The organism is Saccharophagus degradans 2-40 (genome assembly GCF_000013665.1).
GTDB classification, from domain to species: Bacteria; Pseudomonadota; Gammaproteobacteria; order Pseudomonadales; family Cellvibrionaceae; genus Saccharophagus; species Saccharophagus degradans.
In genome coordinates, this window is the sequence record NC_007912.1 from 1,989,216 (window position 1) to 2,219,901 (window position 230,686).

199 protein-coding genes, 7 tRNA genes and 2 pseudogenes (2 of these 208 only partly in view) are annotated in these 230,686 nt (G+C 46.2%); 121 read left to right on the forward strand and 87 right to left on the reverse strand.

Translation table 11 applies throughout. The annotated features are described in order from the left end of the window. The 4 genes from SDE_RS08080 to SDE_RS08095 form a co-directional block, all read left to right on the forward strand. Positions 1-530, forward strand: the end of a protein-coding gene (locus tag SDE_RS08080; RefSeq protein ID WP_011468024.1) for a DNA topoisomerase III. It extends 1,408 nt beyond the left edge of the window; the window shows 530 of its 1,938 coding nt (coding positions 1,409-1,938); the start codon falls outside the window, past its left edge; the stop codon is at positions 528-530. A gap of 197 nt (positions 531-727) precedes the next feature. Then, positions 728-1,114, forward strand: a complete 387-nt coding sequence (locus tag SDE_RS08085) for a DUF3859 domain-containing protein (RefSeq protein WP_011468025.1) — start codon at positions 728-730, stop codon at positions 1,112-1,114. A 132-nt stretch (positions 1,115-1,246) separates the two neighbouring features. Next, the gene (locus tag SDE_RS08090) at positions 1,247-1,984 is read left to right on the forward strand and encodes a dienelactone hydrolase family protein (protein ID WP_011468026.1); all 738 of its coding nucleotides are present in this window, start codon (positions 1,247-1,249) and stop codon (positions 1,982-1,984) included. A 34-nt stretch (positions 1,985-2,018) separates the two neighbouring features. Then, entirely contained in the window at positions 2,019-2,558 is a 540-nt protein-coding gene (locus SDE_RS08095; RefSeq protein ID WP_011468027.1) for a YaeQ family protein, read from the forward strand. Between the two features lie 99 nt (positions 2,559-2,657). On the opposite strand, the gene SDE_RS08100 is transcribed toward SDE_RS08095, so the two are convergent. Beyond that, positions 2,658-3,560 (reverse strand): EamA family transporter, encoded by a 903-nt coding sequence (locus tag SDE_RS08100; protein ID WP_011468028.1) that lies wholly within the window; start codon positions 3,558-3,560, stop codon positions 2,658-2,660. A gap of 210 nt (positions 3,561-3,770) precedes the next feature. Here SDE_RS08100 and SDE_RS08105 point away from each other — a divergent pair, with 210 nt between their 5' ends. From SDE_RS08105 to SDE_RS08120, 4 genes are all read left to right on the forward strand, one after another. Further along, positions 3,771-4,175: a YchJ family protein gene (locus SDE_RS08105; protein ID WP_011468029.1), complete on the forward strand. Its 405-nt coding sequence runs from the start codon at positions 3,771-3,773 to the stop codon at positions 4,173-4,175. Positions 4,176-4,251: 76 nt separating this feature from the next. Then, the gene (locus SDE_RS08110) at positions 4,252-5,076 is read left to right on the forward strand and encodes a zinc-dependent peptidase (RefSeq protein ID WP_011468030.1); all 825 of its coding nucleotides are present in this window, start codon (positions 4,252-4,254) and stop codon (positions 5,074-5,076) included. Positions 5,077-5,190: 114 nt separating this feature from the next. After that, positions 5,191-6,084, forward strand: coding sequence for a hypothetical protein (locus SDE_RS08115; protein ID WP_011468031.1), 894 nt, complete (start codon positions 5,191-5,193; stop codon positions 6,082-6,084). A 67-nt stretch (positions 6,085-6,151) separates the two neighbouring features. Next, positions 6,152-7,303: a helix-turn-helix domain-containing protein gene (locus SDE_RS08120; RefSeq protein ID WP_011468032.1), complete on the forward strand. Its 1,152-nt coding sequence runs from the start codon at positions 6,152-6,154 to the stop codon at positions 7,301-7,303. Positions 7,304-7,491: 188 nt separating this feature from the next. Here the strand turns inward: SDE_RS08120 and SDE_RS08125 are convergent, their stop codons facing one another. The 3 genes from SDE_RS08125 to SDE_RS08135 form a co-directional block, all read right to left on the reverse strand. After that, positions 7,492-8,208, reverse strand: coding sequence for a YebC/PmpR family DNA-binding transcriptional regulator (locus tag SDE_RS08125; protein ID WP_011468033.1), 717 nt, complete (start codon positions 8,206-8,208; stop codon positions 7,492-7,494). 150 nt (positions 8,209-8,358) lie between these two features. Next, positions 8,359-8,853: a thiol peroxidase gene (tpx, locus tag SDE_RS08130; protein WP_041324431.1), complete on the reverse strand. Its 495-nt coding sequence runs from the start codon at positions 8,851-8,853 to the stop codon at positions 8,359-8,361. A gap of 131 nt (positions 8,854-8,984) precedes the next feature. After that, entirely contained in the window at positions 8,985-9,389 is a 405-nt protein-coding gene (locus SDE_RS08135) for an SMI1/KNR4 family protein (protein ID WP_011468035.1), read from the reverse strand. Between the two features lie 209 nt (positions 9,390-9,598). Here SDE_RS08135 and ylqF point away from each other — a divergent pair, with 209 nt between their 5' ends. Further along, a complete protein-coding gene (ylqF, locus tag SDE_RS08140) occupies positions 9,599-10,444 on the forward strand; it encodes a ribosome biogenesis GTPase YlqF (RefSeq protein ID WP_011468036.1) in 846 nt (281 codons plus the stop codon). Positions 10,445-10,571: 127 nt separating this feature from the next. On the opposite strand, the gene SDE_RS08145 is transcribed toward ylqF, so the two are convergent. Further along, positions 10,572-11,195 (reverse strand): FKBP-type peptidyl-prolyl cis-trans isomerase, encoded by a 624-nt coding sequence (locus SDE_RS08145; RefSeq protein WP_011468037.1) that lies wholly within the window; start codon positions 11,193-11,195, stop codon positions 10,572-10,574. A 220-nt stretch (positions 11,196-11,415) separates the two neighbouring features. Here SDE_RS08145 and SDE_RS08150 point away from each other — a divergent pair, with 220 nt between their 5' ends. Then, positions 11,416-11,967 carry a DUF1415 domain-containing protein gene (locus tag SDE_RS08150; protein ID WP_011468038.1) on the forward strand — a complete coding sequence of 184 codons (552 nt, stop codon included), beginning with the start codon at positions 11,416-11,418 and terminating at the stop codon, positions 11,965-11,967. A 10-nt stretch (positions 11,968-11,977) separates the two neighbouring features. Here SDE_RS08150 and SDE_RS08155 read toward each other — a convergent pair whose 3' ends face one another. Next, a complete protein-coding gene (locus tag SDE_RS08155) occupies positions 11,978-12,772 on the reverse strand; it encodes a tRNA (adenine(22)-N(1))-methyltransferase (protein WP_011468039.1) in 795 nt (264 codons plus the stop codon). Positions 12,773-12,817: 45 nt separating this feature from the next. Here SDE_RS08155 and SDE_RS08160 point away from each other — a divergent pair, with 45 nt between their 5' ends. The 3 genes from SDE_RS08160 (at position 12,818) to SDE_RS08170 (ending at position 15,931) form a co-directional block, all read left to right on the forward strand. Further along, positions 12,818-13,678, forward strand: coding sequence for a PA4780 family RIO1-like protein kinase (locus SDE_RS08160; RefSeq protein ID WP_011468040.1), 861 nt, complete (start codon positions 12,818-12,820; stop codon positions 13,676-13,678). Between the two features lie 234 nt (positions 13,679-13,912). After that, complete coding sequence (locus SDE_RS08165; RefSeq protein ID WP_011468041.1) at positions 13,913-15,508, forward strand: ABC-F family ATPase; 1,596 nt, start codon at positions 13,913-13,915, stop codon at positions 15,506-15,508. 165 nt (positions 15,509-15,673) lie between these two features. Continuing rightward, on the forward strand, positions 15,674-15,931 hold the full coding sequence (locus SDE_RS08170) for a hypothetical protein (RefSeq protein ID WP_011468042.1): 258 nt from the start codon (positions 15,674-15,676) through the stop codon (positions 15,929-15,931). A 15-nt stretch (positions 15,932-15,946) separates the two neighbouring features. On the opposite strand, the gene SDE_RS08175 is transcribed toward SDE_RS08170, so the two are convergent. Next, complete coding sequence (locus SDE_RS08175; RefSeq protein WP_143710863.1) at positions 15,947-16,504, reverse strand: YfiR family protein; 558 nt, start codon at positions 16,502-16,504, stop codon at positions 15,947-15,949. Positions 16,505-16,761: 257 nt separating this feature from the next. Between SDE_RS08175 and SDE_RS08180 the strand changes: the two genes are divergently transcribed. Then, positions 16,762-17,646 (forward strand): hypothetical protein, encoded by an 885-nt coding sequence (locus tag SDE_RS08180; RefSeq protein WP_011468044.1) that lies wholly within the window; start codon positions 16,762-16,764, stop codon positions 17,644-17,646. Positions 17,647-18,275: 629 nt separating this feature from the next. Here SDE_RS08180 and SDE_RS08185 read toward each other — a convergent pair. From SDE_RS08185 to SDE_RS21260, 7 genes are all read right to left on the reverse strand, one after another. Further along, on the reverse strand, positions 18,276-19,163 hold the full coding sequence (locus SDE_RS08185; RefSeq protein ID WP_158303868.1) for an FAD:protein FMN transferase: 888 nt from the start codon (positions 19,161-19,163) through the stop codon (positions 18,276-18,278). Between the two features lie 44 nt (positions 19,164-19,207). Continuing rightward, positions 19,208-20,350, reverse strand: coding sequence for a DUF3570 domain-containing protein (locus SDE_RS08190; protein WP_011468046.1), 1,143 nt, complete (start codon positions 20,348-20,350; stop codon positions 19,208-19,210). Between the two features lie 36 nt (positions 20,351-20,386). After that, positions 20,387-20,632 (reverse strand): DUF4266 domain-containing protein, encoded by a 246-nt coding sequence (locus tag SDE_RS08195; protein ID WP_226986481.1) that lies wholly within the window; start codon positions 20,630-20,632, stop codon positions 20,387-20,389. Position 20,633: 1 nt separating this feature from the next. Further along, positions 20,634-21,152, reverse strand: a complete 519-nt coding sequence (locus SDE_RS08200; protein ID WP_011468048.1) for a TlpA family protein disulfide reductase — start codon at positions 21,150-21,152, stop codon at positions 20,634-20,636. A 13-nt stretch (positions 21,153-21,165) separates the two neighbouring features. Beyond that, positions 21,166-21,741 (reverse strand): hypothetical protein, encoded by a 576-nt coding sequence (locus SDE_RS08205; protein ID WP_011468049.1) that lies wholly within the window; start codon positions 21,739-21,741, stop codon positions 21,166-21,168. 431 nt (positions 21,742-22,172) lie between these two features. Next, positions 22,173-23,540, reverse strand: coding sequence for a DUF1552 domain-containing protein (locus SDE_RS08210; protein ID WP_011468050.1), 1,368 nt, complete (start codon positions 23,538-23,540; stop codon positions 22,173-22,175). A gap of 4 nt (positions 23,541-23,544) precedes the next feature. Then, positions 23,545-26,790, reverse strand: coding sequence for a DUF1592 domain-containing protein (locus tag SDE_RS21260; RefSeq protein WP_143710864.1), 3,246 nt, complete (start codon positions 26,788-26,790; stop codon positions 23,545-23,547). Between the two features lie 285 nt (positions 26,791-27,075). Between SDE_RS21260 and SDE_RS08220 the strand changes: the two genes are divergently transcribed. Next, positions 27,076-29,010, forward strand: coding sequence for an ATP-binding protein (locus SDE_RS08220; RefSeq protein WP_041324437.1), 1,935 nt, complete (start codon positions 27,076-27,078; stop codon positions 29,008-29,010). Between the two features lie 13 nt (positions 29,011-29,023). On the opposite strand, the gene SDE_RS08225 is transcribed toward SDE_RS08220, so the two are convergent. Beyond that, on the reverse strand, positions 29,024-29,707 hold the full coding sequence (locus SDE_RS08225) for a response regulator (protein WP_011468053.1): 684 nt from the start codon (positions 29,705-29,707) through the stop codon (positions 29,024-29,026). Positions 29,708-29,830: 123 nt separating this feature from the next. Continuing rightward, on the reverse strand, positions 29,831-30,928 hold the full coding sequence (locus tag SDE_RS08230; RefSeq protein ID WP_011468054.1) for a glycoside hydrolase family 5 protein: 1,098 nt from the start codon (positions 30,926-30,928) through the stop codon (positions 29,831-29,833). A gap of 161 nt (positions 30,929-31,089) precedes the next feature. Between SDE_RS08230 and hrpB the strand changes: the two genes are divergently transcribed. After that, entirely contained in the window at positions 31,090-33,684 is a 2,595-nt protein-coding gene (hrpB, locus tag SDE_RS08235) for an ATP-dependent helicase HrpB (protein WP_011468055.1), read from the forward strand. Between the two features lie 49 nt (positions 33,685-33,733). On the opposite strand, the gene SDE_RS08240 is transcribed toward hrpB, so the two are convergent. From SDE_RS08240 to SDE_RS08260, 5 genes are all read right to left on the reverse strand, one after another. Further along, a complete protein-coding gene (locus SDE_RS08240; protein ID WP_011468056.1) occupies positions 33,734-34,195 on the reverse strand; it encodes an LEA type 2 family protein in 462 nt (153 codons plus the stop codon). Next, positions 34,192-34,392 (reverse strand): hypothetical protein, encoded by a 201-nt coding sequence (locus SDE_RS08245; protein ID WP_011468057.1) that lies wholly within the window; start codon positions 34,390-34,392, stop codon positions 34,192-34,194. The genes SDE_RS08240 and SDE_RS08245 overlap by 4 nt, the downstream gene beginning before the upstream one ends. Positions 34,393-34,631: 239 nt before the next feature. Next, a tRNA-Asn gene (locus tag SDE_RS08250) sits at positions 34,632-34,707 on the reverse strand. Positions 34,708-34,821: 114 nt separating this feature from the next. After that, positions 34,822-34,898 (reverse strand) — tRNA-Val (locus tag SDE_RS08255). Positions 34,899-35,008: 110 nt separating this feature from the next. Continuing rightward, positions 35,009-37,510: an SLBB domain-containing protein gene (locus SDE_RS08260; protein ID WP_011468058.1), complete on the reverse strand. Its 2,502-nt coding sequence runs from the start codon at positions 37,508-37,510 to the stop codon at positions 35,009-35,011. A 351-nt stretch (positions 37,511-37,861) separates the two neighbouring features. On the opposite strand from SDE_RS08260, the gene thrS reads away from it, so the two are divergent. The 9 genes from thrS to SDE_RS08305 all read left to right on the forward strand — a co-directional run bounded on the left by thrS (position 37,862) and on the right by SDE_RS08305 (position 45,802). Continuing rightward, entirely contained in the window at positions 37,862-39,772 is a 1,911-nt protein-coding gene (gene thrS / locus SDE_RS08265) for a threonine--tRNA ligase (protein ID WP_011468059.1), read from the forward strand. Between the two features lie 163 nt (positions 39,773-39,935). Further along, positions 39,936-40,478: a translation initiation factor IF-3 gene (gene infC, locus SDE_RS08270; RefSeq protein ID WP_041325562.1), complete on the forward strand. Its 543-nt coding sequence runs from the start codon at positions 39,936-39,938 to the stop codon at positions 40,476-40,478. Between the two features lie 234 nt (positions 40,479-40,712). Further along, entirely contained in the window at positions 40,713-40,907 is a 195-nt protein-coding gene (gene rpmI / locus SDE_RS08275; protein ID WP_011468061.1) for a 50S ribosomal protein L35, read from the forward strand. A 37-nt stretch (positions 40,908-40,944) separates the two neighbouring features. Then, complete coding sequence (rplT, locus tag SDE_RS08280; protein WP_011468062.1) at positions 40,945-41,304, forward strand: 50S ribosomal protein L20; 360 nt, start codon at positions 40,945-40,947, stop codon at positions 41,302-41,304. A 183-nt stretch (positions 41,305-41,487) separates the two neighbouring features. Beyond that, positions 41,488-42,501: a phenylalanine--tRNA ligase subunit alpha gene (pheS, locus tag SDE_RS08285; protein WP_011468063.1), complete on the forward strand. Its 1,014-nt coding sequence runs from the start codon at positions 41,488-41,490 to the stop codon at positions 42,499-42,501. 89 nt (positions 42,502-42,590) lie between these two features. Further along, positions 42,591-44,999, forward strand: a complete 2,409-nt coding sequence (gene pheT / locus SDE_RS08290) for a phenylalanine--tRNA ligase subunit beta (RefSeq protein WP_041325564.1) — start codon at positions 42,591-42,593, stop codon at positions 44,997-44,999. Positions 45,000-45,003: 4 nt separating this feature from the next. Continuing rightward, positions 45,004-45,309 carry an integration host factor subunit alpha gene (ihfA, locus tag SDE_RS08295; protein WP_011468065.1) on the forward strand — a complete coding sequence of 102 codons (306 nt, stop codon included), beginning with the start codon at positions 45,004-45,006 and terminating at the stop codon, positions 45,307-45,309. After that, on the forward strand, positions 45,290-45,646 hold the full coding sequence (locus tag SDE_RS08300) for a MerR family transcriptional regulator (protein ID WP_011468066.1): 357 nt from the start codon (positions 45,290-45,292) through the stop codon (positions 45,644-45,646). The genes ihfA and SDE_RS08300 overlap by 20 nt, the downstream gene beginning before the upstream one ends. 79 nt (positions 45,647-45,725) lie before the next feature. Further along, positions 45,726-45,802, forward strand: a tRNA-Pro gene (locus SDE_RS08305). Between the two features lie 216 nt (positions 45,803-46,018). On the opposite strand, the gene SDE_RS08310 is transcribed toward SDE_RS08305, so the two are convergent. Next, a complete protein-coding gene (locus SDE_RS08310; RefSeq protein WP_011468067.1) occupies positions 46,019-46,279 on the reverse strand; it encodes a hypothetical protein in 261 nt (86 codons plus the stop codon). Positions 46,280-47,593: 1,314 nt separating this feature from the next. On the opposite strand from SDE_RS08310, the gene SDE_RS08315 reads away from it, so the two are divergent. Both SDE_RS08315 and SDE_RS08320 read left to right on the forward strand, forming a co-directional pair. Further along, entirely contained in the window at positions 47,594-49,741 is a 2,148-nt protein-coding gene (locus tag SDE_RS08315) for a di-heme-cytochrome C peroxidase (RefSeq protein ID WP_011468068.1), read from the forward strand. 77 nt (positions 49,742-49,818) lie between these two features. Then, a complete protein-coding gene (locus SDE_RS08320) occupies positions 49,819-51,474 on the forward strand; it encodes a di-heme-cytochrome C peroxidase (RefSeq protein ID WP_011468069.1) in 1,656 nt (551 codons plus the stop codon). A gap of 76 nt (positions 51,475-51,550) precedes the next feature. Here SDE_RS08320 and SDE_RS08325 read toward each other — a convergent pair whose 3' ends face one another. Then, the gene (locus SDE_RS08325) at positions 51,551-54,025 is read right to left on the reverse strand and encodes a choice-of-anchor B family protein (RefSeq protein ID WP_049762601.1); all 2,475 of its coding nucleotides are present in this window, start codon (positions 54,023-54,025) and stop codon (positions 51,551-51,553) included. 226 nt (positions 54,026-54,251) lie between these two features. On the opposite strand from SDE_RS08325, the gene SDE_RS08330 reads away from it, so the two are divergent. From SDE_RS08330 to SDE_RS08350, 5 genes are all read left to right on the forward strand, one after another. Beyond that, the gene (locus tag SDE_RS08330) at positions 54,252-55,055 is read left to right on the forward strand and encodes an MbnP family copper-binding protein (RefSeq protein WP_011468071.1); all 804 of its coding nucleotides are present in this window, start codon (positions 54,252-54,254) and stop codon (positions 55,053-55,055) included. Further along, entirely contained in the window at positions 55,048-56,244 is a 1,197-nt protein-coding gene (locus SDE_RS08335) for an MbnH family di-heme enzyme (protein ID WP_011468072.1), read from the forward strand. Before SDE_RS08330 ends, SDE_RS08335 begins: the two co-directional genes overlap by 8 nt. 155 nt (positions 56,245-56,399) lie before the next feature. Continuing rightward, positions 56,400-57,026 (forward strand): YfiR family protein, encoded by a 627-nt coding sequence (locus tag SDE_RS08340; protein ID WP_011468073.1) that lies wholly within the window; start codon positions 56,400-56,402, stop codon positions 57,024-57,026. Further along, positions 57,026-59,497 carry a bifunctional diguanylate cyclase/phosphodiesterase gene (locus SDE_RS08345; protein ID WP_011468074.1) on the forward strand — a complete coding sequence of 824 codons (2,472 nt, stop codon included), beginning with the start codon at positions 57,026-57,028 and terminating at the stop codon, positions 59,495-59,497. Before SDE_RS08340 ends, SDE_RS08345 begins: the two co-directional genes overlap by 1 nt. A 123-nt stretch (positions 59,498-59,620) precedes the next feature. Beyond that, complete coding sequence (locus SDE_RS08350; RefSeq protein ID WP_011468075.1) at positions 59,621-60,847, forward strand: glycoside hydrolase family 27 protein; 1,227 nt, start codon at positions 59,621-59,623, stop codon at positions 60,845-60,847. Between the two features lie 66 nt (positions 60,848-60,913). Here SDE_RS08350 and SDE_RS08355 read toward each other — a convergent pair whose 3' ends face one another. The 6 genes from SDE_RS08355 to SDE_RS08380 form a co-directional block, all read right to left on the reverse strand. After that, a complete protein-coding gene (locus SDE_RS08355; RefSeq protein WP_011468076.1) occupies positions 60,914-61,198 on the reverse strand; it encodes a pyrimidine/purine nucleoside phosphorylase in 285 nt (94 codons plus the stop codon). A 41-nt stretch (positions 61,199-61,239) separates the two neighbouring features. Continuing rightward, a complete protein-coding gene (locus SDE_RS08360) occupies positions 61,240-61,944 on the reverse strand; it encodes a GGDEF domain-containing protein (protein ID WP_011468077.1) in 705 nt (234 codons plus the stop codon). Positions 61,945-61,986: 42 nt separating this feature from the next. After that, on the reverse strand, positions 61,987-63,150 hold the full coding sequence (gene nspC / locus SDE_RS08365) for a carboxynorspermidine decarboxylase (protein WP_011468078.1): 1,164 nt from the start codon (positions 63,148-63,150) through the stop codon (positions 61,987-61,989). Next, a complete protein-coding gene (locus SDE_RS08370) occupies positions 63,150-64,349 on the reverse strand; it encodes a saccharopine dehydrogenase family protein (RefSeq protein ID WP_011468079.1) in 1,200 nt (399 codons plus the stop codon). The genes nspC and SDE_RS08370 overlap by 1 nt, the downstream gene beginning before the upstream one ends. 57 nt (positions 64,350-64,406) lie before the next feature. Further along, a complete protein-coding gene (gene speA, locus SDE_RS08375; protein WP_011468080.1) occupies positions 64,407-66,326 on the reverse strand; it encodes a biosynthetic arginine decarboxylase in 1,920 nt (639 codons plus the stop codon). Between the two features lie 186 nt (positions 66,327-66,512). Further along, the gene (locus SDE_RS08380) at positions 66,513-66,830 is read right to left on the reverse strand and encodes an HPF/RaiA family ribosome-associated protein (protein ID WP_011468081.1); all 318 of its coding nucleotides are present in this window, start codon (positions 66,828-66,830) and stop codon (positions 66,513-66,515) included. Positions 66,831-67,375: 545 nt separating this feature from the next. Between SDE_RS08380 and SDE_RS08385 the strand changes: the two genes are divergently transcribed. Together SDE_RS08385 and SDE_RS08390 are read left to right on the forward strand one after the other, a co-directional pair. Beyond that, on the forward strand, positions 67,376-67,885 hold the full coding sequence (locus SDE_RS08385; RefSeq protein ID WP_011468082.1) for an Hsp20 family protein: 510 nt from the start codon (positions 67,376-67,378) through the stop codon (positions 67,883-67,885). 165 nt (positions 67,886-68,050) lie between these two features. Continuing rightward, positions 68,051-68,599 (forward strand): class I SAM-dependent methyltransferase, encoded by a 549-nt coding sequence (locus SDE_RS08390; protein ID WP_226986482.1) that lies wholly within the window; start codon positions 68,051-68,053, stop codon positions 68,597-68,599. Positions 68,600-68,603: 4 nt separating this feature from the next. Here the strand turns inward: SDE_RS08390 and SDE_RS08395 are convergent, their stop codons facing one another. Next, complete coding sequence (locus tag SDE_RS08395; RefSeq protein ID WP_011468084.1) at positions 68,604-69,596, reverse strand: GlxA family transcriptional regulator; 993 nt, start codon at positions 69,594-69,596, stop codon at positions 68,604-68,606. A 222-nt stretch (positions 69,597-69,818) separates the two neighbouring features. On the opposite strand from SDE_RS08395, the gene SDE_RS08400 reads away from it, so the two are divergent. The 11 genes from SDE_RS08400 (at position 69,819) to SDE_RS08450 (ending at position 85,386) form a co-directional block, all read left to right on the forward strand. Next, complete coding sequence (locus SDE_RS08400; protein ID WP_011468085.1) at positions 69,819-71,675, forward strand: beta-ketoacyl synthase; 1,857 nt, start codon at positions 69,819-69,821, stop codon at positions 71,673-71,675. A gap of 31 nt (positions 71,676-71,706) precedes the next feature. Continuing rightward, positions 71,707-72,336 carry a helix-turn-helix domain-containing protein gene (locus tag SDE_RS08405; RefSeq protein WP_049762603.1) on the forward strand — a complete coding sequence of 210 codons (630 nt, stop codon included), beginning with the start codon at positions 71,707-71,709 and terminating at the stop codon, positions 72,334-72,336. A 283-nt stretch (positions 72,337-72,619) separates the two neighbouring features. Next, positions 72,620-74,785, forward strand: coding sequence for a fatty acid oxidation complex subunit alpha FadB (gene fadB, locus SDE_RS08410; RefSeq protein WP_011468087.1), 2,166 nt, complete (start codon positions 72,620-72,622; stop codon positions 74,783-74,785). Positions 74,786-74,787: 2 nt separating this feature from the next. After that, positions 74,788-75,963, forward strand: coding sequence for an acetyl-CoA C-acyltransferase FadA (fadA, locus tag SDE_RS08415; RefSeq protein ID WP_011468088.1), 1,176 nt, complete (start codon positions 74,788-74,790; stop codon positions 75,961-75,963). Between the two features lie 258 nt (positions 75,964-76,221). Continuing rightward, a tRNA-Leu gene (locus tag SDE_RS08420) sits at positions 76,222-76,306 on the forward strand. A 61-nt stretch (positions 76,307-76,367) separates the two neighbouring features. After that, on the forward strand, positions 76,368-77,702 hold the full coding sequence (gene tig / locus SDE_RS08425; RefSeq protein WP_011468089.1) for a trigger factor: 1,335 nt from the start codon (positions 76,368-76,370) through the stop codon (positions 77,700-77,702). A gap of 380 nt (positions 77,703-78,082) precedes the next feature. Further along, positions 78,083-78,721: an ATP-dependent Clp endopeptidase proteolytic subunit ClpP gene (gene clpP, locus SDE_RS08430; RefSeq protein WP_011468090.1), complete on the forward strand. Its 639-nt coding sequence runs from the start codon at positions 78,083-78,085 to the stop codon at positions 78,719-78,721. 184 nt (positions 78,722-78,905) lie between these two features. Further along, positions 78,906-80,201, forward strand: a complete 1,296-nt coding sequence (gene clpX / locus SDE_RS08435; protein WP_011468091.1) for an ATP-dependent Clp protease ATP-binding subunit ClpX — start codon at positions 78,906-78,908, stop codon at positions 80,199-80,201. Positions 80,202-80,372: 171 nt separating this feature from the next. Then, positions 80,373-82,790 (forward strand): endopeptidase La, encoded by a 2,418-nt coding sequence (lon, locus tag SDE_RS08440; RefSeq protein WP_011468092.1) that lies wholly within the window; start codon positions 80,373-80,375, stop codon positions 82,788-82,790. A gap of 225 nt (positions 82,791-83,015) precedes the next feature. Beyond that, on the forward strand, positions 83,016-83,288 hold the full coding sequence (locus SDE_RS08445) for an HU family DNA-binding protein (RefSeq protein WP_011468093.1): 273 nt from the start codon (positions 83,016-83,018) through the stop codon (positions 83,286-83,288). A gap of 232 nt (positions 83,289-83,520) precedes the next feature. Further along, positions 83,521-85,386: a SurA N-terminal domain-containing protein gene (locus SDE_RS08450; protein WP_011468094.1), complete on the forward strand. Its 1,866-nt coding sequence runs from the start codon at positions 83,521-83,523 to the stop codon at positions 85,384-85,386. 102 nt (positions 85,387-85,488) lie between these two features. Here SDE_RS08450 and murI read toward each other — a convergent pair whose 3' ends face one another. Continuing rightward, complete coding sequence (gene murI, locus SDE_RS08455) at positions 85,489-86,307, reverse strand: glutamate racemase (protein ID WP_011468095.1); 819 nt, start codon at positions 86,305-86,307, stop codon at positions 85,489-85,491. A gap of 138 nt (positions 86,308-86,445) precedes the next feature. On the opposite strand from murI, the gene rmuC reads away from it, so the two are divergent. Both rmuC and SDE_RS08465 read left to right on the forward strand, forming a co-directional pair. After that, positions 86,446-87,930: a DNA recombination protein RmuC gene (rmuC, locus tag SDE_RS08460; protein ID WP_011468096.1), complete on the forward strand. Its 1,485-nt coding sequence runs from the start codon at positions 86,446-86,448 to the stop codon at positions 87,928-87,930. A gap of 1 nt (position 87,931) precedes the next feature. Then, complete coding sequence (locus SDE_RS08465; protein WP_011468097.1) at positions 87,932-88,405, forward strand: DUF2489 domain-containing protein; 474 nt, start codon at positions 87,932-87,934, stop codon at positions 88,403-88,405. Positions 88,406-88,476: 71 nt separating this feature from the next. Here the strand turns inward: SDE_RS08465 and trmA are convergent, their stop codons facing one another. The 5 genes from trmA to rne all read right to left on the reverse strand — a co-directional run bounded on the left by trmA (position 88,477) and on the right by rne (position 94,441). After that, positions 88,477-89,574, reverse strand: a complete 1,098-nt coding sequence (trmA, locus tag SDE_RS08470; protein ID WP_011468098.1) for a tRNA (uridine(54)-C5)-methyltransferase TrmA — start codon at positions 89,572-89,574, stop codon at positions 88,477-88,479. Between the two features lie 41 nt (positions 89,575-89,615). Further along, positions 89,616-90,347: a DsrE family protein gene (locus tag SDE_RS08475; protein ID WP_011468099.1), complete on the reverse strand. Its 732-nt coding sequence runs from the start codon at positions 90,345-90,347 to the stop codon at positions 89,616-89,618. Between the two features lie 67 nt (positions 90,348-90,414). Beyond that, positions 90,415-91,068 (reverse strand): Bax inhibitor-1/YccA family protein, encoded by a 654-nt coding sequence (locus tag SDE_RS08480; RefSeq protein WP_011468100.1) that lies wholly within the window; start codon positions 91,066-91,068, stop codon positions 90,415-90,417. A 226-nt stretch (positions 91,069-91,294) separates the two neighbouring features. Beyond that, positions 91,295-91,382: transfer RNA gene (locus SDE_RS08485), tRNA-Ser, on the reverse strand. 152 nt (positions 91,383-91,534) lie between these two features. Further along, positions 91,535-94,441, reverse strand: a complete 2,907-nt coding sequence (gene rne / locus SDE_RS08490; RefSeq protein WP_011468101.1) for a ribonuclease E — start codon at positions 94,439-94,441, stop codon at positions 91,535-91,537. 1,148 nt (positions 94,442-95,589) lie between these two features. Between rne and rluC the strand changes: the two genes are divergently transcribed. Genes rluC through SDE_RS08505 form a run of 3 tightly spaced genes read left to right on the forward strand, consistent with a single transcriptional unit; the run spans position 95,590 to position 98,242 of the window. Continuing rightward, positions 95,590-96,555, forward strand: a complete 966-nt coding sequence (rluC, locus tag SDE_RS08495; RefSeq protein ID WP_011468102.1) for a 23S rRNA pseudouridine(955/2504/2580) synthase RluC — start codon at positions 95,590-95,592, stop codon at positions 96,553-96,555. Positions 96,556-96,603: 48 nt separating this feature from the next. Further along, entirely contained in the window at positions 96,604-97,248 is a 645-nt protein-coding gene (locus SDE_RS08500; protein WP_011468103.1) for an HAD family hydrolase, read from the forward strand. Between the two features lie 4 nt (positions 97,249-97,252). Beyond that, a complete protein-coding gene (locus SDE_RS08505; RefSeq protein ID WP_011468104.1) occupies positions 97,253-98,242 on the forward strand; it encodes a S49 family peptidase in 990 nt (329 codons plus the stop codon). On the opposite strand, the gene SDE_RS08510 is transcribed toward SDE_RS08505, so the two are convergent. Together SDE_RS08510 and SDE_RS08515 are read right to left on the reverse strand one after the other, a co-directional pair. Then, entirely contained in the window at positions 98,223-100,133 is a 1,911-nt protein-coding gene (locus SDE_RS08510) for an ATP-binding cassette domain-containing protein (RefSeq protein ID WP_011468105.1), read from the reverse strand. The two genes, SDE_RS08505 and SDE_RS08510, sit on opposite strands and share 20 nt — an antisense overlap. A 24-nt stretch (positions 100,134-100,157) precedes the next feature. Continuing rightward, the gene (locus SDE_RS08515) at positions 100,158-100,751 is read right to left on the reverse strand and encodes a Maf family protein (protein WP_011468106.1); all 594 of its coding nucleotides are present in this window, start codon (positions 100,749-100,751) and stop codon (positions 100,158-100,160) included. 126 nt (positions 100,752-100,877) lie between these two features. On the opposite strand from SDE_RS08515, the gene SDE_RS08520 reads away from it, so the two are divergent. From SDE_RS08520 to SDE_RS08580, 14 genes and pseudogenes are all read left to right on the forward strand, one after another. Then, entirely contained in the window at positions 100,878-101,399 is a 522-nt protein-coding gene (locus SDE_RS08520) for a YceD family protein (RefSeq protein WP_011468107.1), read from the forward strand. A gap of 36 nt (positions 101,400-101,435) precedes the next feature. Next, entirely contained in the window at positions 101,436-101,618 is a 183-nt protein-coding gene (gene rpmF / locus SDE_RS08525; protein WP_011468108.1) for a 50S ribosomal protein L32, read from the forward strand. Between the two features lie 2 nt (positions 101,619-101,620). Beyond that, a complete protein-coding gene (gene plsX, locus SDE_RS08530) occupies positions 101,621-102,646 on the forward strand; it encodes a phosphate acyltransferase PlsX (RefSeq protein WP_011468109.1) in 1,026 nt (341 codons plus the stop codon). A 61-nt stretch (positions 102,647-102,707) separates the two neighbouring features. After that, positions 102,708-103,652 (forward strand): ACP S-malonyltransferase, encoded by a 945-nt coding sequence (gene fabD / locus SDE_RS08535; RefSeq protein ID WP_011468110.1) that lies wholly within the window; start codon positions 102,708-102,710, stop codon positions 103,650-103,652. A gap of 16 nt (positions 103,653-103,668) precedes the next feature. Next, entirely contained in the window at positions 103,669-104,412 is a 744-nt protein-coding gene (gene fabG, locus SDE_RS08540; RefSeq protein WP_011468111.1) for a 3-oxoacyl-ACP reductase FabG, read from the forward strand. A 279-nt stretch (positions 104,413-104,691) separates the two neighbouring features. Further along, positions 104,692-104,928: an acyl carrier protein gene (gene acpP / locus SDE_RS08545; protein WP_011468112.1), complete on the forward strand. Its 237-nt coding sequence runs from the start codon at positions 104,692-104,694 to the stop codon at positions 104,926-104,928. 190 nt (positions 104,929-105,118) lie between these two features. Next, positions 105,119-106,351, forward strand: coding sequence for a beta-ketoacyl-ACP synthase II (gene fabF, locus SDE_RS08550; RefSeq protein WP_011468113.1), 1,233 nt, complete (start codon positions 105,119-105,121; stop codon positions 106,349-106,351). 155 nt (positions 106,352-106,506) lie between these two features. Next, complete coding sequence (gene pabC, locus SDE_RS08555) at positions 106,507-107,376, forward strand: aminodeoxychorismate lyase (RefSeq protein ID WP_011468114.1); 870 nt, start codon at positions 106,507-106,509, stop codon at positions 107,374-107,376. A 1-nt stretch (position 107,377) separates the two neighbouring features. Continuing rightward, positions 107,378-108,445, forward strand: a complete 1,068-nt coding sequence (mltG, locus tag SDE_RS08560; RefSeq protein WP_011468115.1) for an endolytic transglycosylase MltG — start codon at positions 107,378-107,380, stop codon at positions 108,443-108,445. Positions 108,446-108,450: 5 nt separating this feature from the next. Further along, on the forward strand, positions 108,451-109,077 hold the full coding sequence (gene tmk, locus SDE_RS08565) for a dTMP kinase (RefSeq protein WP_011468116.1): 627 nt from the start codon (positions 108,451-108,453) through the stop codon (positions 109,075-109,077). Positions 109,078-109,121: 44 nt separating this feature from the next. Next, the gene (locus SDE_RS08570) at positions 109,122-110,339 is read left to right on the forward strand and encodes an NAD(P)/FAD-dependent oxidoreductase (protein ID WP_011468117.1); all 1,218 of its coding nucleotides are present in this window, start codon (positions 109,122-109,124) and stop codon (positions 110,337-110,339) included. Positions 110,340-110,695: 356 nt separating this feature from the next. Then, positions 110,696-111,163 (forward strand): annotated as a pseudogene (locus SDE_RS23055) (IS66 family transposase); the annotation flags it as partial. 24 nt (positions 111,164-111,187) lie between these two features. Then, on the forward strand, positions 111,188-111,322 hold the full coding sequence (locus SDE_RS23060; RefSeq protein ID WP_226986497.1) for a transposase domain-containing protein: 135 nt from the start codon (positions 111,188-111,190) through the stop codon (positions 111,320-111,322). 190 nt (positions 111,323-111,512) lie between these two features. Next, positions 111,513-114,086 carry a DUF4132 domain-containing protein gene (locus SDE_RS08580; RefSeq protein ID WP_011468118.1) on the forward strand — a complete coding sequence of 858 codons (2,574 nt, stop codon included), beginning with the start codon at positions 111,513-111,515 and terminating at the stop codon, positions 114,084-114,086. Positions 114,087-114,310: 224 nt separating this feature from the next. Here SDE_RS08580 and SDE_RS08585 read toward each other — a convergent pair whose 3' ends face one another. After that, the gene (locus SDE_RS08585) at positions 114,311-114,871 is read right to left on the reverse strand and encodes a DUF6436 domain-containing protein (protein ID WP_011468119.1); all 561 of its coding nucleotides are present in this window, start codon (positions 114,869-114,871) and stop codon (positions 114,311-114,313) included. A gap of 268 nt (positions 114,872-115,139) precedes the next feature. On the opposite strand from SDE_RS08585, the gene SDE_RS21270 reads away from it, so the two are divergent. Both SDE_RS21270 and SDE_RS08595 read left to right on the forward strand, forming a co-directional pair. Further along, positions 115,140-116,033, forward strand: coding sequence for an ankyrin repeat domain-containing protein (locus tag SDE_RS21270; protein WP_011468120.1), 894 nt, complete (start codon positions 115,140-115,142; stop codon positions 116,031-116,033). A 544-nt stretch (positions 116,034-116,577) separates the two neighbouring features. Further along, positions 116,578-117,051: a hypothetical protein gene (locus SDE_RS08595; RefSeq protein ID WP_011468121.1), complete on the forward strand. Its 474-nt coding sequence runs from the start codon at positions 116,578-116,580 to the stop codon at positions 117,049-117,051. A 126-nt stretch (positions 117,052-117,177) separates the two neighbouring features. On the opposite strand, the gene SDE_RS08600 is transcribed toward SDE_RS08595, so the two are convergent. The 4 genes from SDE_RS08600 to doeB2 form a co-directional block, all read right to left on the reverse strand. Then, a complete protein-coding gene (locus SDE_RS08600; RefSeq protein WP_011468122.1) occupies positions 117,178-118,563 on the reverse strand; it encodes an NAD-dependent succinate-semialdehyde dehydrogenase in 1,386 nt (461 codons plus the stop codon). Beyond that, a complete protein-coding gene (gene doeA, locus SDE_RS08605; protein ID WP_011468123.1) occupies positions 118,547-119,851 on the reverse strand; it encodes an ectoine hydrolase in 1,305 nt (434 codons plus the stop codon). The genes SDE_RS08600 and doeA overlap by 17 nt, the downstream gene beginning before the upstream one ends. Further along, positions 119,848-121,083, reverse strand: coding sequence for an aspartate aminotransferase family protein (locus SDE_RS08610; RefSeq protein WP_011468124.1), 1,236 nt, complete (start codon positions 121,081-121,083; stop codon positions 119,848-119,850). The genes doeA and SDE_RS08610 overlap by 4 nt, the downstream gene beginning before the upstream one ends. A gap of 72 nt (positions 121,084-121,155) precedes the next feature. After that, a complete protein-coding gene (gene doeB2 / locus SDE_RS08615) occupies positions 121,156-122,292 on the reverse strand; it encodes a N(2)-acetyl-L-2,4-diaminobutanoate deacetylase DoeB2 (RefSeq protein ID WP_143710868.1) in 1,137 nt (378 codons plus the stop codon). 564 nt (positions 122,293-122,856) lie between these two features. On the opposite strand from doeB2, the gene SDE_RS08620 reads away from it, so the two are divergent. Continuing rightward, the gene (locus SDE_RS08620) at positions 122,857-123,135 is read left to right on the forward strand and encodes a putative quinol monooxygenase (RefSeq protein WP_011468126.1); all 279 of its coding nucleotides are present in this window, start codon (positions 122,857-122,859) and stop codon (positions 123,133-123,135) included. Between the two features lie 146 nt (positions 123,136-123,281). Here the strand turns inward: SDE_RS08620 and SDE_RS08625 are convergent, their stop codons facing one another. Next, on the reverse strand, positions 123,282-124,907 hold the full coding sequence (locus tag SDE_RS08625) for an RNA polymerase sigma factor (protein WP_011468127.1): 1,626 nt from the start codon (positions 124,905-124,907) through the stop codon (positions 123,282-123,284). A 277-nt stretch (positions 124,908-125,184) separates the two neighbouring features. On the opposite strand from SDE_RS08625, the gene SDE_RS08630 reads away from it, so the two are divergent. Together SDE_RS08630 and SDE_RS08635 are read left to right on the forward strand one after the other, a co-directional pair. Then, positions 125,185-125,787, forward strand: a complete 603-nt coding sequence (locus SDE_RS08630) for a CIA30 family protein (protein WP_011468128.1) — start codon at positions 125,185-125,187, stop codon at positions 125,785-125,787. Positions 125,788-125,935: 148 nt separating this feature from the next. Next, positions 125,936-127,162: an acyltransferase family protein gene (locus SDE_RS08635; RefSeq protein WP_011468129.1), complete on the forward strand. Its 1,227-nt coding sequence runs from the start codon at positions 125,936-125,938 to the stop codon at positions 127,160-127,162. Positions 127,163-127,331: 169 nt separating this feature from the next. Here SDE_RS08635 and SDE_RS23195 read toward each other — a convergent pair whose 3' ends face one another. Then, entirely contained in the window at positions 127,332-130,076 is a 2,745-nt protein-coding gene (locus SDE_RS23195) for a cellulose binding domain-containing protein (protein WP_011468130.1), read from the reverse strand. A 193-nt stretch (positions 130,077-130,269) separates the two neighbouring features. Further along, positions 130,270-130,914 carry an RluA family pseudouridine synthase gene (locus SDE_RS08645; RefSeq protein ID WP_011468131.1) on the reverse strand — a complete coding sequence of 215 codons (645 nt, stop codon included), beginning with the start codon at positions 130,912-130,914 and terminating at the stop codon, positions 130,270-130,272. Between the two features lie 142 nt (positions 130,915-131,056). Between SDE_RS08645 and SDE_RS08650 the strand changes: the two genes are divergently transcribed. The 3 genes from SDE_RS08650 to SDE_RS08660 all read left to right on the forward strand — a co-directional run bounded on the left by SDE_RS08650 (position 131,057) and on the right by SDE_RS08660 (position 133,432). Continuing rightward, positions 131,057-132,052, forward strand: coding sequence for a DNA polymerase III subunit delta' (locus SDE_RS08650; RefSeq protein WP_011468132.1), 996 nt, complete (start codon positions 131,057-131,059; stop codon positions 132,050-132,052). A gap of 139 nt (positions 132,053-132,191) precedes the next feature. Beyond that, a complete protein-coding gene (locus SDE_RS08655) occupies positions 132,192-132,545 on the forward strand; it encodes a PilZ domain-containing protein (RefSeq protein ID WP_011468133.1) in 354 nt (117 codons plus the stop codon). 110 nt (positions 132,546-132,655) lie between these two features. Next, entirely contained in the window at positions 132,656-133,432 is a 777-nt protein-coding gene (locus SDE_RS08660) for a TatD family hydrolase (protein ID WP_011468134.1), read from the forward strand. Positions 133,433-133,511: 79 nt separating this feature from the next. On the opposite strand, the gene SDE_RS08665 is transcribed toward SDE_RS08660, so the two are convergent. The 3 genes from SDE_RS08665 to SDE_RS08675 all read right to left on the reverse strand — a co-directional run bounded on the left by SDE_RS08665 (position 133,512) and on the right by SDE_RS08675 (position 136,967). Further along, positions 133,512-135,212, reverse strand: coding sequence for a glycoside hydrolase family 43 protein (locus tag SDE_RS08665; RefSeq protein ID WP_011468135.1), 1,701 nt, complete (start codon positions 135,210-135,212; stop codon positions 133,512-133,514). Positions 135,213-135,369: 157 nt separating this feature from the next. Further along, positions 135,370-136,452, reverse strand: coding sequence for an MJ1255/VC2487 family glycosyltransferase (locus SDE_RS08670; RefSeq protein WP_011468136.1), 1,083 nt, complete (start codon positions 136,450-136,452; stop codon positions 135,370-135,372). Beyond that, a complete protein-coding gene (locus SDE_RS08675; RefSeq protein WP_011468137.1) occupies positions 136,452-136,967 on the reverse strand; it encodes a phosphatase PAP2 family protein in 516 nt (171 codons plus the stop codon). The genes SDE_RS08670 and SDE_RS08675 overlap by 1 nt, the downstream gene beginning before the upstream one ends. Before the next feature lie 181 nt (positions 136,968-137,148). Here SDE_RS08675 and SDE_RS08680 point away from each other — a divergent pair, with 181 nt between their 5' ends. The 8 genes from SDE_RS08680 to SDE_RS08715 all read left to right on the forward strand — a co-directional run bounded on the left by SDE_RS08680 (position 137,149) and on the right by SDE_RS08715 (position 144,793). After that, the gene (locus SDE_RS08680) at positions 137,149-137,763 is read left to right on the forward strand and encodes a dUTP diphosphatase (RefSeq protein ID WP_011468138.1); all 615 of its coding nucleotides are present in this window, start codon (positions 137,149-137,151) and stop codon (positions 137,761-137,763) included. 194 nt (positions 137,764-137,957) lie between these two features. Further along, the gene (locus SDE_RS08685) at positions 137,958-138,941 is read left to right on the forward strand and encodes a malate dehydrogenase (RefSeq protein ID WP_011468139.1); all 984 of its coding nucleotides are present in this window, start codon (positions 137,958-137,960) and stop codon (positions 138,939-138,941) included. A gap of 203 nt (positions 138,942-139,144) precedes the next feature. Further along, on the forward strand, positions 139,145-139,621 hold the full coding sequence (bcp, locus tag SDE_RS08690) for a thioredoxin-dependent thiol peroxidase (RefSeq protein ID WP_011468140.1): 477 nt from the start codon (positions 139,145-139,147) through the stop codon (positions 139,619-139,621). Positions 139,622-139,943: 322 nt separating this feature from the next. Continuing rightward, positions 139,944-140,864 (forward strand): helix-turn-helix domain-containing protein, encoded by a 921-nt coding sequence (locus tag SDE_RS08695; protein ID WP_083763119.1) that lies wholly within the window; start codon positions 139,944-139,946, stop codon positions 140,862-140,864. A 145-nt stretch (positions 140,865-141,009) separates the two neighbouring features. Continuing rightward, the gene (gene yajC / locus SDE_RS08700; RefSeq protein ID WP_011468142.1) at positions 141,010-141,339 is read left to right on the forward strand and encodes a preprotein translocase subunit YajC; all 330 of its coding nucleotides are present in this window, start codon (positions 141,010-141,012) and stop codon (positions 141,337-141,339) included. 102 nt (positions 141,340-141,441) lie between these two features. Then, entirely contained in the window at positions 141,442-142,452 is a 1,011-nt protein-coding gene (locus tag SDE_RS08705) for a D-cysteine desulfhydrase family protein (protein WP_011468143.1), read from the forward strand. 65 nt (positions 142,453-142,517) lie between these two features. Then, a complete protein-coding gene (locus SDE_RS08710; RefSeq protein ID WP_011468144.1) occupies positions 142,518-143,876 on the forward strand; it encodes an alanine/glycine:cation symporter family protein in 1,359 nt (452 codons plus the stop codon). A 2-nt stretch (positions 143,877-143,878) separates the two neighbouring features. After that, positions 143,879-144,793: a 5'-nucleotidase gene (locus tag SDE_RS08715; protein WP_011468145.1), complete on the forward strand. Its 915-nt coding sequence runs from the start codon at positions 143,879-143,881 to the stop codon at positions 144,791-144,793. 42 nt (positions 144,794-144,835) lie between these two features. Here SDE_RS08715 and SDE_RS08720 read toward each other — a convergent pair whose 3' ends face one another. Next, a complete protein-coding gene (locus SDE_RS08720; RefSeq protein WP_011468146.1) occupies positions 144,836-145,621 on the reverse strand; it encodes a sulfite exporter TauE/SafE family protein in 786 nt (261 codons plus the stop codon). A gap of 191 nt (positions 145,622-145,812) precedes the next feature. Here SDE_RS08720 and cysB point away from each other — a divergent pair, with 191 nt between their 5' ends. After that, positions 145,813-146,787 (forward strand): HTH-type transcriptional regulator CysB, encoded by a 975-nt coding sequence (gene cysB, locus SDE_RS08725; RefSeq protein ID WP_011468147.1) that lies wholly within the window; start codon positions 145,813-145,815, stop codon positions 146,785-146,787. A 116-nt stretch (positions 146,788-146,903) separates the two neighbouring features. Here the strand turns inward: cysB and SDE_RS08730 are convergent, their stop codons facing one another. Together SDE_RS08730 and SDE_RS08735 are read right to left on the reverse strand one after the other, a co-directional pair. Then, the gene (locus SDE_RS08730; RefSeq protein WP_011468148.1) at positions 146,904-147,239 is read right to left on the reverse strand and encodes a hypothetical protein; all 336 of its coding nucleotides are present in this window, start codon (positions 147,237-147,239) and stop codon (positions 146,904-146,906) included. An 11-nt stretch (positions 147,240-147,250) separates the two neighbouring features. Beyond that, positions 147,251-147,976 carry a phosphoadenylyl-sulfate reductase gene (locus tag SDE_RS08735; protein WP_011468149.1) on the reverse strand — a complete coding sequence of 242 codons (726 nt, stop codon included), beginning with the start codon at positions 147,974-147,976 and terminating at the stop codon, positions 147,251-147,253. A 261-nt stretch (positions 147,977-148,237) separates the two neighbouring features. Here SDE_RS08735 and thrH point away from each other — a divergent pair, with 261 nt between their 5' ends. Next, on the forward strand, positions 148,238-148,855 hold the full coding sequence (thrH, locus tag SDE_RS08740; protein WP_011468150.1) for a bifunctional phosphoserine phosphatase/homoserine phosphotransferase ThrH: 618 nt from the start codon (positions 148,238-148,240) through the stop codon (positions 148,853-148,855). A 52-nt stretch (positions 148,856-148,907) separates the two neighbouring features. Here thrH and pabB read toward each other — a convergent pair whose 3' ends face one another. Next, a complete protein-coding gene (pabB, locus tag SDE_RS08745; protein WP_011468151.1) occupies positions 148,908-150,242 on the reverse strand; it encodes an aminodeoxychorismate synthase component I in 1,335 nt (444 codons plus the stop codon). Positions 150,243-150,986: 744 nt separating this feature from the next. Here pabB and SDE_RS08750 point away from each other — a divergent pair. Beyond that, a complete protein-coding gene (locus SDE_RS08750) occupies positions 150,987-151,301 on the forward strand; it encodes a Rieske (2Fe-2S) protein (RefSeq protein WP_041324469.1) in 315 nt (104 codons plus the stop codon). A 20-nt stretch (positions 151,302-151,321) separates the two neighbouring features. Here the strand turns inward: SDE_RS08750 and SDE_RS08755 are convergent, their stop codons facing one another. The 5 genes from SDE_RS08755 to mnmA form a co-directional block, all read right to left on the reverse strand. Further along, on the reverse strand, positions 151,322-152,284 hold the full coding sequence (locus tag SDE_RS08755) for a GNAT family N-acetyltransferase (RefSeq protein WP_011468153.1): 963 nt from the start codon (positions 152,282-152,284) through the stop codon (positions 151,322-151,324). A 95-nt stretch (positions 152,285-152,379) separates the two neighbouring features. Next, a complete protein-coding gene (locus tag SDE_RS08760; RefSeq protein ID WP_011468154.1) occupies positions 152,380-153,531 on the reverse strand; it encodes a cupin domain-containing protein in 1,152 nt (383 codons plus the stop codon). A 63-nt stretch (positions 153,532-153,594) separates the two neighbouring features. Further along, positions 153,595-154,974 (reverse strand): adenylosuccinate lyase, encoded by a 1,380-nt coding sequence (purB, locus tag SDE_RS08765; protein ID WP_011468155.1) that lies wholly within the window; start codon positions 154,972-154,974, stop codon positions 153,595-153,597. A 141-nt stretch (positions 154,975-155,115) separates the two neighbouring features. Then, complete coding sequence (gene hflD / locus SDE_RS08770) at positions 155,116-155,745, reverse strand: high frequency lysogenization protein HflD (RefSeq protein WP_011468156.1); 630 nt, start codon at positions 155,743-155,745, stop codon at positions 155,116-155,118. A gap of 50 nt (positions 155,746-155,795) precedes the next feature. Next, complete coding sequence (gene mnmA, locus SDE_RS08775) at positions 155,796-156,938, reverse strand: tRNA 2-thiouridine(34) synthase MnmA (RefSeq protein ID WP_011468157.1); 1,143 nt, start codon at positions 156,936-156,938, stop codon at positions 155,796-155,798. A gap of 144 nt (positions 156,939-157,082) precedes the next feature. Between mnmA and SDE_RS08780 the strand changes: the two genes are divergently transcribed. The 3 genes from SDE_RS08780 (at position 157,083) to SDE_RS08790 (ending at position 160,689) form a co-directional block, all read left to right on the forward strand. Further along, on the forward strand, positions 157,083-157,499 hold the full coding sequence (locus tag SDE_RS08780; RefSeq protein WP_011468158.1) for a transmembrane 220 family protein: 417 nt from the start codon (positions 157,083-157,085) through the stop codon (positions 157,497-157,499). Positions 157,500-157,548: 49 nt separating this feature from the next. After that, entirely contained in the window at positions 157,549-157,899 is a 351-nt protein-coding gene (locus SDE_RS08785) for a DUF2288 domain-containing protein (RefSeq protein WP_011468159.1), read from the forward strand. 165 nt (positions 157,900-158,064) lie between these two features. After that, the gene (locus tag SDE_RS08790) at positions 158,065-160,689 is read left to right on the forward strand and encodes an RNA polymerase-associated protein RapA (protein ID WP_011468160.1); all 2,625 of its coding nucleotides are present in this window, start codon (positions 158,065-158,067) and stop codon (positions 160,687-160,689) included. A gap of 10 nt (positions 160,690-160,699) precedes the next feature. On the opposite strand, the gene SDE_RS08795 is transcribed toward SDE_RS08790, so the two are convergent. From SDE_RS08795 to SDE_RS08805, 3 genes are all read right to left on the reverse strand, one after another. Continuing rightward, on the reverse strand, positions 160,700-161,008 hold the full coding sequence (locus SDE_RS08795; protein ID WP_011468161.1) for an isoamylase early set domain-containing protein: 309 nt from the start codon (positions 161,006-161,008) through the stop codon (positions 160,700-160,702). A 167-nt stretch (positions 161,009-161,175) separates the two neighbouring features. Beyond that, complete coding sequence (locus tag SDE_RS08800) at positions 161,176-161,634, reverse strand: NUDIX hydrolase (protein WP_011468162.1); 459 nt, start codon at positions 161,632-161,634, stop codon at positions 161,176-161,178. A 4-nt stretch (positions 161,635-161,638) separates the two neighbouring features. Beyond that, a complete protein-coding gene (locus SDE_RS08805; RefSeq protein WP_011468163.1) occupies positions 161,639-162,280 on the reverse strand; it encodes a pseudouridine synthase in 642 nt (213 codons plus the stop codon). Between the two features lie 249 nt (positions 162,281-162,529). Between SDE_RS08805 and SDE_RS08810 the strand changes: the two genes are divergently transcribed. Next, entirely contained in the window at positions 162,530-164,758 is a 2,229-nt protein-coding gene (locus SDE_RS08810) for an NADP-dependent isocitrate dehydrogenase (RefSeq protein ID WP_011468164.1), read from the forward strand. Positions 164,759-164,905: 147 nt separating this feature from the next. Here SDE_RS08810 and cspD read toward each other — a convergent pair whose 3' ends face one another. Then, positions 164,906-165,175, reverse strand: coding sequence for a cold shock domain-containing protein CspD (gene cspD / locus SDE_RS08815; RefSeq protein ID WP_011468165.1), 270 nt, complete (start codon positions 165,173-165,175; stop codon positions 164,906-164,908). 238 nt (positions 165,176-165,413) lie between these two features. Between cspD and clpS the strand changes: the two genes are divergently transcribed. Next, positions 165,414-165,788: an ATP-dependent Clp protease adapter ClpS gene (gene clpS, locus SDE_RS08820; protein WP_011468166.1), complete on the forward strand. Its 375-nt coding sequence runs from the start codon at positions 165,414-165,416 to the stop codon at positions 165,786-165,788. 28 nt (positions 165,789-165,816) lie between these two features. Further along, positions 165,817-168,102: an ATP-dependent Clp protease ATP-binding subunit ClpA gene (gene clpA, locus SDE_RS08825; RefSeq protein WP_011468167.1), complete on the forward strand. Its 2,286-nt coding sequence runs from the start codon at positions 165,817-165,819 to the stop codon at positions 168,100-168,102. Positions 168,103-168,190: 88 nt separating this feature from the next. Here the strand turns inward: clpA and infA are convergent, their stop codons facing one another. The 5 genes from infA to trxB form a co-directional block, all read right to left on the reverse strand. Next, positions 168,191-168,409, reverse strand: a complete 219-nt coding sequence (gene infA / locus SDE_RS08830) for a translation initiation factor IF-1 (protein WP_011468168.1) — start codon at positions 168,407-168,409, stop codon at positions 168,191-168,193. Positions 168,410-168,547: 138 nt separating this feature from the next. Next, complete coding sequence (locus tag SDE_RS08835) at positions 168,548-171,307, reverse strand: M16 family metallopeptidase (RefSeq protein ID WP_011468169.1); 2,760 nt, start codon at positions 171,305-171,307, stop codon at positions 168,548-168,550. Between the two features lie 133 nt (positions 171,308-171,440). Continuing rightward, positions 171,441-172,151 carry an arginyltransferase gene (locus SDE_RS08840; RefSeq protein ID WP_011468170.1) on the reverse strand — a complete coding sequence of 237 codons (711 nt, stop codon included), beginning with the start codon at positions 172,149-172,151 and terminating at the stop codon, positions 171,441-171,443. A gap of 25 nt (positions 172,152-172,176) precedes the next feature. Continuing rightward, on the reverse strand, positions 172,177-172,908 hold the full coding sequence (gene aat / locus SDE_RS08845) for a leucyl/phenylalanyl-tRNA--protein transferase (RefSeq protein ID WP_011468171.1): 732 nt from the start codon (positions 172,906-172,908) through the stop codon (positions 172,177-172,179). A gap of 131 nt (positions 172,909-173,039) precedes the next feature. Next, entirely contained in the window at positions 173,040-173,984 is a 945-nt protein-coding gene (gene trxB / locus SDE_RS08850; protein WP_011468172.1) for a thioredoxin-disulfide reductase, read from the reverse strand. A 213-nt stretch (positions 173,985-174,197) separates the two neighbouring features. Between trxB and SDE_RS08855 the strand changes: the two genes are divergently transcribed. The 7 genes from SDE_RS08855 (at position 174,198) to SDE_RS08885 (ending at position 182,244) form a co-directional block, all read left to right on the forward strand. Further along, entirely contained in the window at positions 174,198-176,546 is a 2,349-nt protein-coding gene (locus SDE_RS08855; protein ID WP_011468173.1) for a DNA translocase FtsK, read from the forward strand. A 39-nt stretch (positions 176,547-176,585) separates the two neighbouring features. Further along, positions 176,586-177,212: an outer membrane lipoprotein chaperone LolA gene (gene lolA / locus SDE_RS08860; protein WP_011468174.1), complete on the forward strand. Its 627-nt coding sequence runs from the start codon at positions 176,586-176,588 to the stop codon at positions 177,210-177,212. A gap of 4 nt (positions 177,213-177,216) precedes the next feature. Continuing rightward, positions 177,217-178,551, forward strand: a complete 1,335-nt coding sequence (locus tag SDE_RS08865) for a replication-associated recombination protein A (protein ID WP_011468175.1) — start codon at positions 177,217-177,219, stop codon at positions 178,549-178,551. A gap of 52 nt (positions 178,552-178,603) precedes the next feature. Then, the gene (gene crcB, locus SDE_RS08870) at positions 178,604-179,005 is read left to right on the forward strand and encodes a fluoride efflux transporter CrcB (RefSeq protein WP_049762607.1); all 402 of its coding nucleotides are present in this window, start codon (positions 178,604-178,606) and stop codon (positions 179,003-179,005) included. An 11-nt stretch (positions 179,006-179,016) separates the two neighbouring features. Beyond that, complete coding sequence (gene serS, locus SDE_RS08875) at positions 179,017-180,297, forward strand: serine--tRNA ligase (RefSeq protein ID WP_011468177.1); 1,281 nt, start codon at positions 179,017-179,019, stop codon at positions 180,295-180,297. Between the two features lie 221 nt (positions 180,298-180,518). Continuing rightward, the gene (cysG, locus tag SDE_RS08880) at positions 180,519-181,895 is read left to right on the forward strand and encodes a siroheme synthase CysG (RefSeq protein ID WP_011468178.1); all 1,377 of its coding nucleotides are present in this window, start codon (positions 180,519-180,521) and stop codon (positions 181,893-181,895) included. 85 nt (positions 181,896-181,980) lie between these two features. Further along, on the forward strand, positions 181,981-182,244 hold the full coding sequence (locus SDE_RS08885) for a hypothetical protein (RefSeq protein ID WP_011468179.1): 264 nt from the start codon (positions 181,981-181,983) through the stop codon (positions 182,242-182,244). 3 nt (positions 182,245-182,247) lie between these two features. Here the strand turns inward: SDE_RS08885 and SDE_RS08890 are convergent, their stop codons facing one another. Both SDE_RS08890 and SDE_RS08895 read right to left on the reverse strand, forming a co-directional pair. Further along, a complete protein-coding gene (locus SDE_RS08890) occupies positions 182,248-182,649 on the reverse strand; it encodes a CBS domain-containing protein (RefSeq protein ID WP_011468180.1) in 402 nt (133 codons plus the stop codon). A gap of 150 nt (positions 182,650-182,799) precedes the next feature. Further along, a complete protein-coding gene (locus SDE_RS08895) occupies positions 182,800-183,333 on the reverse strand; it encodes a DUF2062 domain-containing protein (RefSeq protein WP_011468181.1) in 534 nt (177 codons plus the stop codon). Between the two features lie 310 nt (positions 183,334-183,643). On the opposite strand from SDE_RS08895, the gene SDE_RS08905 reads away from it, so the two are divergent. Further along, positions 183,644-186,163, forward strand: a complete 2,520-nt coding sequence (locus SDE_RS08905; RefSeq protein ID WP_011468182.1) for a DNA internalization-related competence protein ComEC/Rec2 — start codon at positions 183,644-183,646, stop codon at positions 186,161-186,163. A 437-nt stretch (positions 186,164-186,600) separates the two neighbouring features. Beyond that, positions 186,601-187,779 carry a pectate lyase gene (locus SDE_RS08910; protein WP_011468183.1) on the forward strand — a complete coding sequence of 393 codons (1,179 nt, stop codon included), beginning with the start codon at positions 186,601-186,603 and terminating at the stop codon, positions 187,777-187,779. 112 nt (positions 187,780-187,891) lie between these two features. Here the strand turns inward: SDE_RS08910 and SDE_RS08915 are convergent, their stop codons facing one another. After that, positions 187,892-189,523 carry a chitinase gene (locus tag SDE_RS08915; RefSeq protein WP_011468184.1) on the reverse strand — a complete coding sequence of 544 codons (1,632 nt, stop codon included), beginning with the start codon at positions 189,521-189,523 and terminating at the stop codon, positions 187,892-187,894. 421 nt (positions 189,524-189,944) lie between these two features. Between SDE_RS08915 and SDE_RS08920 the strand changes: the two genes are divergently transcribed. Then, complete coding sequence (locus SDE_RS08920; protein WP_041324490.1) at positions 189,945-190,895, forward strand: hypothetical protein; 951 nt, start codon at positions 189,945-189,947, stop codon at positions 190,893-190,895. 151 nt (positions 190,896-191,046) lie between these two features. On the opposite strand, the gene SDE_RS08925 is transcribed toward SDE_RS08920, so the two are convergent. From SDE_RS08925 to SDE_RS08940, 4 genes are all read right to left on the reverse strand, one after another. Further along, positions 191,047-192,249: an MFS transporter gene (locus tag SDE_RS08925; protein ID WP_011468186.1), complete on the reverse strand. Its 1,203-nt coding sequence runs from the start codon at positions 192,247-192,249 to the stop codon at positions 191,047-191,049. A gap of 73 nt (positions 192,250-192,322) precedes the next feature. After that, the gene (locus SDE_RS08930) at positions 192,323-193,378 is read right to left on the reverse strand and encodes a sugar phosphate isomerase/epimerase family protein (RefSeq protein WP_011468187.1); all 1,056 of its coding nucleotides are present in this window, start codon (positions 193,376-193,378) and stop codon (positions 192,323-192,325) included. 22 nt (positions 193,379-193,400) lie between these two features. After that, positions 193,401-194,576 carry a Gfo/Idh/MocA family protein gene (locus tag SDE_RS08935; protein WP_011468188.1) on the reverse strand — a complete coding sequence of 392 codons (1,176 nt, stop codon included), beginning with the start codon at positions 194,574-194,576 and terminating at the stop codon, positions 193,401-193,403. Between the two features lie 287 nt (positions 194,577-194,863). After that, positions 194,864-195,784 carry a sugar phosphate isomerase/epimerase family protein gene (locus SDE_RS08940; RefSeq protein ID WP_011468189.1) on the reverse strand — a complete coding sequence of 307 codons (921 nt, stop codon included), beginning with the start codon at positions 195,782-195,784 and terminating at the stop codon, positions 194,864-194,866. Positions 195,785-196,093: 309 nt separating this feature from the next. Here SDE_RS08940 and SDE_RS08945 point away from each other — a divergent pair, with 309 nt between their 5' ends. Further along, positions 196,094-197,299 (forward strand): MFS transporter, encoded by a 1,206-nt coding sequence (locus SDE_RS08945; protein WP_041324493.1) that lies wholly within the window; start codon positions 196,094-196,096, stop codon positions 197,297-197,299. 39 nt (positions 197,300-197,338) lie between these two features. Here SDE_RS08945 and SDE_RS08950 read toward each other — a convergent pair whose 3' ends face one another. The 7 genes from SDE_RS08950 to SDE_RS08980 form a co-directional block, all read right to left on the reverse strand. Beyond that, positions 197,339-198,109 (reverse strand): TrmH family RNA methyltransferase, encoded by a 771-nt coding sequence (locus SDE_RS08950; RefSeq protein ID WP_011468191.1) that lies wholly within the window; start codon positions 198,107-198,109, stop codon positions 197,339-197,341. A gap of 146 nt (positions 198,110-198,255) precedes the next feature. Beyond that, complete coding sequence (locus SDE_RS08955) at positions 198,256-198,651, reverse strand: CBS domain-containing protein (protein WP_011468192.1); 396 nt, start codon at positions 198,649-198,651, stop codon at positions 198,256-198,258. 224 nt (positions 198,652-198,875) lie between these two features. Then, a complete protein-coding gene (locus SDE_RS08960) occupies positions 198,876-199,631 on the reverse strand; it encodes a pyridoxine 5'-phosphate synthase (protein WP_011468193.1) in 756 nt (251 codons plus the stop codon). A gap of 4 nt (positions 199,632-199,635) precedes the next feature. Beyond that, positions 199,636-200,205: a peptidylprolyl isomerase gene (locus SDE_RS08965; RefSeq protein WP_011468194.1), complete on the reverse strand. Its 570-nt coding sequence runs from the start codon at positions 200,203-200,205 to the stop codon at positions 199,636-199,638. A 78-nt stretch (positions 200,206-200,283) separates the two neighbouring features. Further along, entirely contained in the window at positions 200,284-201,021 is a 738-nt protein-coding gene (locus SDE_RS08970; RefSeq protein WP_011468195.1) for a TIGR04211 family SH3 domain-containing protein, read from the reverse strand. A 55-nt stretch (positions 201,022-201,076) separates the two neighbouring features. Next, positions 201,077-201,376: a YciI family protein gene (locus SDE_RS08975; protein ID WP_011468196.1), complete on the reverse strand. Its 300-nt coding sequence runs from the start codon at positions 201,374-201,376 to the stop codon at positions 201,077-201,079. A 42-nt stretch (positions 201,377-201,418) separates the two neighbouring features. Next, entirely contained in the window at positions 201,419-202,177 is a 759-nt protein-coding gene (locus SDE_RS08980; RefSeq protein WP_011468197.1) for a VC0807 family protein, read from the reverse strand. A gap of 48 nt (positions 202,178-202,225) precedes the next feature. Here SDE_RS08980 and SDE_RS08985 point away from each other — a divergent pair, with 48 nt between their 5' ends. The 5 genes and pseudogenes from SDE_RS08985 to rluB all read left to right on the forward strand — a co-directional run. Continuing rightward, entirely contained in the window at positions 202,226-203,062 is an 837-nt protein-coding gene (locus tag SDE_RS08985) for a PHP domain-containing protein (RefSeq protein WP_011468198.1), read from the forward strand. Between the two features lie 224 nt (positions 203,063-203,286). Further along, the gene (locus tag SDE_RS08990; protein ID WP_011468199.1) at positions 203,287-203,910 is read left to right on the forward strand and encodes an L-threonylcarbamoyladenylate synthase; all 624 of its coding nucleotides are present in this window, start codon (positions 203,287-203,289) and stop codon (positions 203,908-203,910) included. A gap of 198 nt (positions 203,911-204,108) precedes the next feature. Further along, positions 204,109-205,071 (forward strand): segregation and condensation protein A, encoded by a 963-nt coding sequence (locus SDE_RS08995; protein ID WP_011468200.1) that lies wholly within the window; start codon positions 204,109-204,111, stop codon positions 205,069-205,071. Positions 205,072-205,100: 29 nt separating this feature from the next. Then, positions 205,101-206,159: an SMC-Scp complex subunit ScpB gene (gene scpB / locus SDE_RS21900; RefSeq protein WP_011468201.1), complete on the forward strand. Its 1,059-nt coding sequence runs from the start codon at positions 205,101-205,103 to the stop codon at positions 206,157-206,159. Between the two features lie 90 nt (positions 206,160-206,249). Continuing rightward, positions 206,250-207,101, forward strand: a pseudogene (rluB, locus tag SDE_RS09005) (23S rRNA pseudouridine(2605) synthase RluB); the annotation flags it as partial. 368 nt (positions 207,102-207,469) lie between these two features. Here rluB and SDE_RS09010 read toward each other — a convergent pair. Then, the gene (locus SDE_RS09010) at positions 207,470-208,447 is read right to left on the reverse strand and encodes a GGDEF domain-containing protein (RefSeq protein ID WP_011468203.1); all 978 of its coding nucleotides are present in this window, start codon (positions 208,445-208,447) and stop codon (positions 207,470-207,472) included. 308 nt (positions 208,448-208,755) lie between these two features. Here SDE_RS09010 and SDE_RS09020 point away from each other — a divergent pair, with 308 nt between their 5' ends. Together SDE_RS09020 and SDE_RS09025 are read left to right on the forward strand one after the other, a co-directional pair. Then, positions 208,756-209,340, forward strand: a complete 585-nt coding sequence (locus tag SDE_RS09020; RefSeq protein ID WP_011468204.1) for a flavodoxin — start codon at positions 208,756-208,758, stop codon at positions 209,338-209,340. Positions 209,341-209,342: 2 nt separating this feature from the next. After that, complete coding sequence (locus SDE_RS09025) at positions 209,343-209,702, forward strand: diacylglycerol kinase (protein WP_011468205.1); 360 nt, start codon at positions 209,343-209,345, stop codon at positions 209,700-209,702. Between the two features lie 4 nt (positions 209,703-209,706). Here SDE_RS09025 and SDE_RS09030 read toward each other — a convergent pair whose 3' ends face one another. Beyond that, on the reverse strand, positions 209,707-211,137 hold the full coding sequence (locus SDE_RS09030) for an HD domain-containing phosphohydrolase (protein ID WP_011468206.1): 1,431 nt from the start codon (positions 211,135-211,137) through the stop codon (positions 209,707-209,709). 173 nt (positions 211,138-211,310) lie between these two features. Between SDE_RS09030 and SDE_RS09035 the strand changes: the two genes are divergently transcribed. Further along, the gene (locus tag SDE_RS09035; protein ID WP_011468207.1) at positions 211,311-211,817 is read left to right on the forward strand and encodes a flavin reductase family protein; all 507 of its coding nucleotides are present in this window, start codon (positions 211,311-211,313) and stop codon (positions 211,815-211,817) included. A 38-nt stretch (positions 211,818-211,855) separates the two neighbouring features. On the opposite strand, the gene SDE_RS09040 is transcribed toward SDE_RS09035, so the two are convergent. Continuing rightward, positions 211,856-213,244 carry a two-component system sensor histidine kinase NtrB gene (locus tag SDE_RS09040; RefSeq protein ID WP_011468208.1) on the reverse strand — a complete coding sequence of 463 codons (1,389 nt, stop codon included), beginning with the start codon at positions 213,242-213,244 and terminating at the stop codon, positions 211,856-211,858. Positions 213,245-213,495: 251 nt separating this feature from the next. Here SDE_RS09040 and SDE_RS09045 point away from each other — a divergent pair. From SDE_RS09045 to SDE_RS09065, 5 genes are all read left to right on the forward strand, one after another. Then, positions 213,496-213,571, forward strand: a tRNA-Val gene (locus SDE_RS09045). Positions 213,572-213,618: 47 nt separating this feature from the next. Beyond that, positions 213,619-213,695: transfer RNA gene (locus SDE_RS09050), tRNA-Asp, on the forward strand. 722 nt (positions 213,696-214,417) lie between these two features. Further along, positions 214,418-215,764, forward strand: coding sequence for a hypothetical protein (locus tag SDE_RS09055; RefSeq protein WP_011468209.1), 1,347 nt, complete (start codon positions 214,418-214,420; stop codon positions 215,762-215,764). A gap of 7 nt (positions 215,765-215,771) precedes the next feature. After that, positions 215,772-216,734 carry a 1-aminocyclopropane-1-carboxylate deaminase/D-cysteine desulfhydrase gene (locus tag SDE_RS09060; RefSeq protein WP_158303869.1) on the forward strand — a complete coding sequence of 321 codons (963 nt, stop codon included), beginning with the start codon at positions 215,772-215,774 and terminating at the stop codon, positions 216,732-216,734. After that, positions 216,731-217,861 carry a cyclic nucleotide-binding domain-containing protein gene (locus tag SDE_RS09065; protein WP_011468211.1) on the forward strand — a complete coding sequence of 377 codons (1,131 nt, stop codon included), beginning with the start codon at positions 216,731-216,733 and terminating at the stop codon, positions 217,859-217,861. The genes SDE_RS09060 and SDE_RS09065 overlap by 4 nt, the downstream gene beginning before the upstream one ends. Positions 217,862-217,885: 24 nt before the next feature. Here SDE_RS09065 and SDE_RS21275 read toward each other — a convergent pair whose 3' ends face one another. After that, positions 217,886-218,935, reverse strand: a complete 1,050-nt coding sequence (locus SDE_RS21275; RefSeq protein WP_011468212.1) for a DUF1853 family protein — start codon at positions 218,933-218,935, stop codon at positions 217,886-217,888. Between the two features lie 74 nt (positions 218,936-219,009). On the opposite strand from SDE_RS21275, the gene SDE_RS09075 reads away from it, so the two are divergent. From SDE_RS09075 to SDE_RS09110, 8 genes are all read left to right on the forward strand, one after another. After that, positions 219,010-219,894: an NAD(+) kinase gene (locus tag SDE_RS09075; protein ID WP_011468213.1), complete on the forward strand. Its 885-nt coding sequence runs from the start codon at positions 219,010-219,012 to the stop codon at positions 219,892-219,894. A gap of 18 nt (positions 219,895-219,912) precedes the next feature. Further along, positions 219,913-220,929: a metallophosphoesterase gene (locus SDE_RS09080; protein ID WP_011468214.1), complete on the forward strand. Its 1,017-nt coding sequence runs from the start codon at positions 219,913-219,915 to the stop codon at positions 220,927-220,929. Positions 220,930-220,962: 33 nt separating this feature from the next. After that, complete coding sequence (locus SDE_RS21280; RefSeq protein ID WP_011468215.1) at positions 220,963-221,985, forward strand: rhomboid family intramembrane serine protease; 1,023 nt, start codon at positions 220,963-220,965, stop codon at positions 221,983-221,985. 82 nt (positions 221,986-222,067) lie between these two features. Further along, positions 222,068-222,337 (forward strand): YeaC family protein, encoded by a 270-nt coding sequence (locus tag SDE_RS09090; protein WP_011468216.1) that lies wholly within the window; start codon positions 222,068-222,070, stop codon positions 222,335-222,337. Then, positions 222,334-225,006, forward strand: coding sequence for an aminopeptidase N (gene pepN, locus SDE_RS09095; protein ID WP_011468217.1), 2,673 nt, complete (start codon positions 222,334-222,336; stop codon positions 225,004-225,006). Before SDE_RS09090 ends, pepN begins: the two co-directional genes overlap by 4 nt. A gap of 258 nt (positions 225,007-225,264) precedes the next feature. Continuing rightward, a complete protein-coding gene (locus tag SDE_RS09100) occupies positions 225,265-225,825 on the forward strand; it encodes a cytochrome b (RefSeq protein ID WP_011468218.1) in 561 nt (186 codons plus the stop codon). A gap of 90 nt (positions 225,826-225,915) precedes the next feature. Further along, the gene (locus SDE_RS09105) at positions 225,916-226,527 is read left to right on the forward strand and encodes a YceI family protein (protein ID WP_011468219.1); all 612 of its coding nucleotides are present in this window, start codon (positions 225,916-225,918) and stop codon (positions 226,525-226,527) included. A gap of 370 nt (positions 226,528-226,897) precedes the next feature. Further along, positions 226,898-229,519: a hypothetical protein gene (locus SDE_RS09110; RefSeq protein WP_011468220.1), complete on the forward strand. Its 2,622-nt coding sequence runs from the start codon at positions 226,898-226,900 to the stop codon at positions 229,517-229,519. A 31-nt stretch (positions 229,520-229,550) separates the two neighbouring features. Here the strand turns inward: SDE_RS09110 and SDE_RS09115 are convergent, their stop codons facing one another. Both SDE_RS09115 and SDE_RS09120 read right to left on the reverse strand, forming a co-directional pair. Next, positions 229,551-230,321 (reverse strand): ceramidase domain-containing protein, encoded by a 771-nt coding sequence (locus SDE_RS09115; RefSeq protein WP_011468221.1) that lies wholly within the window; start codon positions 230,319-230,321, stop codon positions 229,551-229,553. 31 nt (positions 230,322-230,352) lie between these two features. Further along, on the reverse strand, positions 230,353-230,686 hold the final stretch of the coding sequence (locus SDE_RS09120) for a BatD family protein (protein WP_083762983.1). 1,439 nt of this gene lie beyond the right edge of the window; the window shows 334 of its 1,773 coding nt (coding positions 1,440-1,773); its start codon lies beyond the right edge, outside the window; it ends in the stop codon at positions 230,353-230,355.

Here is a 230,686-nt window from a genome sequence, read left to right on the forward strand (position 1 = left end):
CCTCACTTACGCTACCGGATTTACACGTGGGGCAGAGTGTTGCCTGCAGGCAGGGCGAGTTACTAGAAAAGCAAACCCAACCCCCCAAATATTTTACCGATGCCAGCCTGCTTGCCGCTATGACGGGCATCGCGCGTTACGTGACCGACCCCGATATTAAGAAAATACTTAAAGATACCGATGGTTTAGGTACCGAAGCGACACGCGCAGGCATTATCGAATTGCTATTTAAGCGCAATTTTCTTGTGCGAAAAGGCAAGCAAATACACTCCACCCCCGCAGCCAGGGGCTTGGTAGCGGCCTTGCCTAGCTCCGCCACAACACCAGATATGACCGCCCAGTGGGAATTGGTATTAAACGCAATTTCTATACGCGAAGCCCAATACACAACTTTTATGAAGCCATTGGTTGCTAGTTTGCAAACCCTTATTGCCGAGAGCCAGCGCAATTTGCCAATAGGCCTTAAAGGTGTTGCCGCTAAACCCAAGGCCTTTAAACGCAGGCGCAAGGTAAAAGCCAAGTCTGTTTAGGCGGGCTGTGGTTCCTCTAACTATATGATTAGTTGCCCCATGGGTGGTATATTGGCGCCCCTTAGGGGCGAATGGCCCCACCAGTTACTCGATTGTTCACTAGGCCTTACGCTTAACCTCTACAAGGGGCGTTTTGCGGCGGGTTGTTTTGGCCCTTGTTAACATGTTGGCCAGATTAGAGGTTTTTTATAATTTGTATGGCGAAAAAGAAAGCTGAAGTAAAATTAGATACTTGGGGAATATACACGCAGTGGGATAGTGAATCTAAAGACTTACCCCGGTTATTAAAAATGACTCGCGACATACCCTGTGAGAAAGACATCGAATTTGGCTATGTAGTAAATATAAAAAAAGCAAAAAACAGAAAGCTGCAATACTGTATTTATCACCCAGATATACCCGATGAAGATGGCGAGCCTATGGCTCCTTTCGCCGGCGAAGTGTATATCCGCCAAAACGATTGGAATTTTTTTATTGGTGATACTATTTGGTTGCCAATAGAAAATAAAGCTGGCCCGTGGCGTATTACGTTAGCTATTGATGGCGTTATTTATACCGATGAAACTTTTAACGTATTTTTATAGCTCGCCCTTAAAGTAAGAGCATTAATTGCGGTCATTAACTATTGGCGTAAGCTAGCGTCTTAAACTAATGTTTTAAATTAAGCCCCATAAATTATGGCCTTAAAAGATTAATAAAAGAGAAGAGAAAGCCGAATGATTACTAGAAATGAATTTGTGAAGCTTGCTACTGCAACAGGCGAAATGCAGGCCCAAGTATTTCGTCCAAATGTTGATGGAAGCTTCCCTTGTATTATTTTTTATTCGGAAATATTTCAAATTACAGCGCCCATAGCCCGCAGTGCGAATATATTAGCCGGGTTGGGGTTTGTTGTAATAGTGCCAGAAGTGTTTCATGAGTTAAACCCAATGGGCACTGTGCTTGGTTATGACGATGCAGGCAAAGACAAAGGCAATAACGATAAGTGGGCCAAACCACTAGAAAGCCACGATAGCGACACGCAAGCAATAATAGAATTTGTACAGGCGCAACCCTATTGCACCGGCAAAGTTGGCGCAATGGGCGTATGTATTGGTGGGCACCTTGCTTTTAGAGCGGCTTTAAACCCTAATATTTCCGGTGCGTTTTGTTTATACCCAACGGACATTCACAGCAACACTCTACCTTGCGAGCCAGCAAACGACAGCTTCACCCGCGCTAAAGACATAACCTGCGAAGTGGTATTAGTTTTTGGTAAGCAAGACCCGCACGTGCCTGTCGAGGGTCGGCAAATGATGTATATGCACTTTCAGGCAATAGGTTTAAATTATCAATGGCTTGAGGTTAACGCACAGCACGCGTTTATGCGCGACGAAGGCGAGCGTTATGACCCTGCGTTAGCGTTGGAGATGTATTCCAAAGCGCAGCAATTTTTTCAGCGTACCTTGGCGTAGCGAGAAACTTACATTAATTAACTGAGTTAACCCTATGGCCCTTAATGCCACAATATACAAATTTGCACTTTCTATTTCGGATTTAAATAGAGACTTCTATAACTCTATGCAGCTAACGGTTGCACAGCACCCGTCGGAAAACGCCGAGCGGATGATGGTGCGTGTGCTGGCTTATTGTTTAGAGGCCTGCGAGGGATTAGCGTTTACCAAAGGTTTATCAACACCTGAAACGCCAGATTTATGGGCCAAGAGCTTAGATGACCAAATAAACCTTTGGGTGGAAGTTGGGGAGCCTGCTGCAGAAAAAATTAAAAAAGCTACGCGTTTAGCCAAAAAAGTAAAGGTGTACACCTTTAATAGCAAATCTGATGTGTGGTGGAGCCAAGAGCAGAAGAAATTAGAGGCGTTAGATGTTTCTGTTGTGCAATTCCCGTGGGACCAAATTCAAAGCGTCACCAAGTTACTTGCTCGCACTATGACTATGTCGGTTACCATTACCGGCGATTCGATATTTGTAAACGCCGATAATGGTGATGCAGAAGTTCATTGGCAAAGGCTTCAAACTACAGAATAAAAGTATTTAGGTTTTTATATAAGCCCAAATTAAACGCTGCTAAATACTCAGAGGCTTAGACAATACTCTCTGTCCTCTGTCTTTCGTCTTCTATCTTCGCTACACATACAAAATAAGCAAAATACTCGCAAAAATACACATTATGCCCACCATTTCTTGCCACTTTATGCGTTCTTTAAAGTAGAAGTGGGTTATACCCAGTGTTATAAAAAATTCTACTTGGCCGAGTGTTTTTACTAGCGCCGGGTTTTGTAAACTCATTGCCGTAAACCAGCCCACAGAGCCTAATGCACTTGTAGCACCTACAAATAGCCCACGCTTTTGTAGGGCCATAAGTTTTTGCCATTGTTTCCTTTCTTTAAAAGTGATGTATATAGCGCAAATAGCCGTTTGAATAATTACCATATACATTAGTGTGAGTGCAGCGCTGTATACTAGCGGCAAGTCCAGCGATAGGCTGGCTTCGCGTAAGCTGAGGCTAGTCCAAGCGAACAGAGCGCCAGAAAGCGTACCGTAAAAAATAGTTGCTGAGCTAATGGATTGGGGTTTACCAATTTTCAAACCCGAAACAAACAATACGCCTACCACGCCAATGAATACCGAAACCCAGCCATATACGTTGAGGTGATCCTGAAAGAAAACAGAAGCAAATAGCGCAACTTGAATAGCTTCTGTTTTAGCAAAGCTGGTTGCTATTGCAAAGTTTTTAAGCGTAAACATTTTTACCATAAACGCTGTGGCAATTATTTGCACTATTGCCGCAACGGTTGCAAATACTAGAAACCGTGCATTATTAAGTTGCGCATAGTTAAAGCTATTTGCCCATTCGGTATTGGTTTGTAAAAGCACCACTAGGTATAGAGCAACAAAAGGAATGCCGTATAAATAACGGGTAAGCGTTGTCGCCATTGGGCTAAGCGCGCGTGACAGGTCTTTTTGTGCCGCGGTGCGCACAGCCTGCATGACTACCGCCATAAGGGTGAAGGCTATCCAAAGCGTCATGAGTTGCTCTTAAATTAATGTAGGTTTATGTAAGTGAATGTAAGCTAATGGAAGTTAAAAGAATACGCGGGTATGGTAGGGCGCAATAGGGTATTCGTCTAATGAATGATTTGTATTGCTCCTATCACTTAATGGAATGCTACTGGCCCGTTTGGTTATTCGGCTTTTGTCTGGCATTATCCGCCTGTTATGTATTTGGGAGTGGTTACAATGAGTGTGTGCCCGTGTACTAGTGGCAAAGCATTTAATACCTGCTGTGGCAGGTTTATATTTTCTTCGAAAGCAGATTTACAGCGTAAGCCCGCGGCCAAAACCCCAGAGCAATTAATGCGCTCTCGCTTTACTGCTTACGCATTAGGTAATTATGGCGATTACTTATTGGCAACATGGTGGCCTTTAACCAGTCAGCATTTAAGCTCGGTTGAGCTTTCGCAAAAAAGTTGCGAATGGGTGCGGTTAGATGTTTTAGAAAAAGGCCAAAAGGGTAACGATGGCTGGGTGAGCTTTTGCGCTTGGTATTTAGATGAAAATGGTAGTGAACAAGCAATGTGCGAACGCTCTACGTTTAAGCGCGAGAATGGGCGTTGGTATTATGTGGATGGCGATGTAAGTTGAGGTTGGCTAATACTCGCTTAGCCGTAATTAATACAACAATAATAGAAATGTACTAACAGTAAAAAGGGATAAACATATGTGGGTAATAATTAAACGCTGGTTGGGGTTGGCGCCGCCGGTGCTACCTGCGTGGCCCAGTGACTGGAGCGAAGTGCTCAATCAAAAGGTTACCTTCTATAGGGTGCTAAGTGCTGCAGATAAAAAAGTATTTGAGCAACGGGTGCAGTTGTTTTTGCATTACACCCAAGTGGAAGCGGGCAGCAGTGCAGTAACCGATGAAGACAGACTGCTTGTGGCCGCCAGTGCGATAATACCCGTATGGGGGTTTCCCCACTGGCATTACTTTAATTTAAAAACTGTGTACCTGCTGGATCAAGCATTTAACGAACAGTTGCAGTTTGGCCAGCCAGACTCCTGTATTACCGGCATGGTTGGTACAGGGCCATTGGCAGGTAAGCTTGTATTAAGTAAGCCGCACTTACATTTAGGGTTTAGCAACGCCAAAGATAAGCACAATGTTGGTATTCACGAATTTGTTCATTTAATAGACATGGCCGACGGCGAGTGCGATGGCTACCCAGAGCGACTTAAGGAGTTTGCATTCTCGGTGCCATGGTTTGAGCTGGTGCGCCGCAAAATAGAAGATATTGACAAGGGTAAGAGCAATATTCGCGATTACGGCGCTACGAATCGAGCCGAATTTTTTGCAGTAGCATCGGAATATTTCTTTGAGCGGCCGGCAATGCTTAAAGATAAGCACCCACAGCTATTTGAATCGCTAACCGCTATTTACAATCAAGATGTATTGCACATTGCGCAAGATATAAAAATCACTAAAAACGCTCAGTGCCCATGTGGCAGTGGTAAGAAGTATAAACGCTGTTGTATGCCTGCAAGCTAACGGTTTTTGTCATTCTCCATCTAAATACACAGTTACACCTCGCCTTTTGTGCACTATAGCGGCCAGCGCAGCAACACTGCGTTCCACAATAGATAGTTAAAGGGAGTGTGTAGTATGAAAAATAATAACTGGCTGGGCCTTACCCACGTTAGGCATGTATGGGCGGGCATTAGTGTTGTAGTCGCTAGCAGCATGTTTTTGGTTGGAAGTGGTAACGCGTACGCTAGCCATGAAAAAAGCATCGGCGAGCGGGCAACGCACCATATCCAAAAGTGGGGGCATAGCAATGCCACGCCATTTAGCTTGAACGGCAAAAGCATTGTATTAACTATCGAAAACGTGAATGCACAGGTGCCGCAAAGCTATCCATCTCAAGGGGTGGTAGTGCGTGACTATAGTCGCAGTCAGGTGGCGGTTAAAACCGTAGGGGATGCGCTTGCTCTGGAAGGTGCTGGCGAATATGTATATAGGGTGCACCGTTGGCACACTGCGGTAGAAAAAGGCACTTCAGCCATTTTTGGCAATCAAGCCTATCGTTTGGAATACAGGTTTGAATCTGCCGCTGGTGGCGAATGGCAGCAGGTTTTCGATAATGGCGATAGCTTAGGTGGGCACTTTACCGTAGCAAAGCATAGTGAGGTGGAGCCTTTCGCGCCTGAATCTACCGCGGGCAAAAGTGTGGCATTGGTTATCGACAGCGCTATCTCCTCGCTGCCTGCGGGTACTCACCCTGCTTCTGGGGTGGTAATACAGTCGTATAATGCCGATGGCACCTATACTGGTTTAGGTTTTGGCCCTGCAACGGTGGATCATTGGGGCACATACGCGTACACCAAAGTTTCAGCTAATACTGCGGTGGAACAAGTGGTTCAGAATACCGACTTTTTTACCCTTCCTTATACTATGGTTTATTCTTTTGACTCATCCACATCGGGTACTTGGTATCAAAACTTTGGTTTTGGCTTAATCATTTTCGGTGGTACTTTCACCTTGTTTGATACTGAATAATTCATTTTTTGGAGATGTATGCGCACGGATGCGATTAAAAATTCACGAGTAGGGCAGCAGCGTTTTGATGGATGAATGGCTAAAGTTTTTATTTATTTGCTCCCTTTGCTTGGGGGCGTGGACGAGCGTGAACCTTTGGGTGAATCACGCTGGCCCTAAAAAAGTACGCCAGTTTACGGGCGTATTTGTGCTTGTATTACTTGTTCCCCCTTTGGTTGGTTATTTGCAGCTGATTAGTGCAGAAATACCTGCATTTTTTTCGTTTGTGCGTTCCACGCTTACATGGTGGTATGGGCCGCTTATGTATTTTATTGCGCGTGAAATGTTGTTATTACCAAATACACCGCGTGGCATAGCGAACCATATGTGCGCAGTTTGTGGTTTGTTTGTGGTCACCCAATTATTAATAAGTAGTGCAATACCCTATGGTTATTTCGTTATAGTAACCGCTGTGGTGGCTGCCTATTGTACGCTTGCGGGCCATACCTTAGTAAAAAACGCATCGCGCTTACGCAGGCTTAATAGTAGCTATCGAAAATCTACTTTTTATTGGTTGCAATATTTATTGGCAGGCTTGTTATTGCTGTGTGCAATGGATATAGGTGTGCTAGTAGCTCTACACTCAAATGTGCATTTAGACTTTTTAGCGCTCAATAGCATTGCATGCGTATTTGCTATTTATGTAAACGGTATAGTGTTATTTACTCTAATTAAACCCGCGCTTTTTGAACTAGATGACGCACAAACAATTGAACACGTACAAACCAATACAGGCGAGCAGCATAAAATAAGCGAAGTCGCCGCAGACGAATCACCAGCAGCCAAGAATAATGTGCGTTACTTGGAGTTGAGTGATCAAGTTGCAACTACGCTAATTAATACCCTTGCAACAATAATGGAAACTGATAAGCCCCACTTAGAGCCAGACGAAAATTTAACAAGCATGGCTGGGCGGTTGGGAATAACCACGCACATGTTTTCTGAGCTTTTAAACGTACACTTACATACCAACTTTTACGATTGGATGAATAGCTATCGCTTTAACGCCGCGCTGTTATTACTGCAAGATCAAACCGTAAATTACTCCGTAACCGATATTGCTTTTCAGGCAGGGTTTAATAATAGGAATAGTTTTTACCGTGTGTTCAAATCGAACTTAGGCATTACACCCGCGCAGTATCGCAAACAGTATAAAGCCGAATTGCAAAAGCAGGCCTAGGTGGTAAACGTAAGTGGGGCTAGGTTTTAAACGTATTATGGAGCAATGGGTTTGGTGGTAGAGGATAGAGTCATAAAAAGAGAGAAGAGATAAGAGAGAAAAGAGAAAAGAGAAAAGAGAAGAAAAAAGAGCCAAGAGATAGGGCGCCTGCTTTGGCTAAGCGCCCTATAGTAGCGTTACGTTAACGCTTAGTATTCAGCGTTATGGTAAACGTTTTGCACATCGTCCAAGTCGTCTAGCATACTTAAGAATTTTTCGAATACTTCAATGTCGTCGCCGCTAATTGCGGTTTGGGTTTGTGGTACAAATTGAATTTCGTCCACTTCAAATTCGGCGCCGTTGGTCACTTCGGCCAAGGCGGTTTTCGCTTTGCCGTATTCAGTGTGGGGTGTAAATACCGTAATTTTACCGTCTTCACACTCTATATCGGTCACATCGACATCGGCCATCATTAACGCTTCTAAAATGGCTTCTTCGTCGTCACCGGCAAACACAAAAATCGCACAGTGGTCGAACATGTGCATTACCGTGCCTTGGCTGCCTATTTTGGCTTTAGCCTTGTTAAAGCAGGTGCGCACGTCGCCGTAGGTGCGGTTAGGGTTGTCGGTTAGGCAATCCACAATAACCATGCAGTTGCCTGGGCCAAAGCCCTCGTAGCGTGCGGTAGCAAAGTCTTCGCCGCCACCGCCTTTTGCTTTGTCTATGGCTTTTTGAATAACGTGGCTGGGTACTTGGTCTTTTTTGGCTCTGTCTAGCAGGCTGCGCAAGCTCAAGTTGCCATCTGGGTCTACGCCGCCAGATTTGGCACACGTGTATATTTCACGGCTGTATTTACTGTAAACCTTGGCGTTCTGATCCGAGGTTTTCGCCATGGATTCTTTACGGTTTTGGAAGGCTCTGCCCATCACGCGCTCTCTTATTCTGGTTTGGAAAGCCGTGGATTCTAACCGCTTTTACGCATAAATTTAAGCGTGTTTGATGGTTGAGTTGGCAGGAGGGGAAAGAAAAGTTGAAATTCGGCGATTACACAGGGGGTAATCGCCGGAATAGCACGCTTATAGTGCGGCTAAAGCTGCTTCGTAGTTAGGCTCATCTACGGTTTCTGCTACTTGCTCTACGTAAGCTACTTTGCCGCTTTCGTCGATAACAACAATGCTACGTGAGTACAAGCCAGCCAAAGGACCGTCTTGGAAGGCAACGCCGTAATCGGCACCAAAGCTAGAGCGGAAGCCAGATGCTGAATCTACTTTATCTATGCCTTCTGCACCGCAAAAACGGCCTAGGGCGAAAGGTAAGTCTAAAGATACACACAGTACAGCGGTGTTTTCTAAGCTTGCTGCTTTTTCGTTAAAAGTGCGTACGGATGTGGCACAGGTGCCGGTATCTACTGATGGAAAAATGTTCAAGATGAGCTTTTTGCCGGCAAAGTCTGCAAGCGATACTTCGCTCAAATCGGTTTTAACAAGTTTGAAGTCTGGGGCGGCGCTGCCTGCTGAAGGTAGGTTGCCAACGGTATTAAATGCATTGCCTTTTAGGGTAACTGTAGCCATGTGTAACTCCATTTGGTGAGGCGCACCTTTGTAAGGGCGCTTAAGTTGAAAGGGGCTGGGTTAAAGAGCCCCTAAATATAAATATTGATTGTGAACACTTATATTGTGACGCGAATTTATTTTTAAAGGGGCTAGCTCTCTAGCCATACATCGCGCACCCACTGCCATACATCTTCTGCAACGGATTCCATGTCGTCGTCGCCTTCCCACAAAAACACTTCGCCATCTTCTGCTACGCAATAAACATTATCGCCGTCTACACATAGGGGGATCATTTCACGCGGCATACCGCGAGACCAAGCTTCGGCGGCTACTTCTGGCAGGTAGGTGTGGCTGTTGCGATCGGCTACCGTAACAGGCTCTAAACGCCCATATATGCAGTTGCTAGAGTGCAGCAGGTAATCTCTAAAATCGGCGGGCACAGATATTAGCATGGCTTCGTGTGCTTCAACTATGTCGTCCATTGTGGGCAGCTCTAACGGGTAGGCCGTTTTTAAAGAGCGGGCGGCAAGCATTTCGGCAATTTCATTAATCACAGGGTATCCTCAATAACATGGTGTTAACGGATGAAGGACGCTGCCCGTGTGGCTAGGCGGGTTTGCGTGTATTATAGCGGCCTTAACGGCAAGCTTGGCTTATGTATGCGCTTTTTTGCGCTATTTCAAGCTTGGCGGTTAACCCTATTTTCTTTCGGCGCGATTATATCGGTCTATTGAAGAATAAGCAGGTTTTATTAAGGTAGCGTATGTTAATTAATTGGTATCCGGGCCATATGAATAAGGCGCGGAACAAAGTAAAAGAAATTATGCCCGCGGTGGATGTAGTTATTGAAGTGCTGGATGCGCGACTGCCAGCTTCGAGCACCAACCCCATGATAGAAACCCTGCGTGGCGACAAACCCTACCTAAAGGTGCTGAGTAAATCGGACCTCGCTGACCCTACTATTACTAAGGCTTGGCAGGCGTTTTTTCGCGAGCAGCGCAATATGGATTCCTTGGCGATTACTACCGATAAGGTATCCATAGCCAAAACTATCCCCGATCGTATTCGCAAGCTATTACCTAATAGGGGCACGTCTTTAAAGCCCATTCGCGCATTAATTATGGGTATTCCCAATGTGGGTAAATCCACCCTTATTAATACGCTGGCGGGCAAAAAAATTGCACCGGTTGGCAACGAGCCTGCGGTAACCAAAGCGCAACAAAAAATACGTATTTCCGATAACTTCTTTTTAATAGACACCCCAGGAATGACCTGGCCTGGCTCTAAAAACGAAATGATCAATTACCGGTTGGCGGCTAGTGGTGCCATACGCGATACCGCATTGGAGTACGATGATTTAGCGGTATTCGCTATGGATTACATGCTGCAACGCTACCCAGAGGCAATACGCAAACGCTACCAGTTTGATGAGCTTTGTGAATCGGCCACGGCAATGCTAGAAGAGTTAGCCATGAAGCGGGGCTGTAAGAAAAACGGTTTGCCCGACTTAACCCGTATTGGCGAATTGTTTGTACGCGAGCTGCGCGCAGGTAAATTGGGGCGGTTCAGCCTAGAAGAACCTTTGGTAAGCTATAGAAAAAGAGAGTAATTGCTTGATAGGTTTGTAAAGCTGTAGTTCGCAAAGTAGTAACGTATTTAAGCAAATAAAAAAGGGGAGGCGCCTAAACGCTTCCCCTTTTTTTGTGTTCGCGAACTTACCGTTCACGTAGAATTGCTTAGGCAACAATTTCCAACAATTCAACGTCGAACACAAGTGCTGCGAAAGGCTTAATTGCGCCGCCAGCACCGCGCTCGCCGTAGGCTAGCTGGTAAGGGATAGATAAGCGCCATTTAGAGCCTACTGGCATCAATTGTAGGGCTTCGGTCCAGCCTGCGATTACACCGTTAACGGGGAATTCTGCTGGTTGGCCGCGCTCTACAGAGCTGTCAAACACAGTGCCGTCAATTAAGGTGCCGTGGTAGTGAGTTTTAACGGTTGAAGTGGCTTTTGGTTTTTCGCCAGTGCCTTCGGTTAAAATTTCGTACTGCAAGCCAGATTCGGTAACAGTTACGCCTTCTTTTTTGGCGTTCTCAGCTAAAAAGGCTTCGCCTTCAGCGCCCATTGTTTTTGCGCGCTCTTTTTCTTCGGCTTCAAGTTTTTCGCGGATAACGCGGAAAGCTTCGTTTAAATCTTCTGGGCTTACTGGGCTTTCTTTGCCCTCAAGCGCGTCTATTACACCCTGTGCAACGGCAGATGGTTCAACGCCTTCGAAAGGGTTGCTGGCAAGTTGGTCGCCCATTTGACGGCCGATGCCGTAGCTTACACGTTGTTCAACGGTGGTGTATTGGTTATCCGACATGAAAAAACCTCGTTTACGGATGAAAAGAAAAGCTTTCGCAAAATTAAAGGCGCGCAGTCTACCACGGCTTGCAAAGGCTTGCTGTGCAGATGCCAAAATGGGCGCAAAATCGCACATATTTGGCAATAAATAAGTGGTTAATACCCAGTTTTAGGTACAACGCAGCGGGAAATAACCGTTCGAGGGGTGTATCATCTGCGCCAAAATTAGAGGGCAAAAGATGGAAGATTCAACGCAAGCAGTAGTAAATAGCGTAAAGCAATGGCTAGCCAATGTGGTTATTGGGTTAAACCTTTGCCCCTTTGCGGGTAAGCCTACTGCAGAGGGTAAGGTGCGGTTTAGCGTCAGCAGCGCTGTGGATGAAGAGCAGCTAATAAACGAGCTAAAAGCAGAGCTAGAGTTGTTGGACACTAAGCCAGAAGTAGAAACTACCTTGCTAATACTGCCCAGCTACCTTGATGATTTTTATGAGTACAACAACTTTTTAGATTGGGTAGATGGCCTGCTGCAAAAATATAAATGGGAAGGCGTGTACCAAGTGGCGAGTTTCCACCCCAAATATTGTTTTGCTGGGGCGCATCCAGACGACGCGGAAAACCTGACTAACCGTTCGCCATACCCCTTATTGCATCTTATTCGCGAGGCCAGCCTAGAGGCTGTACTGGCGCATTACCCCAACCCAGACGAAATACCCGAGCGCAATATTGACACGGTAGAAGGCCTAAGCGCCGAGCAAACTCGCGCGCTGTTTCCCTATTTGTTTAGCCGATAATGGCTAGCTTTTATTCGCCAAACAGCTTGTGTTTAAGCGCTTGGTAAGCGGCTAAAGCCTGCTGGTTGAATGCCGTAGGCGAATATTGGCTCAACGCGCCGTAGTGCTTAATAAGCTTATCAATATAGATGCGTTTGTCCTGTGTGGCAGGTAGCCATAGCGCATCGCCCACCTCGCTAGGCGGCGTGGGCGCGGCGGGTTGATAACGTAAAAACATATGCTCGTGGTGGCGGCCTTTATCTGACACAAACTCTTCTTCAATAAGTGTAAAAGGCATTGCCTGTAATGCGCGGCGCAGCGAAAAAACATGCTTGTTGGGGCTTATAAGCATATCTATTTGTTGATGTGGGCTAGGGGGCAGCGCCTGGATGGCAGGTAATATGCTTTGAATGATAGAGGCTACGGTTTCACCGCCAACACCTGCAATAATAAAAAGCTGCTTTGCCTGCTTGGCCAGCCGGATGTGCTCGGCAGGGGTGAGGCAAATACTTAAGTTGCCATCTTGCCTATGTGCATATTGGGTTTGTAATTTATCTACAATAGGTTCAACCTGATCAACTAAGTGCACATGTGTGCCGTAAGCTGTAGTGGCTTGATGCAGGTGTAAGCCAAGCAAGCCGTGATCGCAGCATAGGTCCCAAATTACATTGTAATCTGGTGTGCGTTGCGCCCAGTTGTAAAGGTGCACCAGCCTAGGCCTAAGTTGCCTTAAGGGCTGAATGTCGGTGCTGTTGGCAAAAGTGTCTAGCATAAATAAAAGTAGAATAAGCGAATGGAATTGGCGCAGTATAACGCCTTTGACCACTTTTTGACGGTTCCCTAACTGTGAGGACTAAGGTATAACGGGCGAATGAAAACACCAAAACGCATACAACCCCTAATTGAAGACGGCATTGTCGACGAAGTATTAAGCTCGCTAATGAGCGGTAAAGAAGCTTCCGTTTACATTGTGCGGTGCGGCGATGAAATTCGTTGCGCAAAAGTATACAAAGATGCCGCCCAGCGCAGTTTTAAAAAAGCCTCTCAATACCAAGAAGGGCGCAAGGTACGTAACAGTCGCCGCGCAAGAGCAATAGAAAAGGGCTCTAAATTTGGTAAAGGCCAGCAAGAAGAAGAGTGGCAAAACGCAGAGGTAGATGCACTGTATCGCTTGGCGCGAGCGGGTGTACGTGTGCCCACCCCCTACGGCTGTTTCGACGGCGTGCTGGTGATGGAGCTAGTCACCAACGATGATGGCGAAGTTGCCCCACGCCTAAACGACGTAGCCATGTCTCCCGAGCAGGCAATAGAAGATCATACGGTAATGATGCATTACATTAAGCTAATGCTTTGCGAAGGCTTAGTGCACGGGGATTTATCTGAATTTAATGTTCTGGTAGACGATTACGGCCCAGTGATTATCGATTTACCCCAGGCTGTTGATGCCTCGGCAAATAACCATGCTGAGTGGATGCTAGAGCGCGATATTAATAAAATTACCCAGTACTACGCCCAGTTTGCCCCCGAGCTATTAGACACCCGCTACGCCAAAGAAATGTGGGCTATTTATGAAGATGGCGAACTCACACCCGATACCGAGCTAACCGGTGAATTTGAAGACGATAGCGAAGCGGCCGATGTGGATGCTGTGCTTAGCGAAATTAAAGCCGTACTGGCCGAAGAGCGCGAGCGCCAAGAGAGGCTGAACGCCGAAGAGGAAGACGGCTTTTAGGCGCATTTGCCTGATTTTCCACTTGGTTTTACACTTTTCCCCTCCTTTAGCCGCACATTCACCCCGGTGCGGCATAACTTGTCTACAAGTGTTTACTGTTTAATACAGGTTCTGTTTGGCGTCTAAATGCCGACAAAATGAGCGCAGCTGTCGACTTGGCGAGCTCAACTCCTTATAGTACGCACCTCCGAGCGCAGCTCGCCTAATACACTTCTTTATTCTCAGGGTATCCCGTTGATTTCTACCGCAAATATCACCATGCAGTTTGGTGCCAAGCCCCTATTCGAAAATATTTCCGTAAAGTTTGGCGATGGTAATCGCTATGGCCTAATAGGTGCCAATGGCTGCGGTAAATCCACCTTTATGAAAATATTGGATGGCTCACTTACCCCTTCGGCTGGCAACGTTTCTATTTCCCCCAACGAGCGCGTGGGTAAGTTAAGCCAAGACCAGTTCGCCTTCGAAAAATACTCTGTAATCGACACCGTTATTATGGGCCACTCGGAATTGTGGCGAGTTAAGCAAGAGCGCGACCGCATATACGGCTTGCCAGAAATGAGCGAAGAAGATGGCATGGCCGTGGCCGAGCTAGAAGTGCAATTTGCCGAAATGGACGGCTACAGTGCAGAAAGCCGCGCTGGCGAAATATTACTGGGTGCCGGTATCGAGCTAGACCTACACTTCGGCCCAATGAGTGAAGTGGCCCCAGGTTTGAAACTACGTGTATTGTTGGCGCAGGCGCTATTTTCTGACCCCGATATATTGCTGCTCGACGAACCGACCAACAACTTGGATATTAATACCATTCGCTGGTTAGAAGGCGTATTGAACCAGCGCGAAAGCACCATGATTATTATTTCGCACGACCGTCACTTTCTGAACTCTGTGTGTACCCATATGGCAGACATCGACTACGGCGAGTTGCGTGTATACCCAGGCACCTACGACGACTACATGATGGCTGCCGAGCAAGCGCGCGAGCGATTACATTCCGAAAACGCCAAGAAAAAAGCCCAAATTGCCGACCTGCAGCAGTTTGTGAGCCGCTTCTCTGCCAACGCTTCCAAAGCTAAGCAGGCCACTTCGCGCGCTAAACGCTTAGAAAAAATCAAGCTGGATGAAGTAAAAGCCTCGAGCCGTGTAAGCCCATTTATTCGCTTTAAGCAAGATAAAAAACTGCACAGACAAGCCGTTGTTATTGAAAACCTTGCGCACGGGTTTGAAGATAACCCGCTATTTGCCAAAGGTAACTTAATTTTAGAGGCCGGTTCACGCTTGGCGGTAATTGGCGAAAACGGTGCGGGTAAAACCACCTTTTTGCGTTGCTTAATGAACGAGCTAACCCCGCAAAGCGGTAAAATCCAGTGGGCAGAAAGTGCAACCTTGGGGTACTGCCCGCAAGATAGCTCCGCGGATTTTGATACCGATTTAAACCTGTTTGATTGGATGAGCCAGTGGCGTAAGCCCAGCCACGACGATCAAATTGTGCGCGCAACGCTAGGGCGGCTGTTGTTTTCTGCTGATGATTTCGCAAAAAAAGTACAGGTGTGTTCCGGTGGTGAGAAAAACCGACTATTGTTTGGTAAATTAATGATGCAAGACACCAACGTACTGGTAATGGATGAGCCAACAAACCACTTAGATATGGAATCTATTGAGGCGCTTAACCTTGCACTAGAGCATTACGACGGCACCTTGATTTTCGTGAGTCACGATAGGGAATTTGTATCGTCGCTGGCTACTCGCGTAATAGAAATAAAAGATCAGCAGCTGGTGGATTTCCAAGGTACCTACGAAGAGTACCTAGCAAGCCAAGAAGCACTGGCGTAAGCGTTACCTATTACTAGGCCAGTGGCATAAACAGTGGCATAAAGGTCAACTCAATGTTTAAATTGGGTTGACCTCCTATTTTCGTCAATTACTTTTCGCCTGTGATCTGCAACTTGAAACTGTTAGCTATTATTTACCCTCTATAAAAAACATAGCGAGCCTTTTATGCCTTCTCCCTTTACGGATAAAACCAAACCCCTGTATTTAGAGCGTATGAATACTGCGTTAGAGGTGCACGGAGACTTTCTTCAGGGGATGGCATTTACCGATATAGAGCTGCACGGCAATACACTCATATTTACCGTTAAACCAACCGGTATTTGCAATCAGCCACAGCAATTAAAAGCGTTTACGGATATTGCCAATATTCTTACCCTTAGCGGCGATACGCTAAAATTTGAAATTGTAGAAGCTATGGGGTAGTACGGGGGTAGTGCGTTAATCATTTTTAGGTGCAGTATTGCGCTTAATAGTGCGCGCCAGTGCCAGTAAGTCCGAGTCTAAAAATAATCCATTCGAAAGCGCATTGTTAATATTTACATCAAACTCAAGCCTGTCTTTGGTGCGCAGAATATTAATAATTCCGCCGTTATCGGTAAAACCTTCCCGTTCGCCCACGCTAAGCACATATACATATTGGATCTGACTCCACAAGGTGGGTAAATCTATGCGCTTATCATCGCCTACATACAAAATATGGCAGCCAGAATAAATGTCGTTAATGGTGTTGCCAATAATAAACGTAAGCTCACGCTGGCCCACAATACTGCCAGAAAACGAAAGCAAATAGGCCGCAAATGGCACGTCGCCATATAAACAGAGCTTTATTGAAGAGTTAGGGCCTTCAAACGCATCGCTGGGCCACTCTACGTAATTTACAAAGTTATAAATAAACTGCGCTTTTACCTGCTGCTGTGCTTCCGCATTGGCGGCGTGAGAGGGTAAGGCACCTAATAGTAGGGCTAGCGGGCCGAGTAGGTGCAATCTTATAACCATGCGAAGTGCTTTGGTTAATATATTTATGCGATGCGTTATAAGGCGAGTGGATAAAAGACTGTGTGTAGAACGTTGCAAACAAAATGGCATGGGTGCTCTCGGCTAATAGCTAGGCGTGGTTTAAGTATAGGCGAGCTTCACAAATAGTCGATATAAGCCATATGGCTTAGGCCGTTTTAGTGCCATTAGGCCAATTACGCTGCTGCGGCAAGGTCCGTAAACTACTCCCATATTCACGAAATTTGGAGTTAAGTCTCATGCCAGTGTTAAAAATGTCTCAGCCAGTTAGCGAAGTGGGGATTCCATTGCTTACCACTGCGGTGAGCAACGACGACATTCGCAAGCAGGCTTCTAAATTGGGTTACGAAAACGACCGGTTAAAGCGAGTGTTAGATACTCAAATAACCAGTGTTGAATCGTTAATGCACAGCAACACACATTTGCGTGCAGAAAGAGAGCGCTTTACCAAAGAATTAACGAAATACAAGCATGAGATTAGTATGCTTGAGCAAGAATACGAGAAAGTACTGGTTAAGCACGACACACTTACAGAGAGCTACCGTGCAAAATTGAACCTAATGGAAGTTAGCTTACAAGAAGCTAATGGCCAAACTTATGCTGCCAAGGTAATTATAGATCGCCAAAACACCAAGATGCTCGAAAAAGATATTTATATTCGCGAGTTAGTCGAGCAACAGCGAGTATTAAAAAAGCAGTTGAGCGCGCAGCAAAAGAAAGCACCAGTTAAACAGGCCGACGTGGCCAGTAAAACCGTCGCCAACACCGCAACAGGTGACGTTAACGGCGTGGTAAAGGCTTTTGTAAACACGCTCTCGCAATTAACCATGCGCGATTATTCCTTGCCGAAATTGAAATTGTCTATGCCGGTATTTAGCAACGAAGAAAAGCAACTTGTGCAAATAGAAGCTAAAAAACTCGTTTCACTGGGGGTGCCAGGTGAAATGTTAAAAAATAAATTTGATAGTTTGGCAAGCGAACTTAAAGCGCGCGCCGATAAGCGTAAAATTGAAGCACTTAAAAAACGTCGTTCTAAGTTGTGGAACAATAATCAGGCCGCAGGCGTAGTAAGCGCGTGGAAAAAAATTGATGTTGTTGATTTTACCAATGTAGCAGAAAACTAATTTATTACCCTTTCCAATAGTAATGTTTACCCAGCGCACGCTGGGTTTTTTTTTCCAAAATTCTGCAAACTTGGTTGGCACTAAGTAGGCCCGATAGAGCGCAGATGCCATCAGGCTTTTGGGGTTGGTTATCGGTAAATGTTTTCACTACAAACCACCCCAGAACGCATGCGCTTTAATTATCGTTCTTTGATATAAATATTTGTTTAATCGACTAGATCGCCTGATGGCAGCTTTGCTTTATCAGGCCTACTGGGTGTTGTAAGTAAGGCTTTGAGTAAGTGGGGAACTTGTATTTATAGGTTTATATCAAAGCGGTTGGATGGTATTGGTAGGCCCGATAAAGCGTAGCTGCCATCGGGCGTTTTGGGTTTGGTTTCTGGTAAATTTTTTTATTACAAGCCACTCCAGAACGCATGTGTCTTAATCATTTCTCTTTGATATAAATGTTTGTTGAATCGTTTAGATTGCCTGATGGCAGCTGTGCTTTATCAGGCCTACGGGGTGGTTGTGTAAAGTTTTGAAAAAGTAATAGATTGGTTTTTATGCATTTATATTTGGTGATGAAAAAATAAATGGGCCCGAAAACTTAGTGTGTTTATCGGGCCTTTGGGGTAGGGTGGGAATACTTAGCTAGCTAAAACTGCTTCGCCGGTGTAGTCGCGTAAATATAATTGGTGATGCAAACCTGTCTCGGCTAGGTAATCCAGTGCGAATTGGGGGCCTTTAAGGAGTGCGGTGGTGGTTATGGTGCCGGCCATTACGCAGTGTGGCGCTATTACACTCACACCTGCAACACCTTGAGCACATTGGCCGTTTAATGGGTTGATAATATGGCAGTAGCGCTTACCATCTTGTTCAAAATAGCGTTCGTAATCGCCGCTAGACGCAACGCAGCCACGGCCAATTTCAACCACTACGTCTATATCTTTATGGTCTGGGTGCTGTAGTGCAATCTTCCAAGGGGAGCCATCTAAATGTGGGCCTATTACGCTAATATCGCCCCCCAGCTCTACTAGGCCATGCTCAACGCCCATGCTTTCTGCTAAAGTGCGCGCGGCATCGGTTGCGTATTCTTTTACAATGCCGCCAAAATCTATTTGCATACCGGCGGGCATTTGTAATGTTTCGCCATCCCATTTAACTTTTTCCCAGCCCACAAGCGCTAGCACATTTTTAATCTGCTTAGATGTAGGCACGGTACCGTTTTTAAAATCCCATACAGTTCGGAATGCCCCCGACGTAATATCGAATAACCCCCCACTAATTTTCCATGCAACAGTTGCAAAATTTAGAAGTTTTGCGGTTTCTTCGTCTACTTTAATCGCTTCGCCATTAGCATTGTTTATTTTGCTTACAATGCTGAAGGGCAGGTAGCGAGAATACCGTTTTTCGAATAAGCGAGTTTTCTCTTCTACCGCTAGGAATATTTTTTGCGCTGCAACAATATCGTTACAGTAGAATTTAAGGGTGCAAGGCGAAGCCATGGCTTTAAATGTGTGGGTATATAACTGCATGATAGGTTCCAACGTTTTTTTTATATTGCAATTTAATGCATTTTTTACCATGTATAGCGCAAGCCCAGTGAAGTGGCGGTGAACGATACCAGGCCAGGGTTTTCTATTAGTACTGTTTGCGGTGAAAAATCGGCATCCGATTGGTAATAAATAAACGAGATGTCGTACGAAAAGTTTCGCCAAAACTGCTCCAGCTTTACACCGAAAGAGAGCGCGCCATAGGGCGAAAGGCGGTAGTCACTAGAGATAAATTCCATTTTGTTGGTAGAAACTTCGTATGGTTCGTAAAAGGAAGCTTCCGTTTGAAAGTAGTAGCGTGCAGTAGGTGTTAGTTGCGTATGATCGCCAATGTTTTGCACCCAGCTTGCTTCCATCGTGTGGGATTGGGTTTGCCAAGAGTCTGTATAGTAGCGGTAATCTATATGCATGGCCGCATTCGCAGTTTCTATAAATTGACGTAAAGCTATATTGGCCGTGGCCGACGATTTACTACTTGGGCGGCGATCATTCAGTTTGTAGGGGTCGCTCAGAAACCCTTGGTTAATGGTGTAGCTAGCGCCAATTTGCACTACGGTTTTTGCTGTGAGGTTTTGAGAAAAGCCTAGAAAACCAGAAACAGTCTGCTTATTTTCGGATACCACGCGCTGATACTCTTCCGCATCCGACGGGTGTAGGGCATCTAAAGAAAAAGATGCACCCATGGCAATCGCGGTATTCTTTTTGTTGAAAGTCCACTCGTGGCCTGTGCCCATATACATGGATGAGTAGTCGTTTTCCTGCGAAGACCCCAAGTTAACACTCCAACTGTGATTGGATAAAAAGCGTGAAATTGTAACGTTAAAATCACTGCGCTCTTCCACAATGCTCGCACCACTCATTACTAGTGCCGCGTTGTTATCTGTGCCTTGGCTGGTGCCCCATGGCGAAGCGCCAGATAAAGATTCGGTAACAGAATTTATTTCAATGCTGGTTTCATCGTTTAAAGGCGCAACAAATCTAACTTGGTGCACATCTATGGAGTACCGGCTTTTGTCGCCAAGCAACAGTTCGACATCTTTGGCTATGTCATCTTCGCTATAGCTGGTGTATTTGTAGTCTATTACCCTATCTGTTGGTGCAGTAGCTGCATGGGCCAAGGCTGGTAACGACATTGCACTTGCTAAGAGTAGTTGAGTGGCTGTATTCATAATGGGTAAGTAATGTTATTAATTAAACAAGTGGTGTTAATTACAGCCACATCCGCCGCCGGCGCTACCTGTGCTACCGGCGCTGCCTTCTTTACTGTGATAAATATGGTCTTTTAAACGCGCTTGTAACGGGTCTGGGTACCATGTCATTTCTTGTTTGGCTAAATGATTTTTTTCCCAGGGCTGCACTGTGGTGCACGCGCTTATACTAAAAGAGCAGAATAAAATGCCAATTGTTACTAATGGATTTTTGCGTTTAACTTTTGAAACTTGTTTGTTCATGTTACTCATCCAACAGAAAGGTAATTTGTGTTTCTATTTTGCTTAGGTCCTTTTCTTTAAAACCTTTATGTATAGCGCGAATGGTGCCTTTTTTATCGATAAGGTAGGCGCTTGGCATGGCTTCTAGTTGATACTTGCCTGGTACAGATTTAGTTTTGTCAAACACTATTGGGTAGTCGAGCGGCTGGTTTTCTAGAAATTTAAGCCCAAGCTCTCGATTTTCATCCAGATTAATTGCTATCACCATAAAGCCTTTGTCTTCGAGTCGTTTGTACACTTCGTTCATAAGCGGTAGGCTTTTTCTGCAGGGGCCGCACCAACTCGCCCAAAAATCTAAATAAATAACTTTGCCTTGGTAGTCCGCAAGGGAGAGCGACTCCATAGAATGAATTTCTGGCAGGGTGAAAGCCGGTGCAGGGGTGGCTCTTGCACTGGTAGAAAGCTGTAATCCCGCTAGCAAAATAAATGCTATTACAATTAATGCGTTTCTTTTTTTCATGGCAAAGGTATCTGTATGCATGGTGTTTACTCTTTTAAGCTGCAAATTTTAAAAATTTATCGGCAACAGTCGCGACAATATCTTTGCGCTGTAGCTCGGAAAGTAGGTTTAGTTTTTTTATGCTTATGCGGTGCAGGTGCATAAGTGGCAAATGTGTGCTTGAGCTTTTTTTCAAGTCTGAGTTAAGTAGTACTGGTAGGAAGGGGTCATCTTTGCCGTACTTTTCACGAAATAGATCTATACCTTTGGCTAGGCTTGTACCTTTCCAGCCATTACCCTCGCCGTTTTTGTAGCACAGTAACCAGTTCTCGCTGCCGCTTATTTCACCAGGGCAAATAACCATACCTGTATGCAGTATGGCCTCTTCTGGAATATTGAAAAACGTATCGTGGTAAGCATGTGGGTTAGGTAATGCCACAACGGAATTACCTTCGCCGAAAGTTTGTTGTAGTTCGTAGTTGCTATAAAGTTGGCGAACAGATTTAGAAAAAATACAAAATGAACCTTCAAATCGCTTCAAAAACGCAACAGCTTTTTCTGGGTAGCTAAAGCCAGAAAGATGCCAAACTAAATCTTGGTTTGCATTGGCTGTTTGATAATGCTTGTACATTTTGGTTTATCTCAACGTTAAATAGCTTTTAAAAAGGGCGCTAATGTTGTTTAGCTGTTGATGATAAATATACGGCAACCACCCCCTGGGCTTACAAGAAATACAATGGCCTAGTCCATTGGGCTTAGTAACTGGCGGCTAAGCTGTAGCCCAGTAATTTAGCAGTGTACGAGTAAATGAAGGGGAGTGGTGTGTGAGATTAAAGTGAGTTTTACTGAGGTCGTTTACACAGAGCAAGTTGGAATATGTAGCGGTGTATTGGCAGTGCAGCCAATTTAAATAGAATGTTTAGGTAGTATTTTATTGTGCTGTGTCAAAAAATTGAATTTCGGGAATAATAGTTTCGCTGGCAATCCCGCACTGCCAAGTAAATGGCAGCGCGGGATGCTTGCAGCGTGTTATTAACGGCTAACAATGTAGCGTTTGTATATTTAAACGTTGGTAAATAATCCGCTTAGTGGTGAAATATCACCCGAGTAGGGCACGCTGGTACCTGCGGCCTGCGCAATGGTACTCCATACTCTTTGCACGTCGGTACATTGGCCCAATCGCCAATGGCTGCGATCACCTTGATTACTCAGATTCAAAAAGCGGCCTTTACCCGTGCCATTATTTAATAATCCACTTGCACCACCTAGTAGCGTAATTGGAATATCTTGCATATGTTCAGGTGCGCCATCTGCCATTTCACTGGTGAGTACAACAAGGGTGTGGTCTAGTAGGCTGTCTCCGGCTACGTCTGGGTCTGGGAAGGCTGCGAGCCGGTCTAATAAGTATTTAACTTGCTTGATATACCACACGCGGGAATCTAACCACTCGTTTACGCTGCCATACCTGTGTGCGCAGTCATGTGGGTTGCGTGTGCTTGAAACCGATTTAATAACAACTTGATCGGCAGAACGACCAATTTGCAATGTGGCCACGCGGCTAACACCACAACTTAAACTTGAGGCTACAACGTTGGCGTGTGCTTGGGTGACGGGTTCGCGATAATCTGCCGAGTTAATACTCAAACCTGCAATGGGCTCGCCATTGGTTGGGCTGCAGGCTTCGCCAATTGGTTGCGAGTTGCGCATATCTGTTACCACTTGTTCAATAGCGCCTAAATGGGTATCGAGTTTTTCTTTTTGCTGCTGCCCAAGGGCAGAGCGCAGCTGTGCTATATCTTCTTTTACTGGGTCAAATAAAACGGAGTTATCTGTGCTAGTTGTTTGCGTACTGGAGCCGGTGTAATTGCCATATACGCGATCAAATAACTGGTAGGGGTCGTCTTCGGGCAACAGCATGGTGTTGTCTTGGTATGAGATATTCCAGCTTGCGCCCACCATAGCATGGGGGCCGGCATAGACGCGTTTTAATGAATGATCTGTGCCGGGTAGGGCTGCGCCCAAAATATTATCAATAGAGGTTTGGCTGCTATTGGAATCCCGCAGAATGGTTTTCCATGCATTGTGCCCACCAGTGCCACTACCTAGCACTAAACCGCGTAAAAATAGCGCTTGATTAGCATAGCTTCCTAAGTGTTGAGATAATTCATTAAGCTCGAAGTTAGTGCTTTCTACTGCATTGGTTTTAGGAAACCAAATTCCATCGTTGTACCCCGCGTAGCTATCTACCCCAAAGCCATCTGGAATAACAGCGAACACCACTTTTAGTTTACTACCTGTATTGGCCTGTGCTAATTGCGGCAGCATATTTAATGCAGCGGCGCCACTACCGGTAGCCATAAGTTTTTTTAGAAAACTGCGGCGGCCGCTATTGTGTTGGGGCTTTTGGTTAGAAGCGTTAAATAATTTCATGGGGTTAATCTCTATCAGATCGGTACAGGGCGGCAGGGCTACTTGCGAGCTCTATAAATAGTGTTTTTATATCGCCGTCAATAATAAAATCTTGTTGCAGTGCGTTAATTGCATTTTCGCTTTGTGCATCCGTTTGTTGGCCGGTGGTAAACCGGTAGGCGTTATCAACAAAACAGCTTAGTGCCTGCTCTGAAACTGCAAGGTATTCGCTAAGTGCTCGTGCATCTGCGTATTGGGTTAGCGTATTAAAGCCTGAGTTATCGCGCAGAATACCGCTAGCATCTATGGTTAGTGCAACCCTGCTGTCATTCGCTGCGGATTCTTCTGTGCGGTAGCGGCCAGCGTGATCGTAATTTTCTAGCGCGCTACCCGGCTCGTTCATTAATTGGTGGCACTGCCAGCATTGGCCGTCACTTGCATTGGGGCCGGTTATTACATCCCAGCGTTCGCGAGTTGTTATTGGGTGCTCTGGTAGCGTGATGGTGTCTGGGTCTACGCCCGAGGGGGTGCCCATCATATGGCAGAGCATGTTTTCGCGAATAAACTTGCCGCGTTTAACCAGTGAGGTTGCACTAAAATCTGAATTGCTAACCTGGAATATACCTTGATGCATAAGGCCGCCGCGCAGAGAATTAACGTTATATTTTTGCATACTGCTACCAGCGTTTTGCGCAGTAGACGTTAAACCGTAATGGTTGGCGAGTGTGCTGTTTAAGTAGGTGTAGCTTGGGTTGAGTAGCTCGTAAAATGAAGCAGAACCTGCGTTAATTAAATAGTGTATCGCCTCTGTTTGCTCCTGTTGCATAGCGGCTATTACATCGGTCGATAAACCTGGTTTTTCGTCCACAACACTATAGGTGTTGGCGTAGTAGCGTATAAATTCGCTTACGTGTGCAGCGAACCTTGCGTCATTCACCATTGTTTGCGCTTGGTTTTTTACACCCTCATCACTACTGAACGTGCCTGTGGCTGCAAGATTTAGCAGTGTGCTGTTGGGTGGCATACCCCAAAGGCTAAATGATAGATGCGTAGCAATTTCGTAGTTACTTAAACGGTAGCTTTCGGTTTGCGCGTCCCACTTGCCTAACTCTGTTAGGTACAAAAAGTAGGGGGACATAAGCATACTGGTAATCACAGATTCAAAACCATTGGTTTCAAATAATGTACTGTAGCTTGCCGTTTGTGCAGCGGTAAGTGGCTTGCGAAAAAGTGTTAACCCCAACTTGTTTACCGCATTTTGTCTGCAGCTTGCTGTGCTGCAGGTGTGCTTGGTTATGGTGGTTTTACTTGCAATATCTTGCGCGAGTTGTTGGTAGGCTGCGGCTTCATCGGTAAGCACTAGGCCCTGCGACGATTGGCTTGGGTATTTAAAGTGGCTATCGAAGCGCGCGCTTGGTAGGTCTTCGCTGTTAACGGTAACGTTTAGCGTCGCTTTTATTGTGTTGGCATATTCGTATGGCGTAAGTAAGCGCACCCCGCGTACGCCAGAGCTGGTAATTTTCTCTTCAATAATATCTACCACGCGGTTCCATTTATCTTGCCAAATAAAATCGGCAACCACTTTTTGGCAGTTGGCGTCGCATTGCTGCGCAGGCATGGTCGAAATTTTTGTTTCTAACTGGCTTAATGTTTTATTCAGCCATGCAGTTTGTGTTTGGCTTGAAAATAAATCACCGCCAATCCCAGACGCGCTATGGCAGGCCGCACAATGCTGGTTAAATAGCGTTTGCCCAGCTGCAATAGGGGTAACAGATACATGCACTGTATTGCTGGCTTGCGATTCCCCCGCAGTATTTATGGCAACTAGCCGGTAACCATAGGTGGTGTTGGTTGTGATATTGGTATCGTTATATTGGGTGGTGTTAGCGGCTACGGTAGTAAGCTGCTGCCATTGAATATCGTCTAGCGTGCGATAAATAGCGATGGTGTCTGCAGTTGCGTCTGCTTGGCTCCAGCTTAAAAATATTTGATTGTTATTTAATGTAGCGTTTAGGTTGGTGATTGCATTAGGTGCCGTAACGGGTGTTACTAGCGATACTTGATTGCTTTCTACCGCAGCGCTCGAGCCTACGGCATTAAACGCGATAATGTCGTATTGATATTGGTTATCTAGCTTTACATTTGCATCTGTATAGCTTGTAGAGTTGGCAGGGGCGTTGTGTATTTGAACTACAGCGCCGTTATTGGTTCTGCGACGAATTGCAAAACCTGTTTCGTTGTTTGCGTTGTCTGTCCAGCTTAGGCCTATGCGATCTTGATTGGCTGAAGCGACGGCTATCACTGTGCTTACTGCTTTAGGGGCAGAGGCGTTTTCGTTGGGTTCCGTTTCAGTCTCAGTCTCGTTTTCAGTTCCAGTTTCAGCACCGTTATTTTCTGTTTGCTCTTCGCCATCGGTATTGGGTGTGGTTGGCTCACCAGAGGTGTTGCCGTTACTGGTGCTTTCGCTGCAAAGTGCGACTTTCTCCCAGGCTTCCTCCCAATACAGGCCGCTGTTGGGCTCGTAGGCCCAGCTGGCCGTGCTTGCGCACCAGCCAGCTATCACACAACGGAACGCGGCTTCGCGGTTAACAACGAGGGTGTTTACAGCATATTCAGTGCCGCTAACCCACTGCGGATTAGCGCATTGTGCGGGTAAAGCTGGTGTAACAGGTTGACTGGGGTCACCGCTGTTGTTTTCATTCTCGGTCTCGGTCTCGGTCTCGGTCTCGGTCTCGGTCTCGGTCTCGGTCTCGGTCTCGGTCTCGGTCTCGGTCTCGGTCTCGGTCTCGGTAGAATTATCTGGTGGCTCTACGGCTGGTGTTTCGGGAAGGCTAATGCTAATTAGGCTAACCAAATAGGCTGCAACGTTGGTAGCGCACTCTCCCTCACAGGCACTTGCGTCGCCAAACGGCATGGTGCGATGGGTCACATCTTCTATTGCTTCAAACTCAACGGCGTTTATAAATAATGGGAAAGCCCCGTTACCCGCTTCGCCGTGGCACATGGCACATTGGCCCGTATAGGTAGTTTTACCCAAAATAATATCACCCGGCGGTCGTTGAGGCGGGTCGACTTCTTCTTGTGTGTTGGTCTCGGTGGCTGGCTCACCAGTACTCTCACCAGTACTCGGCTGGTTGTTTTCCGGTGTTTCGGTTGTTACTAATGGGGCGTTATCTACCCCGCCAACAGGCTCACCGCCACAGGCTGTTAGCCATAGCGGCAGGCAAAGCAAAATACTTAATAACGAAATAGGGCGAATGGCGTGTGTCATATCCAAGTCCAATAGTATGTTCTTGGCATATGGTAGGTAGTTAGCCGTGCAATCTATATTGGCCATGTGGCCATAAAACGGGTTAGGCCGTGGCATGTGAGCTATATTTAGGTAATCTTACGCTATCTTTAGGAGCCTCTGATTAGCCCCAATTACTTTTTGCAGTTGGGGTTAATCAGAGGTTCCTTTATTCCAATTCGATTTTAATTTAATTGAATAGTGCGGGGGGGGGGGCGGCGCTCCCCCCTTGTTTTTGCTTACGATAAACCCGGCTTAACGCAATATATGTTTCGATTTCAAAACTTGTCTATTCGTACAAAACTGGTAAGCATTATTTTGCTGGGTATGGCCAGTGCTATGACGGTTGCCTTGGCGAATTTTATATTCTTCGAGCTGTACTCCGCCAAGCGAAATTTAACCGATGAGCTCACGGTGTTATCCCGCATTACTGCTGCGCGAAGTGGAGCGGCGCTAACCTTTGGCGACATTAAAAAAGCGCAAGAGAACCTTTCGCAATTGGGCATTTTAGATAGTGTGCAAGCCGCTTGTATCTACGATGCTGATGACAACCTATTTGCCGCTTATACAAGGCATAAACCAAGTAACTTTCTGTGCACAAGCACGCCAGCGTATATAGAAACAGCACAGTTTGATGACCGTATAGTGGCGGTGGCCGATATTACTCACCGCAATGTGTCGTTAGGCAAAATTATTGTACTAAGCGATTTAAGCCGTATAGAGCGCAAAGCTAAAAATTGGGTCAAGTTAGCGGGGTTAATGTTTTTAATTGCCACCATTGTAGTGGTGGTGATGGCTATGCGAATGCAATCTGCTGTTGTGTCACCGCTCAAACATTTAATGGAAGTTATGGCGCGAGTGCGCGATGAAAACGATTTGGGTATTCGTGCAGTGCCGGCTGGCAACGATGAGCTGGGTAAGTTAGTCGACTCGTTTAACGATATGCTGGCGATGGTGGAATCCAGCCGAATGGATTTAGAAATTGTGTATAACGAGCTGGTTTTTCGCAGTACAAAAGCCGAAACCACGGCGGTAGAGTTAGAGGCGCGCAACGAACAAATTAAAGAGCTATTGAGTGGCGCCGCGCACGATTTACGCCAGCCGTTACAGGCGATGGCTATTTTTGTCGATATGCTGCAGTTTCAATTGGAAGACGAAAAATACCTAAACCTAACCGAAAAATTAAAAGCTGCCATGCACAACTTGCAGGCTATGTTTACCGATATTTTAGATTTTTCGCGGCTCGATCATAAAGCCGGTACTGCAGAGTTACAGGATATACATTTAGAAAAACTATTCGGCAAATTACAGTTGGAGTTTGAGGTACTTACCTTACGTAAGGGAATCCAGTTTCGCACCCATGTTAATGCAATAAGTGTTCGCGGTATTTCTGGTGTAATAGAACGTATTGTACGCAACTTGGTGAGTAACGCCGTTAATTACACCGACACCGGTGGAGTACTTTTAGCAGCACGTAAAAAGCGCGATTGTGTGGTGATAGAGGTGTGGGATACCGGCATAGGAATCCCTGAAAATCGCATAGATTCTGTATTTAAAAAGTTTGAGCAGGTAGACAATAAAGGGGTTTCATCCCACAAGGGTTACGGTTTGGGGTTGGCCATCGTAAAGCAATTTGCCGATATGATGGGCTATAAATTAGAAGTGGTTTCGCGAGAAGGGAAAGGCAGTTGTTTCCGCATGGTCATACCTAATGTAGCGAAAGAAAACGCGCAAAGCCGTTCGACGGTTGCGTTTTCTAGCGATGAAATTTTTGCCGACAATTACCGCCAAACCGTATTGTATGATTCCGACCAACTCGCCAATACCATGTTAAAAACCCATGTTATTTTAGTGGATGATGAACCGGCTATTCGCTCTATTCTTGCATTACTTTTAAAGTCGTGGGATATGGAAGTAACCGAGTTTGCTGGCATGCAGGGCGTAGAAGATTACTTTGGCTCAAGCGACTTTCTCGACCCCGATATCATTATTAGCGATTATCAGCTTGGCCCTAATTTAACAGGCGATGCCGTAATAGAAGAAATAAGAATGGCCGTGGGCATAGACGTGCCCGCACTCATTGTTACGGGGAACGCGTCGCCGGCTATTCACGAAGAAATTAGAGCAAAGGGGTTTGATTTACTGCTAAAACCGGTGGGAGCTGCACAATTGCGAACAGTTTTACATCGTATGCTGGAATAGTAAAAATTGTAAATTATTGCGTAATAATATTTTTTTGGCGTGCATGTGCAACAGCCTGAGTGCGATTTTTAACATTAAATTCGCGCAATATTGCCGCTACGTGCACTTTTACTGTGCTGGGTGACATGTTTAGCTCGCGCGCAATTTCTTTATTAGACAAACCCTTAAGCATTTCGTGTAGCACATGCAATTGCCTTTCGGTTAATTGATGATCACCAGTTGCAGGGGGTGCGGTTTGAGGTGCGGGTGACGCTGCGTGAGTGATACCGTCGCTGCTGTGCGCCGTAAAAGGCATATTTAGTGCGCTTATCATTTCTTGCGGAATGTAAACTCCACCAGAAAGTACAAGCTTAATTGCACTTATCATTACATCAGAAGGCGAGGTTTTGGTAATAAACCCGCGGGCGCCCGCAGCCAGTACTTGTTGAATAAGCTCGGCTTTGTTTTCTGCCGATAGCATAACAATAGGGGTAGTGGGGAGATGAGCTTGAATTTGAGCTAGGCAATTAAGCCCTGTGGTATCGGGTAAATTGTAATCTAGCAATACCAGCGAGAAGTCCGCGTGTTGTTGAGCTAGAGCAAAGGCATCGGCTCCTGTGCCGCAGGGCGTTATTTCTGTATTTGGATCGAGCCTTTCTAAAATAAGGCTAACACCATCCCTGAACAACAAATGATCTTCTACCAACAATACTTTCATAGTTACCTATAGTTCCCCTAAAAATTATTGTAACTATAGCGCGAATTGCAGACTTTTGCGTGATTGAGTGGCGTAAAAAAGGGGGAGGGGTACGCGCGCTGAGTGGGCAGCGCGCGTGGATAGTTAGCGTTTTTTAGCTTCTAGCATAACCTGTTTAAAAAACGCGCCTTGCTCGCTGGGGGTAAAATCCCAGTCGTTAATCATTGTTGGGCTCCAGTCGGGGTCGAATACCCATACCGTGTAAGAAACGCCTTTTTTCTGCATATACTTCACTATGCGGGGGCCGTAACTGCCGTCGTCTTTAACGGGTATGTGGGCACCATAACCATCGGGTTGTACCCAGCCTAGCTCTGTTGCTATTACAGGGTAGGTGTCTGCAGCAAAGCCCCACTTTTCGTCCCACAGTTTGAAGAAGTTTTTATCGTTCTTAACCTCTGGTTTCGCCTTTTGCGGGTAGGGGTGTGCGGCGTAAGCAATGCCTTCACGCTCGATAGGTGCCTTTTTGATTGGCGATAAATCATAGGCCCAGTTGAAGCCTGCAACCAGCGGAATGACGGTTTTGTCACTGGCATATATCATATCAATTAGGCTTTCATTTAAGGTTTTCCACTCGGCCCAGTTGCGTTCGCCTAGGGTGTTACCCATGGTGGTTGGCTCATTAAATAATTCGTATACCGCTACGGTGGGCACGTTTTTGTAGCGGAACGTAATTCTGCGCCAAAAGTCGCGGGTTTCTTTAATGGTGGTGTCGTACATGGGGTGTTGGTATTGCTCGGTGGGCAAATAGCCAATGGAGTGCCAATCAAGAATAAGGTAAATACCTAAATCATTCGCCCAGCGTACCGCCTCATCGATGTGGCCTAAATAAACGTCTGGCCCAAGTTTACGCCAACTTACAGGGTGAATAGGCAGGCGAATAGTATTTACCCCCCAGTTATTAGCCAGCTCTTCAAACAGCGATTTTTGCCATTGATTTTGGCTAAGTAGCTTACCTGTATCGGCAATGTTTACCCCTCTAAAAGTGAAGGTTTTGCCCTTATCATCAATGAACTTGTTACCTTTTACCGATATAAAACTTTGCGTTTTAAGGCTTTTTACATCGAATTGGCTCGGGTAGGGTATATCCCACCAGTCGTTTGATGGGGCGCTGTTATTTGCACTCAGTGCACTGGCTGAGGCCAGCAAGCAGAGTGCAAGCGCAAGAAATTTGGTTGTGCGCATTGGGAGGTTCCTTTTTGTGTTGTTCGCTTTATATTTTTTGTGGAGCTTTTTATGAGCGGAACGTTACACAAACCTGTGTCAATGCAGAGTGAGGAACGCTGTAGATGGCGCAATAAAACGTTAGAATAGCGAATGAATACTTAATAGAAGCTCATCGCCTCATGGTTAATATTACTACCGTTATTACCAATCTTTCGCTGCCAATAAATGATGCTTTACCGGCAATTGAAGCAACTTTACTAGCCAGTAATGAACTAGTGTTGGAGGCGCCGCCTGGGGCAGGTAAAACCACGGTAGTACCCCTAGCTTTGTTGAATGCACCTTGGCGCAATGGCAAAAAAATTATTGTGCTTGAGCCGCGTAGGTTAGCCGCGCGCAATGCCGCCAGCAGAATGGCGTCGCTGCTAGGTGAGCGCTGCGCCGAAACTGTAGGCTACCGAGTGCGCATGGATAATTGCGTTGGTGCAAATACTGTAATCGAGGTGGTCACTGAGGGCGTTTTTACGCGCATGTTGCAAGCTGATCCCACATTAGACGATGTGGCTATTGTTATTTTTGACGAATTCCACGAGCGCAGCTTAGATGCCGACTTAGGGCTAGCGTTATTGCAGCAATCCAACGTGCTGTATGGCGATATGCGCGAGCAGCCTATTAAAACCTTGGTTATGTCTGCCACATTAAACGGTTCGCAATTAAGCGATTACCTTGGTGGCGCGCCAGTGGTTACTAGTGAAGGGCGAATGTTTCCTGTGGATGTAGCCTACAGCGACCCTTACACCCCACAGCAAGATTCAGCCGCTCGCGCAGCGCAAGCAGTAAATAAAGCAATTGCTGAATATAAAGGCAGCATTTTGGTGTTTCTGCCGGGCAGAAAAGAAATAGAAGCCTGCGCGCGCGCGCTGCGCAATTGGGTAGAGGCCGGTGAGCTGCCGAAGGCGTTGGCAATATGCCCGCTGTATGGCGATCTTTCTTTAGCGGATCAACAGCAGGCAATAGCACCCGCTGGCGCGGGGACAACCAAAGTTGTGCTAGCGACCAATATTGCCGAATCCAGCCTTACCATTGAAGGGGTGAGCATAGTGGTGGATAGCGGCTTGCAACGAGAGGCGCGCTACGACCCTAACACAGGCATGACCCGCTTGAACCTTTGCAGAATATCTAAAGCCAGCGCAGAGCAGCGAGCGGGCCGCGCAGGGCGGTTAGAGCCTGGTGTTTGTATACGCTTATGGTCTAAAAGCCAGCAAAGTGAGTTGGCGCAGTATGCTAGCCCAGAAATTCAACATGCCGACATGGTGCCTTTGGCTTTGCAGCTGCTGCAGTGGGGCGAAGCCGATTGTGCGCAAATTCCATGGTTGGATGCGCCTGCGCCCGCAAGATATACCCAAGCTATAGAGCTGTTAGAGCAGCTAGAGGCGTTAAAAGATAACGGCGGGGGCATTAGCCTTACCGCGCTTGGCGAGGCGATGGCTGGCCTGCCTGTACACCCTCGTTTAGCGCATATGTTGGTAGTGGCAAAGCAATTGGCGCTGCAGGATTTAGCCTGTACTTTGGCCGCACTTTTAAGCGAAAGGGATATTGGCACAGCCAACATGGGGGCAGATTTTTCTCGCCGTGTACATTGGTTGCTGCAGCCTCAAGGCGCCCCCAAGCAATTGCAAGGCGCGTTAAAGCGATTGAACGCGTTAAAAAAAATGTTAGCCCAGCAGTTAAACAGAGTGACAAGCCCATCGCTTGAGCGTGCGCTAGCGGTATCTGAGGTAATTGTTTTATCGCAGCAAGAGCAAATTGCGCTTTTGCTCGCGTGTGCTTTTCCAGACCGAATTGCGCGAGCGAGAAAAAATAACCCCACCCAATACCTGTTGGCAAATGGTCGACAGGCCAATTTATTTAACGACGATAGTCTCGTAGGTGAAGAATGGCTGGTGGTGGCAGAGGCTAGCAGTCAGCAAGGGCGCAGTAACGATATTATTCGGCTGGCGGCACCCATTAGCCTTGCACTCTTACAACAGGCTTTTAGCGCAAAGCTAGTAGAAAAAAATGTGTGCGAGTGGGATGAAAATGCAAACCGAATAGTGAGCGAACAGCGCGTAGCGCTAGGGGCAATTATTTTATCGGCAAAACAACTCACACAAGCGGACCCTGCTTTGCGTGTAGCGGCAGTGCGCGCGTTGATAAATAAAAAAGGGTTAGGTGTATTGGAGTGGACAGCAGATGCCATCAATTTGCGCGCTAGATTGCAGTTGTTGCACTCAGTGGACACAAACTGGCCAAGCTGGAGCGATGAGTTGTTATTGGGGGCGATTGATGATTGGCTTTCGCCTTACCTGCACAGCGTAAACACCGGTGCGGATTTACGAAAAGTAAAAATTGCCGAGGCTTTAACAGCGACATTGAGTTGGGAGCAGCAGGTAGAGCTAGATAAACTTGCGCCAGTCTCTTTTTGCGTGCCCTCCGGCAGAGATGTGCCCATCGACTATAGCCAAAACCCACCTGTTATAGCTGCCAAGTTACAGGAACTATTTGGCAGTGCCATTGCGCCTAGTATTGTAAATGGCAAGGTACCGCTACTTATTCACTTACTGTCACCTGCTGGTAAACCTTTACAGGTAACGCAAGATTTAATGAGTTTTTGGCGTGGGGCGTACACGGAAGTAAAAAAAGAAATGAAAGGGCGTTACCCTAAACACCCTTGGCCAGACGACCCTATAATGGCAATGCCCACTCGCAAAACTAAATCGCAGTTAAGTAGAACCTAAACACATAGTTTATAAACTATTAAACGACTAAAGCTCGCGAGTGAGGTTGCTATAGCGTGCCACTCTCCACCACATTGATGGTTGGCAGTGGGCCACTTAAATCGATTTTAGTTTTAAATGTGTAGTCCAATGTTTTGCTTTTGTTTAATGCTAAAAATAATTTGGGTGCAGAAAGTAAATTAGCCTCTACCTGTAGAGTAACCGTTTCGCTGCCATAGGCTGGAATAGTGGGTATTTGATTGCTGGTGCCAAATAACAGCTCCGCGCCATTAATGGCAAGCGAATAGCTCATCCCTTTAATAGGAAGCGCTACACCGTTGGGGTTAGCAATTTTCAAATCTATTTCGAAAAGGGTGCCCAGCGAAGAGCCAGAGGAGGCAGGTGCAAGCCGCGTTACCGATACTTTTGGTTGCTCTATATTTAGCGTTGCGCAGCCACTAATTAACAGTAGGGTTGCCGCAATTGCGAGCCAGCAGCTTTTTACTAACCAAAATCGTTTGTGTGTATTCATTTTTTCTCTTTTTCCTTTTGTTCTAGCTCAGCTTTGTATTTTTCGTAGTCTTCCCAATCATAAGGCGTTCCCGCCTTGGGAGGGGAAAGGTGCATAGCCCGCTCCAGTGCGTTCTCTTGCAGAGTATGCTCCTTAGGTTTTTCAGAATCTTTACCCTGAGCCTCTTCAAACTTTTTTAAATAATCTGATGCTTTCATTTAAAACCTCCAATTCGGCCATATTCAACACATACACTCGTATAGTGATGCGAGCAGTTTGAGGGTGTATATAGCTAATATGGGGCTGCTATGGGGATTATGCAATTGCTGCGCGCTGCAGCAGGCAGTAAATGTGAGCTTGTTACAAATTACTGGTGATGTGAACTTAGGGAGGAGATGAAATTTTTGAGGGCTAGAAACGAAAAAAGCCACTTATTGCTAAGTGGCTTTTTCGAATTTGGCTCCGCCTGCTGGGCTCGAACCAGCGACCCAATGATTAACAGTCATTTGCTCTACCAACTGAGCTAAGGCGGAATTTCTTTGGGCTAGTGCCCGAAAGAGCGCGTATATTATACGCCTCTTTTTACCCTGTCAACCTTTTAAAACAATTTGTAAGCTATTGATTTACTTGTTGTTTTATTGATCAACTGGTAGGACCACCCGGATTTGAACCGGGGACCTCTACCATGTCAAGGTAGCGCTCTAACCAACTGAGCTATGGTCCTATCTCACTTCGGTACCATACTCGGCATTGGTGAGAGGGCGCGTATTGTATAGTCGTAAATAATGTTCATCAAGCAGAAAAGTAAAATATTTCCGCTTGATGAAGGTTTTTTTAAAGCTTGGTAAGTGCGGTTATGCCCAACGCAGCTTGATACATAATAGTAGTAACGCTGCTCCACAGGGTGAGCGGGTCTACGCGATCGGTATCCATGGGTACAATAATGGTATCGCCGGGCTGAATATTGTGATCTTTTGACTTAAACCAGCCGGAGTTGGCTGGCAAATAAACCGAGCCGTTGGCTTTTACAATATAAATGCGTTTTTTATCGGCGTTTTCTTTGGTGCCGCCCGAGCGATCTATGTAGTCGAAGGGGTTAAGTTTTTTATCGAAAAAGTGCGAAGTGGGGTATTGCACTTCACCTACAACAGTCACCGAAGGTTTAAAGCGCGGTATTGTTAAAACATCGCCATTTTCTAATTTAAAATCATAGAGTTTTGGGTTGGCCAAAATTTGAGGAAGGTCTATTACCATACGCCCCATTGGCTTAATCGCATCCATATTGGCAATAATCTGCTCTGCTTGCGCTGAATCGACTTTTGATTTGTTTAATATGCCGTCGTTCAGTGCTTCTGCTGCCAAGTCTGCTTCAATTTCATTTTTCAATGCGGCCAAGCGCTCTTCCTCTAGTTTGCGCAGCTCTTCTCTCGAGAAAATAGCGCCTTCTGGGTAGGCGTGTGGGGTTAACCCTCCCGCACGGGAAAGTACATCCACTATAGATTCGCCGGGCAGAATTGGGTAGGTGCCTGGGTGCAGTACTTCGCCAAGCAACACTATCGATTCTTTATCGTTCCACAGAGGAATCTGCTTAACGCGTAAAGTGTCGCCCGGAGTTAACGGATAAGCTTGTGCATTCAAATCGATGTTGATGTGCATCACGAGCGTTTGGCGGTTTTCGTCAATGCTGTAGCGAGTGATTTCACCATCATTACCAAGTGCGCTCTCAGTAAGGCCGCCGGCGAGCATAATTAAATCGGTAGTAGTCATACCCTCAGAAATAGGGTACTGGCCGGGGAAGCGCACGCTGCCGTGAGCAATTACAATTTTTTCGCGCTCAGTAAAGCTCGATTGTGTACGCAACTGGGCTAGTACGTCTTCTAGTAGCATGCTGCGGTCGCTTTCATAATCAAATAGCAAGATTGTGTCGCGAGACTGCAGTTCGGGGTTGTGCTTCGAGTTTGGGTTGTCGAACGCTTTTGCAGGTGTAAATAAATGCACAGATATTTTGCGCGTGCTTTTTTCTTCGCGCAAAATTAAGCCTACATCGATATCTGGGTTGGCCAGCATATCGTCCACGCTAGGTACAACATCGGTAAAGCGAATGCCTTTGCGCCAAGCGAAGCCGCCGGGGCGTTTGACGTGGCCTTCCAGTTTTACAATGTCGCGCATGGTGTCTAGGGTGGTATGAATTTGAATAACGTCTGCATCTTTAATGCGGAACTCACGGCCACTGCGACTGGTTAGGTCTAGGTTTACTAAGGTTTTTTCGCCTGCGTCTGTAATGCGCTCTATGCGCGAGGCTGGCATATAGGCTGTGGGCAGTAGGCCACCGGCTAAGTTCAGGGCGCCTTGCACATCCGCTTCTTTGGTTATTTCGTAAATGGCGGGGCGTTTAACTTGCCCTGCAACGCCTACGGTTTTACCAATTGGTGGAATAAAAATAACGTCGCCAGGCAGCAGTCGAGAGTCGTTGCTGGTGTCGCCTTGTAACAGCAGGTCGTACAAATCTAGTGTGGTTACTACTTTGCCGCGGCGCTTAAGCTGAATATTGCGCAGTGAGCCTATTTTAGTAATGCCGCCACTGGCAAAAATAGCATTTGTCATGGTTGAAAGTGAACCCACAACGTAAGAGCCGGGCACGTTGGCTTCGCCCAATACAAATACTCTAATGGTGCGCAGGTTACCCATGCTGGTAGAGGCTTTTACGCCTATCATTTGCTCGCTAACAATAGTGTCTATACGAGTAGAGGCCTGGCTAAAGGTAAGGCCTGCGAGGTTCACGGGGCCAATGTTCGGGAATTGGATGCGACCTTCTCTATCTAAAGCGAGGTTTAGTGTTTGGTTGTCTTTGCCATATAGCTGTATAACGAGGTTGTCGCCTGGCCCAAGAATATAATCTGCGGGGATAGGGATGTCCGATGCTGGCGTGAAGGAATCTGCGCCGTAATTGAAAATATCGTAACCAAAAAGCTCTAATTTTTGCCTAGTCGACTCTTCGCTCTCGTCTTCTTTTAGGCTGGGTGCGTCTACGCCGGTCAGCGCTGTTTGTTCAATAATTTGCTCGCCGCTTTTTGCGCCCGTTTTTTTGCGCACGCCAGACACGGCTTCTGCATTTTGCGCACTGCTGGCGCTGTCGCCACCAATTAATGAAGAATAATCTTCTAAGTTAATGCCCATAGAGCTGGCAAGCGCTTTTTGTTGCTCTGGCGACATGCGTTTAAATTGCTCTATTTGCGCTGCTGACGGGGTAAACCCAGCGGCGAAGGAGGGCGCGGCAACTAAAAGTGCAAAAAGGCTAATAAAGGAAGCGACAAGGAGTTTGCGTGAGCTATTCATAAATCCGTTACGTTTGGTTAGGTAGTTATCAGCGTGGGAGCTTAACACGATTATGATTCAGGTCGTGGGTGGTTCTGTGCGGTAGAGGGTGATGCTAGTTATGTGTATCGCCCAAACCTGTAGGCGCATCTTAGGGAATTTTTAGGGGCAGTCAATGCTGCAGCAAAAAACAGCTGTTAAAAAGTGTGAATTTTAGAAATCCGCTGCCGAAAACACGTTATTTTTCATTTATTTGGCATCAAACAGGATGCTTGCTTGAGCTGCGCGCCTTGCAGCCTATATACTGCCGCCCCAATTACACATTCTCACGTAGCCTTTGGTAGGGGCTACCACTGACGCTAAGGATCTCCTATGCCTGTTATTACTCTTCCCGATGGTTCCAAACGCGAATACGATGCCCCCATTTCTGTTATGGGTGTGGCTGCAGATATTGGTCCAGGGTTAGCGAAAGCAACACTTGCCGGTGTTGTTGACGGAAAAGAAGTGGATGCCTCTTTCGAGATTACTCAAGACGTATCACTTTCCATTATTACAGCTAAGTCTGAAGAGGGCTTAGAGGTTATTCGCCATTCGACAGCTCACTTGTTGGCTCAGGCTGTTAAACAGCTGTTCCCAGAAGCGCAGGTGACTATTGGCCCTGTTATCGAAGATGGCTTCTATTACGACTTTGCCTACTCGCGCGCCTTTACGCCAGAAGATTTGGTAGTAATTGAAGAGAAAATGAAAGAGTTGGCAAAAGCGGACTTCGACGTTACGCGCCGTGTATTGCCACGCGACGAGGCATCGGCTTACTTCCGCGGTATAGGTGAAGAGTATAAAGCCCAAATTATCGACAGTATCCCAGCTAACGAAGAGCTTTCTTTATATAAGCAGGGTGACTTTGAAGATTTATGCCGTGGGCCTCATGTGCCTTCAACCGGCAAGCTAGAATACTTTAAGTTAATGAAAGTGGCGGGTGCCTACTGGCGCGGCGACTCCAATAACGAAATGCTTACGCGTGTATATGGCACGGCGTGGGCAAGCAAAAAAGATTTAAAAGCTTATGTTCACCGCTTAGAAGAAGCTGAAAAGCGTGATCATCGTAAGTTAGGTAAAAAATTCGATCTTTTCCATATTCAAGAAGAAGCGCCGGGCATGGTGTTTTGGCACCCCAATGGTTGGTCTATTTATACCGCTATTGAAGAGTATATGCGTGAAGTGCAGCGCTTGAATGGCTATGAAGAAATTAAGACGCCACAGGTTGTAGATCGCAGTTTGTGGGAGCGCTCTGGTCACTGGGATAAATTCCGCGACAATATGTTTACCGTGGAATCTGAATCGCGCGATTATGCCGTTAAGCCAATGAACTGCCCATGTCACGTGCAAGTGTTTAATCAGGGTTTAAAAAGCTACCGCGACTTACCTTTGCGCTTAGCTGAGTTTGGCTGCTGTCACCGCAACGAAGCGTCGGGCACTTTGCAGGGGTTAATGCGCGTGCGTGGTTTCGTGCAAGATGACGCCCATATCTTCTGTTCTGAGTCGATGATTCAGGACGAAGTATCAGTATTCACCGATTTGCTCTTTAAAGTGTACAAAGATTTTGGCTTCGAAGACGTGATTATTCGCCTTTCCACACGCCCAGAGCAGCGTGTAGGCAGTGATGAGGTGTGGGATAAAGCAGAAAAAGCGCTATCAGATGCCTTGGATGCAAAAGGGCTGCCTTGGCAATTACTGCCAGGCGAGGGCGCCTTTTATGGGCCTAAAATTGAATTCTCACTAAAAGATTGCCTTGGGCGTGTTTGGCAGTGCGGCACCATTCAGGTGGATTTCTCAATGCCGGGCCGTTTAGATGCTCAATTCGTAGCTGAAGATGGTTCGCGTCAGGTGCCTGTTATGTTGCACCGTGCAATCTTGGGTTCATTTGAGCGTTTTATCGGAATATTGATAGAAGAATACGAAGGGGCATTCCCAGCTTGGCTGGCTCCAACTCAAGCCGTTTTGCTGAATATTACCGATAATCAGGCCGAATATGTTAAAAAAGTAGAGAACTCTTTGAAAAACAAGGGCTTTCGTGTTAATTCCGACTTGAGAAATGAAAAGATCGGCTTTAAAATCCGCGAGCACACAATTCAGAAGGTTCCTTACTTACTTGTTGTTGGCGACCAAGAGGTTGAAAATAACTCGGTTGCCGTTCGCGGACGAGGTGGTGAAGACCTCGGCGTAATGACGGTAGACGCCTTTACTGCACTTCTTGAAGAGCAAATTTCCAGTAAAGCGAGATAATTTGGGCTAATTGGGCTTAGAGTGTGACAAAAAAGTTAATTCTAAGCCCAAAAATAACCTAAACTGTGTGATCTAGTAGCCTGCCTCGTTGTTTGTAGGTAAATAGGCCTAATTTAAGTAGGTTCTAAGGCTAGTTTTTTAAATAAAAGAGGAGAGTGTGACCATTAGCAATCGTGATAATGCCAAAGGGCGTTCAAAAAAAGCGACTATCAACGACCAAATTGAAGCGAAAGAAGTACGATTAATTGGCGCGGATGGCGAACAAGTTGGGATCGTACCCATCGCAGAAGCTCTAGCAACTGCGCAAGCTGCAACACTAGATTTGGTACTAATAGCCGCTGATGCAGACCCCGTGGTCTGTAAAATCATGGATTATGGTAAGCACCTTTTCGAAGCGAAAAAAGCAAAAGCTGCTGCTAAAAAGAAACAAAAGCAGCAACAAGTTAAGGAAATGAAGTTTCGCCCCGGCACTGAAGAGGGCGATTACAAGGTAAAGTTAAAAAACTTGCAGCGTTTCCTTGAGCAAGGCGACAAAGCAAAAGTTTCCCTGCGCTACCGCGGTCGAGAAATGGCTCACCAAGAGTTAGGCATGGAGATGATGAAGCGAATAGAAGTGGATCTTGCAGAAATAGGTACTGTTGAACAGTACCCAAAAATGGAAGGTCGCCAGCTAATAATGGTTATCGCTCCTAAGAAGAATCGCTAACCCTTATTTGCTGATCCCCGCTTACCCGCGCGTTCGCGCTAGTACACCGGAGGATTGCCAAAATTTGAAGGCGGCCTAATGGGCGCCTTCAAACATTGTCTGTAAAGGCAATAGTCAGCAAACAAGTGTTTTACTTGTTTGTTATTCAAGAGTGGCCGGGCTTTTAGCTGCCTAGGTCGCTTAAAGAAAAATCGATACCGTATTCGTACGGTTTCCGTTGTTGGAGAAGTAACAATGTCAAAAGCTAAAACGCATAGTGGAGCAGCCAAACGGTTCAAAAAGACCGCTTCTGGTTACAAACACAAGCACGCTTTTAAGAGCCACATCCTTACCAAAATGACGACCAAACGTAAGCGTCAATTGCGCGGTACTAGCTTGTTGAATGCCGCCGATAAACCTGCTGTTGATCGTATGTTACGCGCCAATTAATTGGTCGATTACACTTTTTGTTAAGAGGATTTAAAAAATGGCTCGTGTAAAACGTGGAGTCGTGGCGCGTCGTCGTCACAAGAAAGTATTAAAAGCTGCAAAAGGTTACTACGGCGCGCGTTCACGCGTATTTCGTGTAGCTAAACAAGCCGTCATTAAAGCGGGTCAATACGCTTATCGCGACCGTCGCGTTAAAAAGCGTAACTTCCGTGCATTGTGGATTACGCGTATCAACGCGCAATCTCGTGCTGAAGGCTTAAGTTATAGCCGTCTAATCGCTGGTTTGAAAAAGGCAAGCATTGCCCTTGATCGCCGCGTACTTGCAGATTTGGCCATTCACGATAAAACAGCATTTGCTGCTATCGTTGCCAAAGCTCAAGAGGCTCTAGCTGCTTAATCTGATTTGGTGTATTGCTGATTTATTTTAGTAATTACCGATTCAGTCAAGAAGGGAAGGGCTTCGGCGCTTCCCTTTTTTGTTTTATACGTCGTTATAAAACCGTCATACAAACGAAACACACTATTACATATTGCGGTGGCGCCTAGTGGCCATCGACTAAGCAAATAATACGAGACGTCAATGGAAAACCTCAAAGCGCTTACAGAGCAAGCTTTAGCAGAAGTAGCAAAAACTGAAGACCTTGCTGGTTTGGACGCTATTCGCGTTAATTATTTAGGCAAAAAAGGCGAAATTACTGCGCAGCTAAAAAACTTGGGTGGCCTATCCCCAGAAGAGCGCCCAGCCGCCGGAGCAAAAATTAACGAAGCGAAGCAACTTGTTCAAAACCACATTAGCGAAAGAAAAGCAGCGCTAGAGGCGCAAGCTATATCGGCTAAGTTAGCAGCTGAATCCATTGATGTAACCTTAGCGGGCAGGCAGCCAGAAGTAGGTGGTTTGCACCCAGTCACGCGTACTTTGCGCCGTATATCTGAAATATTTACCGCCGTTGGTTACGATGTAGCCGAAGGCCCCGAAATCGAAGACGATTTCCACAATTTTGAAGCCTTGAATATACCTGGGCATCACCCCGCACGTGCAATGCACGACACATTCTATATTTCGCCCAGCCATGTATTGCGTACCCATACTTCGCCGGTGCAAGTAAGAACAATGAAATCGCAAGAGCCGCCAATTAAAGTTATTTGCCCTGGCCGCGTTTACCGTTGCGATTCCGATTTAACCCATACGCCTATGTTCCATCAGGTAGAGGGCTTGGTAGTAGATAAAAACGTTAGCTTTGCCGATTTAAAGGGCACCGTGGATCAGTTTTTAAAATCCTTTTTCGAAGCCGATGTACCGGTTCGTTTCCGCCCGTCTTACTTCCCATTTACAGAGCCTTCTGCAGAAGTAGATATTCAGTGCACAAACTGTGGTGGCGAAGGTTGCAGAATTTGTAAGCAAACAGGCTGGTTAGAAATTATGGGTTGCGGCATGGTGCACCCCAAAGTTTTTGAAAGCTGTGGCGTAGATGCAGAAGAATACACCGGCCTTGCCTTTGGTATTGGCGTAGAGCGTTTAGCGATGTTGCGCTATGGCGTAAACGACTTACGTTTATTCTTTGAAAACGACCTCGACTTTTTAAATCAGTTTTAGCTGCGTTAAAAAGTAATAGCAAAATAAAAAGTATTTAAGCGCTGGTCTTGCCAGCACTCAATCACGACAACTCTATTAAAAGTAAAGACATGAAGTTTAGCGAATCCTGGTTAAGAGAGTGGGTTAATCCCAACGCAAGTACACAGCAAATTGTTGATCAGTTAACAATGGCTGGCTTAGAAGTTGATGCTGTAGAGCCCGTTGCAGGTACTTTTAATGGCGTTATCGTGGGCGAGATTATAGATGCCCAGCAGCACCCAGACGCCGATAAATTGCGCGTGTGTACAGTGGCCGGTTTGCCAGAAGGCGAAACCCAAGTTGTTTGCGGTGCGCCAAACGCACGTGTAGGGCTAAAAATTCCGTTTGCTACCGTAGGCGCGAGCTTACCGCCCGGGGAAGATGGCAAACCGTTTAAAATTAAAAAAGCTAAATTGCGCGGTGTAGAGTCGTTTGGCATGTTGTGCGGTCAAACCGAGCTACAAGCTGGTGACGATGACGAAGGTTTGTGGGAATTACCAGCAGATGCACCCGTAGGCCAAGATTTACGCGAGTACCTCTCGCTAAATGACAACTTAATTGAAGTGGATCTCACGCCAAACCGCAGCGATTGCTTATCTATTAAAGGCTTGGCGCGCGAGCTTGGCGTATTAAGTAAAATTGAAGTTAAAGCACCTGTCATTGCCGCAGTCGAGCCGCAAATTTCTGATGTGTTGTCTGTTGCTTTATCTGCTGGCAGTGCCTGTTCGCGCTATGTGGGCCGAGTAATTAAAGGCATTGATGTAGCCAAGCCAAGCCCCTTATGGCTGCAAGAAAAGTTGCGCCGCAGCGGTATTCGCTCAATTGATGCAGTCGTAGATGTAACAAACTATGTACTAATCGAGCTTGGCCAGCCCATGCACGCATTTGATTTGGCAAAAATTAACGGCGGCATTAATGTTCGATTGGCAAACGCGAAAGAAGAATTAACTCTGCTTAACGATCAAAAAGTTGAGCTAAAAGAAGATACATTGGTAATTGCCGACGAATCTGGCGCTCTAGCCATGGCAGGCATTATGGGTGGCGAAGCCAGTGCTGTTACCTCTGCAACGCAAGATATCTTCCTAGAAAGCGCATTTTTTGAGCCTATTGCCATTGCTGGCCGTGCGCGTTCGTATGGTTTGCATACAGACTCATCTCACCGTTTTGAGCGCGGCGTAGATTACAACGGAGCGCAAGCGGCAATTGAGCGTGCTACCGCCTTATTGTTGGAAATAGTAGGTGGTCAAGCTGGCCCAGTAATTGTTGCTGAATCCCAACAAGATCTTCCTTCTGTAAGTAACGTGAACTTATCTAAAGCGCGCATTGAGTCTGGCTTAGGTTTTGCCATACCCGATGTAGAAGTTGAAGATATTCTTACGCGTTTAGGCTTAAAGCTGGTAGAAAGGAACGAAAGCGGCTGGACCTTTGCCGTGCCTAGCTATCGCTTTGACGTAGCAATTGAGGCCGACTTGCTCGAAGAGCTGGCTCGTATATACGGCTACAACAACTTGCCGACTACCACCGTACGTATTCCTGCTCAGTTGCCATCTAAAACAGAAACGGTAACGAAGCTCGATCGCATTAAGGATCATCTGGCTAGCAGGGGTTACCGAGAGGTGATCACCTATAGCTTTGTCGACCCTGCGCTGCAGAACTTGATTAACGGCGAGCAGGCTAATGTCCCCATTATCAACCCAATTAGCAGTGATATGGGCATAATGCGAACCAGTTTGCTGCCTGGGCTGCTTAACACGCTATCCAAAAACGTAAAACGCCAAGTACAGCGCGTTCGTATCTTTGAAAGTGGGTTAACCTTTGTGGCTCCAGAGGGTATGGATTCTCAAACGCTCGAAGGCTTAACGCAGCCCTCTATGTTTGCAGGCTTAATTTACGGTGCGCGAGCGCCCGTGGGTTGGCATGCAGATAAAGACGATGTCGATTTTTACGATATTAAGGGCGATTTAGAGTCATTGCTGGCCTTTACTGGTCAAGCGGTAACGTTTGAATCGGCGGAGGTGAAAGCACTTCACCCTGGCCAAACGGCCAAGGTTAAACTCGCTGGCACAGAAATAGGGTATATTGGCGCACTTCACCCAGAAGTGGCCAAACAGCTTGATTTACCTAAAGCGGCATATGTGTTTGAAGTGAGTCTAGATGCTATTAAGCAAGCTAAGGTGCCAGCTTTCACAGCGTTGTCGAGATACCCAGAAGTTGCCCGTGATATAGCTATACTTGTTGATAAGGGCGTCAATGGTGCGGCGTTAGAGGCAGAAATTCGTTCAGTTGCGGGGGATTACCTCAAAAACTTAAAGATCTTTGACGTATATAGCGGCAAAGGTATTGATCCACAACGAAAAAGTATTGCTTTTAACTTGATTTTTCAGCACCCTTCACGCACTCTAACTGAAGATGAGATTAGTGCTCCAATGGCTGAAATAGTCAAAAAACTGGAGCAGTCGTTTAACGCACAACTTAGGTAGCGCAATGTCGACATCGCTGACTAAGGCGGATTTGGCCGAAAAATTATACGAAGAGTTGGGCTTTAATAAGCGCGAAGCGAAAGAACTCGTGGAGCACTTTTTTGAAGAAATACGCAACTCTTTGGAAGATAACGAACAGGTCAAACTCTCGGGCTTTGGTAACTTCGATTTAAGAGATAAAAAACAGCGTCCAGGGCGAAACCCCAAAACGGGCGAAGAAATCCCTATTACAGCCAGAAGGGTGGTAACATTCCGCCCTGGTCAAAAGTTGAAGGCTCGAGTAGAAGCATATGCTGGAACCAAGTCATAACGACGAACTTCCTGAAATACCCGGTAAGCGATACTTCACCATAGGTGAGGTTAGCGAACTGTGCGCGGTTAAGCCGCATGTACTCAGGTACTGGGAGCAGGAATTCCCACAGCTAAAGCCGGTCAAACGGCGTGGCAACCGACGTTACTACCAACGTCAAGATGTACTTACCATTCGTCAAATTCGTGCGCTGCTGTACGATCAGGGCTTTACCATTGGCGGTGCGCGTCTCCAAATGACCGACGAAGGTGGCAAAGCCGATGAGCAGCCAACCAACGAGTTAGTACAAGATATAATCAAAGAATTAGAAGAGGTTTTAGCCGTACTTAAAACCTAAATTCAATGCTTGCATTTCACGTCTCAATCCGTATGATTGGCGCCTCTTTCGCAGGCACACGTGCCCAAAGCAAAGAAATCGGAGTGTAGCGCAGCCTGGTAGCGCACCACACTGGGGGTGTGGTGGTCGTCGGTTCAAATCCGGCCACTCCGACCAATTTTCCCCTTTAAAATCATAAGCTTACGTGACTTTGGTGGGCCACACCAAAAAAGTATTTCCTATTTTTTCTGTATTTTCCGTAATGAGAGTACAATTCATCCTTCGCTTTTGTAGCTTTCTATAACTTTAAATATCTTCATGTTTCGCGAATAAGCATCTTCGTCGATGCTGCTGTTTGCGTCGGAAGGGCTTTTATCTAGGTTTAACTCGAGTTTAGACCTCCCGGAATTCACCTTCCATAAATAATTGTGATGCTTTTGGTTTATCGGGCCAGCGTACGCGAAGTTGGTTGTTGAGCTTGCCTATATCGATGTGAGCCACAATTTCGCCACCGTTATGCAGGCTCCATTGGCCGTCCTTGAATTCCATAAACTCTAGCATGCCTGCACCTTCTCTATATTGGATTGCAACAAAGTACATTCCATCTAGCTCGGGGGGCTGGTAATCCCAATCAAGTATTATTTCTGCTTTCATTATGGCTAAAACCTCGCTCTAACACGCTCTATAATTTCAGCTAGGCAGAGTAGATGATGGCGCTGATAAATCTGGTGTGCACTTTTCGAAAAACCATGGCCGTACAACAATTCCGGCTGCCAATCCAATTGGGTACATAACTCGCCGAGGCTTCGTTTTAGCGTGTTATTGATGTTTGTTAATACTAATTCGATGCTAGAAAATAGCATTTCGCAAGAGGTAGGAAAGTTTCCTTGCGAGGTCTAGCGTTAGCTAGACCTAAAAAGTTTGGCGGGAAAAGCTTGTTATTCCCTTGCCGTATTGTGTAGTTGCTTTTTCTTTTAGTGGTTTAAGCAGCAACCGGACTTCTATAAGATCATTTTCAACTTCAGCAATTTCATCTTCGTCTGTGGAGGTGTCTCAGACCTGTGCCATTCTAGCTTCCATTTCTGTGAGCGCTTCTAGCACAAATTTAAATTCCGATTCTGCGAGGTCTAGAGTGAATCGACTCATACTTTGATACCTTCTTTTTTAAACACTCTTGTTGCCTTAAGAGCCATCTCCTCTAGCAAGCCTTTATATTTAACCACCGGCATGTTTTGAGTTGGGCATATACAGTAATGCTGTGGTTTATCTAGCACAAGTTTTAGGCCGTTTGGCGGTCTAGTGTTTGGCGGAAAACGCTATACCCAGCCGGTCATGGGGGATTGGTTGATCCCTTGCCATTGGCAATAATGACAATTATGCCATTAATTTCAGTCACATTTATTTCCCTTGCGCGTACATGTGAAAGTTTTGGCGAGCTGGTGTTTCCTAGTCTGAAGAGCTCTTCTGGTGCTAAGTAAAAGTCGTTCGGATACATACCTGTTTCCTTGTTAAATGATATTTAGTTCTTGTAGCGTGCACTTATCTGTTAGCGAAGGCGAGGTTATAGTAATACGAGGGCGTTTAAGGGGGGGGCTCGCAGAACTTACTTATGCGCATGTGGTAAGCGATATTTTGTCGTTTAAGTTTGCTTAAGCGAGCTTGCAGGTGAATTAGTGGGCTACGAGGCTGGCGAAATTCGGAAATAGAGTTACGTATACCTAATGTTGGCACTGTATTAGGCATTGGGCCAATTTCTGTCGCTTCACCGCTACTTTTGTCATATTTACCCGCTATAAGGTGCCCATAAAAATTTTGTGAACAAGTTCTACTTGCACCTTGCGAGGTAGAGTTGCATCATTGTTACATTTTTGGGGCAGGGTCGGTTGTATTGAGCTTTATATGGGATATGGGCTTATGGGGCAATTGATACCATGGTAAGTAAAATAATTAAAACATTGGGGTAGGGAAATGATTATTCGCGCCATTAAGGGTTTGGCTAAATCTATAAAGAATAAAAAGCGAACAATAATTCGCAGTATTGTCGCGGTTTGGTTGGTGTTATTCATTGCTTTACTGGGCGGTAAGGCATATCAGCACTTAGATCAACACGAGTCTCGGGGCGCCATTGCCGTAGAAAATGGCCATTTTGGTGAAAGTTACCCCACACCTATTTATTTAGATCAAGGCTGGGATCGCTCAGATAGCCTTTGGTTTTACAATACCACGCAGGGCTCGGCGTTATTGCCATACGACTTCTTTTTAGAGTTAGAGTTACCAGCAGTGGAATCAACAGAAAAACTGCGCGATATAGCGACAATAGATAAGTATCGCTATTTACCTCAGGATGAATCTTTCTTTAACCCCGATGGTTTACCTCTAGGCTTTGTAAAAGACACCTACAAAGGTGACGATTACGTAGGCTACACCTGTGCTGCGTGCCACACAGGCCAAGTTAACTATACCGACGAGAAAACCAACAAGCGCTACGCGATTCGCATCGATGGCGGCCCAGCTATGGCCGATATGGTTGGTTTTTTAATGGAATTGGAAGCATCTATGGACGCAACGCTTAAGAATACAACTAAGCTCGACCGCTTCGTTGATAATGTACTTAAGCGCAACAATGGTTATTCCGACCGCGATGACGTAATTAAAGATTTAGAAAAGTGGACCTTAACCATGAAGCAGTACAACATGGTTAACGAGTCGGATGTAGAGTACGGCTACGCGCGACTGGATGCATTTGGGCGCATATTTAACCGTGTTTTACAGCATGTGTTAAACAAAGAGCAAGCGAAGCGAGCCTTGTTATTGGCGCATGATGAAAACGGCGATCGAATTTTAACCGAGGCTGAGGTTGAGCTGGTATTAAAAGATATTACCGACCCCACGGTAATTGGTAACGAGCAATTTGCATTGGTGTTGCGCAACTTAATGTCTACCGAGCCTGGCTACCCAGGGTTGACTAAAGATGAGCTTACTATTTTAAAAGATGTGTTCTTCAATATACCTAACGCACCTGTTAGCTACCCGTTTATGTGGGACATTACTCATTCCGATTATGTACAGTGGAATGGTTTAGCGAATAACGCATCGGTTGGGCCATTAGGTCGTAACGTGGGTGAAGTGATTGGTGTATTTGGTATTCTCGATTGGAAAGCCAAAGACCCGGGTTTTAGTATTTCGGCTAAGTTATCTGGCCAGAGCAAAAACAAACCTCAGATTGACTTTCAATCTTCTATTCGCCATACCAATTTGCGTCGTTTAGAAAATCAATTGAAAACGTTGAAGTCACCTGAGTGGCCGGTTGAAATTTTTGGCGAGTTGGATGAAAAAAAGGTTAAGCGTGGCGAATTAATTTACGCCGAGTATTGCCAGTCTTGTCACGAAATTATTGATAGAAATAATTGGGACCGTATTGTTATTGCCAATATGTCTAACCTCGATAGCGTAGGTACAGACCGTAAAATGGCCGAGAACAGTGTTAACTACACGGGTAAATCGGGTAACTTTAAGTACACTTATCAAGCTACCGATGCGGGTACCATAGTGCTTGGTGAAGAAGCGCCGGTAGCGGCGTTACTGACTGCAGCTACTAAAGGTGTAGTGGGTACACCAGAGGCCGACAAGTTATTTATTCGCCGTTGGTTAGATTGGTTGTATAACTTAGCTAGCTCATTTTTTGAAAATGAAATTAAAGCAAGCGTAAAAGCTGGAGACTACTTCCCAGATACAACCGGTAAGCCTTATGATTCATTGCTTGCATATAAGGCGCGCTCTTTGAATGGTATTTGGGCTACCGCACCCTACTTACATAATGGCTCGGTACCTAGCTTGTACGATTTGCTGTTGCCGGCAAAGTGCGACCCGGAAAATGGTGTTATGGAATGTAGACCAGCAACATTTGAAGTGGGCAGCCGAGAATTTGATAAAGTAAAAGTGGGTTTAAAATATGAAGGCTACGGCGGTACCGTATTTGATACCAGTGTTGAGGGTAACTTCAATACTGGCCACGAATATGCCGCGGGTAATACTGCACTGCCTAATGGCGAGGAGCTTAAGCCGTTGAATAAACAGCAGCGTTACGACTTGTTAGAATTTATGAAAACACTTTAATAGTTTTGAGTTAGTTGATTTGAAACGGGCGAGTAGCACTTAGTGGTACTTGCCCGTTTTCGTAAAGGGAAATGAATATGTCTAAGAAGCGTCAGGTAATTATTGGGCTTGCGGTAGTGGGAGCTTTGTATGTAGGTTATGCCATTCTTGGCAAGAATCCACAGCAAGAACAGTTTGATAAAGTTGGGCTAAGTAAAGATGTTGTACGGCTCGACCAAAATTGGAGCGAAGATATTCGTCAACAGTTTAACTTTACTACTTTCGGCTCGAGGCTGATGCCCTACGAGTGGTTTTTGAATATAGAAGTGGAAGGTAGTGAGCAAAAACTACGTAGCGATGAAGTGCTAGGGCATTTGGGGTTTATTTTGCAAGATACCGCTCGCAATAACCCAGAAGGTTTGCCTGTAGGTTTTGCGGTAGATGATCGCGAAGAGACTAAATGGGTAGGGCTTACTTGTGCTGCTTGTCACGCGGGTGAAATTACCTATCAAGACCAAAAAATATATATTGATGGCGGCCCAGGGTTAATGGATTTTACTGGGTTTGAGCAAACTGTGTACGGCGCTTTAAAGTCTACTTACGAAGATGCAGCGAAGTTTGATCGATTCGCTGCGGCGCTTAAGCAAAGCTCGCCAGAAGATAAAACCGAATTAAAAGAAACATTAAAATCGAGAGTTGATTTTTTTCGCTTAAGGTTAGAAGCAAATGCTACAGAGGTGCCTTATGGTTATGGGCGCGTAGATGCATTTGGTCAAATCTTTAATGCTATTGCGGTTGAAGCAATGGATATTCCTTCTAACCGCCATGTGCCAGATGGCCCTGTAAGTATTCCTGTGCTGTGGGACGCATCGCACTTAGACCTAGTGCAGTGGAATGCATCTGCAGCAAACAGCGAGCCAGGCCCATTAGGGCAAAATGCGACAACCGCACTGGCTGTGTATGGCCAAATAGATATGCCCGGCTCTAAGTGGTTTGGTTATTCTTCCACCATTGCATTTAGAAATTTGGGATACATTCAAACTAAATTGTATGAGCTCACATCACCAGTTTGGCCTGAGCAAATATTGGGTGAAATTGATAAAACCAAAGCAGCCGCAGGCAAAAAGTTGTATGAGCAAAACTGTGCTAGCTGCCATACCGTAATAGATAGAGCCGACCCAACTCGTAAGCTTAAGGCTGGTGCCATTCCGCTAGAGCAAATTGGTACTGACCCCAAAATGGTTGAGAATTTTGTGAACGCCAAGGCTAAAACGGGGCCACTGGAAGGGCGCAAATCCAAATATATTGTTGGGGAGCCATTCCCAGCAGAAGTGGCTACATTCGATATGGTATTGCAGGCCACTTTAGGTTCTATGATTCGCCATCCTCTGCAGGCTGTATCGGCGGTGTTAAACGAGAAGCGTGACGTGTATACCTCTGAACCATTTTTAAAAGAGAAGGTTTATAAGGCTAGGCCGTTGAACGGTATGTGGGCAGCGGCGCCGTATTTACATAACGGCTCTGTACCTACATTGTTCGATTTGCTGTTACCGGCTATAGAGCGCCCTGTAAGTTTTTATGTGGGGAACAAAGAGCTAGACCCCGTAAAAGTGGGTTTTGTTACCGAGCAGGGTGAGCATTCAAATTTGTTTGATACAACGCTACTTGGCAACAGTAATAGCGGTCATGAATTTGGCGCAGCCCTTACAGAGGAAGAGCGCTGGGCGTTGGTAGAATATTTAAAGACGCTGTAATGTTTAAGTTTTAATATTTAATTTTAAGCTAATCACCAAAGGCAAAAGCACTCGAATTCGAGTGCTTTTTTTTTGATTAAACACTGCGTTTTTTCCTACACAACAACAAAGCGATAAGAGCTATAAGAATATAGCCGGGTATATTGCCACCACCAGAGCTGTTGTTACTTGGTTCTGATGGTGTGCTGGGCGTGGTTGGGGTTGTTGGCGTTGTGGGTTGATTCTGTAGTTGTATCGAAACAGTGGCGTTAGCTAATTGAGTGTTTATCGCATTTTGCAGGTTTATTTCTAAGATAGATGCTGCACTTAGTTCGGTTAAAGCGCTGGCGGGTACGCTTACAACTTTATTGGCCGCTTCGCCATCTGCCCATTCAATAGTGCCATTTGCAACTGCAGTGCTTGCGCTATTGACTGTTAAGCTAACTTCGTAATTTACACTTACTGCACTGCTTATGCCGCCTAGTCGTTGAGCAACAAACATGAATGGCTGATCGTTTGCAGCAGGCGCAGATTGGTTGGCCATTAGCTGGATTGTATTGGTGCTACTGGGGTCGGCGACTTGAATATAGGCTAGTCCGCCATTTGTAAGTGTTGCGCCCCCTTGAGGGTTTTTAAGCCATAGTGCTGCGCTTTCTACCGATTCATCTGACCCATCAGCTGTAATAGTTAGTGTGACGCTTTTGCTTGCTGTTTCACCGTCGCTCCAGCTTAGGCTGGTGTTGTCGAGTGAAATATCCGAAGTAGTGGTAGTTAAGTGCTGTAATTCTAATTGCACTGTTGCTGCGCCAGTGCTGCCGTTTAGGCGTTCTATGTTAATTTCTACTGTGTTGCCTTCCTCGCCAGAATATTGCTGAGTGCTAAACGTAAACTCACCTGCAGTGCTGGCTAGTGTTTTATCCTGAAGAATATATAGGCCCGAATTAATATCGCTAATTGCAATTTTGCCACTTGGGTAGAATGGGTAGGCGCCCCAAGCACCGGAAAACTGAGTGGAGTCTGATGCGGGTACGGTATCGAAATAGCCTGTTCGAGTAATAGATTGCGGGTTGGTAATATCTAACACGGTTAACCCAGCGGTGTAGTTAGACATGTAGTAGCGATTGCCGCGCACAAAGCCGTTGTGGTCGATAGTTCTGTTACTACTTTGCCAATTACCTGCAGGAACAGGGGAGCGCAAGTTACTCATGTTAAAGGCGCGTACTTGGGTTTGAGCGCCTGTATAAAACTCGTCTAACTCATCGTGCACAAATAGAGTTTGTGCATCTTCGCTCCACCAGCCGGAGTGCACATATTCACTATTGCTATAGGTTATGGTAGATATGACTTCAGGGGCTGCAGGGTTGGTTAAATCGAGAATAACAATGGCATCTTCATTGAAATCTGCATATACAACGCAGTTATCTGCTTGGAGCGCGTTTATACAATCAGTGTTTTTTCTTGCGTCGTTAATTAATACCGAGCTGCCATCGTGCATGTAACCACTACCGGCTGTGCCCACTAGGTTGGGTGCGGTGGGAGTGGTGAGCGAGTAAACTCTGTTTACGCCACCGTTGGTGGCCCCCGCTATAGTTAAGCTAGCGGGCACGTTACTTTTTAGCGGGGCGCCAAAAGTGTAATCCACGCCGGCAATATAAACGTTGTGGGCAGATGTAATATCTGAAGCATAACTAACACTAGTAACGCTATTGGGTAGGCCTGTCATGTCAATAACTGCTAGGCCTTGGTTTGCTTCGGTAGTTACGTAGGCATAGGCCTGCCAGCGTGCGGTGTTAGTTTCGTAATGTTGATATATTTTTATATCGCGCCAATCGTTGCGCAAACCATCGTCAGAGCCGACAACAAAAGGGTTTTCGCCATCGGTAATATCGACGACGGCTACACCGGTATCTAACCCAATAATACTGTATTCCCGTTGAGTGTTTAAATCGACAAAGCCCCAAATGTCGCTGCCACCGCTAGCATTTAGCGGTAAATCGTTGAATCCAACATGTGACAGGAGGTTAATGTTTTCGCACGGGAAATTGTTGGCGCTGTTATTCACGCAGTCGGCTTTACTGTGAGACTGCATCGTAGCGCTAAGTGTTTTAGAAAGCGCCTGCGTATTTGCTCGCTCAGCAGGGCGCATATGTTTTAAGTCGCTTACAACTCTGAAGCCTCGCTCTGCAAATAATGTGCGTTGCTGGGCAGGAATGCCAATTAAAGTTGTGGTGCTCTCTTCTGGTGTGGAGGCATTGAACTGCGTAACACGCGAATAACCGCCATATAAGCGATAGCTATTGGCAACAATGGTAAAAACGTCGTCTGTACTGTTAATTTGATAATCGCCCGCAGCAACGTACACACGGTCGGTTTTGGTCGATTGAGAAATAGCATAAATAACGGATTGGCAGGGGCGGAAAAGATTGGTGCAATCGGACTCGTCTTGCCCATCGGCTGCCACATACCGCGCTATACCGCTGTCGGCAAAAGCGTTGGGTATGACGGTGACTGCCGCAACGCTAGCAACTAGCGCAAGCGGTTGTAAAAATGTTTGTAGGCGTAATCTTTCCATGGAGCATATTCCATTAGTTTGTAAGGCGTGCATTTGCACCCAGTAAGCGTGGTTTATTCATTTATTACGATAGCGTAATTAGCGTGTATAGGGAATTCAGATACACTGCAAAATGCCTTCACATATGTAAAAAAATGTAGCCTACTTCTCAAATAGGATGGAGCCATACGGCGCAGCAGTGTAATAATCGCTTATTGAGTTTGTGCCTAAGGGGTAAGTCGGCAAAATGTGTGTTCTCGATAAAAAGCAAGCTGCCTATGTAGGCGTATTGTTAATGGTGCTATTAATGGCTGCTTGTGGGCGTAAGCCTATGCTAGAAGTGGCTTTTGCATTACCGGAAGCGGCAGAGCACCAGCGTGTTGAATTTCTCGCTTTTTATATATCTAGCCCGTATTTTATTTTGAAAGATGGGCAAAAATTACCTGCCGTGTTGGATGATACTAAGCCGTGGCAATCTAATACCGTGGCGCTAATAAAATTGCATTGCCTTAGTGAAAATTGCGGTAGGCAATTAGTGTTAAAGCCGCCACGCACTAAAGCACACAACATTCAAGGGGTTGGGTTCGATATGGGGGTACCCTTCGAGCAAAATCACAGTAATCCGTTATTGGCGCCAGCACCTTTAAACGACGACGCAATGTTTTGGGTGTGGCAGCAGGGGCATAAATTTTTGCGTTTGGATTTATCTAGTACGGCGAGTCAAGGCGGCGTTGTTTTTCATATTGGTAGCGTGGGCTGCGCGGCAAGCTCTGTAATGCGAGCTCCTTCTTCTGCGTGTACTCAACCAAATATTTTAGCGCTGGAATTTCCTGTGTTCGATGTGAACGAAAATAAGTTGGAATTTCAATTGGCCTCTTTTGGTGCACCCGCGGGTAACGAAGTGTTGCATTGCACGGGGGATTACGCTGCTAAACTCGACTGTGCCGCGTTGTTTGGTCAACTGGGGATGAGTTTGAGCGAGGGGCGATGCGACCGCGTGTGTAATGCGGGCTATTTATTTTCGGTTGTGCAGCGTGGCATTAATGATTAATCGCCTTCCTCTACCTTTAGCTAAGTATTACGTGGTTTTTGGGCTGGGCATGCTCTTGGTATGTTTAGTTATTGCTTTTTCTTTTGCTTGCTTGCGCTCAGAGCCTACCCCCTACGTATGGCATTTACCTCCGGGGTTTCCTGAGCCTCCTGTCCCACCAGATAACCCCATGACGGTGGAAAAAGTAGAGCTGGGGCGTCACCTTTTTTACGAAAAGCAGCTATCAGGTAACGGTTTGCAATCCTGCGCGAGTTGCCATCAGCAGGAATTAGCCTTCACCGACGGTGTAGCTATGCCTGTAGGGTCTACTGGGCAAGTGGTTAACCGCAACAGTATGTCCTTAGTGAATGTGGCCTACAGCAGCCACTTTACGTGGGCGCACAACGGCTTGGCTAACCTCGAACAGCAGATTCTTATACCGTTATTTAACGAGCAGCCGGTGGAGATGGGGCTCACGGGCGCGCAGGAGCGTGTGTTGGCCGCTTTGGCATCTGATAAGCAATACCAAGCCCTATTCGCAAAGGCATTTCCAGAAGCAAAAAGCATAACAATGGATAACGTGGTTAAAGCGTTGGCCTGCTTTGTGCGCTCGATTGTATCTTTTCGGTCTGCTTTCGATCGCTATGCGTACTACGGTGACGATAGCGCGCTATCTGAGCAAGCGCTTGAGGGGTTGGCTCTGTTTATGTCAGAGCGGCTAGAGTGCCGCCACTGTCACTCTGGGTTTAACTTTGCAGATACTTCACAACACGCCAGTGAAAAGGGGGAGCCGGACGCTTTTCACGTGACGGGGTTGTATTATCCATTAGGTTCATCTTTACAGCCGCAATTGCAATCTGTTTTAGCTGGGATTGAAGTGGATAGGGGGCTATATCATGTGAGTGGTGTAGAGACCGATAAAGACCGCTTTAGAGCGCCTTCATTGCGTAATATAGCGGTTACAGCCCCTTATATGCACGACGGCAGTATTCAGAGTTTGGAAGAAGTTTTGGACTTTTACAGCAGTGCTGGTAGACCCGCAATTTATGACGGGTTTGGTGATGGCCGACTACACCCGCATAAGAGTTTGTTTATTAAGGGGTTTTCGTTAACTGAAGCCGAAAAAGCAGCATTGATGGCGTTTTTTTTATCCTTGACGGATAACGACGTGTTAAGCGAAGCTAGGTGGTCGCAGCCTAGAAACGACTAATTCGCCCAAACGGGTGCAAATAACTAACAAAATGGAATGGTACGGTAGGCGTAGTCAAACCTTTTCGTCTATTATGAATAATTATAGGTTGTTACCGTTAGCCTGCTACCCACGTAGCTCTAATCAACATGGATATAACCACGGCTCAATGAAACGTGATCAAGATTAAACCTGAGCTGCTTCAGTTCGGAACTGACCGCATCCGCGCCCTCAAATCGGGGTGGGGGAAAGGTGTCTTTTGTCTGTTAATCTTGGCGTTTTATAGCATTGCTTCTAGTGCGCAGGGGGTTCAGCGTAAGCTGGATGAATCGGTAGTGCGCGCATATGTTGTGGTGGCTATTCTCAAATACACCCAGTGGGGGCAGAATACACAGCCTCTAGATCAGCTCACCCTATGCAGTGTGGGCGAGCCGCTTTCGCAAAATTACCTCTCCAACGCTGTACGCTCTTTTGCCCACCCTAATGTTAAAGCATTTAACTACTACAACCTCGACGACAAAAACTCTTACCGTTTAGAAGACGGCACTCAGGTGGAAGCCAAGCATTGTGATGTGCTTGTTGTGGGGCCTGAATTTGATACAAGAAAAGCCTTAGGCGCTGATAAATCTGCTTTGTATATTTGCGATGGTCTTAAGCAAGGTGAGCAAGATTGCGCAGTAGAGCTAGGTTTAACGCGAGGCAAAGTATCTTTTGTGGTTGATTTAAATCACGCTCAATCTGCAGGTGCGGTATTTAGCTCCTCATTGCTAGAGTTGGCAGAAAGCATAGAGGGGCGTCGATAATGACTCCATCAACCCCTAAAAAGAGCTTTCGTACTCAAATAGGACGTGTGCTGTTAATTTCCCTCGGTTTGTCGTTGGGCGTGTTGTTTGTGAGTGTGTATTACTTGGGTGTTGCGCAGCAGCAAAAATGGATGGAGCGGGATATCGCGGTGTTGGCTGATATTCTTGGCAATAGGTCGGTTGCAGCTTTAGATTTTTACGATCAAGACGCGGCTAAACGTAACCTAGTATCCAGTAGCTTTCACCCAGCCATAGATTTCGCGTGTTTATATAACCGCAGCGGTGAATTGTTTGCATACTTTAGTCGCACCAATTCTGGTATTTCTGGTATTTGTAGTTTGCCGCAAATTACCGACCGACTGCAGCTAAACAGTTCACTAGGTTTAGGTAAATTAAAAGCCGGCACCAAAATTGTAGAAAACGCCAAAAACGATCAGATATACGTTTACTCCTCAGTTACGTCCGTGGGCGATGTGGTGGGTGAGCTGGTTATTGTTGCTAATACTAAGCTTCTTAAAACCGGTCAGCGCGAGTTGCTGCTTATCCTTCTAGTGTTATTTGTTGTTGTTATGATCTCTGCGCTGCTTGTTTCACGGCGAATGCTAAGTAGTGCGTTATCCCCGCTTACACATTTACACAACACCGCAAAAAACATTTCGGTTAACTCGCTATCACGAGAGCGGGTTAAAAAAATTAGCGATGACGAAGTTGGCGAGCTTGTGGATGTGTTTAACGCCATGCTTAACAATTTAGCTAAAGAGAACGAAGCGTTAGTGGTGTCCGAAAGCCGATTTAGAACGTTAGCGGAAAGCGCCCCTATTGGTATTTTTCTTCGCAATGAGAATTTTGAAACCCTGTATGTAAATGATCGTTGGTGTGCTATTACTGGCCAGCCGCATGGTTGCAGCAGGCAGGAATATCTAAAATCCATAAGCGACTACGACCTGCGTAACTACGAGGGCATGATAGAAGGACTGCGCAGTGGCAGCGTAGGGCAAACAATAGAGTATCGTTACCGCGCCCCGGGGCGTTTGAACGATCATATTTTAATGGAGTACGTAACGCCCCTTGAAGTTAAAGAAGGTGTTTCTGGCGAGCATCAAGTGCGTGGTTATGTAGGCTCGGTACTTGATGTTACCGAATTGAAAAACGCGCAGCACGAACTTGAAAAACTGGCGTACTATGACCCGTTAACGCATTTACCCAACCGCCGCTATTTTAAAGATTACCTCGTTAAACAATTGCAGCTGGCCAAGGAGGAAGACTCCATTATGGCTGTGCTGTTGGTTGACCTGGATAACTTCAAGCGTATAAACGATACGCTGGGTCACGACGCCGGCGACATTTTGCTTTCAGTATTGGCTGGTCGTATTAAGCAGCGTTTGCACTCGCAAGATTTGGTTGCAAGGATGGGCGGCGATGAATTTTATTTGGTGTTGCGCAACTTATCTTCACTGGCAGAAGTAGAAAAAATTACGAAGCGAGTAAGATCTGTACTAGCCAGTCCTATTCGTATTAAAAACCATTTTGTAGAAATTACGGCCTCAATTGGTGTGGCGAGTTACCCAGAAAATTGCGATACCCCCGAAGAGCTTATGCGTAATGCCGATATCGCACTCTATAAAGCGAAAGGCGACGGTCGAAATAGAGTGGCTTACTTTTCTGCTGAGTTAGATAGCCAATTGCGCGATAAAATGCGGTTAGAGTCGAAGTTGCGTCAAGCGGTTAGCTGCGAAGCCTTCGAAATTTATATTCAACCGCAATACGATTATAAAACGTCTAAATTTCGTTGGGCAGAAGTACTTATTCGTTGGGAAGACCCAGAAGAGGGTTTTATTCCACCGGATAAGTTTATAAAGCTTGCCGAAGAAACTGGCATTATTAACGACATTGACCAGTGGGTGTTGCGCGCTACCTGTAAGCTGTGGGCAGAGCATGGTGAAGCGTTGCGCGCTATTGGTATAGAAGGGGTATCTATGAACCTTTCTGCTCGCCAGTTTTATTCGAAAACTCTGTTCGCTTACGTCGAGGCGGTATTTGAAGAGTACGGCATTAACCCAAGTTGTATCTCGTTTGAAATTACTGAATCTATGGTAATTGAAAACATTGAAGGCGCCATTGAAACGATGGAGCGGTTGCGCAACATCGGCTCACGTATTTCTATAGATGATTTTGGTACGGGTTACTCGTCGCTTTCTTACTTGAAACGTTTGCCAATTGATAGCCTAAAAATAGACCGCTCCTTCATTATGGATATCCCCGGTGACACAAATGATGTTGCCATTACCTCTGCTATTATCGCAATGGCAGAAAAGCTTAACCTTTCGGTTATTGCTGAAGGTATAGAAACCAAAGAGCAGTGCGAATTCCTTGTCGAACAGGGCTGCTTCCATATGCAGGGTTATTACTTCGCCAAGCCTGCGCCTGTGCGCACCTTCCTAAAACCTCAGCTAAACGCTGCAGTAGAGTAACCTAAGTTCGGGCCTTGCAGCTTGAATTGTCATAATTATATTGTTAATCTCGCTTGGTAACCGGTTACATATCCGCTTAGTGCGGTGAAATCACAATAAAACAACGGTCATTCGAGAGATATTATGCAAAAAATTACACGTTTAGCGGCGTTAGTCGTCGCTGGCTTGTGCCTGCTAGGTACGCAGGCGCAGGCGAAAAAGTTTGAACACTTAGCCCAAACCCCGCCTATGGGGTGGAATAGCTGGAACAATTTTGGCTGTGATGTAGATGAAAAGCTCATCAAGGAAACGGCTGATTATATGGTTTCTTCCGGCATGAAAGACGCGGGATATGAGTATGTAAACATAGACGATTGCTGGCATGGTGAGCGCGATGCTAATGGTTTTATTCAGGCAGACCCCGAGCGGTTTCCTTCCGGTATTAAAGCGCTTGCCGACTATGTTCATTCGAAGGGGCTGAAGTTTGGTATTTATTCTGACGCGGGTTGGACCACCTGCGGCGGTAAACCGGGCAGTCGTGGGTACGAGTTTCAAGATGCACAAATGTATGCGAAATGGGGCGTGGATTATCTTAAATACGATTGGTGCGCTACAGATGGCTTAAAGGCCGAAGGCGCATATCAAACAATGCGTGAAGCCATTCATAAAGCCGGTAGACCAATGGTATTTAGCATTTGCGAGTGGGGCGACAACCAGCCTTGGGAGTGGGCCAAACCTATTGGGCATCTATGGCGTACCACGGGTGATATCTACAACTGTTTCGATTGCGAATATGACCACGGTACTTGGTCTTCCTGGGGTGTATTGCAAATTTTGGATATGCAAGACGACCTAAGGCAGTACGCTGGGCCAGGCCATTGGAACGACCCCGATATGATGGAGGTGGGCAATGGCATGACTGAAGCTGAAGACCGTTCGCATTTTTCAATGTGGGCTATGTTGGCAGCGCCCCTTATTGCTGGTAACGATATACGCAATATGTCGGAAGCTACCAGAAAAATTCTCACCAATAAGGCCGTGATAGCAGTCGATCAGGACGAGCTAGGCGTACAGGGCTTTAAATATTCCAGTAAAAATGGCGTAGAGGTTTGGTTTAAACCGTTGGCGAATGATGAGTGGGCAATGGCTGTACTCAACCGAAATAAAGGTGAAGTTAAATTCGAGTTTAAGTGGCGTAATGAAGTGGTTAAAGATGAGCTGACGCATCGCACTATTACGTTCAACGAGCAAAAATTTGACTGGCAAGATTTGTGGAATAAATCCAACAAGGGCCATACCAAAAAATTCCTAAAAACAAAAATAGCTGGGCACGATACGCTGATGTTTAGGCTAACGCCGGCTAAAAACTAGTAGGCTGATTGTAAAAAATAAACCCGCATTACAGCGGGTTTATTGGATCGCAAACCTAGCAAGAAACTAGCGTATGTATTTACAAAGGTAAGCAGTTTCTACCGGTACTTTTAAGTTAAAAGATTGGTTCGCCTCTACTTCAAAGGTTTGGCCATCAATAAATGTTTGCCATTCTTCTTGATTTGGCAGTTGTACAATTAATTCGCCACTGACAACGGTCATAATTTCTTTGCAGTCTGTACCAAAGGTGTATTCGCCTTTAGCCATAACGCCAACGGTAGCGGGTAGAGTGGCAGTTTGAAAGGCGATAGATTTAACTGTACCGTCAAAGTAAGTATTGACTTCTAACATGGTGTCTCCAGATGGTGTTGGAATATAAAGGGGTTCTTTAGTTACTCGTCATCAAATAGCGCGCTTTTTTCGGCGCTACTAACGTGCGACGGATCTTTTTCTGAGGAAAAGGTGCGTGTTGCAACTCTATTTCGGCCAAGATGCTTCGCATCATAAAGGAGTTGGTCAACCCGCTCAATAAATTGCACTGCGGTTTCTTTACTTTGTGCTGTGTAGGTATCTACGCCAATGCTTGCTGTAATGGGGATGGTGCTGCCGCCGTGGTTTACTGTGCAATTTTCAATCGCTTGTCTTAGCCTCTCCGCGACTTGCGAGGCAACTAATTGATAGGTGCTAGGGAAGATGACGGCAATTTCTTCACCGCCATAGCGGCAGGCGATATCCAGTTTGCGAATAGTGTTGCCAATTGCTTTGGCGACAGCCTTAAGCACTTCATCACCCGCTATATGGCCGTGGGTGTCGTTAACTACTTTAAAGTGGTCTAGGTCTATAAGCGCTAATGATGTTGGCTGGCGGCTGCGCTGGGTGCGCTCTAACTCTTGCGCTATGCTTTCGTTGAAATGCTTGCGGTTGTAGAGGCCGGTTAAGGAATCGGTGTTTACCTGCTCGGTAAGCTCAGCAATGCGCGATTCAAGTTGTTGTATATGGTTGTATATAGGGCAGTCATGCTCGCCGAGAGGGCAACTCTCTGGCGAGGCGGAGGTATCTGTGGGTGAAAGATTGTTGGCTTGTGAGGAGTCGCCCATGACGAGTATTGTGTTTCCAAATTGCCCTAAGTGTTTATTAGTTTAGGACAAACGTTGTTTAAAATCCTCATAGCCGAAGTTTTTAATCACTTCCAGCTCGTCGGTGGTCGAATCCCACACACAAATAGATGGCAGGTTGATGCCGTTGAAGGTGGTGTTTTTTACCATGGTGTATATAGCCATGTCTTCAAAGGTCATTCGGTCGCCAATTTGCAGCGGGTTACTAAAGCTGTAGTCGCCAATTACATCGCCTGCTAAGCAGCTAGGGCCACCCAACCGGTAGGTGTGATTGCGCTCGCCGGGTTCACCTGCACCGGTAATGCGTGGGCGGTAGGGCATTTCAATCACATCGGGCATATGGCAAGTGGCAGAGGCATCCAAAATGGCTATGTCCATACCGTTATTAAGCGTGTCTAGTACTTCGCTTACAAATACACCCGCGTTAAGCGCAATAGCTTCGCCGGGCTCTAGGTACACTTGCACGTCGTATTTGGTTTGGAATGCATTTAGGCGCTCAATTAGAGCATCTACTTGGTAGTCTGCACGGGTAATATGATGGCCACCACCAAAATTCACCCATTTTAGTGAGGGTAATATATCGCCAAACTTTTCTTCCACGGCGTCGAGTGTGCGTGCCAAAGGCGCGAAATCTTGCTCGCACAAGGTGTGGAAGTGCAAGCCACTTATGCCGTGAAGATCTTTGTTGGCGAATTGTTTGATAGGTATACCCATACGTGAACAAGGCGCGCACGGGTCATACATGGGGGTTTCACCTTCGGAATGTTCTGGGTTTATGCGCAGGCCAAACTCTAGGTGAGGGCGATCTTGCTGTGCGGCTAGGCAGCGCGCTTTGTATGTTTCCCATTGGTTAAATGAGTTAAATACAAGGTGGTCGCTTACCGCCAAAATTTCTTCAAATTCCTGCGGGCGAAATGCTGCGGAGTATGTATGCACTTCTTTGCCAAATTCTTCGCGGCCGAGTTTTGCTTCGTTTAAGCCGCTGGCGCACACACCATTTAAATATTTCATTACTAACGGGGCGAGCGAAAACATAGAAAATGCTTTTAAAGCGAGCAGCACTTTGGCGCCGCTTTGCTGCTGCACGTAATCGAGAATGCGCAGGTTTTGCTCTAACTTGGCTTTATCAACAACGTAGCACGGGCTGGGTACCCGTGTTACGTCTAAAGTGAATTTTGCTTGTGTCATTAAGAGATAAGACCTGTGCTGTCTAGCTCAACAACTTGCCAAGGCAAGCCATATTGGTTCAAATCATCCATAAATGGGTCTGGGTCGAACTGCTCCATATTCCAAACGCCTGGGCGCTTCCATTTGTTTTCAAGAATCATTTTGGCCCCAATCATTGCTGGTACACCAGTGGTGTAAGAGATGGCTTGTGATTGAACCTCTGCGTAGCATTCTTCGTGATCGCAAATGTTGTATATGTAGTAAATTTTTTCTTGGCCGTCTTTTATGCCTTTGGCTACACAACCAATGCAGGTTTTGCCTTTAGTTAATGGGCCCAAGCTGCCTGGGTCGGGCAGTACGGATTTTAAAAACTGCAATGGAATAACTTCTGTGCCGTTGTAGTCCACAGGGTCGATGCGGGTCATGCCCACGTTTTGCAGTACTTCTAAGTGCTTCAGGTAGTTATCGGAGAAGGTCATCCAAAAACGAGCACGTTTAATTTCTGGGAAGTGTTTGGTGATTGATTCCAACTCTTCGTGGTACATCAAATAAATATTTTTGGGGCCAATACCAGCAGGGAAGTCGTAGCTTTGATTTACCGTTAGCGGGGGCGTTTCACACCACTCGCCGTTTTTCCAGTAGCGACCTTTCGCAGTAACTTCACGAATATTGATTTCTGGGTTGAAGTTAGTGGCAAACGGTTGACCGTGATCACCTGCGTTGCAGTCGATAATATCCAGCTCGTGAATTTCGTCGAGGTAGTGCTTGCGTAAATAGGCGGTGTATACGTTAGTTACACCAGGGTCAAAGCCGCTGCCTAATAACGCTGTTAAGCCTGCCTTTTCAAATTTCTCTTGGTATGCCCACTGCCAGCTGTATTCAAATTTGGCTTCTTCTGGCGGCTCGTAGTTAGCTGTATCCAAGTAATCTATGCCAGCGTTTAAGCATGCATCCATAATGTGTAGGTCTTGGTAGGGCAGGGCTACGTTAACTACTAGGTCTGGCTTTTCTGCTTTTAAAAGTGCAGTTAATTCTTCTACGTTATCGGCATCAACTTGGGCTGTTTTAATCGGGCGCGAAAGTTGCGCGGCAATAGCCTTACATTTTGATTCGGTACGGCTAGCTAAAACAATTTCGTCAAATACTTCTGCTAGCTGGGCACATTTGTGCACAACCACACCACCTACGCCACCGGCGCCAATAATTAATACTTTACTCATAATTGGACTCCAAAAAATAATTTCCCTAACGGGGATGCATTCGTTTAAGAGAAAGACTTAGTCTTTTTCGTAGTAGGTGTAACCCATCATGCTATCTGAAAAAGTTTTCATTATGGATTGGCGTTCGGCGCCTGTAATGAAGCCTTGGCGAACAGAGCGCTCTGCAATTTTGCGGAACCGCTCGCGTAAGTTTTGCGGTTGGTACTCAACGTAGGTGAGTACGTCGGCAATGCTATCGCCTTCAATTTCGTCGGAAAAATCGTAGCTGCCATCTTTTTGAACGCGCACGCTAACCACGTTGGTATCGCCAAACAAATTGTGTAAGTCGCCCAGCGTTTCTTGATAGGCGCCTACTAAAAACACGCCTATATAATATTCTTCGTTTGCTTTTAAATCGTGCAGCGGCAAAGTTTTGCGGGTTTCGTGCATATTGCTAAAGCGGTCTATCTTGCCGTCGCAGTCGCAGGTTATATCGGCAATCATCGCGTTGCGATCGGGGAACTCGTTTAAGCGATGAATAGGGCTGATTGGGAAAATTTGATCAATAGCCCAAATATCTGGCAGCGACTGGAACAAACTGAAGTTGCAGTAGTAAATATCAGATAGCTGCTCTTTTAACTTTTCTATTTCATGCATGGTGCGCGGGGCATCATCGGCAAGTGCCACCAAGCGGTGCATGGTTTGTAGAAATAGGTTTTCTGCAAGTGAGCGAGAGCGCAAAGATATTTGACCGCGTTTAAATAGCTCTCTTATCTCGTCGCGATAGTAAACGGTATCGTTATAGCACTCTTGAATATTACGCAGCGATACAGAATCTAGCGACTCTTTTAAGTTGTGTATAAGCTCGTGCTCGTCTTCTTGTACTTCATCTACAGGTGAGGCCGGCTCAAACTTAGCGACATCCAATACGTTGAATACAAGTACAGATGAATAGGCGATAGTTGCCCGGCCAGATTCGGTAATAATTGTAGGGTGCTCTACACCTTGCGGGTCTAGGGTAGAAATAATGACATCCACTATATCTGTGCAGTATTCATCTAGGGTGTAGTTTTTAGAGTGAATATAGTTAGATTTGGAGCCGTCGTAATCCACCGCTAAGCCACCACCTAAATCTAGGTAGCCCATAGCCGCGCCTTCTTTAACTAGCTCGTTGTAAACGTGACAGGCTTCAAGCACGCCAGAGCGAATGTCGCGAATATTTGGAATTTGCGAGCCCAGGTGGTAGTGCAGCAGCTTAAGGCAGTCGAGCATGCCTTCGGCTTTGAGGGTATCTACCATTTCAATAAGTTGGGCAATAGATAGGCCAAAAATAGACCGATCACCACTGGTGGCGTTCCAGTGTCCACCAACCATAGAGGCTAATTTAACGCGCACGCCAATCATAGGCTTAATGCCCAGCTTGCGGCTGCGTTCAATAATAATAGGTAGCTCAGACGGCGTTTCGATTACAAAGAAGCACTTATAGCCCATTTTGCAGGCCTGTAGGCCTAAATCGATGAACTCGGCATCTTTATAGCCATTGCACACAATACAAGCGTCTTGGCTTTCTAGGTGGGCTAGCGCAATGATGAGCTCGGGTTTAGAGCCCGCCTCAAGGCCGTGACCATATTTAGCGCCCACTTCGGCGATTTCTTCAATAACGTGGCACTGCTGATTCACCTTAATAGGGAACACGCCACGGTATTGGCCTTGGTAGTTGCTGGCTTTGATTGCGGTAGTAAAAGCGTTGTTTAAGCGGCCTATTTGTTCTTCTAGTAAATCTTCAAAGCGTATTAAAACGGGCACATCCATGCCCCGATCCTTAATGTCGGAAACCACGTTTAACAATGGAAGTTCGATGGTTTTGCCGTCAATATTGGGGGTTACAATCACTTTGCCGTCTTCAGACACAGAAAAGTAGCCTACACCCCAGTCATTCACGCCATACAACTCAGTTGAATCGGCGATAGACCAACCTTTTTTAAACGGTATTTTCAATGCTTTGAATCTCACAAATAGGCGGCAGCGCTAGGCTAGCCTTAGGTTTACGAAAAGGCGGCACTATCGCAGATTTAAGGGGGTATTTCTATCCCTTTAGGGGGAATAAGGGTAAGAAAATCGAGCGGATTGGTAATGTAAAGCAGGGGGAGAGCGAAGCTGGGAGAAACCCAGCCTCGCTTAAACTTAATGTCTTGTTGGGCGGCGTTTGCTGTTGTCTTCTTTGATTTTTCGTTCAGCAGCGGCAAAAGCGTCTCTTACGGCAATATGCACGTTAGGGGCATCTTGGCTCACAGTGAGCGGATGGCCTTTCAAGCCAATTTCAATAGAGGCTCGGTAGAGTTTGCCTTTGTGCTTCTGGTTGTGGGGGCTGTCTAACACAACCTTGCTGTGAATTATGGAGTCTGAATAGCGGTGCAGCTTCTCCATTTTCTTATAGATAACATCATTCAGTGCAGGTGAGGTGTCTAAATCGCGGTAAACCACGTCTGCATTTGGCTTCATAAGTGAACCTCCGTTCAAATGATATTCAATACAAGCTTTGTCCGTGGGCTAGCTGTGAAGGGGAGCGGAGAGGCTGTAATGCGGTAGACGCTGCTAAAACGAGGCGAGCGTGTAGCCAAACCTTAATTGCTTTGCAGTACAGGCAATAAATGCCGGATCAAAGCAACTCCTCCTACAATGCGCATAGCGTTGTAGAGCAAAGATAAAGGTGGGCCCACCACTACATATTGAACGTTACAGCAGATAATTCAAGAACTTTTTAAGTATAAAAGCAGCTTTCTATATGCTTCAAAATGCTAACGGTTCTAGTGGATTATTTAGTGGGGGCGTTTATGAGTGTGCATTCTTAACGGATAGCTAGCGGTTAGTTAATGTGTTTATTAAAAATAAAAAATATTTAATTAAAGGCTTGAAAATAAAAATTGCATCCCGACATTAAGTTGTAAGCCAGCTCGATAATGAGTGGCTTAATTTAACCCCGGCTTGATCGTACAGATAAGCCAAAACAAACATATTGCTCGGTTGAGAATATAGAGGATTTAATTATGAGAGATTTCGATTTAACCCCATTGTACCGTTCTGCTATTGGCTTTGATCGCATGGCCGGCCTGCTAGATAATTTAACGCGCGCCGATCAAGCTCAGCCATCTTATCCGCCTTATAACATAGAGTTAACTGGCGAAGATCAATATCGAATTTCTATGGCTGTTGCTGGCTTTGAAGATACAGAACTTTCTATTGAAGTTAAGCAAGGCTATTTAACGGTAATGGGTAAAAAAGCTGAAGAGAAAGCAAGCCGAACCTTCTTACATCAAGGAATTGCTGCGAGAAATTTCGAGCGCCGCTTCCAATTAGCTGACTATGTGCGAGTAGTAGGTGCCAATATGGATAACGGGTTGCTACATGTAGAGCTTGTGCGAGAAATACCAGAGGCAATGAAGCCGCGCACAATTCAAATTACTTCTACAAAACGTAATAATGTTAGATCTGTCGATGGTTCACTAGGTGATAGCGTGCGCGAAGCGCGGCCACTTGATGCTACTGGCACCAACTAATCCTTTAATCTACTTTTTCTAAGGGCCGTTTTAACGGCCCTTTTTCATTTCTAAAAGAATCTACTGTTGAATAACTTTACTTGCCCTTTGTGCCAAACCACTCAAGCTACTCTGTTTTACACGGATAAACGCAGGTCGTATTACCAGTGCGGGTGCTGCCAATTAGTGTTTGTTCCCAGCCAGTATTGGTTGAGCGCTAAAAGTGAAAAACAAGAATACGATAAACATATAAATACCCCAGAAGATACTGGTTATAGAACGTTTTTAAACCGTATTTTTACGCCTGTTTTAGCTCGTTTACCAGCTAAAGCCAAGGGGTTAGATTTCGGCTGCGGCCCAGGGCCAACCCTATCGGTTATGTTTGAAGAGCAGGGCGCGCAGGTAAGCTTGTTTGATAAATTTTATTACCCAGATGATGCCGTGCTAGCAAAGCAGTATGACTTTGTAACTGCAACCGAGGTGTGGGAGCATCTGTCTGATCCGCGCTTAGATTTGGAATTGCTATGGCAATGCGTAAAGCCGGGTGGCGTGCTGGGCGTAATGACTAAACTTGTGCGCGATGCCGAAGCTTTTAAAGGTTGGCATTATAAAAATGATCCAACCCACATAATCTTTTTTTCTCTCGCTACTTTGCGCTATTTGGAGAAAAAGTGGGGGGCGATATTAGAAGTAGTAGCTGCAGATTCCTTTATATTTACTAAGCCTAGTAATTAGCTTGTTAAACGCTAAATAATTTTGCTCTTACGGTTGTTCTGTATTGGCTGGGTGTAACACCTAACGATTTTTTAAATAAATTGGTGAAGTGTGTAGGGTCGTGATAACCCACGCGAAACATTATTTCGGATACGCTTAAATTACTGGTTTGCAATAAGTCTTTGGCTACGTCTATGCGAATATTTTGCAGGTAATGTAGTGGCGTGCGACCGGTTGCGCTTTTAAAGCGACGGGTAAACGTTCTTGGGCTCATGCTAAATAGCTGGGCAACATCATTCAATTTAATCTCTTTTGCGAAATTATCGCGCAGCCAAATTTGTGTTTGAATAATCTCCTCATCTGGGTGAGAGTTTTCTTGCTCTAGTAAGCTTGTGCCGCTTTGGTAGGCTTGCCTAATTTCGTGAAAAAAATGTCTTTCTACATGGCTGGCTACGTGCTTTGAATAATAGCGCTGTATAAACAGTACGGTTAAATCCGCAAGGGCGTTCACACTGCCTGTGCAATAAAGGTTGCCCGCTTGGGTAATAAAATATTGTCGTTTTAGTTGCACGAGCGGGTAGCGGTGCTGAAAGGCATCGAAAAAATGCCAATGAGTGGTAGCGGGTTTGTTGTCGAGCAGGCCTGCTTCTGCCATAAAGCAGCAGCCCGTGCCTACACCTGCAATTGTGCATCCATTTTCATATAAGTTGTTTAGCCATGCGGTAGTGGTTGGCGAGCCAGATACTGTGGGAAACGGGTTGCGCCACAACGCCGGCAAATAAACAATATCGGCATCATCACAGCCCTGCACCGCGCAATCGGCATTTAAGGTTAACCCTGTATGGGTTTTCACTGGTTGGCCGTTCACAGAAGCAAGTTGTATATCCAGCGCTTTTACATTTTTATTTTTAAGGTCGCGCGCGGAATTGTTTAGTGCCTCGGCTGCGCGTAGTAGTTCCAGCGGTAAGGTTACGCTGGTGGCAAGCATATTGGGGCAGAGTAAGAAGACTACTTTCATTCAACGTTAGCCGCAGTGTGTTTACGAAGCGTTAGTTTAACGTTGGGTGGCGCATATGGCTATTACAATTGGCTAAAATGCCCTAATTATGTGGTTGGCTTTGTCTTACACTAGCGCCTTTCTCGCTACCCCACTTGCGGGAGCATAATGATTGATTGCTGCGCAAAGCTTGCCCTTTGCAGTGCATAAGCGCAGCGAATTTAGATACACAAAGGCATCTTCATGACGAATCATTCTAGTGTGTTACCTCTTATTGTTGGTTTCGGTGGCTTTAATGCTGCCGGTCGCAGTTCTGGTCATCAGGCATACTCGCGCATGGTGCTGGAGTCACTCGGCGTAAATGAGCGAAATCAAACTATTGCTGGGTTATCTGCATTAATGGGTTTGAAGGGGGCTGATGAAGAGGCTGTGTTAAGCGGCACATTAGTAAGACGCCTAGAAACTAGGTTTTTTGACCCGGAAGCGGCCCCGGGCGTTAAAAAATTGGCACCAATGGATGCAGTGAAAGGCGTAAATCAATATTTGGTGTCTGGTAAAGAATTACCTAAGCCTTTACCCGCTGGTTGGACTGCAGAGCCATTGGACGAAGGCGGCAAACAGTTTCGCGTAACATTGCCTCAAGAGCAGGCAGTGTTTGTTGAGCATAATACGCCAATGGCAGTGCAGGCAGCGGGCCAATTGCCAACAGGTTTTGAGCCTGGCGATCACTACCGTTCACAGCACCACCCTCGCGGTTTGCAAATGTCTATTTTGGGCGCGTCAGATGCCGTTAAATCCATGGGTTTGGCGTGGTCTGAAATCGTTCAGCTCGTTACACCAGATCAAATTGCTGTATACAGCAGCAGTGTGATGAGCCAGCTAGATGCCACCGGTTTTGGCGGAATGATGCAAGCGCGTCAGCGCGGTGTGCGACCCACATCCAAGCAGTTGGCCATGGGTTTGAACACCATGCCAGCAGATTTTATTAATGCCTATGTGTTAGGTAGCTTGGGGGCAACGGCGGGGATTGCTGGAGCTTGTGCAACATTCTTATACAACTTGCGACAGGGAGTAGAAGATATTCGCTCGGGGCGTCGCAAAGTTGTTATTGTGGGTAGTGCCGAAGCGCCGATTGTGCCTGAAGTAATGGATGGCTATGCCGCTATGAGTGCATTGGCCACCGATACCAACCTTATGAAATTAGATGGCGTAGCAACGCCGGATTACCGCAGAGCCAGTCGTCCATTTGGTGATAACTGCGGTTTCACTTTGGCTGAGTCCTCTCAGTATGTTGTGTTAATGGCAGACGATTTGGCACTCGAACTTGGTGCCCAAGTGTTTGGTGCTGTGCCTGGTGTATATGTAAATGCCGATGGCTATAAAAAATCTATTTCTGCACCTGGGGCGGGTAACTATATAACCATGGCTAAAGCTGTTGGTTTGGCGCAAACCCTTGTGGGGGAGCAGGTAGTCAAGCATCAGTCGTTCGTGCAGGCACACGGCTCTAGTACGCCGCAAAACCGAGTAACCGAGTCGCGAATATTTGACCGCGTAGCGGAAGCTTTTGGTATAGAGAGCTGGCCGGTTGCTGCGGTTAAATCCTATGTTGGTCACTCATTGGGGCCGGCGAGTGGTGACCAGTTAGCTACAAGCTTAGGTATTTTCGCTAAAGGTATAGTGCCTGGTGTAAAAACTATAGCGAAAGTGGCTGACGATGTATTCGCGCAGCGCTTGTCTATTGGTTTAAACGACCAAAATGTGGGTGTAGAGAATTGCAGCGTGGCTTTCTTAAACTCTAAAGGTTTTGGTGGTAACAACGCCACGGCAACGGTATTTTCGCCAAGTATCGCGAATGGTTATTTGCTTAAAAAGTACGGCACAGAGCGCTTTGCTACATACTCATCTGCGCAAGAGAAAACAACCGCTGCGGCCCAATCTTATCTTGACGAAGCAGACAAAGGCGCGCTTAATCCTATCTATGAATTTGGCAACAATATTGTAGATGAGGAGAAAATTCAGATTCAGCGCGATTCAATTCGCATTCCTGGGTTTGAGTTTGAAATTCCTCTGCTAAACGATGAGGGATACGGCGAGTTTTAGCCGATTGCTTGTCCAATAAGGAGTGCGGGGCTTGGCAGATATCAATAGCGAAAATACAGGTGAGGCAAAAGATACTGGGGCGCAATTGTCTGAGCGCCAGCAGTTACTCACCAGTGGCGCTGTTGCCGAGTCCTTGGGGCGCAAGCTTATGCGCTTGCGTCAAGATAGAGGGCTCTCGCAGCGCGAGCTTGCCCGCCGCGCAGAAATGACCAACAGTACCTTATCTATGATAGAGCAGGGTAAGGTGAGCCCTTCGGTAGCATCGCTAGAGCGTATACTCAGTGCAATTCCTATATCACTAGAAGCATTCTTTTCGAATAGCACTGCGCAGGTAGGGGTCTACAAAGAGCAAGAGCTTGCTCGGGTAGATTTACCCGGCTCCACCATTCTTATGCTTGGGCTTTCCGAAACCACCTTGGCGGGGTGCTACTTGGCTAAACAAGTCATACAGCCAGGTGCTTCGGTCACCATTAATTGGCTGCGCCGCTCTGGCGTGATAGCCGCTATGGTGGCTAAGGGTGAGGTTAAAGTCACCATTGATGCCGATGTGCACCTCCTTCGCGAAGGGGATTGCCTGCACTTCAATCTGCGCCGCAGTCACTCAATTTTAAACCCCGGTACCATGCCTGCTGAGCTTATTTGCTCATCACTGCCCGAGTAATTTCTTTTCTTAGTGGCGCTGATTGAGCTCTTGCTGCTCAACCCCCGATTTCTGGCGCCTAAATCCTGTCGCGAACCTAATATTTACTCCATACTGATAACCGCGCCTGTTGGTTTTGCTGCTGGGAGGCTGCCGCGGTTATCTGTGGGCATCTTCTAATTGTTGCTATGCAAAATAAACTGTGCATAATAGCATTCAAACAAGCGTTTGAATTTGGGTTTGATCTATACCCAAACACACTCAATCTTGACAATTACCGAATAACAGAAAGGAAGAGGTCACGATGAAATTTGAAGGTCAGGCAATACGGCTTACACCGCTAGATAATGGCTGTGTAGAGCTCAACTTTGACTTGCAGGGTGAGTCGGTTAATAAGTTTGGTCAAACTGTGTTTAAAGATCTTGCCGAGGTGCTCGATCTCCTTGAATCCGCTAAAGATGTAAAAGGGGTGTTGGTTACTAGCGCCAAGAGTGTGTTTTTTGTGGGCGCAGACATAAACGAATTTGGCCCCATCTTCGCCAAGGGTGAAGAGGCCATTATCGAAGGGGTAAGCAGTGTTAATAAGCTGTTTAGCCGGTTCGAAGACTTGCCATTCCCTTCGGTAGTGGCAATTAATGGCTATGCCTTAGGCGGTGGTTTAGAGTTTTGTTTGGCGTGCGATTACCGTGTAATGAGCACTGCCGCTAAAATAGGCTTGCCCGAAACCAAGTTGGGTATTATTCCTGGTTGGGGTGGTACTGTGCGCTTGTCTCGTGTTGCGGGTGTCGACGTGGCAGTGGAATGGATTGCCGGCGGCACCGAAAACAGACCAGATGCTGCATTAAAAGCAGGCGTAGTAGATGGTATTGTAGAACCTGAAAACCTGCGCGACGCCGCTTTAAAAGTGCTTGCCGATGCTGTTGCTGGTGATCTAGAAATTACTCAGCGCAGAGCTAAGAAAAAAGGCCCCTTAAAACATAACGATATTGAAAGCCTCCTCGCTTTTGAATCTTCCAAGGCCTTTGTTAAAGCAAAAGCTGGTCGCAACTACCCAGCCCCAATCGCCGCAATTGAATCTATGCAACATGGTGCCAAGCTAGGGCGCGATGAGGCTATTCCTGTAGAGACTAAGCTGTTTGCGAAAATGGCGCTTACTAGTGTGGCAGAATCGTTAATAGGTTTATTCCAAAGCGATCAGCTATTAGGTAAAAAAGCTAAAAATTGGGAAAAGCAATCAGACAAAAAAGTAGAGCATGCAGCCGTATTGGGCGCGGGCATTATGGGTGGTGGTATAGCTTATCAGTCTGCCTACCGTGGCGTGCCCATTAAAATGAAAGACATTGCCGCAGCGGGTGTGGAGCTGGGCTTAAAAGAAGCCACCAAGCTTCTTGCGAAGCGCGTCGATAGGGGGCGCATGACCAACCTAGAAATGGGGCAAGTACTAAGCCGCATTGATGGAACTTTAAGCTACGACAATTTTGACGATGTAGATGTAGTGGTGGAAGCTGTTGTTGAAAACCCAAAGGTGAAGCGCGCAGTTTTGGCTGAAGTGGAAGACAAAATAAGCACCGATGCTATTTTGTGTTCAAACACTTCTACTATTTCTATCTCTTATTTAGGTGAAGCATTAAAGCGGCCAGAAAATTTCTGCGGAATGCACTTTTTTAACCCAGTGCACGCCATGCCGTTAGTTGAAGTTATTCGCGGTGCTAAAACCTCTGATAGAGCAATAGCAAGAACAGTGGCCTATGCCAATGCATTAGGTAAAAAAGCAATTGTTGTTAACGATTGCCCTGGCTTTTTAGTCAACCGAGTATTGTTCCCTTATTTTGCTGGATTCGCGATGTTGCTGCGCGATGGAGCAGATTTTCAGCAAGTAGATAAAGTCATGGAGCGCTGGGGGTGGCCAATGGGCCCGGCTTACCTTATGGATGTTGTGGGTATTGATACTGGTGTACATGCCGAATCCGTAATGGCTGAGGGGTTTCCAGATCGTATGGCAAAAACCTTTAAAGCTGCGTCTGATATTTTGTTTGAATCTGGCCGCTTAGGGCAGAAGAGCGACTTAGGTTTTTACGCGTATAAAGAAGATAAAAAAGGTAAGCCGCAAAAAGTAATGGCGGAAGACACTTACGAGTTGCTTAAACCTCACTGCGCAGAACGCAAAGAGTTTAGCGACGAGGAAATTATTGCGCGCATGATGGTGCCAATGGCAACTGAACTTGCGCGCTGCTTGGAAGAGGGGGTTGTGAGCAGTGCCGCTGAAGCTGATATGGCGCTTATTTACGGCTTAGGTTTCCCTCCATTCCGTGGTGGTGTATTCCGTTGGATAGACAGCATTGGTATTCAAGCGTTTATCGATATGGCTGCGCCGCTGGCCGATTTAGGGTTGGTTTACGTTCCAACTGATGGAATGAAAGCCCTAGCCGCAAAAAATGCAAAATATTACAACCAGACCCAAGGAGCCTAATAATGAGCTTGCAACCTAGAGATGTGGTGATTGTCGATTACGCTCGCACTCCCATGGGCCGTTCTAAAAATGGCTGTTACAGAAATGTTCGCGCAGATGATTTAAGTGCAGATCTTATTACTGGTTTGCTCGCTCGCAATGCGGCGCTCGACCCAGCTCAAATTGACGATATGATTTGGGGCTGTGTAATGCAGCGCGGCGAGCAAGGGTTTAACGTTGCTCGCAATATTTTACTGCGTGCAGGTTTGCCCCACACTGTACCGGCGCAAACCGTAAACCGCCTTTGCGGTTCTTCTATGTCTGCATTGCACACAGCGGCTGCCAATATTATGGCTGGGCTGGGCGATGTGTACTTGGTGGGCGGTGTTGAGCACATGGGGCATATCGATATGAACCAGCATGTCGATCCCAACCCCGCACTCGGTCATTCAGTAGCGCAAGCAGCTGGCTCTATGGGGTTAACGGCAGAGTATCTTTCGTTGCTGCACGGTATTACCCGTGAAGCGATGGATGAGTTTGGGGCGCGATCACACAGAAAAGCGGCTGAAGCCACTGAGCAGGGTAAGTTCGCCAGAGAGATTATCGCGCGCATCGGCCACGACGAAACCGGTGCCCCTACGTTAATCAAGCACGACGAGACAATTCGGCCAGATACTACCGTTGAGGCTTTATCTAAGCTCAAGCCTGCTTTTAACCCCAAGGGCGGAACGGTTACGGCCGGTACGTCATCGCAAATAACTGATGGCGCCTCATCCATGCTGGTTATGTCTGCGGCTAAGGCGGCTGAGTTGGGTTTAACGCCTATAGCTAAAATTCGCAGCATGGCGCTGGCGGGGGTTGATCCTTCAATTATGGGGTACGGCCCAGTGCCTGCCACGCAAAAGGCACTGGCAAACGCTGGCTTATCTATTGAGGATATAGATGTGGTAGAGCTTAACGAAGCCTTTGCTGCGCAGGCGTTACCCGTACTTAAAGACCTTAACTTGCTGGATGCTATGGAAGACAAGGTGAACTTATATGGTGGTGCAATTGCGCTGGGGCATCCATTTGGTTGCTCGGGTACCCGTATTACCGGTACGCTGCTTTCAGTTATGCAAGATAAAGACGCCACGCTAGGGGTGTCTACTATGTGTATAGGTTTAGGGCAGGGTATAACCACCATTGTTGAGCGTGTTTAAAAAGCATTCAAGCTGATTGAAAGTTAGTAGGTAAGCCTCGAATAGCCCATGAATAAAGGCTTTCGAGGCTTTTTTATGGTTATTAAAAGTACAATTTAAAGAAAATTACAAATTATTTAAAATCCCTTGTTGAACCCTCCGAAACCTTGTGGCACAATTGCCACCCTTCTTAGCCAGACAAGATATAAAAATAGCTAAATAGCTATATAAATCAACAAGTTATATCGCAAGTGTCTGGGTTTGATGTCTGTAAAGTGCGCGGTCGTGGCGAAATTGGTAGACGCGCTGGATTTAGGTTCCAGTGCCGCAAGGCGTGAGAGTTCAAGTCTCTCCGACCGCACCATTTAACAGGCAACATCAAATAATTACGTATTTACCTCCCTATATATATCACGAGGATCGAGATGCAGGTTTCCCTAGAAACTACTACCGGTTTGGAGCGCAAGCTAACTGTTGGCATTCCAGCAAGTGTTGTTGATCAAGAAGTCGCTAAACGACTCAAGGAAGCCGCTAAAACGGTTCGTATCAACGGTTTCCGTAAAGGCAAAGTGCCAATGAGCGTTGTTCAGCAGCGTTACGGAGCAGGCGTTCGTCAAGAAGTGCTTGGCGATGCTATTAATCGTTCATTTTACGATGCAGTACGCAAAGAATCTTTGCGTCCTGCAGGTCAGCCGGCTATTGAGCCAAAGCAGCTTGAGCCAGGCAAAGACATTGAGTTTGTAGCTACTTTCGAAGTGTACCCAGAAATCGAAGTTTCTGGCTTAGAGTCAATCGAAGTTACTCGCTACAACGCAGAAGTTACCGATGCAGACGTAGATACCATGATCGAGACTCTGCAAAAGAGTCAGGCTGATTGGGCGCCAGTTAAGCGCAAATCTAAAAAAGGCGATCGCGTAGTTATCGACTTTAAAGGCACCAAAGATGGCGAAGCCTTCGAAGGTGGCACTGCTGAAGGTCAAACCCTTGTATTGGGTTCAAACTCTATGATTCCTGGGTTTGAAAAAGGCATTATTGGCATGAAAGCTGGCGAAACAGAAACCATCAAGGTGACTTTCCCAGATGATTACCAAGAAGAATCTCTACGCGGCGCAGAAGCCGAGTTTGAGGTTACTGTGCAAAAAGTTGAAGGTCAGAAGCTTCCTAAGCTTGATGACGAGTTCTTTGCTAAGTTTGGCGTAACTGAAGGCGGCGAAGAAAAATTCCGTGCAGATGTTCGTGAGAACATGGAGCGCGAAAAGCAAAAGGCACTTAAAGGTAAGCTAAAAGAGCAAGTGATGAATGGCTTGGTTGCAGCAAATACCGTAGACATTCCAAAGTCGCTTGTTTCTGGTGAGATCGATGCGTTGCGCAATCAAATGGGCAACCAAATGATGCAGCAATACGGTTCTCAGGCTGAAGGTATCGACTTTAAGTCAATCTTGCCAGACGATATGTTTAAAGAGCAGGCAGAGCGTCGCGTTGCTTTGGGTTTGATTGTTTCTGAGATTGTTAAAAATGAAAAAATCTCAGTAGATAAAGAACTTGTTAAATCGTTGATTGAAGATGTTGCATCTACTTACGAGCACCCTGAAGAAGTTGTAAATTACTACTACGGTAATGAGCAGTTGTTGGGTGGTGTTGAGGCTGCAGCTTTAGAAGAGCAGGTTGTAAGCTTGGTGCTCTCTAAGGCAAAAGTAAGCGACGAAACAATTAGCTATGAAGAAGCTGTTAAGCCTGCTGCAAAACAAGCTGAAGAATAAGCAGACTTCTTTCTAAAAAATCAAAAAGCCCACCCTATCTTAGTGTGGGCTTTTTTTATGGTCGCTTAAAAAACGTTTTAAAGAATATTATGTTTTTAAGGTGTTTTTTGCGGGTTTTTTATTGGCGAAACCACTTCGCTCGAGTTAAGCTGGCTAGTGACGAAAGGTTGACGGTATTGGTTGTGTGATATATGTACAGCTAGTATTAAGCTTGAACAAAATGCAGAGTTTACAGGCCTTGAGAGGCAATTTGCTGCATTTGGGCTAACCTTTATATTATGCGATTGTGGCGCTAGAGGTATGTTGGCCAAAAGAATTGCACCAACTGAACCGCCCAGAGTGGTGGCGTCGAAAACAACTAATAGTTAACGGAAGAAACAATGTCGAATATAGATTTGTCTGCCAGTTCGAATTTGAATGTTGAAAATACTTTAGTGCCAATGGTTGTAGAGCAAACTGCACGTGGCGAACGCTCTTACGATATTTATTCCAGGTTGTTAAAAGAGCGTGTGATTTTTTTGGTCGGGCAGGTAGAAGATCATATGGCCAACTTGGTTGTAGCGCAGATGCTCTTCCTTGAGGCAGAAAACCCAGATAAAGATATCCATTTATATATCAATTCACCTGGTGGCTCAGTAACAGCAGGCTTGTCTATTTACGACACCATGCAGTTTATCAAGCCCGATGTGAGCACTATGTGTATTGGTCAAGCGTGCAGCATGGGGGCATTTTTGCTAACTGCTGGCGCTAAAGGTAAGCGATTCTGTTTGCCAAATGCTCGCACTATGATTCACCAGCCTTCAGGTGGTGCACAGGGGCAGGCGAGCGATATTCATATTCAAGCGCAAGAAATCTTAAAGCTAAGAGAGCGTTTGAACGAAATTATGGCTGGACATACTGGTCGTGGCGTAGAAGAGATAGCGCGCGACACAGAGCGCGACCGCTTTATGAGTGCGCACGAATCTGTAGAGTACGGCCTTATTGATAAGGTATTAGAGCGTCGAGTTGGTGGTGAGTAAGTTTAAGCAGTTTGTACATATTAGATATAAGCAAAAGCTCAGTAGGGCATTTGCTTTATCTTTTTAACTGCTAAAAACCCAAAAGAGTACAAATTTATTGCATTTTTCGCGTCTTTGACTTGAAAAGTGCGGGTAAACGACTCATCTTATAACTTGATAAATAAGAACGTGTTGGAGAGGATTAATGTCCGACCATACTGGTGACAACGAAGACAACGGCAAGCTACTTTATTGCTCATTTTGCGGCAAGAGTCAGCATGAGGTGCGCAAGCTTATTGCGGGGCCGTCTGTGTTCATATGTGATGAATGTGTTGATTTGTGTAACGACATCATTCGCGAAGAGATACAAGAGAGTACAACGGAGTCGACTGGCGATAAACTGCCAACTCCACAAGAGATTTCTGAAACTTTAGACGAATATGTGATTGGCCAGAAGCAGGCCAAAAAGGTATTGGCCGTAGCGGTATACAACCACTACAAGCGGCTGCGCGTTGGAGACAAGAAAAAGTCCAAAGACGATGTTGAGCTAGGAAAAAGTAATATTTTGCTAGTGGGGCCTACCGGTAGCGGTAAAACGCTATTAGCGGAAACTCTAGCTCGCCTATTGAATGTACCTTTCACTATCGCTGATGCAACCACATTAACCGAAGCGGGTTATGTGGGTGAAGATGTAGAAAACATCATTCAAAAACTGTTGCAGAAGTGCGATTACGATGTTGAAAAAGCGCAGCAGGGCATAGTCTATATCGATGAAATCGATAAGATTTCAAGAAAGTCCGACAACCCATCGATAACGCGCGACGTGTCGGGTGAGGGTGTTCAGCAGGCATTACTCAAGTTAATCGAGGGTACTGTAGCGTCTGTGCCTCCTCAGGGTGGGCGTAAGCATCCGCAGCAAGAGTTTTTACAGGTAGATACCGGTAACATCTTGTTTATCTGTGGTGGTGCATTTGCTGGCCTAGATAAGGTTATTCGCGATCGTTCCGAAAAAGGCGGTATTGGGTTTAGTGCCGAGGTTAAGAGCAAAGATTCAGGCAAAAATGTAGGTGAAACCCTGCGTGAGCTAGAGCCGGAAGATTTGGTTCGCTACGGGCTTATTCCAGAGTTTGTTGGCCGCTTGCCGGTTATCGCTACCTTGGACGAGCTAGATCAAGATGCCCTTGTACGCATTCTTAAAGAACCTAAAAACTCCCTTGTTAAGCAATATAGCAAGTTGTTTGAAATGGAAGGCTCTGAGGTAGATTTTAGGGATGACGCCCTAGAAGCCGTTGCCAACAAGGCTATGGAGCGTAAAACCGGTGCTCGTGGCTTGCGTTCAATTATGGAAAACGTACTGTTAGATACTATGTACAAGATTCCTTCCGAGGAAAACGTAGTAAAAGTTGTTGTTGATGAGTCCGTTATTAAAGGTGAATCTGCTCCATTATTGGTTTACGGCAATAACGATGCCGAAACCGCTAAGGCTGTACCTGAGGAATGATGCATCAGTTTGATTAACTTCTATACAAAAGGGGCTTTTCGGCCCCTTTTTTTGTAATCCTTCCTTGTTTTTTCGCTAATTTGCCCCCACCCTTAATGCTAAGAATAGTACTGCGAAAGCCCTAGCTAAGTGCTCGCAACTCCCTCAACGGTTGAGTTCTACAGGTGTTCAATGGATCAATTAGACACAAATAAACTAGATCATATCCTCCCTCTACTACCCCTAAGAGATGTGGTGGTTTACCCGCACATGGTTATTCCGCTTTTTGTTGGTAGAGAGAAATCCATTTCTGCGCTCGAGCATGCGATGTCTGACGACAAGCAAGTGCTTCTTGTGGCCCAGAAGCACGCATCTGTGGATGACCCGTCCAAGGATGACCTGTACGGGCATGGCACCATTGCCACCGTGCTACAGCTTCTTAAATTGCCCGATGGCACCGTTAAAGTGCTGGTAGAGGGCAAGCGCCGAGCCATTATTGATGAGATTCAAGAGTCCGAAAACTACTTCCAAGCGCAAATACGCCCATTGGTTGCGGATGAAGAGGAAGAGCGTGAAGCTGAAGCGCTCGCTCGTTCGCTGCTTACTCGATTTGAGCAGTATGTGAATATAAGCAAAAAGGTGCCTTCAGAGGTGCTTACATCGCTAAGCGGTATTGATGAGCCGGGTAGGCTTGCAGATACAGTGGCGGCGCATATGTCGCTAGATTTGGCTCAGAAGCAAGAAATTTTAGAAATCGCTAGCACGCAAGAAAGGTTAGAGCACTTAATAGGCTTGCTCGAAGCTGAAGCGGACTTATTCCAAGTTGAAAAGCGCATTCGTGGTCGCGTTAAAAAACAAATGGAAAAAAGTCAGCGCGAGTACTATTTGAATGAGCAAATGAAAGCCATTCAAAAAGAGCTTGGTGACATGGGCGAAGAGGGCAATGAGCTAGAAGAGCTCGAGAAGAAAATTGCCGATTCGGGCATGGGCAAAGATGCGATGGAGAAAACCCACGCAGAGCTGGCCAAACTAAAAATGATGTCTCCTATGTCAGCCGAAGCATCGGTGGTGCGTTCGTATATTGACTGGATGATTAACCTGCCTTGGAAAAAACGCAGCAAAGTTAGGCACGATTTAGAAATCGCTCAATCAATACTTGAATCCGACCACTACGGTTTGGAAGAAGTAAAAGAGCGAATTCTTGAGTACTTGGCGGTTCAAAAACGCGTTAAGAAAATTAAAGGGCCTATTTTGTGTTTGGTTGGCCCCCCTGGTGTAGGTAAAACGTCGTTGGGCGAATCTATCGCTCGCGCAACTAACCGTAAATTTGTGCGTATGGCTTTGGGCGGCGTGCGAGATGAAGCCGAAATTCGAGGGCATCGCCGAACTTACATAGGTTCTATGCCTGGCAAGCTTGTACAAAAAATGTCGAAAATTGGGGTGAAGAACCCGCTGTTTTTGCTAGATGAAATTGACAAAATGGGAATGGATCATCGCGGTGATCCAGCATCTGCATTGCTTGAGGTGCTAGACCCAGAGCAGAACAATAGCTTTAACGACCACTACTTAGAGGTGGATTACGATCTATCTGAAGTAATGTTTGTGTGTACGTCAAACACTATGAATATTCCTGGGCCTTTGTTAGACCGCATGGAAGTTATTCGTATTCCGGGCTATACCGAAGACGAAAAAATAAACATCGCTACGCGCTACCTTATTCCAAAGCAAATCAAAAATAATGGTTTGAAAGAAAATGAGATAGAAATTCAAGATGAAGCGATTCGCGATGTGGTTCGTTACTATACTCGCGAAGCGGGTGTGCGTGGCTTAGATCGTGAAGTTGCAAAACTCTGTCGAAAAGTTGTAACGCAAAATGTTAAAAATAAAACGCAAGACAAAATAGTTATTACTAGCGATAAGCTAGAAGATTATTTAGGCGTTAAAAAAGCGGATTACGGCAAAGCGGAAGACAAAAACCAAGTGGGGCAGGTTACTGGTTTAGCGTGGACCCAGGTTGGCGGTGAGCTATTAACCATCGAGTCTTCTGCTGTGAAAGGGCGCGGTAGGTTAGTTAAAACCGGCTCACTGGGCGATGTTATGCAAGAGTCTATTCAGGCTGCGATGACCGTTGTGCGTTCGCGCTCCAAGTTTTTAGGCATTGCACCAGATATTCACGAGAAGCGAGATTTGCATATTCACGTCCCAGAAGGTGCGACACCTAAAGATGGGCCTAGTGCGGGTATTGCAATGTGTACCGCATTGGTGTCTGTTTATACCGATATTCCGGTGCGAGCGGATGTGGCCATGACCGGTGAAATTACGCTACGTGGTGAGGTGTTAAAAATTGGTGGGCTAAAAGAAAAATTGTTAGCCGCACACCGAGGGGGCATTAAAACGGTCATTATTCCGCATGAGAATGAGGCCGATTTGAGAGAAATTCCCGATAATATAAAGGCAGACCTATCGATAAAGCCTGTACAATGGATAGATCAGGTCCTTGAAATTGCGTTGCAATACATGCCAAAACCCTTCAGTGATGAAGAATATGAGGCGCTCGAAACCAAAGCCCAGAAGGAAGGTGAAGAGCAGAGCAGGATAAGCACGCACTAAAAAATACGACCAAATTGGCCATATTTGTACGAATTCCGCACAGATATGGCCTTGTCAGTGAAATAAAGTATTTCATTCTTGACCGGCACAAAGCCTGTTGGTATAAATCGCAGTTCGTCGATATGTGTTCGCATCGTATCTGGTGATTTAAGCCGGTCTAGAACGAATACCTAGGTTAAGAATCGTTAGTAATTTTTATTACGAATAATAAAGAGGGGTCAATAAGTGAATAAGTCAGAATTGATTGAAGCGATTGCAGCTTCTGCGGATATTTCCAAAGCTGCTGCTGGTCGTGCATTAGACGCAGTAACTGAATCAATCGGTGAAGCGTTAAAGAACGGTGATCAGGTTGCTCTAGTTGGCTTTGGTACTTTCCTAGTTAAAGAGCGTGCTGCTCGTACTGGTCGCAACCCACAAACTGGTGCACCAATCGAAATCGCCGCTGCTAAAATACCTAGCTTTAAGCCAGGTAAAGCGTTAAAAGACGCCGTAAACTAATATCCACACTACCCAGCTTCTAACAAAAATAATAAAGCGAATTATTGTTTCTTACATGGTCAGGTAATCGAGTTCTTAATCTGGTTGTGAATGGTAAGCCATAAGTGAAACGAGATCGGTGTAATATTTGTTGTTCGGAACGTAGCGTTGTAGATAAAATTAGTAACACTTAAAAAGGCGCATTTTCTTTGCGCCTTTTTTGTTAGAAAAAATATTTAGTTAGGGGATCACCATGTTACAGAACGTGCGCGATAATCTTAAAAATAAGGTTGTCTTTGGCATTGTTGTACTTGTAATGCTAATTATGGTTGTAGGCGGTGTAGGTAGCGTCAACTTAAATAGCATTGGCGGCAACGATGTTGCATCGGTAGGCGGAGAGGGCGTTAGCGCCGTAGAGCTTGGTCGAGCGGTGGCAATGCGTAAAGATCAGTTGCTAGCTAATGGTGTTGATCCAACCTCAGACTTTGTCAAAGAGCAAAACCTTAGGCAGCAAATTTTACCTCAGCTAGTACGCCGTAAAGCGTTGCTGGTAACAGCAGAAGAGGCCGGAGTAGGGGCCGCAGTAGCTGAAGTAGAAAAAACAATTCTAGGTCAAGAAACATTTAAAGTGGGTGGCAAATTTGACCCGCAAACTTATCGTCGATTAATTGGTAATGCGGGCTACTTGCCGGCAACCTATAAAGTGGCAGTGGCTGAAGATATTATTCTATCGCATCAATCCTCTGGTTTGGCCGACTCTGCGTTTGTGTCAGACGAAGAGATAAATGCGCTAGTTGCGATTCTTAATCAGAAGCGCAGTTTCTTTGGAATCACTATACCCAAAGAAACAGTGGGTGATGAAGTTACTGTAACCCCAGAGCAAATTGAAGCTTACTACCAAGCAAACCAGCAAGAGTTTAGTGTGCCAGAAAAAGTCTCAGTTGATTATATTGAGATTTCTGTAGCTGAAATTGCTAAAACAATTGCAGTTGATGAAGCCGATATTAAAGCTCAGTACGAACAAGAAAAAGCAGATTTCGTTGAGTCTTCGGAATATGAAATTGCTCACATTCTAATTGCTGACGGTGATGAAAGCGCCAGCAAGATAGAAGAAGTTCAAACCCAATTAGCTGCTGGTGAGGCGTTTGAAACGCTTGCAGAAACTTACTCTGACGATTTTGGTAGTCGTGAAACTGGTGGTTCATTGGGTGTATTAACAACTGGAATCTTCCCAGAAGAGTTCGAGCAAGCTGTATATGCGCTTGAAGAGGGTGAGGTTTCTGAACCTGTTACAACAGACGCTGGTACGCACTTCATTAAAGTTACCAGCAAAAAAGTTGAAGCACTTGCTAGTTACGAAGAGCGCAAGCCTGAAATAAAGAAAGCTATCCAAAACTTACGCGCAGAGAGCTTCTATGTCGATCAGTATGCCGAGCTGGAAGAGCTAACGTTTAACGCCGGTGATTTAACTGTCGCAGCAGATCAGCTGGGTTTAACTGTAAAGCAGTCCCCACTGTTTGAGCGCAATTTTGGCAACGGTGTAGCTAAAGAAGTTAAAGTGCGTAATGCAGCGTTTTCAGAAGATGTTCTATTAAGCGGTCGTAACAGCCCGGTTATAGAAATTTCTAACTCTAAAGCGATGGTGTTGAGAAAGCGTACTCACAACCCAGAGCACATTGCTGCACTAGAGTTAGTGTCTTCTCAGATTCAGCAAAAGTTACAAGCGCAAGCGGTGCAAGCCAAGCTTGCAGAATTGGCTAAAAATATTCAGTCAGAAATTGCAGCTGGTAAATCGCCAAAAGAAGTGGCCGAGAGCCTAGGTTACGATATTGCTGAGCACGAATTAGTGAAGCGTATGGATGTAACTGCCGATGCACAAATGTTGCGAGCAGTGTTCCAAATGGCTGCTGGTTCCGGAGCTACTGTTTTTGAAGATATTGAAGCTCAAGGCGGTAACCGAGTGTTATTAGGTTTAACTGCTGTGCAGCCTGGTAAGGTTGAGGATATGACCGAGCAAGAGCGAGCAGCATTGTCGACTCAGTTATTGCGCGAAAATGCCAATTTAGAGATAGCCGCTTATGAAGAAGCTGCAATTTCGAAGGTTAAAGTTAAGTACTAGAAACTAAGTACTAACTAATAGCTAAGCGCTATAATTAAAAGGCCTTAACAGGCCCATCAAAAAGCCCAAGCATTAATGCTTGGGCTTTTTTTTGTTTTGAATTTATCTGCGTTTGATTTGGATGTGTGCGGCTAAAAAATTATTGTATGCGTTTAGCGTGGTGGTGCAGGGCTTAGATAAATGTACCGAAATGCGCTGCGTTTGCTTTAAGGTGTTGGTTGCGCAAAGTAAGGAGTCGACTCTGCGAGCTATGGCATCGCCAGAGTCCAGTAGCGTGATGGAAGCGGGAAGCAGGGCTTGAATGGCTTCACGTAGCAGTGGGAAGTGGGTACAAGCCAATACTATTGTGTCTATATGTTCTGCGCCGGGTTTGGCGAAAAGTTCGCTCAGGGCGCCTTGTATGGCGGAATTGGGGCATTGGTTGTTTTGTATTAGCTGCTCTGCTGCGCTTACCAGTGGTTGAGCGCTGTGCAAAATAACGGTTTTATTAGGCGCAAACTCATTGATTAAGTCGCGCGTGTAATCGCGTGTAACTGTAGCGCTGGTCGCAAGAATGGCAATAGTGCCGGTTTGTGTGGCGGTAGCGGCCGGTTTAATTGCGGGTACAACACCTACAAACGGGATATCAAACGTTTCGCGAAGATCGGCAAGCAGTGCTGTGCTTGCAGTATTGCAGGCTATAACGGCAATACTGGGCGAGTATTGATCGATGAGCTCGCCCATAAATGTAATAACTCGCTGCCTTAACGCGCTGGTTGAAAGTTCCCCGTACGGAAAGTAAGCGTTATCCGCTGCGTAAACAATGGCGCAATCGTTGCGCAGCGCCATAATTTTGGTGCAGATACTTAGCCCTCCGGCGCCAGAATCAAATACAAGCACTGTAGGTGTGTTGGGGTCAGGCTGGCGGGGTGATTCGGTCATACGTTTTGCTAGCTTATGGGTAATTGCGCTGAATGAGCGCGTTGGTCGATGTAAATTGGTATCATTCTACATGTAATTGCTTAGGTCGCGTACTGGCTGGAGCAATTCTGTGTATATACAAAAATTGGAGTAATAACTATGCCTTTAACGGCGGTAGATTGGATGTTGCCAGCGCTGATTGTAAGTATTTTAGCGCTTGTAGCTTGTGTGGCTTTTTTGATTAGTGCGCGTAAGCGGCTATCCGAGGTGTTGGAGGCAAAGCGTACCGGTGAAGACCTTGCGAGCGCACAGTTGCGTGCAGAGCAAGATAAAGGCGCAGCAGCACTGCGTGAGCTAGAGCTTTCGCAAGCAAAACTGCAAGCCGATCTCAATGCTGCATTGCGCACAATAAGCGAGCTAAAAGTAGAAAACCAAGATTTGCATAAAACCCGAGAGGAATATTTACAGCTTCAGGTAAGGTATCAAGAGCAAAGCGAAAAACGGGTTACCGAACAAAAGTTATTGGAAGAAACGAAGCAGGCGTTATTTAAAGAGTTTGAGTTAGCCGCTGGCAAGCTGTTTGATGAGAAGAAAGAGCGTTTCGAGTCGAGCAACAAAGAGGGCTTGCAAGCACTACTGCAGCCGTTTAGAGAGCAAATAACGGCCTTTAATAAGCGTGTAGAAGATGTGTACGATAAAGAAAATACACAGCGCAACCAGCTTGTAGGCCAAATTATAGAGTTGCAAAAGCAAACTCAACAGATAAGTGCCGAGGCGAATAACTTGGCGGCTGCACTTAAAAATGACAACAAAATTCAGGGCAGCTGGGGTGAAATTGTTCTAGAGCGGTTGCTAGAGCAGTCAGGGCTGCAAAAAGGGCGTGAATACGATACTCAAAAAAGCTTCTCCTCTGCTGATGGTTCGCGCTTTAGGCCAGATGTTATTGTGCATTTGCCCGATGAAAAAGATATTGTCATAGACAGTAAGGTTTCATTGGTGGATTACGAGCGCTATTGTTCTGCAGAAAACCAAGCAGAGAAAGAGATTGCGCTTAAAGCACATGTCGATTCCGTTCGCGCCCATGTAAAGGGCTTGTCGCTTAAACAATATGAAAACTTAGAAGGAATTCGAACACTCGATTTTGTTTTTGTATTTGTGCCTGTGGAAGCGGCTTATATTGTTGCCATTCAATCTTCGCCGACGTTGTTCAAAGAAGCCTATGACCGCAATATCGTCATTGTTAGCCCTTCGAGTTTGATGGTTGCGTTGCGTACAGTAGAAACTATTTGGCGCTACGAAAAGCAGAATGCGAATGCCGAACAAATAGCGGCAAGTGCGGGCAAGCTGTACGATCAGTTTGCTTTATTTGTAGACTCGTTAGAGGAAGTGGGTAAAAACCTCGATAGAACACAGGATGCATTCGGCAAGGCCAAAAAACGGCTAACGGAAGGGCGTGGTAACCTTTTAAGAAAAATAGATGGCTTAAAAGAATTGGGGGCCAAAACAAGTCGCAGGTTACCCGAGGCGTACCGTGTAGACCAAGATGACGAAGACACAGAAAGTTCAGGCCAGAAAAAAGCAGTTAAAGGTCAAATTGGTTTGTTAGTTAAAGATACAGAAGCAAGTACAGAGGGTGAAGTCTAACGTGTGGTATTTACTTATAGGTTTAGGCACTGTGATTATTGTGGTGCTGGCAGCAATAGCTGTAAATTTACAGCTGAAGGTGCGCAAGCAAGCTAAAGAGCAGCAAGCTCAGTTAGAGCAGCAGCAAAAGCAAACTGCAGAACGGCGCGAGTATGCGCGTAAAAGTATAAAAATACTTGCTCAAGCGATGCTTAAAGATGAGCTAACACTCACGGAGGTAAGCATTCGTATCGCCGCGTTGGTTCAAATATTTCCTTTAAGTGAATCGCAGCTGGCGGACCATCGCTGTTTTGTTGAGCTGGCAAAAGCTACTTCTCATATCCCTATATTGGAAGAGTGGAAAAAACTGCCCAAGGCTAAAAAGAAAGAGTTGAATATTGAGCGAGAGCGCTTAGAAAGTGAGTATAAGGATTTTATTCTGGCTGCTTGCGGTGCCATTACTCGCAATGACAGCTATTTGCAGGAATATATTTAACGCAGCGCATGAGGCGTGATTTGAGGCGGCTTATGCCGCCCCAAATAATTCTAAGCTAGTGTGGCAGCGAATTATTTTTTGGTAAGTATTACACCGCATTCGCGATGATCGGTATAAGGGAATTGATCGAATAACGCAAAGCGTTCAACTTTGTGCGTTTTGCAGAGGTTGGCAAGATTGTTGGCGAGTGTGTCGGGGTTGCACGAAATATAAATAATATTGTCGAACCGGCTAATTAGCGCTTCAGTATCTTCATCTAGCCCCGCTCTAGGGGGGTCTACAAACACGGTGCTAAAATTATAGCTGTCTAATTCTATATCTTTTAATCGTCTAAATTCTCGCACGCCATTTAATGCTTCGGTAAATTCTTCACTCGACATTCTTGCAATGGTGATATTTTTACAGCCGTTTTTTTCTATATTGTATTCAGCGGCCTTTACAGAAGTTTTAGATACTTCTGTGGCAAGTACTTTGTCGAAGTTTTTACTTAGTGGTAGTGTGAAGTTGCCGTTACCACAGTACAGTTCTACTAGGTCGCCACCCAGGTTTGCGGTGGCATCTACTGCCCATTGCAGCATTTTTTGACATACGGCTGCGTTTGGCTGGGTAAACCCAGACTCAATCTGTTTGTACGTAAATGGCGTACCGCTAATGGTAAGGGTTTCTTCGACGTAATCTTGTGTCAAAACAATTTTTTGCTTTTTGCTGCGTCCAATAATATGTGTGTTTAGGCTGCTAGCAAGTGCGTTGGCTTCTGCTTGCCATTCTTCAGTTAATGGTTTGTGGTAAATAAGAGTAGTAACGCTTTCACCGGTTGTAGTGGTTAAAAATTCCACTTGAAACAGGCGCTTACGCAACAGCTCGGAGGCGTTTACAATTTCGAGTAACTTTGGCATTAGCTCGACAATTTTTTCTGCGCCTACGCTAAATTCCCACTCCAATGTGACAGGCTTTTTATACTCGCCAGGTTGATACATGGCGTAGAAGGCTTCGGCGCCTTGTTGCCACATTTTGAATTCTGCGCGCATTCGGTAGTGGCTGGGGGGGGAAGGGTGTACTTCTATGTCGCCTTGCCAAAAATCGCTGAATTGCTCTTTGGTCGCCTTTTCTTTGTCGTCCAGCTGCTGCTGATAATTCGCGGGGTTGGCTTGGCCTAGTTTAGTTGTCATGTTGGTCACTTAATTTGTGGTTCAAACAAATACGCTTACCGTTAAAAGTTGAGGGTGCGCGCTTGCGTGCTGAGCTTATTTGATGGTGGCAGTATTTGAACAGGTGTTGAAAGTGCTGTTTTTAAATAAGCTGCAATGGCTTCAAGTTCCGGTGTTGTTGGGCTGGCAATTATACAGATTTCGAAAGCGCCGTACTCGGTTAGTGCGGCAAGTTTGCTTGTAAACTCGCTAACTGTTGATTCGGTAGATGTTGGCTCGGAAAGGTGCTGGCTTTGTTGAAGGCGTATTTCCAGTTTTGGGGATAAGCCAAACGCTAATGCCACTGCCAGGGCATCTAAGCCGGTGTTTGCTGAGGCTGAGTCGTGGGGTTGGGTGAGTCTAATAGTAAGCGCCTGCTGATTTAGAGGGGCTTCTAGTGGGTGCGATTGGCCAGATAATATCTGGTTGCTACTTATTACTGTATCAGCCTCTAGCGCAGCCTCTAACAAAACGCCTAGCCCGCCTATTTTATAGCCTTCATTGCAGTCTGAGTCGTTGTGCAAGCCAAGGTTAAGCCCAGATTTAGAGCAGATTATCGCGTCCAGCTGATTGTTGATAATAAAATTAGACCATTGCTCGCAGGTGTTAGGTGGCAAAGCAAAGTTGGCGCCTTCTGCGAAAAAGAAGATCTGGTTAATGCTGTGTGTATTTTGAATAGCGTGTTGGCACCACGCGAGTATTTCATTGTTTGGGTCGTTGTTGGGGTGGGTGTTTACAGTAATGCACAAATTCATTTTATATTCGAACCCAAATAAAAAACCCCGCTCAAGGCGGGGCTAGTGTAAAAGCTTAAGCGCTATATTAGTCGTCGCTGCCGCCTAAAAAGCTTAGCAAAATGCTGAAGATGTTATACAGCGATACATATAGCGTAACGGTTGCAGAAATGTAGTTGCGCTCACCGCCATGAATAATTTCACTGGTTTGCCACATAATTAGCATGGACGACAAAAACAAGAATGCGCAGCTAATGGTTAGGCTAAGTGCAGAAATTTGTAAAAACCAGTTAGCAACCATGGCAACCAGAATTACTACTAAGCCAGTCATTAAAAAGCCAGTGTACTTGCTCATGTCTTTCTTGGTGGCAAGGGTGTAACCAGAAAGTACAAAGAAGGTTAGTGCTGTACCGCCCAAGGCCGTAAGAATGGGCTCTATACCGCTTACGCCAATGTAGTAGCTGATGATGGGGCCAATGCTAAAGCCCAGCCAGCCGGTAAGGGCAAACACAGAAACAATACCCATGGCGGAATTCTTGGTTTTCTCTACAAGAAAGAGTAAGCCGATATAGGGTAGTAGCATCCATAGGCCTAGGTAGGGTACGCCTAATGCCATAGATGTAACGGCCATTGCCGCAGAAAAGGCAATGGTCATTGCCAATAATGCATATGTGTTGCGTAATACTTTACTCACTTCCTGTGTGGAACTTTGTGTCCCAGCATGTGTGTAGAGTTCTTGCATGGTATTTCTCCAATCAGCTAGTTTTGTTAACCGTGTTGATGCTTATTCTACAAAGCTTAGTGGTAAAAGCAATGTATTACATGTCTGTTTAGACGCTAAATTCTCGTCTTGGTTTCCCTTTCACAGATAGATTTTGGGGCGGGAAGGGGGAATTACAAGTAGCGCAAGCTTGGTTGCTAATGGGTAGGCAAAAAAAAGCCCAAACAATTGTTTGGGCTTTTTAATATGGCGGTGGGGCAGGGATTCGAACCCTGGGACCTGTTACAGTCAACGGTTTTCAAGACCGCCGCTTTCGACCACTCAGCCACCCCACCGGAAGAGGACGAAATTATACATGGGATAACGCTATGTACAAGTCGTAAAAGCAAAATTTATTTAAAGTTTAGAAATAAATTTTAAACTTGTTTGTAATCTAATCAGATAGCCTCTTTTTTGTATCATTTAAGAGGCTACCTAATCTTTTCTTTTATGCGTCGCTCGCTACTTCTTCTATATTGCGTTTTAAGCGCGGATCGTTCGCAGGGCGACTTAAATCGCGCGGGTTGCGCAAAATGTTAGCCGGTTGGGTTGTGTCTAGTGGTCGCGACATACGTATTTGGGTAACCACATTAGATACAAGCGTATTGGCAACAGGTTTAGGCGTCGCTCTTGGGTCGTTAGTTGCGCGAGAGTATTGCTTGCGCACTGCTTGAGCAGGAGCGAGCTCTTCTTTTGCTTCAGAGGCCTCTTCAGTAGCTTCAGCCACTGCAACTTCTGCAACCTCAGCGGTTTCGGCTGCAGCTACTGGCTCTGCAGTTTCAGCTTCGCTAGCGGTTTCTGCGGCAGTTTCTACAGGTGCTTCCTTCGCTGGTGCAGCTTCGGCACTAGGTGCTTCTACTTTGGTTTCAGCTACGGTTTCAGTTGTATCGCTCGCTTCAGCGGCTTGCGGCGCTTGGCTTGCTTTAGCTTTTTCGCTTGGCTCTGGCTTGGCTTCTGCAGCGGTAGCCGTAGCTTCCGGTTGCTTAGCTTCGCTGGGCGTTTCTGCTGTTATAGCTGCTTCTTGTGGCGCTCGTTCCTGTTTAGCCTGCTCTTTAGCTTCGCTTTTAGCCTGCTCTTTAGCTTCGCTTTTAGCCTGCTCTTTAGCTTCGCTTTTAGCTTGCTTAAGTTCAGCAGGGCTATTGGTCGCGAATGCTTTTTCTGCAGTGTCTATTGCTGAAGTCACTTCGGCAGCTAGTGCGGAATCATCTTTTGTTACTGATTCTTCGGCGGCTTGTGGAACTGGCTCGCGCTTGCGCTCACGACCACCACGGCCTCTGCGTCCATTCGGGCGACGGTTAGGGCCTTGCTCTTTAGGGGCGTTATTCTGCTCCTGAGGCTGGTTGTTGTTTTGTTGCTCGTCGTTGTTAGACTCTGGTGAATCGTTGCGATCCTGGTCGTTGCGACGGTTGTTGTTGCGTCTGCGGTTACCGCGCTTGCGGTTGCCGCGATCTGGCCTGTTATCGTCCGAGCTGGGGCCCTGGCCCTGTTGGCTTTGGTCAGACTTGGTGCGTGAGCTTAGGTTGTCGGTAATTTCGTCATCGCGATTCTTATTGCGATTATCGTTGCCGCGCCCGTTGCGATTTCTATTTCTGTTTCTGTTGTTTTGGCTATTGTTGCCACGACGACGCTGTTGCCCACGCGAGTTTTTACTGGTGTTCTTGCGCTTTTTGTCGTCCGTTTTAAATAGCTCTTTTAACTTTTTAAGTATTTTAGTTAATAGGCTGTCTGGTTTTGGAGCCTCTGGCGCAGGTTGCGCAGGGGGAATAGCCTGTACCGCTGGGCGTGGCAATTTAGCCAGTGCTGCAGCATCATCTTGGATTTTTTCTTCGTCTTCGCCTTGCGGCACTTCAATTTTGTAGCTTATTTCTGAAGAAACTACATCGTCATCGCGCAGGCGCTGTACGTCGAAGTGTGGCGTTGTCATCTTCTCGCTAGGGATAATAACAATACGTGTTTTTTGGCGTTCTTCTATGCCAGAAATCACTTTGCGCTTTTCGTTCAGCAGGTAGGTTGCTACGGCAACCGGCACAACTGCGCGAATTTCTGCGCTGCGCTCTTTTTGAGCCTCTTCTTCTACTAAGCGCAAAATAGAGAGCGCGATAGATTTGGTGCCGCGAATGGTGCCTTGACCGCTACAGCGAGGGCACACTTTAGATGTGGTTTCACCAAGAGAAGGGCGCAGGCGTTGGCGAGACATTTCCAGTAACCCAAAGCGAGAAATGCGGCCAACTTGTACGCGGGCGCGGTCCATTTCTAGGGCGTCGCGCATGCGGTTTTCAACTTCGCGCTGGTTGCGAACAGGCTGCATATCGATAAAGTCGATAACTACTAGGCCGCCCATGTCGCGCAAGCGCAATTGACGGGCAATTTCATCTGCTGCTTCTAGGTTAGTTTGTAGGGCTGTTTCTTCGATATCGCCGCCTTTGGTGGCGCGTGAAGAGTTAATATCGATACTGATAAGCGCTTCGGTAACGTCAATAACAATAGAGCCGCCAGAAGGTAGTTTCACTTCGCGCTCAAAAGCAGTTTCAATTTGCGATTCGATTTGAAAGCGGTTGAATAGGGGGAGAGGCTCTTCGTAAAGCTTCACTTTGCTGCGGTAGTTGGGCATTACTTGCTCAACAAATGCGGTGGCAAGGTTGTACGCATCTTGGTTATCTACAATTACTTCGCCTATGTCTGGGCGCAAGTAATCGCGAATAGCACGAATAATGACGTTACTTTCTTGGAATAGGAATTCCGGTGCAGTTTTTTCTTCGGCAGCGGTTTTAATGGATGCCCAAAGCTGAGCGAGGTAGTTCATATCCCACTGCAACTCTTCGGCTCTGCGGCCTACGCCAGCGGTGCGAACAATAATGCCCATGCCTGCTGGTACATCAATTTGACTCAATGCATCTTTAAGCTCTGTGCGATCGTCTCCGTCAATGCGACGTGAAATACCGCCTGCGCGTGGGTTATTGGGCATAAGTACTAGGTAGCGCCCAGCCAAGCTAATGAAGGTAGTAAGTGCCGCGCCTTTGTTGCCGCGCTCTTCTTTATCTACTTGAACAATAACTTCCATGCCTTCTTTAACCACATCTTGGATGCGGATGCGGCCGTCAATGTCTTTAGGCTGCTTGGCAAAGTATTCGCGAGAAATTTCTTTAAGGGGTAAAAAGCCGTGACGTTCAGAGCCGTAATCGACAAATGCGGCTTCTAAGGAGGGTTCAACGCGGGTGATTCGGCCTTTGTAAATATTGGCCTTTTTTTGCTCTCTAAGGCGGTTTTCTATGTCTAAATCGTAAAGCCATTGGCCATCGACTAAAGCTACGCGCAACTCTTCGGGCTGAGTTGCATTAATGAGCATTCTTTTCATGTAGTTGTGTTCTCAAATAGAGCACAGCATGAGCGCGAAAAGGTATAGCTATTTGGGGCAAGCAAGAAAGTGTAGAAACTTCACAGTATTTGCCAAAGCGACACAGGGGTCGTATTTGGGGTGCTACTCGTTAAACGTAGTAGTTTTACTGTGGGTGAGCGCATTGTAGACCTGCCAACTGACTATTTGGTTTATAAAGCCCGTGTTATATCTGGGGCCATGGTTTCTACATGCAATCAGCCAATAATTTCTGATAACAGCCGTTAAATATGGGTTATTTCACTTAATATGCTGGCATATTGGCGGCAAAGGCAGAGAAGTGAGGGGGCATAGCCCGTGGGCAGATCGGTATCGAGTCGCAAGAATAGGGCGCTCGAATTTTTAATATCAGATTTTTTTCGGCTTGTAGTCGTAAAAAATATCTATTCACAGATTGGTCTCTCGTATGGCACCAATCAAAAGTGTTTGTTAACCGTCTTGCATCCTGTGTCGCAGCACTATTAATAATTAATAACATCGTTATGCGTGCATACCCTGTATAAAACAATCAGGTATTTGCTGTGCATGGGCCGTTTTTGTTGCGGCCAATCGCTGCGAGCGTGTATCTAAGTCACTTGTGGGCTAATCGATATAGTCATAATCGATTGGCGGTGGGCCCCAGCGTTTTCGCGGTTTTTTCCGCTACAGTATATGCGCTGTGGGTTTCTCGCTTAACCCGTTCTGCTGTTACCGGCAACATAGCCTAAACAGTTATATCTATTTAGCGCGCAATTTGCGCTTCATGTTTTTATTCACTCAAGCCGAGGCTTGAGCACCTTCAAAATACGTTGTTTCCACTAGGAGCCCTGGGCGGGTGTAATATCCAATGTGCCTGGTTCAACTAGGGCAGGTCTGTTGCGTTGTTGATTGGAGCCATACCCATGCGGCTATTGACAATCAAGAATCACAACTAGACTACAGCGCAATATAGCACTTAACTATCGGCCTTTCAATTTTGGTGCGAATTTGTTAGGTGCTTGTCGTGTAAACCCTGTGGTTTTGACTAATTGAGCGGCAAAAAGCGTATGTTTTGTGCCTTAACACGACGACACTGGTATTATGGCGCTCAATTTAAAAGGCGGTATATTACCGTTAGGAACACAATTTAAATGGCGCAGAATGTACAGTTTCTCACGGTAAGTGAGGATGAGGCCGGTCAGCGGTTAGATAACTATTTATTAGCTAGGTTAAAAGGGGTGCCTAAATCCCTTATATATAGAGTAATTAGAAAGGGCGAGGTGCGCGTAAATAAAGGCCGCGCCAAGCCAGAGCGCAAATTGGCCGGTGGCGATGTGGTGCGCGTTCCTCCTGTTCGCGTAGCCGAAAGCCCAGAGCCAGTGCCTATTAGCAAAACCTTAAAAGGTGTATTGGATAACGCCGTTATTGCCGATGAGCCTGGGTACCTAGTGGTAAATAAGCCGGCAGGTTTGGCGGTGCACGGTGGCAGTGGTGTTACTTTGGGGTTGATCGAGGCGTTGCGTCAGGCTTTTCCACAGTACTCTTATTTAGAGTTGGTGCACCGGCTAGATAGAGACACTTCCGGCTGCATCTTGGTGGCCAAAAAACGTTCAATGCTGCGTTATTTGCAAGAGTTGTTTCGCGGCGAAAAGCGCATCCATAAGCGCTATCTTGCGTTGGTGATTGGTCGCTGGCCCTCTAGGCGAAACTTGGTGGATGCACCTTTGCTTAGAAAAGAGCTGCAGAGCGGCGAGCGCATTGTGCGAGTAAGCTTGGATGGTAAACCCTCCAAAACCGAGTTTAACGTGGTGCAGCGTTTTGGCGAGTCCGCCACTTTGGTGGAGGCAAGGCCGATTACAGGTAGAACCCATCAAATTCGAGTGCACGCCCAGCACCAAGGGCACCCGCTAGTGGGCGACCCCAAATACGGTAACGAAGTGTTTGACCTTTCGGTGAAGAAGCTTGGTGTTAATCGATTGTTTTTGCATGCCGCGGGACTAAGCTTTAAAAACGCCGATGGTGAGCAGGTGAACATAGAAGTCCCACTGCCTGCCGAGTTGCAAAGTGTAGTTGCTGCTTTTGATGGTCATTTTAATCAAGCAGGCAGTGTTGAATAGAGCGTATAGATAGAAGGCATAGGGTAATTGAATTACCTTGGGGGAAGCGTGTTATACATTTTTGATTGGGACGGCACAATTAGTGATTCGACGGCGAAAATATGTAAGTGCATGCAATTGGCCGCACAGGAAGTGGGGTTGCCCGTTTTAAGTAACGAGCAAATAAAAAACATAATCGGCCTGGGTTTGCCCGAGGCGCTACGTGTTTTGTATCCGCACGAAAGCGACGCAAGTAGAGAGGCCATTAAGCTTGCTTACTCGCGCCACTTTGCCCAAGCGGATGTCACGCCTTCGGCGTTTTTCCCGCGTGTTATGGAAACTTTAGATGCACTGCACGAAAAGGGCAGTAAAATTGCTGTGGCAACGGGTAAAAGCCGCAAAGGCTTAAACCGCGTATTGTCGAACTTGGGGTTGGAAGATTATTTTCATGCAAGTCGCTGCGCAGATGAAACCTGTTCTAAGCCAAACCCACGCATGCTGCAGGAGCTGCTAGTAGAGTTCGATGTGCCCGTTGATAAAGCGGTCATGATTGGCGATACCGAATACGATATGTCGATGGCGTACCAAATAAACATGCCCAAAATAGCCGTAAGTTACGGGGCGCACAGCTTGGATAGAATGCTGAAATACGAGCCGCAGTTATGTGTGGATGAGTTTGAGCAAATTTTAAATTGGAATTTTGAGGGGAAGTAAATTAATGCTATTTAGAAACAGGCCCAGCACCACAGGCGTAGACCCAAATGATGAGCACCGCGATTTTAAGCTTTTAGAGGCGGTGGTTGTAGATGCGTTTGCAGAGCAAAAAAAGGCGCGTCGTTGGGGTATAGTATTTAAAACGCTTACATTCGCGTATTTGTTTGTTGTTTTAATGTTGTTTGTGGCAGGCGCACAGCAATCGGGGGTGGTGAATGTGACAGAAGATCACACGGCAGTAGTAATGGTGCGCGGTGCTATTGCGGGCGATAAAGAAGCGTCTGCCCCCAGAATAAATGCGGCGCTAAGAGCAGCGTTTGAAAATGAGCATGCAAAAGCTATTGTGCTAGCTGTAAATTCCCCTGGTGGTAGCCCTGTGCAGTCGGCGTATGTGTACGACGAAATTATGCGCCTTAAAAAAGAATACCCAGATAAAAAAGTGTATGCGGTAATAGAAGATATTGGCGCCTCGGGTGCGTACTATATTTCTGCTGCCGCGGATGAGATTTATGCCAACCGTTCTAGTTTGGTGGGGTCTATTGGTGTAATTGCCTCCGGCTTTGGCTTTACTGGCACCATGGAGAAGCTTGGCGTAGAGCGCAGGGTATATACCTCCGGCGAAAATAAAGCGTTTCTCGATCCGTTTTCCCCAGCCAATGAACAGCATGAAGAGTTTTGGGAAGGCGTGCTCGCAGAAGTGCATGTGCAGTTTATGGATGCGGTAAAAGCAGGGCGCGGCGACCGATTAAAAGATAATGATACCGTTTTTAGCGGCTTAATATGGAATGGCGAGCGCGCGTTAGAAATGGGGTTGATTGATGGCTTGGGCAGTGCTCGCGACGTGGCGCGAGATGTAATCAAACATGAAAAACTGGTTGATTACACCCGCCGTAAATCGCCATTGCAAGAATTAATGAATAGCTTTGGTGTGTCTGTCGGTGAGGGTATTGCCCGCTCCGTTGGTGTTGATAACTCTATTGCACCTCTGCGTTAAGTGCTTCTAGTTCATCACTTTTAATAAACCATTCTTCTTCTGTTTCGGCGAGCTGCGATCGCAGTTCGCCTTGCTGTTTTAACAGTGTTTTAAGTTTATCGCCGCCCGTTTGGTAGAGTTCTGGGTCGGCTAGCTCTTCTTCTAGCTTGGCGAGTTTTTCTTGTAGCGTTTCCATTTGCTTTTCAAGCTTCTTAATGGCGTTGGTGTAGGGTTTTAGTTTGTCCCTTAACGCAGCGGCATTTTGGCGCAATTGTTTTTTGTCGGCTTTATTGGGTTCGTTTTTATTGCTTGCCTCGGCTTCGGCCTCTTTGCTTTCTTTGTTTTCGTTGCTAAGCCAGTTGCGATAATCTTCTAGGTCGCCATCAAATTCGGCAACCTTGCCGTTATCCACTAATACAAATTCTTCTACGGTTGAGCGCAATAAATGCCTATCGTGCGATACGATAATCACAGCGCCTTCAAAAGCTTGTAACGCAACGGTAAGAGCGTGTCGCATTTCTAAGTCTAAGTGGTTTGTTGGCTCATCCAGCAGTAATAAATTGGGTTTTTGCCAAGCGATAATGGCTAGTGCGAGGCGAGCTTTTTCGCCGCCAGAAAAATTGCCTACTGTATCTAATGCTTTGTCGCCGTGAAAACCAAAGCTACCCAAAAAGTCTCGCATTTTTTGTTCGGTTTCTTTCGGAGTTAGCCGGCGAAGGTGCAGTAGTGGTGTGCCCTTGGTGTCGAGAGATTCGAGCTGGTGCTGGGCGAAATAGCCAATGCGCAAATGCTGGCCTTCGCTGCGTTGACCGCCAACAAGCGGAATCATATTTGAAAGGGTTTTAATTAGCGTGGTTTTACCCGCGCCATTGTGGCCAAGCAGGCCGATGCGTGAAGAGCCTAAAACGCCAAACTCAATTTTGTCGGCAATGGGGGCGTCTGCACTGTAGCCAATAGCGGCTTCACTCAAAGTAATAAGCACTTGTGGAAGCTTTTCTGGTTTGGGGAAGCGAAAGTCAAAGGGCGAATCCACATGCGCGGGCGCAATCTTTTCCATTCGGTCCAACTCTTTTAGTCGGCTCTGTGCTTGCCTTGCTTTGGTGGCTTTGGCGCGAAAGCGATTAACAAATTGTTCTATCTCTGCAATACGTTCTTGTTGTTTGCTAAAAGCAATAGCTTGTTGGGCAAGACGTTCGGCGCGTTGAATTTCGTAATCTGAATAGCCGCCCGTGTAACTGACAAGTTTGCAGTTTTCGAAGCTCACTATGTTGCCAATAACGTTATCTAAAAAGTCTCTATCGTGCGAAATAATAATGAGTGTGCCGGAATACTGCTTAAGCCAATTTTCTAGCCACAATGTTGCATCTAAATCTAAGTGGTTGGTTGGTTCGTCTAGCAGTAATAAATCTGATGGGCACATAAGTGCTTGAGCAAGGTTTAAGCGAATGCGCCAGCCACCCGAAAAGTCGCTAACGTCGCGCTTGCCATCAGCGGGTTTAAAGCCAAGGCCTGCCAATAATCGCTGCGCGCGCGCTTGCGCGGTGTAGCCGTCTACTTGTTCCAGCTCGGCAAACCCTTTAGCCAGTGCCTCGCCGTCATCTTTTGCTTGTGCGTTGGCAATATCGTTTTCTATGCGGCGCAAAATTTTATCGCCGTCTAATACGTAGTCTTCTGCGCAGCGCTTTACTGCAGAAACTTCTTGCGCCATATGTGCAATGCGCCAGTCCGACGGAATGCTCAGGCTGCCTGCATCTTCGGCGAGCTTGCCGGTAAGCATTTGGAATAGGGTGGATTTACCGCAGCCATTGCTGCCAATAATTCCCCACTTTTGGCCGGGGTGGATAGTGAGCGAGGCTTCCTCAAGTAAAAACTTGGTGCCGCGCTGTAAGCTTACGTTTTCTAGCTTGATCATAGATACTTATTGGCCGCTAATGGACTAAATTGGCTGAAAAGGTGTGTGTTGTAATGCTGTGCACAGCGCGATTAGCGGTAAACCGATAAGGGCACTGGGGTCGTCGCTTTGAATGGACTCAAACAGGCTAATGCCTAAGCCTTCGCATTTAAAGCTGCCGGCGCAGTCTAAAGGGCTTTCCCTTTGAATGTAACTGCGTATTTGCGATTCGTTTAGCTCGCGGAAGCTAACCTTGGTTTGGGTGCAGTGTTGTATTAATTGCTTATTTTCGGGCGAATACACACAAAGTGCAGAGTAAAAGGTTACAGTGCGGGCTTGGCATTGCATAAGTTGGTTGAATGCGTTTTCTTCTGTGCCCGGTTTGCCCAGTATTATGTCGTCTAGGCCCGCTGTTTGGTCGCAGCCTATGATGTAGTCATTGGCGTGTTCTTTGGCTATTTTCAAGGTTTTGGTTTTAGCTAAGCGAACGGCAGTTTGCTGGGCATTTTCGCCCGTTAATACTTCTTCATTTATATATGCAGCTGCAGTTGTAAATGGCAGCCCCAGTTGTCGCAATTGCGCTTGGCGGTAGGCCGATTGGGAGGCCAAAATGAGGTTTGCAGAGGTGCGTGACGGCATTTATAGGCTCAGTGCAAGAAAAAAACGCCATTTTGAGGCGAAAAGCCCTTTAAATTCAATGTTTTCTTTGACAGCTATGGCGGAACTCCCTATTATTGCGCGCTTATTTCGGAGGGTGCACCCCAAATGCGGCTACCGCAGTATATAGAACCTCGAAAGTTGGCTCAGAAGGGCGGTTCATTCGATGGCGACATGTTGCCAGAGGATATGCCTCGAGTAATGGAAGCCATAGCTTCGTGTGAAAGTGTTAACGCTAAGTTGCAGTTTGACATTGAAGATCAGCGACGCAGAACAATGCGCGGCTCTATACAAGGTGATCTGAAGCTAGTTTGCCAGCGCTGTTTACAGCCGGTGGATTACAAGCTTGATGTGGAAGTGAATCTCGCCATGGTGTGGGATGAAGATCAAGCCAAAAAGCTTCCAGGCTATATTGAGCCTTGGATAGTGGGTGAAGACCCCGAAGATTTACACGCAATATTGGAAGAGGAAGTGCTACTCGCTTTACCGGTAGTGGCATTTCACGATGAAGATTGCATCGACGCGAGTTTGTTAAGCGTTGGTGAGGAAGTTAAGCAGCCTGAGAAGAGTGAGAACCCTTTTCTGGTATTAGCAGCATTAAAAAGCAAGTCCGACTCGAACCAGGACTAATTCCTTGGTCGCTCGGTTTTACTCAGGAGTATACCCATGGCCGTTCAACAGAACAGAAAAACCCGCTCTAGACGTGGCATGCGTCGTTCACACGATGCTTTAACTGGCAAGACTTTGTCTGTCGATTCAACTACTGGTGAGAAGCACCTTCGCCACCACGTTACCCCTGACGGCTTTTACAAAGGTCGTAAAGTGGTTGACGTTGCTGACGACGAGTAGTCTTGTCAGAAGAGATTCATCTCTCAGTTGACGCAATGGGCGGGGATTTTGGTCCCCGTCTTTGCGTTGAAGCGGCCGCATCTTTTATCGCTAAGCATTCTAATGTTCGCATAACATTAGTTGGCGATAAGGCGGCCGTTTCTTCGTGTATCCCCCCGCAAGCAGATCTATCCCGGCTCCATGTACTTCACGCCGATCAAGTTGTTGATATGGCCGATAAGCCCAGCCATGCACTACGCCATAAAAAAAACTCCTCCATGTGGCGCGCACTGCAGCTAGTAGCAGATGGCGAAGCGCAAGCTTGCGTAAGCGGCGGCAACACAGGCGCACTAATGGCAATTGGTTGCCATTTATTAAAAACCATAGCGGGTATAGATCGCCCTGCAATTGCCAAGCAAATACCCACCGCCCGCGGTAGTAGCGTGTTGTTAGATTTGGGCGCGAATTTAGAGTGCTCGCCGCAACAGCTTTTTCAATTTGGCCTTATGGGGCAAGGGTTGGCGCGGGTTTACGGCAAGAGTGAGCCCACCGTAGCGCTGCTAAATGTGGGGTCTGAGCTTACCAAGGGTAATGACATCATTCAGGACACGGCCCAGTTGATGGGCGACTGCGCAGATATGCACTTTCGCGGGTTTGTAGAGGGCGATTCTCTCTACAGTGGCGAAGTAGATGTAGTTGTTTGCGACGGGTTTATCGGCAATGTAGCGCTAAAAGTAAGCGAAGGTGTAGCCAAATTTGTTTTTGGTGACTTGCGCAGCAGAATAGGTCGCGGTGTGCGCTCAAGGTTGCTTGCCTGGTTGGCAAAGCCCGTTTTAAAGCCGTGGGCAGAGCAGTTTCGACCCGCCAAATACAATGGCGCAGCGCTTTTAGGGCTGAAGGGGGTTGTCATCAAAAGCCACGGTGGGGCAGACGCCGAAGGGTTTGAGCAGGCATTATATGTCGCTTTGGAGCAGGCGAGCGCCGGTATTCCATTAAAAATTCAAGCCAGCTTAGCGGCAATGCTAGGTGCAGGGCTAGAAACTAAATAATTGGGTGTAGTTCCAATTACCTTAAAAAATACATTTAACTTAGAAAATTAGGCAAAGAACTATGAGCACTACGGCAAATCTTGCTTTCGTTTTTCCCGGTCAGGGGTCGCAAAAAGTGGGTATGCTTGCGGACTTTTATCAAGAAGGTTCGGTATTTAAGCAAACTTTTGACGAAGCGCAGGCAGCGCTGGGTTACGATCTTTGGGCGCTAATCCAAAGTGGAACTCAGGATGAGCTAAATATGACCGAAGTTACACAGCCAGCATTGTTGGCTTGCAGTGTAGCGCTATGGCGCAAGTGGCAGGCAGAAGGTGGTGCTCAGCCCGCTTATATGTCGGGTCACAGCTTAGGTGAATGGTCGGCATTGGTGTGTGCAGGTGTTGTTGCATTTGAAGATGCGCTGCGTTTAGTGCGCTCACGCGGCAAATACATGCAAGAGGCTGTGCCAGCGGGTGTTGGCGCTATGGCCGCCATTATTGGCTTAGACGATGCAGCAGTAGAAGCTGCATGCGCAACTGCAGCAGAGGGGGGCGATATTGTGTCCCCAGTAAACTACAACTCACCAGGTCAGTTGGTTATTGCCGGTATGAAAGCGGGCGTAGAGAAGGCTATGGAGTTGTGTAAAGAAGCCGGCGCCAAGCGTGCGCTGCCGCTGCCTGTAAGTGCGCCATTCCACACGGCACTTATGAAACCCGCCGCCGATAAGTTGGCAGCCGAAGTAGAGGCGGTTGAGTTTAATGCTCCGTTAATACCGGTTGTGCACAATGTAACCGCTAAAACAGAAGCCGATGCAAACACCATTAAGGCGCTGATGATTCAGCAAATTTCTGCCCCTGTGTTGTGGGTAGATTGCGTAAATGAATTGGTAGCACTTGGAGTAGAAAAAACCGTTGAGTGCGGCCCGGGCAAGGTGTTATCCGGCTTGAATAAGCGCATTCAAAAATCATTGGCGGTTTCCGCCACAGAAACGACAGATTTGTTTGCCGAAGCTTTGGCAAATGCATAATTACTAGGGGATTATTATGTCATTCGAAAATAAGGTAGCCATCGTAACGGGTGCAAGCCGCGGTATTGGTGAGGCTATTGCAACTGCATTGGCAGAAGCTGGTGCTACTGTTATTGGTACAGCTACATCTGATGCTGGCGCGGCTAAAATTACTGCGCGTATCGCTGAGGCGGGCCACAAGGGCGAGGGCATGACCCTTAACGTATCAGATGCTGATTCAGTAGCCGCTGTGATTAAAGCTGTTACAGACAAATATGGCGCTGCTCAAATTCTTGTTAACAATGCAGGTATCACTAAAGATAACCTATTAATGCGTATGAGCGATGAAGAGTGGTTTGACGTGGTTAACACCAACTTAAGCGCCATATTCCGCATGAGTAAGGGTTGTTTGCGCGGCATGATGAAAGCGCGCTGGGGCCGTATTGTTAATATCAGCTCGATTGTTGGTCAAATGGGTAATGCTGGTCAAACCAACTACTCTGCAACCAAAGCGGGCGTAATGGGTTTTGCTCGCTCTTTGGCCAAAGAAGTGGGTTCACGTAACATTACAGTAAACAGCGTTTCGCCAGGTTTTATCGATACGGATATGACCAAAGTACTGCCAGAAGAACAAAAACAAGCCATGCAAACAGCCATTGCTTTGGGGCGTTTGGGGCAGCCAGAAGAGATTGCCAAGGTTGTAAAATTCCTTTGCAGCGAGGATGCAAGCTACATTACCGGTGAAAATATTCACGTTAACGGTGGGATGTACATGTGCTAACTCTTTGAAAAACAAAGAGAAAGTGTAAAAAAACGAATAAATTTAGATTCGCGCGTTACAACTGCGAGAAAATCGCGTTAAAATGCGCGCACGTGTAAGCCGGTAGACTGTTTTCCAGCCGTTATCGGACAAGTTGAGAAACGGCTTATTCATACAGGTTGTCGCGTATGAGTTGTGGCATGGGGGCATTGTTTTCCTAACTTCGGTTTGGTAGCAATAGATTCTGCTAGAACTGATACGGCTACACTCATAGATTATCACTAGGAGTTAACTAAGATTATGAGCAGCATTGAAGAACGCGTTAAAAAGATTGTCGCAGAGCAACTAGGTGTTAAAGAAGAAGAAGTAAAAAACGAAGCGTCCTTCGTTGAAGACTTAGGTGCAGATTCTCTAGATACCGTTGAATTGGTTATGGCTTTAGAAGAGGAATTCGAAACTGAAATTCCTGATGAAGAAGCAGAGAAAATCACTACTGTTCAACTAGCTATCAACTACATCAACGAAAATTTGGCGTAATACCGCCAGTTTCGTTGCATTATTGATACACTCAAAAGCCGTTACTATGTTGCATAGTGCGGCTTTTGTTTTTGTGGCTTATTGGTTTTATTTATAAGTTCTAAGTTTTTAAGGCAGTTAAGTGCTGTTTGAATTACCGCACGTAGCCGGTAATTATTTTTTAATTGCTTTGTATTTTTTGGAGGGTAAGGTGAGTCGTAAAAGGGTAGTGGTAACCGGCATAGGCATGGTGAGCGCGCTTGGCAATAGCGTAGATGAAACCTGGTCACGCATACTAAATGGCGAAAGTGGTATTCGAGAAATTACCGCATTCGACGCTTCAGCTTTTGCAACCCGAATTAGTGGCTCTGTTCAAAACCTTGATATAACTCCTTACTTGCAAGAAAAAGAAGCCCGTAAATTAGACCCGTTTATTCAATATGGCATGGCTGCTGGTATTCAGGCAGTAGAAGACTCCGGCCTAGTAGTAACCGACGAAAATGCCGCGCGTATTGGCTGTATTGTGGGTTCGGGTATTGGTGGTTTAGGCAGCATTGAAGACACCGCCGTTTTAATTGAAGAAAAAGGCCCGCGCCGTATTTCGCCATTCTTTGTGCCTGGCGCAATTATCAATATGATTGCCGGCAACCTTTCTATTCGCTACGGCTTTAAAGGTATTAACTTAGCAGTAAGTACAGCGTGTACCTCGGGTACACACTCCATTGGCTTAGCTGCACGCGAAATTTTTTATGGTACTGCCGATGTAATGATTGCCGGTGGTGCTGAAATGGCTACAACTAAAGTAGGCATAGGTGGGTTTGCCGCTGCACGCGCGCTTTCCCGCAGAAACGACGAGCCAACCAAAGCAAGCCGCCCATGGGATAAAGACCGCGACGGTTTTGTGCTTGGCGATGGCGCAGGTATTTTAGTACTAGAAGAATATGAGCACGCAAAAGCGCGTGGTGCCAAAATATATGCCGAGCTAACGGGTGTTGGTACAAGCGCCGATGCGTACCACATTACTTCGCCTTCCGGTGACGGCGCTGAGCTTTCCATGCGCAATGCCATTGCCGACTCTGGTATGAGCTTAGAAGAAATTAACCATGTAAATGCTCACGGCACGTCTACACCTGCTGGCGATACCGCCGAGTGTAAAGCGCTTAAAAATGTATTTGGAAGCCACGCACCTAATCTTGCGGTTAGCTCAACCAAATCTATGATTGGTCACTTACTGGGTGCCGCCGGCGCCGTAGAAGCTATTTTTACTGTGCTAGCTATTCGCGATCAAGTGGCACCGCCAACCATTAATTTGGATAACCCAGACGAAGGTTGTGATTTAAACTTCGTTGCGCACAAGGCGCAAAAAATGGAAATTAACGGCGCCATGAGTAACTCTTTTGGTTTTGGTGGTACCAACGGTACGCTAGTTTTCAAAAAAGTATAATCTAAACGCTCGGCTTTGCGCCGAGCGCTTTGGTTGCTAATTAATTTTATTCGTTCAGTTAAATGTTAATCAGAGTTTCCTAAGCATAACTGTTAAATACGTAAGTAAAACGAAAGGCTTGGTTAGCAGCCTAATCCTCATTAGCGGATAACCCCATGCTCGAACCTGTTGTCTCACTTGTTAATGGTGTTAAAACCCAACAAATCGACATTCAAAATAGAGGAATGGCGTTTGGCGATGGGGTGTTCGAAACAATGCGCCTTACTCAAGGCCACATTCCTCTACTAGACCTTCATAAAGCAAGGCTGCACGTCGGTATTAAAACGCTCGGCTTAAACTACAGTGAAGCGGCTTTAAATAAACACCTCGCACAGCTGTTTAGTATTATTAACGACTCTAATATTGCATCCGGTCGCGTTAAGCTTATTGTAGCCAGGGGCCAAGGGGGCCAAGGGGGCCAAGGGGGCCAAGGGGGGCAGGGGGTTAACCCTTCGCCTGATGCAGGCGTAGATGTAAGTATTCTTTTGTACGCCAGCCAATTAGCCGCTTGGGTGCAGCCAGCGGTTGCGCTAAAAACCAGCAGAGTACAGTTACCCCATAATGTAAACCTAGCCGGTATAAAGCACCTTAACCGATTGGATTACGTACTAGCGGCACAAGCTGCAATGCCCGCCGAAAATGAGCAGGTATTATTGCTAGATGTTGCAAATAACTTAATAGAAACCGTACATCACAATGTGTTTTTTATTCGCGGTAGCGAAGTGATTACACCATCGCTTGCTCGTTGCGGTGTAAACGGCGTGTTTAAGCAGTGGTTAGTGAATTCGGTAATTCCAAAAGCGGGGCTGCAATTAGTCGAGCGCGAAATTAGCCGAGTAGATGCAGAAGCTTGCGACGCGTGCTTTATTACCAACGCTTACTCGGGGTTAACACCTGTAACAGCAATAAATGGGCACCTATTTAATAGCTGTGAAAAATTAAACGCTATAACTGGCGAAATTAACCAAATATTGGGTGATAAATAAAATGAGAAAGTTAATAGTAACTCTCTCTTTATTCTTGGCTTTTGTAGTGGTACTTAGCGGTGCCGTTGGGGCGTATTTTTGGCAGTGGCTGAATGCACCTATTGCTTACCAAGCGCAATACTTGCAAAGCGTTAATAACGTGTATCGCGTAGAGCGTGGTAGTAACTTAACGCAAATAGCCAATGTATTGGCGCGCGAGCAAATAATTGAATGGCCTAAAGTGTGGGTGCTTTATGCTCGTGCCTCTCAAAAAACAGCGGTAAAAGTAGGTGAATATAAACTACTGGCTGGTGACACACCGCTTGTACTATTAAACCGCTTAGTTTCTGGCGATGTAGTAAGTTACAGCGTTACTTTAATTGAAGGCAGCACCTTTAAAGACTTTTTAACTGCGCTACACGCGCAAGAAAAATTGCAAAAAACACTTGCGAGAAAAACCACAGAGCAAATTCTTGCCGATTTGAATTTAGATATTCAGCACCCAGAAGGGTGGTTCTTCCCTGATACGTACAATTATATTGCAGGGGATTCCGACGCAGATATTCTAAAACGCGCCCATAAAACTATGCGTAAAGTGTTAGACACTCAGTGGCAGGCACGCGCGCAAAACCTGCCTTACACACAACCTTACGAGGCCTTAATAATGGCCTCGATAGTTGAGAAAGAAACCGGCGTACCTTACGAGCGTGACGAAATAGCAGGGGTGTTTATTCGCCGCTTACAAAAAAGAATGCGTTTACAAACAGACCCAACAGTCATTTATGGGATGGGCGAAAACTACGCGGGCAATATTACCCGCAAAGATTTGAGAACACCTACACCGTACAATACTTATGTAATTAAAGGGTTGCCACCCACACCGATTGCCATGCCGGGTAAAGAGGCAATTTACGCTGCGCTGCACCCAGCCGATGGCGAGCACCTGTATTTTGTGGCCAAAGGCGATGGCTCGCATTATTTCTCGTCAACATTAGACGAGCACCTAGCTGCAGTAGCGAAATACCAAAAGCGTCGAACCTCTAATTACCGGTCTGCGCCGCCAGTAAATACACCTACCAAAAATAATTAGCTACTATGATTTCTACTGGAAAATTTATTACCGTTGAAGGCACAGAAGGTGTCGGTAAATCGACAAATATCGAGCTTATAAAAACACTGCTTCAGCAAGCGGGTATAGAGCTTGTAGTAACCCGCGAGCCTGGCGGAACACCACTGGCGGAAGAGTTGCGCAATGTACTGTTGGCTAATAGAGACGAAAACTTCGACCCCTTGGCCGAGTTGCTAGTGGTATTTGCCGCGCGAGCACAGCATATAAACCAAGTAATAAAACCTGCGTTAGCCGCCGGTAAATGGGTGTTAAGCGATAGATTTACCGATGCGACTTTTGCCTATCAAGGCAAGGGGCGTGGCTTACCTATACAGGCTATATTGCAGTTAGAGCAAATGGTACAGCAGGGCTTGCAGCCAGATGCGACTTTTTTGTTAGATATAGATGTGCAGGTTGGCCTTGAGCGCGCCCGTGAGCGCGGCGAGCTAGATCGATTTGAAAACGAGCATATAACTTTTTTCGAAAAAGTACGTGCCGGTTACCACGAGCGAGTTGCCGCTACGCCAGAAAGGTTTATGGTAATTAATGCCGGCCAATCATTAGAAGCTGTACAACAAGATGTAACGCTCGCGGTAGAAAAGCTTCTCGCCTAACCCCTTATAACTGTTGTATTAACCTGCAGAAAGTAGCCCCCAACATGAAAGACTTAGATTGTATTGTAATTGGTGGCGGCGCCGCTGGCTTAATGTGTGCGGCAACGGCAGGGCAGCGGGGTAAAAGCGTGGCAGTGTTAGATCACGCCAATAAAGTGGGTAAAAAAATACTTATGTCCGGTGGTGGCCGGTGTAACTTCACCAATTACTTTGTGGAGCCGGCAAATTATTTATCGCAAAATCCACACTTTTGTAAATCTGCTTTAAGTCGCTATACCCAATACGACTTTATCGAATTGGTATCGCGCTACAACCTTGAATACCACGAAAAAACGCTCGGTCAACTTTTCTGTGATCATAAAGCAAAAGATATCCTAAATATTTTACTTGCTGAATGTGAATTGGGCGGCGTGGAAATTACCACCCAATGCTCGATAGAAAAAGTAGAGCAGCTGACGGGCGATACCGACTACCGTTTTAAACTGCACACAACAATGGGTGCGTACCGATGTAAATCTTTAGTTGTTGCTAGTGGTGGTTTATCTATTCCTACAATGGGGGCAACGGGCTTTGGTTACGACCTTGCCAAGCAGTTTGGTTTGCGTATTACCGCCCGAGAGGCTTCGCTAGTGCCGTTTACGTTTAAAGGCGAGCTATTAACCCTTGCGCAATCTCTGGCAGGCGTAGCGTTACCCGTTGTTATTAGTTGTAATAATCAAAGTTTTAAAGAGGCAATGCTCTTTACCCACAAGGGGATAAGTGGCCCAGCAGTGCTGCAAATTTCTAACTACTGGTATAGCGGCAATAATATAGAAATTAATTTTTTACCCGATATAGATCTAGCCGAACAAATTGCACAGTGGCAAAGTGAAAAATCTAAATCGGAACTCACAACCTTGTTAAGTAGGCTTATGCCCAAGCGCTTTGTGGTTGCATGGCTGGCAGCCGAACACGCCAAAGCATGCGGTGCAAATAGCATTGCCAACAAAAATATCGCCGACCTTTCCCGATCCGATATAGAAATAATTGCAAAATTATTTCACGCATGGCAATGCATGCCAGCAGGTACCGAAGGCTACAAAACCGCAGAGGTTACCCGCGGCGGCGTAAATACCGATGACGTCTCATCCAAAACCTTCGAAGCCAAAAAAGTACCCGGCCTATACTTTATAGGCGAAGTGCTGGATGTCACTGGGTGGCTGGGCGGTTTTAATTTCCAATGGGCGTGGGCGAGTGGGTATTGTGCTGCGCAGCATGTTTAGTGGGGTGTGCTGACGCGTGTCTGCGAGCCATTGGTTGTAGTGGGACAATATTAAGTTTGTAATGGTATGTCAGTCCAGTTAATCCCTATTGATAAGCGGGTAGCACTTCCAGCTCCTTTTGCTGTTTGCCAACAAAATGAGATGCCAACAAATTCAACAAAATGAGACACCTTCTCGCTGAGGAAACGCAAATTCATAAGTTTGATCAGTCTGGTTAAATATTGGTATCCGGAATTTTAAGGCATGTCCAGAGCACTAAAACGACACTCCCGCCGAAAACTCAAATTCAAGGCGAGTGAAACCACTGAAGGCGAAAGTCTTAAGGAATTAAATAAAATAGCTAGGCAAAAGGCCTTTTGGGAGACTATTCTGGCTATCTGCAGGTAGACGGCTACGCGGGTTATAACGATCTTAACGCTGAACTGGCTGGCTGCATGGCACATGCACGCCGCAAATTTGTTGAGGCTCAGCGTGCGTAACTTAAAGGTAAAACAGGACGAGCCGACTGGGCGGTGTTACATATTCAAAAGCTGTACTGCATTGAATCAAAGATAAACTACATGACACCAGCAGAAAAGCTGGCGATACGCAAAGAAAAAACATTACCGTTGTTAAAAGAGTTTAAATATTTGTTGGATAAAATCGTCAACCGAGCTGCGCCGAAAACGGCGATTTGAAAAGCCGTGGCATATTCTTTGAGTCAGTGGGCTAAACTCGTTCGTTTCTGCGAAAGCGGTGAACTCGCGACTGCCAGTAATCGCGCGGAGCGCGCGATTAAACCGTTCGTCATCGGTCGCAAAAATTGGTTGTTCAATAATACATTCAGCGGCGCACATGTCAGCGCTGTTTTGTATTCATTAATAGGAACGGCCAAAGCGAATGGCCTAGACTGCTACGCCTATCTATCGCACTTACTGACTGAACTACCCAAAAAGGACTGCGATATTGAAGCACTAATGCCTTGGCATTTTAGCAAGGCTTAGTAATCAAGGGGGCGATAGCGGTTTTGGTTCGTTCGGCGACTGGGGTAACAGATTGGCCCCCATTTATTTCTCGCTTGTTTATTGCCGACTACCAAACGACCTATATTTATGGTATTAAATGTGCCCCAGCTATTTGTACTGTGCGTTTTTACGGAAGATTAAGTTAAAGCAATAATTAAGAGGAATAGTTATGTCAAGTGCCTACTATGGTGAGATAGACATAGAAAAGAAAGAAAGGATTGCTACTTTTGAGCAATGGGTGCTGAAATGTTTCGATGATTACGCAGAAGCGCAAGATTACTCACCAGGGCATCTAAGAAAGTTATCAGCGATTGCTCATAAGCAGAAGTTGGACGGCGCAATTGCTACCGAGCTGGATGGATTCTTTAATAATCCTTTTGGTGCGGAATTCGAGAAATATGTCGCTGACTTTTATTTCTACCCCTTAGCAGTACAGAGCATCCCCAACCCCAATCATAAGCGTAGCGTTGAATGGAATTTTAAATCTTCTATAGTATCCAGCGTGTGCAATATTGTATTAGCTCGTTTAGGTAAGGATTACGCATTCGAGCAAGCCTTGGCTAGATTGGAGTTTCAACTAAGCAACCCTGAAAGTGATGTTGAGTTGGCGGTTCCTAATTGGAAGCTGGCGGAAATAGAGCAAGAGCTAGATGGGTTGTCGACTGAGCAGACGCAACAAGAAATCAGTAGAAAGGAATATTTTAGCGACGACTACGATCGCCCTTTTTTGAAGCCCGAACCTGAAAAGACCGCTATCCTGGCTTTTTCGTTGGCGCAGAACAAAGAGCAAGCAGAAAAGGTGCTAGCACTATTATTTAGCCCAGTAAGCGTGCGTTATTCAATTTATACTCCTCACGTGAGTAGAGAGTTCCAATCCCGCTACCCAGAGAAATTGTCACCGGCTCAGTATTTGGGGGTTGATGCGTTGGCTGCATTGCATATATTTGAGCGCCTGAAGGAGTTCAATTTAGATTCCAGAGAGAATACAGTGCGGCTGTTGGAGCTTGAGTCTTTGGGCGGCGGCTTATTATTTAATACAATTTTGACCGATAGATACCCTGAATATCAAAAATTCAGATGTTTAGCGCTGGATTGGTTGTATGAAAAAACGCAATTGCCTGCGGAGGAGGCGTTATTGCGTCTCGCACGTTATGCAACTCAAAACTATCCAGACGTTCGTCTGACTGGCGGTCGATTTCTAGTTGCCGCTGGCCGATTAATGGAGGCTAATAAAGAATTTAACACCGTTAGTGAGGAAGATTTAAATAACACCTGTCGGTTTTTGTGCAGCATTTCAGATCTGGACCCCAACGAAACCCGCGCTGAGGTCATCAATAGTTTACAGGCTATTGATCCGGCGGCTGTAGGTCAGCTTTTAGATTATACTCAAAGATACTGCGACATAATATTAATGTCTCTCGGCCTGGAAGAGGCTATACCGTTTTATAATTGGATAGAAAAACATACGCGTTCCCCTGTTAACACCCCTATTGATGTCCATGATGCGAGAAAAGTCATTGCTCTCGCCGGTAAACCTGGCCAGGACCTCCTTAAGGTGCTAGCGGCAAGCGAAAGATACGAGCGGTCGGTGAAGCGTTTGGAAGCAGTGCAAGGTGTGACAGATAAAAATCTGAAAGCGCTGTTGTCGCGATTCTCACAAGAGCATATTCGGCTTTACGGTCTGCTCCCCATTGATAATGCTGAAGATCTAGCAGAACGCTATCGTTATTTCAAGAGGGCCGGAAAGGAAGCATCCAAGAAGTTTGGTCGAGAACGAACCGAAAATGTTCGCGAGGCCGCCAAAGCGGGGTTGCAAAACCTAGTACTCAATGCGGGTTTTCAAGATCTGGTAGAAATGGAGCTCGTCGTTGAGGCTCGCACTGGTGATCAACTGCAAATGGAGCTTGCTATCGAAAACTATGAATTTTCAATAGTCATCGAACAGCATCAGCCTGTTATGAATATCAGTAAAGGCGGTAAATCATTGAAAGGGATTCCGCGCTCTTTGAAGAAAAATGAAGCGTTACAATCCATGCTTGCCACATTTGATCAGTTAAAAGAGCAATCTAAACGTTATCGAACATCGATGGAAAACCTGATGATACGCGGCGGCAAGCTCAGCCCCCAACAATTACAGGCTGCAGTTGAACTGCCGGTTGCGAAAAGTATATTGGGTTCCTTGGTTTTTCGTACAAGTGGTGAGGTTGTTGGAATACCTGACGATGATTTTAAATCATTGCTGACACTGGACGGTCAGCTAATCGCTATTACCGAGCCAGTTCAGATTGCGCATCCTATTGAGCTTTTCGATGATGGAACTCTTTCTGATTGGCAAGATACAATTGTAGCGCGAGCAATATGCCAGCCCTTTAAGCAAGTGCTTCGCGAATATTATTTGATGACGCCAGAAGAGCATAAAGAGGTGGACCATTCTAATCGCTACCTCGGACGGAATGTTAACACACGGGCATTTGCGGCTGTGTTAACAACGCGAGATTGGCGCGTTGACGGTGAGCTCGGAGAGTGTGAGGCTATCAAGTCTGTCACGCCAGATATAGTGGGTACGTTAGCATTGCCTGATGTAGAGAATTATCTTACCGAAGACGAGTCCACTTGTTTAGGTACCATTAGCTTCGAGAAAAACTCAACGACACTTGATCTCGCTAAGGTTCCGCGTGTGGCGTTTTCCGAATTTATGCGAGATCTTAATTTAGTTATCACTGCGGGTTCAGGCGAGAACTAAGCACTCGATATAATGAGTTCTGGAAGATCGGGGTGGTTTCACAGGCTCGAGGCCTCAGTTGAATACTCCTTCACCTAACCTCTTTCGGCAGGCGCGCTAAAGGCATGAACACCTGTAAAAATAAAGAGGTTTGATCTTAACGCAAAACCTGACAGGCACTTTTATATGGCGATTTTGCCGCAGGTATAGCAAGGCGACTTAAATTAGCCGTGTGACGAGTTTACCTAAGGTGCGGTTTCCTGCTTAGGCCACGGGCATACGCAGCCGAGATATTCCTGTTGCAGCCAATAGACGTCGTCTCCTTTTTCTAATGAACCTAGTGTGGCCAAAACCATATCGTTACCCGTGCCACAGGTGCTGCCATCGGAGTAAGCACCAAAGTATCGAATACCTCCATCCTTATCCCATAGTGCCACCGCAGGGCTGGCTGGAAGCTTATCTAATATGCGCTGTATAACAGGCGAGTGGCTGCTGCGGGCTTGTCGGGTATTGATGTATACGTGTTTTACATGGGGCAGTTTTTTGGCTAGATCGGCTACGTGGGGTTTGCTGTAGATAGTGCAGAGGCAGGCATCATCGTAAAAATGGACGAGTGTTGGCTTGTCTATTGGGCTTAGCTGAAAGCGCTCTGGCTCACTTATGTCGTAGGTGGCTTGCGTAATAGGGTAGCTTACGTGATGAATAAACTTGTAGCGCACAATAGGGAAGACGCAAGTGAGTAACCCTAGTATGGCCAGAAACACCATTACCCAAAATACCTGATCTTTTTTCTTTTCGTCTGCCATTTAATAAACCGCTTATTGCTATGTACCCAGTCTAGCTTAGTTTGCTAGGGTGGGGTTTGGGTGCATTTTAGGTGTTTTATGGGGCAGTGAATACGGGGCTATATTGTTTGTGGGTTTGAGAATGGCTACAGGAGCGATATTGTCGCTTACTTTTTGCTCAGCTGCCGTTGTTCAGTTAACTATTAATGTAGTTAATTCTAAGCGGATAATTCTTAGCAGTTACTTTAATATGTGAATTATTCAATACTGGAACGCAAGGCTGCTATACATGACAAATGGCAACAATAAAGAAATATTTAAAATTTGCAGTGAGGGTGATGAGCTAGAAAAATTAGAACAGCTTATTGCTGCGGGCGCAGATATAGAGGCCAGAACGGAAGCTGGACGGACGCCATTGATGGTCGCCTGCTTAGCGGGTAACTTTAACTTTGTAAGGAAACTTATAAAGCACGGTGCCGATGTGTCGGCACAGGATAATAAGTCGTTTAGCGTCATACATTTTGCAGTAGAGGGCAGCAGTGGTTCCATTAAGCTGTTGGCGCAAGCTGGTGCAGATATCAATGCGCAGACTAAGCAAGGCTACACACCATTAATGATGGCATGTGAAATTGGCAAAATAACGGCCATGGAGAACCTATGTAGCTTAGGTGCTAATACTGCTCTTACTACAGCCAAAAATGCAGGCCCTATTGTGGTTGCCCTTAATTCTGTAAAAGCGTGGTCTGCTAGTAATGCCCAAAAGATGGTGCGCATATTATTGGCGGGCGGAGTATCGGTTGGTTACCAATGCACTAGCACCGGTAGCTCTGAAATTCACATAGCCGCCCAAAAGATTGAAGACGATAGATACAGAGACAAGCCCAGGTATGCCATATTTAATGCTATAGCCAAAGCAGGGGATAACCCTTGGCGTAAGAATAAGCTTGGTGCAATGGCCATTGATTATTTAGCAGAAACAGATTTAGTCCATGTAAAAAGCGGCTTAAAAGCCTATGCAAAAAATGCAGAACAAGAAGTGCTCTCTCAAATAACTAGTTTGAGGGGGTTACAGGCTTATAGGCTAATTTACCCAAAGAAGCCACTAGACAAAATATTGAAATCACTTACGTTAACCGATGTCGAGCGAGTGAAATTACAGGCTGGGTTGGATGCTCTTGGTTAGTGGCAAGCAGGACTATATTCGATATGGGCGCATGGCATTACTGTAGTGATAAATACTCACAGGCTTAACAGAATGCGACTATCGGCTTTTCAATATTCGGATAAGCTGGAAAATCAATGAGTAGTGTTTGGAACTGATTGTTTGGAATGCCAGATTGCTCTGCTTTGAGAGAGGTTTAAGCAGCAAAAACATAAAGGAATGATGTTGTATTGGGTATTTATTTATAAAACACTGGAAACCGCTTTGGATGGCCTTGTACGGATGTTTTGTTTGTCGCTATTATTCCTACTACACAGTCTTGGTTTAAGTGCAACGAGTAATCACTGTTAGACTAGATGGCCCAGAGGGTGAAGGAATCTCTGAATGACCCATCCGCTTAATTGTTCTTCTTGCTAAGACTAAGGCAATTAGCCGCGAAGAACGTCTAACGGCAGAACGTTTTGGCACTCGTAAAAAGCAATAGGGGGTATTCAGAGCTTCCTCAATATAATTCAAAGTTGACGTTTGCAAATTGTCTCTTACAAAAATTAAGGAAAATACATTCATGACGGATATTTATACCACTCCCAATAGTGAACTTATAGATAGCGAAACACCAGCCTTCGAAGCGCCATTATTTAAACTTGTAGGGATAGGCCTTGCCACAGCATTTGGTAGCGTAATAGCTGGTGGGTACTTAATGGCTCGAAATTATAAAAGCATGGGGGAGCACCGCAACGCGCGCTCGGCTATTATTTATTCCGCGGTCGGATTTGTTGCTATTATGCTACTGGCTGCTTTTATTCCTGAAAGCTGGAATGTTTCGAACACCGTATTCACGGTTACCCAAATAATTGTAATGGTCCAATTGGCCAAGCGATATCAAGGTGCCGCGCTAGATGCTGTTAAAACCTCCAATGGAAGTTTTCAGTCTAACTGGAAAGCGTTTGGTATCTCTTTGTTATTTTTACTTTTCATCGGGGTTGTTGTGTTCGGTGTTGTTTTTGCCGCGGCTTATTTTACTTCTTGGAGCATGTAATCAACGAATATGCCGAGTAAACAGCGCTAGTTTACTGTAGGCGGTTATTCTGATGACATCAAATTCCCCCTTTTTATCTCTATTCAAAAACGCGTTCGGCGTGTAGGTTTACACGCCCGCGTAAGCCTACCCCACCCACACCTGTTTAACATTCACAAATTCTTTTATTCCCTGAGGCCCCAGTTCGCGACCGTAACCGGAAAGGCCAATTCCGCCGCTGGGTAATCTTGGGTCTGTTTTTACTATACCGTTTACGGCGACTTGGCCGGCTTGCAGTTTGTTGGCGGCGAGTTCTGCTTTGGTTTTGTCTGCGGTCCATATACTAGCGCCTAAGCCGTATTCGGTTTTATTTGCCAGTTGTATAGCGTGTTCAAAATCGTTCGCTTTGATAATGGCCAGTACGGGCCCAAACGTTTCTTCGGTAAAGGCGCTCATCTCTGGTTGTACATCAATTAACAGCGTGGGCGGATAAAAGAAACCAGAGGTAGACGGTAAGTCGCCACCATGTATACAACGCGCGCCGCTTTGAATGGTTTGGTTAACTTGTTGATGCAGTTGTGTTTGTAAATCTTTGCGTGCAATGGGCCCCATTGCATAGGGCAGAGCTGTGCATTCTGAGGTGGACGATTGACTGGGATCGCCCATAGTAATGGTGCTGAAAATTTTGAATAAGCGATTGCAAACGTCGTCGTAAATTGATGCTTCCACAATCACTCGTTTGGCGGCAATACATGATTGGCCTGCGTTAATCATTCGCGACAGGGTGATTACATTGCAGGCTTTATCTAAATTTGCATCGGCTAATACAATACAGGGGTCGGAGCCACCTAGTTCTAATACCGCGGGCTTTATACCGCCAGCGGCCCGAGCAGCAACTTTTTTACCCGCTGCGCTACTGCCGGTAAACGATACGGCTTTAACGGCAGGGTGATCTATTGCTTCGCCAACAAGTTCTGTTTCTATGGGGAGGTTGGTCATTACATTTTTGGGTAGGCCCGCGCTGTTAAATGCTGCGGTAAGTGCCGCTGCAGTGGCAGGCACGTTGGGGTCGGCTTTCATTACGCAGGTATTGCCGGCCATAAGCGCGGGGGCTAAAAAACGGAGGGCCAGCCAGACTGGGGCATTCCATGGCAGTATTCCTAGTATTGTGCCCAATGGTTGGTAAGTGACGTAGCTATAAGCTGCGTCAGATTCGAGCGTCTCAGGTTTTAAAAAATCGGCGCTGTTATTGGTGTAGTACTCGGCACACGCGGCCGATTTTTCGACTTCGGCGATGCCTTCACAAAGGGGTTTGCCCATCTCCTGAGCCATTAGTTTGGCAAGTGTGTTTTTACTTTTACGTAATGAGGCGGCTATTCTCATTAGCGCAGAGGCTCTTTCGGTAATGGAGGTGTCTCTCCAAGCGGGGAAGGCTTCGTAGGTTTTATCTATAGCGCGGTTACATTCTGGCAAGGTGAGTGATGCCACTTGTGCAAGTGGCTGGCCTGTAGTGGGATTAACTGGCGCTAGCATTGTCAACCTCCTTAGCCGTTATTTTTTTTGCGGTTTTTTTGCTAGGTGTTGTGCTGTTTCGCGCTGTGGATAAATCTACGCAACTCGCTGTTTGGGGTGCTGCTATTGCTGCTATACCGTTTTCGCTGGGTTTAACGGTAAAGTCTCGCTCCATGCTAAAGAACGATTCGCAGCCTTCGTCGGTTATATGGATCGTATCGGAAATGCCGCAAGTTTTGTCACCGTCCACGCCCCACATCCAAGGAATTAAATGAAAGGTCATGCCTTCTTTAAGTACTGTGGATTCTCCTTGTTTTAAACTTACTATATAGCCTTCATCCCAGCTTGGAGGGAAGGCGATACCAATGGAGTAACCGGAGCGTGTAATAAGTCGTGCACCGACTGGGTTGTCGCTAATAATATTTCTTACGAGGTTGTCCACGTCGGACACTGTCATACCCGGTTGCACCATGGAATGCACAGCATCAAGCGCGCGTTTCATTGTTTCTTGGGCTATGTGCATAGAGTCGGTAAGGTCGCCAAGAATAACGGTGCGCATCATGGCGGTATGGTAGCGCCGGTAGCAGCCTCCCACTTCTAAAAATACGTGCTCGTTATCTTGTATTACTCGGCCTTCCCACGTGGCGTGACCAATCATCGTTCGTGGCCCTGAGGTTACGTAGGGCATAACAGCAGGCGTTTCTCCGCCCGCGTTAAACATGCCGGCACTGATCGCTGCACCAACTTCATTTTCTGTCGCGCCAGCGCGGCAAGCGGCAATGCCTGCAGCCATACCGGCTTCTGTTGCCAAGGCGGCTTTTTTCATTAACGCAATTTCGACAGCAGATTTACAAATGCGGCCTTCTTCAACAATGCCAAAACAGTCTAATAATTTACCGTCTTTGAGCGTGGTGTGAATTACATCTTGATGATAAGCGGGGAAGAAGTTGCTGTTGCGTTCGTAGCCAATGCGTTTGTTGGCTAAGCCAAACTCCTTTAATGCATCCACAAGCATTTGCATGGCGTCGCCAGTGTCTGGGTAGGGTCGGGTTAAATCCACCCAAGTACGTGCAATTACGTTGGACTCTTCTAGCGCGCGGGTAATCATAAACGGTTCTTTTTCTAACGGGACAACTAAGGCCTGAAAAAAAGAGTAACTCGTTGTTTGATAGTCTGTTAAGTACATGATATTTTCGGGGTCGGAAATGACTACGGCATCTAAGTGACGCTCTGCTATGCGAGCCCGTAATTCATTAATTCTGCGTTCGTACTCATCAGCGGGGAAGGTCATATCATCACGTTTAATCATGCGGCTTCCTCCATGGTGTTGCGAGTGGCTTGAATAAGAATGTTGAGCCCCTCTGTGAGGTGCGCATTTGCGATGGTGAGCGGCGGAATGAGCTTAATGACTTGTCCACCTACGCCACAACTAGCAACGATCAATCCGTTTTTAAAGCATTCCTGTACAATCGCAGCGGCGCGTTCGCTATTGCCAATATCTAACCCCATAATCATTCCCTTTCCGCGTAGCGTGAGGGTGCTGTCGCTATGAAGTAGCGGTTCTAACGCTTCCTGCATGAGTGTTGTTTTTAATTTTACGTCGCTCATTAATTGATTATTTGCGAAATATTCCAGCGCAACTTTACCTGCAATAAAACTCAGGTTTTGTCCACGGAATGTACCGGTGTGTTCTCCTGGTGACCACTGGTCGTCTAGCTCTGGCAACACCAAATTCATGGCCATGGGTGTGCCCATTCCACCCAGTCCTTTGGCAAGACAAATGATATCTGGGGCAATGTCTATATCGTCGAAGCTAAAGTAGCTTCCGGTTCGGCCGCAGCCCACTTGTATGTCGTCTACTATTAAAAGTGCGCCTAGCTTTTTAGCCAGTTTTGCTACTGCGAGTATCCATTCTTTATTGGCAACGTTGACTCCACCTTCCGCTTGGATAGTTTCTAACATGAATGCAGCTGGCGCGTTCGCGCTAGACGCGCAATACTTCGCCTCTAAAGCACTTATATCGCCGTTGGATGTATTAAATTCTGCGTGGGTAACGTGCTCTAAGGGGACGCCTGCTGCCCCTCTAAAGTAGGGGTTGGCCGTGGCGGCGAGTGCGCCTAATGTCATGCCGTGAAAGCCATTGTTAAAAGCCACAATGGTACTGCGACCGGTAACACGGCGCGCAAGTTTCATGGCGGCCTCAATAGCATTGGTACCGGTAGGGCCGGTAAATTGCATGCGGTGAGGCATGTTTCGCGGCTTTAAAATAAGGTCGGTAAAATGTTGCATAAAGGCGGCTTTGGCTTCGGTTTCCATATCCAAACTGTGCAATACACCATCTTTTTGCATGTATTCAATCATCGCCTTTTTCATTTTTGGGTTGTTGTGACCAAAATTTAATAAGCCTGCACCGGCAAAAAAGTCAATGTAGGTTTTACCTGTTGTGTCAGTTTGCAGGGCATTGATTGCGGTTTTAAAAACAACAGGGTATACGCGGCTGTAGGCGCGAATAGTAGATTCGCGCTGTTCGAAAATAGACATAATACATTCCTTAAAAAGTTTAATTTTTTGTTCAGCAATTTAGACGTACAAAAACTTAAAACTTTTTAGGAATCAGGGGGGGAGCCGCATACCTGTTAGTCTACAAAACCAGCGGCACACATCTTCGATGAGGTTATCGTTAAAATCGTAATGCGGGCTGTGACACGGGGCAGCGTTTTGGTTGCCTTCACGGCTACCAATTAACGCGAATGCGCCTTGGCATTCACGAAGGTAATAGCTGAAGTCTTCCGAGGCCATTACGGGGAGCAGTGTTCCTGGCACCAGCGACTTTTCACCATACAATGCCTGCCATTGGCGCCTGGCAAGATTGGCTTGTTTGGCGTGATTGATGGTAGCGCTGTAACGCATGCTGTGCTCTACCGTGCATTGCACGCCGTAGCTTGCACCTGTGAGGGTGGCAATCTCTGTAATTGCATGATTAATGATATGGCGTGTTTCTTCGTCGGGTACACGAATGCTTCCTTTTAACTCCGCATACTCTGGGATAACGGTAGGTGCGTCGCCGGCTTTAATTTCGGTTACGCTAATAACCGCTGCTTTTTGAGGTGCTATTCGATGGCTACATATTTGCTGTAGCGCCACCGTGATTGCACTGGCCGCGAGTACGGGGTCTACGCATAGTTCTGGTTGGCTGGCGTGACCGCCTTTGCCGGTAATTTTTATAGAGAAGGTGCCGTTACCGCACATAATAATGGCGTTTGGGCAGGCAATGGTTCGGTAGGGGAAAGCTGGCCAATTGTGCCAACCGTATATTTCGCTAACTCCTTCTAAGGCGCCATCGGCTATCATTTCGCGCGCACCATGGCCGCCTTCCTCGGCGGGTTGAAAAATAAGTACGACTTTTCGTTCTAGTTGATGCTCATGTTTTTTTAACCAGCGAGCGGTAGCGAGTAGGGTGGCGGTGTGGCCGTCGTGGCCACAAGCGTGCATACATCTTTCGGTTTTAGACTGCCAAGGTTTATTTGTTTCTTCGCGAATGGGCAGGGCATCGATATCCCCGCGCAATGCAATGGCGGGTTCTGTACCGGTAGGATTTATCCACGCGAGCGTGCAGGTTTGCGCGCACTCTCGCCATGCAATATGCATAGCATCGAGTTGTTCGCGAATCGCGTTAGCAGTGTTATGTTCCTGCCAGCTTAGCTCCGGTTTGGCGTGCAACGCTCTGCGGAACTCACGAGCATGCGCAATATTGTCCTGTCAGTTACTCGGCATAAAAACCCTCGAGTTTGGATTGGCTCACGGTTTTAACCGTAATTGTTGGGTGCTGTATATCTGCAATGGTTATTGTCAACGTACTGTTAGCCATTCGCAGACGTAGTAGCTGTAACGCACCCAAATGAATTTTTTCTTATGTGCAGCCCCGCTTTTTAATTTAAGGTGAAATTATTGAAGTTAATTTGGTGTTTAATCTTTAACTGGCAAAGACCACACCAATATTTTTGAATTAATGTTTTTATTTTTTTATGAGTGGTAAGTGGTATTAAAATCAGTATGTTACGTAGGTTTTTAGTGAAGTACTTAATGCGAGGTTGCTTAGGTGGTGGTGTAATGTATTTTCAAAATTGTTTTAATGGCTCTGATTTAGACCAATATGAGTCTTTTTGGTGCGAGCCTTTGGCTGTGGTGGTGAGTGCATTGGGAAGTACCGTATTATTACCGTACTCGAGCGGTTAAGTTAGATCATTGTGATCTTTTGCTGTTGAGCCGGCGGGGCAGCGTATCGAGTTTACTAGTAGTAAATAGGTTTTTGGCATGTGCAAAATTATATTGAAAGGGTTTATATATGTTCCCGTAGGGGAGCTAGATGCTGTTCGTAGCGCGTTGCCCGTTCATATAGAGTTAACGCGAAAGGAACCTGGGTGTGTAGCGTTTGACGTTGAGCTGGTCTTAAATTCTAAAAATAAATTCCGTGTTTACGAAGAGTTTGACAGTAAAGCGTCATTTGAATTGCACCAACAAAGGGTGAAGCATTCCGAGTGGGGGCGCATTACTAAGAATGTAAAGCGGGCTTATTTGATCGAGTCCGAATGAGCTTTTTGTCGTGCCTTTTATTACACTTTTATTCATTCTTTATGTTTTGGTATCTGTAGGGGCGTAATTTAGTTAAATAGCCCTTGCGCCGTGGCTCATTTTTATCGGCCACGGCGAGCCTTAATCTTACTCGCTTTCCCTTGCGGTTAATGTTTACCCATTATTTTGCGAACCTTATTGGAATGCAGCACGGCCGGTACAATAACGAGTACTATTATGGCGGCCATTATCCATAGGTAGCTTTGGTCCATTAGCGATAGGTTGGCGATATCGGCGGCTAGGGGGGTGTTTACTTCTTGCGCAATGGCGATGGGGCCAATTGCGGCGTCTATTGCGGTGGAGAAACCGTTGCTAAAAGCACTTTCCCAGCCTAGGGATGAGAATGAGGCATACGCTTTGTAGCCAATAGCGGAGGCGCCAAAGGCGATGGCGCCTACGGCAATGGTGCCTATGCCAAACAGTCCAAAACCTACGGCTCCAATACTGATTGCGCCTATCGAAATAATGCCTACGCTAATAGGGGCAATGGCCACGCCGCCCCATGCGAATAGTATTCCATACGCAAGGTCACCGCCGGCTATCCAGCCTACAATCGGTTTGTCTCCTATTTCTGGCATGCCGAAGCGGAAATGGATTAACGGTATACCCCCTAGGCGAAGACGACTTTTGTATTCACGTTGCTTGGAGTGCAATTGGTCTGCTTGTGCTTGAAATGCTTCTGGGTGAAACAATCGCTCTTGTGCTCGTAGTTTACGCATCCCTTTAAGCATTCTAATTACAAGTACCACATAGCTAGTAATAAATGCCAAAACCAGTAAGTGCGCAGCGGTGGAATAGCCAGCTGCCATTGTATGGTCGTTGACTGCGAAGTGTTTTAGGCCAAACATCCCTAGTATATAAATAATGACAATCCCGAAAAACAGCGAGACAAATAAAATGGTACGTTTGCGTTCTCGCTGGGTGCGCGACTGAGCTAGCCCAGCTCTTAGCCCGAAGTAAGAGCTTATAATACCCGCGAAAGACGCCATAAAAATTAGCAAGCTCGCCCACTTGAAAAGTAAGCCGCCTTTGACGGCACCGGTACCTAGTATGGAGGCTTTTACCGGCGGTGATATCCCTTGTATGGCAGCCATAACAGCAACAGTGAACGCTGTGCCTTGTTTGCTTTTTGTTAGGGTATCTTCTACGAAGGTGATCATTGCTTTTTGAAGTTGTTTACGGCCCCGAGACAGACGCTGTTTTACGGTGTCTTCGGTTAGGTCGAGTTGGCTAGCCACATACTCTACCGAACACTGTTCGCGGTAAAAGAGGATGAGTGGCTCGCGGTAGGTTTCTGGCATTTTTTCCAGTGCTTGCCACAGCAATGCTTGTTGCTGAGCGCTTATGGCTTGATCTTCTAGCTTACCTTCACTGGCTGGTGTTTCGTTTTTCTCATCCAGCTCTTCCAGTTCATCGGCACCTTTTATAGGCTGGTTGGCTTCTTTGCGTCTAAAGTGGCTCACTTTATATCGCAGTATCCCGCATAGCCACGATTTCAATTTTTCTGGGTCTCGCAAGCTGTCTAGTTTCTTCCACGCTTCAACGAAGGTCTCTTGAGTTACATCCTCGCTGTATTTTAAATCCCCTAGCGATGAGTAAGCCAGCGAGCATAGTAGGTTCTGATAGCGGGTTACTATCTCGCAGAAGGCGTCTCTATCGCCTCCGAGTGATGCGAGCACAAGGCCGGCGTCGTTTGTGTCTGCTATGCGGATACGTGCTTTAAAAAGGCTCATAGATCGGTATCTCTGGAGTTGAACAAATAGGTACCTAACGTAAGTGCCCAGTGTTCAGCCAAAGGTGACAAGTTTAGTGAATATAACGCGCAAATAAATGGGTATACCGTGAAATTGAAATATTTTTTAAAATATTTGTCACCTTCTCTCCCAAAGTGGGCTCTTACTTGTTGTGCTAGTCATGCTCGGTTGCCGACTGGCTGTATGAGAAACACTTATAGAGTGTAGCGTCTACAAAGGTCTGCTACATCGCAAACAATTAATAAGGAGAGACGATATGAAATACGGCAAAACACATTTATGCGCAGTAGGTAGATACTTTAGCATAGTGGCAATATTAACGATTTCTTGCATGGGTTATGGGGCGGCTTTGTTACCTGTTATAGATGACTTTAATCATGCTCAAACAAACAATCTTGGCCATGCAAGGCAGTTTATGACCGATGCCGTGGCAGGTGGTGGAACCACACTAGAGCACACTGTTGAGCAGGGCGTGGTAGCCGTTAAGGGGAATATCGCGCCGCCACGTGGGCAGCCTGGTTGGGCAAGCATGGTGTTGTTGTTAGATGCTGAAAATTTACCGAAAGATGCTAGTGAGTATGAAGGGATAAGTATCCGCGTAAAAATTCATACGGGTAGTTTATCCATTTCTGCGAACAGTGTTGAGGTGACTAACTTTGATTATCACGCCGCTCCAATAGTTGTGCCGCAAGATGGTAAGTTTCACGAACTAAAAATTCCGTTCCGTTCGCTCAAGCGCGCTTGGTCTGAGCAGACGCAATTAAATACCAAAACTATTAGCAGTGTAAGTATTGTCGCTTTTGGTATGCAGCAAGGGGTATTTGGTTTTGAGGTAGATGAAGTGAGTTTTTATAAATAATTAGGGCCAATTAATCTCATTTACTGATGCTAAGGCTTCGTTGCTGAAGCCTTTCACGATTATTTACGAGTGGCGCATAAGCTTGGGCTCATAATTAAATTGTCTGAGTAAGCAGCTTTTAATCTACTTTAATTAAGCGAATCCTATTATGAATATGCTAATACATAATTCGGGGCGACTCGATTACCTTGATGCTGCACGAGCTTTCGCACTGATACTTGGCGTGGTATTTCATGCAAGCCTTTCTTTTATGCCCATGTATATTGGCTGGGCCGTTATGGATGTGTCTACTAGCTCGTTAGTGTCCTTTTTTGTGTTGGTTAGTCATTCATTTCGAATGCCGCTTTTTTTTCTTATTGCTGGATATTTTAGCCATGCGGTATTGCATCGCGATGGAGCAGGGCGCTTTCTTCACTCTCGTTTTATAAGAATTGTTGTACCGTTTATTGTGGCTTGGTTTGTATTGCGACCTCTGTTGGTATCCGGTTGGATAATGGGTGCAGAAAGTATGCGCGGTGAAGCGAATGTACCAAATGCTTTGTTGGGCGGTTTTGCTTCTTTATCTTCGCTGCCGACAGGTATTTTTACAGGTACACATTTGTGGTTTCTCTATGCGCTTATTTGGATAACGCTTTGCGTATTGCTATTGCGATGTATCGTGAGCTGGCATAAGGGTATATATACTCGCGTTGCAGCGGTTTGCACGACAGGAATGCGCTGGGCGAGCCAGTCGCAAATGGCGCTGTGTGTGTTGGCTATTCCTACTTCTGGTTGTTTATGGTTTATGAGCCATTGGGGAATGGAAACGCCAGATAAAACATTGGTGCCCCACGCCCCAACTTTTTTCATCTATGGTGGCTTTTATTTATTCGGTTGGTTGCTGAATAAAGATCGCTCGCTGCTTGACGGTTTTGCCACGCTAACGGTAACGAAATGGCTATTGTGTGTTGTCGCTGTGGGTGTAGCTTGTTTCTTATCTAAATTCGAAGCGCAAAAGGCCCATAGCCTGTATGTGTTGTTCAAAGTTGGCTTTGGCTTGGCTTACGCGCTTATGATGTGGTCGCTGGTGTCTATTACTCTTGGTGTTTTCCGGCGGTTTTTTAATAAAACGAGCGCTTATGTACGCTACCTTGCGGATGCCTCTTACTGGCTTTACTTAATTCATCTTCCTATTGTTATTTGGCTGCAAATTGCTTTTGCAGAGTTGCCTTTGCATTGGTTGGTTAAGCTAGGTGCTATTTCGGGTATTACTGTGGCTATTTCACTTTTACTCTATGAGCTATTTGTGCGCTCTACGTTTATTGGTGCGGTGTTGAGCGGTAAGCGCAAGCCCCGCGCTTGGAGCGCTATTATGCCCGTACAGCAACCGCGCTAAATATGACAAACCTATTGTGTTTGATACGTTATGCAACAGAGGGTAACGAAGGTTAGGAAAACTCGATTAACTTTCAACATGTCCGTCTTAGTGTAACTATTAGTGAAACTAGAAAATTGTGCGAGCTAGGTGGGCAATGCCCACCTAGCAGGTTGATTAATTACGAAAGTTACTGGGCACTGCATAGCGGGTTGCTTACCGCCGTTGCCGATGTTCCTTGCATTCCAAAGCTAGCACTTTGCCCCGGGTTTAGGTGGCTGTTGTAGCCTACGCTTGTTGCTACAACGGTTGTGCCTGTTGTTTCTACGTTTACACCCCATGCGTTGGTTATGTTTACGGGCTGGTCGAATTGAAGTGTCACTTGCCAGTTATTGGTGGCTTGCTGGCCTTCGTTTTCTACTTGGAAGCCGTTTAACACAAACCCCGTTCCCCATGTATCTGTACTGCCGTTGGCGCAAGCTAGGCCTGCTGTTGTACCGCCGGATGAGCTGCTGCTCGAGCTACTACTGGAACTGCTACTAGAGCTTGAAGAGCTGCTGGAAGAACTAGAGGAGCTACTGGAGGACGAGCTGCTGCTAGATGTTTGGCCGCACGCTGCCGCCGTAAGACCATCGGCTAGGTAGATGGCATCGAGGTTGGGCAAACCTGCCGCTTGGTTTGCTTCAAGCCGAATGCTGTTGTAGCCGGCGTTTAGGTGGGCGTCTACATATTCTTCTTGCCAGTTTGTCCATGTGCTTGTTGGTGCAAATGCCATGGGGTAGCTATTACCGGTTGTTTCTACGTTTAGCACAGCACCTCGTGCCGTACTGCCATTCGCGTAACGCATGCTTAGGCGGTATGTACCGGCGGTGGACGCATGTAGGTTCCAGTTAATGCCTGCACCTGTTGCGTTGGTAGTGTTAGTAAAGCCCGCGCCTGTATAGCCAGAGTGGTTGCTATCTATAGTGCCTTCGTAGCCGCAAAAGCCGGTGGCGTTTTCTTGTATTGCGTCGCCTGTAGGGGCTGGAGGCTGCACTGTGCCTTCGCCAACTATGGTTATGTGTGGTTGGTTGGGGGTAGTCATACCCGCACCCAAAAAGTAAGAGGGGTGAGGTGGTTGGTTGTAGCCCACGTTTTGCCAAGCTATGGCTGTGCGGTATTGCGGGTCGTGCATTAGGGTTCTTAAGCGGTATTCACTTTCGTGTGGGGTGGTAAACACCATAAGTTCTTGGTTGTTGCTGTTGCGCCATACCACTTCTTCGCGCCAGTCACCAAGAATATCGGCCGAAAGCCCTGGTGTAGCCTTGGTGCCGTTGTTCGATGCTGCACCGTAGTTACCTGCGCTTAGCAAGCGCGTGGTAGAGCTGGCGGTGTAGTTCCATTTGTTTATGTAATTGTTATCGAGTATTTCGCGCAGTAAGTCGCCATCCCACCAAGCGGCAAAGTTTATTTGCGACGGGCGCGTGCTCGATATTGTTTCGCCTTTTGCACTGTATAAACCACCGCGCGAAGCCCAAGCTTCGTAGCCGGCATAACGTGGGTCTATATCCATGGCTACACCTCGGCCTATGTCTATGTAGTCGCCTGGGTGGCTCCATAGTATTTGGCCGGTGGCGGCATCGTGCATTTCTATTCCGTGCTCGCCATAGCAAGAGGGGCATTCGTGCACCATAAACACTTCTAAGCCTGGGTTGCTTGGGTCCATGTCGGATAGGTGCAGTGCATCGCCGTGACCTAGGCGGGTATTGTTCAAGCCGGTGCCGTTGTCATCTATGGTCATGGCGCCAAATACAATTTCTTGTTTTCCGTCTGCATCTACATCGCCAATGGTAAGGCTGTGCGCGCCTTGGCCTGCATAGCTGCTGTTGCCACTGGTGTTGGAATCAAATACCCAGCGTTGGCTAAGCTGCCCATTGCGCCAGTCCCATGCTGCTACCACGGTGCGGGTGTAGTACCCGCGCGACATAATCAAACTTGGGTTTTGGCCATCTAAGTAGGCTACGCCACCTAAAAATCTATCAACACGGTTGCCGTAGTTGTCGCCCCAGCTAGAAACACTGCCGCGCGCGGGTACGTAGTTAACGGTATTTAGCGCTCTACCGGTTTGGCCTTCAAACATGGTGAGGTATTCGGGGCCAGATAAAACATAGCCTGCACTGTTGCGGTAATCGGCATTGCTGTCTCCTATTACTACTCCTTGGCTGTCTTTGGTGGCGTCTGCGGTTTTAACTGCAACTTCTGCTTTGCCATCGCTATCAAAATCGAATGCTAAAAATTGCGTGTAGTGGGCGCCTGCTCGAATATTGCGGCCTAGGTCTATGCGCCACATAAACTCGCCAGATATTTCGTAAGCGTCGAGATACACATTGCCGGTGTAGCCACTTTGCGAGTTGTCTTTTGCGTTGGAGGGGTCCCATTTTACGATTAGCTCGTAACCGCCATCGCCGTCTAAATCGGCTGCGCTTATATCGTTGGGGCTATAGGTGTATGCCACTCCGTCGGGGGTGGTGCCACCTGGTGGTCTTTGCAGCGGAATAGTGCGGTATATATCGCTCCATACATGTGTGGTGGCTAGTGATTGGCTCGCGCCGTTTACTATGGCTTCTACCGCGTAATTAGCGTTTGGGTTGCCGCTGGTATCTACAAAGTTTGTTTTATTGGTAAGGGGGGAGCTGGTTAATAGTGTGCCGTTTCTATATACGTTGAAGCTGGTGTTATCTGGCTCTTGCCCCAACCAGCGCCAGCTTACTAATACGCTGCCGTCTTTGCGATCTATGGCCACCAACCCGCGGTCGAGGTTTTCCATGTTGTATTGGCTGTGAGCGGCAAGTGGGAAAGCAGCAGCACCTAAAAATATAACGGGGGTTAACGCATGCTTTATAGCGTGGAACAGTTTGGTGTGTGCACCAAATTTGGGACGAGTGAGTGCCGACATGGGTTATGTCTCCTTATTATTGGAATGTGTCTTCGCAAACGTGATGTGTTGTGATTGCTCTTTTTTATTTGGTAAAGCTTAACGAGCGGGTGCTGCTAACAACTGTGTAAGTGTTGCAGTTTATTTGTATGACAACTGTGAGGAAGTAATCAAAATATCATGCTTATTTTAATTCTAAAGCAATGATTGGTATTTAAAATGGTGCGGGGCAGTCAAAGTGAATATTTGCGCCACTGGTAGGGTGGCTAAGATTGAGTGTTTGGGCATGCAGCAACAAACGTGAATTACACGAGTCGGCATCTTGTGGGGCGTAAAAGTAGTCGCCAATGATGGGGTGGCCAATCTGCTGCATGTGTACACGCAATTGGTGGGATCGACCCGTATGGGGGAATAGGTGTACCCGCGTAGCTTGCATGGCTGTGTTGCGGTCTACAACGCTATATTGGGTAAGTGCTGGCTTGCCATGTAGCCAGTCTACTTTCTGTTTGGGGCGGTTCTCCCAATCACAGATAAGTGGCGAGCTTATCTCACCAGATTGCTGCTCAACTAACCCATGCACCACTGCAACATACATTTTTTTTATGGTACGGCGCTCGAATTGTTTACCTAAGTGCGATTGCGCGGGTTTATTTAGGGCAAAAATCATTAAGCCCGAGGTGGCCATATCTAAACGGTGCACCACTAACGCTGTAGGAAACTGCGCTTTTACCCTATCAAATAGGTTCTGTGGCGATGCAAGCCCAGGCACAGAGAGCAGGTCGGTAGGCTTATTCACTACAACTATATCTTCGTCGCAATGCAGTAATTCGAATTGAGCCGGTGCTAGGTTGGTTTGCATAGTTTTGTTAAGTGGGCGATATGTATTGGGCAATGAGGTATAAAGGCGCCACTATACCCGATATAATCGCGCAGCACTTTATGCACGTGCGTTTTATCCCCCGATTCCACCAATTGGTAATAGGCCAATTTAAGAGGTTTTAATGAGCTTAGTGCCCATGCCGCCGTACCCTTGGCTCGAGTCCGTATGGGACGAGTTTGCAGAAAAGTTAGCCCAAAAGCGGGTTCCCCACGCGCTGTTAATTACAGGGCAAGAAGGTTTGGGGTCGGATACCCTAGCTAAAGCCATGGGGCAGTTGCTGCTGTGCTTATCGCCATTAGAGGGGATAGCCTGCGGTAAGTGCAGAGCCTGCCAATTGCTGCAAGCAGGCAGCCACCCAGATTTACTTTGGATTGCGCCAGAAGAGGCGGGCAAGCAAATTAAAATAGACCAAATTCGCAGGGTTACCGAGTTTGTATCTAAAACGGCTCAGCAGGGCGGTAAAAAGGTCGTGGTGGTTACGCCCACCGAAGCGATGAATAATAATTCATCCAATGCCTTGCTAAAAAGCTTGGAAGAGCCTGCTGGGGATACCGTACTTATTTTAATTACTTTCCAAGAAAGCCAAATACTACCCACCATTCGCAGCCGCTGTGCACGTATTGTGCTTACCACACCCTCTTACGATGTGGCGCAAAGTTGGCTGCAAGAAAATGGCCACCAAGCTGCAATACCTTTGCTAGGGGAAGCGGGCGGTGCGCCACTTAAAGGCGTAGAGTGGCTTAAAACGGAATACGTAGAGCAACGCCAAAAAGCCATGGCGTGTTTAGAGCAGCTAGCAAGCCAAACACGTGGCCCCGTAAGCGCGGTTGCTCAGCTGGGCGGCATAAGCGCCCCAGTGCTTGTAGAGTTAATGCTTAACCTCGTGGATAGCCTTATTACAACTAAGCTGGCACCTAGTAGCGTAAGGGCCGAACAGCGGCAGGAATCGATTCAGCCGTTAGCCCAATATATGGCACGTGTTTCTGGTCAGATGCTATTTCGGTTTAGAGAACGGCTGTGTGAGCAAAAGCTTAAATTAATCCGCAATGCCAACCTTAATCAAACGTTATTTATTGAAGAATTGCTGATGGATTGGCAGTTGGTAGCAAAAAGCTAACAATTCGCTGCTAGACTCAAAAAAGGTTGCACATTTGTTACGAGCGGGCGGTATTTTGTGGTGTATTATCCCCTTCGTATAGCTATAGACACATTCGCGTTAATTGACTAAGGTAACGGCGAAAACAGAGGAGTAAGCGATGAAAGGTATAGGTGGCGGTGCTCGTAACGGGATATTGTCCCTCACCATTCGAGACAAAGCGGTGCTGTATGCGGCCTATATGCCATTTGTAGAGCATGGCGGGCTGTTTATCCCAACGAATAAATCGTATGTGTTGGGCGATGAAGTGTTTATGTTGCTTAGTTTAATGGACGAGCCAGAGAAAATTCCTGTAGCTGGCCGCGTAATATGGATCACCCCAAAAGGGGCACAGGGCAACCGAGCAGCGGGCATTGGCGTACAATTTAGCGGTGAAGATGATATTGCCGCAAACAAAATAGAAAACTACTTAGCAGGTTCACTAGAATCAGATAGACCTACCCACACCATGTAGCGTGTTATTTATAGTTGTATCTTCTTTTGTGTACCAAGTTGGCAAACCTTGCTTGGTACAACCCTCTAGTTAAACCCCACATTTAATTATTACTTTTTTGGAGCACATTAATGCTTGTTGATTCCCATTGTCACCTCGACCGATTAGACCTTAGTCGCTACGAAGACGGTTTAGATGGCGCAATTGCTGCCGCAAAAGAGCAGGGTGTAAAAACCATGTTATGCGTGTGCATTAGCGAAGAGAATAAACAGCAAGTAGTAGATATAGCCAGTAAATACGAAGGCTTATTTTGCTCTGTGGGCACGCATCCATCCGATGTAACCAGCGAAGTTGTGAGTGTAGAAACGTTAGTGGAATGGGCCAAAGCGCCAAAAGTTGTTGCGCTAGGTGAGTCGGGCTTAGATTACTACTACAGTAAAGACTACGCAGACATTCAAAAGCAAAGTTTTGCTAACCACTTAATTGCAGGCGCCCAATTAGATTTGCCCGTTATTGTGCATACGCGCGATGCAAGGCAAGACACTTTAGATTTAATAAAAGAATACGGCAGCACTGAGTCTGCAGGTGTGCTGCATTGCTTTACCGAAAATTGGGAAATGGCCAAGGCGGCGATGGATTTAAATTATTATATTTCTATCTCTGGAATCGTGACTTTTCGCAATGCCGAGTCGCTGCGCGATGTAGTTAAAAAAATGCCATTAGATCGGTTGCTAGTAGAAACCGACTCACCTTACTTAGCGCCTGTACCATTTCGCGGTAAACCGAACGAGCCGCGTTATGTAAGAGAGGTCGCGCAATTTGTTGCCGATTTAAAAGGCATTAGTTTGGAGTCGTTAGCAGAAATCACCACAAATAATTTTCATACCTTATTTAAAAGAACAAAATAACAGCGAAGCGCTAATAGCTAACTCATAATAGCTAATCACTAGTAATCAGCTACTAGCGATTAGCTATTGTTTATGTGTTTTAGTGCGCGGTATATGCAAATATACCTAGCGTGGCACCTACAAACCCGCCTGCACTTTGCGTGCTTAATATAGTTCCATCTTGTGTTTCGCCTACCGATTGCCACTTGGTGTTATTTGTGGAATAGCTGAAATCATATTTGTCGTTATTAAATTCTATTTTCAAATATAAGCCATTGCGAAGCGTTTTTTCTTGTAGTGGATATTGCGCAACAATTTCTTTGTTCTTGCCAAGTTGTTTTTCTAGTTGTATGGCAAGGCCGCTATTATTTTTTGTAACGGTAAGCGCATAAAAATACTCATCGTTTTGAAAGGCAGCAATACCCGCTTTGTCGCCCACGTGTGGGGGTGTGTAAACCAGTTTGGTTGTTGCGCTGCCTGTTAGGTGCTGCTGTGCGCGCGCAATAAATGCTGGTGATCCAAAGTCGCTTAAATCTGTATTGTTTGCAGTTAAAACAAGCTTGCCTTTTTGAGAGGTTAAATCTGTAAAGTTGTTTGTGGGGGTGCGAACCTTGCGCCAATAAAGTTTAAGTGCTGAGTCAAATTCATCGCGCTCAATAAAGTTACCGCTAAGGGCAATGGCTGGTTGTTGGGATGCTCCCAATTGGGGGCGTTGGTGATGATAGGGCACCTCGGCATCGCCGCGAAGAATGACGGGGTATTCGCCAGACCAATCTACCGGTAATAAAAATGTTTCGCGGCCGGTATTGTAGTAGTTATCTTTATAGGGCCTGCAGCCTAAAAATACCGCCCACCAGTCGCCATGTTGAGTTTGTACTAAATCGACATGGCCAACGGATGTGACGGGGTTGGCGCGATCAGCCGGTAAATGGCGCTGTGTTAAAATTGGATTGTTTTCCCAAGGAATATACGGCCCCCAAGGGCTTTGCGCTTTAAATACAACTTGGCTGTGATTCACGCTGGTGCCACCTTCTGCATTAATTAAATAGTAAGCGCCTTTATTTTTGAAAAGGTGTGGGCCTTCTATCCAAACGGGTTTGGTAGTTATATCTACACCGCCGTTTACTATTAACTTGGCGTCGCCAACGGTTTTTAATGTGGCTAAGTCGAATTCGCGAATCCAAATGGCTCGGTGGCCATCGTAAAGCGGCTCGCCAATGGGGGCGTCGTTGTTAAGTATGTAGGCTTTGCCGTTGTCATCAAAAAATAAATCTGGGTCTATACCGCCCACTTCAGGTAACCATACTGGGTCCGACCAAGGGCCTGCGGGGTTTTTTGCAGTAACAATAAAATTGCCGCCACCGTCTACCATTGTAGTAATCATGTAAAAAATACCGTTGTGGTGGCGCAGTGTTGGGGCGAATATACCTCGCGACACACCCATGCCGCTGGGTATTTGTAATTGTGATGGGCGCTCGAGAATATTACCTATTTGAACCCAATTCACTAAATCTGTGCTATGAAATATCGGCACGCCAGGGAAGTAGCCAAATGAAGAGTTCACGAGGTAGTAATCTGCTCCCACTCTTACAATGCTTGGATCTGGATAAAACCCTTTTATTACTGGGTTGGTATAGGCATTTTTACTTGGCGCAACCGTGTTGTATAAAGCATCGCTTCCCGCGTATTCAAACCAATCAAATACAGGCGAGGTTTGGCTATTTTGTTGCCCGTTTATGGCGCTTGTGCAGCTTGAGAGCAGTGGAAGTAAGCTAACGAGTAAGATAGGTAAAAGTCGCATAAATTGATTCGCCAAGTTATTTAAATTATATATGGTTATAATGACTACTAGACTAGTGTACAACAGCTTGGGTGAATACGAAACGGTAGGGTGGCGAAAGGGAGAAAAGGGAAAAAGGGAGGGGTGGCGATTGCAGGGCAATCGCCGAAGCAGAAGTTTAAGCGAGGGATGGCTGGGGCAAGGTGCTGCCGAAATGGGTTATTTCTGGTGCGTGGACTTGCTTCCACAGAGAGTCGACGAGTTCTGCTTTAGAGGAGGGAGTATTCCATTTGCCGCTGTTTACCCATTGAGCAATAGCTTTTGCTACATTGGGGTACTTTACTTGGCTGCCTTTAGCGTGTTTTAGCCAAGTGTCTAACACTTGTGGGTCCAAGCTATTCATCGCCATACCTAGGCCAAGTTCGGTTAATGCTTTGGCGTTAGAAAGCTGTTCCATTTGGCCCTGCAATGGCTTAACCAACAGTTTTTTGCCTAGTTGAATTGCTTCGCTGCTTAACTCAAAACCCGCGTTACAAATTACGCCTGCGGCTGTAGCAAGGTCTTCTTGAAAGCCATCCCTAGATAACGGTTTAAGCTGAATGTGCCCCATGCTTTCGTATTGCGCAAACGGGCCATATACCGTGAATAAGTGATCGGTAAAAGGCTCAAGCAGCGATACCACTTCGTCTGGGTCTTCAAACCCTAAATAAACAACAACCTTGTTAGGCTCTACGGCTTTGTTGGTAACATGTGTTTCGGCAATGGGGGGCAAAATAGGGTAGCCAAAGTGGTGCCAGTGCAAACCTAAATCGATACTCGCGGGGGCAAAGTTACGCATAATCATACGGGGAATAAGGCTGTCACCCGTTTTAGGCACGGCGTGATTGAAAGCGTATTGGTGGCCCATACCAATACACGGTTTGCCCGCACGTTTTGCTGCCCAAGCAGAAATAGGCTCGAAATCGGTAATGATTAGGTCGTAGCCTGAAACATCTAATGCTCGAATATCTTTAAACAACGTTTTAAGGCTGTTTTGTTTAATGGTATCTATAAGCTTGGTTTTGCCAGCTTCGTGTACAAACGTTAGGCCTTGGTAACACTGCCAGTCACCAAATTCAGCCATATCAAAAAATTTATCTTTGTCGCGCCCAGAAAACAAAAAATCTACATCAAGGCCGCAGGCTTTTAGCTCTTTACCCAAAGCGCGTGCGCGGGTGATATGGCCGTTACCTGTTGCTTGTACACCGTATAAAATCTTCATTAAAGCATATAACCTATTAATACAATTGCGATGGTGTGGCCCATTAAGGCGCCCGCTATTACGTCGGTTGGAAAGTGAACACCAAGCGTAACCCGCGCTACGCCAATACATGTCGCCCACGGGTACATAAACCAACCTAATCCTGGCACTACGCTAGAAAGCACTGCAGCCATTAAAAATGCCGCAGATGTGTGCCCAGATGGAAAACTGAATTTATCTGACGGGGTAATAGCACTTACAAAACCTGGAATCGCTTGAGGCGGGCGATTGCGTTTGAAAAGCGATTTGAATACAAAATAAAAACAACGTTCAACAATAAAAACAGCGGCGAGTAATTTAACTATTTGCCATTCCTGCAAAAACATAAACAGCAATGCCGTAGCAATATAGAGTGGGCCATCTGCGGTAAAGGAAGCAATTCTCGCTGCTGCAACAGCCTGCTTGCGGTTTTTACGGCTTAGAAACCAACTAAAAGTTTGAACATCATATTGGTGAATACTTTGGAGTAATCGCATTTCTTTGCCTCTAAATAATTAAAGCCCCATTTGTGCAAAATTTAGCCCTTGAGTGTGACCGCCTTGTGATAGAAATATTGCAGTTCGTTGACAGTGGCGAAGTAGGCCGGGTGGGTTTAAGCGGTGAGCTAAAAGGGTAGCTGTGGTAATATCGCCGTTTTTGAAATTGCGGGTTAAAACCATGAATAGCCAAATTAAAACCATGCTTGAAATGCAGGATGCCATGAATTCTAAGGTGACAAAGGATTGGCGTGGCCAAAACTATGCGTGGTACCGCGCTATATGGATAGAATGCGGCGAGTTGTTAGACCATTACGGGTGGAAGTGGTGGAAGAAGCAAGAGCCAGACATGGAGCAGGTTGTTCTAGAATTGATCGATATTTGGCATTTTGGGCTAAGTATTTTGCTTGTATCTGCCAAAAATAGCGACGAGCTGGCCGCACAAATAGAGGCCGATCTAGTTATTGATGCTTCCGGCGCAGATTTTCGTGAGGCTGTAGAAGTTTTTGCAGAGAAAACCCTCGCCACCAAGAGCTTTAGCGTAGCCAGTTTCGGTGTGTTAATGGGGGCAGCAGGCTTAACGTTTGAGCAGCTATATGCCAGCTATGTCGGCAAAAACGTACTTAACTTTTTTAGGCAAGACAAAGGCTATAAAGAAGGTAATTACATTAAAAACTGGGATGACGGCAGGGAAGATAACGAGCATTTAGCCGAAATAGTACAGCAACTAGACACCAGCAGGGCCGATTTTCGAGATGCCGTCTATAATGCCCTAGATAGCCGATACCCCAAATAAGCTGTAATTTTGCCCTAAACCAATGCTAAAAACTGGGTGTGCACGCAAGTAGTGCGGCCAGAATAGCTAAATTGTGTGAGAAAACGTCATTTTCACGTAAGAATAATGACTTTTCCTACCATTTCTCTATAATTGCGCCCGCTTTAGGGTGCAATGTAAACCCTGAAACCAAATTCAACAGATGGAGAAATCTTGTGAAAGCACCCGTTCGTGTTGCCGTTACCGGCGCCGCTGGTCAAATCAGCTACTCTTTGTTGTTCCGCATCGCCGCTGGCGAAATGTTGGGCAAAGATCAACCCGTAATTCTACAAATGTTAGAAATTACCCCAGCTTTAGAAGCGCTTAAAGGCGTAGCGATGGAGTTGGATGACTGTGCTTTCCCGCTTTTGGCTGGAATGGTATGTTCGGACGACCCAAATGTTGCTTTTAAAGATGCCGATTACGCATTGCTTGTTGGTGCGCGTCCTCGTGGACCAGGCATGGAGCGTAAAGACCTTCTAGAAGCTAACGCTGCTATTTTCTCTGTGCAAGGTAAAGCGATTAACGATCACGCTTCACGCGACATTAAAGTATTGGTTGTAGGTAACCCTGCAAACACCAACGCTTTGATTGCTCAGCGTAACGCTCCAGACATTAACCCACGTCAATTCACCGCTATGATGCGTTTGGATCACAACCGTGGTTTGTCTCAGCTAGCTGCTAAGCTAGACGTAACCTTAGAAGACATCACTAAGATGACTATTTGGGGTAACCACTCTGCTACTCAGTACCCAGATCTTTTCCACACTTTGGTTAAAGGCGACGTTGCCGTTGAGCAAGTAGAGAAAGATTGGTACGAAAACGACTTTATTCCTACTGTTCAGCAACGCGGTGCAGCTATCATTAAAGCTCGTGGAGCGTCTTCTGCTGCGTCTGCTGCTAACGCTGCAATTTTCCATATGCGCGATTGGGCTTTGGGTACGCCAGAGAACGATTGGGTTTCTATGGGCGTATACAGCGATGGTAGCTACGGTATAGAAGAAGGTTTAATCTACTCTTTCCCATGTGTTTGCAAAAACGGCGACTGGGAAATTGTTCAAGGTTTAACTATCGATGAGTTTTCTCGCGCTAAAATGACCGCGACTGAAAATGAATTAAAAGAAGAGCGCGACGCTGTAAAATCTTTGTTGCCTGCTTAATTTTTAATTAGTTTTCTGTTTTAAAAACGCGCGACTTACATCGCGCGTTTTTTTTTGCTTTAATTTCACCAAGTTTTCACCTGCAACCCTATAGATGCTAGATAACTACTATAAAAATAGTTGTTTTAAATTTGGTTTGATAAAAAATATAAAAGTTTTACGTTTAGTTTTAAATACACATTAATTTTAATTAAGGATTTATTATGGCTTTACCTAAAGTAGGCGCAAAAGCACCGGCATTTACGTTACGTAATCAAGCTGGCGAAAAAGTGCGGTTAAGTAGTTTTGCTGGTGAGAAAAATGTAGTTGTATATTTTTATCCAAAAGCGATGACGCCGGGTTGCACAGTTCAGGCGTGCGGTTTGCGTGATAGCAAAAAAGAATTAGAAGATGTTGATGCGGTTGTTTTTGGAATAAGCCCAGACCCAGTTTCAAGGTTGGAAAAATTTATAGAGAAGCAAGAACTAAATTTTGATTTGCTCTCAGATGAAGATCACGCAATTGCAGAAAAATATGGTGTGTGGGGGTTAAAGAAATTTATGGGGCGTGAGTTTATGGGAATTCTTCGCACAACGTTTATTGTGGGAAAGGATGGCAAGATAAAACATGTGTTCGATAAGGTAAAAACCAAGACCCACCACGACGATGTGCTGGCTGTTTTGAAGGATCTTGCCGACTAATGTGTGCATAAATGAACTTGGCGCCATACTGGGAATATGGCGTCAAAATGATTGATAACATGCTATCTAATGTGTACTGTATAGTTAAAATTAATTAATGACGTATAAAGCTTCATTGTGGCGCCTTTGAGACTAGTCGGGGGAGCTTCAAAGAAATACGTTACACCTGTAAGCTGCATTCAGCTTTATATCGCCTTTTAAAACATTTAATTATAAGTGCCTGTAGATCAGGGCACATACGGTGACCGTTTTGAAGCTTGTCCAAAGTAGTAGTCTCCCGGAGGCAGAAGAAGTTTATTTGCCGAGTCAAGACAGTTACGATATGAAGAGCCCGTTGGAGGCAATGGTCTATTCATATCGTATTCTAGCCCACAGTTATAAATACGATTCCTTCAACCAAGCGATAACCAGCCTGCTTGATGCCGGTATTAAAAAGCTCGGCATGGAAACAGCATTGCTTACGCGCCCAGTTTCGGCCCAAATTTTTGAGGTTGTAGCCTGTGGTGGTAAGTGTGAAGGTTTCTATGTTGGTCAGCATTTAAGCCTGCAAGAAACACCTTGTTTGACTGTATTTCAGAAAAATGAGACGTGTGCATACACCAATGTTGAGCGGATGTGTGGCAAAGTGCCAGCTATGGCATATAATCAAACACAAGTAGGTGCGTATCTCGGAACCTACGTGCAGCCCCACTTCGCTGAGCCGGGTGTAATGTGTTTTACGGCGCCAGAAGCGAGGCTAACGGAGTTTAGTGCCGAGGACGTGGTATTTATCGAACTATTGGCTGAAGGAGTGGCCTTTATGACTGATCAACTAAGAGCGCAAGCTCAACGTAAGTTAACTGACCAGGCGATGTTTGCCCTGGGTTCTGTGAAAACATTGGATGAGTATCTCGAACAGGCAAGGTTGCCTGAGGTGTTTGGGGTGCCCGCAAGAGTAGTGGAGGTGCTTCAGCGCCGAATTGGTCATGCTCCCCTAAGTATTGGCCACGTTGCGGAAGAGTTAAATCTTTCAAAACGTACTCTTCAGCGTCGCTTACAGCAGCAAGATGTAAACTTTGCTGAACTGCGTGACCAAGTCCGGTTTCACTATTCCATCGATTACCTTATTAAGCAGCATCAAAGCATCGACAGTATCTCTGCATCGTTAGATTTTTCTGATCGAACTAGCTTTACCAACGCCTTTAAACGTTGGACAGGTCTTTCTCCCAGTACTTTTAGAAAGCTTTTCCGCGATTACGTTTAGCGTTTGACAACCTCTTACCCGATTTGGCTTCTGGCCTTATCGGGTGGTGTCTTTGCGCTTGTCGAAGCACGCCAACTCCGGTAGAGTTACCCGCCTTAAAACCAGTAAGAAAAACCATTAGCTAGAAACATAATGAGGTAAACCCATGGGGTTCTTTATCCAAGACGCTGTTGCGCAAACAGAAACTGCAGGTCAGCCAGGCGGTTGGTTCCAATTCGTACTTCTCGGCGGCTTGTTTTTGTTCATGTATTTCGTGATCATTCGTCCACAACGCAAGCGTCAAAAAGAGCATCAAGAGCTCACCAGTGGCCTTAGCAAGGGCGACGAGGTAGTTACTACGAGTGGCATGCTAGGCAAAATAGTAGAAGTTGATGATAATTACATCACTCTAGAAGTATCGGACAACGTAAAGCTTAAATTCCAAAAGCTAGCGGTGCACGCGGTATTGCCAAAGGGCACTATTAAGTCAATCTAAGTTGTAACAGTCGCACTTGCGTGTAACAACCTAGTTAAAAGGCCGCTTAGCGGCCTTTTTTGTGCCCGATAGCTTTACCTCTTAAAGCAATAAAAGTAATTTATGCCTATGACAACTTATCGACCTGCCAAAACTTCACTTGCTAACCTTCCTACAGCGCTCCAGCCATTAGATCGTGTTTCTCAAATTTTGGGCGGCCCGCGTATTTGGCTTAAAAGAGATGATCTAACGGGCTCTACGTTAAGCGGCAACAAGGTGCGTAAATTAGAGTACGTGGTGGCTGAGGCGCTCTCAAACGGCGCAGATACGCTAATCACTTGCGGCGGGCTGCAATCTAACCATTGTAGAGCTACGGCGCTGGTGGCGGCTCAACTCGGTTTAAAGGCCCACCTTATATTGCGCGGCCAACAAAAGGGCAGTGCTGCCGATGGCAACCTACTGCTAGATGACCTTGCAGGTGCTCAGATATCTCAATATTCAGTTGCAGACTATTCCAAAAATCTAACATCGTTATTCTCCCATTGGCAGAACCATTACGCGCAGCAGGGGCGCAAGGCGTGGTGTATTCCTACTGGGGCAAGCGATGAAATAGGTATTTGGGGGTATATTGATGCGTTTGCTGAGCTAGAAGCTCAGTTGGCAGAGCGAGATATTAACCCTGATTTGGTGGTATGCGCCACAGGTTCGGGCGGGACACAGGCTGGATTAAGTTTAGGGGCCCACATATTGGGGAGTAAAGCAAAGGTTGTGGGTATGGCTGTGTGCGACTCAGAGGCTTACTTTGAGCGCAAAGCTAAACAAGATATAACCCTGTGGCAGCAAAAGTACGGGCAGGCAGCTGGAATATCTGCTCAGCAAGCTACTCAGGTACAAATAAATACTATCGATAAATATATTGGCCCAGGATATGCAAAAGCCTACCCTGAGTTGCTGGAGCGTATTCGCTGGTTGGCAGCCACCGAAGGGGTGGTGCTAGACCCCGTTTACACAGGCAAAGCATTTTATGGGTTGGTGCAAGAAATTAAATCGGGGCGCTGGGCAAATATGAAAGACATTGTATTTGTACACACTGGGGGGATTTTTGGCCTTTTCCCCTATAGAGATGAATTTTAGCTACACCAGAAAAGTGTGAATTTGTATAAATAAAAATAAGCCGGATAAAAATTTAGGGTGGGTAAATGGAACTGTTATTGTCTGTGTTGAACACAGTAAGTGGCTGGGTATGGGGCGTACCCACCTTAGCGCTGATTTTGCTGGTGGGTATATGGCTTACCGTCATTATTCGCGGGGTGTCTATTACCCGCATACCATTTGCGTTTGTGCAGCTAATAAGGGGGCGGTCGGCGAATGGAGAGGGTACGGTAGCGCCTTTTTCCGCGCTGATGATGTCGCTTTCGGCAACTATTGGTACCGGTAATATTGCTGGGGTGGCTACTGCCATTGGTCTAGGCGGCCCTGGGGCGTTGTTTTGGATGTGGTGCAGCGCGCTGTTTGGCATGGCAACAAAATATGCCGAGGCCGTGTGTGCGGTGCACTATCGCGAAAAAAACGCTGAGGGTAAGCACGTTGGCGGCCCGATGTATTACATCAAAAATGGTTTAGGCAAGCGCTGGTTGTGGCTGGCTGCCTGCTTTGCATTTTTTGGCTCGATTGCAGGCTTTGGTATCGGCAACATGGTGCAGGCTAACTCGGTGGCAGATTCGCTCGCCGACGCATTTGGTGTGAACCGTGTAATTACTGCATTCGTGCTTATGATTTTAGTCGGGGCGGTTATCTGGGGCGGCGTAACTCGTATTGCAACGGTTGCTAAAAAGCTGGTGCCGTTAATGGCGCTTTCTTATTTGGTGGCAGGGGTAATTGTACTGGGTGCTAACTTCGCTGAAATTCCCGCTGCAATTGCTTTAGTGTTTAAAAGTGCTTTTAGCCCAGTGGCGGCGCAAGGTGGTTTTGCAGGTGCCGCTGTTGCGCTGGCTATTGAAAAAGGTATTGCGCGCGGTGTGTTTTCTAACGAAGCCGGCTTAGGTAGTGCACCTATTGCACACGCGGCAGCGGCAACTGATAGCCCGGTGCGTCAAGGCACAATTGCTATGTTAGGTACTTTTATCGATACGTTGATTGTGTGCTCAATTACAGGGCTGGCGATAATTGTTAGCGGTGTATGGGCAGGCACAGAGCAGGGGGCGGCAATGTCACAGGCTGCGTTTAACAGTGTATTGCCATACGGCGACAAAATTGTCTCTGTGGCGTTGGTATTGTTTGCTTTCACCACAATAATAGGGTGGAGCTACTACGGCGAGCGCTGCGTAGAATATTTGTTTGGGCGGGGCGCCATACGTGTTTTCCGTTACGCTTGGGTTATGGCTATTCCGGTTGGGGTTATGCTTAAGCTTGAAGTGGTTTGGATCATTGCGGATATTCTAAACGGGTTAATGGCACTGCCAAACTTAGTCGCCCTGTTGTTGCTTTCTGGGGTGGTAGCAAAACTCACGCGTGAATTTTACGCGTCTAATAAAGTTGAAAAGGCTGCGGATAAATAAATATGGCTAATAATGTTGGCAATAAGCTCGTTATCGCGATCTCGTCGCGAGCGCTGTTCAATTTAGATGAGAGCCATCAAGTTTTTATTAACGAGGGGTTAGAGGCCTACTCAAAGTATCAAATTGAACACGAAGATACGCCTTTAGAGCCTGGTGACGCATTTCCTATGGTGCAAAAGCTATTGGCCATTAACGAGATGCTCGATGGGGAGCCGCGTGTAGATGTGATTTTGCTCTCGCGTAACAGTGCCGATACTGGCTTGCGAGTGTTTAACTCAATAAATCACTATAAATTAAAAATTGCGCGCGCGGCATTTACTGGTGGGGAAAGCCCTTACCGTTATATTGCTCCGTTTAGCAGCCATTTGTTTTTATCGACCGATGCCGATGATGTGCGCAACGCACTAGATAACGGCGTTGCGGCGGCCACCTTGTTAACTGCAAAGCGCGACCCATCCCAGCAGGACCAATTGCGTTTTGCGTTTGACGGCGATGCCGTTATTTTTTCTGATGAAGCCGAGCAGGTGTATAAGCAAGATGGTTTGGATGCGTTTACCAAAAGCGAGATAGCTTCTGCGCGCACCCCGTTGAGTGGCGGGCCTTTTAAATCGTTCTTGGCGGCGCTACAGGGCTTGCAGCAGGAGTTTAAAGGTGGAGAGTGCCCCATACGCACGGCACTGGTTACCGCCCGCTCAGCGCCTGCACACGAGCGCGTTATTCGAACCCTGCGCGCGTGGGATATCCGCATCGACGAGTCGCTATTTTTGGGCGGTTTAGATAAGGGGCAATTTTTGAAGGCCTACGGCGCAGATGTGTTTTTTGATGATCAGCAAAGTCACTGCCAATCGGCAAAAGATCACGTTGCTACAGGCCATGTACCCCATGGTGTAGCGAATAAGTTACTACTTGATAAATAATGGGTTAAAAAAGCAGTAAAGCCAAAAGCTAAAAAATAAAAACTAGTGGCCAGCACCGGCAAAGAAGGCGAATTTAATTCCAATAATAATAAGTAGCGAGGCCAAAATTGGCTGCAAAATGGAATTAGGTACTTTGGCTGCGGCTTTTGAGCCGAGGTGTACGGCGGGGAGCGAGCCAATAAGCAAGCCGCCGAGTAATTTGAAATCAATATTGTCGTTAAAAAAGTGCCCAATGCCGGCTATTAAGGTAAGGGGAACTGCGTGGGCGATATCTGTTCCAACTACGTGTAAAGCAGGCAGGCGCGGGTAGAGGGTGAGTAACAAGGCGGCACAAAAGGCGCCGGCGCCTACCGACGATAGAGTTACAAATACGCCAAGTGCTATACCGGCAAAAAATGTAATACTTTTGGAGTGTTTGTGCACCCAGCCAACGCTGAGTTCGGTTGCGGAGGTTTCACCCTGTAGGCGCTGCTTTAAAAATACTACAACGCCCGTAAGAATTAGCATGACGCCAAGAATATTAGACAGCCTTGGGCCGTAGTCGAAATCCCAAGTATTTAGAATATAACTTGTTATTAGGGAGGCGGGCAGGCTGCCAGCTGCTAGCATTAATACTATCTGCCAGCGAATTGTGCCTTGCCGGTGATGCGCGTGCATTGCGCCGGTTTTGGTTGCCGCGGCATAGAGAAGATCGGTGCCAATGGCTATTTTTTCAGGCACGCCAGAAAGTATAAGCAGAGGAGTCATTAATGAGCCGCCACCTACACCGGTCAGACCAACGGCTAAACCGACACCAGCGCCTGCAAAAATATAAAAAAGGATGTCCATATAATGGGAAATTGTGTGATCCGCTGCTAAATTACAATTAGAGTTGGCAAATATAGCTATTTATAACTATTCTTCAAAAGAATATTTTCATATATTTTTATAATCAAATGTGTGGTTGTACATAAATTAGACAATAGGCGTGCAAAATCACACACCCGATAATAATGGTGTGATCGCCAAGCGGAGGGCATATGAAACTGCAGCAGTTACGTTACATTTGGGAAGTCGCTCATCACGAGCTAAACGTATCGGCTACGGCACAGAGCTTGTACACATCGCAACCTGGAATTAGTAAGCAGATCCGGTTGCTAGAAGATGAGCTAGGTGTAGAAATTTTTTCGCGCAGCGGCAAGCATTTAACGCGCATTACTCCTGCCGGGGAGGCAATACTTCGTACTGCGGGCGAGATACTGCGTAAAGTAGAGAGCATTAAGCAGGTTGCGCAGGAATTCAGCAACGAGCGTAAAGGCAGCCTATCTATTGCTACTACGCATACCCAGGCGCGCTACGCTTTACCGCCTGTAATAGGTAAGTTTATTCAAAACTACCCTGATGTTTCGCTGCATATGAATCAGGGTACGCCGATGCAAATTTCTGAAATGGCTGCAGACGGCACCGTAGATTTTGCTATCGCCACTGAGGCAATGGAGCTATTTAGCGATTTAATTATGTTGCCTTGCTACAAGTGGAACCGCTGTATTCTTGTTCCTAAGGGGCACCCACTAACGCAGTTATCGATGCTTAGCTTGGAAGATGTAGCTAAACACCCGCTGGTAACCTATGTATTTGGGTTCACCGGCCGCTCGCGCCTAGATGAAGCATTTTTGGAGCATGGTTTAGCGCCTAAGGTAGTCTTTACCGCGGCAGATGCCGATGTAATTAAAACCTATGTACGCTTGGGCTTGGGCATAGGTATTGTGGCTAAAATGGCCTACAACGAGCAGGAAGACAGTGATTTGGTGGCGCTGGATGCTAGTCACTTGTTCCGTGCTAGCACTACCAAAATAGGTTTCCGCAGGGGCACATTCTTACGCGGCTTTATGTATGAGTTTATAGAGGCGTTTGCGCCGCACCTTACTAAAGAGGTGGTAAACGAGGCATTTAACCGTCATTCCAAGCTTGAATTGGATGAGCTGTTCTCTAATATCGAATTGCCTGAATATTAGGGCGAGAAAAATTAAAAAGGCCAGTAAGAGGTAACTCTTGCTGGCCTTTTTGCGTTTTGGGTAGCGGCGATTACTTGAAACCGCGTATTAATATAGAGGCTGCTACAAAAAAAATACTATAGAAAATCTAGGTCTTGGTTATCGGCCATAATTTCTTTTAGCTCGTCTGTTTCCTCGGTTTTTTGATCGAGAACTTCTTTCACGAACTTCATGTATACGGTGTAGATTACTGGCTCTTGGCCTTCATTTTCGACAATGAAAAATGGGGCGCGATCCACCGAGTATTGCTTAGCTAACACCATGCCTTCACTTGTTTCGTCGCGCTCATCGGCAACTAATACTTGATCGATGCGCACCATTTGGCCGCTTTGCTCAAGTTTATTTAATACATCGCCACATTTTTTACAGGGCGACCCATCTGCAAGTATCTTTTTTACTAAAGTAATTTTCATCGCTGTCGCTCCTATTTTTTAACGTTAGTGGCGTGTAAACCGCATTCTTTCTTGGTGGCTTCTTCCCACCACCAGCGGCCTTCACGCTCATGCTGGCCAGGGCCCGTTGGGCGTGTGCAGGGTTCGCAGCCTATAGAGACAAAGCCTCGATCGTGCAGGCTGTTGTATGGTACGCCTTCAGAGCGAATGTAATCCCAAACCTGTTGTGATGTCCAATTAACCAAGGGGTTAAATTTGGTTAGGGTGTCTCCTGGGCGTGCAAAAACACGATCGTTTTGGATTACCGGAATAGAGGCGCGTGTGCCAGGGCTCTGATCTTTGCGCTGGCCCGTAACCCAAGCGTCTACTTCCAATAGTTTTTTGCGCAGAGGGCCTACTTTGCGTATGCCACAGCATTCTTGGTGATTGTCTTCGAAAAAGCTAAAAAGGCCTTTTTCCGCCACAAGCTTCTGTACTGCGGCAGAATCTGGAAACAACACGTCGAGCTTAATATCGTAGTGTTTGCGTACTTGCTCAATAAATTGGTAGGTCTCTGCATGTAATCTGCCAGTATCTAAACAAAACACCTGAACGCCGGGTTTTATTTTAGAAGCCATATCAACTAGTACAACATCTTCTGCACCGCTAAACGATATTGCGAGGTTGTCGTTTTCGGCAAGCGCGTAAGCGAGTATTTCTTGCGGTGAAGCTTGTTGCAGCTTCGCATCAATATCGGTGAAGTCGATGGTGTTGCTCATTTGTTGATCAGCCTTTGTGGGACAGTTTTGAAAGGTTGGCAAGAATACCAGACGCAAGGGCGGTTTAAAAATAGTGGAAGGTTATACTTATATACCTAAATGCTAGATTGCGCTAAAAAAGGGCAATTACGCCTGCGTATTGGCTATTTTGTTGGCTAAATTGTCGATCATGTTTGCATCGAATGGGGGAAAGCGTTAGATTGGCGGCCCATAAATCCCGCTATTGGGAACAGATATTAACTTAGCTGTGAGGAACAGAAAGTGGAACTAGCATGTTTGGATCTTGAAGGTGTATTGATTCCCGAAATTTGGATTAAATTCGCCGAAAAAACGGGGATTGAAGCCTTAAAAGCCACTACGCGAGACATTTCTTGCTACGACGAGCTGATGACTATGCGTCTTAACGAGCTAGACAAGGCAGGTTTAGGCTTAAACGAGATTCAAGAGGTTATTGCCACGCTTTCACCTTTAGAGGGCGCGCAAGAGTTCATCAACTGGCTGCGCGAGCGCTTTCAGGTAGTTATTTTATCTGACACCTTCTATGAATTTGCCGCTCCGCTAATGGCTCAACTTGGCTACCCAACGCTGTTGTGTCACAAGCTTACCGTAAGCGAAACTGGCAAGATTGTTGGTTATAACATTCGTCAGGCGAACCCTAAGCGTCAGTCTATTGTGGCCTTTAAGTCTTTGTACTATCGCACAATTGCTGCTGGTGACTCATACAACGATACCACCATGCTTGCCGAAGCCGACGCAGGTATATTGTTCCACGCTCCAGATAACGTTATTGCTGAGTTCCCACAATTCCCAGCGGTACACACTTTTGAAGATTTAAAGAAAGAGTTCATTAAAGCGAGTAACAGAGATTTAACGCTTTAATTTTTTAGACTGTGAGTACAAGGCGCCCTAGGCTAAGTCTACGGCGCCTTTTTTATTTGAGAATGGCTAAAAACTTATCTATTTTTTGAATGCTTTCGTCAAATTCGGCGCTAGCGTCCGAGTCCGCGACTATCCCGCCACCGCCACAACAGTAAATTGTGTTGTTATCCAAAAGTGCAGTTCGAATAGCTATATTTGAGTCTAAATCGCCGTGCGCGCTGAGGTAGAAAATACTGCCGCAATAGATATGTCGCGCATGGGGTTCGAGTTGATTAATAATTTCCATCGAGCGTTTTTTTGGGGCGCCGGTAATTGACCCGCCAGGGAAGCAATCACTTAAAAAATTTAATGCAGATACCCCAGTTTTTACTTTGCCTGTAACGGTGCTTACCAGATGGTGCACATTGGCATAACTTTCTAAGTCGAACAGTTTAGTGGTTTTAACCGAATGTGGTTCGCAGTTTTTACTGAAGTCATTGCGTAGTAAATCTACAATCATTAAGTTTTCTGCACGGTTTTTTTCGCTTAGTAATAACTCATTAGCGAGTTGTTCATCTGCTTGTGGTGTATCGCCACGTGCAGCAGTGCCTTTTATGGGTTGAGTTATTGCTGCGTTGTTTTTTACCGATACAAATTTTTCTGGTGAAACACTCAGAATATTTACAGTTGGAAACATCAAGCAGGCGGAGTAGGGGCTGGGTACCGCCTGACGCATTTTGATGTAAGCATTCAGTGGGTGGCCGGTGTAATTGGCAGAAAATTGCTGCGAGTAATTCACCTGATAGGCGTCACCGGCTGAAATGTAATCTTGTATGGTTGCAATGGCCGTTAAATAATCTTGCGCTTTAGTGGTAGCGTTCCACTTATCAATAACAAAAGGCGGGCGCTGTTTGGCTTGTTCAGCCTGTGCACAAGCACTTAGGCGAGCGTGCAAGTGCTGTACTTTTTGCAGGGGCCAGTTTGGGTGGGTAATCAAATAACTCTGTTTTAAGTGGTGATCTTGCACAACCGCCCAATCGTAGATACCCACCTCGGCAACGGGGTTGTTATGTGTGCAAGGCAGTTTGTATTGGTCGTGTTGGAACTCGTAATTCAAATACCCTATGGCACCACCAATAAAGGGAATATCCAACCCCTGTGGCGCACTTACCGTTGTGAAGTGGTGCGCGAGAGATTCTTCTACTTCTTTTAAGAACTGAGCAGAAGGGCTTGAATGCGTGGCCGATAGAACTGCTACTGGGTTGGCCGAAATAATGTCGTACCGGCCGTAATTAGATAATGGTTTGCCGCTATCTAACCAAACAGGCACACGCTCGTCTGCGAGCTCACTGAAAAATGGCAGGCTAGAGGGTAGGTAGGGTAAGGCTGACAATTGTACTTCTGGCATTCACGTTATCTGAACTGAATTGAAGCGCCATTTTACGGACTTTACCTTCTAATTGCTACGCGCCTGATAGCTGGGTTTCGCTTGGGAGGCTTAACTGCGCGGCTTTCGGTATACCTCCATTCCGGTATAGTATTGTGGATTTTATTCAAAGTGAGGGGTTCATTTTGTTGGAATCTTTTTAAAGAACTTACTGTTGGATGCCCTGATTTGGCGTGCTTTAACCCTTGTGGTTACTAGCTTATTATTGCCGAGGATTTAGTTGGGTAAGAGCAAGTTTGTCTAATTTGGGTTTGCAACCTGTGAAAACGAGTTGCTGTATGCAATTTACGTCACGCTACAATAGTTATATGGAAGAGGTGGTTGTTGCCTTTTTCTTTCAGCTGAAACGTAGCAACAGGATATTGGCGTTCTGAAGTCAAATAGAGAGAAACTATTTTTGCCTGCTGTATTGGGGGCTACGATGCTGATAGTTGACGTGTGCTGTCGAGACGCTGGTTTAAAAATAAGCATGAACTGAAGTTCCAATTCCATTGCTTGCGGTTGGGCAATCTATTCAGCTGGCTGAAAAAAGCCACGCCTGATCAAATACACTCTATTCAAGCATTAAAATATAGTGTGTACGCTTGATTCAATGAGCAAAAGACTGTAAACATGGAGTTTAGCTGGCAGGATTAACGTGTGTTTTATAAATTGGTTTTGCAAATTAGTATTTAGTTTGTCAATTCTGCAAAATTGGAGGTGGATGTGGCATTTGTAGCGTTAGAAAAACTCAGTGTTTTACAAGAAGGCTATAAAAAAGCATTTAAAGTAAATGGGGTAGACCTGCTGCTTATTCACCATGATGATCAAACAGTATTGATTGAAAATCGCTGCCCGCATATGGATGTGCCCTTGGTAACGGGCACGCTAATATACCCCTCTGCAATTCGTTGTCGTGCGCATGGTATCGAGTTCAATCTTAAAACGGGGGAAGCTGGTGGGCCATTGGCGGGCACGCTCGACTGCCTTAAAAAATACCCTTTAGCTTATGAGGGAAATCAGGTGGGGGTTGATCTTTAGCGCTACGGCTGTTTTGCCAATTAAAGACTAAGCCGCTGTAGGTTTGGGTCTGTTTCACTTTGTTTTTGCCAAATGTAGTCAAACTCTTCTATACGGTTTTTAACTTCTAGTTGGTCGTTTAGGTTTAAAAAGCCCTTTAATGCATCTTCGTTGTTAAAAAAGATTATTTGTTTTCTATCTGCCGTAATGCAAGCTGTTTCTGTTGGGTCCACGGTTCTTGCGGTAATACGCACTTGAATTTTAGACGGTAGCCTTTGTGCTAGCTCTATAAGTGGGTGGCGCTTACTATGGAGTGGGCGGCTATTTTGCAACAATACTTTTATTTCGCTGTTGCGGTTGTGGCGAGCTATTTGCGAAAGCTTCTCAATAAATTGGCTGTCGCTATATAAGCTGTGATCTAACTTACTGCTATAAATACGCACCTCTTTGCGGGCGTTTGCAATGCACAGTAACAGCGCGTTTAGCGCATTTTCTCTATCTTCAAATCGTAAAACCGAGTTATCAAATAGTTTTAGAGCATTATTCTGTGTGGCGGCACCTTCGGTGAATAGCGAAAACCGCATGCTCTTATGTTCTATACCTGCATCGAGAAATACATCGCCATATTCACAAAACCCCAATTTTTGATAAAAGCCTAATGCAGAGAGCTGTGCGTGAAGGAATAGGGTGTTGATCCGGTTCGTTTCCCACGCGTGCTTTGCAATGTGACGAAGTAATTGTTGGCCGAACCCTTGGTTGCGGTATTCTGTTAATATTGCAAATCGCCCAATTTGGCCAGATGCGAGCAGGCGGGCGCAGCCTATTGGTTTATTGTTTAGGTAAACAATAAAGTGTTGTGCGTGCTCATCTTCGGTGTCCCACTCTTCGTGCTCTGCAACGCCTTGTTCTTCTATAAATACGGTTCGGCGAATCGAACTCAAAATACTGCTGGCTTCTTGCCAATTAACAGTTTGTACTTTTAGGGTTTGATGGTTGTTAAGCATAGAAAGTGTCCTGTTCCTTTCTTGTCTTTATTGGCTGCTTTTTATCTGTCTTATTTCTTTTGTTTGCCTGAATTTACGAAAGCGCGGAATTTAGTTTAGGTTAAGCTAACAAGTAAATATTGTTGGGCGAGGGTATCTAATATTAATTTGTCGGTTTCGCTGCAGCTTAGCCAATCTATTGGCAGGTAGTTGCTTAGGGCGTTTGCCAGCTCTAGCGAGCCAGAATACACTTCGCCATTAATAAATATGTACGCTTCGCTGTTAGAGTCTGCTCGGTAAAACGTTGCTCGCGCAAATGGTGAAAGCGTAAATGGCGTATTCGCCATTTCTTCTGGTTCGATGGTGTTTTCCGCTTCGTCTACCATGCCTGGATTAAGTTGGGTCATACTTTTGCCTAGCCATTGGGCCAAGGCTTGCTCGTCTTGCATGTAAGTTTGCAGTATGTGTTTTAACTGCTCGATAGCATCGCCTGTTATTTCGCCGGCATTTTTATTCGCCGTTAAAAATTGGTCTTGGTAGCGGTTATCTTCCTCAATTTTAGAAGCCACTTCTTGTGAAAAATCTAAAACTATATCTTGGTGGCTTGGGGCGCGAAAGCCTACCGAGTAAGTAATAGATTCGCCTACCGCTGTGCCCCAGTGAGCCAAACCTGGCGGCACGTACAAAATATCACCTGGGTTTAAAACCCAGTCTTCTTGTACATCAAACTCTGTTAGTACTTTCATGGGCGCATTGGCAAGCATTGGGCTTTTGCTGGTGCACTGTTGCCCCAATCGCCAACGCCGCTGGCCGTGACCTTGCAATAAAAATACGTCGTAATAGTCGAAATGAGGGCCTACACCGCCTTTGTCTGGAGCATAGCTAATCATTACGTCGTCTAGGCGCCAATTGGGAATAAAGCGAAATAGGTTTAGTAGCTGGTTCACTTCGGGAGATAATTGATCGACGTGTTGTACCAGTAAAGACCAATAATTCTCGGGAAGTGTTTCGAAAATATCTTCTGGTAATGGCCCGTGGGTTACGTTCCATTCGCTGTTAAACGGTGAGCTTTGTGGTGTTTCGGTAATTAAGCGAGAAATTACATCGTCTTCTAAGCAAAGCCCTGCCAGCTCATCTGCACTTAATGGGCTTTCAAAGTTGGGTAGGGCTTGGCGAATAAGTAGTGGCTTTTTTTGCCAGTAGTCCCGCAAAAACGTTTCTATTGGCATGTCACCAAGGTGGGTAAATGGCCGGAGAGTTTGGGTCATTGTCGCCACCTTAGTGTTAGCGCTATTTAAAATATGTAAAAACTTATTTTGTGAGGGGTAAGTCTAGGCCATGCGATCTTTAATGGCATTTGCTTGCGCCACCGCGTTACCAATATAGGTAGCGGGTGTTAAAGCCATAAGTTCTTGTTTGGCTTGTTCTGGTATTTCTAACGTTTGCACAAAACCTTGGATAACTTCTTGGTTAATGCTTTGGCCGCGGGTAAGTTCTTTTAACTTCTCGTAGGGCTTTTCGATGCCGTAGCGACGCATAACGGTTTGGATTGGCTCTGCCAATACTTCCCACGCGTTGTTTAAGTCGTTTGCCAATGCGGTTTCGTTAATTTCTAACTTACCAATCCCTTTTAGGTTAGAGGCGTAAGCAATAAAGCTATAACCAAAACCCACACCCATATTGCGCAATACGGTTGAGTCCGTTAAGTCGCGCTGCCAGCGAGAAATAGGTAGCTTAGCTGCTAGGTGATTAAATATTGCGTTGGCAATGCCCAAGTTACCTTCCGAGTTTTCAAAGTCGATAGGGTTAACTTTGTGTGGCATGGTAGATGAACCCACTTCGCCAGCGATGGTTTTTTGTTTGAAAAAGCCCAGAGAAATATAGCCCCACACATCGCGGTTAAAGTCGATGAGTATGGTGTTGAAACGAGCAAATGCGTCAAACAATTCGGCAATATAGTCGTGTGGTTCAATTTGCGTGGTGTAAGGGTTCCAGCTTAAGCCAAGGCTTTCTACAAATGTTTTTGCGTTAGCTTCCCAATCTACATCTGGGTAGGCAGATAGGTGGGCGTTGTAGTTGCCTACTGCACCGTTAATTTTGCCTAGTAATTCTACTGCTTTAATTTGCTTAATTTGACGCGCCAAGCGAGCTGCCACGTTAGCCATTTCTTTACCAACAGTACTCGGCGATGCCGTTTGCCCGTGGGTGCGTGAAAGCATAGGCACTGCAGCATAGGCTTGCGCCATATTGGCAATAGCGTCTGTAATTTCTTGCAACACGGGTAGGGCGGCGTCGCGGCCGGCTTTAAGCATTAAACCGTGTGACAGGTTGTTAATGTCTTCTGATGTACAGGCAAAGTGCACAAACTCGTTAATTGCTTGCAGCTCTTGGTTGCTACCGAATTTGTCTTTAATAAAGTATTCCACGGCTTTTACGTCGTGGTTGGTGGTGCGTTCGATGTTTTTAACTGCTAGAGCGTCTTCTTCACTGAAGTTATCTACAATACCGTTAAGCAGGTTGTTTGCTTCTTCGCTAAGCGCTGGCACTTCGGTAATTGCTGGGTGTGCCGCCAATTGTTGTAGCCAGCGAATTTCCACTTCAACGCGGCAACGGATAAGGCCAAATTCGCTAAAAATAGGACGCAAAGCATCGGTTTTACTGCCGTATCGGCCGTCTATTGGGGTAACTGCGGTAAGTGAAGATAAATCCATAGCGTAAAGAGGTCTCGTAGGCTGGAATGAATAGGGCGCTAGGCCCCAAAAGGCGCGGATTTTACCTGAATTTTGCTCAGATTGCAGGTGGGTTTGCCGCTTTATTGATCTAAATTAGCGTTAAACGCCACCTGTAAGGGGTTAGCGTTTAAATTCTAAGTACAGCTCGTGCGTGTGCTTAGCCATTTGGTTGCGATACAGCAAAAGCTGCCATCTGCTGCCGCCTAATTGGCGCCACAGGGTGGCCGAGCGTATGGCGGCCAACAACAACACGCGAATTTGCGAGGCAACACGCGTTTGCTGCAAGTAGGTGGCTTCACCTGTAACCTGAATGCGGTAGGGGAATTTACTGAGTGTGTCGGTATATATCTCTGCAATGTTGCTTATTACATTGTCGTGGGTAATGCCAAAATGCTGCGCTTGGGTCTCGGCTTTTTCTAAGCGATTACCTATTACGTAGAGCATTTCTTTGCGTTTTATAAGCTTTTTCTGCAGGTGCAGTACGCCCAGAACATAGCGCAGTAAGTCTGCATTTCTTGGGTCGCGATGGTTGTTAAGCAGTTTTTCAAGCTCTTCGAAGGCCTCGGCAAGGTTGTGGCCGCTGCCGTAGGTTGCTTCGGTACTTGCTGGGTTGCGCTCGAACAGGCTGCGAACGCTGGTTTCAAATTCGTCGGTTTTTAAGTAGCCAGTCTTCGCGAGTTGAGCGACTTGTTTGGTGGCTAATACGATACCCGCAAAGGCAATGGTTAGCTCGCGCCAAGATTTACTCAAAATGGTTCCTTATTTAGCTATCTAACGATAAGAGTTGTTGGTGTTTACGCCTAATGTTTGCGCGTTGTTTCTATTACGGCCCCACCAAGGCAGATGTCGCCTTGGTAAAATACAGCGGACTGCCCAGGGGTTACGGCGCGCTGAGGCTCATCGAATACTGCGATAACACCGTCGCCGTTAGCCGTTAGCGTACACCACTGTTCCGGTTGTCGGTAGCGTGTTTTTGCAGTGCAGCGAAATGGTTCGCTAAGTGTTGGTGCCAAGCGTGGGTTTATCCAATGCATAGCGCCTGTTGTAAGTTCGTTGCTGAACAGCAAAGGATGGTTGCTACCTTGAACCACTACTAGCTGATTGGTTTGCAAGCGCTTTTCTGCCACATACCAAGGCGCTTCCGGGCGACCTGGTACGCCGCCAATGCCCAAGCCTTGGCGCTGGCCAATGGTGTGATACATCAAGCCTTGGTGTTTACCAATTTCAACACCGTTTTCATCGACGATAACGCCGGGCTGCGCGGGCAGGTAGGTTTCTAGAAAGTCTTTAAAGCGACGCTCGCCAATAAAGCATATGCCGGTGCTGTCTTTTTTGTTATGGGTGACAAGCCCGCGCTCTTCTGCAATTGCGCGCACTTGTGGCTTTTCAATGTCACCAATAGGGAAGAGGGTTTGTGCAAATTCCTGTTCGCCTACCGCGTGTAGAAAGTAGCTTTGGTCTTTATTGGGGTCTAAACCTTTGCGCAGTTGAGTGCAGCCTTCGTGTTGGCTGGTGCGGGTGTAGTGGCCCGTGGCGATGTAATCTGCACCCAATTTCTTGGCGTACTCTAGGAATACTTTAAATTTAATTTCTCTATTACATAGAATATCAGGGTTGGGCGTGCGGCAGGCCTTGTACTCCTCTAGGAAGTATTCGAATACGTTATCCCAGTACTGGCGGGCGAAATTGGCTGTATGCAGGTGAATATCGAGTTTTTGGCATACGGCTGCGGCATCCATCAGGTCGGTCATGGCGGTGCAGTATTCTGTGCCGTCGTCCTCGTCCCAGTTTTTCATAAACAAACCTTCCACCTTGTAGCCCTGCTGCTTAAGCAAAAGCGCCGAAACGGAGGAGTCCACGCCGCCAGACATGCCAACAATGACGGTAATCTCATTGGCTGGTCGCGGGTCGTTGGGCGTAAAAGGGGCTATTTCTATGGCCATAGGGCAGGTATTGTCTAGTTGTGTGGATGAATGCGGCGGCTATTGTAAAGGCGAGCGGAAGAAGGTGCCAGTATTGGCGCGTAAAGTGTTAAACTCATTAACTTGCCAGCCTCGAATGCATAATAATAAACCAATGGGGGACCTATGAGCCGAGATATTCGTGTTATTACTACTACTTTAGTCGTAAAAATAGTGCATGTTTGTTTGGCTGCTCTACTAGTGTACTGCGCAGTAATCCAGCTTAACGACCCCGACCCTTATTTTTGGGCGCTTATGTACGCCGTTTGTGCGGCTGTGCCTTTAATGAATTTATTTGCACGTAATTATTTGGCGGTTTGCTGGCTGGCAATGTTGTTGTGTTCGGTTGGTATTGGGGTTTCCAGTGGTGGCATGATCGAATACTTGCAAAATGCGGGCGAAGAGCCACTTATGCAGCCAATGAGCGATGAAAAATATTACATAGAAGAAGCGCGCGAAATGCTTGGTGCGTTAGTATCATTACTCATAGTGTTGGGATATTTTGTTATTAAGCGCTCGCGTAGAACTGCTACACAAAACTAATTTAGTTTTCATTTATACATATAACAGAAACATAGAACAGATTATTTATATGACAGACAAAGACCCATTTGCCCATTTAACGCCACCAAATGCTGATGATGAAGATATTCATGTGACGCTTATGAAGCAAACTGCAATAATTTCTTGGCGCGAACTACAACGCTTTTTTGCTGCAGGTAAAGTTATCGAGGTAGCGCGTGGAGTGGACCTTGTAAACGTTGGGCTAGCGCTAGTGGAAGATAACGCTGCGGCTATTAAAGAGTGGATGGATAAAGAGCAAGTGCAGATTATTCCCGATACTACCGCGGCACAGTTTGTGGAAACCGACGCGAGTGTGTGGGCATTGGCTGTGGCGCCTTGGGTGTTAGTGCAGCAGGTGGAACCAGCCCCCAAGCACTAATGGCTCAACGCTATTTACTAAAGTCCAACGCTAATGGCTAAATTGAGGGGAGAGTTGTAGGAAATAGGTAATTGCCAATTTAAACCAAGTCTTACTTGGACTTGATTGGATGATCCCTAGTACAATTGCATCCTCTAAATATAAGTTGCATTAGTAGAGTAGCATATGACTGATTTTGTACAGGGCCAGCGTTGGGTTGTAGATTCCGAGCCTGAGCTAGGTTTGGGTATGGTAGTGGGAATGGATGAGCGCACTGTCACGATTCTTTTCCCTGAAGTAGATACAGAAAGACGATATAACGCACAGCAAGCTCCGCTTACACGAATTCAGTTTGAAGTGGGTGATGAAATTCAGCCACGCGAAGGTGAGCCTCAAATAGTGGCCACCGTGCACGAACAAAATGGTGTGCTCGTATACGAAACACAAAACGGTCAGCTAGTTGTTGAAACAATGCTCGCCGGTAGCATTCGCCTTAATCAGCCTTATATGCGTTTGATTACAGGTCAACTCGATAAGCCAAACTGGTTTCACTTCCGTCGTAAATTCGACAACGCCATGACCAAAGCTTGGTGCTCTGGTTTAAAAGGTTATCTCGGTGTTCGCGCCAACTTAATTCCACATCAACTATATGTAGCCACCTCGGCTTGTAACCGCGAACGCGTGCGTGTGTTGTTGGCGGATGAAGTGGGTTTGGGTAAAACCCTTGAAGCAGGCCTAATTTTAAGTCGCCTATTAAAGCTTGAGCGCGTATCGCGCGCGTTAATCATTGTGCCAGATACATTACAAGTGCAATGGTTGGTAGAGCTGGTGCGCAAGTTTAGTTTGTATCCTTCTTTATACGATGGGGAAGGCTACGATTTTGGCAATGCGGGTGTACACATTGTGCCGCACTCAGTGCTTATTACCGAGCAAGAAAATTTGCTAAGCCACGATTTTGATATTGCCATTGTGGATGAGGCGCACCACATAAGCATGGAAAGCGAAGGCTTTGCTGTGCTTAAAATGCTTTCCACTTTGTTGAACCACCTTATTTTGCTTACGGCAACGCCCGAGCAGTTGGGAGCAGAAAGTCATTTCGCGCGCTTGCAGTTGCTGGATGCCGCTAAGTTTACCGATTTTGATTCGTTTATTTCGCAAGAAAATACTTACGCAGAGCTAAGTAAACGTATTCAAGATTTACCTGCTGGCAAAGATCAGTTGGTTGCCGATTTAGGCTTAGAGCCGGGCGATGATGAATTTGTTATCAAACAGCTGTTAGATCAGCACGGTGTTGGCCGTGTCATGTTCCGCAATGCACGCAAAGCGGTTGCTGGGTTTCCTGCACGTATTTGCTTGCCTCATCAGTTGGAAGAGGATGGCTGGGATAGCAAGTTCGAATGGCTTGCGCAGTGGTTAAAGGCTAACCCCAAGCAGAAAGCGCTCGTTATTTGCCATACAGCGGATACCGTTAAAGAGTGTGAGCTGTATTTATGGGAAAAGCACGGCATTGATGTTGCCGTATTTTATGAAGAGCAAACGCTCATAGAGCGAGATAAATCTGCAGCTTACTTTGCCGACGAAGAGCGCGGGGCACGCATCCTTTTGTGTTCAGAAATTGGTAGTGAGGGCCGTAACTTTCAGTTTAGTAGCCATCTAATATGTTTGGATTTGCCCGATCACCCAGAGTTGTTAGAGCAGCGCATTGGTCGCTTGGATCGTATAGGCCAGAAGAACGATGTGTCTGTGCATGTTCCATGTCACCCAGAAAGTGACACGGCAAAGCAATTGTTTTGGTATAACGATATTTTAAACTGTGTGGAGCAACAAAACCCAGCTTCTACAGCCATTCACGATAAGTACTGGCAGCAAGATTCTCTAAGCTGGGGGAGTGCCGACTTAGCAGAAATTAGAGAAGAGTTAGCACAATTGCAGCTTAAAATTGTAGAGGGTCGCGACGCTTTACTAGAGCTAAATAGTTGCCGACAACCCTTTGCCGATCAGTTAGCCCAGTCTATTGCCGATTTTGAACAAGCTACACCCGAAGAATTGGTGAGCGAGGCAAGTGAGTTACTTCAATTTCACTACGAGCAAACTTTCGACGGCATTTTTAGCTTAATACCTTCCGATAAAATGCTAATTCCTGCTTTACCTGGGTTGCCCGCAGAAGGTGTAGAGTTAACTTACGATCGCGACATTGCCAATAGTCGCGAAGACCTGCACTTTTTAACGTGGGATTCACCGTTTATTGAAGGGTTGTGGGAGCTGTTGCATCACTCGGAGTTAGGTTCTGCTTCTGTCGCTATGTTGCCAAGTCGACAATTGCCAGCGGGGCACTGTTTGTTAGAGGTGTGCTTCGACTTTATGATTCAGTCGCCAGCTGCAAAAGAGTGTTTGCCGTTTATACAAGAAAGCAGTGTGCGCAGTTTAGTGTTAGATGTTGGTGAAAATGATTTGTCTGGTATTTTGCCTGAGTCTGCTCTTGAGGCGAACTTGCAGGGTGTGAAAAAACACTTGGCGAGAGAGGTTATAAAGTCGCGTAAAGAGGCTATACCTCAGTGGTTTAAAAAGGCCGAAGATATTTCTGTAGCCAAAAAGTCTGCAGTGCAAGCGGCTGCTACCGAAAGAGCGCAAAGCTTTTTTGAAGGCGAAATAAAGCGTTTAAAAACGCTAAAGGCGAAGAACCCGCTAATTGACGATGCCGAAATAGCGCTGTTAGAGGTAAAAAGCCAAGCGGTGCAGCATGCAATTAACCACGCTGCTCACCTTCAGTTGTCGGCCATTCGTTTAATAGTGATTACTCCTGCGGAGTAATCACTAAAAGCTAAACAACGACTACAGAGTTTTCGATTGCGCCCAGTCCGCTGGGTGCGTATTTATCTGCAGTGTAGTCGTTTTCCCAGCGCTCCCCGTCTAGCACAAATTTATATTGATATTCATTGCCCGTTTCTAAATCGAGAGTTGTCGCGTAAGCGCCATTTTTTTGCTTGCGAAGTTTTGCGTCTTCAAACTTCCAGCCGTTAAACTCACCGGCTAAATAGGCTTGCTTGCTCTGCTCGGCCAGCTCCTCTGGCAGCACAAATTTAACCTTGCACACGGGTTTAGATTTAAGGTATTTTTTTTCTACACTCATAACAGCATCTCCATGATGGTGTGAATAACGGAAGTGGGGCACGGATTGTAAGGGCTTAATATTATGCTCGATTGTTAGTTGCACGCTAATTGAATAGCAAGCGCTGTGCCGAACTCTGCGAATTGTAGGCTTCTTTATTGGTTGGCGTGTTGTGTTTGATGTCAATATTATTTGCTGGGCTGGTAGCAGTTCACGTAATTTAAGGGTAGCTTTGGTTGGGTGAGGTTAAACTCTATATCTGATAGTACTAATGGGCTGCGCAGTTTGTTGCCAAGCTGCTTAATTTCTTCGAGCGAAAACCAATTTGCCTCGATAATACCAGCATCTAATTTTGCATCTGCATTGTGTGCAAGCGGGCGAGCGCTAAATGTAACGCGTAAATAGGTGACGCCATTACTAGGGGCTGTGTATTGATTGATGCGAACTAAGCCTGTGAGCTCTACATCCCAACCTGTTTCTTCTTTTGTTTCTCTTAAGGCAGCCTCAAATAGTGTTTCATTTGGTTCTAGGTGGCCGGCCGGCTGGTTGTATTTTTCGCCGTTGTCGGTTTTTTCGTGTACTAGTAAAAACTTGCCGTTATTCTCTATCACCGTTGCTACGGTGACATGTGCGTACCATTCGTTCATTAATTTATCGCTTGTTAGGTTTGTTAGTTGGCTTAGTGGTTCTTTTTTTGTAATTCCCCGTGCTGGTGCGAGGTTTTTGCTTAGGAGGGGCGAGGTGAACAGTTTCTTCTTTGTAGCTGCCTGGTGCTAGGTTGTCTAATTGCCACGGGCCTATTGCTGCTCGAATCAAGCGCAAAGTTGGGTAGTTTACAGCAGCTGTCATTCTGCGTACTTGACGGTTTTTTCCTTCGCTAATAGTTAGGCGTAGCCAGCTTGTGGGAATGTTTTTTCGTTCGCGCACAGGTGGGTTGCGCTCCCACAAGTTTTGCGGTGGTGCAATTTTTTTTGCTTTAGCTGGTTTGGTTTTGCCGTCTTTAAGTTCTACGCCCGCTTCTAATTGCGCTATTGCTTCTTGGGTAATGTCACCTTCAACCTGCACCCAATAGGTTTTTTCGAGTTTTTGGCTGGGGTGGCTAATCCTGTGTTGGAGGCTGCCATTGTTAGTAAGAATGAGTAAACCTTCTGAATCTAGATCTAACCTGCCTGCGGGGTAGTAATCTTTATACTTTCCATCTGGTAGCAAGTTGGCAAGGGTGTTGCGGCCTTCTCCATCGGTAAATTGGCAGAGGGTATTGTAAGGTTTATTGATAAGAAGCAGTGATGCCATTGGTAGCCGTTAAGTCTAAATGTTTAATTATGGGGCGTTTTTGCTATTTTAAGTGCAGTTTGCACCAGTTTGAGTCGAAAACGCGTAAGTTCGTGCTGTATGGCCGAACTTACGTTTACTACTAAAGCCTGATATAATCGCGCCCGCTTTTTGGAGCCAGTATCGCACACAAACCCTTATGCGCGTACTTGCCTCCGGGTAACCCCTACAAGGGGCCGCCTTTGCTCAGCCCATCAACTAGGAACTGACATGACCAACGAAACCCCAAAAATTATCTACACCGAAACAGATGAAGCGCCAGCATTGGCTACTTATTCGTTGTTTCCTATCGTAAAAAAATACGCTGCAGCAGCAGGTGTTGAGCTAGAAATGCGCGACATCTCATTGGCTGGCCGTATTTTAGCTGTATTCCCTGAATTCCTTGCTGAAGATCAGCGTCAATCTGATGCGCTTGCAGAGTTGGGTGAGCTAGCTAAACAGCCAAGCGCGAACATTATTAAGTTGCCGAATATTAGCGCTTCTATTCCACAGTTGGTAGCGGCTATTAAAGAGCTTCAAGCTAAAGGCTATGCCTTACCCGATTACCCCGAAGAGCCTAAAGATGAGAAAGAAGCGAGCATCAAAGCACGCTACGACAGCGTTAAAGGTAGTGCGGTAAACCCAGTGTTGCGTGAAGGTAACTCCGATCGTCGTGCGCCTGCTTCTGTTAAAGCTTACGCTCAGAAAAACCCACACAGCATGGGTGAGTGGAAGTCTGATTCCAAATCTCACGTAGCTTCTATGGAAAGCGGCGACTTTTTCGGTTCTGAAAAATCAGTAACTGTAGATGCCGCAACAGCCGTGCGCATTGAGCTTGTTGGCGCGGATGGTTCTGTAAAAGTATTAAAGGCTTCTACGCCGCTTTTGGCTGGTGAAGTAATTGATGCGTCTGTTTTGAGTAAGGCGGCTTTGCGCAACTTTATTGCTAAAGAAATCGCCGATGCTAAAGCGCAGGACGTTTTGTTTTCTGTGCATTTAAAAGCCACCATGATGAAAGTATCTGACCCAATTATTTTTGGTCATGTGGTGTCTGTATTCTTCGAAAGCGTTTACACCAAGTACGCCAGCGTATTCGCCGATTTGGGTATTTCGCCAAACAATGGTTTGGGTGACCTGTTTGCCAAAATTAAAGCGTTACCTGAAGATCTGCAAGCTGAGATCAAAGCTGCTGTTCAAGCGTGTTACGACAACGGCCCACGCTTAGCTATGGTGAACTCCGATAAGGGTATTACCAACCTGCACGTGCCTAGCGATGTAATTATCGATGCTTCTATGCCAGCTGCAATTCGCACCTCAGGCATGATGTGGGGGCCAGATGGTAAAGCGGCCGATACTAAAGCGGTTATCCCAGATCGCAGCTACGCGGGTGTTTACCAAGAAACTATCGACTTCTGTAAGGCAAATGGTGCTTTCGACCCTCGCACCATGGGCAGCGTATCAAACGTTGGTTTGATGGCGCAAAAAGCAGAAGAGTACGGTTCACACGATAAAACTTTTGAAATTCCAGCTGCCGGTACCGTTAAGGTTATCGATGAGGCGGGTAACGTGCTTATTGAGCACGCTGTAGAGCAGGGTGACATTTGGCGTATGTGCCAAGTAAAAGATGCACCTATCCAAGATTGGGTGAAGTTGGCTGTTAACCGCGCTCGCGCGACTGGCAACCCCGCTATATTCTGGTTAGATGCAAACCGTGCTCACGATGCTCAGTTGATTGCGAAGGTAAATGCTTATTTGCCTCAGCACGATACTTCTGGTTTGGATATTCAAATTCTTGCCCCTAAAGAAGCAACGCGCTTTTCTTTAGAGCGCATGAAAGAGAGTAAAGACACCATCTCTGTTACAGGTAACGTTTTGCGCGATTACTTGACTGACTTGTTCCCTATTTTAGAATTGGGTACCAGTGCTAAGATGCTGTCTATTGTTCCATTAATGAACGGTGGCGGTTTATTTGAAACTGGCGCTGGTGGTTCTGCTCCTAAGCATGTTGAGCAGTTGGTTGATGAAAACCATTTGCGTTGGGATTCTTTAGGTGAATTCCTGGCTTTAGCTGCTTCTTTGGAGCACTTAAGTGAAGTAGCAAACTTGCCAAAGGCTAAAGTACTTGCCGATACCTTGGATGCGGCTACAGCTAAGTTCTTGGATACCAATAAGTCTCCTTCACGTAAAGTGGGTGAGTTGGATAACCGTGGCAGCCATTTCTATTTGGCTATGTACTGGGCAGAGGCGCTTGCGGCGCAGTCTGACGACGCTGAGCTTCAAGCGAAATTCGCTGGTTTAGCATCTACCCTTACTGGTAGTGAAGCGGCAATCGTTGAAGAGTTGAACGCGGTGCAGGGTTCTGCTGTTGATGTAGGCGGTTACTACAAGTTGGATGCTGAATTGGCATCTAAGGTTATGCGTCCAAGTGCTACCTTTAATGCAGCAATCGATGCGCTGTAATTAAAAAATTACTGAATGAGTGTGTAAAGGGCTGGTAATCCAGCCCTTTTTTTTGCTTCTAGAAATTGAAATGCCAACATTGGGTCCACGGCAAAGCCTCCCAATATTGAGCGGGATTTCTAGATTTTAAGCGAAAAGGTGGGCTGCTTAACCGGGTTCGGTTTCTGCTATAGATTGCTCTACAGTAGGTTGCTGCTCACTGGTTTCGGGTAAGTCTGTGCATTGAATGTTTTTAGCGTGCAAACCTTTATCACCTTTTTCGATCTCAAAGGTAACGGGTTGGCCAGCTTTTAGCGTACGATAACCTTCCATTTCGATGGAAGAGTAGTGTGCGAAGAGGTCTTCTCCGCCGGCGTCAGGTAGAATAAACCCAAAGCCCTTAGCATTGTTAAACCATTTGACGGTTCCGGTAGGCATAGCTCGGTCCCTTTAATATTGATGCATTAACCCTTATTTAAGTAATCCATTGGGCACTTATTGTTATTACTGCAATCACGGTCCTCGCAATTGCACACTTTGTAACCAACTGTAACCTTATTGTCAAGTGCTGATGGTTATTAGTACAGATTTTTTAGATCGAAGTGCTTCAAATTTGTGAATTTTGTGGCGTATAGTTAATCTGGAAGTATGAATTTTCCGTAGGTTTGGATATCAAATGGGTAAACTTGAAAAACTTCTACTAACATTAAGTAAAGAGAGTGATGAAGACACCACTTTTGACGGTGGAGTCGCCGTACAGGCGGAAAAGCCTCGCTTAAAGCGGCCCCCAATGTACAAAGTAGTTATGTTGAATGATGACTACACGCCAATGGAATTTGTGGTTGAGGTGTTGGAACTCTTTTTTAGTATGAATCGTGAATCGGCAACAAGAATTATGCTTCGCGTTCATACAGAGGGAAAGGCTGTTTGCGGTGTGTTTTCGCGTGATGTAGCAGAAACAAAAGCGGCCCAAGTAAACCAATACGCAAAACAAAATGAACATCCGTTGCTTTGCGAGATCGAAGCGTCATCCGATGACGATTCGGACTAGTCTAACCAGCTCGAAGGTGCAGTAGCCCATGTTGAGTAAAGAATTAGAGTCCACATTAAATGCGGCATTCCGTGGAGCGAGAACCAAGCGTCATGAGTTTATGACGGTGGAGCACTTGCTCTTGGCATTATTAGACAACGAGTCAGCTTCTAGCGTGCTTAGGGCGTGCGGTGCTGACTTGGCGTTTTTGCGTCAAGAACTCTCTGAATTTGTGGATTCCACAACGCCACTTATTCCAGAAGATGACGACGAGCGCGAAACGCAGCCTACGCTGGGGTTCCAGCGTGTATTGCAGCGTGCTGTTTTTCACGTGCAATCGTCCGGTAAAAATGAGGTGACGGGTGCCAATGTACTGGTTGCCATTTTTAGTGAGCAAGAAAGCCAAGCTGTTTTTTACCTAAAACAGCAAAGCGTTGCTCGGATCGATGTGGTGAATTTTATCACCCACGGCATTTCCAAGGTTTCAGGTTCGGCCAGCCACGGTGTAGAGGGTGGCCACCAAGAGCAGCATGACGACGAAGCGTCGGGTGCCAGCGTTGGCGATGGTCAGCAGCAGCCGCTGGAATCATTCGCAACCAATTTAAATGAGCAGGCGCTGCTAGGGCGTATAGACCCGTTAGTAGGGCGTGACTCTGAGGTGGAGCGAGTAGTGCAAATTCTTGCTCGTCGCCGTAAAAACAACCCCCTATTGGTTGGGGAAAGCGGTGTAGGTAAAACCGCTATAGCCGAAGGCTTAGCCAAAAAGATTGTAGACGAAGAAGTGCCAGAGATATTGGCAAACAGTGTTGTGTACTCCTTGGATATGGGGTCGCTGTTGGCGGGCACTAAATATCGCGGCGATTTTGAGAAACGTTTTAAAGGGCTGTTGGCAGACCTTAAAAAACGCGAAGGCGCTATTTTGTTTATCGATGAAATACACACCATCATTGGTGCGGGTGCCGCATCCGGTGGGGTGATGGATGCATCGAATCTGCTTAAGCCCCTGTTAACCAGTGGTGATTTACGCTGCATAGGTTCAACCACCTTCCAAGAATATCGAGGTATCTTTGATAAAGATCGCGCGCTCTCTCGTCGTTTCCAAAAGATAGACGTTAACGAGCCAAGCGTAGACGATACCTACAAGATTCTTAAGGGCCTTAAAACGCGTTTCGAGAAGCACCACAACCTCAAATACACCGATACAGCCCTTAAGGCGGCTGCGGAACTCGCTGGCAAGTACATCAGCGACCGCTTTATGCCCGATAAGGCCATTGATGTTATTGACGAGGCGGGTGCCTTCCAGCAGCTGCAGCCTGAATCTAAGCGCAAAAAACAAATTGGTGTGCGCGATATTGAAGAAATTGTAGCCAAAATAGCGCGTATACCGGCCAAGAGTGTGTCGTCTTCTGATAAGTCGCTACTTGTTAAGCTTGAAGATACCTTGCGCATGACAGTATTTGGTCAGCATGAGGCTATTAGTACTATTACTTCGGCTATCAAGCTCTCGCGAGCAGGTTTAACCAATCACGATAAGCCAATTGGTTCGTTCTTGTTTGCTGGCCCCACGGGCGTTGGTAAAACTGAGTTGTGTAAGCAGTTGGCAACGGCAATGGGTGTAGAGCTGATTCGCTTCGATATGTCTGAGTATATGGAGCGCCACACGGTGTCGCGCCTAATTGGTGCGCCTCCAGGCTACGTAGGCTTCGATCAGGGCGGTTTACTCACCGATGCAGTAACAAAACACCCGCATTGCGTAGTGTTGCTTGACGAGCTTGAGAAGGCCCATCCAGACGTGTTTAACCTTTTGCTGCAAGTAATGGATCACGGTTCGCTTACCGACAATAACGGTAGAGCAGCGGATTTCCGCAATGTTGTGCTTATTATGACAACTAACGCAGGTGCGGAGGTGATGAGCAGGGCGAGTATGGGCTTTACCCATCAGGATCACTCAACCGATGGTATGGAGGCAATTAAAAAGGCCTTTACACCAGAATTCCGCAACCGAATGGATGCCATTATTCAGTTTGGGCCGCTTTCACTCGAAGTTATTCGCACTGTAGTGGATAAGTTCTTGATGGAGCTGCAGTCGCAGTTGGATGATAAGAAGATTACGCTTGAAGTTACTGATGAGGCGCGTGACTGGTTGGCCATTAACGGCTATGACGAGAAGATGGGGGCACGCCCAATGGCTCGTATTATCCAAGAGCACGTGAAGAAACCTTTGGCTGAAATGGTGCTGTTTGGTGCGCTTTCGGAGAAGGGCGGTACAGTGCAAATAGCGGTTGTCGACGATAAGATCGTTATTGAGGCAGAAGAGGTGTTGGTGGCGAGTTAGCCGCGCCTTTAAATTTTAGGCACAAAAAAGCCCGCTAATGGTTAACCAGTAGCGGGTTTTTTATGGAGTTTCGTTCGCTGTGTCTAAATTAGCGGGCGCGGTATGTAATACGGCCTTTAGATAGGTCGTATGGAGTCATTTCTACTTTGACTTTATCGCCAGTAAGAATGCGAATGTAGTTCTTACGCATTTTGCCAGAGATATGCGCAGTAACAACGTGGCCATTTTCTAATTTGACTCGAAATGTGGTGTTTGGAAGCGTGTCGATGACTTCGCCTTCCAGTTCAAAATTGTCTTCTTTTGCCATCCGGCACTAACCTCTACCTTTGCGGGGTGTGATTTTGGAGGCGGCATTTTGCCTGAAAAGGGCGAATAAGCCAAGCAGCATTCGGCTTTGAAAGGAAATGAGCCATAAAATAAACCTTTATGGCTCATTTGAGAGAGGTTATTGCGCGGGTTGTTGTGCTTGTGTTTTAGCTTTGGTCATGTCACCCGCTTTGATGTAGAGCATATTGTCGGGGTCAAAGTACCTTTGCATGGTTTTTTGAACCTGCTCAGGGGTTAGCGCAAGCAATGCCTGCTCAAACTTTTTATCTTCTAGAACTGAGCGTTTGTAAAATACTTGATCTGTTAACATTTGTACCAAGTTTTTATCTTCTGAGCGCGCTACGTGGTTGCGCTGCACAATGCCCGATTTTGCGTTCTTAATTTCTTCCTCGGTAAAGCCTTCTTCAAGTAAGCGCGCTAGTTCCTCTTTAAAGCCTTGCTCAATGTTATCGAGGTTTTGCGGTGCGCCAATGGCGTAACCCCAAAAAGCAGCGCGTGGGCTAAGTTTGGAGGGCGAAAGTGACGCGCCGGCGCCGTAACTCCAGCCTTCTTTTTGTCTTAGACGAGTGGCCAAGCGGCTATTAATAAAACCGCCGCCAAATACGTAGTTGCCTAGCGTTAATGCGGGTACATCCTCGTGATCGGCTTGTATTTCGTAGAGGTTTACAGCTAAGAAAATACCGTTTTCTTTGTCGGGGGTATCGAATACGGCTGGCGTGGTGTCGATGGCGTTGTAATCTTCAACGATATGTACATACGGCGTATCATTTTTCCAGTCGGCAAATTGTGCTTCTAATTCTTTTAATATCACTTCGGGTTCAACATCGCCAACAACGGATACAATCATATTGTTTGCGCTAAAAAACCGGTTGTAATATTCGATAAGTTCGTCGCGACTGTATGAGTTTAAGCTATCGATACTCTCTTGCAGTGTTGGGCTGTAGTGCGGGTGCCCCTTATCTACTGGCAGTAGGCGGCGAGAAGCTTCTGTTTGCGCAATGGTATTAGGGTCTTGCAGTGAGTATTCAAGCGAAACTTTGGTGGCGGATTTAATTACATCGAGCTCCGACTGAGGGAAGGTTGGGTTTTTCAAACCTTCAGCCAGCAATTGCAATGCGGGGATGAGGTTTTCTTTATCGGTTTCCATCCAAGCCCATGCGCTACCAGGGTTGCTGCCGTAGCCCGCGTAGGTTTTTAATTTGTCGAACTGATCCTTCATTTCTTCGCGGGTGTAGTTTTTTGTACCCTTGTCGAGCATTTGGCCCACAATGCCGGCATAAGCTTGGGTGTCGGTTAAGCTTTCTAGAGTGCCGTAATTAATTTGAATATTGAGGCGCACCGTTTCGCCACGAGTCTTTTTGGGAATCATGGCAACTTGTATGGTATCTGCCACGGTAAAGGTTTGCGTGCGCTCGGCAATATTGTCATAGGATGGGTCAAACGCTTCGCCCATGCTTACATTTTGTTTGCCAACGTAACCTTCTAGTAGGCTGGCAACACTCTCTGGTTGCGGCAGGGTAACGCGCTGCGGTGTTTCGGTAGGAATAAAACGCCCTACAACGCGGTTGTTCTGAGTAAAGTAGGCCTTGGCTACGCGCTGAACGTCTTCGAGGGTGACTTCTGCAATTCTGTCGCGCTGTAAAAAGCGCAGACGCCAATCGCCTGTGGTTACCCAGTCGCTTAAGCCGATGGCTACAGATTCTGTGTTGTTCATCGCTTTTTCAAAATCTTTAGCGATACTGCGCTTGGCTCTTTCCAGCTCTGCCTCAGTAACGGGGGTGGCGGTTAGGGTTTCCATTTGTTCTATAAGTACTGCCTCAGCGGCAGCGAGGTCTTTTTGCTTATCTACAATTGCGCCAGCTCTAAAAGAGCCAGCGTCGCTTAAGGATTGGTCCCACGCAAATACTTGCGAAGCGATACCAGTTTCTACTGCGTTTTTATAAAGCCGTCCGGTTGGGTTATCACCAATAATATTGGCGAGTACAGCAATTGCTGCGCTGTCTGGATGGACAGCCGAAGGCGTGTGGTAGGAAGCCATAACAAGTTGTATGTCGCCCACTCGGCGTACGGTAACAGTGCGCTCTCCATCGCTGGGGGTTTCTTGGGTGTAGAGCGTTGGGAGAGTGCGCTTGGGCTTTTTAATTTTGCCAAAATATTTCTTGATGAGTTTTAGCGTTGCCTCTTCATCAATTTTACCCGCGACAATAAGTGTTGCGTTGTCTGGCTGGTAATAGGTCTCGTAAAAATTGCGCAGACGCTCGATAGATACGTTTTCTAAATCGGATGGAGCACCAATAGTACTTTTGCCGTAGTTATGCCACATATATGACGCAGCTTGCATTTTTTGCATTAGCACACGGAAAGGGCTGTTTTCACCGCGTTCTAGCTCATTGCGTACAACGGTCATTTCGCTGTCGAGGTGCTCTTTTTTAATGAACGAATTCACCATTCTGTCGGCTTCGAGCTCTAGTGCCCAGCGTAGGTTTTCTTCGGTAGCGTTAAATGTTTCGTAATAGTTGGTTCTATCTAGCCAAGTGGTGCCATTTGCTTTGGCACCATGCTTGGTGAGTTCGTCGGGTATATCTTTATGCTTGGGGGTACCCTTAAAAAGCAAGTGCTCCAACAGGTGCGCCATACCCGTTTCGCCGTAATTTTCGTGTTTGGAGCCAACGTGATAGGTAATGTTTACCGTAACGGTTTCTTTGGTTGGGTCTGGAAATAGCAGCACCTGCAAGCCGTTTTTAAGGCGGTATTCGGTAATCCCTTCGGTTTGCACCACTTTTTCTACGCCTTTCAATGCAAAAGCGTTTGGCGTGCATACTGCTAGCACTAGCAGGCAAAAGGTTATGCTGCGAAGTAAACGTTGGTATCCAATCATGTATTGCTCCGTTTGGTGCGATTTTTATTGTGTTCTGTTAATACTACTTACTTAAGTTTTATACGGTGGGAATTTATTACTAGCGGTGTTATTTGCTGTATGGGGGTTGATGTTAGCTGTTATACGGCATGTGTTAAATAAATGTTAGCCATTGATTGTTAATAAATAATTCAAACGGTTTGTAGAGTGTTTTATAGCTCATTTTTTGGCACTCTTTAATCCAGTATCCCAAATAAACATAGCGGTTACTTTGCTTTTGGGCCCACTCTATTTGGGCGAGTACCGCATAAACCCCTAGGCTGCGCTTTTGCTCGTTTGGGTCGAAAAAAGTGTACACGGCAGATATGCCGTTTTTTAGTTGGTCGGCGACAGCCACCCCAATTAAACTATTCTCGCTATTTCTAAATTCGAGGTACTTGGTTACCCCCCATTGCGCCGAAAGAAAACTGCGATATTCATCCCGTTTAGGAGGGTACATATCGCCGTCAGAGTGGCGCCGCTCTATATATTTTGCGTACAGCGTGTAGTGCTCATCCGTGTCGATAGTGCTTACCACTGTTACGGTTAAATCTTTGTTTTTGCGCAAACATCTTTGTTGACTGCGGTTGGGTGTAAAAGTTTCAACGTCTACTCGAATGGGGATGCACGCTTGGCAGGTTTTGCAGGCTGGGCGGTATATGTGTTTACCGCTGCGCCGAAACCCGTAGTTGGTAAGTTGGCTGTATAGGTTTTGGTCAACGCTTACTTCGGGGTCGATAAAAACGGTGGTAGCGTCTCGGTCGTCGAGGTAGCTGCACGGGTGTGGGGTGGTAGCAAATAATTTAAGTTCGTTTAAATCTGTCACTTATAGAGCGCCAACTGGCAAATAGCTAAAAGAGTTGGCCATAGTCTGGCATATTCCAACTATTTTGCCACCCCTCTATTTGGCACTTGGGGGGCTGACTTTGCAGTGATTGTTGTAATATTTGCTCAAATTCTACACGAGGCATTTCTGCTGCCCCAAACGAGGCGAGGTATTCGGTGGCAACTTGGCAATCGATGGCATAAAAGCCCCAGCTCGCCAGTTGAGTTGCAAGGTTGGCGAACGCTATTTTGGATGCGCCAGACACTTTGCTAAACATAGATTCGCCATAAAAAACGCGATTGATGGCGATACCGTACAGGCCTCCGACGAGCTCACCATCTTGCCACGCTTCTATACTGTGGGCGTAGCCGAGCTTGTGTAGCTCTAGATACGCGTTTTCCATATCTGTGGTTATCCAAGTGCCATCTTGATCGGCACGCGGCTGGGCGCAGCCCTGCATCACATCGCTAAAATGCGTGTCTATGGTAATTTTGAATGCTTGTTTTTTGGCGAGTTTTTTAAGTGTTTTACCAAGGTGTAAATTTTGCGGTAGCAACACCATGCGCGGGTCTGGGCTCCACCACAGAATAGGTTGGGAGTCGTCGAACCATGGGAAGATGCCTTTTTTATAGGCAGCTATTAGCCGGGCGGGGGAGAGATCTCCTCCCACTGCAAGTAGACCATTTGGGTCTTCTAATGCGCTAGTGGTGGGAGGGAAGACGGTATCGTGCGGGTTGAGCCAAACTAATTCAGGCATATGCTTCCAAATTGAGAAGTCGCATTGAAATAGCTAAGTAGCCCGCAGCGACAGGCAAATAAAGCTAAGCTAAATTTGCCTGCAGTTTACTAGATAAGTGTTTGCTAGATAATAGTAACTGGTTGCCTAAATTAGCTATCTAGAAACTTTTCAGCGTCTAGTGCAGCCATACAGCCAAAGCCAGCAGAGGTGATAGCTTGACGGTAAATATGGTCGGCAACGTCACCTGCAGCAAACACGCCTGGCACGCTTGTGGAAGTTGCTTCGCCATTTAGGCCGCTTTTGATCACAATGTAGCCATCTTTCATTTCCAGTTGGCCTTGGAAAATGTCGGTATTGGGCTTGTGGCCAATGGCGATAAATACGCCTGATGCGTCGATTTCTTGGGTTGAGCCGTCGATGCTAGATTTTAAGCGCGCGCCGGTTACACCGCTATCATCGCCTAGAACTTCGTCTAGATTTTGGTTCCACATAATTTTAACGTTGCCGTTTTTCTCTTTAGCGAAAAGACGCTCTTGCAAGATTTTCTCAGAGCGCAAGCTATCGCGACGGTGTACAAGAGTTACTTCGCTAGCAATGTTAGATAGGTATAGCGCTTCTTCAACAGCGGTATTACCACCACCTACAACAATCACTTTTTTATCGCGATAGAAAAAGCCGTCACAGGTTGCACACGCAGATACGCCTTTACCCATGAATGCTTCTTCAGAAGGCAAGCCGAGGTACTGTGCGGATGCGCCAGTTGAAATAATAAGCGCGTCACAAGTGTAAGTGTTGTTGCCTTTAAGGGTGAAAGGGCGCTTGCTGAGATCGCATTCGTGGATGTGGTCAAAAATAATGTCGGTATCAAAACGCTCTGCGTGTTGTTGCATTTGCACCATCAAGTCTGGGCCTTGTAGGTCTGCAACGCCGCCAGGCCAGTTTTCTACTTCAGTCGTGGTTGTTAGCTGCCCACCTTGTTGCATACCGGTGATAACAACGGGCTTTAAGTTGGCGCGTGCCGCATAGATGGCCGCAGTGTAACCTGCAGGGCCAGATCCAAGGACAATCACTTGATGGTGCTGTACGTCAGTCATGATTTTGGTTCCAATAGTATGTTTTGGGCTGCATCATAAGTGATTTCACCTATGCCAGCCATTTATTGTGATTTATGTATCTGATAGTCAAACGCTATCTTTTGTTTTGTGCGAAAAGCAAACAGCTTAACGCGTTGTATTTATAGCAATAGTTCCCTGAACGTAGGGTCAAAAAAGGGGTACAATGCGCGTCAAATTAACAGGGTAACCGTTTTGAGTAAAAAAGAATCTATCCAAACCGCAGAGCAGGGAGTACATTCCAGCCGATTACTGCTAATTGTGCGCGAAGGTTTATTGTTGGCGCTAATTGCTGCCTGTGCTTACCTTGCGCTCGCCTTGTTCACCTATAGCCCTAACGACCCAGGTTGGTCTATTACGGGTACTGGCGCCCCGATAGAAAATGCCGGCGGCCCAGCAGGGGCAATGCTAGCAGATATTTTCTTATCCTTGTTTGGCCGTTTAGCCTACTTGTTCCCAATTTTGCTAGCTTATCAGGTGTGGTTGCAGTTGCGAGACCGCAGCGGGCTGCCTTTTGACCCAATTATCCTACTGTTGCGCTTTGTTGGCCTGTGCTTGGTTATGGTTGCAGGCACCGGCATTGCTGTAATGCAGTACGGCATTGCTAGCGAAGCACTTCCTTTTTCATCTGGCGGTTACCTTGGCCTCACTGTCGCCACCGCGATTGACGGCACGTTTGGCTACATTGGCGGTACATTGTTGCTGCTTTCTACCTTCTTGTTTGGTCTCACAATATTTGTCGACATCTCATGGCTTGCGGTAATGGATTGGATTGGTGCAAAGGTTGTGCAGTTTTCTGGCTATCTTCAGCATCGGTTCATTGTATGGCGCGCAAACTCTAAGGAAAGAAAACAAGTAAAAGAAGCCGTGCAGAAACGTAAAGAAGCCGTAAAAATACAGGTAAAGAAGGAGGAGAAGCGCATACCCCCTACCATTACGCCGCCTAAAAAGCGCGAGGAGCCAAGCGTACGGGTTCAAAAAGAGAAGCAGCAAAAACTTAAATTTGATGACAACGAAGTTGTTGGTGAACTGCCTCCAATCGATTTGCTAGATGCCGGCGAAAAGCGCTCAGATAAAGGTTTCTCGGAAGAGTCGCTAGAGGCTATGAGTAGGCTTCTAGAAATAAAGCTAAAAGATTTTGGTGTAATTGCCGAAGTGACGGCAGTGTTGCCGGGGCCGGTTGTTACTCGCTTTGAAATTCAGCCAGCAGCAGGTGTAAAGGTAAGCAAAATTACCAACCTTGCAAAAGATTTGGCGCGCTCGCTGGCGGTTAGCAGTGTACGTGTGGTTGAGGTGATTCAGGGCAAGTCGGTTGTTGGGGTGGAAATTCCTAACGAGCACCGCGAAATGGTGCGCTTAAGTGAAGTTATTGCTTCTGAAGTGTACGAAAAGTCCAAGTCGCCGCTAACACTGGCCCTAGGTCACGATATTTCGGGCGAACCAATTGTTGCCGATCTTGCCAAAATGCCGCATTTGTTGGTTGCGGGTACCACGGGTTCTGGTAAGTCGGTGGGGGTTAACTCTATGTTGGTCAGTATGCTTTATAAAGCTACTCCCGAAGAGTTACGCCTTGTATTGGTCGACCCGAAAATGTTGGAGCTTTCGGTTTACGACGGTATTCCACATTTGCTCACACCGGTAATTACCGATATGAAAGAAGCCGCAACTGGCTTGCGCTGGTGTGTGGGGGAAATGGAACGTCGCTATAAGTTAATGTCTAAGCTAGGCGTACGCAATATTGCCGGCTACAACAAAAAAGTTCGCGATGCCAAAAAAGCTGGCGAGCCTATTTTAGACCCACTGTGGTCGCCTGAAGACGATGGCGTGGTAGAAATAGAAGGCGCTACCGCCCCAGAGTTAGATACCTTGCCCTTTATTGTGGTGGTTATCGACGAATTTGCCGACATGATTATGATTGTAGGCAAAAAAGTAGAGCAGTTAATTGCGCGTATTGCACAAAAAGCACGTGCCGCGGGTATTCATTTAGTGCTTGCTACGCAGCGGCCGTCGGTGGATGTAATTACTGGTTTAATTAAGGCGAACGTGCCTACGCGCATGGCGTTTCAGGTTTCATCCAAAATTGATTCGCGCACAATTTTAGATCAAGGTGGGGCGGAGCAATTACTTGGTCACGGTGACATGTTGTTCTTGCCGCCGGGTACTGCACACACAGTGCGTGTGCATGGCGCGTTTATTGACGATCACGAAGTGCACAACGTGGTTAACGATTGGAAAAAACGCGGCGAGCCAAATTATTTAGATGAAATATTTAGCGAATCGGTAGATAGCATCCCCGTGCCTGGGTTTAGCAATGAGGGCGACGAGGGCGGTGGTGACCCCGAATCAGACGCATTGTACGACCAAGCGGTGGCAATTGTTACTGAGTCGCGCAAAGCAAGTATTTCTTCGGTACAGCGTAAATTAAGAATTGGTTATAACCGCGCCGCGCGTTTAATTGAGCAAATGGAAGCGGCAGGGGTAGTAACCGAAATGGGCAACAATGGCAGCCGCGAAGTTTTGGCGCCACCACCGCCTAAACGGTAAAAACAGTTATTAATAGCTCGCAAAGCTAAGGTTATGTGTATGCGTTTAACGAAAGTTTGTTTGGTGGCTGTAACTATGTTGGTAGCCACAGTTGTACGAGCTGATGATATTGATGCGTTGATAGGTAAGCTTGATCAATTTAATACGGTCAGCGGTAAGGCAATGCAGGTAATCACCTCGGCAGACGGGGAAGAAATACAAAAAACGGAGAGCGAATTTAAAATTTTACGCCCCGGGTATTTTTACTGGCGAACACTGCCTCCGTACGAGCAAATAATTGTTTCTAACCCAGACACCATCTCGGTGTACGACCCAGATTTAGAGCAAGTAAGTATTTATCAATCTGAAAAAATGCGTAATAGCCCCGCAAGTATTCTTTCGGGCAACCGAAGTGCGATAGAAAAGCAGTTTAAAGTAACCAAAAGCGGTGCGAGTAACGATAAAAAAAGCACCAGCTTTGAGTTAAGTTATTTAGATACTGCAAATGCCGATTTTAAGAAGTTGACTGTTACTTTCAAGAAAGACCAGCTTGCGTCAATTGTTATGCACGATATGCTCGATCAAGTTACATCTATTACTTTCGGTAAAGTCAATACTAAAGCTGCGCTTACCCCCGCACAGTTTGAATTTACGCCGCCCGCTGGTGTAGATGTAATTATCGAATAGAGTTATGTCTAGCCAAAACCTCTTCGATACTGCGCCGCTGCATCAGCCATTGGCTGCCCGTATGCGGCCGCGTACGCTAAAAGAATATATGGGGCAAACCCATCTGCTAGGCAAGGGTAAACCTTTGCGATTGGCTTTAGAGCGCGGCCAAATTCACTCTATGATTTTATGGGGCCCACCAGGGGTGGGTAAAACCTCGCTCGCACGTTTATTGGCCAATGAAATACAAGGCCACTTTATAGCCATATCGGCGGTGTTGTCTGGGGTAAAAGAAATTCGCGCAGCGGTTGCCGAAGCCGAGCAACAGCGCAATATGTACGGTCGCACCACGGTGTTGTTTGTGGATGAGGTGCACCGCTTTAATAAATCCCAGCAAGATGCTTTCTTACCTTACGTTGAAGATGGCACCGTTGTATTTGTTGGCGCAACAACAGAAAACCCCTCGTTTGAGGTTAATAATGCATTGCTTTCCCGCTGCAGGGTTTATGTGCTTAAGGGATTTACCCAACAAGATTTAACCGAGCTTTTGCAAAGTGCACTCGCCGATACCAAGCGCGGTTTGGGTGCGCGCGAGTTGAATGTGGCTGAAGATGGGGCGAATTTACTTATTCAGGCCGCTGATGGCGACGCTCGGCGCTTGCTCAACCTATTGGAAATAGCCTCCGATTTAGTCGAAGATGGCGAGTGTATCGACCTAGATATACTTACTCAGGTGGTAACTGGTGATTTTCGCCGCTTTGATAAGGGCGGCGATATCTTTTACGAGCAGATATCCGCATTGCATAAGTCTGTGCGCGGGTCCGACCCTCATGCAGCCCTGTATTGGTTTGCCCGAATGCTCGATGGCGGCTGCGACCCGCTATACATTGCCCGCAGGGTAGTGCGTATGGCGAGCGAAGATATAGGCAATGCCGACCCGCGTGGCCTGGCAATTGCAACCTCAGCGTGGGATGTGTTCACGCGATTGGGTAGCCCAGAGGGAGAACTGGCTATAGCGCATGCAATTGTTTACCTAGCTGCAGCACCTAAAAGTAATGCTGTGTATAATGCGTTCAACGCTGTAATGGCAGATGTTAAAAGCTCGCCTAGCCACCCAGTGCCCAATCACTTGCGCAATGCACCAACTGGCATGATGAAAGATTTGGGGTTCGGCGAAGGCTACAGGTACGCGCATAGCGAAGAGGGCGGTTTTGCAGCTGGGGAAAACTACTTTCCAGATGAGTTAGAGCCCCGAGCGTATTACCAGCCAGTTGAGCGCGGCTTAGAAATTAAAATTGCCGAAAAACTACGTAATTTGCGCAGTTTAAATGAGCAAGCCCGGCACGATAAATCAGATTAACTTAATCGCTGTTGCGTAGCATGCGGTTAACTAAAATGTAAGGCTGACTATTTTGACTTCTGCTGTACCTGCAACATCGCTTATTTTATGGCTCGCAGTTGCGCTAGGCGGGGCGCTTGGCGCACTGGCACGCTACAGTGTTTCTATTGCGTGGATGCCGGCGCAACTTAAGTTTCCTGTTGCGACATTAACAGTAAACGTATTGGGCTCTTTTTTAATGGGCGTGTTCTACGTTGTTATTGTAGAAAAAGCCATGCTGGCACCAGTGTGGCGCCATGTAATAATGATTGGATTTTTAGGTGCGTTTACCACCTTTTCTACCTTTTCAATCGAATCGCTACACCTGTGGCAAAGTGGCCATTGGCAAATAGCAATTAGCTATGTTGTAGCGAATGTAGTATTAAGCATCTCGGCGGTCGTTGTGGCCATCGTATTAACCGAAAAACTAGTATAAGTGTTTAAATCATGTTGGACCCGAAATTACTTCGCAATCAATTAAACGATGTAGCCGAAAATTTAAAAAAGCGTGGCTATGAATTAGATACCCAAGCGTTTACAGCGTTAGAAGAGCGCCGTCGCACATTGCAAACTGCGTGCGAATCGTTGCAGCAAGAGCGTAATACCCGCTCTAAAAATATTGGTAAAGCAAAAGCCGCGGGTGAAGATATTGGCCCATTGCTGCAAGAAGTTGATAACTTGAAATCGGCATTGGCTGAAGCCGAGCAAAACCTGCAAGCATTGCAAGGTGAGTTGGAAGCGTTGGTTTCTGCTATTCCAAATATGGTGCACGATGATGTGCCTGCCGGTAAAAGTGAAGACGACAACGTAGAGATTAGTAAGTGGGGCGAGCCAAAAACCTTCGACTTTGAAGTGCAAGACCACGTAGATGTGGGTGCAGCCATTGGCGGTTTAGATTTTGAAACGGCTACTAAAATTACTGGCGCGCGTTTTTCGTTAATGCGTGGCGATATTGCAAGCATGCACCGTGCGCTTACTCAGTTAATGCTCAATACACACATTGATGAGCACAAATACGAAGAAGTATATGTGCCTTATATTGTGAATAAAGATTCACTCTATGGTACCGGCCAATTGCCAAAGTTTGAAGAAGATCTGTTCAAACTTACCGACGATCGCGAGTTCTATTTAATTCCCACCGCAGAAGTACCTGTTACCAATATTGCGCGCGGTGAAATTTTTGATGAGAGCCAATTACCTGTGCGATTTGTTGCGCACACACCATGTTTTCGTTCTGAAGCAGGTAGCTACGGTCGCGATACGCGCGGCATGATTCGTCAGCACCAGTTTGAAAAAGTAGAGCTTGTGCAGTTGGTTAAGCCAGAAGACTCGCTCAACGCGTTAGAAGAGCTCACACAGCACGCCGAAGCTATATTGCAAAAACTGGGCTTACCTTATCGTAAAGTAGTGCTGTGCGGCGGCGACATAGGCTTTAGTGCGACGAAAACCTACGACCTAGAAGTGTGGATTCCTTCGCAGGGTAAGTACCGCGAAATTTCTTCGTGCAGTTGTTTTGGTGATTTCCAAGCGCGCAGAATGATGGCCAGATACCGCAATAGCGAAACCAATAAGCCAGAATTACTGCACACCATTAACGGTTCTGGTTTGGCTGTGGGCCGTACATTGGTAGCTGTTTTAGAAAACTATCAGCGCGAAGATGGCAGTGTAGAAATCCCTGCTGCTTTGCAACCGTATATGAATGGTAAAACGGTTATTGCTAAGGCTTAGTTGGTAACCAACTAACGGTTTAGCTAATTGTTTAGTTAGCTGTTTAGCTTACTCCTGTTACGCAATCGCCCCGTTAAAATGGGGCGATTTTGTTTTTACTCTCTTCCGTTTTAATAAGCTATATTTTTACAATAACTCAGCCTTTGCAGGCTAGGCGCATACTGTGTTGTGTGAAAGTTGCTAACAATATTGGCTTGTATTAATACCCTTAGGTTACAGCTATGGATTATCTACCCCTCTTTTTCGATTTAAAAGCTAAGCCATGCTTAATAGTAGGTGGCGGAACAATAGCCACGCGTAAAGCGCGCTTATTACATAAAGCGGGCGCTAAGCTACATGTTGTTGCGCCAAAGGTTTCGGAAGAGCTAGAGAAGCTTGTTGCTGCGTCTAATGGCAAGGTGTTTAAGCAAGAGTACGATCAAACGTTTCTAGACGATGTGATTTTGGTTATCTCTGCAACCGATATCGATGCGGTAAATAGCGTTGTGGCGGCAGATTGTCACGCAATTAAATTACCGGTGAATGTGGTCGATAGCCCCGCATTGTGCAGCGTGATAATGCCGGCCATTATTGATCGTTCGCCCCTAATTATTGGGGTAACCAGCGGCGGCGAAGCGCCTGTGTTGGCGCGCCGTGTGCGCAGTATGCTGGAAAGCTCCATTCCCGCTGCGTATGGCCAATTGGCACAGCTGGCCAGTAAATTTCGTCAGCGCGCAAAGGACGTATTCGAAAATGGCGATTTGCGTAGACGCTTTTGGGAAAATATTTTAAATGGCCCCATTGCCGAAAAAGTACTGGGCGGTAACTTGGCAGCTGCAGAGCAGTTAATTGAGGCGCAGTTAGATAGTGCATCGGTAGAAAAAACGGGTGAAGTCTATTTAGTGGGGGCAGGCCCAGGCGACCCAGATTTGCTTACCTTTAAGGCGCTGCGATTAATGCAGCAAGCAGAAGTGGTGCTTTACGATAGGCTGGTATCGGAACCTATTTTAGAAATGACTCGCCGCGATGCCGAGCGTATTTATGTAGGTAAAAAGCGCGCCGAGCACGCGGTACCGCAGCAAAAAATCAACCAAATGCTGCTAGAGCTGGCACAGCAGGGCAAGCGCGTATTGCGCTTAAAAGGCGGCGACCCGTTTATTTTTGGCCGTGGCGGCGAAGAAATAGACCTGCTCGCCGAGCACAAAATCCCATTCCAAGTGGTGCCTGGTATTACGGCCGCGTCTGGCTGCGCCAGCTATTCTGGTATTCCTCTTACGCATCGCGATTACTCGCAGTCTGTACGTTTTATTACTGGTCATTTACAAGAAGGTAAAGAGAATTTCCGCTGGTCTGAGTTTGTCGATAAACAGCAAACGTTGGTGTTTTACATGGGTTTAGCGGGGCTAGAAACTATCTGCAGTAAGTTAATTGAGTATGGCAAATCGCCAAGTACACCAGCGGCCTTAATTGAGCGCGGCACGCTGCCTGAGCAGCGCGTACATGTGTCTGATTTAGCTGGACTGGCGGCAAAAATAGAGGGTTTGGACGTTCATGCGCCAACTTTACTGATTATTGGTGATGTAGTTCGCTGTCACGAAAAATTAAATTGGTATAAATAATAACCGTAATCGGCCGATATAAGCTTATAGGGCATGTTATTTGCCTATAAGCTTAACAACTAGTTGGTGTATTGTTGGTGTAACAATGGTTAATTCAATCACTCCCACACACCCTACAATGGGTACAAAGACGCCTGCGCGTAAAGACCAAGCCGCTCCCTCGGATGGTATTAGCGGCGAGCGTCAGCCTGTGGGCAGCCCCAAAAAGCCATTTATCGAGCGTCGAAAAAACCAAGATAGACGCTCGCGGCAAGGCAGTAAGCGGCCAGTGTACGATATGCGCATTAGCAAGAAGGGCCGCAGAAAAACAGATCGCGGCGGCATACCCTCAATAGAAACAGAGGCTTAATCGTTACTCGACGATAAACCTCATCACGTCTTTCCAGCTAAGTACACCTATAAGCTGCTCGTTTTCATCTACAACGGGCAGTAGGCTTACTTTTTTCTCTAGCATAAGTTTGCCCGCTTCGCGCACGGGTCTATCTACCCGAATGGTTACCGGTTTTTTACTCATTATTTGCTTGGCTTGGCGCGAAAGGGTGAACGTGTCCTTTGCTTCTTCCGCTTTGGTGTTTACGAAAGGGCTAATATTTCTAAGCACATCTCTGTCAGATACAACGCCAATTAGCTTATCTGCTTCTACAACCAATACGTGGTGAATGGGCAGCGTGGCAAAAATTTTGCTCAACCGTCCAACAGTATCTGTCGGGGCAGCGGTTATTAAGCGCGTTGTCATCATTTTCTTTATAGACATACAGTACTCAACCCTTGGCTATGCCTTAAGTTTAGTAAAGTTAGCAAAACTGTCCACTAGGCCACACAAGTGGCGTGTGCGTAGGAATAAGGTGCAGTTTGGGGCTGATACACTAGGTGTAATAGCGGCGGCTTATGGGGGGAAAGAGGGCTATTTGTGAGGTTTGTTAAGGGCGCGTTTTTCGGCGCGTTCTTTCCAGCGTTTGCTTACATTCCAGCGCCACATCCAGTTAATGGTTACGTAGCCTAAACAGCTAAAGAAAAAGCTGGCAATAATGCAGCCCAATAGCAGCGGTTGCCAATAGTGCGCAAAATCGGTTTGCAGCCATTCCCACGTAAGCTCAAAATGAAATTTTTGCGGGGGGTGGTCTAATAGGCGCGCCCCAAGCTTATAGGCCGCGTAGAAAATAATGGGGAAGGTAAGCGGGTTACTTATCCAAACTAACGCAATGGTGATGGGCAAATTGCAGCGCAGTACGAGTGCTGCAAGCGCTGCCAGCGGTACCTGGCCAGGAATGGGTAAAAAAGTGATAAACAAGCCAGCGAAAAAAGCGACAGCTACAGAGTGGCGATTTAGATGGAAAAGGTAGGGGTCGTGCAACAATACACCAAGAAACTTGAGCGCAGGATTATTGCGAATCTTTACGGGGTCTGGAATCCAGCTCTTAAAGATTTTTCTAGGCATGTATAAGGCTTACCAAAACTCTAGGGATATTGTGAACCCTACATCAGAGGGTAAATTCGCTGGAATTTGCAACGTTATTGCTGAGCATTGTTTTAAACGGGCGCTATTATGCCGTGTAGTGCTACCTTGTGCCAGTGATCTTTGACCTAGGTTAAGTTTGGCAATACTATTCGTAACTGGCTGTGCGCAAGGATAGTGCATAAAAATCACGCTTTAAGGTGTATTACGAGTATCGGCTGCCTTCTACCCTAATACAGATGCCAGTATAGGTGCAAAGATAGGAGCAAATAGCTTAGATTGGAGGCAAGGAATGCCAAATAGCTTACTACTGTGTTTTTTAATCCCTCTAGGGGCTGTGGTTTGGCTGCCATCCGCGCCATGCTCTCTCTCAACAGCCGTTATTGTTATTCTCTCTTTAGTGGGGTTATACCTCTTTCTCCATTTTCTTCGATATTTACAAAGCGTACGCATTGTAATTGCTATGCTATTGGCTGCCTTACTTGGCGTGAGCATGGGGGTTGCACGTATTTCCCATGTAGTAAATGCGCAGTTACCCGTAGAGCTTGAGCTGCAAGATTTAAACGTACACTTTGAGGTTGCGTCTTTGCCGCAGGTAGGTGCGCTAAGCACGCGGTTTATTGCCAAGCCTGTGTCTATCGCATGTACAGAGACTGTGAGCCTTGCTCAGCCGTTAAAATGTAAAGCGCTTACGCCTTGGCGGGAATCTATTAGGCTGTCTTGGTATGGTGCACCCGCGTTAGAGGTTGGGCAGCAGTGGCAGGTAACCGTGCGGTTGCGTAAACCTCGGGGCCTTGTAAATACCGATGGCTTTGATTATCACGCGTGGTTGTTACAGCAGGGCATTATGGCAACCGGCTATGTGCGCACTAAAGATAAAGTTGTAAATGTTTCGCAACTTGCAAGTGGGCTTGCAACGTTTGAAGCGCGTCGCCAGTGGTTAGATAATGCGTTTACCAAAGCCGAAAACAAGCTGCGCCATCACGATTTAATGCGGGCCTTGGCGTATGGCGATAAATCGCATATTAATACTGCGCGCTGGGCAGTATTAAACAAGTCTGGCACCGTGCATTTAATGGCGATATCTGGCTTACATATCGGGTTAATTGCCACTTTAGGTTGGTGGTTTGGCTTTGGGCTATTAAAAGCCAGTGCTAGATTACATCGATCCTCTTATTTTGTACTTGCCTTGCCTTTTATTTTTTCAATTTTATTTTCATTTTTTTATGCGGGGTTAGCAGGCTTTGCGGTGCCTACTATGCGGGCGCTTATTATGGTGGTTGCAGTTAACTTTGCGCTAATAACAGGCAAATATTTTAGCGGTGTACGTATATTAATAATTGCTGCCATTGTTGTTGTGCTGGTAGACCCATTTGCGTTTTTATCTGCAGGGTTTTGGTTAAGCTTTGGTGCGGTTGCGTGTCTGTTTTTTAGTTTTACTGCAAAACCTGCTGCGTTTGCTACAAATGTTGAAACAACCAAGGCTTTTGCTAGCGCAAGTAAAATACTGCGCGGTGCTAAAGCGCTAATGCTCATGCAGTGGCAGTTATTTGTTGGGTTATTCGTGCTTTTAATTGTGCTTGGCCAGCAAATTAGCTGGGTAAGTCCGTTTGCTAATGTTGTGGCTGTACCGGTTGTATCTATTTTGGTCGTGCCTTTGGTTCTATTGGCTAGTGTACTGTTTTCTATTTGGGAATGGGGTGCGCTCGGTTGTTTGCAGGTTGCGGATACACTCTTAGCTATAGTGCTTTGGTGGTTGAATTGGGTGGTAGATATTCAAAATACACTGCCTGTATTTAATCTATCGCTTTCTACACCGGCTAAATGGCTGGCATTTTTTGCAACGGTTTTAATTTTATTGCCACGTGCACTGGCATGTAGAGCACTCGGAGTTGCCATTGCTGTATGTGTTTTCTTTGATCAATCATCCAAACCAGATAAGTTTGTTGTAACTGTGCTAGATGTGGGGCAGGGGTTGTCGGTATTAGTTGAATCGCCATCGGCTAATTTTTTATACGATGCCGGCGCAGCTTTTTCCGACGATTTTGATATGGGGTCGCGGGTTGTTTACCCAGTAATAAAAAGTAAAGGCATACCCCAGCTAGATGCTGTATTTGTAAGTCATTCAGATAACGATCACGCAGGTGGGGTGGGGCCGCTGTTAAATTTAATGCCCGCATCTAAGGTCATTGCATCGGCTTTAGGTTTAGAAAAAACAACGCACCTTATAAATCAAACCGCACTTTTAAATACGCCGTTAGCTACCTGTGCTGCCGGTGAGCATTGGCAGCTAGGGGAGCTTTCTGTTTCGCCTATATGGCCGCCTTCTATGCCCGCGTTAATACCGTCTTTTGTGAAGCAGGATATAAATAATCAATCCTGTGTGCTGTTGGTTACTTTCCAAAATAGAAAAATATTGCTGCCAGGCGATATAGATAAAACAGTCGAGCGCCATTTAATAGCGAGTGGGTTGCTACCAACAAAAGTGGATTTGCTTGTGGCTGCGCATCACGGTAGCAAAACATCCTCATCTAAAGAGTTTATAGATACCGTAAACGCCAGCTATGTGGTGTATAGCGCAGGCTATAAAAATAGGTATCACCACCCAAGTGCAGTGGTTGCTAAACGCTTTGATAAAGCGGGTGCAATTACATTTAATACTGCCTTAGATGGAGCTGTAGAATTTGTGTTTACTGCAGCAGCGAGTGAGATTGATGAGGTCCGTGAACGCGTCGTGTTAATGGAAGAAGAGAAGGGCGATCAAGTGAGAGTTAATACTGCGCGATCTAGCCGCAAGCGATTGTGGTTCTGATATAGCGCTATTTGACCTTTTTGAGTAAAAACGGCCCGCTCACAGCTTAGATTAATTTCTAATATGGTTTATATGTGAAGTGATGGTTTATATGTCTTTTCCCTCGTCATTCTAAGCAGTTAGACGCGTTAACTACAACTAAAGAATGGGTTGGTGTGACTTTAATGTGTATGTAAATGCTGTTACATCAGCGTTACAGCTACGTTACATCACTTGAGCTTATTGCTTATAACTAGTTGAAATATAAAGGGAAATTACAAAACGCATATAAAGTACTTTAATAGTATAAATTAGTGTGAGTGAGTAATATTTGTGTGCCGTTTCAGTGGCTATGTTGCAATTTCTAGCCTCATTGTTTGCGGAGGCTTCCCTTGTTTGTTGCACCTACGCAGCTCTAAGCAGGGGAATAAAATAATCATAAAAATGAGAGTACAAATATGAAAAAACTTATCCTTATGGTGGCGCTGTTGGCTTTTAGTGTTAGTTCTTTTGCTGCACTGTCTTCAGGCCGCTACATTATTGTTTCTAAACTTAATGGCAACGCGTTAGATGTAGATAGCTTTAGCACCGCAGATGGCGCCAATGTTATGCAGTGGTTTGCTTTGGGTGGTGTGAACCAGCAGTTTGACGTGGCAGTGCTTAGCGATGGCAGTTACTCCATACGACCAGTGCACAGCGGTAAGTCATTAGATGTATATGCGTGGAACGCAGACGATGGTGCGGAACTTCGTCAGTGGGCATACACAGGCGCAGATAACCAACGTTGGTATATCGATAATCAAAGTGGCGATTACTATTCAATTACGTCTAAATTTAGCGGGCGCGCATTGGATGTATGGGGTATGAGTATGTACACCGGCGCAGATGTCCGCCTTTATTCATATTGGGGCGGCGCGGGGCAGCTGTGGACCTTCCAAAAGGTAGGTAGCTCAAGTGAGTGTTACGCAGGTGCTACGTTAACAAACCGCTTTGTGGATTGTGGCGGCAAAACAATAGGCCTTAGTTGTGTAGGCGATAGTGAAACTCAAGGCGCGGTGCTAACCCTTAAAAACTCGTCCATTCGCAATGTTAAGTTGGCTGCAAACGGTGGTGCGGATGGCATTCACTGCACTAGTGGCAACTGCACATTAGCCGACGTTGTTTGGAACGATATTTGTGAAGATGCTGCCACGAATAAGTCTGAAGGTGGCACCCTGACTATTGTGGGTGGTTCGGCGTATAACTCTACTGGCGGGTATGGTGGTACACCGGATAAAATTTTTCAGCACAACTCGAAAAACAGCACAACAATTGTTGCCGGCGGCTTCACTGCATATGGTACCCACGGTAAGTTGTGGCGCTCGTGTGGTAACTGTACAAACAACGGCGGTCCGCGTAATTTACTGGTTTATAGCGTGAATATTGACGCAAGTATTGGCGCAATTGCTGGTGTTAACCGCAATTACGGCGATAGAGCGACCATTCGCGACCTAAAAATAAAGAATTATTCTTCTGGCAGCCCGCATGTGTGTGACGAATATCAAGGCGTACAGAAGGGCAATTCTTCTACAAAATATGGCGAGTACTGGAATACCGCAAGTTGTGATGTTTCGCGGTCAGATGTAAGTGGGCTTTAATTTACTTACATTTAATTAAAGTAATTATCTAAACATAGAAAGGGCACATGTGTGCCCTTTTTTTGATATCAAAAAACCAACATATTAGGTGCTAGCTTTATTGGTTAACTTGTTACGGTAAGCTGTGAACCTTATCGCCAATAGGGTTAGAGAAAATATAGCCATCGTGGGCATCCCAGTTTATCGACCACGTCATTACACCGTTAAATGACGGGTATATGCCGCCGGCGTCGATAGTGCCGCAATGTGTTCCTCGGGTAATACAATCCAATGCGTCCATGATTGCTTGGTTAGTTGCCAAGCCAGAGCCAGCAGAGCTTGGGCCAGAAGGTAAGCCTAGTGATACCTGATCTGGTCGCAAACCTTGGAAGTAACCGCCATCGCCCGTATTAAAGCCTTCTATAAGCATACGTGCAGAGGCAACCATCATATCTACTGAGCCTGCAGGGAACGTTTGCGGGTTATAAGGCGATAGGATGCCGCCATTGTTATACAGCTGCACATGCAGTAGATCCAACTGATCGCGCAGCGCATCAATAATTGGCAAATACGCACCCCAAATTCCTGAGTAAGCAATGTAGCCACCTTGTACATAAGGATGCTCTGGTGCCATGGTTAACACCATACCGCCTACATTGGCATCAATGGTGCGCAGCGACGTAATGAGGCGCGCTTGAATTTGCGAGCCGTGCAAAAGTTGCGAGCCGCTTTCTAAATCTATGTCTACACCATCGAATCCCCACTCGTTAATTAAGTTAGTTAAGCTGTTAACAAAATTAACTTCGTCGGCATCGGTGTTTAAGGTTATGGTGCCTTCTGCGCCACCAAGCGATAACACAAATACTTTACCTTGTGCCTGTAGCGCACGCATATCGGCTTTGAATTGTTCTGCATTCATTGCTGGGCAGTTGCCTGTACCGGGGAACAAATTAAAGTGTACGGTACCATTGCTTGCTGGGTCGTTATCGGCAAAGGCAATGTCAATTACGTCCCACTTATCCGACATTTCACTTAAGCGCATTGGGCAGCCTGCGCCGTTAACAAAATTGTGCCAGTAGCCTACAAGTGAGTGTGCAGGCACCTTTCCGCCACCCACACCGCCGGATGACGACGAGCTGCTAGAGCTTGATGAACTGGATGAGCTAGACGAGCTTGAGCTGCTAGAGGAGGTGGAAGACGAGCTAGATGAAGAGGATGACGTACCACAAGTACCTACGTGGTTCCAAGCATGCTCCCACGCCCAGCCTTGACCTGGCTCATAGGCGCCACCCAATTTACACCAACCGGGTACAACACAGCTGTATAAATTTTCTAAGTTGGTTACAACATCGCCGGTGTTATATGCGGTGTTTTCTGCAAAGACGGGGGCGTCTGTACAGCTGCCGCCAGAACTGGATGAGCTGGATGAACTTGAAGAGGTGCTACTGGAAGAGCTTGAAGATGAGCTGCTAGAGCTTGAACTACTGCTGGACGAGCTGGAACTGCTGCTAGAGCTACTTGAGCTAGACGATGAAGAGCACTGATCTATAAATTTCCACTCTTGCCATTGGCCTGAATGGCTTGTCGGGTCTGCACCCTGTGTCCACCACTGGGCGGTGTACTTACTGTTGGCGTGTTTTACCGAGGTGCCACCGGTATAGGCTGTGCTGCTATTCCAGTCGGTGAGGTCACTGCAATTGGTTGCTGCGAATGCATTGTTTGCTGCTAAAGCTAGCCCTGCAACGGCTAAAGTTTTTTTAAACATACGAACCCCTAAAAAGCGTTATTGCTAACGCAAATAAAGTGAATTCCAGTAGTGTTTACTCTGGAATTGAATGGTTTGAGGTACTGCTTTTTAGGTTTTTTCTGGTGCTAAGTTTTATTAATTTTATACGCTTTTAGCTGCTGTATGCGCTTAAAAGTCGTTATTGCGTCTATTCTCGGCTAGCGCAGAGGTAGTTTTACTGTATTTGCGACAACGTTGTCAATTATCTTTTGGCTATGGTGTTGGCTGGTTTTAAGTTTGGAATGTTATTTGTGATGGTTTTGGTGGTTTTAGTGAATGAATAGGCAGGTGAGTTGATACAGGTTAAAACGCACTTATCGTTTAGGGTATGTGAAAATTGTACGCCAACAGGGCAAAGGGTATGATGCAGAAAAGAATAACTCGGCAAATGGAAAGATACATGCTTCAAGTTTTTGCAAATAGGGCTGTTGCGCAATTTAATAAGGCGGCTAGCACAATAAATAGCCGTTACGAAGTTAAAGAAAATATTCGCTTTAGCTATTGGTGCAAATTTTATGGCGAAAACCCCGATGAGCAAGAAACAGATATACAGCTAATAGATGCCAGTGTTTACAATGCCTTAGAAAGTAAAAGCAGCGTTGCAAAGCAGTTAAAAAAACACGGTATTGAGGATGTGTTTCCAGCCACATTTACGTCGGTTGAAGACGCCTTAGCGCATAAAGACCCTGTGGATATTTGGTTTGTTAAGCCTAGCCATCTTTCTGGTGGTCGCGGTATTCAGGTTATAGCCCACCAGCAATTAAAAGACTTTGAGCTGCCAAAATTCAACATATTACAGGCGGGTATAGAAAACCTAGGGTTAATTGATGGCCGCAAAGCCGTTGGACGCGTGTATGTGCTTTTGTGGAATGGCGGTGTTTATTTATTTGATGAAGGCTTTATATTGTTGCACGGCCCTAAATATCAAAAGGGCAGTACAGATTATTCCGTACAGGTAGATCACAAAGGGTACGAAGATACCAATAGTGCAGTAACGCTTACGCTAGCCTCTGAATATAAAGAAACAAAAGGTTTGGCAGACAAAGCGAAAGCGCCGTTAAGAAAGATATTGCCAATATTGCAAGACACGTTAAAAGCCACCAGCCCTACACGTTATATTATGTTAGGTATAGATGTAATGCCGTTAGACAATGGCGAAGTAAAGTTTATAGAAATTAACGCTATTCCTAATTTTAATCACAACGCTAATGTTAATACCCATTTAAATACGCCATTTTTTACCGAAGCAATAAAGGGCATGATTGGCTTGGGAAGCGATAGATTAACTAAGATTACCGGTTCGGCGTTTGGGGATGGTGTGCGTAAGGTGTTTGGTAAAAAAGGCCTGTAAAAATAGCGGTATTAATGGCTTGAATGTTTTGAATAACAATTAGCGGTGTTTAAATTATATTCAAATATTTGAAATTAAAGCCAGTTGGTATAAAAAAGCCCCTGCAACACTGTGTTGTAGGGGCTTATTAGTTTTTGCCGAGCAAGTAATATTATTTAGGTGCAAATTTGCGCTTGTATATTAATAGGCCAGTGAATAGCACAATTAATACTATTGGGAAGAGCGATATATTGGCTAAAGTGGATTGGCCCGCTGCCAGTTCAGCCGCTTCACCTACTAAGCCATTGGCTAACGCATCTGCTCTGGCGGATTCTAACCAGCCGCCTATTACTGGGCTCCACATACTTACAGAAAACATACCCACACCACCAATAAGGGACATGCCAAGCGCGCCAGTTTTAGGGCAGTTTTCGCCAACAAACCCAATCATAGTTGGCCAAAAGTAAGTTACGCCAAGAGCAAAAATAATGGCAGCAGCATAAACCAATGGGCCAGATGCAATACTCATTAGGTAAATACCTAAAAATGCCATTATTGCAGAAAATAACAAAACACCAGCTGGGTTGAATGCGTGAATAATGGGGCCAGCAAAGTATCGACCCACTGCCATTAAGCCTGTCACCATAGCGAGAATCAACATGGGGTGGGCACCAGAGTTACCTAGTATGCGCTCAATCCATTGCTGTGTACCTAGCTCTGTGGTGGCGGTTAGGGTCATACAGATAAGCATAAAAATATAAAGTGGGGTAAATAAAGCGCGCAAATTAATGGCGGTATCTACTTCGGTATTTTCCATTTCTGGGAAGGTTTGGCCAAATATCATGTAGCCGTAAACGATTGTTGGCAGCAACATAATGGCAATTTTTATTTCCCATCCCATGCCTAACTGGCTCAAGCCCGCTGACATAAGTGCACCAATCACAATACCCCCAGGGAACCAAACGTGAAAGCGGTTGAGCATAGTGGTTTTGTTTTTGTGGTAAATGTCGGCGATGAGTGGGTTACACGCTGCCTCTACCGAACCATTCGCAAAACCAATACAGAAAGTACTAATTATAAGCGTCCAAAATCCGCTGGCAGTAATAGTAAGTATTAAACCTAGTAGGTGGCCTGCGAATGCTATGTACATTAACTTCTTTGGGCCAATAAAGTTATAGATTAAGCCGCCCACCATGGTGGCAACAGGGAAGCCTAAAAAGGCCATACCTGCAATCCAGCCGAGCTGTACATCAGTTAAATCAAATTTCATTGCGAGCTCGGTCATAATGCCGGCTCTCACACCAAGTGTCATAGCGGTTACAACAAGTGCAACGCAGCTGGCACTAAATATGCGCCCTCGATTAATGGTTGTCATAGTGTAGCGACCTTTATTTGTTATTGTGATTTACGTTGAATAAGAGTTGGTCCAAATTAGATTTTTTTTAAAACTACAGCCCCAAAATTTTATTATTTAACGCTTCGTCTGCCCCTGTTGCAGCAAAGTCATCAAAGGCTTTTTCTGCGCGACGAATAATGTGATCGCGTATAAAAGGTGCGCCTTCTGCTGCGCCATCTTCAGGGTGTTTTAAGCAGCACTCCCATTCCAATACAGCCCAGCCATCGTAGCCGTGTTGGGTGAGTTTGCTAAAAATACTTACAAAATCGGTTTGCCCATCGCCTAGGCTTCTGAAGCGACCAGGGCGATCTATCCAGCTTTGGTAACCACCGTAAACGCCACTTTTGGCAGAAGGGGTAAACTCGGCATCTTTAACGTGAAACGCTTTAATGCGCTCGTGATACACGTCGATAAAACCAAGGTAATCCATTTGCTGTAACACCATATGGCTGGGGTCGTACAAAATGTTGGCACGCGCGTGGTTGCCAGTGGCTTCTAAAAATCGTTCGAAAGTAATGCCATCGTGTAAGTCTTCGCCTGGGTGCAATTCGTAGCATGCGTTTACGCCGCACTCTTCGAATACATCTAGTATGGGTACCCAGCGTTTGGCAAGTTCGGTAAAACCTTGTTCTACTAAGCCTGCAGGTCGTTGTGGCCAAGGGTAGAAGGTGTGCCACAGCAAAGCGCCAGAAAAAGTTGCGTGTGCCGTTAGCCCTAAGCGTTGGCTGGCTTTAGCGGCATACTTTACTTGGTCTACCGCCCATTGGGTGCGGGCAGTAGGGTTGTTGCGAACTTGTTCGGGAGCAAAGCCATCAAACATTAAATCGTAAGCGGGGTTAACGGCTACTAGTTGCCCCTGAAGGTGAGTAGAAAGCTCGGTAATTGCTAAACCGTGCTCAGCGCATTTGCCTTTTAATTCATCGCAGTAGGTTTGGCTTTCGGCGGCGGTTTTTAAATCTATTACACGTGTATCCCATGTGGGTAATTGCACACCTTCGTAACCTAACGATGCGGCCCAAGCTAATATGGAATCCAGCGAATTGAACGGGGCTTGGTCACCTAAAAATTGCGCTAAAAATATAGCAGGCCCTTTAATTTGATTTGCCATTGCTTTGCTCCTCGTAATGGTTTTATTGCTGTGCGTTGGCGATAACTTTATTTATATCTAGCCACACATTGCCGTCTGCGCTGCTGGTTACAACCGCTTGTATAAACGCCATACCGTTAATGGCGTCTTCAATGCCTGGTACACCTTCTATTGGCGTAATCCCATTGCCTTTATTGGTTCGCGTTTGTTTAACCGCAACAGAAAAGTTGGTGTAAAGGTTGGCAAAGGCTTCTAGGTAGCCTTCAGGGTGGCCGGCGGGCGTTCGCGTATTGTGTTGAGCGGTGTTACCTAAATATCCCCAGCCTGCGCGTACGGTTTCTGCGGGCTTATCTGCCCACTTTAAGGTGAGGGTGTTCGGGTTCATTTGGTGCCATTCTAAGCCGCCTTTGGTGCCGTATACACGAATGGTTAAATTGTTTTCTTCCCCAACGCTTATTTGGCTGGCAACGAGTACACCACGGGCACCATTTTCAAATCGTAAAAGTACCGAGCCATCGTCGTCTAGTTGTCGGCCAGGTACTACCGCAGCTAGGTCTGCCAGCACGCGGGTTATATTAGAACCTGTAATGGTTTCGGCTAAATTGGCTGCGTGCACACCAATATCGCCCATGCAACAGCTGATGCCTGCTTGTTTGGGATCGATGCGCCACGAAGCTTGCTTGCTTGCTTCCGCTTCACTGTCGGCCAGCCAGCCTTGATTGTATTCGACTAATACCTTGGTAATTTTGCCTAAGTCGCCACGCGCTACACGCTCGCGTGCTTCGTGCACTATGGGGTAGCCGGTGTAGGTGTGAGTTACGCCAAAAAGTAAGCTTGTTTTTTCTATGGCAGCTTTAAGTAGCAAGCTTTCTTGTAAAGTAAATGTAGCGGGCTTTTCACACATAACGTGAAAACCTGCTTCTAGTGCTGCAATAGCAATGGGGTAGTGCAGGTGGTTTGGTGTAACAATGGCAACGAATTCCATGCGCTCTTCTGCGGGGAGTTTTGCCTCTGCTTCGAACATTTTTATATAGCTTTCATAAACTCGTGATGTGGGTAAATAAAGCGCGCGGCCTGCCTCTGTGGATTTTTCTGGCTGACTGCTAAATGCACCGCATACAAGCTCTATTTCGCCGTCTATTCGCGCGGCCATGCGATGTACGTCGCCTATAAATGCCCCAGGGCCGCCGCCCACTAACCCCATTCTTACTTTCGACATATTTCACTCCATTTAATGCGTTGTAGTGTGCAGCTTGTGTTTAACGCTGTTGCGCACTACAAATCTGGATAATTTTTATGTTAGCTATTGGTTTTTCTGTTTTATTAAAGTTTATTAAAGCGCAGCTTGCGCAGTGCCTCCCGCGAGGGGCAAGGGTAGAGTTTGAATCTAAGCCCGCCAAGCGTTTTGCGTTGAGCAAGCGATCAAACGCGGTTGGCGGGATAGATAAGTAAGTTTCAAACTACACTAGCTGTTACTGCACACATATTGACGCGATATGGCAATTATTATGAGTCTGCTTTTTGTATGTGTTCGAGTAGGGCTTTGGTTTTGAATATACCTTCTATTTCGCCCTCTTTGTCGCCTTCGTACTCAATGCCTACCCAACCCTTGTAGCCTGCGTCTTTTACTATTTTCATCATGCGATAAAAATCGGTTTGTACGGCATTGCCATTTTTATCGAATTCAAACGATTTAGCGCTTACGGCTTTTGCCCAAGGCATAAGCTCTGCAACACCTTTGTAGCGATCGTAGCTTTCGCCGGTTTCCCAGTTTGTTACAAAATTACCAAAATCGGGCAGGGTGCCAACGCGTGGGTGGTCGGCCAGTTTCATTACCCCAGCTAGCCATTGGCCATTTGAAGAGAGGCCGCCGTGATTTTCGACAAGTACATTTAAGTCAAGTTTGTCGCAGTAGTCGCCTAGTTGATGCAGGCCATCGGCGGCACTTTTCATTTGCTCATCGTAGCTGCCTACGCTGCGCGCATTGACGCGAATAGAGTGACAACCTAATGCTTTTGCCATATGTGCCCAGCGATGATGTTTTTCGACGGTGAGCTTGCGCTCTTTTTTATTACCTGCACCTAGGTCTCCTTCGCGATCCACCATTATCAGTAGGCTCTCAACACCTTCGCTATCGGCTTGGTTTTTGAGGTTTTTTATTAATGTGTCGCTATAGGTGTCGTAGTAAAACTGATTAACATATTCAATGCCGCGTATGTCGAATACCTGCTTGGCAATGTATGCAAAGTTCTCTGGCTTGGCGACGCCATTTTTAAATGCGCGATGCAGCGACCACTGGGCGAGAGAAATTTGGAAAAAGGGGTGTTTGTGATGGCCTGCAAGTGCAGGAACGACGCTGGTACTTGCCGCTAAAGCTGCTGCCCCTGAGGCGAGTTGGAACATGTGACGTCTAGATATGTGTGCCATAGTAACTGTCCATTTTGTTTATTATTTCGCAGGGTAGGCGAGGTAACTGCCGACTTGGCTCTAGCTATTTAACATAAAGCTTTAACAGTGCTCCAAGCGAATGTTTTACGTTACTGCTGCGCTTTACCTTAGCTGGTTGTGCGTAGTTTCGCCAGCCCTTTGCGCGGAGCCGAGTAAGCAGGTTTAACATTTCAGATAAGCATACTGATAAACAGGTAAATATAGAGTCGTTAATGCCTCGGTTGGCTAGAGTCCTGTGGCTTAGGGGTTTACAATGGCTGCCCCAAACTGTGGTAGTGGTTAGCCTTTTTGAATCATCCAGAAGTGAATGTAAAACAAGGCCATTTGCGGCGCTTTCTAATTGCCCATGGCTTGGCAGCTATTACGGTGGGTATCCACCTTGTGCTGCTGTCTTGGTTGTCGGTTGGGGTTTTACATTTATCATCGGCGTATGTCGGCTGGGTGCAGGCCGCTGCGCTCATTCCTAGTTTATTTTCTATTGTGTTAGCGGGTGTTTTAGCCGATAGGCACAACCCAGCTGTGCTCATGGTGGCGGTGCAGCTTACTTTGGCTATTACCTTTGCTGTGTTTGCGTTTTTGCTGCACGCCGACAAATTAACTTTCGCTTTTCTGTTGGTGTATGGCGCTTTAGTAGGCAGTTGTAACGGCTTGGTTCAGCCCGTACGAGAAAAGCTACTTATGCAGCTCGATACCGTTGTGTTGCAACGCAAAATATCCAGCGCTAGCGCCGTTCAGTTTAGTTGCCAAGGGGCTGGCGTGTTGTTGGTAACCCTAAGTGTGTATTTTGATATGGCCTTGCTACTGGGGTTGCAGGCGATGTTGTCTGTATTTGCGGCTATTTTTTACAGCTCTTTGGTGCGAGCGAAAGCCAAGCCCCGCCCACCTGAAAACTCCGTGTGGCGCGAGCCGCTAATTTTGCTTCGCCAAAACGTGGGTTTGCGGCAGTTGCTTTGTTTGGCTGCGTTTAATGGCTATATGCATTTGGGTGTGTTTGTAGTGGTGCTGCCAATACTTGCACGCGATGTGTATGCGCTTAATTCACAGGCGTATGCGTTTTTACAGTTTACTTTTGTAGTAGGCATGATTTTGGCCAACATTCGCCTGCTGTATACGGAAAAAGTTCGCTTTCCTGGCCAAGGTGCTTTGTTTAGTTTGCTGTATACGGGGGTTGTAGGTGTTGCGCTATCGCGACAGCCAACGTTAGTAGGCTTGTATTTGCTGGTAGGTGTGTGGGGATGGGTTGCCGGTAACTCTGCGGGCTTATCGCGTATTGTGTTGCAATCGCTTGTGACTTTTAGCATGAAAGGCCGAGTGATGGCGCTCTATCAATTTATTTTATTCGGCATGGCTCCGCTAGGCGCATTGGCTGCGGGTTATGCGCTGCACTGGTTTAGCCTGCCAACGGTTTTTATAGTAATGAGTGTTTCAAGCGCTTTACTATTTGTGTTGTTTTTATTTAGTAAAACGCTTTGGGCTGTTGAGCAGGCAGAGTAGAAGTGCCATAGAGAGACTGTAAATTAAGCTACAGCTATCTTACAGTGCGCCTTGAAACGCGATTAAGCTGGCCGTAACGGCAACATTTAACGATTCCACATTGTTTAACATCGGAATACTCACGTGTTTATTACAAATTGCGCGCACGTCACTCGAAAGCCCTTCTGTTTCGTTACCTAAAACAAATACCTTGGCACCGGTTAAAGGCTCTTCGCCTAAGGTGTGAGGCGCATTGGCGTCTAGCCCAATAATATCCGCGCCACTTTCGGCGAATGCTTTTAAGCAGCTTGCGAGTGTTTTGCAGCGCAAAATAGGGGCGCGAAACAGCGTGCCTGTGGATGCCTTTATCACCAGCGGGTCGAGTTTGGCGCAGCCTTTTTCTGGCAATATTATTGCGTTGATGGGCGAGGCGCAGGCCGAGCGAATAATCATGCCAACGTTTTGAGGGTTGGTAACACCATCGAGCGCTAAAATTCGGTAATGCTTTTTATTGCTGCTTAAAAAAGATTGGTGGCTTTGAAAGCCTTTGCCAATTACATCTGCCGCTACGCCTTGGTCCTGCTTGCTGTTTTTAGATATGCGCGAGAGTGCTTGTTTATCGTGATAGCACACTTCTATGCCGCGTTTTTTGGCGAGTTTTACCATGTCGTCCAATATGGCGGCGGGCTTGTTGCTATCTGCCAAGTGCAGTTTGTGTATTTCTAAACTGTTATCTTGCAGCACCTCTAACACGGGTTTACGGCCGTACACAGTAAGCATGCGGTTATAGAACTCTTTGCGTTGCAAGTATTCGGCAGAATCTTCAGTCATGCTTGGCCTGTGCTATTTGGTAATTGAAGTTTGGAGGCGCAAAATACCAGAAAAAGGGCGATAACCACAGGTTTTTTGAAGGTGCTGGGCAGGGGAAAGCAACACAGCTTAGTTAGCTGCGTTGCTCTGGATTAGTAGCGTAAAAATTAATCGTTAACGGTGAGCAGTGCTCTTAATACGTGTGCTCTAGAAATAAGCCCAACAAGCTTGCCATTATCAACAACAGGGTAATTCTTGGGGGGGCCGTTAGCCATGGCTTCTGCAATGGTGAGTATGGAGGTATCTGGCGTTACGCTCTTTAAATCTGTACGCATAATAGCGCCGATTGCTGCGGATTCATCATAGTAAAAGGCATCGTTTAATAGTTGCCGGATGCAGTCGTGCTCTGAAATAAACCCCACTAGTGTTTTAGAGTCGTCAATAACTGGTGCCCCAGTAATACCTTCGTTGACGAGTACTCCAATGGCTTCGCGCACACTCGCTAGCTGATTAATAGCGTGTGGATTGCGATCCATATAGTCACGAACCAAAATTGAATGCATAACACCCCCTGTTTGCCTTTTATTTAACCCGTAGGTTTCCGTTAAGGTTTTTAGCTTATTTTAAGCCTAAGCGAGCTTTTGGTGCGGTATATACTGCTAACGACTAAAAGCCCAATTAGGTTGGAGCTATGTGCAAAATACAATGCAAGTAGGGTGCCTAATTAGAGATTCGTTAGTATGGAGACTAGCGAATATCAAGATTTGGGTAACCCTACGCTTTTAGTTTAGTCGCAAATTGCGCGGTATGCTGCAACAGCTTCGCTATAACCCATTAAAAGTGCATCAACGGTTAAAGCGTGACCAATGGAGACTTCTTGTAGGCCTGGAAGTTGGCTGTAGAGGGGAAGATTTTGAAGGTTTAGATCGTGACCAGCGTTAATACCTAGCCCGCATAAAAGCGCTGCTTCAGCTGCGGCTTTATGTAATAAAAACTGTTGCTCGCCTTCTTCTTTATTGCGCCCAAATGCCCATGCGTAGGGGCCTGTGTACAGTTCTATGCGATCTGCACCAATTTGTTTGGCGAGGGCAATTTGCTCTGGGTCTGGGTCCATAAATAAGCTTACACGCGCGCCTAAACTGTGCAGCTTTTCTATTAATGGTATAAGCCTTTCGCCGTCTGTTTTTAGGTCGAAACCGTGATCTGAAGTTTTTTGTGCATCGTTATCTGGCACAAGCGTACATTGCTCGGGGTTGGTTTCGGCTACTAGTTCAATCAGGCCTGGGTAGGTGCCACGGGCTGGCGCAAAAGGGTTGCCTTCAATGTTAAATTCCGTGCGAGGGTACTCTGTTCTTAGTGCTGCTAAGTTACGTACATCATCTGGGGTGATGTGGCGTTGGTCTGGACGAGGGTGTACGGTTAAGCCAGCCGCGCCAGCATCTAAGCTGAGCCTGCCAAAGGCGGTTACATCTGGGTAGTTACCCTCGCGTGAGTTTCGTATAAGAGCAATTTTGTTGAGGTTAACGCTTAAATCTATTGCCATTAGTTTAAAGCCTTTTTGCTTTTAAAATGCGTACTGCAAAATTGGGGGCATCTTTGTGGTTCTTGTAAAGGCCTCTTGGTTCTTTCACAATTTTGTCTAATACCTCGAAACCCGATATAACTTTAGCGAACACCGCGTAACCTGGTCGTCCGCCTTGTGGGTCTAAGTGAGCGTTGTCGTTAATATTGATAAAAAATTGCGAGGTGGCGCTATCCGGGTTGGATGTACGAGCCATGGATAATGTACCTATGGTGTTTTTTAAGCCATTATCCGATTCGTTTTTAATCGGGCTGAGTGTGGGTTTGTTTTGAAAGTCATAGGTTAAGCCGCCCCCTTGAATAACAAAACCAGGGATTACTCTGTGAAATATGGTGCCATCGTAAAAACCTGAATCGACATACCCTAAAAAGTTTTCAACGGTGATAGGGGCTTTTTTAGGAAAAAGCTCTAATACAATCACACCGAGATCGGTGCGCAACTCGACAGTCGGGTTACCCTGTTTGGTGTCGGCTGCGTAGCAAAGCGTTGCACTACATAAAAGCAAAATTGCGATAAATCGAGTAATTAAAGGCATAGTTTTAGATTCAAGCAAAATTCAAAATATGTGTATGGTTGAGTATGGGTGATTAATCGACGAGCTAGCAATAGGGCGCTAATGTGCCCAATCGGAATACCCTTTTTTACGTTTAATCATGGGTAAAATAACCGCGAGCAGCATGCCCAAAATTAGCAGGCCAGCCCCATAAAACATAAAGTTAAGCTCTTGGCTGTTAATAAGTTGCTCGTTTTCCGCTTCTAGGGAATCTCTTTCTGTTTTTAGTAGCTGATGTTTTTCAAGCAAGTCTTGATAGCGCTTTTCGAGGTTAATTGCATCTTCGGAGAGGGTTTTAATTCTTTCTAACTCACTTTGGGCTGATGATTGTTCTTGCATTGCTGCGGACGCGGATGATTTTAAGCTAGCATTTTCTTGGCTTAGCTGCTTGGCTTCTTCCGCTAGGGAGGCATTTTGTTTTTTTAGCTTAGCGAGTTCGGTTTGCACTTTGGCAAGTCGGTCGCGAGCGGGTTCTTCGTCTACCAAGTATTGGCTTCTAATCCAGCCCTCAATGCTATTGCCTGTACGCACAAAGGCCCATTCGCCGTCTTCGCTGTCCTCTAAATGCGTTAACGCCGTGCCGCTTTTCATAGATGAATTAATGATGCGGTATTGGTTACCTGCGCCGCTGCGTAAAGGCACGTAGAGAATATCTGAGATATAAACAGTTTTTGCTGCAACTTGGCTGCTGGTTGCGAGCGAAGCAATTAAAGCGCTACAGATTAATAAGCACCTAAGTGTGCGAGTGTTAAGCTGCTTAGTTAGAGAAATAACTGCGCTATTTAATGTTGCTTTCACGTTTAGTTCCGCCTGTTCTCAAAGTGAGTATTTTTAATAATTGGTAAAAAGTGGCCTAGGGTAATACTTTTTTGAATGGCTTAACGGTAACTCGTTCATATACGCCAGCTTTAATGTAAGGGTCGCTATCTGCCCAGCTTTGTGCGTCTTGTAGGCTGGCGAATTCTGCAACTACCAAGCTACCGGTAAACCCAGCGTCGCCAGGGTCGTCTGACTCAATTGCAGGGTGGGGGCCAGCTAGTATCAAGCGGCCTTCATCGCGCAACTCTGTTAATCGCGCAATATGGTCGGCTCGTGCGGTTTTTCTTAGGGGTAAGCTGTTGGGTACGTCTTGGCTGATTATTGCAAATAGCATGTTGGATCCATTTCTTTCTTTATTAATTGACTTGAGTGCGTATTACTTTTTGTCTGTTTCTACGTCTTCCATTCCGTGCATAAGGTCTTCCCAGCGCAAGCCGGTGAGCTTTTTAATGCTGCGAAACAAATAAAATAAGGTGGCCATTAATACGGTCATTGCGGGAATGGTAATTACAGGGAAGCTAAGGGCTGTCATTCGGCCAAGTTCAATGACCGACTCTTCAGAACCTGCAGGGCTTACCAGTAAATATTTGGCCAAGCCGTAGTTAAGTACTGATGATAAGAAAAAAGAACAGGCAATCATTACCGATGCGCGGGTTAATGTTTGCTCGAACTCTTTAACTTTGTTGTTCTGCTCTAGCGCCTTGGCTACTTTATCAACCTGCAGTATTTTGTCGTTGTACAGGAATGTGCGCACTATTGGGTACTTGGTTTTGAGGGAAAGCAGTGTAGCCAAACCAAGTATTCCCGGAATTGCAGCTTCTTTTATTGCTATGTATTGGGTGTCTAGCTTTAACAACATAAAGCTACCGGTAAGGGCGATGCTGAACACCCCTAATGCAGAAAAAACGTTAATTTTGCGTGCGCGGAAAAAGTCAAAAATACCGTACAAAATAGGGAAAGACAGAGCAATAACAATGCCTGCCTGCGGGCCGAGATGGCTTTCGCCACTGTATTTCGTCAGAATGATGGTAGGAATGACGATGTTGAGCGCAATATTAAGAAGCAAATTCTCCTTTTTGGGCTCCTTGGTCTCTGAGGGGGCTATTGGGGCAGTTGCTGGTTTAGAATCGTTCATTTATTCACTAATTGTTAAATTAAGAGTGGTTATCCACTCGGAAAGACTATGACGCCTATCTACGATTTGCACTGCCACAGTTTTTACTCGGACGGTATTTTAAGCCCTAATGATCTGGTGTCGAGAGCTAAAGCACACAATGTATCTTATCTGGCGTTAACGGACCATGATACCACCCAAGGCATCGCAGTGGCGCAAAAGGCCGCAAAAGATGAAGGTATAGACCTAATTCCCGGTATAGAGTTCTCTACCCAATGGTATGGCCGCGGTATTCACATTGTGGGGTTGAACATCGATTTAGACGCCGAGTCTCTTATTAATGGCGTGGCCAAGCAAGAGAACTCTCGTGAGCAACGCGCACGTGCTATCGCCGAAAGGCTTGCCGCAAAAGGCTATGATGGCGCTTACGAAGGCGCTCAAAAATACTCCGGTAGCGAATTATTAGGCAGGCCCCACTTTGCCAAATATTTGGTAGAAATAGGCGCTGTGAAGAGCGTTGCTCAAGCTTTTAAACGCTACTTAGGTGCTGGAAAGGTAGGCGACGTGAAGCAAATGTGGCCCGATTTCGACGAAGTGATTGGCTGGATAAAAGGCGCAGGTGGCGTAGCGGTGCTTGCCCACCCAGATAAATACGATATGACGCGCACCAAATTACGGTTGCTTACCGCCGACTTTGCAGAAGCGGGTGGCGAGGCCATTGAGGTTATTAGCGGTAAACAAAAAGCTGGGTTGGCGGCTGATATGCAGCGCATTGCCGATATGTTTGGCCTTCACTCCTCCTGTGGTAGCGATTTTCACAGCCCCGGTCAACCGTGGCAGGAATTAGGCGCATTCGAAGCAATGCCAAAAAACGCAAGACCAGTGTGGGAATTTTGGAGCACTTAGTGCAAACTACGCGGCTAACATAATCTAGCTAAAAATTACTGGTCTAAGTACCAAGTAGGGCAGTTAAGCCAAATTTTTTCGTCGGTCATTCAAGTATGACAGCGGGCACTGGGGGCAATTGAAAAATTGAAAGCCTAGTGCAGCTGCTTTGAGTGGTGTAAAAACGGTCTGTTATTGCAAGGGCTATACAAGCCAAGCGGTATTACTATAAGAGGAATGGGAACGTGGCGCAGTTTTTCTCGATTCACCCAGAAAACCCTCAGGCGAGATTGATTTCGCAGTCGGTTGATATTGTTCGACGTGGAGGCCTTATCGCTTACCCAACGGATTCTGCCTACGCATTAGGCTGTCATATTGGCGATAAGCTTGCCCTAGATCGTATACGCGCTATTAGGCAGCTAGATAAAGATCATAACTTCACTTTAATGTGCCGAGACTTGTCTGAATTGGCTAACTACGCCAAAGTCGATAATGCTGTGTTTAGATTGATCAAAAGCCATACGCCAGGTGCTTACACTTTTATTTTACCGGCAACGTCTGAAGTGCCGCGCCGATTAATGCATCCCAAGCGTAAAACCCTTGGTTTGCGTGTGCCTAATAACCCTATCGCTTTGGCGTTAATGGATGCCTTGGGTGAGCCGTTAATGAGCAGTTCGCTTATTTTGCCAGGCGATACCGTGCCTCTAACCGACCCTTATGACATTCGCGAGTCGCTTGAGCACCAGCTAGAGCTAGTGATAGACGGTGGCTACTGTGGGATGGAGCCAACTACGGTGGTGGATTTGACGGGCGATGAGCCTGTGGTAACCCGCGTGGGCTGTGGCGATCCCTCGCCGTTTACTTTCTAGGCTTGCGGCTATAAATACTGGCGGCTGGCCTAGTGGTGTGGAGATTAGTGCATCCACACGTAGCCCCGCTGGCCACAGTACCGCTATAATGCGCGGTTATAAAATTCGCCCATGCTAGGGGCGGGAATAAATTGAACAATATTGTATGGCTCGTTCTATGTGATAGGTACGAGTAGATAAACCATCTGGAGTAATAGCTTGTCGGGTACAGAAGAAAATACAGCAGATACGGAAGAGCTCGTATTGACTCAAGAAGTGATGCCCGAAGCAGGTTCTCAAGAGGCTGTAGCGAGTGAAGCAGATTCCGAGGCGCAACCGCAAGCAGAAGGCGCAGCCGAGCCAGACGCAGAAGACCCCCATTCGCCAGAACAGTCTGAAATGCCCTTTGCGCTTGTATATGGCAAGGCGTTTACCAATTTACCTAAAGATCTATACATACCGCCAGATGCATTAGAAGTTATTTTAGAATCTTTTGCTGGCCCGCTCGATTTATTGTTGTACCTAATTCGCAAGCAAAATATCGATATTCTTGAAATTGATGTTTCCGCTATTACCCATCAATACGTGGCATACGTTGAAATGATGGAAGCAGTGCACTTTGAGTTGGCTGCTGAATACTTGGTAATGGCCGCAATGCTCGCTGAGATTAAATCGCGCATGCTGCTTCCGCGATCTTCCGATAGCGAAGAAGAGGAAGAAGACGATCCACGTGCTCAACTTATCCGACGCCTGCAAGAGTACGAGCGCTTTAAGCAAGCAGCGGAAGATATAGATGAATTGCCGCGCTTACACCGCGATACGCAAATAGGCAAAGCTAAACCACCTAGCAGAAGCTCTACGCGCCCAGACCCAGACGTGGATATGCGCGAGTTAATGCTGGCGCTTTCGGACGTACTGCGCCGAGCGGATATGTTTACCAGCCACCACGTCGAGCGCGAGAAATTATCTACCCGCGAGCGTATGGCGCAGGTGCTAGATCAGCTAAAAGGGCGCCAATTTGTGCCATTTGTTAGCTTATTTACCGTAAGTGAAGGTCGTTTAGGGGTTGTGGTAACCTTTTTGGCGATCATGGAGCTTATTAAAGAATCGTTATTGGAAATGGTGCAAACCGAAGCGTTTGGCCCCATTCATGTTAAAGCGCGCGGCGAAATTAGCGAATAATTGACCGAAAAGCGGAATTGTTGAGAGTCATGAGCGAAGAAAACATACAGCTACAAAATATTATCGAAGGGGCTATTTTGGCCGCTGGCGAAGCTCTTAGTATCGATAGAATACTGAGCCTGTTCGATGAAAACGAGCAGCCAGAAAAAGACGACATCAAACAAGCTTTGTTGGCAATACAAGAAAAGAACGCAGGTCGTGGCTTCGAGCTCGTAGAGGTTGCTAGCGGTTGGCGTTTTCAGGTGGTTGAAGATATCGCCATGTGGGTGAATAGATTGTGGGATGAAAAGCCGCAAAAATATTCACGTGCGCTACTAGAAACCCTTGCGTTGGTCGCATACAGGCAGCCAATTACCCGTGGTGACATTGAAGATGTGCGCGGTGTGGCTGTGAGCTCTCATATTATTAAAACCTTGGTAGAGCGGGAATGGGTGAAGGTAGTAGGACATCGCGACGTGCCTGGTCGACCTGCGTTGTACGCAACTACTAGGCAATTCTTAGACTACTTCAACTTAAAAAGTTTGGATGAACTACCCACGCTTGGCGAACTTAAAGATATTGACGGTTTAAATGAAGATTTAGCCTTCGAAGAGGCCGTTGAAGCGAGCAAGACTGAAGATTTAGCCGAAAGCGATGCACAGGAGCAAGCTGCCGACGAAGCGCAACAAGCCGCTGCTGGCGAAGCTCCAGTAGCTGAAAATCCCGAGACAACTGCTGAGAAAGGCGCAGCTGACGAAGCCGCAGTAGAGTCTGAGACCTTAAGTGACGATTCAATGGATGATGAATTGGCTGAGGCAGATACTGACGCTGGCATTGAAAACGAAAATGAAACTGACGGCTCTGAAACCAGTGAATTGGAGCAAGATCAGGAACAAGTAGCGTCGGCTGCTGCCGAAGAGCATGATGCAGCGGAAGAGACAGAACAGCTTGACGACGCAGATACAGACTCGGCAGCGTCGGATGATATTGACGAAGATGAAACGTTAGCAGAACAAGATTTAAACACTTCTGAGGAAGCCGACGCGCCAGCCAGTGAGCTTGACGAATCTCAAACGCTAGAAGAGACATCAGAAGAAAAACTCGACTAACCTTTCACTGTTAGTTACGCCGAATGGCAATCTTTTGGCCAAATGGTTTACTGCCATTTGGCCCATAACACTTAATAGGTAAATCTCCTTTTGAAAACAACAGACTCAAGTCCGCAGGACGAAAAATTACAGAAAGTATTGGCGCGCGCAGGCCAAGGCTCGCGCAGAGAAATGGAGCGCGCAATTACTGAAGGGAGAGTGAAGGTAAACGGTGTGGTTGCGACGCTTGGCGACCGCGTGACTGAGTCAGATAAGATTCAGGTTGACGACCAATATATACGAGTGAAAAAGGGCGAGGCCGACACAACACGGGTTATTTTATACAACAAACCAGAAGGCCAAATTTGTTCGCGCAACGACCCAGAGGGCAGGCCAACGGTATACGATAATTTACCCCGCTTAAAAAGTGGGCGCTGGATTTCGGTTGGTCGTCTAGATTTCAATACCAGTGGCTTGCTGCTGTTTACCAACGATGGCGAACTAGCTCATAAGCTGATGCACCCAAGCAGTAATATCGATAGAGAATACTTGGTGCGAGTGCAGGGCGAAGTGGATGGCGATATGCTGCAGCGTTTGCGCGATGGTGTATTGCTAGAAGATGGTCTGGCCAAATTTACCGATATTGTACCGGGTGCCCAAGAGGGTAGTAACCGCTGGTTCTATTGCGTTGTAATGGAAGGTAAAAACAGAGAAGTGCGCCGCCTGTGGGAGTCGCAGGAGTGCCGTGTAAGCCGCCTAAAGCGTGTGCGTTATGGCAACATATTTATTCCATCCAATGTGCGTGTAGGGCAATGGATTGAGCTAGAAGATAAAGAGCTAAAAGAGCTGTGCCAAACTGCAGATATTCCCGTGCCAGATCGCAAGTTTTCTGCGGGTTTACAAGATTTTAGAGATCGTCAGCGCCGCCGCTTGGAATCCCCAGGCTCTAAGCGCAGTAGTAGGCCAAACACTAAGGTGCCTGATGCTCGATCTAGGCCTTCTTCAGCCCATTTTGACCCTGAAGTAACAGTAGGCAAAGCTGCTACACCTAACGCACCTAAGGCAAGGATGAATACGCGAAGCGCGCCAAATTTTGATAATGGCAGTGATACGCGTCAGCCTAAGCCGCGCCAACAAGCTTCGAAAAAAACGAATTCTCGCAATAAAGATAGACGGGATGAATTTGATGTATTCACAGGTGAGCTAGGCACCAACCGCCGGTCTGATAAGGCAAAGCCAAGCGCTAATCGCGGTGATAAACCGGGTAAAGGGCCTGCAGGAGGAAGGGGCTCGAAGCCCCGTCGTTAGGCGTTTTAGCTTATTCAGTTGGTTCACGCAGTGCTAGATTGGCCTGCGTGAGCTTCGCTGTTGCGGTTGTGCTGCCGCATGTTGTTCGAAGATTCAACCACCACCTTATTTCGCCCTTCTTTTTTCGCTTGATATAACGCGCAGTCAGCGCGCTCAAAAAACGATTCCACGTTATCTGTATCAATTAAAGTGGTTACCCCTAGGCTAATCGTGGACGCTACATTTTCGCCGTCGATCTCCATTGGTGTAATGGCCGAATGAATGCGGATGCGCTCTGCGGTTAGGCGAGCGTTTTCGGCGTCGGTATTGTGCAGTAGCACCACAAACTCTTCTCCACCAAACCGGAATATTTGATCGGTTTCTCTCAGTGAGTTTTTGATGTTGGTGACAATATGCTTAAGCATTTTGTCACCGGCGCGGTGGCCATATGTATCGTTGAGTTTCTTGAAGAAATCCACATCGATAAGCATTAGGCTAAGCGGCGTTTGATGGCGCAGCGAAAGCTTAATTTCACGTGCAAAACAATTGTCCATTGCCTGCCGATTACCAATCCCTGTAAGGGGGTCGCGCATAGAGCTATCGAGCGCAGCGCGGTATAACAGCGCGTTACGCAATGGGTAAAAGAGCACACCTATAAGCATTTCCATTAAGGTTAGCTCTGTTTCTAAAAATGGTTTGGCGCGCCTAAATTCAATTTTGCCCAGTTGAATGGTGCTGGTTGCAACGTTGTAGCAGGCGGAATGTTTCTCTTGAGACCCAAGCTTTAATTCAATACCTTCTAAATTATCGAAACTTAATCCATTTACTTCGAATAGATCTTGAATATTGCTAAAGAACAACTCCAATGTATTTACTACATCTAAAGTGCTTTGTAGGTTGTAGGCCAGCTTAAACTGTAAATCTCTCAGCTCGTTTTCGCCGGGAAAGCCGTTAACTTTCAGCATGGTCGCTGTCGGCTTTTTGCCTCGTGTACGGGGTTGTGTCGCTGCACTTCTCGCCATCGGATTATCCTGCAATCAGATTAATAGGTGCTGCGGGATGTTGTCGCAGCAAAGTCGTTGGTTAGGATTTAGCCAAAAACGTGCCATAGTTCACACTGTGAGTAAATGTTAATGAAATCAATAGGTTGCAAAGGTGGTGGAGGCGAGGTGTTTTTTGGCGGCAAAAAAATGGCGCTTTTTTGTCGGTTAAACCTTGCCGAATTTCCTCTTGAGGTAAAAGCTTGCCGCCAAGGTACGTATTAAGGCCGTTGTTTTCAGGCTGGTAAGTTGCGAGAATGTCGCGCAATTTCTGGGAGCGCATGCTCTCAATGGCAATAACAGCGTTTGGTTCTATAGGCGAGGCAGCAGTGGCAGCAAAAATTGGGTTGATCTATGGCAGTGACGACGGCAACACAGAAACAATTGCGTTTCGAATTCAGGCGCGCTTAGGCGAAGAGAATGTAGATGTGTTGGACGTAAGCGACGTAACGCAAATGGATTTTGCCAGTTATGACAAGCTCATACTGGGCATACCAACTTGGGATTTCGGTCAAATCCAATCCGACTGGGAAGATTTCTGGGACGATGTGAAAGAGGTAGGGTTTGAAGGGAAAACCGTGGCGTTATTCGGCTTGGGGGATCAGTTTGGTTATGGGGATTTCTTCCTTGATGCCATGGGCATGCTGCATGACGTGATAGTTGAAAATGGCGCCAAAATTGTGGGGCACTGGCCCGTTGAAGGTTATGAGTTTGATGCATCTAAGGCATTAATAGAGGGTGAGGGCCTGTTTGTTGGCCTTGGTATAGATGAAGATCAACAGCCAGAGCTAAGTGCATCGCGTCTAAATAAGTGGGTGTCGCAAATTAGTCATGAATTTAACCTAGGATACGAGCCAATAGAATTGGATGATTAGTAATGACGCATAAAAATTCAGGCCCCACTCGTGTATTTAAAGCAGCCTATTATTCTTACAAAGGTATTGTTAGTGCCATTAAGCACGAAGCAGCGTTTCGGCAGGAGTTGATCCTCGCTGTGGTTTTACTCCCTTTGGCGTTTTGGCTTGATGTGACCAAGCTAGAAAGGTTAGCTTTGGTGGCCACTGTTGTGCTGGTGTTGGTTGTGGAGCTGCTTAATAGCGGTATAGAGGCGGTGGTTGACCGGGTAGGTGTAGAACACCATGAGCTTGCTGGGCGGGCTAAAGATATGGGGTCGGCCGCTGTGTTTTTATGTTTAATCCTCACGGCCTTTGTGTGGGGCACAATACTGTTTCTTTAGTTTGTTATAAATTGTCATGCCTTTGGCTGGTGACAGGGCCTATCCACGTTGCTTTCAAGGCGGCAGAAATACTCGGGGCCGCTATGCGGTCCAACTCTTGTAAGCCTTCTCTCACTGTTTGAACGTGTTCATTTTCCGCTGGGTTTTCTTCGGCAAAAACAGCTAAGCTCTGGCGAAGCTTCTCAATATGAAACACAACCTCATGCATACGTAAAAACGTATCTTCTATTTCCCCGTAGGCGTGGGTAAGTTGTTTTTTTTCTATGTGCTCCATGAGGCGTAAGTACGCATCGTTGATGACTTCCGATTGGGTGATAGCAATATCTATATGGATAATTCTGTTTTGCAGGGCGTACAGCTGGCTATTGTTATGCCTAAAGCCGATGGCGACAGATAGCGATTCGGCGCGTTCGATACATTGTTTTAAATAACCAAATGTTTCGCGTACAAGTGCGATAAATTCTGGCATAACCTCGCTAGGCAGCGTCGCTTCGTAGGTGGCTTTTTCGTCTTGTAGTACTTCTATTAATTTAATGCCACTGCGCCCAAAGCGAGTGTGGCCATTCATTTTAATAATGGATGCCAGTGCCGATATGGGTCGACAAGCGGGTTTAAGTCTGTACGTATAGGCCGCATGCAGGCTGCTCAATACATTCAATAACTGCGCGGTGGGGCTAATGTTATTGCCTAATTTACCGGTTGGGTAGCCGCTGCCGTCTAAGTTTTCACGGTGCTCTAAGATGGCTCTGGCAACATCGTCGCTAATTTTTTTGTGCCCAACCAGTAATTTGTAGCCAAGTGTAGGGTAGGCGTGCAAGGTGACTCGCTCTTCAGCGGTTAGATTTTTGGCTTCTAACGAAATGGAGCTGGGTAAAAATAGCAGCCCCAACCCTTGGAGTAGCGCACTTAAAAAGAGGGCTTGAGTTTGTGCGACGGGGTCTTTTTTTAACTCGGCGCATATTACGCCAAGCCAGGCTGTAAACAGTGCGTTTTTAAATGCGTGTGGGTAGCAGTATGAGAGGCACGTTAGCTTGGTGAGTAAGCTCGGGTGCGATGCTAATATTTCGCAGTAGGGAGCTATCCGCTCTAGCGAGTGGTGTGCTTCGCTAAAGCTTTTGATGTGTGAGTCAGCTTCAATCATTAGCTTGAAGTGACCGGGAATAGTATCGGCAGTTATTTGGCCTTCGATATGCAAGTTTTTGTCAAAGTCGTATTCGAGGCTAGCCAGCGGTAAGTTGTTTAGCTCGTCTGCCTGTAGTTGCCGACCTTGCGGTAAAACGAGGTGGTTGTCGGTGTTGTTTATATTCGAAACACTATGAATAGCAACGCGTTGACTGAGGTTTGCAAGTCGCTTGAGGTAGTATTGTTGTTCCGCCACAGAAAGAGCAGGCCGGTTGTTTACGGCGCGCAGGGGGGCGGCTACCAGTTTCGTCATAGAAGTGACCGTATACGGAAATTTGAATATACATTCAGTATAGGTCAGCTTTTTTGTTTGCGGGGCCGTTTTATGTGCCAGCTTGTTTTGGCGCGCAGCGATATGCCCTATAATGCTGAAAAAGACGTTTTGTTCTCGTCTTTATAACAATGTCGTAATCACAGCGAGATAATATGTCTGGAAGTTCTATCGAGTCAGCGGGTGTCACTCTGGCTCAGCAAATGCGCGACGGTATGCGTCGCTTGGCGTCTGGTGTGTGTGTTGTAACTGCTAACAACCTACTCAAGCAGCGCTTTGCCATGACAGCGTCATCGGTAACGTCTTTATCTGATAATCCGCCATCGCTATTGGTTTGTATAAACACCGACTCGCGAATCAATCAGCCATTGCTCGAAACTCAGTCGTTTTGTATCAATATACTCTCAGCTTCGCACCAATTGGTATCTAACACTTGTGCGTCCCCCAACACTGATGAGCAGCGCTTTGAGGTAGGAGATTGGGTTAAAAACCAAGAAACAGGCTTGTATTATTTAAACGATGCGGAGGCAGTATTTTTTTGCGAAAAAGTGAATGTGCTGCAACACGGTACGCACAATATCTTTATTGGCAATATTACTAAGGTAAGTACCAGTCAAGCCGAAGCGACGCCGCTTATCTACTTAAACGGTGGTTATGTATAAGCGTTGTCAGTTGATTTGCGCTAAGGGCTAACTAACAGCTAAGAGGCGAGGGGAAGACGTATGGTAAACCGCGTACCTTCGCCTGGTACCGACTCAACGTCAATTTCACCTTGGTGGTGCTCTTTAATTATAAAATAAGATACGCTCAAACCTAGCCCGGTGCCTTTGCCTACTTCCTTAGTGGTAAAAAACGGGTTAAAAATCTGCCTTTTTACATTGTCTGGCATCCCAGGCCCGTTGTCTTCCACGGTTATCACCACCCAGCCCCCACAGCGTTTGGTTTGAATGTGGATTTGAGGTTGCAGGGGGGCGCCGTATTCTTCCGATCGAAAAGCTTGCGCAGCATTGAGCAGTAAGTTGAGTATAACTTGCTGAATCTCGGTTGCCGCAGCGTAAATTAAAGGTAAGTTTTCTTCTAAGTCACAATGGATGTCGGGTAGCTCAATGCCTGCTGGCGTTTCAAGCTTAAAGGTATTTTGCGCGAGCTGCAGTGAATGGGTGAGTAATTTGTTTAGGTCTGTCGCCGCTTTTTGATTGGTGGTGCGAGAAAACTCAAGCATGCTTTTTACTATGTCTGCCGCCCGTGTTCCCGCATCGCGAATATCCCCTAACAGCTGAAAAATATCGCGGCTACGGCAGTATGTATCCAGCGCATTCAAGTCTATATTCGCCTGCAGGGCTTTTTCTTGGTTGGCTGGCAACGTAGGGCTTACTCTGCGTTCGATGTTTTGCACGTTATTCAATATAACGGCTAAAGGATTGTTTATCTCATGGGCCAAGCCGGCGGCTAACTCTCCGAGACTCATTAATTTTTCGTTTTGAACCATCATTTTTTCTACGCGCACACGCGAGGTTACATCTTCCAGCAACAATACCGCTCCCGCGAGCGCGCGGTTTTGCGGCGATGGGCTTGAGCTATCTAATTCTTTAAGAGGGTAGACTTTTATATCTAGGTAACGTTCTTCGGCGGCTTCCCCTACAGATACGTTCTCTTGCCTAAATGGCTCGCCGGTATCTATACAGGTGGCTACAGTGCCAATGGAAACAGGCAGGTTGGGAAAAACATCGGTCACTTTAGCGCCCATCACCATTTCTGCGCTTAAGCCGCTGGTTTCTGCTGCGGCGCGGTTCCAGTGGGTAACGTAGCCATCGCGGGTAACGCCAATCAGTACTGAATCTATGGAATTAACCACACTGTGAATGTAGCGCTGTGTTTTGCGCAAGAGGTCTTCGGTTGCTTGGTGTCGTTCTATCTCTCGCCAGAGCTGTTCTTTTGTTTTGGCGAGTTGTTCTGGGGCTATTTGCTCACCGGCAAGCGTGTTGTCTTTTTTCTTCTTTAGCCAAAACCAAACTATTCCAATTGTTTGTACCGCTATTGCCACACAGAGGGCAATAACTAAGCAGCGAAACAGTTCGGCGGTATCCATTCCTGTATCCTAGAGAGTGTTTTTTTGATTGTAATCGATTGTTGTGACTATCTTAGGTGGAGTAGGCGTCTGCGTCTAGGTGCAATGGTTAGGGAAGGTGAATGGGGTTGTGTGGTTGTAAATTGGGCATTGCGATAGGCTTTTAGTCAGGTTGTGCAAAGAATAGCTAGGTTTAAAATTTATTGAAAAAAGTGGCGTAAAAAATTTGACATAGGAAGCAAATCCGGTAGAATGCGCAGCTCTCGACGGACGGGTGGTTAGCTCAGTTGGTAGAGCGGCGCCCTTACAAGGCGTAGGTCACAGGTTCGACCCCTGTACCACCCACCACTCTTACTTGTGATGTGACAAGGGTAGTGAGTTAGTTCGAGAAATGCGGCCCGGTAGTTCAGTTGGTTAGAATGCCGGCCTGTCACGCCGGAGGTCGAGGGTTCAAGTCCCTTCCGGGTCGCCATATACTAAAAGCCTTACTCGCAAGAGTAGGGCTTTTTTTATGCCTACTTTTTATGTATTTGCCTATCTAACTTCTCACTATTTGCTCTTTTCTCGCGTTTACTTGCTGTTATTGTCAAATTAAGTTCACACTTTGAGCCTAATATGGCGCCGTTGATAGTAGTTTTGCTGCTTTAAGTAAGCAAGTGCTTTAAATTGAACTATTATTGATTTCAATGTTCTTATAACTTAATGCTGATTTTAGCTAAGAGCATTGCAGGCTCGTGTAGAGAGTAACTACGCGAATAAACTTCACTAAATAAGGAGATCACTATGCAAGACTATATAGAAGAGCTTCTAGATGCACCGTTATACCTATTGGATGACGAGCAAGATCTAGATGACTACCTTGATGAATGCGCTGACCTTTAATAAGTCAGCGCTTTAGATATTTGTAATTTCCCCTCTATTTATTTACCTCCTGAAGTACCTTTTTGACACTTCCTTCGGTTTTTACTCAATTCTTCCTCAAATTGTGCTTTTAATAGCCACTTCAAAGATAAATCGATATTGATATAATTCAATTTTCTAAGCATTGAAAGGCGCGTCACAGCCTGAGAACTTCGAGTGGTTAATAATGTGTTTATGGGCAATAGTGGTATTACTATTTGTCTGCATGTGATTGCCGATTGAATGCATTTATTATTTTAGGCGTGTGCGCCTAGGCCGACTTGGAATCTATACGTGATATTTGACCACGATGAACTTGCTAGTGCTATTTTCTTGTTTGATAGGCAAGGTGGTTTATTGCGTGAAATGTTGTATTCCGAGTTTGAGGCAATTTTGGATGGGTATGTACCCGTTCGAGAGTTAGCCAATCAAACTATTCCCGCCGTATTTGCTCAAATTAATTCTAAATTGCTCGTCGAGCGGGCGGTTTTTTTCTGGGTTAGTTTTACTCGTACCGGGGAGATTGACCCTTCTTGGAATTTACCTTTAGATCAACTGGCCATGAATGCCAGCGCTGGGCCCGATTTAGGCGCTGGCCCAATTAAGCTTGCCTGTGCTAGCCAATGCCCCATAAGCCATCATAGAGGCTCCCTGTGGGACCCAGATTTACGCAAAGGTAAAGGCCAGCTAACGGTACTCAAAAAGTCGGCGGCGCTTAACCGGTTAAGTATTCAGTTTCGCGAACCCTCTAAGGACGAGTTGGAGCAGGCGCAAAGTAGAGAGAAGCAAGAGCAACAGCGCAACTTTAACGAAGAGTACTTGCAGGAGCTGCGAAGCCACATGGCGCATTTGCTTAAAGAACAGCGGCTTAAAGCATCTACTATAGAGCGTGAACGCGAACGCGAAATTAAAGAGATAAAAACGGAATCCGCCAATAGATTAGAAGAGTATCGGCAGCTACTTGATAGTAAAGGGCGTGCTTTAGAAGAAGAGCGTGAGCGTAATAAATCGCTGAAAGAGACAATAGAAGGGCAGGCTAAAAAAATTGAGGGCTTGCGTGAGTACTTCGAACACAAATTGTCGCTGCGAGAGGGTGAAGAAAGCGATCACATTGAGGCGCTAAAGCAAAATTACGAAACCGAGCTCGAATTAAAAGTTAATGCTGCTACCACCGAGTTGCAAGAGTTGCTGCAAATGCGAGAGGTAGAGCTGCTATACCGTAACGAACAAGAAGCACAGTTGCACGATGAAATTGCGCGTTTGCGGCAGGAAAACGAACAGTTTGTCGCTAATAGTGGTGACAGGCTGCTGGATAAAATGGCCAGCAAAGGCATTAGCTTTGTAACCTATCAGCCGGGAGCAGGACATATTACGTTACCCAAAAGCGAAATTTCACGCTTTATGGATAACCCCATTGCCTACGCGGCAAGTGTATGTGGTGTGCAAGAAGGCCACTATTTGGCGTGGCTAGAGCATTATCAAGCTCCGGTTTGTAAGCATTGCGACGAAGCTGGTACTATTTGCAGCGCAAATATTCAGCGCATAAACTCGCCGAGCGAATTCCATATTGGGCATGATGATCACTGCGATCAGCATAAAAAAATAAAAAGTATCAATTCATTAAAGCTAGCTGGTGCCTAACCCTTCTTTGTTAAACCTATTAACAGGTGATCTACCTCAACTCGCAGCTACTGTGCAACACCAGCGGCTCAATTGGCGTGTGGCCGATGAAGCGGGTGTTGCGGTTTATTTGCGTCGAGACGACGCTATTCACGCTAAGCTTAGCGGTAACAAGCTTTACAAATTGCACGGGCATTTGCAGGCTTATTTTGAAAGCGCCCATTCTAAGCAACCCATTGCCTCATTTGGTGGGGCATACTCTAATCACCTCTACGCCTTAGCAGCCGCTGGGCAAATTTTAGGGATTCCCACAATTGCGGTAATTCGTGGTGAGCGACCCAAAGGCGCAGCGCCAACTTTAGATGATCTTGAGGCAATGGGTATGCGGTTACATTTTATTAGCCGTGAACGTTACAAGCTGCGTAATGATCAGGCCCTACTGATGGCTCTCAATCTCGAGTTAGGAGAACCTTGTTTTTGGGTGCCCGAAGGAGGGGCTGGGTTGCTGGGTAATACTGGCTGCCAAGTGTTGGGGGCATCCTGCAGTGAGTTTCTGCAGCGCGTTACGCCGAATGAGAGCGATGCTTATGTGGTGATGGCTTGTGGCACAGGTACAACCTTTAGCGGCGTTGTTAATGGCGTGGGGCCTTCTGTGCAGGTGTTGGGCGTGCCAGTGCTAAAGGTGGGTGGCGAATATAAAGCCGAAATTGCTGCTGCCATAGGTGCGAATACCCGCTGGAAGCTTTTAGAGGATGGGCATTGTGGTGGTTACGCCAAGTTTCCAGAATACCTGCTAAAGTTTATGGTAGAAACAGAATTAGAAGTTGGCGTGCAATTAGACCCAGTGTATACGGCGAAAATGCTGTACAGTCTGGCAACAGCGATTAAGCAGGGTAAGTTTGCAAGAGGTAGCCATATTGTGGCTATTCACTCTGGTGGCTTACAAGGTAGGCGCAGTGTGGAGAAGCAATTAATGGAGTTGTATGTATGAGTGTAAATTTGGTGCACGATAACAGTCAGCAATTTGATGACGCCTTGGCAATGGCAAAAACCTTGGTGCCGCTGAATGGATTGCGTGAATCATATTTAGCTGATCTATTTAATCACGTATCTGTGCAAACCATACTGCAGGGGCAGGTGTTGTTTCAATTTGGCCAGGTAGACAATCAGCATATTTATTTATTGCATGGCGAAGTCCATTTGCAAACGGCAAGTGGTGAGGTGGTTTCTGTTGCCACCGAAGATTCGATTTTGCCCTTGGCGCATGCTCAGCCGCGTCAGCAGCGTGGGGTGGCTATAACAGATTGTATGATTTTGCGGGTAGACAGCGACTACCTAGATCGTATGGTGTGTTGGAGCCAAATATCCGATTACTTGCTTGCCGAGCTATGTAATGAACGCGATATGGATGAAGACATGGAGTGGATTCAAACGGTTTTGAAATCTAACCTGTTTTACAAAGTGCCGCCCATTAATGTAGAAATGATATTCGACAGGCTTAAGCCTGTTATTGTGATGGCCGGTGATGCCATTATTCGCCAAGGCGAGTTGGGTGATGCCTGCTATTTTATTAAAGAGGGTGAGGCAGAAGTTACTCAGCGCAGCGAGAGCGGTAAGTTAGTTAAATTAGCAGATATTAACGTTGGCCGCTGCTTTGGCGAAGATGCGTTGGTAAATGAAACCGTGCGCAATGCCAACGTAACCATGAAAACCGACGGTGTTTTAATGGTACTTAACAAGCAAGACTTTTTACTGCTGCGCAAAGAGCCTGTGGTAGAAGAAGTGACTGAAAATGAAGCCGCCAGCATGCTGCAATCGCCAGTGTATGTGGATGTGCGTACCGACGAAGAATATAACTTAGGCCACTTAAGCTTCTCTGCAAATATCCCCCTTGGCTTATTAAGCCTTAAGAAAAGGTTGTTAGACCCAGCCAAACCCTATGTTTTTTATTGTGATACCGGTAGGCGCAGTCGCGCAGCGGCGTACTTATTGGGTAAGCAAGGCTATAACGCTATGGCGCTTGCAGGTGGGTTTATTGAAGCGGGTTTAAGTGAAAACCTCGTGCAAGAGGCGGGTTATATGTTGCGCCATGGTGAGTTGGTGGCGGGCGCAGAGTAGTGGTGTTGTGAGACGAGCAACGCTTTAAAGGTGGTTGGGCCAGCGGTCGTCTACCAGCATAACTTGTTCTTGTTTTGTAATGTTGTGTCCTTCAGGTGTTTGTTCGCAGTTAATTGCTTGTAGCAAAATGGGCAGTGTGAAATCTAAATCACCGCCAATATTCATTCTAGTTTGTATATCTTCATAGCTCATTGCGTACGCGAGTAGCTGGTCGTCTGCCGCTGGCCCCGCTAGCCAATCTAATTTTCTAAGTACTATCCACCTAATATCGCAACTTTTTGCTTGTGCATATTGCTCAAACTCCGAAAGTGGCAACCAAATGCCGGTGCTAATATTGTCGTTCAAAAATGATGCTAACGGTGTGTGTTGCAGTTGTGAATTGGTGTGCGTTTCACTTTTATGGCCGGGTAGAAATATTCTGCCATTAATTAGTAAGTGCGATGAAAGTGCATTTACTAATAGGTTTGCATTTAAAAAAGCTTGCTTGGCTTCAGGGGTGCGTACAATGGGTAGCTGATGTTCTTGCATGCGTTTTAGTTTTAGGTCGAGCCTATCTTTTCGGTTTGGCCCAATTAACCTGTTCGCTCCGCGATAGAATGGGTTGGTTTGTGAATCTGGTAGAGGTGTTTGCGGGTGATAAAGGTAAAATTTTACCGCCATTTCTAAGTGGTGAATTTGATTGCTGTTTGAGCGCAATAGAAAGTCCAGTTCACCGTAGGTTTTGCCTAACTTTTCTATTTGTAGGTTTTTGGCCAAAAGTGTAAAGCTATGAAAAGGCGTAGGTTTACTGCAAATAAACGCAAATAGCGCTTCTGCATATAAGCCTAAGCGTCGAAAATTCGACCGGTTTAGGTCGCCAAAAAGAGATGGGTTGTGCTCAAGCTCGGTTAGCCAGCTGAGGGCAGCGTTACAAAGTGGTTGATTAAACGGCGCTAGCGTTGGTGCAATTTGGTTGTGAGAGGCCCCGCTAAGTAACGCTGGGCTGGCTAAAAGCCAAACAATATCTCTAACTAAAGGGTGTTTGAAGTTTTCCCAAGGTGCAGTGCGGTAGGTAAAACTGTCGAAATTTGGCATTTTGATCCGGCGAGCAGTTATAATCAGTTAAACAATTACTTCAATAATAACAGCTTTAGCTACAGGCTATACCTATGAGTCAATTTTCATGTGTGGGTTTGATCGGTCGTTTAGATAGTGATAACGCCGCTTACTCGTTGCGACGCCTAATTAGTTTTTTGGCAAAGCAAAATATTGAAGTCATGCTCGATGAAGAAACGGCTGAGTTTTACACCGAAAATGAGCTTGAAATAGTATCGCGAGAAACACTAGCCAAGCGCTGCGACCTCATTATTGTGGTGGGTGGTGACGGCAGTTTACTCTCTGCGGCACGTGCGTTTGCGGGTAAGCCCGTTAAATTGTTGGGTATAAACCGCGGTCGTTTGGGGTTTCTCACCGATATTAGCCCCGATGAAATTGAGTATAAAGTAGGCGAAGTGCTAGCCGGCAAGTATGTGTCTGAAAGCCGGTTCTTGCTGCATTCTCAGCTTTATCGCGGTGAGGAGTTGATATCTGAGGCGGTGGCATTAAACGATGTGGTAATGCACCCAGGGCAGTTTATTCGCATGATTGAGTTTGAGTTGTACATAAACGATGAGTTCGTTTACAGGCAACGCTCAGATGGCTTGATTATCTCATCGCCAACGGGTGCTACCGCTTATGCGCTTAGTTGCGGCGGGCCAATAATGCACCCCAGCCTAGATGCTATTGTACTTGTGCCCATGAACCCGCACACGCTTAGCAGTCGACCTATAGTTGTACATGGGTCTAGCAGAATCCGTTTGCTCATTGCAAAAGATAATCACCTAAGCCCACATATCACCAACGATGGTCAAACGCATGTGGTGACAAAGCCGGGTGACGAAGTGGTAGTAACAAAATCGCCAGATTTACTTGAGTTAATTCATCCAACAGACCATAACTTTTATGAAACTTGCCGCTCTAAACTGGGTTGGGCAAGCCATACGGGTGGTTGTTAAGGATAGTGAGTAGAGCATATGCCAGCCAGTAAAGAGCATACTCGCGATATAAATGGCCCCGCTTCGCAGCTCGAGCTGGGGCAGGGCTACGATATTATTGGTGATATACACGGCTGCGCCTATACCTTAGAAAAGCTCTTAGTGAAAATGGGCTATGAGAAACAAGATGGGGTATATAAGCACCAGCACCGTAAAGCGATTTTTCTGGGCGATATTGTAGATAGGGGGCCGCACATTCGCGAGGCCCTGCATTTGGTTAAAAACATGGTAGACGCCGGTTACGCATACTGCATTATGGGTAACCATGAATACAACGCCATTGCATACACCACTGCCATAGATATGGCCGACGATGATACCGGCGAGAAACAATTTGTGCGCGAACACAACGCCCGCAACAACCGCCAAATATCCGAAACGCTTACCCAGTTTGCGGCATACCCAGAAGAGTGGCGCACCTTTTTAGATTGGTTCTTAACTCTGCCGCTATATTTAGAGTTCGACGATTTTCGCGTGGTGCACGCCTGTTGGGATCAGCAGCTAATCGACGCCTTAGTTGATCTTACTGGCGGTGCAAAAGCGACTCCTGAGCTGGTTCGTGAGTCGTTCAACCCCAACAGTTTGGCAGGTAGGATATTTGATAGGCTTACTCGTGGCACGGGCTTACCATTGCCTGAAGGCCGAACTATTAAAGGGAGTGACGGCTATATCCGCCGTATTTTTCGCACTAAGTTTTGGGCGCATAACCCAACCACCTACAAAGATGTTGTATTTCAACCAGATCCGTTGCCAGAAGACTTAATCGACTTCCCCTTGAATCCAGACCAGCAGGCCTCACTATTAAGCTATGCAGATGATCTTCCGCCCATCTTTGTGGGGCATTACTGGTTGCAGGGCAGGCCTAGGCCCATAAAGCCCAACATTGCCTGCTTAGATTACAGTGCTGTTAAATATGGGCGTTTAGTGGCTTATCGATTTTGTGGTGAGCAACGTTTATCGGAAGATAAGTTCGAATGGGTGTATGTTGACCCCTAACACATCACGCCTCTCTAATTTCGGAGCCAATACATGGCGAGCGACTGGTTTAAAATAGCCGAATTCCCCAAGAGTAAAGATCTTTCCCACCTAGAAGCGTATTTAGCGCACCAGCAGGTGGAGTACAAAATTGAATCGCTAGGCTCGCAAAATGTACTGTTGTACAAAAAGGCGAGTGATATCAACAGCTTTAAGATGTTCTTGAACGCGGTTAATCAAGGTGTTATCGATATAAACGCGCCAGCTTCCGAGGTGAGCCGCGCGCTGGCGAGCGCGGCCAAGCCCAGCGTAAAGGCAAGTGGTGGCGATGCTCGGCGTGAGACGATATCAATCGATATGGCATTAGCTAAATCAAATGCAGAAAAGCAAGCAGGTCAAGTTGAAGAAACAGAGTTCGCCCAGCTAGATACTCATCAACGCGACGCGGCGTTTTCTGCCGTAAACATGCTATTAATTAAAGCGCCGGCTCGACTCTGGCTATCTATTTTATTTATTGCATTAGGTGTGGCTGGGTTTTATGTGCAAGAGCTTTTTTTAAATACCTCGCTGTTTCACAGCCTGACTTTTCTGCCGTTAGAAAAGGCCGTTGCGAGTGGCCAGCCTTGGCGCATACTTACCCCAGCTTTTCTACATTTTGGTTTATTACACATAGTTTTTAATGCGCTGTGGCTATGGATTTTGGGCGGCCGATTAGAACTTTTTTTAGGACGTGGGCTGTATTTAGGTTTATTTGTGTTCACGGCGTTAGTGTCGAATTACACACAGTTTTTTATGGAGCCAAGAGGTATTTTTGGCGGTTTGTCGGGTGTTGTATACGGCTATTTAGGGGCGCTGCTTGTACTTAACCGCACCTATAAAAGCCCGCTAATTTACATAATGCCAAGCTTAGCGGGCATGATGCTGTTGTTTTTAGGCCTAGGAGTACTCGGCATTATCGACAATTTTATGGAAGGCAAAGTGGCAAACGGCGCACACATTGGCGGGTTGGTTGCCGGTGTGATATTTGGGTTGGTGCTAACGCAATTGCGCAAAACAGGCGTGAAAAGTAGTAATTAAACAGCAGAAATTTAAAAAATTCTAAAAGTAATAGTTATCAAAGAAATTGCTAGGTAGTGCTAGCAAATAATACGGTGAAAGAATGCGAACAGAAGATATGTTGGCGGCGGTAACGCCACCGGTTTATGAACAATTTAAACGCGCTATAGAGTTGGGTAAATGGCCTGATGGCAGGGTATTAACCCAAGAGCAAAAACAAACCTGTATGCAAGCTGTTATTGCCTACGAACACGCACATGTGCCAGAGAACGAGCGAGTAGGCTATGTACCGCCTAAAGCCGAGCCATGCGCAACAGATCACGATCATGATGAGCCAGCCCCTCTAAAATGGAAAACGGATGAAGAGCAATGAGCAAAAGTCAGCCTAAAACAATTTACCTAAAAGATTATAGTGCTCCAGATTACTTTATCGAAAAAACTGAACTCGAATTCGACTTATTCGAAGCAGATACGCTGGTTCGCTCTAAATTAACCATTGCCAGAAATACTGCAAAGCCCGCTGCGCCGTTGGTGCTGAATGGCCAAAATGTGGAATTGGTGAGCGTTGCGATAAACGGCGAAGTATTAAGCGCGAGTGATTATACGGTTGACGATGTTTCGCTAACCATTAGCAACCTGCCAGATACGTTTATATTCGAATGTGTTACTAAAATACAGCCGCAAGATAACACGTCGTTAGAAGGGCTATATAAATCTAGAACTATGTTTTGCACCCAGTGCGAAGCCGAAGGCTTTAGAAAAATAACCTATTACTTAGACCGCCCCGATGTAATGAGCGTATTCACTACCAAAGTAATAGCAGATAAACAAAAGTTCCCAGTGTTACTTTCAAACGGTAACGAAGTAGGGGCTGGTGAATTGGACGGTGGTAGGCATTGGGTAGAGTGGAATGACCCATTTAAAAAGCCTGCTTATTTGTTCGCCCTCGTTGCAGGCGATTTAATCAATGTAGATTCGCATTTTACTACTCAGTCTGGGCGAGAAATTTTGTTGCGAATTTTTATCGAACCCAAAGATAAAAATAAATGTGACTACGCCATGCAGGCCCTTAAAAATGCAATGCGCTGGGATGAAGATGTATATGGCCGCGAATACGATCTAGATATTTTTATGATAGTGGCCGTAGACGACTTCAATATGGGCGCAATGGAAAATAAAGGCCTGAATATTTTCAATACGTCGTGCGTATTAGCTAGCCCAGAAACCACCACGGATGCAGGCTATCAGCGTGTTGAAGGCGTGGTGGCTCACGAATATTTTCACAACTGGTCCGGCAACCGCGTAACCTGTCGCGATTGGTTTCAGCTAAGCTTAAAAGAAGGTTTTACTGTATTTAGAGACGAAGAGTTTAGCGCAGATATGGGCTCGCCTACGGTAAAACGTGTAGAAGATGTTTCCATGTTGCGCAGCATGCAGTTTGCTGAAGATGCAGGGCCAATGGCTCACCCCGTTCAGCCATCGTCATTTATAGAGATTTCTAACTTTTATACGCTTACCGTATACGAAAAAGGTGCTGAAGTTGTACGTATGATTCGCACCTTAATTGGTGCGGAGCAATTTCGCAAAGGCTCAGATCTATACTTTGAAAGGCACGACGGCCAAGCGGTAACCATTGAAGACTTTGTAGCGGCAATGGCAGATGCATCTGGCCGTGACTTTAGCTTGTTTATGAATTGGTACAAGCAGGCCGGTACACCAAAACTAAGTGCTAAAGGTGATTACAACGCTGCCAATAAAACGTTTTCGTTAACGTTAAGTCAATCTTGCCCACCAACCCCAGAAAGCCAAACCAAACAGCCATTTCATATTCCTGTTGCTGTGGCATTGTTGGGCAAAGAGGGTGCGCTTAAGCTGTCGTTACAAGGTGATGTGCAAGCTTCCATAAGTGCAGACCAACAAGAAGCCGTGCTAGAACTTACAAGTAGTTCGCAAACATTTGTTTTCGAAAATGTTGATGAGCCGCCCGTACCTTCACTGTTGCGCGGCTTTTCGGCGCCGGTGAAACTTGCCTACAATTATAGCCGTGAAGAATTAGGCAGAATCATTACCTTAGAAACAGACGGCTTCTGCCGCTGGGATGCAAGCCAACAATATGCGTTACTAGTGATTGCCGATGTGATGGCAGCACTGGTTAATGAGCCTGCGCCAGCAGTGGATGAAAGTTTAATAGAAGCGTATCGCACAGTGCTTACCAACGATGCGCTCGACCCCGCAATGATTGCATTAATGCTTAGTTTGCCGTCGGAAGATTATATTGGTGATCAGCAAGCAATTGTCGATGTGGATACCATTCACCATGCGCGCAATCGCGTAGTGCGAAAAATTGCACTTAGTTTGCACGCAGAGTTTTTAGCTTGTTACAACAAGATTCACCAGGAGCTTAGTGCTGCTCCATACAGCCCCGACGCAACAAGTATTGCTAAGCGCAGTCTTAAAAATAAAGCGTTGGCCTACTTGGTTGAGACTGGTAAGCCCGAAGCTATCGAGTTGTGTAAAGCGCAGTTTGAACAATCGGATAACATGACCGATACCATGGCAGCATTAACGGCCCTTGTGCATTCGCCCAAGGCAGCAATTGCAGACCTGAAAGCGGCCTGTTTAGCACAAGCCTATGGCAAGTGGAAAGAAGAGAGCTTGGCAGTAAACCAATGGTTTGCCGTGCAAGCAACAAGCCCTGTGCCTGGCGCGTTGGCGGTAGTTGAAAGCCTTATGCAGCACGAGGCATTTGATATTCGCAATCCCAATAAATTGCGCGCGGTTATCGGTGGTTTTGCTATGCGTAATTCTATTAACTTTCACGATCGCAGTGGCAGTGGTTACGCTTTCTTGGCGGATCAAATCATTAAATTAGATTCGCAAAACCCGCAGGTGGCTTCGCGCTTGTTAACACCGCTTACCCGCTGGAAAAAATACGACGAAAAACGGCAACAACTTATGCGTGATGCTTTACAGCGCATATTAGATAAGCCTGGTTTGTCTCCCGATGTATACGAGGTGGTAACCAAAAGTATGGTCAAATAATAACAATACGCAGCTATCCAAGTTTCTAGGTAGGGTTTCTAGGTCGGCTTGGGTAGCGCTGCAATATTCACTAAAAAATACGCTTCCATGATTGTTGCACATTTGGGGTGGGGACGAGGCCGTTGGCTATAGTTAGAATTACAGGCTTCATTCATTGGTTTTGTCTAGGGAACCTCTGAATAACCTCAACCGCTTTTTGGCTTTCAGGGTATTTTTGTCCTCTAGGTATTTTATTGATCTCGATATTCCGAGGGAATAATGGCATTAAAAAATAGTGCATCGTCTTACGGATACATTGCTGTTGGCCTACATTGGTTGGTAGCTGCCGGTGTGTTGGGTTTATTTGGCTTGGGTATTTGGATGGTAGACCTCACTTATTACGACAGCTGGTACAAAACCGCACCAGATCTACATCGCAGTATTGGGGTAATTGTTGTTACGTTAATGGTATTGCGCTTAGTGTGGCGACTCGCTAACCCGCCTCCTAGACCCTTGGCTAGCCATAGCTTTTGGGAGCGCCGAATAGCACACTTGGCCCATGCACTTTTGTACGCACTTGTTATATCTATGTTTTTTAGTGGTTATTTTATTACAACGGCAAAGGGGCAGGCGCTTTATGTTTTTGAGGTGTTTTCTTTGCCGGCAATAATTACAGATGTAGAAGGCTTGGAAGATGTAGCAGGCGTAATACACGAATGGGTGGCTTATACCATTATTGCTATTGTGTGCTTACATGTGGCGGGTGCGTTAAAACATCATTTTGTTGATCGCGATAGCACGCTGCGACGAATGTTAGGCATGACCCCCAAAAAAGTTTGATTTGCTGTAGTTGATTATTGAAAAGTATTAGCAAATTTTTAGTAAATTCATCTAAGTTAAAAATCGGTATACCCAAACGAGGAGAGTAATATGACATTACGTAAGCAAGTTAAGAAGTGGGTTGCAGGGCTAGCGGTGGTTTCAATGGCAACTGCGTCATCTTCATTGGTTCAGGCTGCGCCAGAAACCTACACTATCGATACTAAAGGTGCGCACGCATTTGTTCAGTTTAGAGTTAAGCACTTAGGTTATAGCTGGTTGTATGGTCGCTTTAATGACTTTTCTGGTGATTTTGTTTACGACGCAGAAAACCCTGCGGCGAATAAAGTGAATGTTGTGTTGAACATGGCCAGTGTCGATTCAGCACATGCCGAGCGCGACAAGCATATTCGCTCTGGTGATTTTTTCGAGGTAGACAAGTACAAGCAGGCGACATTTGCGAGTACCTCATACAAGAAAATCGATGACAGCAAAGGCATGCTTACCGGCGATTTAACCTTATTTGGCAAAACTAAATCTATTAGCTTTGAAGTAGAGCATGTAGGTGGTGGTGCAGACCCATGGGGTGGTTATCGTCAAGGTTTTGAAGGTAAGGTAGTTATCAACCCAGCCGACTGGGGTAAAGATTTCAGCAAAAAACTTGGCCCCGCGCTGACTGAAGTTGAGTTAACCCTTTCTGTTGAAGGTATTCGTCAGAAATAATCGAATACCTACCTTAGATTGGTCAATTTAAAAGCTTCTGTAGCTTAAATGGTGCAGGGGCTTTTTTGTGGCTGATAACGCCTAGACTGCGGTGTATATGCCGTATCTTAAAAATTTTGTTAACATTTCAATCTGTAGCAGCTATTTATCACTATTCCTCCATTTGGCGCGCATTTCTTTCGTTTTCGTCACAGCCTCGAATTTAAATAACGCGTACACTACGCAAAAATCGCCTCATGTATGGCTTGCTGGCGCAAGGAGCTTACGGTGATGTTAGGTGATATTAAGTATAAAACGACATTATTCTTACGCTACAGGGTTTTGCGTAATTGGTTAACCAATTTTTGAGGTTTGGGACAAATATATAGCCATGTCAGACATTAAATATGACATCTTTTTAGCAGGTTCTGTTTTACCTTCCGTGTCGAAAGAGGAGTGTATAGAAGAGCTTGCTCGTTTGCTAAAGCGTCCGCAGACGCAGGCGGCTTTGTTGTTGCAGGGTAAACCTACGGCATTAAAACGTGGGGTACCTCCAAAACAAGCTGTGGCTTACAAGCAGCTTTTAGAAAGCAAGGGCGTTGAGGTTACGCTTAAACCCCATTCAACTGCCGCCGAGAAAAGTGATGCTGGTAGTCAAAGTAGTGCCACAGCTAGCCCTAGCGCTGTGAAAGAAAGTAGTGTTTCGGTGCCTGCAAGTACGTCAGAGCAAACCCTAAACCAAGGCATAGCCGAATTAATTGAAAATATTCGTGGTGTTACACTGCAGCCCAAATTAAGTTTTGCCAGCCGTAGTAAAATGGTTTTCGCAGGCTTTATTGCGGGGTGTGTCTTATTCTTATTGGCTTGTTTTACGGTTTCGGCCGTTCTTGGTGCTGGCTGGGGGCTGTGGTTACTGATAAGCGGCCTAATTTCTAGCGGCTTGGGAACAACACTTACGGGGTTACTCGTACTTCTAATCGCATCTATTTATTTGTTTTCTGTAACGCGTTTTGTTTTTGCTGCGCGCCATATTGCCCGAGCACAACGCAGCGAAGATTTATTAAGCGAAAGTGCAAACAACCCAATCGTTTCTTACAATTTAATTCTGCTAACCAAGCATCTTATAAATGAGCTTAATCTAGATGTGACCCCCGCCATTCGCTTTTCTGCCCAGGTCGAAAACATAGCAGGCAATACTTGCCTTATGCCAGATAAGCGTGGCCCAAATATTGTGGTGGGGTTAACCTCAGTACTTGCCGTCACACAAGCGGAGCTTGTGGCATCGCTTGCTGCTGTTGTGGCGCAGTTGCGCCATAGGGTGTTACTGCAAGTTGGCAGCTCCATTGCTGGTCTCTTACAAGTTTGTCATGTTTTATTAACCCAAAACGATGTGTGGAGCCATTTTTATCAGCTACACGCGCGGGTTAACCTTACTGCGGATCATGAGCCGCCAGAAATTAAAGCTGGTAAAATTCAAAAAATATGCCTGTTATTGCTAGAGTTTCAAGCAAAGGTGTATTTACCCTTAGCTTGGGTATTGCGCAATTTGGCGGCGAGTTTTGAGAATGCATGGGTGCACTTTAAAGACTCGGTAGTGGTTGAGTTGCTGGGTACCGAAGGTTTTGAGACTTACTTACAAAAGCTTTATCACTGCGATAGGTTGCTTTGCGAACAGCGAGTTACGACCTTAGAAAATATCAAAAAGCCAACCCCTGAACTAGTTGACAATGTGCCGTTGGTTGTTGCTGCACAAGTGCAGGTACACATTGGCAGCGAAGCGAAAAAAAGCGCTAACGACAAGCAAGAGCAGGATGCTTTTTTTGCCAGTGTAGTGGGTATGCACCCCATGCTAATTAAAAATGGCCCAACTTGTTTCGAGCGAATTTCAAAAGTGCAGCAAGACATTTCGCCCACTTTAACGCCGCTAGACGCGCCGGCCCACGCGGTGGTAGAGCAGGTACACACTTTGGGACAGAAGGTTACTGGGCGTATGTACGCAGAGTACGGCATAAGCCCTGGTAGCTATACTCCGCTTTCATCGCAGAACTATTTGAAAATGCAGGGTGTTGCCGGTGCGCGCGCTAAAGTGCTCGATCAGTATTTTAACGGTTGGTTCAATGTAGACACCTTTTGGCGATTTGGACCGCTACACAGTAAAGATGAGGGTGGGGTTAATACTCAGCTTGCAGATATTAACCGTTTGGTGAGGGTGTTGCGGCATTCATCGCCAGATTACCAAGCAACGCGTCGGTCTTTACCAGATTTACGCCAACGGTATTTTAAGCATCGATTAGCCCTAGAAGTGCACAAAGGCGGGTATAGAAATGATGCTTCACTATTAGATGAATTGGGTATAGTGCCCTCGCAAGTAGCTGAGCTTGGTGAGCGTTTAAAGCATCATAAAAAAAATGTTGATGAAGCCGAAGCAGCGTTACAAAAGCTTATTGGTTTTATGGGCGGCAAAATATCTTTAGTGGCTGGGTTGGTTAAAGAGAATCAATTGGCAAAACAAATACGTTCTACTGTTTCTACCTTAGCGAAGTTACAGGTTGTTGCCCAAGCCCATAAAGAAATGTGGCCCCAGTGTGTATTGCTTAGCCAGCTGAGTGAGCGCATGGTAAATGCGAAAGAGCCTGCCCATGAGGCAAGAATAAAACGCTTACGAAAGCTGCTAGAAGACAATCTACACGAATTAAATAATTCTCTAACGCGTTTCAATTGGTTGTTTGGTGACGATTACGAAAATTTAAAACAGCGTTTAATGGCAGAGAACGGCCGACGGCCGCCAAGCTTGCGCGGCGAAGCCTACGAAAGCCCAGAAAAGTGGATGACGCCGATTAACAACATTGCAGCTAAAGCCCCTAAAGATGCGCAATTATTACAAGAGTTTTGCGACTTTTGGCACAGCCTTTGTGCAGTTAACTACGAACTTAATATGCGTTTAGCGGTAAACCTTAAAAAAGTAGAGGTTGCCCATAAGGTGCCGCAAATAAAAATAGCGTCTACAGATTAAGCTTTATAACTATTTATGCTCTTGGCTGTTTTTATTCGGTTTGATCTATTGTTAAGCGCGTTATTAAGTGCTGTGTAAATAGGCCTATACCCAATGCGGCAATAACATGTTTTAGTGCATGGCCACTCATAAAACCAAGTAACCCGTGAATTTGTGGGTCGAAGTGTTCGAGTAGCTTGGCGACACCATAGCATGTAATTAACCACCAATAGCCTTTGGCGTGGTTAAACGGGTGTTTGTAAGTGAGCAGTATTAACGGAATAACTAACATAGGTAAAAACTGCACCAATGCGTAGGGGCGTAAATCGCCCTGTTGGTGCGTTTCGGTAGTGTACCAGTAGGCCACACTTGCGATACCACCCAAAATAAGCGGTGCGAGTAACGCTTTGGCGGGCTTAACGGCAATGTATTCTGCTATTACTACGCAAAATAGCGCCATAAAGCCTATTGTCATGGGCAGTCTGTCCCACACTAGGGTTACGTTGTTGGGGTTAAGGTGATAATAGCCAGACCCTAAGCCAACAAAAAGAACGCCGGTATAAAATATATAAAGTGCTGCGCGCAACTCTGCGGCAACGTTTAGCTTGTTGTGGGTGAGTTTGTGTAAGCCGTAGGCGCCTACCAGCAAAAAGGGGGCGTTACTTACGGTATTCCAAAAGTGAGGAATACCGAAGTAAGTATGAGTATCTGAAAATAGGTGGTAATTTAAATCTTGAGCAATAGGTGGCGCAAACAGCGCGGCAACAATTGCCAAAATACAAATGCCACCTATTAGTAATATACGGTAATCAAGCGTGCTCATCGTAAGTCCCTTTTATTTACAGCGGTTACCGCTAATTAGGGTAGAGGGGGGCGAGCCCATTACCGTTTGTTGATAATTGCGCTGCTTGGCTTTTTAGCCATTCATTTAGCGCATTAAGTAACACTTGGCCATTCCAATCGGTATTGGCTTCTTTTTTATAGAGTATTTCATCTAGTAGTTTAAGTTGCCCTGTTAGATTTGGGTTATTGCAGCGTGCGGCTAGTTCGTCCAAAGTTTTTGGCGGGTTTTGTTTCCAGTGCTGTGCGGCCCAGAGTATTAGCTGTTGGCGTGTAAGCTGCGGGTTATTTTCTCTGCAATATTTTTTTAGCATAGAAAATGCCTGTGCGCCTCTCGTTAATTGGTGA

Bases quoted from the DNA above. Each gene is read 5' to 3' on its own strand.
- SDE_RS08085 (WP_011468025.1), top strand. From the start codon at position 728: ATGGCGAAAAAGAAAGCTGAAGTAAAATTAGATACTTGGGGAATATAC.
- SDE_RS08090 (WP_011468026.1), top strand. From the start codon at position 1,247: ATGATTACTAGAAATGAATTTGTGAAGCTTGCTACTGCAACAGGCGAA.
- SDE_RS08095 (WP_011468027.1), top strand. From the start codon at position 2,019: ATGGCCCTTAATGCCACAATATACAAATTTGCACTTTCTATTTCGGAT.
- SDE_RS08100 (WP_011468028.1), bottom strand. From the start codon at position 3,560: ATGACGCTTTGGATAGCCTTCACCCTTATGGCGGTAGTCATGCAGGCT.
- SDE_RS08105 (WP_011468029.1), top strand. From the start codon at position 3,771: ATGAGTGTGTGCCCGTGTACTAGTGGCAAAGCATTTAATACCTGCTGT.
- SDE_RS08110 (WP_011468030.1), top strand. From the start codon at position 4,252: ATGTGGGTAATAATTAAACGCTGGTTGGGGTTGGCGCCGCCGGTGCTA.
- SDE_RS08115 (WP_011468031.1), top strand. From the start codon at position 5,191: ATGAAAAATAATAACTGGCTGGGCCTTACCCACGTTAGGCATGTATGG.
- SDE_RS08120 (WP_011468032.1), top strand. From the start codon at position 6,152: ATGGATGAATGGCTAAAGTTTTTATTTATTTGCTCCCTTTGCTTGGGG.
- SDE_RS08125 (WP_011468033.1), bottom strand. From the start codon at position 8,208: ATGGGCAGAGCCTTCCAAAACCGTAAAGAATCCATGGCGAAAACCTCG.
- tpx (WP_041324431.1), bottom strand. From the start codon at position 8,853: ATGGCTACAGTTACCCTAAAAGGCAATGCATTTAATACCGTTGGCAAC.
- ylqF (WP_011468036.1), top strand. From the start codon at position 9,599: ATGTTAATTAATTGGTATCCGGGCCATATGAATAAGGCGCGGAACAAA.
- SDE_RS08145 (WP_011468037.1), bottom strand. From the start codon at position 11,195: ATGTCGGATAACCAATACACCACCGTTGAACAACGTGTAAGCTACGGC.
- SDE_RS08150 (WP_011468038.1), top strand. From the start codon at position 11,416: ATGGAAGATTCAACGCAAGCAGTAGTAAATAGCGTAAAGCAATGGCTA.
- SDE_RS08160 (WP_011468040.1), top strand. From the start codon at position 12,818: ATGAAAACACCAAAACGCATACAACCCCTAATTGAAGACGGCATTGTC.
- SDE_RS08170 (WP_011468042.1), top strand. From the start codon at position 15,674: ATGCCTTCTCCCTTTACGGATAAAACCAAACCCCTGTATTTAGAGCGT.
- SDE_RS08175 (WP_143710863.1), bottom strand. From the start codon at position 16,504: ATGGTTATAAGATTGCACCTACTCGGCCCGCTAGCCCTACTATTAGGT.
- SDE_RS08180 (WP_011468044.1), top strand. From the start codon at position 16,762: ATGCCAGTGTTAAAAATGTCTCAGCCAGTTAGCGAAGTGGGGATTCCA.
- SDE_RS08185 (WP_158303868.1), bottom strand. From the start codon at position 19,163: ATGCAGTTATATACCCACACATTTAAAGCCATGGCTTCGCCTTGCACC.
- SDE_RS08190 (WP_011468046.1), bottom strand. From the start codon at position 20,350: ATGAATACAGCCACTCAACTACTCTTAGCAAGTGCAATGTCGTTACCA.
- SDE_RS08195 (WP_226986481.1), bottom strand. From the start codon at position 20,632: ATGAACAAACAAGTTTCAAAAGTTAAACGCAAAAATCCATTAGTAACA.
- SDE_RS08200 (WP_011468048.1), bottom strand. From the start codon at position 21,152: ATGCATACAGATACCTTTGCCATGAAAAAAAGAAACGCATTAATTGTA.
- SDE_RS08205 (WP_011468049.1), bottom strand. From the start codon at position 21,741: ATGTACAAGCATTATCAAACAGCCAATGCAAACCAAGATTTAGTTTGG.
- SDE_RS08210 (WP_011468050.1), bottom strand. From the start codon at position 23,540: ATGAAATTATTTAACGCTTCTAACCAAAAGCCCCAACACAATAGCGGC.
- SDE_RS21260 (WP_143710864.1), bottom strand. From the start codon at position 26,790: ATGACACACGCCATTCGCCCTATTTCGTTATTAAGTATTTTGCTTTGC.
- SDE_RS08220 (WP_041324437.1), top strand. From the start codon at position 27,076: ATGTTTCGATTTCAAAACTTGTCTATTCGTACAAAACTGGTAAGCATT.
- SDE_RS08225 (WP_011468053.1), bottom strand. From the start codon at position 29,707: ATGAAAGTATTGTTGGTAGAAGATCATTTGTTGTTCAGGGATGGTGTT.
- SDE_RS08230 (WP_011468054.1), bottom strand. From the start codon at position 30,928: ATGCGCACAACCAAATTTCTTGCGCTTGCACTCTGCTTGCTGGCCTCA.
- hrpB (WP_011468055.1), top strand. From the start codon at position 31,090: ATGGTTAATATTACTACCGTTATTACCAATCTTTCGCTGCCAATAAAT.
- SDE_RS08240 (WP_011468056.1), bottom strand. From the start codon at position 34,195: ATGAATACACACAAACGATTTTGGTTAGTAAAAAGCTGCTGGCTCGCA.
- SDE_RS08245 (WP_011468057.1), bottom strand. From the start codon at position 34,392: ATGAAAGCATCAGATTATTTAAAAAAGTTTGAAGAGGCTCAGGGTAAA.
- SDE_RS08260 (WP_011468058.1), bottom strand. From the start codon at position 37,510: ATGAATAGCTCACGCAAACTCCTTGTCGCTTCCTTTATTAGCCTTTTT.
- thrS (WP_011468059.1), top strand. From the start codon at position 37,862: ATGCCTGTTATTACTCTTCCCGATGGTTCCAAACGCGAATACGATGCC.
- rpmI (WP_011468061.1), top strand. From the start codon at position 40,713: ATGTCAAAAGCTAAAACGCATAGTGGAGCAGCCAAACGGTTCAAAAAG.
- rplT (WP_011468062.1), top strand. From the start codon at position 40,945: ATGGCTCGTGTAAAACGTGGAGTCGTGGCGCGTCGTCGTCACAAGAAA.
- pheS (WP_011468063.1), top strand. From the start codon at position 41,488: ATGGAAAACCTCAAAGCGCTTACAGAGCAAGCTTTAGCAGAAGTAGCA.
- pheT (WP_041325564.1), top strand. From the start codon at position 42,591: ATGAAGTTTAGCGAATCCTGGTTAAGAGAGTGGGTTAATCCCAACGCA.
- ihfA (WP_011468065.1), top strand. From the start codon at position 45,004: ATGTCGACATCGCTGACTAAGGCGGATTTGGCCGAAAAATTATACGAA.
- SDE_RS08300 (WP_011468066.1), top strand. From the start codon at position 45,290: ATGCTGGAACCAAGTCATAACGACGAACTTCCTGAAATACCCGGTAAG.
- SDE_RS08310 (WP_011468067.1), bottom strand. From the start codon at position 46,279: ATGAAAGCAGAAATAATACTTGATTGGGATTACCAGCCCCCCGAGCTA.
- SDE_RS08315 (WP_011468068.1), top strand. From the start codon at position 47,594: ATGATTATTCGCGCCATTAAGGGTTTGGCTAAATCTATAAAGAATAAA.
- SDE_RS08320 (WP_011468069.1), top strand. From the start codon at position 49,819: ATGTCTAAGAAGCGTCAGGTAATTATTGGGCTTGCGGTAGTGGGAGCT.
- SDE_RS08325 (WP_049762601.1), bottom strand. From the start codon at position 54,025: ATGGAAAGATTACGCCTACAAACATTTTTACAACCGCTTGCGCTAGTT.
- SDE_RS08330 (WP_011468071.1), top strand. From the start codon at position 54,252: ATGTGTGTTCTCGATAAAAAGCAAGCTGCCTATGTAGGCGTATTGTTA.
- SDE_RS08335 (WP_011468072.1), top strand. From the start codon at position 55,048: ATGATTAATCGCCTTCCTCTACCTTTAGCTAAGTATTACGTGGTTTTT.
- SDE_RS08345 (WP_011468074.1), top strand. From the start codon at position 57,026: ATGACTCCATCAACCCCTAAAAAGAGCTTTCGTACTCAAATAGGACGT.
- SDE_RS08350 (WP_011468075.1), top strand. From the start codon at position 59,621: ATGCAAAAAATTACACGTTTAGCGGCGTTAGTCGTCGCTGGCTTGTGC.
- SDE_RS08355 (WP_011468076.1), bottom strand. From the start codon at position 61,198: ATGTTAGAAGTCAATACTTACTTTGACGGTACAGTTAAATCTATCGCC.
- SDE_RS08360 (WP_011468077.1), bottom strand. From the start codon at position 61,944: ATGGGCGACTCCTCACAAGCCAACAATCTTTCACCCACAGATACCTCC.
- nspC (WP_011468078.1), bottom strand. From the start codon at position 63,150: ATGACACAAGCAAAATTCACTTTAGACGTAACACGGGTACCCAGCCCG.
- SDE_RS08370 (WP_011468079.1), bottom strand. From the start codon at position 64,349: ATGAGTAAAGTATTAATTATTGGCGCCGGTGGCGTAGGTGGTGTGGTT.
- SDE_RS08380 (WP_011468081.1), bottom strand. From the start codon at position 66,830: ATGAAGCCAAATGCAGACGTGGTTTACCGCGATTTAGACACCTCACCT.
- SDE_RS08385 (WP_011468082.1), top strand. From the start codon at position 67,376: ATGAGAGATTTCGATTTAACCCCATTGTACCGTTCTGCTATTGGCTTT.
- SDE_RS08395 (WP_011468084.1), bottom strand. From the start codon at position 69,596: ATGAAAGTAGTCTTCTTACTCTGCCCCAATATGCTTGCCACCAGCGTA.
- SDE_RS08400 (WP_011468085.1), top strand. From the start codon at position 69,819: ATGACGAATCATTCTAGTGTGTTACCTCTTATTGTTGGTTTCGGTGGC.
- fadB (WP_011468087.1), top strand. From the start codon at position 72,620: ATGAAATTTGAAGGTCAGGCAATACGGCTTACACCGCTAGATAATGGC.
- fadA (WP_011468088.1), top strand. From the start codon at position 74,788: ATGAGCTTGCAACCTAGAGATGTGGTGATTGTCGATTACGCTCGCACT.
- tig (WP_011468089.1), top strand. From the start codon at position 76,368: ATGCAGGTTTCCCTAGAAACTACTACCGGTTTGGAGCGCAAGCTAACT.
- clpP (WP_011468090.1), top strand. From the start codon at position 78,083: ATGTCGAATATAGATTTGTCTGCCAGTTCGAATTTGAATGTTGAAAAT.
- clpX (WP_011468091.1), top strand. From the start codon at position 78,906: ATGTCCGACCATACTGGTGACAACGAAGACAACGGCAAGCTACTTTAT.
- lon (WP_011468092.1), top strand. From the start codon at position 80,373: ATGGATCAATTAGACACAAATAAACTAGATCATATCCTCCCTCTACTA.
- SDE_RS08450 (WP_011468094.1), top strand. From the start codon at position 83,521: ATGTTACAGAACGTGCGCGATAATCTTAAAAATAAGGTTGTCTTTGGC.
- murI (WP_011468095.1), bottom strand. From the start codon at position 86,307: ATGACCGAATCACCCCGCCAGCCTGACCCCAACACACCTACAGTGCTT.
- rmuC (WP_011468096.1), top strand. From the start codon at position 86,446: ATGCCTTTAACGGCGGTAGATTGGATGTTGCCAGCGCTGATTGTAAGT.
- trmA (WP_011468098.1), bottom strand. From the start codon at position 89,574: ATGACAACTAAACTAGGCCAAGCCAACCCCGCGAATTATCAGCAGCAG.
- SDE_RS08475 (WP_011468099.1), bottom strand. From the start codon at position 90,347: ATGAATTTGTGCATTACTGTAAACACCCACCCCAACAACGACCCAAAC.
- SDE_RS08480 (WP_011468100.1), bottom strand. From the start codon at position 91,068: ATGCAAGAACTCTACACACATGCTGGGACACAAAGTTCCACACAGGAA.
- rne (WP_011468101.1), bottom strand. From the start codon at position 94,441: ATGAAAAGAATGCTCATTAATGCAACTCAGCCCGAAGAGTTGCGCGTA.
- rluC (WP_011468102.1), top strand. From the start codon at position 95,590: ATGGCGCAGAATGTACAGTTTCTCACGGTAAGTGAGGATGAGGCCGGT.
- SDE_RS08505 (WP_011468104.1), top strand. From the start codon at position 97,253: ATGCTATTTAGAAACAGGCCCAGCACCACAGGCGTAGACCCAAATGAT.
- SDE_RS08510 (WP_011468105.1), bottom strand. From the start codon at position 100,133: ATGATCAAGCTAGAAAACGTAAGCTTACAGCGCGGCACCAAGTTTTTA.
- SDE_RS08515 (WP_011468106.1), bottom strand. From the start codon at position 100,751: ATGCCGTCACGCACCTCTGCAAACCTCATTTTGGCCTCCCAATCGGCC.
- SDE_RS08520 (WP_011468107.1), top strand. From the start codon at position 100,878: ATGCGGCTACCGCAGTATATAGAACCTCGAAAGTTGGCTCAGAAGGGC.
- rpmF (WP_011468108.1), top strand. From the start codon at position 101,436: ATGGCCGTTCAACAGAACAGAAAAACCCGCTCTAGACGTGGCATGCGT.
- fabD (WP_011468110.1), top strand. From the start codon at position 102,708: ATGAGCACTACGGCAAATCTTGCTTTCGTTTTTCCCGGTCAGGGGTCG.
- fabG (WP_011468111.1), top strand. From the start codon at position 103,669: ATGTCATTCGAAAATAAGGTAGCCATCGTAACGGGTGCAAGCCGCGGT.
- acpP (WP_011468112.1), top strand. From the start codon at position 104,692: ATGAGCAGCATTGAAGAACGCGTTAAAAAGATTGTCGCAGAGCAACTA.
- pabC (WP_011468114.1), top strand. From the start codon at position 106,507: ATGCTCGAACCTGTTGTCTCACTTGTTAATGGTGTTAAAACCCAACAA.
- mltG (WP_011468115.1), top strand. From the start codon at position 107,378: ATGAGAAAGTTAATAGTAACTCTCTCTTTATTCTTGGCTTTTGTAGTG.
- tmk (WP_011468116.1), top strand. From the start codon at position 108,451: ATGATTTCTACTGGAAAATTTATTACCGTTGAAGGCACAGAAGGTGTC.
- SDE_RS08570 (WP_011468117.1), top strand. From the start codon at position 109,122: ATGAAAGACTTAGATTGTATTGTAATTGGTGGCGGCGCCGCTGGCTTA.
- SDE_RS08580 (WP_011468118.1), top strand. From the start codon at position 111,513: ATGTCAAGTGCCTACTATGGTGAGATAGACATAGAAAAGAAAGAAAGG.
- SDE_RS08585 (WP_011468119.1), bottom strand. From the start codon at position 114,871: ATGGCAGACGAAAAGAAAAAAGATCAGGTATTTTGGGTAATGGTGTTT.
- SDE_RS21270 (WP_011468120.1), top strand. From the start codon at position 115,140: ATGACAAATGGCAACAATAAAGAAATATTTAAAATTTGCAGTGAGGGT.
- SDE_RS08595 (WP_011468121.1), top strand. From the start codon at position 116,578: ATGACGGATATTTATACCACTCCCAATAGTGAACTTATAGATAGCGAA.
- SDE_RS08600 (WP_011468122.1), bottom strand. From the start codon at position 118,563: ATGCTAGCGCCAGTTAATCCCACTACAGGCCAGCCACTTGCACAAGTG.
- doeA (WP_011468123.1), bottom strand. From the start codon at position 119,851: ATGATTAAACGTGATGATATGACCTTCCCCGCTGATGAGTACGAACGC.
- SDE_RS08610 (WP_011468124.1), bottom strand. From the start codon at position 121,083: ATGTCTATTTTCGAACAGCGCGAATCTACTATTCGCGCCTACAGCCGC.
- SDE_RS08620 (WP_011468126.1), top strand. From the start codon at position 122,857: ATGTGCAAAATTATATTGAAAGGGTTTATATATGTTCCCGTAGGGGAG.
- SDE_RS08625 (WP_011468127.1), bottom strand. From the start codon at position 124,907: ATGAGCCTTTTTAAAGCACGTATCCGCATAGCAGACACAAACGACGCC.
- SDE_RS08630 (WP_011468128.1), top strand. From the start codon at position 125,185: ATGAAATACGGCAAAACACATTTATGCGCAGTAGGTAGATACTTTAGC.
- SDE_RS08635 (WP_011468129.1), top strand. From the start codon at position 125,936: ATGAATATGCTAATACATAATTCGGGGCGACTCGATTACCTTGATGCT.
- SDE_RS23195 (WP_011468130.1), bottom strand. From the start codon at position 130,076: ATGTCGGCACTCACTCGTCCCAAATTTGGTGCACACACCAAACTGTTC.
- SDE_RS08645 (WP_011468131.1), bottom strand. From the start codon at position 130,914: ATGCAAACCAACCTAGCACCGGCTCAATTCGAATTACTGCATTGCGAC.
- SDE_RS08650 (WP_011468132.1), top strand. From the start codon at position 131,057: ATGAGCTTAGTGCCCATGCCGCCGTACCCTTGGCTCGAGTCCGTATGG.
- SDE_RS08655 (WP_011468133.1), top strand. From the start codon at position 132,192: ATGAAAGGTATAGGTGGCGGTGCTCGTAACGGGATATTGTCCCTCACC.
- SDE_RS08660 (WP_011468134.1), top strand. From the start codon at position 132,656: ATGCTTGTTGATTCCCATTGTCACCTCGACCGATTAGACCTTAGTCGC.
- SDE_RS08665 (WP_011468135.1), bottom strand. From the start codon at position 135,212: ATGCGACTTTTACCTATCTTACTCGTTAGCTTACTTCCACTGCTCTCA.
- SDE_RS08670 (WP_011468136.1), bottom strand. From the start codon at position 136,452: ATGAAGATTTTATACGGTGTACAAGCAACAGGTAACGGCCATATCACC.
- SDE_RS08675 (WP_011468137.1), bottom strand. From the start codon at position 136,967: ATGCGATTACTCCAAAGTATTCACCAATATGATGTTCAAACTTTTAGT.
- SDE_RS08680 (WP_011468138.1), top strand. From the start codon at position 137,149: ATGAATAGCCAAATTAAAACCATGCTTGAAATGCAGGATGCCATGAAT.
- bcp (WP_011468140.1), top strand. From the start codon at position 139,145: ATGGCTTTACCTAAAGTAGGCGCAAAAGCACCGGCATTTACGTTACGT.
- SDE_RS08695 (WP_083763119.1), top strand. From the start codon at position 139,944: ATGAAGAGCCCGTTGGAGGCAATGGTCTATTCATATCGTATTCTAGCC.
- yajC (WP_011468142.1), top strand. From the start codon at position 141,010: ATGGGGTTCTTTATCCAAGACGCTGTTGCGCAAACAGAAACTGCAGGT.
- SDE_RS08705 (WP_011468143.1), top strand. From the start codon at position 141,442: ATGCCTATGACAACTTATCGACCTGCCAAAACTTCACTTGCTAACCTT.
- SDE_RS08710 (WP_011468144.1), top strand. From the start codon at position 142,518: ATGGAACTGTTATTGTCTGTGTTGAACACAGTAAGTGGCTGGGTATGG.
- SDE_RS08715 (WP_011468145.1), top strand. From the start codon at position 143,879: ATGGCTAATAATGTTGGCAATAAGCTCGTTATCGCGATCTCGTCGCGA.
- SDE_RS08720 (WP_011468146.1), bottom strand. From the start codon at position 145,621: ATGGACATCCTTTTTTATATTTTTGCAGGCGCTGGTGTCGGTTTAGCC.
- cysB (WP_011468147.1), top strand. From the start codon at position 145,813: ATGAAACTGCAGCAGTTACGTTACATTTGGGAAGTCGCTCATCACGAG.
- SDE_RS08730 (WP_011468148.1), bottom strand. From the start codon at position 147,239: ATGAAAATTACTTTAGTAAAAAAGATACTTGCAGATGGGTCGCCCTGT.
- SDE_RS08735 (WP_011468149.1), bottom strand. From the start codon at position 147,976: ATGAGCAACACCATCGACTTCACCGATATTGATGCGAAGCTGCAACAA.
- pabB (WP_011468151.1), bottom strand. From the start codon at position 150,242: ATGCCAGAAGTACAATTGTCAGCCTTACCCTACCTACCCTCTAGCCTG.
- SDE_RS08755 (WP_011468153.1), bottom strand. From the start codon at position 152,284: ATGCTTAACAACCATCAAACCCTAAAAGTACAAACTGTTAATTGGCAA.
- SDE_RS08760 (WP_011468154.1), bottom strand. From the start codon at position 153,531: ATGACCCAAACTCTCCGGCCATTTACCCACCTTGGTGACATGCCAATA.
- purB (WP_011468155.1), bottom strand. From the start codon at position 154,974: ATGGATTTATCTTCACTTACCGCAGTTACCCCAATAGACGGCCGATAC.
- mnmA (WP_011468157.1), bottom strand. From the start codon at position 156,938: ATGGCCATAGAAATAGCCCCTTTTACGCCCAACGACCCGCGACCAGCC.
- SDE_RS08780 (WP_011468158.1), top strand. From the start codon at position 157,083: ATGAGCCGAGATATTCGTGTTATTACTACTACTTTAGTCGTAAAAATA.
- SDE_RS08785 (WP_011468159.1), top strand. From the start codon at position 157,549: ATGACAGACAAAGACCCATTTGCCCATTTAACGCCACCAAATGCTGAT.
- SDE_RS08790 (WP_011468160.1), top strand. From the start codon at position 158,065: ATGACTGATTTTGTACAGGGCCAGCGTTGGGTTGTAGATTCCGAGCCT.
- SDE_RS08795 (WP_011468161.1), bottom strand. From the start codon at position 161,008: ATGAGTGTAGAAAAAAAATACCTTAAATCTAAACCCGTGTGCAAGGTT.
- SDE_RS08800 (WP_011468162.1), bottom strand. From the start codon at position 161,634: ATGAACGAATGGTACGCACATGTCACCGTAGCAACGGTGATAGAGAAT.
- SDE_RS08805 (WP_011468163.1), bottom strand. From the start codon at position 162,280: ATGGCATCACTGCTTCTTATCAATAAACCTTACAATACCCTCTGCCAA.
- SDE_RS08810 (WP_011468164.1), top strand. From the start codon at position 162,530: ATGACCAACGAAACCCCAAAAATTATCTACACCGAAACAGATGAAGCG.
- cspD (WP_011468165.1), bottom strand. From the start codon at position 165,175: ATGCCTACCGGAACCGTCAAATGGTTTAACAATGCTAAGGGCTTTGGG.
- clpS (WP_011468166.1), top strand. From the start codon at position 165,414: ATGGGTAAACTTGAAAAACTTCTACTAACATTAAGTAAAGAGAGTGAT.
- clpA (WP_011468167.1), top strand. From the start codon at position 165,817: ATGTTGAGTAAAGAATTAGAGTCCACATTAAATGCGGCATTCCGTGGA.
- infA (WP_011468168.1), bottom strand. From the start codon at position 168,409: ATGGCAAAAGAAGACAATTTTGAACTGGAAGGCGAAGTCATCGACACG.
- SDE_RS08835 (WP_011468169.1), bottom strand. From the start codon at position 171,307: ATGATTGGATACCAACGTTTACTTCGCAGCATAACCTTTTGCCTGCTA.
- aat (WP_011468171.1), bottom strand. From the start codon at position 172,908: ATGCCTGAATTAGTTTGGCTCAACCCGCACGATACCGTCTTCCCTCCC.
- trxB (WP_011468172.1), bottom strand. From the start codon at position 173,984: ATGACTGACGTACAGCACCATCAAGTGATTGTCCTTGGATCTGGCCCT.
- lolA (WP_011468174.1), top strand. From the start codon at position 176,586: ATGCGTTTAACGAAAGTTTGTTTGGTGGCTGTAACTATGTTGGTAGCC.
- SDE_RS08865 (WP_011468175.1), top strand. From the start codon at position 177,217: ATGTCTAGCCAAAACCTCTTCGATACTGCGCCGCTGCATCAGCCATTG.
- serS (WP_011468177.1), top strand. From the start codon at position 179,017: ATGTTGGACCCGAAATTACTTCGCAATCAATTAAACGATGTAGCCGAA.
- cysG (WP_011468178.1), top strand. From the start codon at position 180,519: ATGGATTATCTACCCCTCTTTTTCGATTTAAAAGCTAAGCCATGCTTA.
- SDE_RS08885 (WP_011468179.1), top strand. From the start codon at position 181,981: ATGGTTAATTCAATCACTCCCACACACCCTACAATGGGTACAAAGACG.
- SDE_RS08890 (WP_011468180.1), bottom strand. From the start codon at position 182,649: ATGTCTATAAAGAAAATGATGACAACGCGCTTAATAACCGCTGCCCCG.
- SDE_RS08895 (WP_011468181.1), bottom strand. From the start codon at position 183,333: ATGCCTAGAAAAATCTTTAAGAGCTGGATTCCAGACCCCGTAAAGATT.
- SDE_RS08905 (WP_011468182.1), top strand. From the start codon at position 183,644: ATGCCAAATAGCTTACTACTGTGTTTTTTAATCCCTCTAGGGGCTGTG.
- SDE_RS08910 (WP_011468183.1), top strand. From the start codon at position 186,601: ATGAAAAAACTTATCCTTATGGTGGCGCTGTTGGCTTTTAGTGTTAGT.
- SDE_RS08915 (WP_011468184.1), bottom strand. From the start codon at position 189,523: ATGTTTAAAAAAACTTTAGCCGTTGCAGGGCTAGCTTTAGCAGCAAAC.
- SDE_RS08920 (WP_041324490.1), top strand. From the start codon at position 189,945: ATGCTTCAAGTTTTTGCAAATAGGGCTGTTGCGCAATTTAATAAGGCG.
- SDE_RS08925 (WP_011468186.1), bottom strand. From the start codon at position 192,249: ATGACAACCATTAATCGAGGGCGCATATTTAGTGCCAGCTGCGTTGCA.
- SDE_RS08930 (WP_011468187.1), bottom strand. From the start codon at position 193,378: ATGGCAAATCAAATTAAAGGGCCTGCTATATTTTTAGCGCAATTTTTA.
- SDE_RS08935 (WP_011468188.1), bottom strand. From the start codon at position 194,576: ATGTCGAAAGTAAGAATGGGGTTAGTGGGCGGCGGCCCTGGGGCATTT.
- SDE_RS08940 (WP_011468189.1), bottom strand. From the start codon at position 195,784: ATGGCACACATATCTAGACGTCACATGTTCCAACTCGCCTCAGGGGCA.
- SDE_RS08950 (WP_011468191.1), bottom strand. From the start codon at position 198,109: ATGACTGAAGATTCTGCCGAATACTTGCAACGCAAAGAGTTCTATAAC.
- SDE_RS08955 (WP_011468192.1), bottom strand. From the start codon at position 198,651: ATGCATTCAATTTTGGTTCGTGACTATATGGATCGCAATCCACACGCT.
- SDE_RS08960 (WP_011468193.1), bottom strand. From the start codon at position 199,631: ATGGCAATAGATTTAAGCGTTAACCTCAACAAAATTGCTCTTATACGA.
- SDE_RS08965 (WP_011468194.1), bottom strand. From the start codon at position 200,205: ATGCCTTTAATTACTCGATTTATCGCAATTTTGCTTTTATGTAGTGCA.
- SDE_RS08975 (WP_011468196.1), bottom strand. From the start codon at position 201,376: ATGCTATTTGCAATAATCAGCCAAGACGTACCCAACAGCTTACCCCTA.
- SDE_RS08980 (WP_011468197.1), bottom strand. From the start codon at position 202,177: ATGAACGATTCTAAACCAGCAACTGCCCCAATAGCCCCCTCAGAGACC.
- SDE_RS08985 (WP_011468198.1), top strand. From the start codon at position 202,226: ATGACGCCTATCTACGATTTGCACTGCCACAGTTTTTACTCGGACGGT.
- scpB (WP_011468201.1), top strand. From the start codon at position 205,101: ATGAGCGAAGAAAACATACAGCTACAAAATATTATCGAAGGGGCTATT.
- SDE_RS09010 (WP_011468203.1), bottom strand. From the start codon at position 208,447: ATGGCGAGAAGTGCAGCGACACAACCCCGTACACGAGGCAAAAAGCCG.
- SDE_RS09020 (WP_011468204.1), top strand. From the start codon at position 208,756: ATGGCAATAACAGCGTTTGGTTCTATAGGCGAGGCAGCAGTGGCAGCA.
- SDE_RS09025 (WP_011468205.1), top strand. From the start codon at position 209,343: ATGACGCATAAAAATTCAGGCCCCACTCGTGTATTTAAAGCAGCCTAT.
- SDE_RS09030 (WP_011468206.1), bottom strand. From the start codon at position 211,137: ATGACGAAACTGGTAGCCGCCCCCCTGCGCGCCGTAAACAACCGGCCT.
- SDE_RS09035 (WP_011468207.1), top strand. From the start codon at position 211,311: ATGTCTGGAAGTTCTATCGAGTCAGCGGGTGTCACTCTGGCTCAGCAA.
- SDE_RS09040 (WP_011468208.1), bottom strand. From the start codon at position 213,244: ATGGATACCGCCGAACTGTTTCGCTGCTTAGTTATTGCCCTCTGTGTG.
- SDE_RS09065 (WP_011468211.1), top strand. From the start codon at position 216,731: ATGAGTGTAAATTTGGTGCACGATAACAGTCAGCAATTTGATGACGCC.
- SDE_RS21275 (WP_011468212.1), bottom strand. From the start codon at position 218,935: ATGCCAAATTTCGACAGTTTTACCTACCGCACTGCACCTTGGGAAAAC.
- SDE_RS09075 (WP_011468213.1), top strand. From the start codon at position 219,010: ATGAGTCAATTTTCATGTGTGGGTTTGATCGGTCGTTTAGATAGTGAT.
- SDE_RS09080 (WP_011468214.1), top strand. From the start codon at position 219,913: ATGCCAGCCAGTAAAGAGCATACTCGCGATATAAATGGCCCCGCTTCG.
- SDE_RS21280 (WP_011468215.1), top strand. From the start codon at position 220,963: ATGGCGAGCGACTGGTTTAAAATAGCCGAATTCCCCAAGAGTAAAGAT.
- SDE_RS09090 (WP_011468216.1), top strand. From the start codon at position 222,068: ATGCGAACAGAAGATATGTTGGCGGCGGTAACGCCACCGGTTTATGAA.
- pepN (WP_011468217.1), top strand. From the start codon at position 222,334: ATGAGCAAAAGTCAGCCTAAAACAATTTACCTAAAAGATTATAGTGCT.
- SDE_RS09100 (WP_011468218.1), top strand. From the start codon at position 225,265: ATGGCATTAAAAAATAGTGCATCGTCTTACGGATACATTGCTGTTGGC.
- SDE_RS09105 (WP_011468219.1), top strand. From the start codon at position 225,916: ATGACATTACGTAAGCAAGTTAAGAAGTGGGTTGCAGGGCTAGCGGTG.
- SDE_RS09110 (WP_011468220.1), top strand. From the start codon at position 226,898: ATGTCAGACATTAAATATGACATCTTTTTAGCAGGTTCTGTTTTACCT.
- SDE_RS09115 (WP_011468221.1), bottom strand. From the start codon at position 230,321: ATGAGCACGCTTGATTACCGTATATTACTAATAGGTGGCATTTGTATT.